This window comes from Mesorhizobium zhangyense (assembly GCF_011045115.1).
In the GTDB taxonomy this organism is placed as follows: domain Bacteria; phylum Pseudomonadota; class Alphaproteobacteria; order Rhizobiales; family Rhizobiaceae; genus Mesorhizobium_M; species Mesorhizobium_M zhangyense.
This window is the reverse complement of record NZ_JAAKZG010000003.1, coordinates 224,386-451,715: the sequence shown is the minus strand read 5'-3', so window position 1 is coordinate 451,715 and position 227,330 is coordinate 224,386. Positions and strand designations below refer to the sequence as shown.

210 protein-coding genes, 1 tRNA gene, 1 other RNA gene, 2 pseudogenes and 1 riboswitch (2 of these 215 only partly in view) are annotated in these 227,330 nt (G+C 62.2%); of the genes and pseudogenes, 107 read left to right on the top strand and 107 right to left on the bottom strand.

Annotated features, from left to right (window positions below):
* The 3 genes from carB to G6N74_RS08965 all read right to left on the bottom strand — a co-directional run.
* Positions 1-840 carry the beginning of a carbamoyl-phosphate synthase large subunit gene (gene carB / locus G6N74_RS08975; protein ID WP_165116441.1) on the bottom strand. Its footprint begins 2,640 nt before the window's first position, so only the first 840 of its 3,480 coding nucleotides appear in the window; it begins with the start codon at positions 838-840; the stop codon falls past the left edge of the window.
* Between the two features lie 427 nt (positions 841-1,267).
* A complete protein-coding gene (locus tag G6N74_RS08970; RefSeq protein ID WP_246245682.1) occupies positions 1,268-1,690 on the bottom strand; it encodes a hypothetical protein in 423 nt (140 codons plus the stop codon).
* 66 nt (positions 1,691-1,756) lie between these two features.
* Positions 1,757-2,125, bottom strand: coding sequence for an ArsR/SmtB family transcription factor (locus G6N74_RS08965; protein ID WP_165116439.1), 369 nt, complete (start codon positions 2,123-2,125; stop codon positions 1,757-1,759).
* A 140-nt stretch (positions 2,126-2,265) separates the two neighbouring features.
* Between G6N74_RS08965 and G6N74_RS08960 the strand changes: the two genes are divergently transcribed.
* Positions 2,266-3,450 (top strand): MFS transporter, encoded by a 1,185-nt coding sequence (locus G6N74_RS08960; protein WP_165116437.1) that lies wholly within the window; start codon positions 2,266-2,268, stop codon positions 3,448-3,450.
* A gap of 9 nt (positions 3,451-3,459) precedes the next feature.
* On the opposite strand, the gene G6N74_RS08955 is transcribed toward G6N74_RS08960, so the two are convergent.
* Positions 3,460-4,212, bottom strand: coding sequence for a metallophosphoesterase family protein (locus G6N74_RS08955; protein ID WP_165116435.1), 753 nt, complete (start codon positions 4,210-4,212; stop codon positions 3,460-3,462).
* Between the two features lie 57 nt (positions 4,213-4,269).
* Entirely contained in the window at positions 4,270-5,595 is a 1,326-nt protein-coding gene (locus G6N74_RS08950; RefSeq protein ID WP_376767695.1) for an Nramp family divalent metal transporter, read from the bottom strand.
* A gap of 239 nt (positions 5,596-5,834) precedes the next feature.
* Here G6N74_RS08950 and G6N74_RS08945 point away from each other — a divergent pair, with 239 nt between their 5' ends.
* Positions 5,835-6,020, top strand: a complete 186-nt coding sequence (locus tag G6N74_RS08945) for a hypothetical protein (protein ID WP_165116431.1) — start codon at positions 5,835-5,837, stop codon at positions 6,018-6,020.
* A gap of 36 nt (positions 6,021-6,056) precedes the next feature.
* Here G6N74_RS08945 and G6N74_RS08940 read toward each other — a convergent pair whose 3' ends face one another.
* Both G6N74_RS08940 and G6N74_RS08935 read right to left on the bottom strand, forming a co-directional pair.
* Positions 6,057-6,413: a DUF1428 domain-containing protein gene (locus G6N74_RS08940; protein WP_165116429.1), complete on the bottom strand. Its 357-nt coding sequence runs from the start codon at positions 6,411-6,413 to the stop codon at positions 6,057-6,059.
* An 88-nt stretch (positions 6,414-6,501) separates the two neighbouring features.
* Positions 6,502-7,329, bottom strand: a complete 828-nt coding sequence (locus G6N74_RS08935; RefSeq protein WP_165116427.1) for a class I SAM-dependent methyltransferase — start codon at positions 7,327-7,329, stop codon at positions 6,502-6,504.
* A 217-nt stretch (positions 7,330-7,546) separates the two neighbouring features.
* Between G6N74_RS08935 and ypfJ the strand changes: the two genes are divergently transcribed.
* The gene (gene ypfJ / locus G6N74_RS08930) at positions 7,547-8,458 is read left to right on the top strand and encodes a KPN_02809 family neutral zinc metallopeptidase (protein WP_165116425.1); all 912 of its coding nucleotides are present in this window, start codon (positions 7,547-7,549) and stop codon (positions 8,456-8,458) included.
* Positions 8,459-8,518: 60 nt separating this feature from the next.
* On the opposite strand, the gene G6N74_RS08925 is transcribed toward ypfJ, so the two are convergent.
* The 4 genes from G6N74_RS08925 to carA form a co-directional block, all read right to left on the bottom strand.
* Positions 8,519-8,941 (bottom strand): DUF983 domain-containing protein, encoded by a 423-nt coding sequence (locus G6N74_RS08925; RefSeq protein ID WP_165116423.1) that lies wholly within the window; start codon positions 8,939-8,941, stop codon positions 8,519-8,521.
* Between the two features lie 105 nt (positions 8,942-9,046).
* Positions 9,047-9,430 carry a helix-turn-helix domain-containing protein gene (locus tag G6N74_RS08920; RefSeq protein WP_165116422.1) on the bottom strand — a complete coding sequence of 128 codons (384 nt, stop codon included), beginning with the start codon at positions 9,428-9,430 and terminating at the stop codon, positions 9,047-9,049.
* A 16-nt stretch (positions 9,431-9,446) separates the two neighbouring features.
* Entirely contained in the window at positions 9,447-9,698 is a 252-nt protein-coding gene (locus G6N74_RS08915; protein ID WP_165116421.1) for a type II toxin-antitoxin system RelE family toxin, read from the bottom strand.
* A 54-nt stretch (positions 9,699-9,752) separates the two neighbouring features.
* Positions 9,753-10,955 carry a glutamine-hydrolyzing carbamoyl-phosphate synthase small subunit gene (gene carA, locus G6N74_RS08910; RefSeq protein WP_165116420.1) on the bottom strand — a complete coding sequence of 401 codons (1,203 nt, stop codon included), beginning with the start codon at positions 10,953-10,955 and terminating at the stop codon, positions 9,753-9,755.
* 421 nt (positions 10,956-11,376) lie between these two features.
* Between carA and G6N74_RS08905 the strand changes: the two genes are divergently transcribed.
* From G6N74_RS08905 to G6N74_RS08895, 3 genes are all read left to right on the top strand, one after another.
* Complete coding sequence (locus G6N74_RS08905; RefSeq protein ID WP_165116413.1) at positions 11,377-11,826, top strand: GatB/YqeY domain-containing protein; 450 nt, start codon at positions 11,377-11,379, stop codon at positions 11,824-11,826.
* A gap of 193 nt (positions 11,827-12,019) precedes the next feature.
* Positions 12,020-13,054: a cell division protein FtsZ gene (gene ftsZ / locus G6N74_RS08900; RefSeq protein ID WP_165116411.1), complete on the top strand. Its 1,035-nt coding sequence runs from the start codon at positions 12,020-12,022 to the stop codon at positions 13,052-13,054.
* A 136-nt stretch (positions 13,055-13,190) separates the two neighbouring features.
* Positions 13,191-13,703, top strand: a complete 513-nt coding sequence (locus G6N74_RS08895) for a GNAT family N-acetyltransferase (protein WP_165116817.1) — start codon at positions 13,191-13,193, stop codon at positions 13,701-13,703.
* Between the two features lie 173 nt (positions 13,704-13,876).
* Here the strand turns inward: G6N74_RS08895 and G6N74_RS08890 are convergent, their stop codons facing one another.
* Positions 13,877-15,541, bottom strand: coding sequence for a Na/Pi cotransporter family protein (locus G6N74_RS08890; RefSeq protein ID WP_165116409.1), 1,665 nt, complete (start codon positions 15,539-15,541; stop codon positions 13,877-13,879).
* Between the two features lie 272 nt (positions 15,542-15,813).
* Between G6N74_RS08890 and dnaG the strand changes: the two genes are divergently transcribed.
* The 4 genes from dnaG to G6N74_RS08870 all read left to right on the top strand — a co-directional run bounded on the left by dnaG (position 15,814) and on the right by G6N74_RS08870 (position 21,011).
* Positions 15,814-17,757: a DNA primase gene (gene dnaG / locus G6N74_RS08885; protein ID WP_165116407.1), complete on the top strand. Its 1,944-nt coding sequence runs from the start codon at positions 15,814-15,816 to the stop codon at positions 17,755-17,757.
* A gap of 375 nt (positions 17,758-18,132) precedes the next feature.
* A complete protein-coding gene (gene rpoD / locus G6N74_RS08880; RefSeq protein WP_091913150.1) occupies positions 18,133-20,166 on the top strand; it encodes an RNA polymerase sigma factor RpoD in 2,034 nt (677 codons plus the stop codon).
* 186 nt (positions 20,167-20,352) lie between these two features.
* Entirely contained in the window at positions 20,353-20,646 is a 294-nt protein-coding gene (locus G6N74_RS08875; protein ID WP_091913148.1) for a GYD domain-containing protein, read from the top strand.
* Between the two features lie 74 nt (positions 20,647-20,720).
* A complete protein-coding gene (locus G6N74_RS08870) occupies positions 20,721-21,011 on the top strand; it encodes an HlyU family transcriptional regulator (protein ID WP_165116405.1) in 291 nt (96 codons plus the stop codon).
* A gap of 4 nt (positions 21,012-21,015) precedes the next feature.
* Here G6N74_RS08870 and G6N74_RS08865 read toward each other — a convergent pair whose 3' ends face one another.
* A complete protein-coding gene (locus G6N74_RS08865; protein ID WP_165116403.1) occupies positions 21,016-21,660 on the bottom strand; it encodes a cytochrome c oxidase assembly factor Coa1 family protein in 645 nt (214 codons plus the stop codon).
* A gap of 96 nt (positions 21,661-21,756) precedes the next feature.
* Positions 21,757-22,371, bottom strand: a complete 615-nt coding sequence (locus tag G6N74_RS08860) for a TetR/AcrR family transcriptional regulator (protein WP_165116401.1) — start codon at positions 22,369-22,371, stop codon at positions 21,757-21,759.
* A gap of 70 nt (positions 22,372-22,441) precedes the next feature.
* On the opposite strand from G6N74_RS08860, the gene G6N74_RS08855 reads away from it, so the two are divergent.
* The 3 genes from G6N74_RS08855 to G6N74_RS08845 all read left to right on the top strand — a co-directional run bounded on the left by G6N74_RS08855 (position 22,442) and on the right by G6N74_RS08845 (position 24,048).
* A complete protein-coding gene (locus tag G6N74_RS08855; RefSeq protein WP_165116399.1) occupies positions 22,442-22,867 on the top strand; it encodes a VOC family protein in 426 nt (141 codons plus the stop codon).
* 88 nt (positions 22,868-22,955) lie between these two features.
* On the top strand, positions 22,956-23,150 hold the full coding sequence (locus tag G6N74_RS08850) for a hypothetical protein (protein ID WP_165116397.1): 195 nt from the start codon (positions 22,956-22,958) through the stop codon (positions 23,148-23,150).
* 28 nt (positions 23,151-23,178) lie between these two features.
* Positions 23,179-24,048 (top strand): SDR family oxidoreductase, encoded by an 870-nt coding sequence (locus tag G6N74_RS08845; protein ID WP_165116395.1) that lies wholly within the window; start codon positions 23,179-23,181, stop codon positions 24,046-24,048.
* Between the two features lie 7 nt (positions 24,049-24,055).
* Here G6N74_RS08845 and G6N74_RS08840 read toward each other — a convergent pair whose 3' ends face one another.
* From G6N74_RS08840 to G6N74_RS08830, 3 genes are all read right to left on the bottom strand, one after another.
* On the bottom strand, positions 24,056-25,477 hold the full coding sequence (locus tag G6N74_RS08840; RefSeq protein ID WP_165116393.1) for an APC family permease: 1,422 nt from the start codon (positions 25,475-25,477) through the stop codon (positions 24,056-24,058).
* A gap of 98 nt (positions 25,478-25,575) precedes the next feature.
* On the bottom strand, positions 25,576-26,112 hold the full coding sequence (locus G6N74_RS08835; RefSeq protein ID WP_165116391.1) for a TIGR00645 family protein: 537 nt from the start codon (positions 26,110-26,112) through the stop codon (positions 25,576-25,578).
* Between the two features lie 299 nt (positions 26,113-26,411).
* Complete coding sequence (locus G6N74_RS08830; RefSeq protein ID WP_165116389.1) at positions 26,412-28,583, bottom strand: OmpA family protein; 2,172 nt, start codon at positions 28,581-28,583, stop codon at positions 26,412-26,414.
* A gap of 195 nt (positions 28,584-28,778) precedes the next feature.
* On the opposite strand from G6N74_RS08830, the gene G6N74_RS08825 reads away from it, so the two are divergent.
* Positions 28,779-29,225 (top strand): YcgN family cysteine cluster protein, encoded by a 447-nt coding sequence (locus G6N74_RS08825; RefSeq protein WP_165116815.1) that lies wholly within the window; start codon positions 28,779-28,781, stop codon positions 29,223-29,225.
* A gap of 168 nt (positions 29,226-29,393) precedes the next feature.
* Complete coding sequence (locus G6N74_RS08820; protein ID WP_165116387.1) at positions 29,394-29,795, top strand: hypothetical protein; 402 nt, start codon at positions 29,394-29,396, stop codon at positions 29,793-29,795.
* Positions 29,796-29,938: 143 nt separating this feature from the next.
* On the opposite strand, the gene G6N74_RS08815 is transcribed toward G6N74_RS08820, so the two are convergent.
* Entirely contained in the window at positions 29,939-30,655 is a 717-nt protein-coding gene (locus tag G6N74_RS08815; protein ID WP_165116385.1) for an SIMPL domain-containing protein, read from the bottom strand.
* 134 nt (positions 30,656-30,789) lie between these two features.
* On the opposite strand from G6N74_RS08815, the gene G6N74_RS08810 reads away from it, so the two are divergent.
* Positions 30,790-30,865, top strand: a tRNA-Ile gene (locus G6N74_RS08810).
* Between the two features lie 204 nt (positions 30,866-31,069).
* Here the strand turns inward: G6N74_RS08810 and G6N74_RS08805 are convergent.
* The 6 genes from G6N74_RS08805 to G6N74_RS08780 form a co-directional block, all read right to left on the bottom strand.
* The gene (locus G6N74_RS08805) at positions 31,070-32,464 is read right to left on the bottom strand and encodes an FGGY family carbohydrate kinase (RefSeq protein WP_165116383.1); all 1,395 of its coding nucleotides are present in this window, start codon (positions 32,462-32,464) and stop codon (positions 31,070-31,072) included.
* Positions 32,464-33,690, bottom strand: coding sequence for an NAD(P)/FAD-dependent oxidoreductase (locus G6N74_RS08800; protein ID WP_165116381.1), 1,227 nt, complete (start codon positions 33,688-33,690; stop codon positions 32,464-32,466). Before G6N74_RS08800 ends, G6N74_RS08805 begins: the two co-directional genes overlap by 1 nt.
* Complete coding sequence (locus G6N74_RS08795) at positions 33,687-35,087, bottom strand: NAD(P)/FAD-dependent oxidoreductase (protein WP_165116379.1); 1,401 nt, start codon at positions 35,085-35,087, stop codon at positions 33,687-33,689. The genes G6N74_RS08800 and G6N74_RS08795 overlap by 4 nt, the downstream gene beginning before the upstream one ends.
* A gap of 149 nt (positions 35,088-35,236) precedes the next feature.
* Entirely contained in the window at positions 35,237-36,331 is a 1,095-nt protein-coding gene (locus G6N74_RS08790) for a twin-arginine translocation signal domain-containing protein (RefSeq protein ID WP_165116377.1), read from the bottom strand.
* A gap of 46 nt (positions 36,332-36,377) precedes the next feature.
* Complete coding sequence (locus G6N74_RS08785; RefSeq protein ID WP_091913117.1) at positions 36,378-37,715, bottom strand: TRAP transporter large permease; 1,338 nt, start codon at positions 37,713-37,715, stop codon at positions 36,378-36,380.
* A complete protein-coding gene (locus tag G6N74_RS08780) occupies positions 37,712-38,224 on the bottom strand; it encodes a TRAP transporter small permease subunit (protein ID WP_165116375.1) in 513 nt (170 codons plus the stop codon). The genes G6N74_RS08785 and G6N74_RS08780 overlap by 4 nt, the downstream gene beginning before the upstream one ends.
* Before the next feature lie 536 nt (positions 38,225-38,760).
* On the opposite strand from G6N74_RS08780, the gene G6N74_RS08775 reads away from it, so the two are divergent.
* Positions 38,761-39,534, top strand: coding sequence for a DeoR/GlpR family DNA-binding transcription regulator (locus tag G6N74_RS08775; protein WP_165116374.1), 774 nt, complete (start codon positions 38,761-38,763; stop codon positions 39,532-39,534).
* A gap of 117 nt (positions 39,535-39,651) precedes the next feature.
* Here G6N74_RS08775 and G6N74_RS08770 read toward each other — a convergent pair whose 3' ends face one another.
* Positions 39,652-40,557, bottom strand: a complete 906-nt coding sequence (locus G6N74_RS08770; RefSeq protein ID WP_165116373.1) for a helix-turn-helix domain-containing protein — start codon at positions 40,555-40,557, stop codon at positions 39,652-39,654.
* 181 nt (positions 40,558-40,738) lie between these two features.
* Here G6N74_RS08770 and G6N74_RS08765 point away from each other — a divergent pair, with 181 nt between their 5' ends.
* From G6N74_RS08765 to G6N74_RS08735, 7 genes are read left to right on the top strand one after another with little or no spacing between them, the layout of a single operon-like run.
* The gene (locus tag G6N74_RS08765; RefSeq protein ID WP_165116372.1) at positions 40,739-41,968 is read left to right on the top strand and encodes an amino acid ABC transporter substrate-binding protein; all 1,230 of its coding nucleotides are present in this window, start codon (positions 40,739-40,741) and stop codon (positions 41,966-41,968) included.
* A 19-nt stretch (positions 41,969-41,987) separates the two neighbouring features.
* A complete protein-coding gene (locus tag G6N74_RS08760) occupies positions 41,988-42,860 on the top strand; it encodes a branched-chain amino acid ABC transporter permease (protein WP_165116371.1) in 873 nt (290 codons plus the stop codon).
* A complete protein-coding gene (locus G6N74_RS08755; RefSeq protein ID WP_165116370.1) occupies positions 42,857-43,780 on the top strand; it encodes a branched-chain amino acid ABC transporter permease in 924 nt (307 codons plus the stop codon). Before G6N74_RS08760 ends, G6N74_RS08755 begins: the two co-directional genes overlap by 4 nt.
* Positions 43,777-44,505 (top strand): ABC transporter ATP-binding protein, encoded by a 729-nt coding sequence (locus tag G6N74_RS08750; RefSeq protein WP_165116369.1) that lies wholly within the window; start codon positions 43,777-43,779, stop codon positions 44,503-44,505. Before G6N74_RS08755 ends, G6N74_RS08750 begins: the two co-directional genes overlap by 4 nt.
* Complete coding sequence (locus G6N74_RS08745; RefSeq protein ID WP_165116368.1) at positions 44,498-45,223, top strand: ABC transporter ATP-binding protein; 726 nt, start codon at positions 44,498-44,500, stop codon at positions 45,221-45,223. Before G6N74_RS08750 ends, G6N74_RS08745 begins: the two co-directional genes overlap by 8 nt.
* 9 nt (positions 45,224-45,232) lie before the next feature.
* Positions 45,233-46,684 carry an aldehyde dehydrogenase gene (locus G6N74_RS08740; protein ID WP_165116367.1) on the top strand — a complete coding sequence of 484 codons (1,452 nt, stop codon included), beginning with the start codon at positions 45,233-45,235 and terminating at the stop codon, positions 46,682-46,684.
* 14 nt (positions 46,685-46,698) lie between these two features.
* On the top strand, positions 46,699-47,460 hold the full coding sequence (locus tag G6N74_RS08735; RefSeq protein WP_165116366.1) for an SDR family NAD(P)-dependent oxidoreductase: 762 nt from the start codon (positions 46,699-46,701) through the stop codon (positions 47,458-47,460).
* Positions 47,461-47,673: 213 nt separating this feature from the next.
* Here the strand turns inward: G6N74_RS08735 and G6N74_RS31480 are convergent.
* Positions 47,674-47,877, bottom strand: a pseudogene (locus G6N74_RS31480) (cupin domain-containing protein); the annotation flags it as partial.
* Between the two features lie 153 nt (positions 47,878-48,030).
* Entirely contained in the window at positions 48,031-49,743 is a 1,713-nt protein-coding gene (locus G6N74_RS08725; protein ID WP_165116365.1) for a thiamine pyrophosphate-requiring protein, read from the bottom strand.
* Between the two features lie 129 nt (positions 49,744-49,872).
* Here G6N74_RS08725 and G6N74_RS08720 point away from each other — a divergent pair, with 129 nt between their 5' ends.
* Entirely contained in the window at positions 49,873-50,649 is a 777-nt protein-coding gene (locus G6N74_RS08720) for an IclR family transcriptional regulator (protein ID WP_165116364.1), read from the top strand.
* A gap of 743 nt (positions 50,650-51,392) precedes the next feature.
* Here the strand turns inward: G6N74_RS08720 and G6N74_RS08715 are convergent.
* Entirely contained in the window at positions 51,393-51,824 is a 432-nt protein-coding gene (locus G6N74_RS08715; RefSeq protein ID WP_165116363.1) for a hypothetical protein, read from the bottom strand.
* A 264-nt stretch (positions 51,825-52,088) separates the two neighbouring features.
* Between G6N74_RS08715 and G6N74_RS08710 the strand changes: the two genes are divergently transcribed.
* Positions 52,089-52,427 (top strand): RcnB family protein, encoded by a 339-nt coding sequence (locus G6N74_RS08710; RefSeq protein ID WP_165116362.1) that lies wholly within the window; start codon positions 52,089-52,091, stop codon positions 52,425-52,427.
* 65 nt (positions 52,428-52,492) lie between these two features.
* Here the strand turns inward: G6N74_RS08710 and G6N74_RS31155 are convergent, their stop codons facing one another.
* The 15 genes from G6N74_RS31155 to G6N74_RS30685 form a co-directional block, all read right to left on the bottom strand.
* A complete protein-coding gene (locus tag G6N74_RS31155; protein WP_281353957.1) occupies positions 52,493-52,618 on the bottom strand; it encodes a hypothetical protein in 126 nt (41 codons plus the stop codon).
* A gap of 99 nt (positions 52,619-52,717) precedes the next feature.
* On the bottom strand, positions 52,718-53,065 hold the full coding sequence (locus tag G6N74_RS08705) for a hypothetical protein (RefSeq protein ID WP_165116361.1): 348 nt from the start codon (positions 53,063-53,065) through the stop codon (positions 52,718-52,720).
* A 6-nt stretch (positions 53,066-53,071) separates the two neighbouring features.
* Entirely contained in the window at positions 53,072-54,121 is a 1,050-nt protein-coding gene (locus tag G6N74_RS08700; protein WP_165116360.1) for a class I SAM-dependent methyltransferase, read from the bottom strand.
* 173 nt (positions 54,122-54,294) lie between these two features.
* A complete protein-coding gene (locus tag G6N74_RS08695) occupies positions 54,295-55,353 on the bottom strand; it encodes an alpha/beta fold hydrolase (protein ID WP_165116359.1) in 1,059 nt (352 codons plus the stop codon).
* Between the two features lie 133 nt (positions 55,354-55,486).
* Positions 55,487-56,266: an SDR family NAD(P)-dependent oxidoreductase gene (locus G6N74_RS08690; protein WP_205826579.1), complete on the bottom strand. Its 780-nt coding sequence runs from the start codon at positions 56,264-56,266 to the stop codon at positions 55,487-55,489.
* Positions 56,267-56,268: 2 nt separating this feature from the next.
* Positions 56,269-57,735 carry an aldehyde dehydrogenase family protein gene (locus tag G6N74_RS08685; RefSeq protein WP_165116358.1) on the bottom strand — a complete coding sequence of 489 codons (1,467 nt, stop codon included), beginning with the start codon at positions 57,733-57,735 and terminating at the stop codon, positions 56,269-56,271.
* 10 nt (positions 57,736-57,745) lie between these two features.
* Positions 57,746-59,197 (bottom strand): aldehyde dehydrogenase family protein, encoded by a 1,452-nt coding sequence (locus G6N74_RS08680; RefSeq protein ID WP_165116357.1) that lies wholly within the window; start codon positions 59,195-59,197, stop codon positions 57,746-57,748.
* Positions 59,198-59,217: 20 nt separating this feature from the next.
* Positions 59,218-60,183, bottom strand: a complete 966-nt coding sequence (locus G6N74_RS08675; RefSeq protein WP_205826578.1) for an aldo/keto reductase — start codon at positions 60,181-60,183, stop codon at positions 59,218-59,220.
* A 90-nt stretch (positions 60,184-60,273) separates the two neighbouring features.
* Positions 60,274-61,023 carry a GntR family transcriptional regulator gene (locus tag G6N74_RS08670; RefSeq protein WP_165116354.1) on the bottom strand — a complete coding sequence of 250 codons (750 nt, stop codon included), beginning with the start codon at positions 61,021-61,023 and terminating at the stop codon, positions 60,274-60,276.
* Positions 61,024-61,115: 92 nt separating this feature from the next.
* A complete protein-coding gene (locus tag G6N74_RS08665) occupies positions 61,116-61,745 on the bottom strand; it encodes a carboxymuconolactone decarboxylase family protein (RefSeq protein ID WP_205826577.1) in 630 nt (209 codons plus the stop codon).
* Positions 61,745-62,941: a CaiB/BaiF CoA transferase family protein gene (locus G6N74_RS08660; protein WP_165116352.1), complete on the bottom strand. Its 1,197-nt coding sequence runs from the start codon at positions 62,939-62,941 to the stop codon at positions 61,745-61,747. Before G6N74_RS08660 ends, G6N74_RS08665 begins: the two co-directional genes overlap by 1 nt.
* Before the next feature lie 3 nt (positions 62,942-62,944).
* Positions 62,945-63,610 carry a glutathione S-transferase family protein gene (locus tag G6N74_RS08655; RefSeq protein WP_165116350.1) on the bottom strand — a complete coding sequence of 222 codons (666 nt, stop codon included), beginning with the start codon at positions 63,608-63,610 and terminating at the stop codon, positions 62,945-62,947.
* Between the two features lie 10 nt (positions 63,611-63,620).
* Positions 63,621-64,421, bottom strand: a complete 801-nt coding sequence (locus G6N74_RS08650; protein ID WP_165116348.1) for an alpha/beta fold hydrolase — start codon at positions 64,419-64,421, stop codon at positions 63,621-63,623.
* On the bottom strand, positions 64,406-65,167 hold the full coding sequence (locus G6N74_RS08645; RefSeq protein ID WP_165116346.1) for an enoyl-CoA hydratase-related protein: 762 nt from the start codon (positions 65,165-65,167) through the stop codon (positions 64,406-64,408). The genes G6N74_RS08650 and G6N74_RS08645 overlap by 16 nt, the downstream gene beginning before the upstream one ends.
* 29 nt (positions 65,168-65,196) lie before the next feature.
* Positions 65,197-67,233 carry a 3-hydroxyacyl-CoA dehydrogenase NAD-binding domain-containing protein gene (locus G6N74_RS30685; RefSeq protein WP_312857850.1) on the bottom strand — a complete coding sequence of 679 codons (2,037 nt, stop codon included), beginning with the start codon at positions 67,231-67,233 and terminating at the stop codon, positions 65,197-65,199.
* Positions 67,234-67,330: 97 nt separating this feature from the next.
* Between G6N74_RS30685 and G6N74_RS08635 the strand changes: the two genes are divergently transcribed.
* Positions 67,331-68,137 (top strand): alpha/beta fold hydrolase, encoded by an 807-nt coding sequence (locus tag G6N74_RS08635; RefSeq protein ID WP_165116344.1) that lies wholly within the window; start codon positions 67,331-67,333, stop codon positions 68,135-68,137.
* Positions 68,138-68,154: 17 nt separating this feature from the next.
* On the opposite strand, the gene G6N74_RS08630 is transcribed toward G6N74_RS08635, so the two are convergent.
* The 5 genes from G6N74_RS08630 to G6N74_RS08610 all read right to left on the bottom strand — a co-directional run bounded on the left by G6N74_RS08630 (position 68,155) and on the right by G6N74_RS08610 (position 73,156).
* A complete protein-coding gene (locus G6N74_RS08630; protein ID WP_091913044.1) occupies positions 68,155-68,859 on the bottom strand; it encodes an ABC transporter ATP-binding protein in 705 nt (234 codons plus the stop codon).
* Positions 68,859-69,611 carry an ABC transporter ATP-binding protein gene (locus G6N74_RS08625; RefSeq protein ID WP_165116342.1) on the bottom strand — a complete coding sequence of 251 codons (753 nt, stop codon included), beginning with the start codon at positions 69,609-69,611 and terminating at the stop codon, positions 68,859-68,861. Before G6N74_RS08625 ends, G6N74_RS08630 begins: the two co-directional genes overlap by 1 nt.
* Positions 69,608-70,867 (bottom strand): branched-chain amino acid ABC transporter permease, encoded by a 1,260-nt coding sequence (locus tag G6N74_RS08620; RefSeq protein ID WP_165116340.1) that lies wholly within the window; start codon positions 70,865-70,867, stop codon positions 69,608-69,610. The genes G6N74_RS08625 and G6N74_RS08620 overlap by 4 nt, the downstream gene beginning before the upstream one ends.
* Positions 70,868-70,870: 3 nt before the next feature.
* Positions 70,871-71,812: a branched-chain amino acid ABC transporter permease gene (locus G6N74_RS08615; RefSeq protein ID WP_165116338.1), complete on the bottom strand. Its 942-nt coding sequence runs from the start codon at positions 71,810-71,812 to the stop codon at positions 70,871-70,873.
* Positions 71,813-71,917: 105 nt separating this feature from the next.
* Entirely contained in the window at positions 71,918-73,156 is a 1,239-nt protein-coding gene (locus G6N74_RS08610; RefSeq protein WP_165116336.1) for a branched-chain amino acid ABC transporter substrate-binding protein, read from the bottom strand.
* 513 nt (positions 73,157-73,669) lie between these two features.
* Here G6N74_RS08610 and modA point away from each other — a divergent pair.
* The 7 genes from modA to G6N74_RS08575 all read left to right on the top strand — a co-directional run bounded on the left by modA (position 73,670) and on the right by G6N74_RS08575 (position 82,198).
* Entirely contained in the window at positions 73,670-74,470 is an 801-nt protein-coding gene (gene modA / locus G6N74_RS08605; RefSeq protein WP_165116334.1) for a molybdate ABC transporter substrate-binding protein, read from the top strand.
* 17 nt (positions 74,471-74,487) lie between these two features.
* A complete protein-coding gene (modB, locus tag G6N74_RS08600) occupies positions 74,488-75,189 on the top strand; it encodes a molybdate ABC transporter permease subunit (RefSeq protein ID WP_165116332.1) in 702 nt (233 codons plus the stop codon).
* Positions 75,186-76,289, top strand: coding sequence for a molybdenum ABC transporter ATP-binding protein (gene modC, locus G6N74_RS08595; RefSeq protein WP_165116330.1), 1,104 nt, complete (start codon positions 75,186-75,188; stop codon positions 76,287-76,289). Before modB ends, modC begins: the two co-directional genes overlap by 4 nt.
* Before the next feature lie 103 nt (positions 76,290-76,392).
* The gene (locus G6N74_RS08590) at positions 76,393-76,734 is read left to right on the top strand and encodes a winged helix-turn-helix domain-containing protein (protein ID WP_091913021.1); all 342 of its coding nucleotides are present in this window, start codon (positions 76,393-76,395) and stop codon (positions 76,732-76,734) included.
* Between the two features lie 168 nt (positions 76,735-76,902).
* A complete protein-coding gene (locus G6N74_RS08585) occupies positions 76,903-78,294 on the top strand; it encodes a sigma-54-dependent transcriptional regulator (RefSeq protein WP_376767690.1) in 1,392 nt (463 codons plus the stop codon).
* Entirely contained in the window at positions 78,287-80,308 is a 2,022-nt protein-coding gene (locus tag G6N74_RS08580) for a sensor histidine kinase (RefSeq protein ID WP_165116328.1), read from the top strand. The genes G6N74_RS08585 and G6N74_RS08580 overlap by 8 nt, the downstream gene beginning before the upstream one ends.
* A gap of 231 nt (positions 80,309-80,539) precedes the next feature.
* Positions 80,540-82,198: an OFA family MFS transporter gene (locus G6N74_RS08575; RefSeq protein WP_165116326.1), complete on the top strand. Its 1,659-nt coding sequence runs from the start codon at positions 80,540-80,542 to the stop codon at positions 82,196-82,198.
* Between the two features lie 45 nt (positions 82,199-82,243).
* Here G6N74_RS08575 and lpdA read toward each other — a convergent pair whose 3' ends face one another.
* The 5 genes from lpdA to G6N74_RS08550 form a co-directional block, all read right to left on the bottom strand.
* Positions 82,244-83,641 carry a dihydrolipoyl dehydrogenase gene (gene lpdA / locus G6N74_RS08570; protein WP_165116324.1) on the bottom strand — a complete coding sequence of 466 codons (1,398 nt, stop codon included), beginning with the start codon at positions 83,639-83,641 and terminating at the stop codon, positions 82,244-82,246.
* Between the two features lie 4 nt (positions 83,642-83,645).
* The gene (locus G6N74_RS08565) at positions 83,646-84,977 is read right to left on the bottom strand and encodes a dihydrolipoamide acetyltransferase family protein (protein ID WP_165116322.1); all 1,332 of its coding nucleotides are present in this window, start codon (positions 84,975-84,977) and stop codon (positions 83,646-83,648) included.
* Between the two features lie 2 nt (positions 84,978-84,979).
* Positions 84,980-85,993: an alpha-ketoacid dehydrogenase subunit beta gene (locus tag G6N74_RS08560; RefSeq protein ID WP_165116320.1), complete on the bottom strand. Its 1,014-nt coding sequence runs from the start codon at positions 85,991-85,993 to the stop codon at positions 84,980-84,982.
* Between the two features lie 2 nt (positions 85,994-85,995).
* Entirely contained in the window at positions 85,996-87,228 is a 1,233-nt protein-coding gene (locus G6N74_RS08555) for a 3-methyl-2-oxobutanoate dehydrogenase (2-methylpropanoyl-transferring) subunit alpha (RefSeq protein WP_165116318.1), read from the bottom strand.
* A gap of 82 nt (positions 87,229-87,310) precedes the next feature.
* Positions 87,311-87,775, bottom strand: coding sequence for an Lrp/AsnC family transcriptional regulator (locus G6N74_RS08550; protein WP_165116316.1), 465 nt, complete (start codon positions 87,773-87,775; stop codon positions 87,311-87,313).
* A gap of 127 nt (positions 87,776-87,902) precedes the next feature.
* On the opposite strand from G6N74_RS08550, the gene G6N74_RS08545 reads away from it, so the two are divergent.
* Positions 87,903-88,967: a Glu/Leu/Phe/Val family dehydrogenase gene (locus G6N74_RS08545; RefSeq protein WP_165116314.1), complete on the top strand. Its 1,065-nt coding sequence runs from the start codon at positions 87,903-87,905 to the stop codon at positions 88,965-88,967.
* Positions 88,968-88,984: 17 nt separating this feature from the next.
* Here G6N74_RS08545 and rocF read toward each other — a convergent pair whose 3' ends face one another.
* Positions 88,985-89,908, bottom strand: a complete 924-nt coding sequence (gene rocF, locus G6N74_RS08540) for an arginase (RefSeq protein WP_165116805.1) — start codon at positions 89,906-89,908, stop codon at positions 88,985-88,987.
* A gap of 216 nt (positions 89,909-90,124) precedes the next feature.
* On the opposite strand from rocF, the gene G6N74_RS08535 reads away from it, so the two are divergent.
* A complete protein-coding gene (locus G6N74_RS08535) occupies positions 90,125-90,541 on the top strand; it encodes an Lrp/AsnC family transcriptional regulator (protein WP_165116312.1) in 417 nt (138 codons plus the stop codon).
* Between the two features lie 37 nt (positions 90,542-90,578).
* Complete coding sequence (locus G6N74_RS08530; RefSeq protein WP_165116310.1) at positions 90,579-91,031, top strand: hypothetical protein; 453 nt, start codon at positions 90,579-90,581, stop codon at positions 91,029-91,031.
* Here the strand turns inward: G6N74_RS08530 and G6N74_RS08525 are convergent.
* Complete coding sequence (locus tag G6N74_RS08525; protein ID WP_165116308.1) at positions 91,017-91,331, bottom strand: hypothetical protein; 315 nt, start codon at positions 91,329-91,331, stop codon at positions 91,017-91,019. The genes G6N74_RS08530 and G6N74_RS08525 overlap by 15 nt on opposite strands.
* A gap of 300 nt (positions 91,332-91,631) precedes the next feature.
* On the opposite strand from G6N74_RS08525, the gene G6N74_RS08520 reads away from it, so the two are divergent.
* Positions 91,632-91,841 carry a cold-shock protein gene (locus G6N74_RS08520; protein WP_091913004.1) on the top strand — a complete coding sequence of 70 codons (210 nt, stop codon included), beginning with the start codon at positions 91,632-91,634 and terminating at the stop codon, positions 91,839-91,841.
* 223 nt (positions 91,842-92,064) lie between these two features.
* Positions 92,065-92,301 carry a hypothetical protein gene (locus tag G6N74_RS08515; protein WP_091913002.1) on the top strand — a complete coding sequence of 79 codons (237 nt, stop codon included), beginning with the start codon at positions 92,065-92,067 and terminating at the stop codon, positions 92,299-92,301.
* 61 nt (positions 92,302-92,362) lie between these two features.
* Here G6N74_RS08515 and G6N74_RS08510 read toward each other — a convergent pair whose 3' ends face one another.
* From G6N74_RS08510 to G6N74_RS08475, 8 genes are all read right to left on the bottom strand, one after another.
* The gene (locus G6N74_RS08510; RefSeq protein WP_165116306.1) at positions 92,363-92,719 is read right to left on the bottom strand and encodes a cupin domain-containing protein; all 357 of its coding nucleotides are present in this window, start codon (positions 92,717-92,719) and stop codon (positions 92,363-92,365) included.
* Positions 92,720-92,823: 104 nt separating this feature from the next.
* Positions 92,824-94,206 carry an NAD(P)/FAD-dependent oxidoreductase gene (locus G6N74_RS08505; RefSeq protein ID WP_165116304.1) on the bottom strand — a complete coding sequence of 461 codons (1,383 nt, stop codon included), beginning with the start codon at positions 94,204-94,206 and terminating at the stop codon, positions 92,824-92,826.
* 133 nt (positions 94,207-94,339) lie between these two features.
* Positions 94,340-95,458: an ABC transporter ATP-binding protein gene (locus tag G6N74_RS08500; protein WP_165116302.1), complete on the bottom strand. Its 1,119-nt coding sequence runs from the start codon at positions 95,456-95,458 to the stop codon at positions 94,340-94,342.
* A gap of 1 nt (position 95,459) precedes the next feature.
* On the bottom strand, positions 95,460-96,248 hold the full coding sequence (locus G6N74_RS08495; RefSeq protein ID WP_165116803.1) for an ABC transporter permease: 789 nt from the start codon (positions 96,246-96,248) through the stop codon (positions 95,460-95,462).
* Complete coding sequence (locus G6N74_RS08490) at positions 96,245-97,153, bottom strand: ABC transporter permease (RefSeq protein ID WP_376767689.1); 909 nt, start codon at positions 97,151-97,153, stop codon at positions 96,245-96,247. Before G6N74_RS08490 ends, G6N74_RS08495 begins: the two co-directional genes overlap by 4 nt.
* A 31-nt stretch (positions 97,154-97,184) precedes the next feature.
* Positions 97,185-98,264: an extracellular solute-binding protein gene (locus tag G6N74_RS08485; protein WP_165116300.1), complete on the bottom strand. Its 1,080-nt coding sequence runs from the start codon at positions 98,262-98,264 to the stop codon at positions 97,185-97,187.
* Position 98,265: 1 nt separating this feature from the next.
* On the bottom strand, positions 98,266-98,961 hold the full coding sequence (locus G6N74_RS08480; protein ID WP_165116298.1) for a helix-turn-helix domain-containing protein: 696 nt from the start codon (positions 98,959-98,961) through the stop codon (positions 98,266-98,268).
* A 164-nt stretch (positions 98,962-99,125) separates the two neighbouring features.
* On the bottom strand, positions 99,126-99,599 hold the full coding sequence (locus G6N74_RS08475; RefSeq protein WP_165116296.1) for a 6,7-dimethyl-8-ribityllumazine synthase: 474 nt from the start codon (positions 99,597-99,599) through the stop codon (positions 99,126-99,128).
* Positions 99,600-99,676: 77 nt separating this feature from the next.
* Positions 99,677-99,824, bottom strand: a riboswitch (FMN riboswitch).
* 182 nt (positions 99,825-100,006) lie between these two features.
* Here G6N74_RS08475 and glpD point away from each other — a divergent pair.
* The 4 genes from glpD to G6N74_RS08455 all read left to right on the top strand — a co-directional run bounded on the left by glpD (position 100,007) and on the right by G6N74_RS08455 (position 106,916).
* Positions 100,007-101,530 carry a glycerol-3-phosphate dehydrogenase gene (glpD, locus tag G6N74_RS08470; RefSeq protein WP_165116294.1) on the top strand — a complete coding sequence of 508 codons (1,524 nt, stop codon included), beginning with the start codon at positions 100,007-100,009 and terminating at the stop codon, positions 101,528-101,530.
* A 273-nt stretch (positions 101,531-101,803) separates the two neighbouring features.
* Positions 101,804-103,645, top strand: a complete 1,842-nt coding sequence (gene ilvD / locus G6N74_RS08465) for a dihydroxy-acid dehydratase (protein WP_165116292.1) — start codon at positions 101,804-101,806, stop codon at positions 103,643-103,645.
* A gap of 146 nt (positions 103,646-103,791) precedes the next feature.
* Positions 103,792-105,006, top strand: coding sequence for an MFS transporter (locus G6N74_RS08460; RefSeq protein ID WP_312857849.1), 1,215 nt, complete (start codon positions 103,792-103,794; stop codon positions 105,004-105,006).
* Positions 105,007-105,143: 137 nt separating this feature from the next.
* Complete coding sequence (locus tag G6N74_RS08455; protein WP_165116290.1) at positions 105,144-106,916, top strand: SLC13 family permease; 1,773 nt, start codon at positions 105,144-105,146, stop codon at positions 106,914-106,916.
* 46 nt (positions 106,917-106,962) lie between these two features.
* Here the strand turns inward: G6N74_RS08455 and secD are convergent, their stop codons facing one another.
* From secD to G6N74_RS08405, 10 genes are all read right to left on the bottom strand, one after another.
* Positions 106,963-109,500, bottom strand: a complete 2,538-nt coding sequence (gene secD / locus G6N74_RS08450; RefSeq protein ID WP_165116288.1) for a protein translocase subunit SecD — start codon at positions 109,498-109,500, stop codon at positions 106,963-106,965.
* Positions 109,501-109,596: 96 nt separating this feature from the next.
* Positions 109,597-110,010, bottom strand: coding sequence for a hypothetical protein (locus G6N74_RS08445; protein WP_165116286.1), 414 nt, complete (start codon positions 110,008-110,010; stop codon positions 109,597-109,599).
* Between the two features lie 158 nt (positions 110,011-110,168).
* The gene (locus G6N74_RS08440; RefSeq protein ID WP_165116284.1) at positions 110,169-111,356 is read right to left on the bottom strand and encodes a serine hydrolase domain-containing protein; all 1,188 of its coding nucleotides are present in this window, start codon (positions 111,354-111,356) and stop codon (positions 110,169-110,171) included.
* Positions 111,357-111,380: 24 nt separating this feature from the next.
* Positions 111,381-112,577, bottom strand: coding sequence for a serine hydrolase domain-containing protein (locus tag G6N74_RS08435; protein ID WP_165116282.1), 1,197 nt, complete (start codon positions 112,575-112,577; stop codon positions 111,381-111,383).
* A gap of 69 nt (positions 112,578-112,646) precedes the next feature.
* Complete coding sequence (locus G6N74_RS08430; protein WP_165116280.1) at positions 112,647-114,074, bottom strand: amidase; 1,428 nt, start codon at positions 114,072-114,074, stop codon at positions 112,647-112,649.
* Between the two features lie 130 nt (positions 114,075-114,204).
* Positions 114,205-115,239, bottom strand: coding sequence for an ABC transporter substrate-binding protein (locus tag G6N74_RS08425; protein WP_165116278.1), 1,035 nt, complete (start codon positions 115,237-115,239; stop codon positions 114,205-114,207).
* Between the two features lie 40 nt (positions 115,240-115,279).
* Complete coding sequence (locus tag G6N74_RS08420) at positions 115,280-116,086, bottom strand: ABC transporter permease (protein ID WP_165116276.1); 807 nt, start codon at positions 116,084-116,086, stop codon at positions 115,280-115,282.
* Positions 116,079-116,999, bottom strand: coding sequence for an ABC transporter permease (locus G6N74_RS08415; RefSeq protein ID WP_165116274.1), 921 nt, complete (start codon positions 116,997-116,999; stop codon positions 116,079-116,081). The genes G6N74_RS08420 and G6N74_RS08415 overlap by 8 nt, the downstream gene beginning before the upstream one ends.
* Before the next feature lie 3 nt (positions 117,000-117,002).
* Positions 117,003-118,097, bottom strand: coding sequence for an ABC transporter ATP-binding protein (locus tag G6N74_RS08410; protein WP_165116272.1), 1,095 nt, complete (start codon positions 118,095-118,097; stop codon positions 117,003-117,005).
* A 142-nt stretch (positions 118,098-118,239) separates the two neighbouring features.
* Positions 118,240-119,907 carry an amidohydrolase gene (locus tag G6N74_RS08405; RefSeq protein WP_165116270.1) on the bottom strand — a complete coding sequence of 556 codons (1,668 nt, stop codon included), beginning with the start codon at positions 119,905-119,907 and terminating at the stop codon, positions 118,240-118,242.
* 167 nt (positions 119,908-120,074) lie between these two features.
* On the opposite strand from G6N74_RS08405, the gene G6N74_RS08400 reads away from it, so the two are divergent.
* From G6N74_RS08400 to G6N74_RS08365, 8 genes are all read left to right on the top strand, one after another.
* Positions 120,075-121,106 (top strand): histone deacetylase family protein, encoded by a 1,032-nt coding sequence (locus G6N74_RS08400; protein ID WP_165116268.1) that lies wholly within the window; start codon positions 120,075-120,077, stop codon positions 121,104-121,106.
* A 75-nt stretch (positions 121,107-121,181) separates the two neighbouring features.
* Positions 121,182-122,609 carry an aldehyde dehydrogenase family protein gene (locus tag G6N74_RS08395; protein ID WP_165116266.1) on the top strand — a complete coding sequence of 476 codons (1,428 nt, stop codon included), beginning with the start codon at positions 121,182-121,184 and terminating at the stop codon, positions 122,607-122,609.
* A gap of 601 nt (positions 122,610-123,210) precedes the next feature.
* On the top strand, positions 123,211-123,756 hold the full coding sequence (locus G6N74_RS08390; RefSeq protein WP_165116264.1) for an antitoxin Xre-like helix-turn-helix domain-containing protein: 546 nt from the start codon (positions 123,211-123,213) through the stop codon (positions 123,754-123,756).
* On the top strand, positions 123,753-124,430 hold the full coding sequence (locus G6N74_RS08385; protein WP_165116262.1) for an RES family NAD+ phosphorylase: 678 nt from the start codon (positions 123,753-123,755) through the stop codon (positions 124,428-124,430). Before G6N74_RS08390 ends, G6N74_RS08385 begins: the two co-directional genes overlap by 4 nt.
* Before the next feature lie 133 nt (positions 124,431-124,563).
* Positions 124,564-124,755 carry a hypothetical protein gene (locus G6N74_RS08380; protein WP_165116260.1) on the top strand — a complete coding sequence of 64 codons (192 nt, stop codon included), beginning with the start codon at positions 124,564-124,566 and terminating at the stop codon, positions 124,753-124,755.
* A 183-nt stretch (positions 124,756-124,938) separates the two neighbouring features.
* On the top strand, positions 124,939-125,262 hold the full coding sequence (locus G6N74_RS08375; RefSeq protein ID WP_165116258.1) for a BRA0787 family protein: 324 nt from the start codon (positions 124,939-124,941) through the stop codon (positions 125,260-125,262).
* A gap of 154 nt (positions 125,263-125,416) precedes the next feature.
* On the top strand, positions 125,417-125,569 hold the full coding sequence (locus G6N74_RS08370) for a hypothetical protein (RefSeq protein WP_165116256.1): 153 nt from the start codon (positions 125,417-125,419) through the stop codon (positions 125,567-125,569).
* A 122-nt stretch (positions 125,570-125,691) separates the two neighbouring features.
* Positions 125,692-126,654 (top strand): LLM class flavin-dependent oxidoreductase, encoded by a 963-nt coding sequence (locus G6N74_RS08365; protein WP_165116254.1) that lies wholly within the window; start codon positions 125,692-125,694, stop codon positions 126,652-126,654.
* A gap of 172 nt (positions 126,655-126,826) precedes the next feature.
* Here the strand turns inward: G6N74_RS08365 and G6N74_RS08360 are convergent, their stop codons facing one another.
* The 8 genes from G6N74_RS08360 to cysP form a co-directional block, all read right to left on the bottom strand.
* Complete coding sequence (locus G6N74_RS08360) at positions 126,827-127,762, bottom strand: DUF5996 family protein (RefSeq protein WP_165116252.1); 936 nt, start codon at positions 127,760-127,762, stop codon at positions 126,827-126,829.
* Positions 127,763-127,855: 93 nt separating this feature from the next.
* Positions 127,856-129,217, bottom strand: coding sequence for an FAD/NAD(P)-binding protein (locus G6N74_RS08355; protein ID WP_165116250.1), 1,362 nt, complete (start codon positions 129,215-129,217; stop codon positions 127,856-127,858).
* Positions 129,218-129,253: 36 nt separating this feature from the next.
* Positions 129,254-129,703: an RrF2 family transcriptional regulator gene (locus G6N74_RS08350; RefSeq protein WP_165116248.1), complete on the bottom strand. Its 450-nt coding sequence runs from the start codon at positions 129,701-129,703 to the stop codon at positions 129,254-129,256.
* Positions 129,704-129,854: 151 nt separating this feature from the next.
* The gene (locus tag G6N74_RS08345; protein ID WP_165116246.1) at positions 129,855-130,007 is read right to left on the bottom strand and encodes a hypothetical protein; all 153 of its coding nucleotides are present in this window, start codon (positions 130,005-130,007) and stop codon (positions 129,855-129,857) included.
* A 171-nt stretch (positions 130,008-130,178) separates the two neighbouring features.
* Complete coding sequence (locus G6N74_RS08340) at positions 130,179-131,201, bottom strand: sulfate/molybdate ABC transporter ATP-binding protein (protein WP_165116244.1); 1,023 nt, start codon at positions 131,199-131,201, stop codon at positions 130,179-130,181.
* Positions 131,198-132,085, bottom strand: a complete 888-nt coding sequence (cysW, locus tag G6N74_RS08335; RefSeq protein WP_165116242.1) for a sulfate ABC transporter permease subunit CysW — start codon at positions 132,083-132,085, stop codon at positions 131,198-131,200. The genes G6N74_RS08340 and cysW (G6N74_RS08335) overlap by 4 nt, the downstream gene beginning before the upstream one ends.
* Before the next feature lie 3 nt (positions 132,086-132,088).
* The gene (gene cysT / locus G6N74_RS08330; protein ID WP_165116240.1) at positions 132,089-132,910 is read right to left on the bottom strand and encodes a sulfate ABC transporter permease subunit CysT; all 822 of its coding nucleotides are present in this window, start codon (positions 132,908-132,910) and stop codon (positions 132,089-132,091) included.
* 90 nt (positions 132,911-133,000) lie between these two features.
* Positions 133,001-133,987, bottom strand: coding sequence for a thiosulfate ABC transporter substrate-binding protein CysP (gene cysP, locus G6N74_RS08325; protein WP_165116238.1), 987 nt, complete (start codon positions 133,985-133,987; stop codon positions 133,001-133,003).
* 381 nt (positions 133,988-134,368) lie between these two features.
* On the opposite strand from cysP, the gene G6N74_RS08320 reads away from it, so the two are divergent.
* A complete protein-coding gene (locus tag G6N74_RS08320) occupies positions 134,369-134,926 on the top strand; it encodes an RBBP9/YdeN family alpha/beta hydrolase (RefSeq protein ID WP_165116236.1) in 558 nt (185 codons plus the stop codon).
* Positions 134,927-135,152: 226 nt separating this feature from the next.
* Here the strand turns inward: G6N74_RS08320 and G6N74_RS08315 are convergent, their stop codons facing one another.
* The 6 genes from G6N74_RS08315 to G6N74_RS08290 form a co-directional block, all read right to left on the bottom strand.
* Positions 135,153-136,196 (bottom strand): sulfate/molybdate ABC transporter ATP-binding protein, encoded by a 1,044-nt coding sequence (locus G6N74_RS08315; RefSeq protein WP_165116234.1) that lies wholly within the window; start codon positions 136,194-136,196, stop codon positions 135,153-135,155.
* Between the two features lie 31 nt (positions 136,197-136,227).
* Positions 136,228-137,112 carry a sulfate ABC transporter permease subunit CysW gene (gene cysW / locus G6N74_RS08310; RefSeq protein WP_165116232.1) on the bottom strand — a complete coding sequence of 295 codons (885 nt, stop codon included), beginning with the start codon at positions 137,110-137,112 and terminating at the stop codon, positions 136,228-136,230.
* On the bottom strand, positions 137,105-137,956 hold the full coding sequence (cysT, locus tag G6N74_RS08305; RefSeq protein WP_091912939.1) for a sulfate ABC transporter permease subunit CysT: 852 nt from the start codon (positions 137,954-137,956) through the stop codon (positions 137,105-137,107). The genes cysW (G6N74_RS08310) and cysT (G6N74_RS08305) overlap by 8 nt, the downstream gene beginning before the upstream one ends.
* A gap of 119 nt (positions 137,957-138,075) precedes the next feature.
* Positions 138,076-139,107 carry a sulfate ABC transporter substrate-binding protein gene (locus G6N74_RS08300; protein WP_165116230.1) on the bottom strand — a complete coding sequence of 344 codons (1,032 nt, stop codon included), beginning with the start codon at positions 139,105-139,107 and terminating at the stop codon, positions 138,076-138,078.
* Between the two features lie 463 nt (positions 139,108-139,570).
* The gene (gene pbpC, locus G6N74_RS08295; RefSeq protein ID WP_165116228.1) at positions 139,571-141,667 is read right to left on the bottom strand and encodes a penicillin-binding protein 1C; all 2,097 of its coding nucleotides are present in this window, start codon (positions 141,665-141,667) and stop codon (positions 139,571-139,573) included.
* Between the two features lie 230 nt (positions 141,668-141,897).
* Positions 141,898-147,372 (bottom strand): alpha-2-macroglobulin family protein, encoded by a 5,475-nt coding sequence (locus G6N74_RS08290; protein ID WP_165116227.1) that lies wholly within the window; start codon positions 147,370-147,372, stop codon positions 141,898-141,900.
* Between the two features lie 494 nt (positions 147,373-147,866).
* Here G6N74_RS08290 and G6N74_RS08285 point away from each other — a divergent pair, with 494 nt between their 5' ends.
* From G6N74_RS08285 to G6N74_RS08255, 8 genes and pseudogenes are all read left to right on the top strand, one after another.
* A complete protein-coding gene (locus G6N74_RS08285) occupies positions 147,867-149,522 on the top strand; it encodes an ABC transporter substrate-binding protein (protein ID WP_165116225.1) in 1,656 nt (551 codons plus the stop codon).
* A 95-nt stretch (positions 149,523-149,617) separates the two neighbouring features.
* A complete protein-coding gene (locus tag G6N74_RS08280) occupies positions 149,618-150,652 on the top strand; it encodes an ABC transporter permease (RefSeq protein ID WP_205826575.1) in 1,035 nt (344 codons plus the stop codon).
* Between the two features lies 1 nt (position 150,653).
* Positions 150,654-151,814, top strand: a complete 1,161-nt coding sequence (locus G6N74_RS08275) for an ABC transporter permease (protein ID WP_376767688.1) — start codon at positions 150,654-150,656, stop codon at positions 151,812-151,814.
* Positions 151,815-151,999: 185 nt separating this feature from the next.
* Positions 152,000-154,090, top strand: a pseudogene (locus tag G6N74_RS08270) (dipeptide ABC transporter ATP-binding protein); the annotation flags it as partial.
* A 498-nt stretch (positions 154,091-154,588) separates the two neighbouring features.
* Positions 154,589-154,813, top strand: a complete 225-nt coding sequence (locus G6N74_RS31670) for a helix-hairpin-helix domain-containing protein (protein WP_512698582.1) — start codon at positions 154,589-154,591, stop codon at positions 154,811-154,813.
* 154 nt (positions 154,814-154,967) lie between these two features.
* Entirely contained in the window at positions 154,968-156,506 is a 1,539-nt protein-coding gene (locus tag G6N74_RS08265; protein ID WP_165116221.1) for a trimethylamine methyltransferase family protein, read from the top strand.
* Positions 156,507-156,823: 317 nt separating this feature from the next.
* Positions 156,824-159,250 (top strand): GcvT family protein, encoded by a 2,427-nt coding sequence (locus G6N74_RS08260; protein WP_165116219.1) that lies wholly within the window; start codon positions 156,824-156,826, stop codon positions 159,248-159,250.
* A 127-nt stretch (positions 159,251-159,377) separates the two neighbouring features.
* Positions 159,378-159,692: a hypothetical protein gene (locus G6N74_RS08255; RefSeq protein WP_165116217.1), complete on the top strand. Its 315-nt coding sequence runs from the start codon at positions 159,378-159,380 to the stop codon at positions 159,690-159,692.
* A 15-nt stretch (positions 159,693-159,707) separates the two neighbouring features.
* On the opposite strand, the gene G6N74_RS08250 is transcribed toward G6N74_RS08255, so the two are convergent.
* Entirely contained in the window at positions 159,708-160,010 is a 303-nt protein-coding gene (locus tag G6N74_RS08250; protein WP_165116215.1) for a type II toxin-antitoxin system RelE/ParE family toxin, read from the bottom strand.
* Complete coding sequence (locus G6N74_RS08245; RefSeq protein ID WP_165116213.1) at positions 160,007-160,288, bottom strand: type II toxin-antitoxin system ParD family antitoxin; 282 nt, start codon at positions 160,286-160,288, stop codon at positions 160,007-160,009. Before G6N74_RS08245 ends, G6N74_RS08250 begins: the two co-directional genes overlap by 4 nt.
* Before the next feature lie 180 nt (positions 160,289-160,468).
* Between G6N74_RS08245 and G6N74_RS08240 the strand changes: the two genes are divergently transcribed.
* The 6 genes from G6N74_RS08240 (at position 160,469) to G6N74_RS08215 (ending at position 165,076) form a co-directional block, all read left to right on the top strand.
* On the top strand, positions 160,469-161,833 hold the full coding sequence (locus G6N74_RS08240) for an NAD(P)-dependent oxidoreductase (RefSeq protein WP_165116211.1): 1,365 nt from the start codon (positions 160,469-160,471) through the stop codon (positions 161,831-161,833).
* Positions 161,834-161,835: 2 nt separating this feature from the next.
* Positions 161,836-163,149 carry an NAD-dependent dihydropyrimidine dehydrogenase subunit PreA gene (preA, locus tag G6N74_RS08235; RefSeq protein ID WP_165116210.1) on the top strand — a complete coding sequence of 438 codons (1,314 nt, stop codon included), beginning with the start codon at positions 161,836-161,838 and terminating at the stop codon, positions 163,147-163,149.
* Between the two features lie 6 nt (positions 163,150-163,155).
* On the top strand, positions 163,156-163,554 hold the full coding sequence (locus G6N74_RS08230; RefSeq protein ID WP_165116208.1) for a PaaI family thioesterase: 399 nt from the start codon (positions 163,156-163,158) through the stop codon (positions 163,552-163,554).
* A gap of 96 nt (positions 163,555-163,650) precedes the next feature.
* Positions 163,651-164,148 (top strand): RrF2 family transcriptional regulator, encoded by a 498-nt coding sequence (locus G6N74_RS08225; protein ID WP_165116206.1) that lies wholly within the window; start codon positions 163,651-163,653, stop codon positions 164,146-164,148.
* A gap of 34 nt (positions 164,149-164,182) precedes the next feature.
* On the top strand, positions 164,183-164,641 hold the full coding sequence (locus G6N74_RS08220; RefSeq protein ID WP_165116204.1) for a carboxymuconolactone decarboxylase family protein: 459 nt from the start codon (positions 164,183-164,185) through the stop codon (positions 164,639-164,641).
* Between the two features lie 57 nt (positions 164,642-164,698).
* Entirely contained in the window at positions 164,699-165,076 is a 378-nt protein-coding gene (locus G6N74_RS08215; protein ID WP_165116202.1) for a DoxX family protein, read from the top strand.
* An 11-nt stretch (positions 165,077-165,087) separates the two neighbouring features.
* Here G6N74_RS08215 and G6N74_RS08210 read toward each other — a convergent pair whose 3' ends face one another.
* Positions 165,088-165,396, bottom strand: a complete 309-nt coding sequence (locus G6N74_RS08210) for an EthD family reductase (RefSeq protein WP_165116200.1) — start codon at positions 165,394-165,396, stop codon at positions 165,088-165,090.
* Between the two features lie 93 nt (positions 165,397-165,489).
* Positions 165,490-166,125 (bottom strand): TetR family transcriptional regulator C-terminal domain-containing protein, encoded by a 636-nt coding sequence (locus tag G6N74_RS08205; RefSeq protein ID WP_165116793.1) that lies wholly within the window; start codon positions 166,123-166,125, stop codon positions 165,490-165,492.
* Positions 166,126-166,365: 240 nt separating this feature from the next.
* Between G6N74_RS08205 and aptA the strand changes: the two genes are divergently transcribed.
* From aptA to G6N74_RS08170, 7 genes are all read left to right on the top strand, one after another.
* Positions 166,366-167,694: an omega-aminotransferase AptA gene (gene aptA, locus G6N74_RS08200; protein WP_165116198.1), complete on the top strand. Its 1,329-nt coding sequence runs from the start codon at positions 166,366-166,368 to the stop codon at positions 167,692-167,694.
* A gap of 72 nt (positions 167,695-167,766) precedes the next feature.
* Entirely contained in the window at positions 167,767-169,017 is a 1,251-nt protein-coding gene (locus G6N74_RS08195) for a Zn-dependent hydrolase (RefSeq protein ID WP_165116196.1), read from the top strand.
* 332 nt (positions 169,018-169,349) lie between these two features.
* A complete protein-coding gene (locus G6N74_RS08190; RefSeq protein ID WP_376767687.1) occupies positions 169,350-170,138 on the top strand; it encodes an ABC transporter ATP-binding protein in 789 nt (262 codons plus the stop codon).
* Entirely contained in the window at positions 170,131-171,066 is a 936-nt protein-coding gene (locus G6N74_RS08185; protein WP_165116192.1) for an ABC transporter permease, read from the top strand. Before G6N74_RS08190 ends, G6N74_RS08185 begins: the two co-directional genes overlap by 8 nt.
* On the top strand, positions 171,063-172,184 hold the full coding sequence (locus G6N74_RS08180; RefSeq protein ID WP_165116190.1) for an ABC transporter permease: 1,122 nt from the start codon (positions 171,063-171,065) through the stop codon (positions 172,182-172,184). Before G6N74_RS08185 ends, G6N74_RS08180 begins: the two co-directional genes overlap by 4 nt.
* A gap of 23 nt (positions 172,185-172,207) precedes the next feature.
* Positions 172,208-173,179: an ABC transporter substrate-binding protein gene (locus tag G6N74_RS08175; protein WP_091912899.1), complete on the top strand. Its 972-nt coding sequence runs from the start codon at positions 172,208-172,210 to the stop codon at positions 173,177-173,179.
* Positions 173,180-173,301: 122 nt separating this feature from the next.
* Positions 173,302-174,414 (top strand): endonuclease/exonuclease/phosphatase family protein, encoded by a 1,113-nt coding sequence (locus tag G6N74_RS08170; RefSeq protein ID WP_165116188.1) that lies wholly within the window; start codon positions 173,302-173,304, stop codon positions 174,412-174,414.
* Between the two features lie 238 nt (positions 174,415-174,652).
* On the opposite strand, the gene G6N74_RS08165 is transcribed toward G6N74_RS08170, so the two are convergent.
* From G6N74_RS08165 to G6N74_RS08155, 3 genes are all read right to left on the bottom strand, one after another.
* A complete protein-coding gene (locus G6N74_RS08165) occupies positions 174,653-176,302 on the bottom strand; it encodes a thiamine pyrophosphate-binding protein (protein WP_165116186.1) in 1,650 nt (549 codons plus the stop codon).
* Complete coding sequence (locus tag G6N74_RS08160; protein ID WP_165116184.1) at positions 176,299-177,474, bottom strand: CaiB/BaiF CoA transferase family protein; 1,176 nt, start codon at positions 177,472-177,474, stop codon at positions 176,299-176,301. The genes G6N74_RS08165 and G6N74_RS08160 overlap by 4 nt, the downstream gene beginning before the upstream one ends.
* Positions 177,475-177,564: 90 nt before the next feature.
* On the bottom strand, positions 177,565-178,497 hold the full coding sequence (locus tag G6N74_RS08155; protein WP_165116182.1) for an alpha/beta fold hydrolase: 933 nt from the start codon (positions 178,495-178,497) through the stop codon (positions 177,565-177,567).
* Positions 178,498-178,754: 257 nt separating this feature from the next.
* On the opposite strand from G6N74_RS08155, the gene G6N74_RS08150 reads away from it, so the two are divergent.
* From G6N74_RS08150 to G6N74_RS08140, 3 genes are all read left to right on the top strand, one after another.
* Entirely contained in the window at positions 178,755-179,684 is a 930-nt protein-coding gene (locus tag G6N74_RS08150; protein ID WP_165116791.1) for an ABC transporter ATP-binding protein, read from the top strand.
* Positions 179,681-180,442 carry an ABC transporter permease gene (locus tag G6N74_RS08145; RefSeq protein WP_165116180.1) on the top strand — a complete coding sequence of 254 codons (762 nt, stop codon included), beginning with the start codon at positions 179,681-179,683 and terminating at the stop codon, positions 180,440-180,442. The genes G6N74_RS08150 and G6N74_RS08145 overlap by 4 nt, the downstream gene beginning before the upstream one ends.
* Before the next feature lie 85 nt (positions 180,443-180,527).
* Entirely contained in the window at positions 180,528-180,965 is a 438-nt protein-coding gene (locus G6N74_RS08140) for a hypothetical protein (RefSeq protein ID WP_165116178.1), read from the top strand.
* Positions 180,966-180,973: 8 nt separating this feature from the next.
* Here G6N74_RS08140 and G6N74_RS08135 read toward each other — a convergent pair whose 3' ends face one another.
* On the bottom strand, positions 180,974-181,504 hold the full coding sequence (locus G6N74_RS08135; RefSeq protein ID WP_165116176.1) for a hypothetical protein: 531 nt from the start codon (positions 181,502-181,504) through the stop codon (positions 180,974-180,976).
* A 49-nt stretch (positions 181,505-181,553) separates the two neighbouring features.
* Between G6N74_RS08135 and ettA the strand changes: the two genes are divergently transcribed.
* The 3 genes from ettA to G6N74_RS08120 all read left to right on the top strand — a co-directional run bounded on the left by ettA (position 181,554) and on the right by G6N74_RS08120 (position 185,292).
* Entirely contained in the window at positions 181,554-183,203 is a 1,650-nt protein-coding gene (gene ettA / locus G6N74_RS08130; protein WP_165116174.1) for an energy-dependent translational throttle protein EttA, read from the top strand.
* A gap of 71 nt (positions 183,204-183,274) precedes the next feature.
* Positions 183,275-184,039, top strand: coding sequence for a trans-aconitate 2-methyltransferase (gene tam, locus G6N74_RS08125; RefSeq protein WP_165116172.1), 765 nt, complete (start codon positions 183,275-183,277; stop codon positions 184,037-184,039).
* Positions 184,040-184,170: 131 nt separating this feature from the next.
* Positions 184,171-185,292: a beta-ketoacyl-ACP synthase III gene (locus tag G6N74_RS08120; protein ID WP_165116170.1), complete on the top strand. Its 1,122-nt coding sequence runs from the start codon at positions 184,171-184,173 to the stop codon at positions 185,290-185,292.
* Positions 185,293-185,312: 20 nt separating this feature from the next.
* Here G6N74_RS08120 and G6N74_RS08115 read toward each other — a convergent pair whose 3' ends face one another.
* Entirely contained in the window at positions 185,313-185,879 is a 567-nt protein-coding gene (locus G6N74_RS08115; protein ID WP_165116168.1) for a methyltransferase family protein, read from the bottom strand.
* 179 nt (positions 185,880-186,058) lie between these two features.
* Between G6N74_RS08115 and G6N74_RS08110 the strand changes: the two genes are divergently transcribed.
* On the top strand, positions 186,059-186,676 hold the full coding sequence (locus tag G6N74_RS08110; protein ID WP_165116166.1) for an MOSC domain-containing protein: 618 nt from the start codon (positions 186,059-186,061) through the stop codon (positions 186,674-186,676).
* 105 nt (positions 186,677-186,781) lie between these two features.
* Here G6N74_RS08110 and G6N74_RS08105 read toward each other — a convergent pair whose 3' ends face one another.
* Together G6N74_RS08105 and tsaA are read right to left on the bottom strand one after the other, a co-directional pair.
* Positions 186,782-187,096, bottom strand: coding sequence for a DUF2293 domain-containing protein (locus G6N74_RS08105; protein ID WP_165116164.1), 315 nt, complete (start codon positions 187,094-187,096; stop codon positions 186,782-186,784).
* Positions 187,093-187,602 (bottom strand): tRNA (N6-threonylcarbamoyladenosine(37)-N6)-methyltransferase TrmO, encoded by a 510-nt coding sequence (tsaA, locus tag G6N74_RS08100; RefSeq protein ID WP_165116162.1) that lies wholly within the window; start codon positions 187,600-187,602, stop codon positions 187,093-187,095. The genes G6N74_RS08105 and tsaA overlap by 4 nt, the downstream gene beginning before the upstream one ends.
* Positions 187,603-187,720: 118 nt before the next feature.
* Between tsaA and G6N74_RS08095 the strand changes: the two genes are divergently transcribed.
* A complete protein-coding gene (locus tag G6N74_RS08095) occupies positions 187,721-188,728 on the top strand; it encodes an ArsR/SmtB family transcription factor (protein ID WP_091914635.1) in 1,008 nt (335 codons plus the stop codon).
* Positions 188,728-189,654, top strand: a complete 927-nt coding sequence (gene metF, locus G6N74_RS08090) for a methylenetetrahydrofolate reductase [NAD(P)H] (protein ID WP_165116160.1) — start codon at positions 188,728-188,730, stop codon at positions 189,652-189,654. Before G6N74_RS08095 ends, metF begins: the two co-directional genes overlap by 1 nt.
* A gap of 367 nt (positions 189,655-190,021) precedes the next feature.
* Here the strand turns inward: metF and G6N74_RS08085 are convergent, their stop codons facing one another.
* The 3 genes from G6N74_RS08085 to G6N74_RS08075 all read right to left on the bottom strand — a co-directional run bounded on the left by G6N74_RS08085 (position 190,022) and on the right by G6N74_RS08075 (position 192,921).
* Complete coding sequence (locus tag G6N74_RS08085; RefSeq protein WP_165116158.1) at positions 190,022-190,942, bottom strand: DMT family transporter; 921 nt, start codon at positions 190,940-190,942, stop codon at positions 190,022-190,024.
* Between the two features lie 79 nt (positions 190,943-191,021).
* Positions 191,022-191,915, bottom strand: coding sequence for a LysR family transcriptional regulator (locus G6N74_RS08080; RefSeq protein WP_165116156.1), 894 nt, complete (start codon positions 191,913-191,915; stop codon positions 191,022-191,024).
* Between the two features lie 31 nt (positions 191,916-191,946).
* The gene (locus G6N74_RS08075; protein WP_376767694.1) at positions 191,947-192,921 is read right to left on the bottom strand and encodes a YeiH family protein; all 975 of its coding nucleotides are present in this window, start codon (positions 192,919-192,921) and stop codon (positions 191,947-191,949) included.
* 294 nt (positions 192,922-193,215) lie between these two features.
* Between G6N74_RS08075 and G6N74_RS08070 the strand changes: the two genes are divergently transcribed.
* Positions 193,216-194,436, top strand: a complete 1,221-nt coding sequence (locus tag G6N74_RS08070) for an alanine racemase (RefSeq protein WP_165116154.1) — start codon at positions 193,216-193,218, stop codon at positions 194,434-194,436.
* Positions 194,437-194,521: 85 nt separating this feature from the next.
* On the opposite strand, the gene G6N74_RS08065 is transcribed toward G6N74_RS08070, so the two are convergent.
* Both G6N74_RS08065 and G6N74_RS08060 read right to left on the bottom strand, forming a co-directional pair.
* Complete coding sequence (locus G6N74_RS08065; RefSeq protein WP_165116152.1) at positions 194,522-195,700, bottom strand: lytic murein transglycosylase; 1,179 nt, start codon at positions 195,698-195,700, stop codon at positions 194,522-194,524.
* Between the two features lie 358 nt (positions 195,701-196,058).
* Positions 196,059-196,877: a glycoside hydrolase family 25 protein gene (locus tag G6N74_RS08060; protein ID WP_165116150.1), complete on the bottom strand. Its 819-nt coding sequence runs from the start codon at positions 196,875-196,877 to the stop codon at positions 196,059-196,061.
* Between the two features lie 231 nt (positions 196,878-197,108).
* Between G6N74_RS08060 and G6N74_RS08055 the strand changes: the two genes are divergently transcribed.
* A complete protein-coding gene (locus tag G6N74_RS08055) occupies positions 197,109-198,497 on the top strand; it encodes a serine hydrolase domain-containing protein (protein ID WP_165116148.1) in 1,389 nt (462 codons plus the stop codon).
* 245 nt (positions 198,498-198,742) lie between these two features.
* Here G6N74_RS08055 and G6N74_RS08050 read toward each other — a convergent pair whose 3' ends face one another.
* From G6N74_RS08050 to G6N74_RS08040, 3 genes are all read right to left on the bottom strand, one after another.
* Positions 198,743-199,405 carry a class I SAM-dependent methyltransferase gene (locus G6N74_RS08050; protein ID WP_165116146.1) on the bottom strand — a complete coding sequence of 221 codons (663 nt, stop codon included), beginning with the start codon at positions 199,403-199,405 and terminating at the stop codon, positions 198,743-198,745.
* The gene (locus G6N74_RS08045) at positions 199,405-200,646 is read right to left on the bottom strand and encodes a BtaA family protein (RefSeq protein ID WP_246245680.1); all 1,242 of its coding nucleotides are present in this window, start codon (positions 200,644-200,646) and stop codon (positions 199,405-199,407) included. The genes G6N74_RS08050 and G6N74_RS08045 overlap by 1 nt, the downstream gene beginning before the upstream one ends.
* A 258-nt stretch (positions 200,647-200,904) precedes the next feature.
* Positions 200,905-204,681: a hydantoinase B/oxoprolinase family protein gene (locus tag G6N74_RS08040; RefSeq protein ID WP_165116142.1), complete on the bottom strand. Its 3,777-nt coding sequence runs from the start codon at positions 204,679-204,681 to the stop codon at positions 200,905-200,907.
* Positions 204,682-204,794: 113 nt separating this feature from the next.
* On the opposite strand from G6N74_RS08040, the gene G6N74_RS08035 reads away from it, so the two are divergent.
* From G6N74_RS08035 to G6N74_RS08000, 8 genes are all read left to right on the top strand, one after another.
* Positions 204,795-205,316: a winged helix DNA-binding protein gene (locus G6N74_RS08035; protein ID WP_165116140.1), complete on the top strand. Its 522-nt coding sequence runs from the start codon at positions 204,795-204,797 to the stop codon at positions 205,314-205,316.
* Positions 205,317-205,471: 155 nt separating this feature from the next.
* Positions 205,472-205,678 (top strand): hypothetical protein, encoded by a 207-nt coding sequence (locus tag G6N74_RS08030; RefSeq protein ID WP_165116138.1) that lies wholly within the window; start codon positions 205,472-205,474, stop codon positions 205,676-205,678.
* A 135-nt stretch (positions 205,679-205,813) separates the two neighbouring features.
* A complete protein-coding gene (locus tag G6N74_RS08025) occupies positions 205,814-206,533 on the top strand; it encodes a J domain-containing protein (protein WP_165116136.1) in 720 nt (239 codons plus the stop codon).
* A complete protein-coding gene (locus tag G6N74_RS08020) occupies positions 206,530-207,294 on the top strand; it encodes an N-acetylmuramoyl-L-alanine amidase (RefSeq protein WP_165116134.1) in 765 nt (254 codons plus the stop codon). The genes G6N74_RS08025 and G6N74_RS08020 overlap by 4 nt, the downstream gene beginning before the upstream one ends.
* Positions 207,295-207,483: 189 nt before the next feature.
* Complete coding sequence (locus tag G6N74_RS08015) at positions 207,484-208,206, top strand: transglycosylase SLT domain-containing protein (protein WP_165116132.1); 723 nt, start codon at positions 207,484-207,486, stop codon at positions 208,204-208,206.
* 158 nt (positions 208,207-208,364) lie between these two features.
* An RNA gene (rnpB, locus tag G6N74_RS08010) (RNase P RNA component class A) lies at positions 208,365-208,764 on the top strand.
* Between the two features lie 151 nt (positions 208,765-208,915).
* Positions 208,916-209,194: a type II toxin-antitoxin system ParD family antitoxin gene (locus G6N74_RS08005; protein ID WP_165116130.1), complete on the top strand. Its 279-nt coding sequence runs from the start codon at positions 208,916-208,918 to the stop codon at positions 209,192-209,194.
* Positions 209,194-209,487, top strand: a complete 294-nt coding sequence (locus G6N74_RS08000; RefSeq protein ID WP_165116128.1) for a type II toxin-antitoxin system RelE/ParE family toxin — start codon at positions 209,194-209,196, stop codon at positions 209,485-209,487. The genes G6N74_RS08005 and G6N74_RS08000 overlap by 1 nt, the downstream gene beginning before the upstream one ends.
* A gap of 7 nt (positions 209,488-209,494) precedes the next feature.
* On the opposite strand, the gene G6N74_RS07995 is transcribed toward G6N74_RS08000, so the two are convergent.
* The gene (locus G6N74_RS07995; protein ID WP_165116126.1) at positions 209,495-210,610 is read right to left on the bottom strand and encodes a cystathionine gamma-lyase; all 1,116 of its coding nucleotides are present in this window, start codon (positions 210,608-210,610) and stop codon (positions 209,495-209,497) included.
* Between the two features lie 403 nt (positions 210,611-211,013).
* On the opposite strand from G6N74_RS07995, the gene mraZ reads away from it, so the two are divergent.
* From mraZ to ftsA, 15 genes are all read left to right on the top strand, one after another.
* The gene (gene mraZ / locus G6N74_RS07990; protein ID WP_165116124.1) at positions 211,014-211,478 is read left to right on the top strand and encodes a division/cell wall cluster transcriptional repressor MraZ; all 465 of its coding nucleotides are present in this window, start codon (positions 211,014-211,016) and stop codon (positions 211,476-211,478) included.
* On the top strand, positions 211,475-212,485 hold the full coding sequence (gene rsmH, locus G6N74_RS07985; protein WP_165116122.1) for a 16S rRNA (cytosine(1402)-N(4))-methyltransferase RsmH: 1,011 nt from the start codon (positions 211,475-211,477) through the stop codon (positions 212,483-212,485). The genes mraZ and rsmH overlap by 4 nt, the downstream gene beginning before the upstream one ends.
* Positions 212,486-212,492: 7 nt before the next feature.
* Entirely contained in the window at positions 212,493-212,867 is a 375-nt protein-coding gene (gene ftsL, locus G6N74_RS07980) for a cell division protein FtsL (RefSeq protein WP_165116120.1), read from the top strand.
* Positions 212,864-214,582: a peptidoglycan D,D-transpeptidase FtsI family protein gene (locus G6N74_RS07975; protein ID WP_165116118.1), complete on the top strand. Its 1,719-nt coding sequence runs from the start codon at positions 212,864-212,866 to the stop codon at positions 214,580-214,582. The genes ftsL and G6N74_RS07975 overlap by 4 nt, the downstream gene beginning before the upstream one ends.
* A 53-nt stretch (positions 214,583-214,635) precedes the next feature.
* The gene (locus G6N74_RS07970) at positions 214,636-216,090 is read left to right on the top strand and encodes a UDP-N-acetylmuramoyl-L-alanyl-D-glutamate--2,6-diaminopimelate ligase (protein ID WP_165116116.1); all 1,455 of its coding nucleotides are present in this window, start codon (positions 214,636-214,638) and stop codon (positions 216,088-216,090) included.
* The gene (locus G6N74_RS07965) at positions 216,087-217,520 is read left to right on the top strand and encodes a UDP-N-acetylmuramoylalanyl-D-glutamyl-2,6-diaminopimelate--D-alanyl-D-alanine ligase (RefSeq protein ID WP_165116114.1); all 1,434 of its coding nucleotides are present in this window, start codon (positions 216,087-216,089) and stop codon (positions 217,518-217,520) included. The genes G6N74_RS07970 and G6N74_RS07965 overlap by 4 nt, the downstream gene beginning before the upstream one ends.
* A 24-nt stretch (positions 217,521-217,544) precedes the next feature.
* Positions 217,545-218,627 carry a phospho-N-acetylmuramoyl-pentapeptide-transferase gene (mraY, locus tag G6N74_RS07960; protein ID WP_165116112.1) on the top strand — a complete coding sequence of 361 codons (1,083 nt, stop codon included), beginning with the start codon at positions 217,545-217,547 and terminating at the stop codon, positions 218,625-218,627.
* An 8-nt stretch (positions 218,628-218,635) separates the two neighbouring features.
* Positions 218,636-220,036: a UDP-N-acetylmuramoyl-L-alanine--D-glutamate ligase gene (gene murD / locus G6N74_RS07955; RefSeq protein ID WP_165116110.1), complete on the top strand. Its 1,401-nt coding sequence runs from the start codon at positions 218,636-218,638 to the stop codon at positions 220,034-220,036.
* Positions 220,036-221,190: a putative lipid II flippase FtsW gene (gene ftsW, locus G6N74_RS07950; protein ID WP_165116108.1), complete on the top strand. Its 1,155-nt coding sequence runs from the start codon at positions 220,036-220,038 to the stop codon at positions 221,188-221,190. Before murD ends, ftsW begins: the two co-directional genes overlap by 1 nt.
* A gap of 1 nt (position 221,191) precedes the next feature.
* Positions 221,192-222,319: an undecaprenyldiphospho-muramoylpentapeptide beta-N-acetylglucosaminyltransferase gene (gene murG / locus G6N74_RS07945; RefSeq protein WP_165116106.1), complete on the top strand. Its 1,128-nt coding sequence runs from the start codon at positions 221,192-221,194 to the stop codon at positions 222,317-222,319.
* Complete coding sequence (gene murC / locus G6N74_RS07940) at positions 222,316-223,722, top strand: UDP-N-acetylmuramate--L-alanine ligase (protein ID WP_165116104.1); 1,407 nt, start codon at positions 222,316-222,318, stop codon at positions 223,720-223,722. The genes murG and murC overlap by 4 nt, the downstream gene beginning before the upstream one ends.
* On the top strand, positions 223,719-224,684 hold the full coding sequence (gene murB, locus G6N74_RS07935; protein ID WP_165116102.1) for a UDP-N-acetylmuramate dehydrogenase: 966 nt from the start codon (positions 223,719-223,721) through the stop codon (positions 224,682-224,684). Before murC ends, murB begins: the two co-directional genes overlap by 4 nt.
* A 259-nt stretch (positions 224,685-224,943) precedes the next feature.
* The gene (locus G6N74_RS07930) at positions 224,944-225,870 is read left to right on the top strand and encodes a D-alanine--D-alanine ligase (protein ID WP_165116100.1); all 927 of its coding nucleotides are present in this window, start codon (positions 224,944-224,946) and stop codon (positions 225,868-225,870) included.
* Positions 225,858-226,799, top strand: coding sequence for a cell division protein FtsQ/DivIB (locus G6N74_RS07925; protein WP_165116098.1), 942 nt, complete (start codon positions 225,858-225,860; stop codon positions 226,797-226,799). The genes G6N74_RS07930 and G6N74_RS07925 overlap by 13 nt, the downstream gene beginning before the upstream one ends.
* Positions 226,796-227,330 carry the 5' portion of a cell division protein FtsA gene (gene ftsA / locus G6N74_RS07920; protein WP_165116096.1) on the top strand. The gene runs 776 nt beyond the window's last position, so 535 of the gene's 1,311 nt are visible here — the first part of the coding sequence; the start codon lies at positions 226,796-226,798; its stop codon lies beyond the right edge, outside the window. Before G6N74_RS07925 ends, ftsA begins: the two co-directional genes overlap by 4 nt.

Below are 227,330 nucleotides of genomic sequence, written 5' to 3'. Positions count from 1 at the left end.
GCAGTTGTCCGCTTTGTCGCGAACCACTTCCATCTCGTATTCCTTCCAGCCGAGCACCGATTCCTCGACGAGGACTTCGGTGGTGGGGGAGGCGTCGAGGCCTGAGCCGATGATGTCGAAGAATTCGGTACGGTTGTAGGCGATGCCGCCGCCGGTGCCGCCCATGGTGAAGGAGGGGCGGATGATGGCGGGCAGGCCGACATGGTCGAGCGCCTGGGCGGCGATTGCCATGGCATGGTTGATGTAGCGCTGCTTGCGATCGCCTTCGCCGAGGTTCCAGGCGGTTTCGAGCGCGTCCAGTGCGGCGTCGAGATCGGCGGGCGCGGAGGCCTTCAGCGCAGCGCGCTCGGCCTCGTGCTTCTTGCGGTCGGCGTCCTTGACGTCTGAAGCGTTGGCCAGCATCGATTTCGGCGTCTCCAGCCCGATCTTGGCCATCGCCTCGCGGAACAAAGAGCGGTCCTCGGCCTTGTCGATGGCGTGGGCATCGGCGCCGATCATCTCGACATTGTAGCGGTCGAGCACGCCCATGCGGCGCAGCGACAGTGCGGTGTTGAGCGCCGTCTGGCCGCCCATGGTCGGCAACAGCGCGTCGGGGCGCTCCTTGGCGATGATCTTGGCGACGACTTCCGGCGTGATCGGCTCGATATAGGTTGCGTCGGCCAGTTCCGGGTCGGTCATGATGGTGGCCGGGTTGGAGTTGACCAGAATGACGCGAAAACCTTCCTCCTTCAGCGCCTTGCAGGCCTGGGTGCCGGAGTAGTCGAACTCGCATGCCTGCCCGATGACGATGGGACCTGCGCCGATGATCAGGATGGACTTGATGTCGGTGCGTTTTGGCATGGTGGCTCGGTCCGTTCGTGGTCGCTCTGCGCAAAATACCGGCGCGGGAATGCCCGGCCGGTGCGCATCAGAGTCTGTTGTCAGGCTAAGGGCGCCTTATAGGCAAATGATTGGGCGGTTGTAACCCCGAAAATGTGTGAATCCTTGCGGCGTTTCGGCAAGGCAGCCATGCGGGAGGGATTTGGGGGGATTGGATCGAGGCCGTACCCCTCTCCGTCTCGGCTTTGCCGAGCCACCTCTCCCCCGCTTTGCGGGGGCGAGGAACCCAAGCTTTGCTTGGCCGCTGCATTTCAGGATTTAGGTTCCTCGCCCCATGAAATGGGGAGAGGTGGCTCGGCGAAGCCGAGACGGAGAGGGGTCTTTTGTACCATCGGGAGATCGACAGGTGATGGTCACTTTACCAATTCAGGAAGTGCACCGCGCGGCATCATTGCTCGTAGGTATAAGAGGCGCACATTTCTTCATTGCTCGACGGGGCTTCGTCGCCGGTGAAGACAGCTACGAGAGAGCGGCCGTTATCGTCCCAGTTTGCGATGTAGGTGACTGCGCCGGACCCGCATAGGCGGTTGTCGTTTTCGAGTACCGGGTCGCCCGGGTGACTAACTTGATAGACAGATGCTGGAACTTCCTGGCCGTCAACGATGAAAGTGTCGGCCACGAGGCCTGAGAAGTTCAGCGTTTTTCCGTTCTCAAAGGTGATACTGAAGTCATCGAATTGAATGTCGCCGGTCACGCTCATCGCGGTGCCGCTCACTGCCACGTAAGAATCCTCATCGGTATAGGCGTGAGCCAAGCTGATGAAACACGAAGATGCGAGTGCGGCCACTAAGCCAGTCTGAAAAGTTTTCATGTCACGCTGTTACTGGGAAACCGCCGCCATTTCCAGCCACCCGTGATGCGGGGTGGAAATGCCAGGTCAACCCTGCTCGACCGCCAGCATCTCATCCTGCGCTTCAGCTATCTTCTGCACCATCGGCAGGTCGACCGCCGCCGTAATGATCGAATCGAGCAGGCCGGGGAAGCGGGCGTTGAGGTCGTCGCGGCGCAGCGTGATCAGCCGCATGGTGCCGACGGCCTCGGTGCGGGTGATGCCGGCCTCGCGCAGCTTGGCCAGGTGGTAGCTGATATTGGTCTTGGAGCCGAAATCGGTGAACTGCATGCACATCGTCGGCTGGCCCTCGCGCAGCGCGAGATAGCCGATGATGGCGAGGCGCGTCTGGTCGCCAAGCACGGCCAGCACGTTGGGCAGCGAAATCTGGTCGGCGGTGGGATGGGGCAAGGTCATGGCTGAAAACTAGCTGCGCAGGCGTTCGGGTTCAATGCGTCTTCCTGACATCAGGCTGACAGGAAGCATGTGCGACTACATTGACATGGCGCGCAATCAAGTTCAATAGTTCAATAATATTTGAACTAAGGATTGGTCCCATGGACAAGCGCCTTATCTGGCTGGCGGTCGGCTCGTTTACCATGAGCACGGTCGGCTTCGTGTTTTCGAGCCTGCTGCCGTTCATCGCCGCCGACACGCACACGACCATACCCAAGGCCGGCTACCTCATCACGGTCTTCTCGCTTTCCTATGCCATCGGCGCGCCGCTGCTTTCCGCCCTTGCGGGCGCTGCCGACAGGCGGCGGGTGCTGACGGCGGCGATGCTGACCTTCGTGGCCGGCAACGCGATTGCCGCCACCAGTGTATCGTTCACGACATTGCTGCTTGCACAGATCGTCATGGGCATGGCGAGCGGCCTGTTCGCCGCCACCGCACAGGCGACCGCCGTCTCGCTGGCTGGGCCCGAGCATCGCGCTTTGGCGATATCGGTGGTGGTGGGCGGTACGACCTTTGCGGTGGCGCTCGGCGCGCCGCTGGGTGCGCTGATTGCTGCAGTCTGGGGCTGGCGCGGCACATTCGGTGCGATCTCGCTGCTGGCGCTGGCTTGTGCGACCGTGCTGTGGTTCCGCCTGCCGCGCGGGCTGTCGGGAACGAAGCTGACGCTTGGCGAGCGCTTCAGCATCATCGGCCGTGCCGGCATTGCGCCGTCGCTGGTGGTGACCTTCCTGTATCTTGCCGGCGGTTTCATGATCATTTCCTATCTGGCGCCGCTGGCGATCGATGGGGCGGGGCTGTCCAAGCTGTCCTTGCCCGGCCTGCTGCTCGCCTTCGGCGTCGGTGCGGTGATCGGCAATCTGTCCAGCGGCTACCTGGCCGACCGAATCGGCGCGACGCGGATGGTCGTGGGTTCGCTCGTGGCTTCGGTGGCGATTGCGCTGGCCATCGCATTCGGCCTGCATCTCCTGCCGCATCACCTTGCCGGGCCGCTGCTGATCGGCATCATGCTGCCCTGGGGCATCATCGGCTGGGCATTCCCGCCTGCACAGGCAAGCCGCATTGTCGGCTATGCACCCGAGGTTGCGCATCTGACGCTCTCGCTCAATGCCTCGGCGATGTATTTCGGCATTGCCGCAGGCACCGCGCTCGGCGGGCGGGTGCTGGAATATGCGGCGCCGGCCGATCTCGGCTTCGTCGCTGCCTTGTTCCCTGTTGCGGCACTTGCAGTGCTTTATGCCGGCCTGCGCTCGCATCGCCGCTTCATGGCTGCGACGCCTGCCGAATAGGGAACTACATCAGGCCGGCATGAAGCCTGTGCGCAGAGCATGGGCCCATTCCGGCCGGCCTGTTTGCTCGGCCTGTCGCGCAGCACTTTCCCAATCATAGGTGATGGCGAAGAACTCGAAGTGCATCGCGCCCTCGGGGTCGATCTCGACCATGCCGTAGCGCGCGTGCGGCGAACCTTGTTGCGAAGCGTGCGCCGGTTCGGTGTCGTCGAAATATGCGGGCTCGCCGACGCTTCCGGGATTGAAGATCATCCGGCCGTCCGAAAGCCGCACAAGTTCAGGGCGGTGGCTGTGGCCACAGAGCAGCAGCCTGTAAGCAGGATCGAGCTGGCCAAGCCTCTTCTCGATCGCCACCAGCGGCGCGCGTACGAGATAGCCGTCGACGATGGCGTCGGCAAGGTAGCGCTCGTCATGATCGGGCCGGGCGTGGAAGGCGAGCACCGAAGACGCGATCTCCAACTGGAGGGGCAGGGCGGCCAGTGCATCGCGCTGTTGCGGCGTAAGCTGCTCATGGGCAAAGCGATCGGAGGGCCACATTTCGTCAGAGACCTTCTCGGCGACGCGGCGATCGTGATTGCCGCGCACGGTGGGCAGGCCGAGCTTTTCGAGGCGCTCGAAAGTCTCGCGCGGCCAGAGAGGTCCGGCGACGCAATCGCCGAGATTGACGATCAGGTCTGCACCGCCACGTTTTTCAAGGTCGGCGAGGACGGCGTCGAGTGCAACGACGTTGCCGTGAATGTCTGCGATGACTGCTATTTTCATGAGCCGACTCCAGATGCCGGCTATGTTTTAGCCGCCGCAATCGGGAATGTCAGCGGCTCAGGCGAGAACGAAATCGAACAGCAGCTTTATGTTCAGCAGCGCGATGACGATCGCGATCAGCATTGCAAAGGCGGTGAGGTAGCGCGGTGCTACTAGCGCGCCCATCTTAGCCTTGTTTGCGGTGAACATAACCAGCGGAAACACGGCAAAGGAAAGCTGCAGGCTGAGCACGACCTGGGTGAGGATCAAGAGCTTGGCCGTGCCGCTGTCGCCGTACCAGATGGTGACGCCGGCGGCGGGAATGATGGCGATGGCGCGTGTGATCAGGCGGCGCAGCCATGGCGGCAGCTTGATGTGGAGAAAACCCTCCATGACGATCTGGCCGGCGAGCGTCGCGGTGACCGTCGAATTGATGCCGCAGCAGATCAGCGCGATGCCGAAGAGGGTCGGTGCGATGGCCAGACCCAGCAGCGGTGCGAGCAGGGAGTGCGCCTGGCCGATCTCGACGATGTCGGTCTGGCCGGCCTTGTTGAAGGTCGCTGCCGCCAGGATCAGGATCGCGGCGTTGATGAGCAGCGCGAACATCAGCGCGACCGTGGAATCGATGGTGGCGTATTTCAGCGCCTGGCGCTTTTCCGGCACGGTGTCGCCATAGGCGCGAGTCTGCACGATGCCGGAGTGCAGATAGAGATTGTGCGGCATCACGGTGGCACCGAGAATGCCGAGCGCCAGATAGAGCATTTCCGGGTTGGTGACGATCTCGGTGGTCGGCGCGAAGCCGCGGATGACGCCGCCCCAGTCAGGATCGGCCAGCGCGATTTGCACCGCGAAACAAGCGGCAATGACGCCGAGCAGCGTGATGATGAGCGCCTCGACCCAGCGGAAGCCGAGTTTTTGGAGATAAAGGATCAGGAAGACGTCGAGTGCGGTGATGAGCACGCCGATCTCGAGCGGAATGCCGAAGATCAGGTTGAGGCCGATGGCCGTGCCGATGACTTCGGCGATGTCGGTGGCGACGATGGCGATCTCGGCCATGAACCACAGGACATAGGCGACCGGCTTGCCGTAGGCGTCGCGGCAGGCCTGGGCGAGATCGCGGCCAGAGCCGATGGCGAGCCGCGCGCACAGCGCCTGCAGAACGATCGCCATGATGTTGGAGACGAGTGCGACCGTGAGCAGCGCATAGCCGAATTTCGAGCCGCCGGCGAGCGAGGTCGCCCAGTTGCCGGGGTCCATGTAGCCAACGGCGACGAGATAGCCGGGGCCGACGAAGGAGATTGCCCTGCGCCAGCCGGGGCCGCTGGTGCGGATTGCGATCGAACCGTGGACATCTGAAAGGGATGCCTCGCCGCGCGGCTGACGCCAGCCGGTGAGGTTTTCCATCGTGCGGGGCTTGAAGTCCATTCCTGGCTCTATGGCTGAGAATTCTTGCAATTGCAAATCATTCTCAAAATGGCGTGAAAACCTGACGAGCGCAAGTGGTGCGCTGCGGAATATTTTTGGCGCGGTGCAGAACGTGCCTGGGCAATGCTACCGCAGGTTCTGCAATTGCCCGGAACGACGGAGAGGATCGCGCGTTGGTGCTAGCCGGAAGGTTCCGGCCTCAACGTGGAGGAAACGTCATGGGCGTGAAGGAAGCACCGACTGCAAAAGGCAAGGCCGCCGCCAAGGGCCTCAAGCAGGCCACTGCCAAGGAAGAACGCAAGGTGGAGGCGAAGACAGGCAGAGACTTAAAGAAGGGCGAAAAGCGCTTCGAGGAACGCTCACGCAGTTCTGACGGCAAGAGCGCGGGGACGAAGCAGAAGTAGTGGGCCCGGTCCTGTGACGGCGGCGCCTGCCGGTCGCTAGAGTTCTATCAGTGTCTTGAACCCGCCATAGATCATGCGCTTGCCGTCGAAGGGCATGCTGTGCGGATCGTCGATCTTGAGGCGTGGGTCGGCCATCACCTTCTTGTTGATTTCGTCGCGGGCCTCGCGCGATTCATAGGTGATCCAGGAGAAGACGACCGTTTCGCCTTCCTTTTGCAGCACGGCGCGCGGGAAGGATGTGACTTCGCCATAGGGCACATCGTCTGCCACAGTCTCGACGAAGGAAAGCGCACCGTGATCTATCCAGATCTCGCCGGCCGTCTGCGCCATTTTCTTGTAGTCCTCCATCTTCTCGGTGGGCACTGCAAGAATGAAACCATCGACATATGGCATTGGGTCAACTCCTCCTGACAACGATCACCTGCAACGGCTGAAGCGACGGCGAGGTTCCGCGTCTGCCGCTACGAGAAGACTAATCTCATCATAACTTGCGGGCCAGCATCTGGATCGGCGCGATCGTGCCGTCGGCAAGGGCAGTCATGACATTACCCAGCCGCTGCGGCGTTGCCGGTCCCATCAGCGTGTGCAGGCTAAGCATGGGTGCGCCGTTTTTGGCGGCGTTTTCACGCATTTCGCGACCGAGCGTCAGCGCCATCTGGCGCCGGTTCTTTTCCGTGACGATCATGAGGCCTGCTTTTGTCAGCAGCTTGCGATAGGTCGCAGGGGCTTCGACGAAGCTGGTTTCCAGCGTGTCGGCCCAGGGCATCGGGTAGGGTAGGTCCTGGCCGCTGATATTCATGATGTCGTAGACGCCGAACACGCCGCCCTTCTTGAGAATGCGATGCACCTCGCGGAATGCGCCGGCCTTGTCACTGACGTTCATGCCGACATGGATGAGCGTGGCGCGGTCGAAGCTGGCGTCCTCGAAAGGCAGCGAAAGCGCGCTCGCCTGCCGGAACGAGACAAGGTCCGCAAGCCCGCAGCGCCCGGTTAGCGAGGTTGCAACGCTGACAAACTCCTCGGTGAGGTCGACGCCGATGACGGTGCAGCCGTGATGCTCGGCAAAATAACGCGCCGGTCCGCCGATGCCGGCGCCGACATCGAGCAGTTTCATGCCCGGGGAGATGGCAAGGTCGTTGGCCAGATCGACGGTGGCGGCGAGCCAGCCGAGATGGAACTCGTCGGCGCCGGAAAGGTCTGCGGGGTCGAGGCGGTCAACATCCTTCCCGGCTGTCTTCAGCGCGTCGAGGATCGCGCGTTCAAGCGCGCCGTGACTGTAGTGCCTCGCAACGTCCTCCTCGGTGGTCATATTTGACCTCGCCTGAAAGCCGGCTGGGTTTATCGCATTGAAGCTACTCCTTTTTCATCTGCTTGAAAACGAAGATCGCTGTGAGTTGTGCGTATCGGGATTGCCCCTGTGTTCCAAATTTCTTGTGACTTGATGCAACCGTTGGAGTAATTGTCTGTTTAGGTCAGCTCGCAGACGCGGGCATGCATGGGCGCGGCGAAACAGGGAAGAGGTTGGCATGCTTTGGAAAGGTCGTCGGCAGAGTGAGAATGTTGAGGACGAGCGCGGCCAGGGCGGCGGCTTCGGTGGTGGCGGGCTTGGACGCGGCGGCGGCTTCCGCATTCCGATCGGCGGCGCGACAGGCGGTGGCGGGCTTTCAGGCATCATCATCCTGGTGGTGCTGTTCTTCGCGCTGAGGGCCTGCGGCATTGACCCGATGGCGATATTGGCCGGCGGCGACGGTTCGGTGCCTGGCGGTGGCGGCCAGATCAGCCAGACCGAACCGAAATCCAATGACGAGATGAAGCAGTTCGTCTCGACCGTACTTGCCGAAACCGAAGACGTCTGGAGCGGCATATTCCAGGCCGAGGGTTTGAAATACGAAGAGCCGACGATGGTGCTGTTTTCAGGTCAGACGCGTTCGGCCTGCGGCTTCGCTTCTGCGGCTTCCGGTCCGTTCTATTGCCCCGGCGACCGCAAGGTCTATATCGACCTCGCCTTCTACGACCAGCTCGACCGGCAGTTCGGCGCTTCGGGCGATTTCGCCCAGGCCTATGTGCTGGCGCATGAGGTCGGCCACCATGTCCAGAACCTGACCGGCATCCTGCCGAAATTCAACCAGATGCGCCAACAGATGGGTGAGGCGCAGGCCAACCAGATGTCGACACGCGTCGAACTGCAGGCCGACTGCTTCGCCGGAATCTGGGGCCACTTCACCGCCCAGAAGGGACTGCTTGAGCAGGGCGATCTGGAAGAGGCGCTGAATGCCGCCCAGCAGATCGGCGACGATACGCTCCAACGCAAGACGCAGGGCTATGTCGTGCCGGAAAGCTTCAACCACGGCACCTCGGCACAGCGCGTGACCTGGTTCAACCGAGGCTTCCAGAGCGGCAAGCTGGCGGATTGCGACACGTTCAACAATCCTGTCTGAACGGAGCGTTATGATTCTTACGAAGCCCGTTCCAGCCAAGCTGGGGCGGGCTTCTTGATTTCAGACCTTGCCGGCGTCGCGGTCGCGCACTGCCTTGGCGTGCCATTCGCGATCGATCGATCCTTCCTCGGCCTTGTGGAAGAACTGCGAGCAGACGAGCCAGCCTTTCAGCGGCCGCAACAGCGCGGTGCAGGCGAGAAGGGTCAGCGGCAGCGTGGTCAGCAGATGAACCAAGATCGGCGGCTCATAGGTCAGCTGCAGCCAGAGCGCGAAGAGTAGGGCGGGCACCGCAACGATCGTCATGGAAAAGAAGGCCGGGCCGTCGGCCGGGTCGGCAAAGGAATAATCAAGGCCGCAGACCTCGCATCGCGGCGCGAGTTTTACGAAGCCCTGAAACAGATGGCCTTTCTGGCAGCGTGGACAAAGCCCGAGAATGCCCGTCTTGGCCGGGTTGGTGGTGGGGGTAAAGCTGGTGCTTTCCATGGCGGACCTCATGATCTGCCTGAGATATAAGCCTGCCCTGCGTGATTACCCCTGTGACATAGGCTTCCTGCGGCAAAAGGCCAGAGCTGCCTACTTCGCGGGAGGCTACCCTTCGATCCAGGCTGCCGGCACGGCGAGGGCGACGGCTAGTCTGGCCGCGGTATCGGCTGATGCGGTCCGGCGGCGTCCCTCCAGGTCGGAAAGAAAGCCTTGAGTGAGGTCGGCCTTGTCGGCGAGATCGCTTTGGGTCAGCCCGCGCCATTTGCGCAGTGCCTTCAAACGGCTATCGCCACGCAATATCGCCATTGAAAGCTCGGCCGGAAACGGCTCCGTGCCGGCCAGTTCCGCCTTGCGGGCGTCGTAGATCGCAGCGTCGGCGGCATCTTCCGCTGCCTCGTCGGCGGCGCGCAGAAGAGCGTCATAGTCAGCCTTGGGAAGGATGACCAATTCTTCGCCGCCAGGGGTCTTGATGATCTGAGGTGCGTTCATCTTGCCGTCTCCTGCATCAGTTCCGGCGGTATGTGGTTGTTTCGCGCTTGCCGATATAGACCGCCAGGATGGTCGTCTGGTCTTCGTCGAAGAGGACGCGGTAGCGGCCAATTCTCAACCGATAGCCATCCCGGCCGCCAAGGCGCTTTACATCGCCACGGCCATTTACGGCGTAGTTGATCAGGCCGTCCGAAACCTGCCGGCGCGCCTCATCGGCAAGATTATCCAAATCTCGCGCCGCCGAGGCGGTCAGCACGATTGTCTTCATGAAGGTAATATAGCGATATTATCGCAATTCAGCAAGCGATAATATCGCCGATTCTCAGCGCTCCGCCAATGCCGGTTCGCCCTTGCGTTCACGGATGAGGTTGACGAAGCGGCGGAAGAGATAGTGCGAATCCTGCGGGCCGGGCGAGGCTTCCGGGTGATGCTGGACCGAGAACACCGGGCGGCCCTTGAGCGCGATGCCGCAGTTTGAGCCGTCGAACAGTGAAACGTGAGTCTCTTCAACGCCTTCCGGCAGCGATTTCGCGTCGACCGCGAAGCCGTGGTTCATCGACACGATCTCGACCTTGCCGGTGGTGTGGTCCTTGACCGGATGGTTGGCGCCGTGGTGACCCTGGTGCATCTTCTCGGTCTTGCCGCCGAGCGCCAGCGCCAGCATCTGGTGGCCGAGGCAGATGCCGAAGACCGGGATTTCGCTCTTGAGCAGGTCCTTGATGACCGGCACGGAATATTCGCCGGTGGCTGCGGGGTCGCCGGGACCGTTGGACAGGAAGATGCCGTCCGGCTTCATGGCGAGGATTTCGTCAGCGCCGGTCTTGGCCGGCACGACGGTGACTTTCGCACCGAGGCCGGCGAGCAGCCGCAGGATGTTGCGCTTCACGCCGTAATCGATGGCGACGACGTGCATGGTCGGGGCATCCTGCTCGGCGTAGCCTTCGTTCCAGACCCAGGGCGTCTCGCGCCAGACCGAGGACTGGCCGGAGGTGACTTCCTTGGCGAGGTCGAGGCCGACGAGGCCGGACCATGCTGCGGCACGGGCCTTCAGGTCGGGGAGGTCGAACTTGCCGTCCGGCGCATGGGCGATGATCGCATTGGGCGAACCCTTTTCGCGGATGAGCGCGGTGAGCGCGCGGGTGTCGATGCCGGACATGGCGACGATGCCGCGCTTCTTCAGCCACGCATCGAGATCACCGGCTGCGCGGTAGCTCGACGGGTTGGTGACGTCGGCCTTGAACACCGCGCCGACGGCGCCGTTGCGCGCGGCCGGGTTGAGGTCTTCGATGTCTTCGTTGTTGGTGCCGATATTGCCGATATGCGGGAAGGTGAAGGTAACGATCTGGCCGGCATAGGATGGGTCGGTGAGGATCTCCTGGTAGCCGGTCAGCGCGGTGTTGAAGCAGACTTCAGCCACCGCCGAACCCGTCGCGCCGAGGCCGCGGCCCTCGATGACCGTCCCGTCGGCCAGAACCAGCACTGCGGTCGGCACTTCGGTTGCCCAGGGGGCGGTGGTCGCGGCCATGTCAGCTACTCCGTAAAACGTTCATCTCTGTCGGCATCGTCAGCGGGCGCAGGCAGTGCCGCGCCCTTGCAAGATGGCCCGGCAGGGGCCATATGGCGCAACGAAAAGCACGGGCTGCCGCGACAATCGCAAACCCCCGTGCACAACCCGAAAACTAGTCCATGCAAGGCGCGGACAATAGGCGAAGGTGTTGACGCGGTCAATGAGCGCGCAAACGATTGCGGTTAAATATTTTCCCTAACGATATCAGGGAGTTGACCGCATGCTTTGGTTTGCAATGTTTACTCGACGGCATTAGAGGCTGCGTTCTTCCCAAGGAATCGGGATGCGGCCTCGAACTGCCGTCGGGCCGTCGAAAACCGGTTCCCACATTTCGGGAACATGGTCTATTGTTCGCTGCCGCTACGAAGGAGTTACCGCCATGCGCGAGATCATCGCCCAGGCCCTCAAGACCGCGCTGAAAGCGCAGGACAAGCGCCGCACCTCGACGCTGCGGCTGATCAATGCCGCGATCCAGGATCGCGACATTGCCCATCGCGGCATCGGCAAGGACCCGGTGAGCGATGAAGAGATCATGCTGATCCTGGCCAAGATGGTGAAGCAGCGCGAGGAGTCGGCCAAGGCCTTCGAGGAAGGCAATCGGCTTGAGCTTGCCGCCCAGGAGCGCGACGAGATCGTGATCATTCGCGACTTCATGCCCAAGCAGCTCGGCGACGAGGACGTGAAGCAGGCATGCCAGGCGGTGATCGACGAGGTCGGCGCTGACGGCCTGCGCGACATGGGCCGCTGCATGAATGCGCTGAAGGACAAATATGCCGGCAAGATGGACTTCTCCAAGGCCAGCGGCATCGTCAAGACGATGTTGCAATAGCTGGTAGTCAGGGACTGCACTCCCGTAAAAGTCGATATCAGCCCGGCTCTTCAACCTGAAGAGCCGGGCTGACCTGTGAAGAAAGGCCTGTTAGGCGGCTCGTTCCGGCTCAATGCCTTGCACCACCCCCTAGTATCTGATTCCCTGTTGTTGATCCGATTCGGGGCAGGGGCGCTGCAGAGGAAATGACAATATGAGCACCTCCAAGAAACCGGAAATCTCGGAAATGCGGCCGAAGCTGACGGTCATTGGCGTCGGCGGTGGCGGTGGCAATGCCGTCAACAACATGATTGCCGAGGGCCTGGAGGGCACGGACTTCATCGCCGCCAACACCGACGCGCAGGCGCTGACCATGTCGAAGGCGCCGCGGCTGATCCAGTTGGGGGCGCTGGTGACCGAAGGCTTGGGCGCCGGGTCGCTGCCCGAGATCGGCCAGGCGGCGGCGGAAGAATCCATCGACGAGATCATGGACCACCTTGCCGGCACGCATATGTGCTTCGTCACGGCCGGCATGGGCGGCGGCACCGGAACGGGTGCGGCCCATGTGATTGCCAAGGCTGCGCGTGACGCCGGCATCCTGACGGTGGCGGTCGTGACCAAGCCGTTCACCTTCGAGGGCAAGCGCCGCATGCAGATGGCCGAGCGCGGCATCGAGCTGCTGCGCCAGGCTGCCGATACGGTCATCGTCATTCCGAACCAGAACCTTTTCAGGATCGCCACCGAAAAGACCAGCTTCGAAGATGCCTTCGGCATCGCCGACCGGGTTCTTTATTCGGGCGTGAGCTGCATCACCAATCTCATCGTCAAGGAAGGCCTGATCAATCTCGATTTCGCCGACGTGAAAACCGTCATGAAGGACATGGGCCGCGCGATGATGGGCACCGGTGTCGGCACCGGCGAGGGTCGCGCCAGAAAGGCTGCCGAAGCTTCCATCGCAAACCCGCTGCTCGACGAGAATTCGATGAAGGGCGCAAGGGGCGTTCTGGTCTCGATTTCGGGCGGCCTGGATATGACGCTGTTCGAGGTGGACGAAGCCGCGACGCGCATTCGCGAAGAGGCAGGCGACGAGGCCGACATCATTGTCGGCGCCATCTTCGACGAAACGCTCAAGGGCCAGTTCAAGGTGTCCGTCGTGGCCACGGGGTTGGAGCCGCCGGCGGCACAAGTAGATCCCATCGTGAACATGCGTGGGCAGCCTGCGCCGGGCCAGATGCAGACCACGCACTGAGGAAGCGAACGGTGCGCCTTTACGTTTCTGCGGAAGCCTGCTGCAAATAATGCGTGCCGCGTTCCCGCTTTCTGACTGAGCGCATTCCTTGACTATAAAGCTGGTAAAACCGTCGCTCGAATATCTGCCGACCTATATGCAGGCGCTGGAGCGCGGCTGGTCGCCGGACAATGTGCGCCCGGCCGAGACCATCCGCGCGCAGCTGGACGCGATCGACCGGGATGCCGCCGCTTTTGTCGAAAGCCTTGATGATCCCGAAGCCAAGGGCGGGCCGATCACATTGCCTGACGGCAAGCACGTGCCGCGCCTGCCGGGTTATCGCCGCTGGATCTGGGACGGCGAACTGGCCGGTTCCATCGGATTTCGCTGGCAGCAAGGCACGTCGGCGCTGCCGGCGCATGTGCTTGGCCATATCGGCTATGCGGTGGTGCCGTGGAGGCGGCAGCTCGGCTATGCCACGCAGGCTTTGGCCCTGCTTCTGCCTGAAGCGCGGGCGCTGGGGCTCGATTATGTCGAGATCACGGCCAAGCCGGACAATCTGCCTTCGCAGAAGGTGATCACCGCCAATGGCGGCGTGCTGGTGGAGCGCTTCTTCGAGGATGCCGCCTATGGCGGCGAGGAAAGTTTGCGGTTCCGGATCGTGTTGTGAAAACGCCCTTCCTTCTCCCCTTGTGGGAGAAGGTGGATTGGCGCGTAGCGCCAAGACGGATGAGGGGTGCTGGAAGAAACTCTAGCGTCTGCGATCCGTCCAACACCCCTCATCCGACCTCGCTTCGCTCGGCCACCTTCTCCCACAAGGGGAGAAGGAAGAGGCAGCGCATATCACCCAGTCTTCAGCCGCGAACCGCTCAGCAAGCCCTGTTCCTCCAGAACCGGGTAGACCATCGACGCCAGCAGCGAGTTGATCTGCTTGAGGTCGCGGATGGTGTCGAGGTGGATGGAGCTTGTCTCGACGCTTTTGGCGGTGCCGTCGCGCAGGCGCACGAAATGGCTGTTGCTGGTTTCCTTCTCGAAGTCGCGCAGCCGGTCCTTTTCCTGCACGAGTTGGCGCGCGGTGGTGGCGTCGCGCGATATCAGCACGTTGAAGGCGAGCCGGGCATTGGCCAGCACCGAGGCGTGGAAGGCGGTTAGTTCGCGCCAGCCTTCGTCGGTGAACTCCAGCCCGCGGTCGAACTTCTTCTGCACATGGACGAGCATGTTGCGCACGATGATGTCGCCGACCTGCTCGAGCTTGACGCAGGCGCCGATCAATTCCTGGCAGCGTAGCGCTTCATCCTCGGTCATCGGCCGGGCTGTCGCCTTGGCGAGGTAGAGCTTTATCGCGGCGTGCTTGCGGTCGACACGGTCGTCCAATGCGGCTAACGCCCTGATTTTTTCCGGGTCGGCCTTTTCGTAGAGCTCGATGATGCGCTTCAGCATGATCTCGACGGTCTCGCAAACGCGCACGACCTCGCGTGTGGCATTGGCGAGCGCCTGGCTCGGCATGTCGAGTGCGGCCTCGTTGAGGGCGCTGAGCTCTACTGTGGCAAGCGATTCGGCCGATTCCGGCGGCGTGCCGAGCGCGACGATACGCTCCGAAGCCTTGTAGACGAGGCCAGCGAGTGGAATGCCGGCAATCAGGATGATGACGTTGAACAGGATATGCGCGTTGACGATCTGGTCTGGCGCCGTGGCTCCGAGGAAAGCGACAGTCGGCTTGAACGTCATGAACAGGATCAGCATGACCACCGAGCCCATGCCGCGCATCAAAAGGTTGCCGATTGGCACGACGCGAACAGCGGGCTCGGCCGTGCGGGTGAGCAGCGGTGCGATGAGCGAGGAGCCGAGGTTGACGCCCAGCACCAGCGCGATGCCGAGCTCGGGCGTGATGAAGCCGCGGCCGGCCAGCGTCGCCATCAAAAGCACGGCGGCGATGCTGGACTGGAACAGCCAGGTGACGAGCCCGGCGAGAAGAAATGCCGTGATCAGGTCGGTGGAGAAATAGTTGATGATGACCGGCATGAGCCGGCTTTCGCGCAGCGGCTCGGAGGCCTGGCCGATCATCTCCAGCGACAGGATCAAAAGGCCGATGCCGACCAGTATGCGGCCGATCTGACGCCAGTCGCGCCGCTCGGTCGCCATGAACATGACGGTTCCCGAGACAAGGCACAGCGGCACCAGCAGCGTCAGGTCGAATGTCAGCAGCTTGACCACCAGCGCCGAACCGATCTCGGCACCGCGCACGGCAAGCTGGCCGGCGGCACCCGAGACGATGCCGGATCCGGCGAAAGAACTGACCAGCAGGGTGACAGCCGTCGAGCTTTGAAAGGCAATCGCCAGCCCGGTGCCGGCCAGAACGGCCAGGAAGGGATTGCGCATGGTGGCGCGCAGGCGATGGCGCAGGACGTCGCCATAGGCGCGCTCGACGCCGGTTTTCACCATGCGGGTGGCAAACAGCATCAGCGCAACCGCGCCGGCAAGGTGGAGAAGGACGACCGATCCGCTCATGGGCGCGCACTTTCAACGCAAGCGGCTACCGGCGCCTTCGCGAGGCGCCTTGGAGGGTCGTCTGTGATACGAATCGTAGTCATGATCTGTCCGGCATTAGTTTAGCCGGATAATATTTTTCGTCCATGGTCATGGGCCGTTCCCTGCCGACGCAAAGTGTCGGAAATGAACCGATCGGCCTGATTTGCCCTGTGAAAAGCGGGTATTGGTCAAGTCGGCAGTCGCATCGCGCCGCGCTCATGGTTATATGAAATGGAAAGTGAGCCAGAACCATGCGCTTCCCGCCCTCATTCCTTGACGAGATACGCGATCGCGTGCCGATTTCGTCCGTGATCGGTATGCGCGTGTCGTGGGAGAGGAAGAAGACCAACGCGTCGCGCGGCGATTTCTGGGCCTGCTGTCCGTTCCATGGCGAAAAGTCGCCGAGCTTCCACTGCGAGGACAAGAAGGGCCGCTATCACTGTTTCGGCTGCGGCGTTTCGGGCGATCATTTCAAGTTCCTGACCGAACTCGACGGCATGAGCTTTCCCGAGGCCGTCGAGCGCATCGCCGACATGGCCGGTGTGCCGATGCCGGCGCGCGACGCCAATGAGGAGCGGCGCGAGCGCGAGCGGGCGTCGTTGCACGACGTCATGGAAATGGCGACGAAGTTTTTCGAGGAGCGGCTGCAAAGCGCCGATGGCGCCAAGGCGCGAGCCTATCTGCGCGACCGCGGCCTGACGCCGGCGACGCAGCAGGCTTTCCGGCTGGGCTTTGCGCCGGACAGCCGCAACGCGCTGAAGGAGCATCTGGCCAGCAAGGGCGTCGAGAAGGCGCAGATCGAGGCCTGCGGCCTTGTCCGGCACGGCGACGATATTCCCGTCTCCTATGACTGGTTCCGCGACCGCATCATGTTTCCAATCGCGGACTCGCGGGGCCGTATCATCGCCTTTGGCGGCCGGGCGCTGGCGCCTGATGCACTCGCCAAATACATGAACTCGCCCGACACCGAGCTCTTCCACAAGGGCAACGTGCTCTACAATTTCGCCCGTGCCCGCAAGGCGATGGGCAAGGACGGCACGGTGATCGCCGTCGAAGGCTATATGGACGTGATCGCGCTGGCGCAGGCCGGTTTCGAGAATGCGGTGGCACCGCTCGGCACGGCGCTGACCGAAAACCAGCTCGATCTGCTTTGGCGCATGACCGGCGAGCCGGTGCTGTGCTTCGACGGCGACCAGGCCGGCCTGCGCGCTGCCTGGCGCGCCGCCGACATGGTGCTGCCCATGGTGCAGGCGGGGCGCACCGCGCGGTTCGCGCTTCTGCCGGAAGGCAAGGATCCCGACGATCTGGTCAAGGCCGAGGGGCCGGAGGCGTTCAAGGCGGTGCTGTCGGAGGCGCGCCCGCTGGCAGAGCTTTTGTGGATGCGCGAGACCTCGGGCGGCGTCTTCGACACGCCCGAGCGCCGCGCCGATCTTGAAAAGACGCTGCGGGAGCTGACGTCGCGTATTCAGGACGAGAGCGTGCGTTACCACTATGCGCAGAACATGCGCGAGCGCGTGCTGAGTTTCTTCGGCTCGCAGCGCGGCAACAGACAGCAGCGACCGGGCGACCGCGACAAGGGGCGCTTCGGCGGCGGCCAGGGCGGCCAATGGTCGCGCGGTGGTGCCGCCGTCAACGGGCGCACCGCGATTTCGGAGAGCCTGGGCCGGTCGTCCCTGGTCAAGCGGGCAGGCGAGGTGATGTCGGTTCGCGAGGCGGTGCTGATCGTGGCGCTGGTCAACCACCCCGCACTGGTCGAGGAGCATTTCGATCATGTCGAGCGGCTCGATCTTGCCAATGCCGACCTGCGCAAAGTCCATACCGCGCTGATCGACGCGCTGGCGCATGGCGCGGGCAATAGCAGGGACGCGGTGATCGAGACGATCGGCCGCGCCGGGTGCATCGATGTGTGGGAGCGTGCGGTGACGCTTACCAAGCGCGCGAGGCAATGGCCGGCGCTGGAAGACGCCGCGATCGAGGATGCCCGCGACGCCTTTGTCCAGGTGCTGCACTTGCACCGCAGCGCGCGCACTCTACATAAGGAGCTGAAAGTAGCTGAGACGGCTCTCGCGACTGACCCCACAGACGAAAACTACCGCCACCTGGTGGAAATCCAGGCGCAATTTCGTGACGTGCAGGCGACCGAAGCGCTGATCGAAGGCTTTGGTATATCGTCGGGTCGTGCCGGCCGTGCTTGATGAATTGGTTTGATGCACTATTTTGCCGGCGTGGTTGGCAAAGCTGTGTGGAAGCCGGTGAGGCAGGAAGGTCGCAATCCTTCAATTGATTCGCTTTTTTAACGCGAATCATGCGACAGGCGCTTGACCTTCCGTCGGATTGGCGGAATCAGAACGATTCGAAACGTTAATGCGCGGGCACGTCCGCACCCAAACATGACAAAACGAAGTACTGATCTGGACGGCGCAGGCAACCCGCCCCAGTTATCAGGGTTAATCAGGACTTAAGACACGCGCTGCTACTGGCTCGTGAATCGCAGTAAAGCGTGTGTTGATTTGCCCGGGTTATCGGAGTCTCGAAGGCTTCGCAACATCCGGCTTGGAGAAAGCAAAAGAATGGCGACAAAGGAAAAGGAAGAGGTCGAGACCGAACGCGAAGGCGCCACCGATGGCCCTCTGCTCGACCTTTCCGATGATGCTGTCAAAAAGATGATCAAGGTCGCGAAGAAGCGCGGCTATGTGACCATGGATGAGCTGAACTCGGTGCTGCCCTCGGAGGAAGTGACCTCCGAGCAGATTGAGGACACCATGGCCATGCTTTCGGACATGGGCATCAATGTCGTCGAGGATGACGAGGCCGGCGAAGAGGCCGAAGGCGAAAGCAATAATGCTGCCGACGCCGAGGAGGACGCCAACGAGCTTGCCGAGCAGACCGGCACGGCCGTTGCCGCCACCACGACAAAGAAAGAACCGACCGACCGCACCGACGATCCCGTCCGCATGTATCTGCGCGAGATGGGCTCGGTGGAGCTTCTGTCGCGCGAAGGCGAAATCGCCATCGCCAAGCGCATTGAGGCCGGCCGCGAGACGATGATTGCAGGTCTGTGCGAAAGCCCGCTGACCTTCCAGGCCATCATCATCTGGCGTGACGAGCTCAACGAAGCCAAGATACTGCTGCGCGAGATCATCGATCTCGAAGCGACCTATGCCGGCCCCGAAGCCAGGCAGGCGCCGACGCTGGAGCGCCAGGAAGAGCTGGAACGCCCGAAGACACCCGAGGACCGCAACCCGCCGCGCCGTTCGCGCGACGATGACGACATCACCAATGTCGGCGGCGAAAACCGGTCGGAAGAAGAAGACGAGGACGAGGACGAGGCCAGCCTGTCGCTGGCAGCCATGGAAGCGGAGCTTCGCCCGCAGGTCATGGAGACGCTCGACGTCATCGCCGACACCTACAAGAAGCTGCGCAAGCTTCAGGATCAGCAGGTGGAAAACCGCCTTGCAGCGCAGGGCACCCTGTCGCCCAGCCAGGACCGCCGCCTGAAGGAGCTGAAGGATCAGCTCATCACGGCCGTGAAGTCGCTGTCGCTCAACAACGCCCGCATCGAGGCGCTAGTCGAGCAGCTCTACGACATCAATAAGCGGCTGGTGCAGAACGAAGGCAAGCTGCTTCGGCTCGCCGAAAGCTTTGGCGTGCGCCGCGAGGAGTTCCTGAAGGAATATCACGGCTCGGAGCTCGATCCGAACTGGACGCGCTCGATCTCCAATCTCACGTCGCGCGGGTGGAAGGAATTCACCACGCGCGAGAAGGATACGATCCGCGACCTTCGCGCCGAGATCCAGAATCTCGCCACCGAAACCGCCATCTCGATCGCGGAATTCCGCAAGATCGTGAACCAGGTGCAGAAGGGCGAACGCGAAGCCGCGATCGCCAAGAAGGAAATGGTCGAGGCCAATCTGCGTCTCGTGATTTCCATCGCCAAGAAATACACCAACCGCGGCCTGCAGTTCCTCGATCTCATCCAGGAAGGCAACATTGGCCTGATGAAGGCGGTCGACAAGTTCGAATACCGTCGCGGCTACAAGTTCTCGACCTACGCGACTTGGTGGATCAGGCAGGCGATCACGCGTTCGATCGCCGATCAGGCCCGCACCATCCGCATTCCGGTGCACATGATCGAGACGATCAACAAGATCGTGCGCACCTCGCGCCAGATGCTGCACGAGATCGGCCGCGAGCCGACGCCGGAAGAACTGGCCGAAAAGCTCGCCATGCCGCTGGAGAAGGTGCGCAAGGTTCTCAAGATCGCCAAGGAGCCGATCTCGCTCGAAACGCCGGTCGGCGACGAGGAGGATTCGCACCTCGGCGACTTCATCGAGGACAAGATGGCGATCCTGCCGATCGACGCGGCGATCCAGGCAAATCTGCGCGAGACGACGACGCGCGTCCTGGCCTCGCTCACGCCTCGTGAGGAACGCGTGTTGCGCATGCGCTTCGGCATCGGCATGAACACCGACCATACGCTGGAAGAAGTCGGCCAGCAGTTCTCGGTCACGCGCGAGCGTATCCGCCAGATCGAAGCCAAGGCGCTGCGCAAGCTCAAGCACCCGAGCCGCTCGCGCAAGCTGCGCAGCTTCCTCGACAGCTAAATCGCGCAATAATGTACGACATGAAAAGGGCGGCTCAGGCCGCCCTTTTTCGTTGGCATCCACCGTTGAGCTAGCTTGCCGTATTTTAGCATCGGCTCATAATATGGGTGGCAGAAGCGGAGGGCTGTAAACCCGGCCGCCTGACACGGCGTTGACCCGAGTCACGGCACCGGAGGGAGGTGTACCGTGACGACCTACATAATGCTTCTGAACTGGACGGAAACGGGCGTGAAGAACGTGCGCGAATCGCCACGTCGGCTCGATGCCGCAAGAAAGCAGCTCGCCGACATGGGCGGCTCCTTCAAGGCATTCTACATGACCATGGGCGAGCACGACATGGTTGCGGTCTGCGAGGCACCCGATGATGCGGTCGCGGCGCGTTTCGCGTTGCAGCTCGGCATGGGCGGCAATGTGCGCAGCTGCACGCTCAAGGCGTTTCCGGAAGCTGCCTATCGCGAGATCATCGCCTCGCTGGGATAGGAGCATCGCTTCACCGTCTCGACTGCTTTGCCCGAACGGGTTAACCTGACCGCCAGGCAAGAAACGAGGTGTGCATGTCTTTTCTGAAGCGTCTTTTCGGTGGTGGCGGTGGTGAGACCGGTCAAGCGGCGCCGGTCGCCGGCAAGGAGATCGAGCACAACGGATTTCGTATCCAGGCAACGCCTTTCAAGGAAGGCGGGCAGTTCCAGACCTGCGGCGTCGTCTCCAAGGAGATCGACGGCGTCGTCAAGGAACACCGCTTCATTCGTGCGGACCGTTTTGCGTCTCTGGACGATGCCATCGACGTCGCCTTCAAGAAGGGCAAGCAGCTGATCGAGGAGCAGGGCGACAAGATCTTCGGGTAAGGCTCTAAATCCCGATCGTTGTTTTCGGGATGGACTGGTTGTCCTTGTTGATCAGGACGATTGGGCCATCGGCGCCCTCGGTCATCACGACCAGAAGGCGAACGTCCCACTGGCCGCCGGTGCGAATGGCCTTTGAGATTACCGTGCCGGTGTTTTTGTCGCCCTGAACGGGAATGCTCAGCTGGGCCGATCCGGTTCCGCCGGCCTGGATGTCGATGCTGCCGCTTGTCCAGAACGTGCCCGTGATGTTGTTGCCGAGTGCATTCTGGACCTCGGGGTTGGCGCGCACGGCATCCATGCTGATGCGATAGGCGTCGCTGTTCTTCATCGTCATGGGAACTGCGACGATCATGGCTGCTGCGGCGAGGATGCCGAGTACCCAGATGATCAGGCCGGCGATCGCCCATTTGCGCTGGGTGCTGCGGAAATGCTCGGCGTCGCGCCAATAGCGGTTGCGCCAGGCCCAGCGGCTGCCCCGCAGCCCGAGCACGATGATCATGACGATGTTGACCCCCGGGATCAGGGCGAGCAGCGCAATGAAGGTGCTGTTGCCGATGCCCCAGATCCAGTTGAGGAAAAACGCGCCCCAGTTCCAGCGATCGAGTTCGGCAGGGATTTCGGCAGGCGTATTCAGCGCTTCGCGGGCCATTTCATTCTCCGGTCATTCTCGTCCGATTCCCGAACGCACGTGCTTGTTCTTTGTACATGCCGCAAGGCGCGAACAAAACCACCAGTTGCGTCCAGTTCACGTGTTTCGTGGCGTGAAGCCGTCGGTCATAAGGCCATCGATCATTGCGGCAAGGGCGACCGTGTGATCCTGCCTCGATGCGCCGGTCTCGATGGCGAGGGCTGCGCGATCGAAGGCTGCCGATAGCAGCGAGGTTATGGCGTCGAGCGGAAGTTTCCTCATCGCACCCTCGCGCATGGCGATCGCAAGGCCGGCGCGCAGGGTGCGGGTGCCGTTCTCGCCGTCGATGGCGTTCATGGCTGCACGGCCAAGCACGGCCGGCCCGTCGAGTAGCAGCAGTCGCGTTCGGCCGGGTGCACTCATGGCGACCAGAAAGGCCTCGCCGCCCTTTACCAGGGCTTCGCGGGCGGACAGTGTTTCGGGGGAGGCGCGCTCTATTTCTTCGGCCACAGCTTGCGCCTCCTGTTCCACCACGGCCCGGAACAGCGCCTGCTTGTCGGAGAAATGATGATAGAGCGCGCCGCGCGTGACGCCGGCGGCGGCGACGATCTCCGGCGTTCCGGTCTCGGCGTAGGATTTTTCGATGAAAAGCTTGCGCGCGGCGGCGAGCAGGTCCGCACGCGTTGCCTCGGTGCGCTCGCGGTTGGAGCGGCGGCCGGTTTCTTGTTGCATACATGCAGCCTGTATGTTATTTCAAAGTTACATGCAGACTGTATGTATTTTCAGAGGAGATTGGAAGCCCATGAAAACCACCAGCTATTATCCAGTCATCATGACGGACGATGTCGCCGGCACCGCCGCTTTCTATACGACACATCTGCGTTTTGCGCCGCTGTTCGAGAGCGACTGGTATGTCCATCTCCAGTCATCCGAGGACAAGCGCGTCAATCTCGGCATCGTCGAGGCCGATCACGAGACTATCCCCGAGCCAGCGCGGGGCCGGAGCGCTGCCGGCCTGCTGATCAATTTCGAGGTGAAGGACCCGGACGCGATCTATGAGCGCATCCAGGCGGCCGGCCTGCCGATCCTGCGGACGCTGCGGGATGAGCCTTTCGGCCAGCGCCACTTCATCATCGCCGATCCGAACGGCGTGTTGATCGATGTGATCAAGCCGATCCCGCCGAGCGAGGAATTCGCTGCGCAGTATCTGGAGGGTGCTGTTGGTTGAGATCGGGTCGATCGGTAAAATCCGCGAAAACGACGAATTCTTGATCCCTTCTGCCGTTTCGAAAAAAGAATGGTAGAGAGGTGATGTCATGCGCTGGGTTCGAAATGCTTTGTCTTGTGCCCTTACGGCGATAGTCCTGTCGGGCTGCGCGATGGGCGGCGGGGTCTTCGGCACGACGATCGCCGACGGCACTGCGACGACACGGGTCAAGACCGGGTCGGTGGGCGTGGGAACGTCCGGCGTTACGGCGGGGTCGACCGATACCGTCGTGACGACCAACTAGGCATGCAGGCATAAGGGGAGGGATAAAAATGTCGCTGAAGAACAAGACGATTTTCATTTCGGGTGGATCGCGCGGGATCGGGCTGGCGATTGCGCTGAGGGCTGCGCGCGACGGCGCTAATGTCACCATCGCGGCCAAGACCGCAGAGCCGCATCCAAAGCTGCCCGGCACGATCTACACCTCGGCCGAAGAGATTGAGAAGGCGGGCGGCAAGGCGCTGCCGGTGATCTGCGATATCCGCGAGGAGGCGCAGGTGGCGGAAGCCGTTGCAAAGACCGTCGAAAAATTCGGCGGCATCGACATCTGCATCAACAATGCCAGCGCGATCCAGCTAACCGGCACGCTCGAAACGGACATGAAGCGCTACGACCTGATGCACCAGATCAATACGCGCGGCACGTTTCTGGTTTCGAAAATGTGCATTCCGTACCTGAAGTTAGCACAAAACCCTCACATTCTGAATCTGGCGCCGCCGCTCGACATGGAAGCAAAATGGTTCAAGAACCATGTCGCCTACACGATGGCGAAGTTCGGCATGTCGATGTGCACGCTGGGCATGAGCGCGGAGTTCGCCAAAGACGGCATTGCCGTCAATTCGCTGTGGCCGCTGACGGCGATCGACACCGCGGCCATCCGCAATCTGCTCGGCGGCGAGGCGGTCGCATCGATGAGCCGATCGCCCGAGATCATGGCCGATGCAGCACATGCCATCCTGACCCGGCCGTCGCGCGAGACGACCGGCAATTTTTTCATCGACGAGCTTCTGCTGCGCGAGGCAGGCGTGAGCGACTTTTCCAAATACGCGCCCGGAGCGAAAGGTCCGCTGGCCGGCGATTTCTTCGTGCCGGACGCGGTGTTTGCGCAGACCGACACGAAGGTGGTGGGGCTGGGCGGGTAGCTTCCGCCTAGTTAACCGGACCGCTACCGCCGAGATCTTCCATCGTCGGCTCTGCCGGCCTTACGCCGGTGGCGCGGTTGACGGCGACGGTCACGAACCACAGCAACACGCCGACGCCGATCAAAACGCCCGCGATCGTATACTGGATGGGGTCGCGGCCGGTCCATGGGCCGGCGAAGAAGGCGCAGGCGAGTGCGCCGACCACAGGCAGGAAGGTCGGCGTGCGGAAATGCTCGTGCTTGACGGGATCCTTGCGCAGCACCAGCACGGCGATGTTCACTACCGTGAAGACGCAGAGCAGCAGCAGCGCGGTCGTGCCGCCGAGAGCCGGCACTTCACCGACGAAGGTGATCAGCGCGAAGGCGAGCAGCGTGGTGAAGCCGATTGCGATATAGGGCGTGCGGCGCGAGTGGTGGACTTTGCCGAGCGCTGCGGGCAGCACATGCTCGCGGCTCATGCCGTAGACCAGCCGGCTCGCCATCAGCATGTTGATGAGCGCGCTGTTGGCGACAGCAAACATTGTGATGAAGCCGAAGATTTCGAGCGGGAAGTTCGGCGCGCCGGCCTGCACCACCTTGAGCAGTGGCGTCTCGCCTTCGCCAAGCTGTTCCGGCGGCACAAGGGTGATCGCCGAGATCGACACCAGCACATAGATCACGCCGGTGATGAGCAGGCCGAGCAGCAGGATTTTTGGAAAAATGCGAGTCGGATCCTGGGTTTCCTCCGCCATGTTCACGGAGTCCTCGAAGCCGACCATGGCGAAGAAGGCCAGCGTGGTCGCCCCGATCACCGCCCAGAAGGCGGTGCGATCCGGTGCCGTGCTGAACTGGGTGATGCGCGAAACATCGCCTTCGCCAGCGCCGATCGCCCACAGGCCGATGAAGATGATGATGAGCAGGCCAGTCAACTCGACGCAGGTAAGCACGACATTGGCCTTCACGCTTTCGCCGACGCCACGGAAATTGACCACGGCGACAATCGCCATGAAGGCGAGGCCGATCAGCGTGATACCCATGCCGCTTTCCAGGCCGAGATTGAAGGCATGCGACATGTTTGCGGCGAAGGCCCGCGAGGCGGTCGAGGCCGAGGTGATGCCCGAGCACATGACGGCGAAGGCGACGATGAAGGTGATGAAGTGGATGCCGAAGGCCTTGTGCGCGTAGAGCGCGGCACCGGCTGCTTTCGGATATTTCGTCACCAGCTCCAGATAGCTGAAGGCCGTGACCACGGCGATGACGAAGGCCACCAGGAAGGGCAGCCAGACAACGCCGCCGACCTGCTTGGCGACCTGACCGGTCAGCGCATAGATGCCGGTGCCGAGAATATCGCCGACGATGAAGAGAAGAAGGAGCCAGGGGCCCATCACGCGGTGGAGACTGGGCTCGACCGGAGGCGAGCCGTGAGTTGTACTGGTGGAAATGTCAGTCATCGCAATGGCCTCCAGGAAAGCCACCCCCATGCGTAGGAGTATTAACGGCTGGCCGGACTGTCAAATTAGCGATGTTGCGGATAGGGCTGCTTGGAGGATTACAGGCTCGGCCCTTCCGCCTCGTCGCCCTTCTTGCCGAGCTTGGTCAGGCCGGTGAGGCGGTCGATATAGGCGAGGATCAGTGCCGAAACGACGAAGGCGAGGTGCATGATGGTCAGCCACATCAGCTGTTCTGCCGTGTAGGTCGAATGGTTGAGGAAGATCTGCAGCAGATGGATCGAGGAGATCGCGACGATGGTCGAGGCGACCTTGATCTTCAGCGAGCCGACATCGATCGTGCCGAGCCAATGCACTTCGCCGTCATGATTGTCGAAGCGGCTGACGAAGTTCTCGTAGCCCGAGATGATGACCATGACGACTAGGCTCGCCACGAGGGCGGCGTCGATCAGGCCGAGGATTTTCAGGATCGTGTCGGTGTCGTCCAGCACCATGACCATGGAGACGAACTCGAACAGCTTCTTGCCGAAGGAGAAGGCATAGATCGCCAGTGCTATGGCCAATCCGAGATAGAAAATGACCAGCAGCCAGCGCGAGGCGAGAATGATGGATTCGATGGCGTGTTCGAGGCGTTTCATCAGGTGGTTCCGGTCGATGGGAGGCTGTTTTTCAACGAGGCAGGTTTGGTTTGCAAGGGGAAATTTTGCGCCGCAGCATCAAGCCTTGAGACGCAATGAAAAGCCCGGCCGGGGAGGGGGACCGGCCGGGCTTTCGCCACAGTCCACCGGCTAAGGGGGATGGGGCAGGGAACCATTCACCATAAAGAACTGGTGAGGGCGGCTTCGCGAGTCAATGGAAGCGCGTAAAACTCGCGAAACCGTGATTATTACCCATTATCGTCCAAGATTTTGTCCAAAACGGGTCATCCTTTCCGAAGCTAGTTGGCGCTTGCCACCGGGGCCACCAGCGGCGTGATGCGGCGGATGGCGACGCGGCGGTTCTGGCGCTCGGGCGCTTCGGTGTTCACCTTCAGATATTGCTCGCCATAGCCTTGAGTCGTCAGGTTCTCCGGCGGTATGCCGAAGACGTTGGTGAGAGCTTCGGCGACCGCCTCGGCACGCTTGTCCGACAGTGCCAGATTGGCGAGGTCGGAGCCGACCGCGTCGGTGTGGCCCTCGATCAGGAAGGTTTCGGCCGGATTGTCCTTCAGGATGCGCTCCATTGCCTTGGCCACGCCGTCGAGACGCGGGACTTCGCTTTCGGCGATGGAGTCCGCGCCGAACTCGAAGGTGATCGTATCGAGATCGATGCGGCGGGTCTTGTCGCGGATACGGGCCGAACGCTTCACCTCATCGATAGAGTAGAGGCGCTCGACGCGTTCCACCGGCGGCTGGTCGAGGAAGGTGTAGTAGGCATCAGGATCCTCGACCTGGTCGGAGGTCATGATGTACTCGTCCTCGGGTATATCCAGCTGCATAGGCGGCAGGTCGTCGCCCGGATCGCGCCAGTCGCGAACACGATCGTAATTCTGCTCGTCGACATAGGTCAGCACATATTCCTGACCGTCCGGCATGACGCGGGAGCGGCGAATGACATCGCCATAGGAGTTGCGGATGGTTACGACCTGCGTGCCGTCGTCCCGTTCAATCGTCTCGCGGGTACGTCCGCGGGGAAGATCCTCGTAGTAGACGTCGCGAGCACCCTGGCGCATGCGCGGCCGCTCGTTGCTTTCCACCATGGTCTGGTTGTTGAACTGCAGGATGATGCGGTCGCCGAACTGCTTGACGATCTGCGATCCTTCCGGGCGCTCGCGCTTGGCAATGTCGAACTTGCGCTCCTTGACGCGCACGCCCTTTTCTTCCCGCACCGGCTGGATGTCTTCACGCTGGAAGTCCTGCTGGGCTGCCTGGTCGTCTGCGGGCGGGGGGCCAGCGTCAACCGGCGCCGGCCGTGGCCGAGCCTGACCCTGTGTCTGCTCGCCTTGCTGCTGCTCGCCCTGCTGCGGCTGGTCCGACGAACCCTGCGGGCGCTTGCGCGGACGCTGGCCGTCTGTTCCGGTCGCGGCCTGCGGGTTCTGCTTCTGGCTGTCGAGCACGGGGGCTGCGCTGCCGTCGTTCACGACGGGACGCTTGCCCGGTGCGGGCTTTGCGCCCTCCGCCTGGGTTTCGCCCGAAGGGGCGGGCTCGCCGGGCGCGACGGGTTGCTGTGCTTCGACGGGCGCGGTCTCGCCAGAGCCTTTCTTGTCGGGCCGCTTCACCTGCACCGGCTTGCCGTCGGGCTGGGCCGGCTGCGGTTCAGCCGAGGGAGCGGCTGCCTCGCCTGAAGGCTGTGCTGCTTCACCGGAGGCAGGCGCTTCCGTCTTCGCCCTTTTCTTCGGTGCCTCAGTCTCCGGCTCGGAGGCCTTTTTGACCGGCGCATTATCGGACTGTGCCGGTTTGGGTTGCGGCCTTGCCGTTGGCTCCTCGGCCTGTGCAGGAGCTTCTTCGCTGGCTTTCTTCAGCTTTTTCGGTCTGGCCGGCTGCTCTGCCTGCGGCTCGGAGGCTGCCGGCTGCTCGGCCTGAACCGGCGCTTCCTCGGAAGCTTTCCTCTGCTTTTTCGGCCTGGTCGGCTGTTCAGCCTGCGGCTCCTCGGCTTGCATAGGTGCCTCTTGCGAAGCCCTCTTCAATTTCTTCGGCCGCTGTGGCTGTTCCTCCTGCATGGGGGCAGGCTCGGCCGATTGCTCCTGGACTTCGCGCTGCTTACGCTGAACCTTGCGCACCGGCTCGTCACCGGAAGCGGCCCCGCCCTCAGCCTGCGGTTCCGGCTCTGCCTGGCGCTTCTGGGCGCGTTCGGGCTTTTGCCGTTGCGGCTTTTCGGGTGCGGCCTGTTCATCCGGTGCCTGCTGTTCCTGAGCCTGCTTGCGCTTCTTGGGTACGACCTGCGGTTCTTCGCCCGACTGCTGGCCTTCTCCCTGCGCGAGAATGACCGGAGCTTGCACGATCGCAGGCGACTGAGGGCGAGGATCAAGCTGGGTACCGGCATCCATCTGGAACGCAAACGCGCTCAACGGTGCGGACGCCATCAATATGCCAAGGGCAGTCCCCGCCAAAATCCGTGACTGGCGTTTCATCTTCGAATTCTCCTGTACTGTGTCCCGTCCCGACCCCAACATCAATCACGGGAATTTGTTCCGCTCTGGCCTGCAACTGGGCTGGGCAGTGGCAATTGCCTGTCAGCTTTCGGGCGAGAACGCGGCTTTCTCGTGATTTGCGCCGGATTTGCCGGCCTGCTTGACCTTCCGGGCGAGGCGGGCCACATGCACTTTATGGAAAAGGCTTTCTGGAAAACCACGGCGCTGGAGGACATGACCTCCACCCAGTGGGAATCGCTTTGCGACGGCTGCGGCAAATGCTGCCTGTCGAAGCTCGAGGACGAGGATACTGGCGAAATCTACTGGACAAATGTCGGTTGCCGGCTGTTCGACGCCAAGACGTGCCGCTGCTCGGACTATGCAAACCGACTCGCCCGGGTCTCCGACTGCGTCGGCTTGACGCCGCAGAATGTGCGAACCATTTCCTGGCTGCCGCAAACCTGCGCCTACCGGCTGGTTGCCGAGGGCCATGATCTCTATTGGTGGCATCCGCTGCTTTCCGGCTCCGCCGAGACGGTTCACGAAGCGGGCATTTCCATGCGCGGGCGCGTGCCGGTTCTTGAAAGCGACCTTTCGGAGCCTGAAGACTACTTCGACTACATGCTCGAGGAAGAGCCGTGAGCGGCCACGTCGGTAGTTCGTAAGCACGGATTATTTCAAGCCATATCAATGATTTATCGCATGAACCGGAAATGAATGGCCGGTTCGACATCGGTTCAGGCTCGACGGCGCATTGTCGCCATATCGCTTCAGCAAGAGGCGAACAGTTCAGCCTACGAGGAGAAAACGATGTTGAACATTTTCAAGACAGCCGCCCTTTCGGCCTTCATCGGGCTGGGCGCGATTTCTGCAATGCCGGCTGCGGCGCATGCCGATGGCCTCTATCTCAATTTCGGCGGCGGCGATGACGGCCGGGTCGGCGTCTATGTCCGCGACGGTGAATACCGCCGTCATCATCGTGACCGCTGGGACCGCCGTGAAGAACGCCGCGATCGCTGGGATCGCCGTGACCGTTGGGATCGCCCGTCCTGCTCGCCGGATCGCGCCGTAAACAAGGCGGAGCGCATGGGCCTGCACCGCGCCCGCGTCGTCGATGTCAGCCGCCGCACGATCACAGTCGGTGGCCGCAAGTGGGGTGAGCGCATGGCTATCACCTTCGGCCGCTCGCCGAGTTGCCCGGTTCTGCGCTGATCGCAGTGCATGAATGAAAAAGCACCGGAGGGGTGGTCCTCCGGTGCTTTTTCTTTTGTCGAAGCGCGGCCCATTCAAGCGGCCGCGTTCTGAAAAGAAGGCGCCTGGTTTTTCTGCAGGCGCCTTCTTTTGCGCGAGAGCCGTTACTTGATCTCGAAAGTGACGCTGACCTGCACGCGGTATGAGTTCTCGCCGGCCTGCACCGGCACCGCTTCGGCGCGATCAAATGACATCGCCTTGCCCATCGGCATCGGCGGCGGCGCAAAATTCTGGTCGGCGATCTCAATCACGCGGCCAAGCTGCACGCCGGCTGCCTCGCTCAGCACCTTGGCCTTGGCGATGGCATCCTTGACCGCCAGCTTGCGCGCCTCGGTGAGGGCGGCCGACGAATCATTGTTGGAGAAGGTGATGCCGCCGCCCTGGTTGACGCCGAGCGAAACCGACTTGTCGAGAATGTCGCCGGCCTTGTCGAGGTCGCGGATGCGAACCGACAGTGTGTTGGTGACCTGATAGGCGACGAGTTCGGCGTCCTGGCTGCCATCCGGCTTGTTGGTGTAGTTGTAGCGCGGCGAAATCTGGATGCCGGAAGTCTGGAGATCGCGCTCCTCGATACCGGCGGCCTTCATTGCCGAAATCACGGCGGCCATGGCGTCGTTGTTGGCGCTGAGCGCCTCGCGCGCCGTCTTTGCTTCGCGCATGACGCTCAACGAAAGCAGCGCCAGATCCGGCGCGACAGCCTTTTCGCCTTCGCCGGTCACGATGATGCGCGGGGGTGCCGGCGGCATGGACTGTGCGGATGCGGCAGCGGCAGGAACGGCAAGGGCAGCGGCAAGCGCCAAGGGTAGATAGGCTTTCGTCATTCAAAAATCTCCAATGTCGGTCGTCCCTAGACGAGTCGGATTATGCCGCAATTATGAGTTGATTGCGGCATCCTTGTTGAGTTTGCCGAGAAAGCCTTGTGCCAGCGTGAAAAAGACACTATCCAGCCCGCGTGGGGCCTGTAGCTCAATGGTTAGAGCCGGCGGCTCATAACCGCTTGGTTGGGGGTTCGAGTCCCTCCGGGCCCACCAGAATATATATAACAATTTGATTTTATTTGGTTTTTCGTATCGAGTCCAAAATTAGGACTCGAACTCCCTCCGTCGTGCACAATCGGCAAAACCCTGCCAATGGTGGATCAGACGAAGAGAAGGGTAAAAATCAGACCCTTATGAGTGGTGCGCAAAATTTCGAAAGAAAGGTTTCGCTTTTGAGCGCGGCCAGTCCCCAACAACTCATTCTCGCCAGCCGCGTGCGCGTTCGACCGCCCTTGTGAAACGGCGGCGGTCTGCGTCGGAAACGCTATTGTCGGGCTGAAAAGTCCTGGCGATGGCGCGGCCGGCGGCGCAGTCGACGCCGGCCAGTTCGGCAAGGCCCAGTGCGGTGAGTTCAAACATTGCAGGCACGACGATGGTGCGCCGGCTGGCCGAGGCCAGAAACTGGGCGAAATAGGCGCTTTGCGAAATGCCGCCGTCAATGGAGATGGTTTTGCCGACGCCAGCCGACCGGGCGGCTTCGTCGATAAGGCCGACCGTCAGCATTGCGATGCCTTCGAGCACCGCTCGCGCGAGATCACGCCTGCTCGTTGCGTGATCCATCCCGATGAGAAGTGGCGCTGCCTCGCGGTCCCAATAGGGAGCGGCGAGCCCGGAGAGCGCGGGCACGAAGACGATACCCCGGCTGAGCGCGGAAGGCCCGTCAAAGGCGTCGAGCTCGCCGACATCTGCGAAAAAGCCGGCTGACCGCGCCCATTCAAGTGCAGCTCCCGCGTCGTAAACCCCGCCCTCGATCGCAAAAACTGCCGGCTTTCCTTGCTCTTTCCAGGCGATCGTGGGCAGGAGGCCTTCGATCGCCGGTCGCTCATTGCCGCTCACGGCCAGCAGGAAGGCGCCTGTGCCGAAGGTGATCTTGCAGTCGCCGGGCATACGGCAACCGTGGCCGTAGAGAGCGGCCTGCTGGTCGACGATGGAAACCTTGACCGGCGCGCCGCCGAGCATGCCGAACCCACCATCGACCGCAGCGATTTCCGGCAGGCATTCGAGCGGCACGCCGTGAAGCTCGCACATCTCCGTGCTCCAGCTTCCCTTTGCGAGATCGAGCAGGCCGGTGCGCGATGCGGTCGCGAGATCGGTTCTGAACGAGCCGCACAGGCGGTCGAGGAAGAAGGCGTCGGTCGTTCCGAGACGCAGGCGGCCCTGGCTGTGTGCCTCCGATACGGCGGGCACATTCTTCAGCAGCCATGCCATCTTGCTCGCGGAGAAATAAGGATCGAGCGGCAACCCGCAAACCGCTTTCGAGCGTGCCTCGGCTGCCGCTCCAAGGGCCTCGAGTTCCCTGGCCGTGCGCGCATCCTGCCAGACGATGACCGGATGCAGCGCCTTGCCGGTCTTGGCGTCCCAGGCAAGGCAGCTTTCGCCCTGGTTTGCAATGGCGATGGCCTCCACCGGGCCGCCAGCATCGAGCACGGAGCGGATATTTTGCAAAAGCTCTTCGGGATCGTGCTCCACCCGGCCCGGTGCGGGGTGATGCTGCGCATGGCGGATGCTTGCAGCGACCCGTGCCTTTCCGCCGTCCTCGACCACCAGACAGCGGGTTGAGGTCGTTCCTTGATCGACGGCGGCGACGCGCATCAGCTTTCCTCCGTGAAACGGAAATGGACGCTTCCCGCCTTGAATGCCGCGGGCGGGATCGGCACGAGAATGCGCCGTTCCGGCAACCAGAGCGCTTTACGGCTCCACACTTCCCGTCCGTTGAGTTCGAGCGAAAGACAACCGCGGACACGGCGTTCGAAACGCAGCTGGAAATCCTGGAAAGCGGGGGTGGCAAGTCCATTCCGGCGCAGAAGGCCCGGAACCACCAGTTTTATGGGGCTGTCGAAGCCTACCGTCACGGGTGCTTCTCCAGCGGTGCCGCGCGCGAGATCTTCTGCGACAGCTGCGCCGACCCTGCGCCCCTCGCGGAAAGACCAGCCGGCCGTCTCCACGGCGCGCAGCACATTGCCGCCGGCAAAGTAGGCCGGGTTCTGCATCCGTCCGTCCTGATCGATGGCTGGTCCTGCGCTCCCTGGAGCGACACCCTGCAGAGAGCGCAGCAAGAGCGCCGATTCAGGCGTAAAGCATCCGGTCAGCAGGACCCCGTCGCAGGCAAGGGTTTGCACTGTGCCGTTTTCGAGCCTGATCTTTGCTGCCTCGACACGGTTCTGGCCCACGATATCGATCAGCTCTGCGCCGCAATGAAACGGGATACCCGCAAGACGCGGAAGCCAGGTGAAGGGTGCCCGCGCCAGCGCGTAAGGATTGGGCTCGACCATCGCTACCGGCCTTGCCCCATGCGCAAGGCAGGTGAGGAGCGCCGAGTAGGAGACGAGCTCCGAGCCGACGATCAGCGGGCGGCGGAAAGGCATGAGGCCATGGAAAGCCGCATAGGATTGCAGCGTTCCTGTCGTGATAACCCCGACCGGGCGGTCGCCGGAGATGAAACGGGCCGAACGCGGCGTTTCCCGCGCGCCGGTGGCGATCACCACGCGCTTGGCGCTCATCATGTCAACGCCGCGCGGGGAGGTGACCGTCAACGCGCCTTGCTCTCCAAGGGAGACGACCGAATGTCCCGTCAACACTTCGACACCCGCCGCAGCGGCCGCTCTTTCAAGCCGGCGGCCATAGGCGGCGCCGAAATAGAGGCGTCCGAATTCCCGCATGCCGAAGGGCGAATGGCTGCAATGCCGTGTTGCCCCGCCGAGATGCGGTTCCCGGTCGACAATGGTGACATGCTTCACGCCACGCCGGCGCAATTCGACGGCTGCGGCAACGCCCGCCGGCCCGCCGCCGACAACGATCACATCCGCGACGGTGCTCATTGTTTGCCCTGCTCCCCAGCGGCCAGGGAGGTCGCGAGCTGCCCTTTAGTCATGGCCGCAAGACGCGCATTGCAGTAGAAGCCCTGGCAATGGCCCATTCCGGCACGTGTACGCCGCCGCAGGCCGCCGAAATCGCCGGGTGGAACCGGGCTCGCCATCGCTGCTTCGATCTCGCGCCTGGTGACCAGTTCGCAATGACAGACGATTTCGCCATGGTCTGGGCGCTGCCAGTCGCGCTCCAGGGTTTCCGTAAGGTTGGGTACGGATACTTTCGGGATCAATGGCGGCGCATCGAACTTTTCACCGAAGGCTGCATGGAGTTTCATCGCGTGCTGGGCAAGTCCGAGCGCTGCGCTAAGACCCGTGGAGCGGATGCCGCCCAGCGTGATGGCGCGTTTTTCTGGCCTGGCAAAAATGCGATATGCCTTCTCTTCCGTCGCTGGCCGCAGGCCGGCATAGACGGCCGTCACAGGAATATCGGCAAGTGCGGGTACGATTTCCGCGCCTCGCTGCAGCAGGGTCCGTAAGGTTCCGGTTTCTACGGTCGCGCGAACCCGGTCCTCCTGTTCCTCCGCCGTAGGGCCGATCAGCACGTTGCCGAATGCCGTGGGGCAGACAACGATGCCCTTGGTGGTTGCGGTGGGAACGGGCAGAACGATGCGTGGGACATGGCGGCAGGCAGCCTTGTCGAGCACGACGAACTGACCTTTCCGGGGTTTGATCCGGAATTCGGCCGTAAAGCCAAGGCGCTGATCCACCACGTCCCCGTAAAGTCCGGCGGCGTTGACGACGGCCGAGGCACGGACCGCGCCATTCGTTGTCTGGAGCGTCCAGCCGCCACCGAACGTGCCGTTGAGAAGTTCCGCTCCTCGCAGAAAACGCGCACCCAGGGCCACGGCCTGGGTAAGATAGGCGAGCGGGGCGGACCATGGGTCGATGATGTGCTCTCCCTCCACCTCCAGCGCGGCGACGAGCCGGCCGGCCAGTCCCGGCATGGTCTCGCGCGCCGAGGATGCGGAAAGCAGCCGGAGTTCGGCCACGCCGTTCGCCCGGCCTTGCTTCTCGATTTCTTCAAGCTTTTCCGCGTCTTCGCCGCTCCAGGCGCAGATGAGTGCACCGGTTTTCATCAGTGCGAGGTTCAGGCTTTCGTGTATCTCAAGATATTCCTCGCGACCCGCCCGGATGAGTTCGAGTTCGAGGCTGTCCGGCGGCGCATCGAAACCGGTGTGAAGAATGGCGCTGTTGGCCTTGGACGCGCCGGACAGTATGTCCGCACCTTTTTCGATCAGCACCACTTTCGCTCCGGCGAGCGCGAAGCGCCGTGCAACAGCACAACCGACGACGCCTGCGCCAATGATGGCGACGTCGTACAATTCCGGGTGTGGGGTTTGGAGCATCGGCGGCTCCCTTTCATGCGTCATGTCTGGAGGCCGGAACGGCGCGTAGCAGGGGAGATCGCCCAAATTGGAGGGCGATGCGCTGGCACCCGCGACCACCTGCTCCGCCCCTTTGAGGGCGGAGCGTTCTGGGTTCTACGATGCGACGATCAGCGGTACGGGTACCCGGCCTTCTGCATTGTCTCGCTGTACTTCTTGAAAGCCGCGACGACCTTGCCGGCGCGCGGGCTGGATGAGGCGGTTTCGTCCCAGAAGCTTTCCGCGTCCTTGGCCACCTGGTTCCATTCGTCGACAGGCAGCGAGGTCAGTTCCATCTTTTCGCCCTCGACGCGCAGTTTCGCCTCGCCGCCCCAGTACCAGACGTCGCGGTAATAGTGCGACTGGTCGATGGTGATGCGGAAGAGTTCCTGCAGATGCGGCGGCACCTTTTCCCAGCTTGCCGTATTGGCGAAATAGCTGCCGAACCACGCGCCGGTGAGGGAGTTGGTGAGCGCGTATTTGCAGACATCGGCCCAGCCCACCTCGTAGGCTTCGGTAAAGCCGCACCATGCGACACCGTCGAGCTCGCCTGTTTGCAGCGACACCTCGACATTGTCCCACGGAATGGTGACCGGCACGAGGCCGTAACGGGAGAGGAACTTGCCGGCGGTCGGCACCCCGAACACGCGCAGGCCCTGCATGTCGGCCAGGCTGCGGATCGGCTTGTCCACGGTAAAGATCTGCAGCGGATCCCAGGCGCCGGCGGAAAGCCAGGTGACGTTGGGAACTTCCGCATAGGCTTCTTCCCAGATCTCCTTCAGGCCGTAGTAGCGGAACAGGGCCGGCACATCGAGACTGTAGCGCGTGGCGAAGGGGAAGTAGCCGCCGAACACGGCGATATCGACCGGCGAGGCCATTGTGGCCTCGTCCGATTGCACGGCGTCGATCGTCCCGCTCTGAAGGGCGCGGAAGAGGTCGGAGGTAGGAACGAGCTGATCGGCGTAATAGAGTTCGATTTCCATCTCGCCGTTGGCCGCCTTGTTGAAGGCATCGATTTGCGGCTTGATAACATGCGCGCCGAGCGGCGCTCCCGAATAGGTTTGCAGCCGCCACTTGATCGGACCGCTCTGGGCGTTGACATAAGGCGCGGCAAGCGTCGAGCCCGCCACCGCAGCGCCTACGCCCAGCCCTGCGTTGGTCAGGAAATGACGGCGCGTGGAAAGTATCTTCTGGGAAGCACTTTGTTTTTTCGTTTCTTCGGTCACTTTGTTCTCCTCTGGTTTTTAAGGACACTCCTGGCCGATCTGGCGATCAGCCTTTCACTCTCATTTGTTCCGGAAGCCATAGCGCGAGACCGGGGAAGATCATCACCAGTGCGATGGTGAGCATCATGATCAGGGCGAAGGGCCAGATGGACTTGTAGATGTCGATCAGGGTGATTTCCTTCGGCGCCAGCGAGCGCATCAGGAACAGATTGTACCCGAAGGGCGGGGTGATGTAGGCGATCTGGCAGGTGATCGTGTAAAGCACGCCGAACCAGATCAGCTGGTTGTCGAAGCCGAGGTCGAGCAGCTTTACCAGCGGGATATAGAGGGGTGCCACGATGACCAGCATGGCTGTGTCGTCGAGGAACATCCCCATGATGATGAAGCTGACCTGCATCATGATGATGATGGTCCAGGGATTGAGGTCCCACTGGTGAATGAAGACGCTTTCGATCGCCTTCACCGCGCCCAGACCGTCGAACACCGCGCCGAAGGCGAGGGCGGCGAGGATGAGCCACAGGAACATGCAGGAGACGGCGAGGGTCTTCATAGACGTCTCGCGCACCAGCCGCCAGGTGAACCGGCCTTTGAGAATGGCCGCCAGCGTGGCCGCCGACGCGCCGACCGCGGAGCTTTCGACCAGGCTGGTGTAGCCGAACACGAACAGCCCGGTCATGAAGAAGAAGATGGCAAAGGGCACGATGCCCGCCCGCGCCAGCTTGAGCTTCTCGCCAAGCGGCATGTTCAGCTCTTCGTCGGCGACTGTCGGTGCAAGCTTCGGGTTGAGCCTGGCGCGAATGACAACATAAAGAACGAAAAGACCGGCCATGAGCAGGCCCGGGATAAGCCCGGCGAACCATAGCTTCGACACCGGCTGACGGGCGATCATGCCGTAAAGCACCATCACGACCGATGGCGGGATCAGGATGCCGAGGGACGACCCACCCTGTATGACGCCGGAAATCAGCACCTTGTCGTAGCCGCGCCGCAACATCTCCGGCAGCGCGATCGTGGCGCCGATTGCCATGCCGGCGACCGAGAGCCCGTTCATCGCCGAGATGATCACCATCAGGAAGATCGTGCCGATGGCCAAGCCGCCGCGCAAGCGCCCGAACCAGACGTGCAGCATCTTGTAGAGGTCTTCGGCGATGCCGGACTCCGACAGGATGTAGCCCATGTAGATGAACATGGGCAGCGTCAGCATCGCGTACCAGTTGAACAGCTTGAACACCTGGTTGAACGGCAGGTCGGCAGCACCTGGACCATAAAGCAGCAACGCCGCGCCAGCCGCCACGAAACCGATGGCGGCAAAGACACGCTGCCCGGATACGAGCAGGATCACCATCGAAGCGAACATGAGAAGTGCGATCATCTCGTAGCTCATCGCAGATGATCTCCGCGCAGGGTGGCTATATGCTTGAAGACGAGCGATACCGCCTGCATCAGCATCAGGACCAGACAGGCCACCATCAGCGACTTGATGGGAATTACCGAAGGATTCCAGATCGAGAAGCGCCGTTCATTGGTGGTTAGCGCGTATTGCAGGCTGGAGATGGAGCCCGCGAGCAACACGCCGAGATAGAAGATCATGCAGCCGATGGTGGCGAGATCGACCTTGGCCTTGCCGCGTTCGGAGAGCCCCGAATACCAGAGGTCCATGCGGACGTGATCGTTGTTCTTGAGCGTGAGCGGGCCGCCCATGAAATAATAGGCAGCCAGGGTGAACTGCGTGAGTTCTACCGCCCAGTGAACGGGCATCTTGAGGAGATTGCGGGTGATCGCATCGAAGATCAGCGTGCCGCCCATGAAAAAGATGAGCGACGCGGCGAGGTAGCCGACATAATCGGATATCCGATCCGTCCAGCGGACATAACCGGCAATCAGCGGATGCAATGGCGTTCTCCCATCGGCTGTTTCATATTCTTTGGTTTCATGTCCACTCCGTTCCCCACTTTGCGAACGCTGCCCCGTCGGCTTTGCCAATGGCCCTATCGGCGGAAGCCAGCCATCGATCTGGGCGCAAAAAATCGTTCGGAGCCGGCCATGCCGAGTCCGTTCAATTCACCGATGGATTGCCGACAAACGTGCAGCCGCACTTGGGTGCGATGCAGTATCCCGCCGGCTAAGCGCCGCTACGGCAATACGAAGCGTTTCTGAAAAGCAGTCATTGTTGTTCCCCTTGTATCGCCCTCAACGACAGATGCGCGCGAGTTTGCCTCTTTCTCGCATCTGCGAGCACTCTAGCCGGTTTTTGAGGGAAGTGAAGACCAAACTTTCAAAAATATGACCGAACGATCGATATTTTCTTCCAAATTTGACCGAACAGTCACGTTGTGTCGGAAATATTGACCGAACGGTCTCTTCGCTATATCGGCGTTTGTATGGCAGATTGCGCTTCGCCTCGATTCGCGCTGACAGAGGGCACCAAAATGCAGCCATCCGAACGCCAGGATCAAATCGTTGCGATGCTTGGCCGTGCAAGTGAAATGACGGTGGACGAACTGGCGGAGGCGCTGGCGGTTTCGCGGGAGACGATCCGCCGCGACCTTACCCGTCTCGACGCACGGGGTAAGGTCCGAAAATTTCACGGCGGCGCGCGCGTGATGACCATATCCACATCTGCCATGGAAATGGAGGGGCCATACGCGCTGCGGCTGGCGCAGAATGCCGAAGCCAAGAGAAAGATCGCTCAGGCAGCAGCCCGTCTCTTCCAGGCGGATGACTCGCTCTTTATCGACACGGGCAGCACCACGGTTGCGATGGCCGAGGCGCTGGTGGGGCTCGAGGCGCTCGTCATCATCACAAATTCACCGCGGATCGCGGCGACGGTGGCAAGCAATCCCAGCCATAAGGTCTTTCTGATCGGCGGCGCCTATGGTTCGGATGCCGGCGAAAGTCTCGGCCCTCTCGCCCTTGAGCAGATCGGCAAGTTCCGTGTCCGCCATGCAGTCATCACGATCGGCGCGATCGACGCAAACTGCGTCATGGATTTCGACCTTCAGGAGGCCGAAGTGGCAAAAGCCATGATCGAGCGGGCCGACCGTGTGACGGTGCTTGCCGACCACAGCAAGTTCGATCGCCGCGCAGTCTTCGAGGTCGTGCCGCTTGCCCGCATAGACACTCTCGTGACTGATGTGCCTCCAGGCGAGACGATACAGGCTGCTCTTTCCGCTGCCGGTATCGATGTGATCGTTTCAGGGTGAGAGCAATCCAGGCGCTTTGGTAGCGTGGCCAGAATTTGCACGAGCTTCCGCGCGTCGCCGCATGCATTCTCCGATAGCTGAATGAATTCAATTCGTTCTTGATCGTTTTCCCGGCAATCATGGCCATGCTGCGAAGGATTGGTCAGCTCGTGGTATTTTCTGGAATGGCTGGAAGCGCCGCCGCCCCGGCGCGATGCCGGTGAGACGCTTGAAGAAGCGGTTGAAATAGGCGGGATCACGAAAGCCGAGCGCCTCGGCCACTTCCGAGACCTGCAGCGTCGAACTGTCGAGCAGGATTTCCGCCTCGGTGATCAGCCGCGCATGGATCAGCGCCAGCGGCGAGCGTCCCGTCGCGCGGCGGATGGCAGAATTCAGCCGGTCGGCGGTGACGCCGAGCAGACGTGCATAATCGGCCACGGTCCAGTGGTCGCGGACATGGATTTCCACGAGATGCAGAAAACCGTGAACGGTGGCGCGGGGGGAGGGCTGCGGCTTTGCAGCGCTTGGGCTCGACAGGCGCCACAGCGCGATGAGCAGAAGCGCGATATGCTGGCGCACTGCGTCATGCGCGCCCGGTGCATCTTCCCGAAGCTCGATTTCGATGGCCTCGATCATGCCGCCAAGTTTGCGCGCGGTCTCAAGCGCGACCCGTGTGCCGAGCGCGGGGTCGAGCATCGCTTCGCGGATCTGGGCCCCGACTGGGCCGGCCGGAATGGCGCGGCCGAGCGAGAGTTCCGAAACGGTGAGCGAAGCACCCTCGGACCCCGCGTCGAGCTTCAGCGTCGCCAAGTTGCCCACCGGCAACCAGACGATGCACGGCCCCACCAGCGGCGCGTGGGTTCTTTCCAGCACTATGCGGCCGCTGCCGGAGAGCAGCACGAAGGCCCGATGGCGACGGCCGTGCAGGATCCATTCGGACGCGGTCAGGGCAGCCTTGAACATGCGTGCTTCGGTGTCCGGCATGATCGGGATCGATGCCGAAACTGGCTGAATCCGACCCGTATCCTGCGGTTGGTCTTTCATCCAATACTCCTCGCCGTGTAAAGTGCAATTTTCTCTTGAAAAAGTCTATTTCTATCGTTTCGACCCGGTCGTAACCTCATCGAATTCGGTCGGAGAAGCGTGTTCGGAGGAGAACGGAACACGCTTGGCACCGGCCGGAGTAGGCGCCCGTCGCGGGCGCTATTTGGGAGGAGGAAAGTTCATGACGCTTTTCAAGCGCAGGCATGTCCTGCAAACGCTCGGGCTTGGTCTCGCGACGCTGGCTGCCTGCGGTCTCACGGTCGCATCGGCCGAGGATCGAAAGTCCGTCCGCATCGGCTACGCCGTTTCCAAGACCGGCCCCAATGCCGGCGGCGCCGGCATCACCACCATTCCGAACTACGTGCTTTGGGTAAAGGACGTGAACGACGCCGGCGGCCTCGAACTGCCCGATGGCAGCAAGCTGCCGATCGAGGTCGTCGAGTATGACGATCGCTCGTCGGCCGAAGAGGTCGTGCGCGCCGTCGAGCGCCTTGCGACGCAGGACAAGGTCGATTTCATGCTCGTGCCCTGGGGCACCGGCTTCAACCTCGCCGTCGCACCGTTGTTCGACCGTTTCGGTTATCCTCAGCTTGCCGTCTCCGCCGTGACCGACAAGGCACCGGAATTCGTCAAGCGCTGGAAGAAGAGTTTCTGGCTGCTCGGCGGTGGGCATGACTATGCCAGGGCACTGGCCGCCGTGTTGGTTGAAGCCAACAAGGCCGGCACGATCAACAACAAAGTGGCGATGATCTCGATCGCCGACGGCTTCGGCATCGATCTTGTCACCGCCGCGCGTCCGGCTTTCAAGGAAGCGGGGCTGGAAGTCGCCTATGACAAGACCTATCCGATCGGCACCTCGGATTTCACCCCGCTCATCAACGAAGCCAAGGCGAGCGGCGCAGACACCTTCGTTGCCTTCTCCTATCCGCCCGACACCTTCGCGCTGACACAGCAGTCGCAGGTTACGGCCTTCAATCCGAAGGTCCTCTATCTCGGCGTCGGCACCGGTTTTCCCGTCTACTTCAAGAACAATGGCGAAAACGCCACCGGCATCATGAGCCTGGGCGGTATCGATCCGAACAATCAGGAAAACGCCGCCTATCGCAAGCGGCACGAGGAAGTGACGGGGCAGGGCCCTGACTATTGGGGCAGCGTCATCACCTATGCCAGCCTGCAGATGCTGCAGGAGGCGATCAAGCGCAAGGGTCTCGACCGCGAAGCCGTATCCGAGGAGCTTTCGACCGGCACGTTCAACACCGTGCTCGGCGAGACAAAGCTGGAGGACAACCAGTTGCGCCAGCTGTGGTGGACCGGCCAATGGCAGAACGGACAGTTCGTGGGCGTGGCGCCTGCGAATCGGCCAGGCGCCAGCAAGGTCGTGTTGCCCCGGCAGCCGTGGAAAGCGCAGTAACAATTAGGGAAGGCGGCGAATGATCGTCACGGCCATTCTGGCCGGGCTCGTGCTCGGCGGCACATATGCGCTCATCGCCATGGGACTGACGCTGCAATATGGCATCGCGCGCATCATGAACCTCGCCTATGGCGACATGATCATCACCGCCGCCTTCCTCGCCTTCGCGCTTTATAGCGGCGCGGGCATCAACCCGCTCATTGGCCTGGCGATCGCGGCGCCTGCCGGGTTCATCCTCGGCTATGCCGTCTATGCCTTGATGATGCATCCGCTGGTGGCGCGGGCGAAGGACAGGGTCAGCCTGGAAACCGATTCCATCCTTGCCACCTTCGGCCTCCTGTTCGTCATACAGGGCGTGCTCTTCGTCATCTTCGGCGGTAACTACACCAGCTATTCCTATCTCAACGTGCCGGTGACCATTCTCGGCACCAACATCGCCGCCAACCGGCTGCTCGCCTTCGTGCTGGCCGTGGTCATCGGAGGCCTGCTCTATCTCGCCTTGACCCGCACGCGCTGGGGCACGGCGCTGCGCGCCGTTGCCGTGTCGCCGTCTTCCGCCGCTCTTGTCGGGATAGATGTCGACCGTCAGGCGCGCTTTGCCTTTGCGCTTGGCGGCGCGCTTGCGGCCTGCGGCGGCGTGGTAATTTCGATGTACCAGACCTTCACCGCTGCATCCGGCGTCGTCTTCACCATGAAGGCGCTCATCGTCGTCATCATGGGCGGTGTCGGCAATGTGCTCGGCGCGCTCAGCGCCGGGCTGATCCTCGGGCTGGTCGAGACCTTCGTCGCCACCTATCTCGACCCCGGCCTGACGCTGGCAGCCACCTATCTCATCTTCCTCGTCATCCTGCTGTGGCGTCCCTCCGGCCTGTTCGGCAGGAGCGCGCGATGAATGCAAAAGCAATTGCCGCCTGGGGGATTGCCGCCGCCGTGCTTGTCGCGCTGGCCTTCGCTCCGTCCTATCTCGGCCCCTATGGCATCGGCCTGATGATCGGCATCGCCGGCTATGTCACGCTGGCGACTGCATGGGCGCTGTTTTCGGGTCCGACGCGCTATGTTTCGCTGGCAACCGTCGCCTTCTTCGGCATCGGCGCCTATACGGTCGCGGTGCTGAGCGAAAGCTTGCCCTATCCGCTGGTTCTGCTAGCGGCAGCCGCGATCGGCCTGGTCGTCGCACTGGTGGTCGGACTGTCGACGCTTCGGTTGGCGGGTGTCTATTTCGTGATCTTCACCTTCGGCCTGGCCGAACTGATCCGCCAGCTCGTCACCTGGTACGAGGTCAATGTCACCGGCACGCTCGGCCGCTACATCTTTCTCGATCTCGGGCCGGAAGATATCTACTGGCAGCTTCTGGCGCTCGCAGCCGTCACCCTTCTGCTCGCCTGGTGGATCGGCCGCAGCCGCATCGGTCTGGCGCTGAAGGTCATCGGCGACGATGAGGTGGTTGCGGCGCATTGCGGCATCGACATCGCCCGGGTGAAGCTGGCGCTGTTTGCGCTCAGCGCTGTCATCATAACACTCGTCGGTGCCATCCAGGCGCCGCGCTGGACCTATGTTGAGCCGGCCATCGTCTTCAACCCGACCATCTCGTTCCTGACGCTGATCATGGCGCTGCTCGGTGGTGCGAACCGGCTGTGGGGCCCGCTGCTGGGTGCGGTGCCGCTGTTCCTACTGTTCGAATGGCTGTCGGCCAATTTCCCTAATCACTATTCGATCATTCTCGGTCTTTTGTTCATCGCCATTGTATTCGTGTTGCCCAAAGGCGTTCTGGCGTTCACAGAAAAGCTCTGGAAGCGGGGGCGTGCGCGATGACGACGCTTCTAGAGATTTCCGGCCTTACCAAGCAGTTCGGCGGCCTGACGGCGGTTGATGGCGTCACCTTCTCGATGGACAAGGGCGAGGTCGTCGGCCTTCTCGGCCCCAACGGTTCGGGCAAGACCACGGTGCTAAACATGGTCTCCGGCCTGCTGCCGCCAACGCGCGGCACGGTCATGCTGAATGGCGAGACGCTGACCGGTCTTTCGCCCAATCGCATCGCCTTGAAAGGCGTTGCGCGAACCTTCCAGCTCGTCCGCATCCTGCCGTCGCTGAGTGTTCTGGAAAACGTCGTCGCCGCTTTGGCTTTTGGGCGTCGCCGGCTATGGGGCACGGTGGCCCGGGACGAGGCGCTGGCTCGTCTCGAACAGGTCGGGCTTGCCGATCGCGCCGACGAAACCGCCGAGCGCCTGACCTATATCGACCAGAAGCGCATGGAACTGGCGCGTGCGCTCGCCGCCGATCCGGCTGTGCTGCTGCTTGACGAGTGGCTGGCGGGCTTGAACCCGACCGAGCTTCGCATCGGCATCGATCTGGTCGCATCGCTGGGCGAGCGCGGCGTCACCGTGCTTCTGGTCGAGCACGTCATGGACGCCGTGCGCGCGCTGTGCGGACGCTGCGTCGTCATGAATGCGGGAAAAACCATCGCCGACGGCCGTACCGCCGATGTGCTGGCCGACGCGGAAGTGGTGCGCGCCTATCTTGGAGCCGAACATGCTTGAGATCGGCGATCTTTCCCTACGCTACGGCCAGCATCTGGCGCTGGACCAGGTGAACCTGCGCGCAGCCAAGGGCGAGACGGTCGTCATTCTCGGGGCCAATGGCGCCGGAAAATCCTCGCTGCTGAAGTCGATTGCCGGCATGGTCAAGCCGGTCGCCGGTTCCTCGATCGCGCTGGAAGGTCGGGTGCTGACAGGGCGTCCGGCGCATGAGATCGTGGAAATGGGCGTCGCGCTGGTGCCGGAGGGCAGGGGCATCTTCGGCGATCTGACGGTCGAGGAAAACCTGCTGCTCGGCGCTTATGCCAAGCGTGCCCGCAACGGTGAATCCTCGCGCCGCGCCTTCGTCTACGAGCTTTTCCCGAAGCTCGCCCAGCGCCGCGCGCAATATGCCAACACCATGTCCGGTGGCGAGCAGCAGATGGTGGCGATAGGCCGCGCGCTGATGTCGGCCCCGGATTTCCTGATGCTGGACGAACCGAGCCTCGGCCTCGCGCCTGTCGTCGTGACGGAACTCTTTGCAACGTTGCGGCGCGTCAGGGAAACCGGTGTCGGGCTGATCATCGTGGAGCAGAACGTCAAGGTCAGCCTGTCGATCGCCGATCGCGGCTACCTGATGGAGGCAGGCCGCATCGTTGGCGAGGACACTGCCGAGGCGCTGCTGCGCGATCCCGCCGTGCAGCGTGCCTTTCTCGGAATGAACACCGAAACGAGTAAGTGAGGACAAGAAATGGAAGTGCTGGGACTGTCGATCGGAAACGAAGACCAGGACGCCTCTGACGGCCGCACCTTCGAGCGCGCCAATCCGATTTCGGGCGAAGTCGCCACGCGGGTTGCCGCTGCGACCGTCGAGGATGCGCGCCGCGCCGCCAACCGCGCGGCCAAGGCCTTTCCCGCATGGTCGGCAACGGGGCCGGGAGCGCGGCGCAAGATTCTGCTGGCGGCAGCCGACAAGCTTCAGGCCAAGGCGCCGGAGTTCGTCGCCGCGATGGCCGCCGAGACTGGTGCTACCGCCGGCTGGGCGATGTTCAATGTCGGGCTCGCCGCCGACATGCTGCGCGAGGCCGCATCGCTGACCACGCAGATTGCCGGCGAGATCATCCCGTCGAACCGTCCGGGCAGCCTTGCCATGGGCATCCGCCAGGCCGCAGGCGTCGTGCTTTCGATCGCACCGTGGAACGCACCGGTCATCCTTGGCGTGCGCTCGCTGGCCGCCCCCCTTGCCTGCGGCAACACGGTGGTTATGAAGACCTCGGAAATCTGCCCGCGCACCCATCGCCTGATCGTCGATGCGCTGCATGAGGCCGGTCTGCCGGAAGGTGTGTTGAACGCCATCTCCAATGCGCCCGATGATGCCTCTGAAATTGTCGAGGCGCTGATTGCGCATCCAGCCGTACGCCGCGTCAATTTTACCGGCTCGACGCGCGTCGGCCGCCTCATCGCCGAGACAGCGGGACGCTATCTCAAGCCGGTTCTGCTCGAACTTGGCGGCAAGGCGCCTTTCGTCGTGCTGGACGATGCCGACATCGATGAAGCGGTCGCAGCTGCAGCCTTCGGCGCCTATATGAACCAGGGCCAGATCTGCATGTCGACCGAGCGCATCGTCGTCGACGAGAAAGTCGCCGACCGGTTCGTGACGGCACTTGCCGCCAAGGCGCGTTCGCTCGAGGCCGGCGATCCGCGCAAGGGCAACACGCCGCTTGGCTCGGTCGTCGATGCCGGGGCGGCAAACCGGATCGACCAATTGATACGCGACGCCGTTTCCAAAGGCGCGGTTCTGTCGGCCGGCGGCGGCATCGATCGCACGATCGTGCAGGCAACGCTGCTCGACCGGGTAACGCCCTCGATGCGCATCTATGGCGAGGAAAGCTTCGGCCCGGTCGTCACCGTCGTGCGTGTCGGCAGCGTCGATGAGGCGGTGCGTGTCGCCAACGACACTGAATATGGCCTGTCAGCGGCGGTCTTCGGACGCGACATCAACCGTGCCATGGCGGTCGCGCGACGCATTGAATCCGGTATCTGCCATATCAACGGCCCGACCGTTCACGACGAGGCGCAGATGCCCTTCGGCGGCGTCAAGGATTCCGGCTATGGCCGCTTCGGCGGCAAGGCGGGCATCGCCGAATTCACCGAGCTGCGCTGGATCACGATCCAGGACGGCCCACTGCATTATCCGATTTGAATCCGGGGGGAGGAATGGGCGCGCTGCTTGGAGGCAAGAACTGCATCATTACCGGAGGTGCAGGCAGCCTGGGGCTAGCGGCAGCGCGCCTGTTTCTTAGGGAGGGCGCCAACGTCGTGCTCGTCGACCGGGAACAGGCCGCGCTGGAAAAGGCAGCCACCGGTCTCCCTGCAGCGCGCGTCGAGACGGTTCTCGCCGACGTATCCAATGCGGCAGGCACCCGCCGCTATGTCGGAAACGCAGTGAAGCGCTTCGGCCCGATCGACGTGCTGTTCTCAAATGCAGGCAACTTCGGCGTCGTCGCCCCGATCGAAACCTATCCCGAGGATGTTTTCGATGCCGTCCAGGCGGTGCATGTTCGGGGCGCGTTCCTGGCGGCAAAATATGCCGTGCCGAAAATGCGCGATGGTGGCAGCATCATCATCACCTCGAGCGTTGCCGGCATGCGCGGCGATCCCGGCGTCTATGCCTATATCACCGCCAAGCACGCCCAGATCGGCCTGATGCGATGCCTCGCCAAGGAACTTGCGCCGCGCCGCATCCGGGTCAACACCATCCATCCCGGGCCGATTGACAACGGTTTTCAGCATGCGGTGGAAGGCGGGCTTGGTCAGGCCCTAGGCGTGGATGGTGCGGCCTTCTTCAACGGGATGATCCCGCTCGGCCGTCATGGCACGGCCGATGAGATTGCCCGCTCGGTGCTCTATCTGGCGTCCGACCAAAGCAGCTTCACCACCGGCACGACGCTGATGGTCGACGGCGGCATGAATATTTAGCCGGCTCCACCGGAACAGCTTGTCGATGTAGTCGCGGCCCAAACCAACCTTCTCGTAGTGGTCGCGGCAGAGCGCGATGTAATTGTGCACGTCGAAATAGCCATCCGGTTCGCCGTCCTCCTTGAGCCAGATCAGCGGCCCCTTGACTTGGAAGAACACCTTCATCGGGTCTTTGTGCTCATAAGCGACCAGCGTGTGACCCTCGCCCGGGGTCTCATAGACGAAATCGCCGGCGGTCGCTGTCCAGTCGTGCTCGAGATAGCCCCATTTGCCGGAGATCGTGTAGGCGAAAACCTCGTGCGGGTGATAATGCCGGTTCACCAACCCCGCGCCCTTGGCCATGAGTATGTCGCACCATTTGTTCTGTGACGGCGAGATCCACAGCGGCCGGGAGGACACGGTCGGTGAAGGGTACATAGTAGCGCTCGTCGTCCGTCGCTGCGTTTTCGGTGTAGACCTCCGGCAGCGCGTCCGGCTGGAACACCTTGGTGATTGGCTTCAGGTCTTTCCAGAATTCGGAGCGGGCGAGTTCGGGCATGTGGGTTCCTCCTCAGGTTCATGCAAAAGCGTTCACGGCCTCACATGGACGTCCAGCAAGGCGAGCGTCCTATGCGTTTCGATGTGACGGATCGCATCCGACAGCGCTTCCTCCAGCACAGCGCCGTCGGTCACCGTTCGCGCCCAGGCGCGGCTTGCGGCGGCGACCTTGGTGAAATCCGGTATGGGCGAAAGCCCGGTCAACGGCATGCGGTTGGTGCGCGCGGCATGGCCGTCGGGATAGATGCCGAGCACCGACTGGCGCACCGCTCCCCATTCGGCGTTGTTGACGATGATCACCAGCAGCGGCAGTTCCAGCGCCTCGGCGATCTGGTGGCAGGCGACCGGGTTGGAAAAGATGTAGGAGCCATCACCCATCGTCGCGATGACAAGGCGCTCGCGGTCGGCAAGCTGCATGCCGAGCCCAGCGGGAAACGACCAGCCGAGCCCGCCCGAATGCGGCTCCTGATACCAGGCGCGGCGATGCTTGAGCGTCATTGGCCCCATCGGGCAGCCGAGTTCGGAAAGCACTGTCGCCTCTCGTCCTTCGATTGCGCGCGATAGGCAGAGGCTGACCCAATCCTTGCTCATCGGCGCGCCGTTGCCGCGCTCGGCCGTCGCTATTGCAGCGGCACGTGTGTGGGCATTTGCGCCTGCAATCAGATCGCGGCGGGCGGCGATTGCCTCGGCGCGCAACGGCTCCATCGCCACGCGCAGGGCCTGGATGCCTTCGCTAACGTCACAGGCAAGGCTGATGTCGGAGCGAAAGCTACGGACGGGAAAGCGGCTGTAGAGCGGGTCCTGGCCGAGATGGATGATACGGCAATCGTCCCTTGGTCGATGGATGTCAGGCGACCATGGCGCCAGCGCATCGATAACCAGGATCGCGTCGGCCTGTTCGAGAAGCGGCTTGGGGTCGGGACCGGCAGTCATTGGGTGGTCGGTCGGTATGGCAAGCTGCACCGCCCAGTATTGGCAAACGGGAATAGCCCATTCTTGCGCCAGCGCGCTTAGCGCCTCGAAGCCGGCGTCATCGCCAGCGCCGCGCTGCGCGAAGATGACCGGGTGTCGCGCCGCAGCCAGAATGGCTGCCGCTGCCTCAATGTCGGCGGGGCGGGCGCCTGCTCGCGCCGGCGCCATCGTTGCCGGTTTGTCCAGCCCTTCCGTCGGGCAGGTCTCGCACAGCACCTCGCGCGGCAGGCTGACATAGACCGGCCCGCGCGGCTCCGAACTGGCGATGGCATAGGCGCGGTCGACAATCTCGGGCACCTGTTCGGGAAAGCGCAGCTCATAGTCCCATTTGCAGGCCTCGCGGACCAGTGCCGCCTGGTCCCGCATTTCTTGGCCCCAGCCGATCGGCACGGTCCGGGATCCAAGATGACCCTTCTCAGTGGTCGGCGTGCGGCCGGAAAACAGCAGCATTGGAATATGCTCGGTGGCGGCGTTGATCGCGCCGATGGCGCAATTCGCCAGACCGACATTTGTATGCGCCATCACAGCCTGCGGCCGGCCCGTCGCCAAATAATAGCCATGCGCCATTCCCATCGCCGCAGATTCATGCGGCATGACCAGCGCCTGCGGTAGCGGAATGCCGCGTGCCTCCGCCTCGGCCAGACCCTCGATAATCGGCGGAAAATCCGTGCCCGAATTGGCGAAGATGTAGTCCACGCCGACCGCTTTCAGCCGCGCCAGCAAGGCTCCGCCGGCTGTCATCGTTCCGGTCTTGACTGTTTCGCGCTTGTTCATCGGCTTTGCTGGACGGTTTGCATCGACAGCCTCGATATATATTGCTATATTTGAAATATCTATTCCGAATAAAGTTTGGCAATGTCCGGGCAGACGGTCAAGCTTTTCCACCTATGCGAGGCTCAAGCTATGGTCACCCAGATCAACGGCTCCGTGGTCAAGGCCTTCGACATCCTGAAACTCTTCGACGAAGACCGGAATGAGGTCACCACGACGGATGTGGCGACCGAGCTCGATCTGAACTTCGTCACCGCGCATCGCTTCCTGCGGACGCTGGAACATGTCGGCGCACTGGTTGCCGTGGCGAAGGGCCGTTACCGGCTGAGCTACGTGTTCGTCGATCTTGGCGATCGGGTCACCGGCGGCGACCTGCTTGGGCAGACCTTGCAGCCGCTTCTCAATGCCATCACCGCCGACCTCCAGGAAGCCGCGATGGCGACGGTCTTCCAGTCGGACATGGTCGTATGTATCGCCCGCGCGGTCTCTCGCCGGCAATTGTCGGTGGATATTCGCGTAGGCAGCAGGCTCGAAGCCTATTGCACTGCCCATGGCAAGACCTGGCTCGCATTCATGTCCGAGCGCCAGCGTGCGCATTATCTTGATACGGTGGAACGTCTCCGTTTCACGCGCAATACCGTTGTCGAGCGTGCCACGCTGGAGCGCCAGATCGCGGAAGTCCGCGAACTTGGCCATGCCTTTAATGACAGTGAGCGCGAAGATGGTATCCGCGCCGTCGCAGTGCCTATTCTGGCGCGGGGTGGCCGCATGATCGCAGGGCTGTCGGTTTTCGGCCCGGCGTCGCGCATGACCGACGAAATCACGCAGTTGGCGCTTGCGCGGCTTCAGCATGCGGCGAGGGATGCCGGCGGCCTGCTTTACGGCCAGATTGCAGCCCCGTCGGCTTAAGCCGACCTCACGCCCGCCAGATCGGCGGTCGATCATCGCGCGCCCGATCAGTGACCGAACTTCACGGAACTCCTGTTCTCTCGTATGGAACAATGCCGCCTGCAGCCGGGTTGTCCTTCGACATGAATGGAGAAAACCATGGCAGGACCGAAACGGCCAAACGACGACGAAGAATTGCCGAACCCGATGCCGGCACAGCCCCCGATAGAGGAGCCGGAGCCAGACAGGTTGCCCGACGAGGAGCCGCTACCGAATCCCGACGAGGTGAGGGTGCCACCGAGACAAGCAGCAACACCGCCGCGGCCAGTGCCTGACCCGATGCCCCCTACGCCACCGGGACCAATGCCCGATCCGGGGCCAGATCCACAGCCAATACCGACAAGATGAGAGCGCCGATCACAGGTTGTTTTCTAGACTTGCCGGCACTCGGTGATAGACTTCGCGCAGAACATACGTGGAGTATCGCAAATGCAATGGCTTTCGATCTGCACAACGCTCGCAATTGGCTTCTTTGTTTCTGGCTGCCAATCGAGTTCTTCCGAGCAAACCGTCAGGCAATTTTGTGCGATTAAGGCGGTGGAATCTGGCGGATGCCGATCCGCACGCTCGATTGCTCCGCTCGAGCCTCTGGTGAGATAGCTAGAGCATCATCAATCCCCGGCTCGTGCGCAGCCAGTAGTTCGGCGGCATGATCTGGGGCATCTCCTTCGCGTTGCGCGTAGGTGATCTGAGACGTAGAACGATCATTCAGGGTCGAGTTCGAAGATAACGAAGCCTTTCCCGCGCTCCACTTCCTTGAAGCCGAGAATGCGGAACCACTTCGCGACTTCCGGCCGGTGCGACCAGCTGTAGGAATGGATTGGAAGGTTCCCGCAGAGAGCCTGGATGCGCCTGATGTGTTTCTTGCAGAAGCGGACTGAAGACCGGGAAAAGAAGCTCTCATGGGCTGCAAAAGCCGTTTGAGCTGCGTGATTGATCTCCCGCCATGCGATTATTGCGACTGGTTTCCCGTCCTCGATCAAGGTATGGCCGCGGCCCTCTCTCAGGGCCATCATGAATTCGTCCTTCACCTCGTCGATATTCAGGCCGGCCGTCGCATACTGGTCAGCCATTCGATTGGCCAGGTCTCGAAAGATCGCGGTAAGGTCGGCGGTAGTGGCTGTTCGATAATCCATGCTTCACTCCGTGAGGGCGGCAAGGTAACCGCCGAAACGCCGTCATGCAAATTCACGACGCTGCAACCGCCGCGGGGCCCGGCGATATCTGCGGCGGCACTCACTGCGGAGAGGAAAGCGTGCGCCACCGCTGAATTGTAGTGAGCACGTATTAAAATCATATGACAAGTATTTGAAAACATTACGGATTGTTAATGCTGGTGTTCATATCCGGTTCACCCTTCGACACGTAGAAGTCAGGCGTGAATGAGAAGGACCCTCCCAATGAAACGAATTGTTCTCGCAGCAGTGGCACTTTCCATGCTTGCAGTTCCGATGGCTCAAGCACAGCAGTACCATCGGCCTCCGCAGGGCATGCAGCAGCAAAGCGGACCGTCGCATTTCAACAAGAAGCATGAGGCGCGCAGGCCGTTCGCGAAGGACCATCGGTGGTCGAAAGGCAGCCGAATGAGCGACTGGAAGCGAAAGCAGCATGTTCGCGATTATCACCGCTACGGACTGAAGCGTCCTGGCAGGGGTCAGCAGTGGGTGAAGGTCGACAACGACTATCTGCTGATCTCAATGGCGACCGGTATCATCGCAGGCATCGCCGCCGGCCGCTAACACCGGACGGCAGGTCAATCGAGCAAAGGGCGGTTCTGAGGAGCCGCCTTTTTCATGGAGTGGCTTTATCGGCGAATTACCGGCGATGGAGTGGCCGTCCTGGCCAGCAACTCGTGAAGCCGGATTGCGATCACCAGAAACGGAAGTGCTGCCAGCCAGCTCAACTCGGCGATTAGAGAGGTTTTGTCCACGGACTTCCTCCTGAAGGTTTCAGCTCACTTGGTCAGGGCGCAGCATCTCACGATATTAGTACCTGCTTCTGGACGCGGAAACTCCCAGATGGGTGGACTCTATCTTTGCCGAATTGTGCTCGTGACGATCGGGTCCGGTTTGCCGGCAAATCGCTCTTGGCTGGTAGACAGCCCCACCAGAACGCCCAGCGCGATCGCGATGGGAGCGAACAAAATTGCGACGTGAACCAGACATAGTATCGTCGCGCGCCAGTCAGAGGCTGTTTTCTGCTCGTCATCCATGAACGAGATATGAAGGCCAAGAGTCAATCGAAGGTTAAAGTGCGGTCCTGTGCCGCGACCTTGGCACTCAACCTTTGTTACAGCCTGCAATGCAAGGCCGCGAAATTCGATTGCTTCTATCCGGTCAAATAGCGGCGCTCGCGTGTCGAGCACGGGCGCCGCCATTTGCCGTCAGGTCGCTTCCAGTACCATGTTGAGCGGGGTCTGGGCCGCCCGCCGGACATGCGTGAAGCCACCGGAACGGATCACCTCGGCCAGCCGTTTTTCGCCCGCTTGCGCGCCAAGCGCGAGCCCCGTCTCCTGTGCCAGCGAGGTGGGAACACAGATCATCGTGGATGCCGAGTAATAGAGCCTTCCAACCGGATTGATGTTGTCTTCCAGTGTATCGCCGGCCATGGGCTCGACCACCATCCACGTGCCGCCCTGTTTCAACGCCTTTCTGATGTGCGCTGCCGCGGTCTTGGGATCGCCCATGTCGTGCAGGCAGTCGAAGCAGGTGATCAGATCGAAGTCACGCCCTGCGAAGTCCTGCGCCCGGCCAACCTCGAAGTGCAGGTTCGTCATGCCGTGCGCTCGGGCGTGCGCGGTCGCGGCGGCAATAGACGCCGGATGGAAGTCGTAGCCGGTAAACCGGGAATTTGGGAACGCCTGCGCCATCAGGACCGTCGACAGTCCGTGGCCACACCCTACGTCGGCCACCGTGGCACCGGCCTTCAACTTGTCGATCACTCCATCGAGCGCCGGCAGCCATTCCTGCACCAGGGCATTCACGTAGCCGGGCCGGAACAGCCGCGCCACGGCGCAGAACATGCAGCCGGCCTGATCACCCCAGGCAATACCGCGGCCGGTCTTGAAGGCCGCCTGCACCTTCCGCTGGTTCTCGACCATCGCAGCAGCGGTATCGAAGGCGCCGATAAGATTGACCGGGCTGTCGGGCTCTGCAAACACGAACGACTGCTCGGGCGTCAGCGAGAACCGTCCGTTCTCGTAATGCACATAGCCCGAGGCCGCCTGCGCTGCCAGCCACTCGCGCACGTAGCGGGCCGCACATCCCGCGGCATCTGCAAGCTCGTCAGCATTGGCCGGACCGATCTCCTTGAGGGTCTTGTACAGGTCGAGCGCGTCTCCGATTCTCACCAGCGGCACGCTGACCGCGCCGCCAAGGTCGCCAAGGACGCGGCCCACGAGTTCATTGAGGGTGGTTTCGTTGAGTTGTGTCATGGTTCCTCCTTCGGACGGCATGTTGCCATTCCGTCGACACAAGGATGAGACCAGTCGTGCCGATGGACATGAGGCGACCGTCCCGCCCAGGCAAGGAAATCAGGCCTTATCAGGGGCAGATGTCCCGATCAGCGCTGGCAGGGGCGGTAAACCGCCCGTCGCGACGTGTGTGGCTACTTGGAAAGCGTCATGACGATCGCTTGCGAGCGGCTGTGCACGCCAAGTTTGCTGAAGATCACCGACAACTGGTTGCGCACGGTCTTCACGCTCTTGCCGAGACGTTCTGCGATCGCACGGTTGTCGAGCCCCTCTGCAACAAGGTCCAGAAGTGCCGCTTCGGCGGGAGTGAGACCAGCCTCGCGGATTGCGCGCGGCTGCCTGGGCTGATCCTGGCCGAGGAAGGCCGCGAGTTCGGTTTGGAACACAGCCCAGGCCGGCTCGTCCGGCAAGAGCACATGGTTCTTGCTCTCAAGCGGCACGAAACGTGCGCCCGGGATCGCGGCAGCCAGCTTGCAACCTTCGTCGAACGGCACGCGCATGTCGCCGCGGCTATGCGCGATCAATGTCGGGACGCGTATCTTCTTCGCAAGGTCGAGCACGTCGATCCCCTGCATCTGCGAAAGCAGTTGCGCGGCGACATCGGCCGTTGCCGTTACACGCTCGAGATCGCCCCACCAGCGATGCTGTTCGGGCGTCCCGTCAGGTATGAAGAGGTTGGTGAAGAACTGGCAGAACGCTGGACTGTCGCGCCCCCAGCCGATGCGAATGAAGTTGACAAGCGTCTCGGCCTCCAGCCGCTCGGCTTCCGTCTGCGCGCGAACCCGCCCGCCCTGACCGTAGGCGTTCAGCAGCACCAGATGCGACACGCGCTCGGGATGCCTGAGTGCATATGCGATGCCGAGGGCGCCGCCCTGCGAAAGACCGAGGAGGACAAAACGTGGCTCTTCGATCGACGCCGCGACGCAGTCCAGGTCCGCATGCCAGGCCGCAAGCGTCAGATCGGCGACATGCCTGTCCGACAGGCCGCAGCCGCGTGGATCGTAACGCACAAACCGGTTGCGGGCCGAAAGCGCCTGAAGCCATGGCCGCCACACCGGGCTTTCAAGGTCGTAATCGACATGGCTCAGCCAGTGCGCCGCCCGCAGGATCACCGGTCCCTCTCCGCACGATGCGACGGCAATCCGAGTGCCGTCGACGGAGGTGCAGAACCGTATGCTCTGGCTGAGTTTCATCCTCCAAGGATACCGTAGCGGAAAGTCGCGCAACAGGCCCGATCTCATAGCCTGATCGATCAGCCGTCTACGCCGAAAGGGTGGCGGGGCTTTTTGCGCAAGGGTCAGCGCCGGCGGGTGGTTGCCGTGGCAGTTAAACGCAGCGGCCGCCATCGACGTTAATGACCGCACCCGTGACGAGCCTGGCGAGGTCCGATGCCAGGTAGAGTGCCGCACCAGCCACATCGTTCGGCCGGATGATCTCGCCCATCGGGATCTGGTTGGCGAAGCTGCCGACGACCTCATGCACCTGCTGCCCATGGGTGAAACCCGAAAGCATCGGCGTTTCGGTGGCGCCGGGATTGATGCCGTTCACACGGATGCCGTCCTTGGCCAGTTCGAGCGCAAGCGACTGGGTGGTCGCGATGGCTGCGGCCTTCGAGGCGCTGTAGGCCGCGAGGCCAGCCTTCGGCCGCACGCCGACGACCGAGCAGATGTTGACGATCGCCGCGTTTCCGCCCGTCTTGAGCAAGGGCAGGAAATGTTTCGTGGTGAGGAAAAGCGAACGCACATTGACGTTCATGATGCGATCCCAGCCGTCGACCGTCATCGTGTCGATCGGGGTCGCTGACTGCGGAACGCCGGCGCAATTGACCAGCAGGTCGAGCTTCTTTTCCACGCGCGCAATGCGCTCGGCCAGCACCGCCACGCTTGCTTCATCAGAGACGTCGCAGCGCCAGCCCGGACCCACTCCGCAATCGGCGGGCGCTTCGCGCTCGGGCAGGGAGAGATCAGCAATGATGACCTTCGCGCCGCTTGCCGCAAACAGCGACCCGATGGCCTGGCCGATGCCGGAGACTCCGCCGGTGACCAGGGCAGTCTTGCCGGCGAGAAGGGATGGAGTCAGGTTGGTCGGAAAATCAGGCAGAGCCATCGTCACACCTTGTGAAAATTCATCGCATGGATCTCGGTGAATTCGGCCAGGCCGAGTTCCGAGTTCTCGGTACCGATGCCGCTCTGCTTGATGCCGCCGAACGGCATATGCCGACGACCGAGGCGTGATTGAGCGTTCTTGTTGATGAAGGTCATGCCGGCCTCAAGCCGCCGCCCAAAAGCGACGCCGCGCTCGAAATTCGATGTCCACACCGAAGAACCGAGGCCGTAGTCGGTGCCATTGGCCAGTTCCACCACGGCGTCCTCGTCCGTGTAGCGCATAACCGGCAGGACAGGTCCGAACTGCTCGCAGGTAACGATGTCGAAATCGGGGCCGGGGTCCTTGACCAGCACCGGACGCAAATAGTTGCCTTCGTCCCAGGTCTCACGAGAGACGGGCGTGCCAAGCTCGATCAGTTCGCCGCCCGCGTCCCGCGTCTTTTGGATGAGGCCCTTGAGGTAGCTCAGTTGAGCCCCATTGTTGATCGGGCCGAAGGTCGTCTCGGGATGCAACGGGTGACCGATGCGCACCTTGTCGAGATGAGCGGCGAGCTTGTCGAAGAACGCGTCATAGATCGAAGCCGGCACATAAAGCCGCTTGATCGCGAAGCAGAACTGGCCCGACCGGTGGAATGCGCCGGCGGCGAGCGTCGGGATCTGTCCGTCCAGGTCGAAATCGTCGAGCACGATTGCCGCGTCGTTGCCGCCCAGTTCGAACTGCACGTTCTTCAGCGTCTCGGCCGCGGTCTTCATGATGGCCTTGGCAGCCACGCCGCCACCGGTGAAGGACACCAGGCGAACCTTTGGATGGGCGGCCAGTGCCGCACCCGTTTCCGCGCCACCATGCACCACGTTGATGACACCCTCGGGGAAGAGCGGTGCGAGCTTTTCCATCAGCAGCGCGATGCCCGCTGGCGCGGTCGGCGGCGTCTTGATGACCAGCGTGTCACCGGCAACCAATGCGGGCGCGAATTTGCGGATCAGCAGCACGATCGGCGCATTCCACGGCACGATCGCAGCCACCACGCCGATGGGCTTGTGCTCGATGCGCACGATCGAGGCTTCGTCCTCGATGATCCTGGGCTCGAGCGCGATCCTGGCGGCCTCGACATTGTCGCGGGATGCGAAAGCGGCGCCACGGAACTCCATCGCGATCTCTGCCGGCAGCATGCCGGTTTCGCGCACCACGACGCCAACGAGACCGTCGAGGCCTTTGTCGGCCTCGGACTCGATCAGGTCGGCGGCGCGCAGCACGGCTTCCGCGCGCTCTGCGACAGGAATGTTGGACCAAGGCTTGAGGGCGGCATGTGCGGCGTTCACCGCACGGTCGACCGCGCCTACGTCGGCAACGGCAACGGTTGCCACGATGTCGGCGGTGCGGCCCGGATCGCGGACATCGAAGCGCTCGGCACTGCCTTCCCATTTGCCGGCAATGAAGTTGTCTATGGTGAGGGGGGTCGTAGAGGTCATCTCAGAGTCCTCACTTGTGGTAGTTGAGGGCGTGGTATTCGACATATTCGCGAAGCCCGATGGGCGAGCTTTCGCGTCCGATGCCACTCTGCTTCACGCCGCCGAAGGGGATGTTCTTCTGGCCGAGCCGCGATGTCCCGACATTGTTGATGAAGGTCATGCCGGCTTCGATGCGGCGTGCGATTTTCAGCGCTTCATCGAAATTGCTGGTCCACAGGCTGGAGCCGAGACCCAGTTCGCCTGCGTTCACGCTTTCGATGACCTCGTCGAGGGAATCGTATTTCACCACTGGCAGGATCGGACCGAACTGCTCGATCTGAACCAGTTCCGCATCCATGGCGATGTCGGAGACGATCACTGGTCGCATGTAATAGCCGTTGTCCCAGCCATCTGGCTCGGCAACGGTGCCGAGTTCCCGAACCGTTGCGCCGCTGGCGCGCGTGCGTTCGAGCAGGCCCTTGAGGAATTCGAACTGGCCGCGATTGTTGATCGGGCCGAAGGTCACGCCCTTGTCGAGCGGATGGCCAATACGGAACTTGTCAGCTTCGGCCTCAAGGCGCGCGACGACATCGGCATAGGCCTCCGAAGGAACGTAGACGCGCTTCACTGCGAAGCAGAACTGTCCCGAACGACGGAATGCCCCGCCGAGGATCTTTGGAATGGCGTCGTCGAAATTTGCGTCCGGCAGCAGGATGGACGGATCGTTGCCTCCCAGCTCGAACTGCACGCCCTTGAGGCCATCGGCAGCCGCTTTCATGATCTGCCGTGCGACCGTTCCACCTCCGGTGAAGGAAACCTTGCGCACCAGCGGATGGACCGATAACGCGTGCCCGACATCGCCGCCGCCATGCACGACGTTGATCACGCCGGCAGGGAAGAGCGCGGCCATTTTCTTGAGCAGCAGGGTCAGGCCGATGGGAGCCGTCGGCGCGGGCTTGACCACGACCGTGTTGCCGCAGACCAGTGCCGGCGCAACCTTGCGCATGGTCAGGATGATCGGTGCATTCCAGGGAACGATGTCGGCGATCACGCCGATGGGACGCTTCTCGACGCTGACCCAGCTTTCGGCGTCCGACACTTCCATCGGCTTGAGAAATTCTTCACCCGCCTCGGCATTGTCGCGCACGATATTCGCCGCCATGCCGATCTCGGCCTTGTTGGTGCCGACCAGCATGCCGGACTCGCGCGCCATGATCTCGACGACCGCGTTAGCCTCTACCTCAAGCAGGTCGGCGGCGGCGCGCAGAAGTGCGGCGCGTTCCTCATAGCTCGTCTTCTTCCAGCTCTGGAAGGCCTCGTGCGCGGCGCGAACGGCTGCGTCGACGGTCGCCGCATCCCCCTGCGCGATCAGGCCGACGATATCGGTGAGCCGTCCCGGGTCGCGCAGTTCGGCATAGGAGGACGAGGTCACATCCTTGTTGCCGATCAGGTGGTCGAGGGTGATTGGGGAGGAAGTCTGCATGGTCGTCTCGTCCTTCGCCATCAGTCGATGGTGCGTTCGATTTCGTAGGTCGGGAGCGGGGAGAGGTCGGAAATCCTCTGCCGCAGTTCCGGGGTCATGGCAAAATTCACCGCCTCGACATAGTTGCCGACCTGCTCGACGCTTTCGGCGCCGATAATGGGAACGGTGACGGCCGGGTGCGAGGCAGCCCAGGCGACCGCCAGCATGGCGGGATCGACCCCCACCTCATCCGCGATCGCGCAGAATTCGGCGGCGATCTCGAAATTGCGCTGGTCCTCGTAGCGCTTGAGATAGCGGGCTTCGGCAAGCCGGCCGCTGCGCTGGCCGGATGTATTGGCGTTCGCGCGGGTCAGAAGGCCGGAGGCGAGGGGCGAGAACACCATGACGGAGAGGCCCATGACCTGGGCGAGCGGAAACAGCTCGAACTCGGCCTGGCGCTTCACCAGATTGTACATCGGCTGCACGACGTCGAACCGCGCCAGCGCCTCGCGCCGGGAGATGCCGATGGCGTCGGCTATGCGCCAGGCGGCCCAATTGGAAACGCCGGCATAAATGATCTTGCCCTGGCGCTGCAGGTCGTCGAAGGCGCGCAGGGTCTCTTCGGGCGGTGTGTAAGGGTCATAGTGATGAGCGAAATAGACGTCGATGCGGTCGGTCTTCAGGCGGCGCAGGCTGTTTTCGACCTCCTGCATGATGTGACGCCGCGACAGGCCGGACCCGTTGGTGTCCTGCGACATTGGCCGGCAGACCTTGGTGGTGATGACCACGCGGTCGCGATCGGAGCCTAGCAGGTCGCCGAGAATGGCTTCTGCCTTGCCGCCTCCGGCATAGGAATTAGCGCAATCGAAGAAGTTGATGCCGAGTTCCCGGCAGTGGTCGTACATCGCCCTGGCTGTGGATGCGTCGCTGTAGGAGCCGAACGACATCGTGCCGAAGCAGATGTTCGAGACGCGCGTACCGGTGCGGCCCAACTGAACGTATTGCAAGCTCTTCTCCTCCCGCCGGCCATACGCAGGCGACGACGGCATCGCATGCGAAACCCTATAAGTCAATAATATATGTTTTTATACTTTACATCACCGAAGCTTGAAATCGATGCGCACCCGGTCGCCTCGATAGGTGCCGTCGGCGACGAGCACCAGCTCCCCGTTGCTGTCCACTGCACAGCGCTCCACCCGTGCCACCGGGTTGCTGATGGGGATGTCGAGCTTCTCGGAGATATAGAGATCCGCACTGTCGATGGTGAGCGTCTGGGTTGCGTCGGTGATGACCAGCCCGGGCACATCGGCAACGAGCCTTAGGGCTGTCTTGATGCTGTAGTCGTCTTCGGGAATCTGGGATGCAATGCGCTCGGCGACATAGACATCGGCGAGCAGGAAGGCCTCGCCGTCGCGCGTGTGGCGACGCTGGAGATGCCGGTAGGCAGGCGCCGGCTTGCCGATCTTGAAACTGCGCGCCGGCAGCGAAACGTCGCGCTCGTCGGACAGCACTTCGATCCGGGCGTTTTCGCGCGCAAGCAGCATGCCGCTCCAGTCGGTCTGGACCTGGCACCACATGTCGTTGACGGGGCGCTGCTTCACGAACGTGCCCTTGGCACGATATCGCTCGATCATCCCGTCAGCTTCGAGGATATTGAGCGCATGGCGGATCGTCATGGCGGCAACGCCGCACTCCTTTGCCAGCATCTCGACGGTTGGAATTTGCCCGCCAACCGCCCACTCACCCGTTTCGATACGCCGCTTGAACAGGGAAGCGAGCTGGATATACCGCGAAATCGCACTCTTTTTCAGCGCTTCAGCTGTGTTCCCCTGGGTCGAAACGGACAAAGATGCTCTCCTTCGCTGGGCGATCTGGCCCGAGTGAAAATGCTATATGCTAGCATATGTCTGTTTTTGTCCGCGTTTCCAAGTGCTCAGCCTCATGCATCCACGAGTTGTGGGATCGGGCTTAGGCCGTCGGGCGGGGTGCCTCCGCCAAGCAGGTCAGGCCGTATCGACGCGGGAAGAGGGATGCGGTGCACGTTGAGCGTCAGCGCCACCATGCAATAGTAGCCCACCAATGCGGTAAGCTCGACCGTGCCGGCCTCGTCCCAACGCGCCAGAACCGCCTCATAGACTCGGTCGGAGACGGTGCCTGTCGTGAGCATGTCCGCGGCGAAGCGATAGACTTCGCGGTCTTCTTCCTTGATCAGGCGCGGAGCCTTGCCGTCGCGTATGGCGTCGATGATGTCGGCTTCCAGTCCGGCCGCCTCTGCCGCACGGCGATGGATCGTCCATTCGAGTTCGCTGTTCCAGACGCGTGCAGTGACCAGCACCGCCAATTCGGAGAGGCGAGGCGGGAGGCGCGTGCAATAGCGTAGTGTTTCGCCCAGCTTGCTCCACCGTTCGGCAAGCTCCGGATTGTGGAGTGCCGCGCGCAAGGGCCCCACGAGTTCGCCGCGGCGTCCGGTTACGATGCCGTCGAAGACGCGGCGCTGCTCCGGTGTCATGCCGTCGGTGTCGGGAAGGGAAATCCGTGCGCCCGATGTGTTCTGGGTATGCTGGGACATCAGGTCGTTGCTCCGTCGGTCAGGCCCAAAGAGGCAAGGATTTCGTCGGTATGCTGCCCCAGAAGCGGGGGCGGCAGATCGAAGGAAAGGGGTGCTTCGGTGAAGCGCATCGGGCTCACCACCTGCTTGACGGAGCCCGCCAGCGGGTGGGGCAATTCCCTCAGCATTTCGCGGTGCTGCACCTGGGGCTCGTCGAAAACCATCGGGATGGTGTTGATGGGGCCACAAGGAACCTTCGCCGCGCCAAGCTCGGCCAGCCAGTGTTGCAGGGGTTTCTGCGCGAAGCGCTCGCAGATCATCGGATGCAAGGTCGACAGGTTGGTCACGCGGGCGGCGTTAGTCGAGAAGCGTTCGTCGTCGGCCCATTCAGGTGCGCCAAGGACGGTGGCGAAGCGGCGGAACTGTTCGTCATTGCCGACCGCAAGCACGATGTGGCCGTCGGCCACCGCAAAGACGTCCTGCGGCTGGATGTTGGGGTGACGGTTTCCGCCGCGCTTTGGCGTCTTGCCCGAAACCAGGAAGTTCATCGCCTGGTTGGCCAGCATCGCCACCGAGACGTCCAGCATGGAAACGTCGATATAGTCACCTTTGCCGGTCTGGTCGCGATTGGCGAGTGCCGCCAGGACGGCGATCGTCGTGTACATGCCGGTCATGATGTCGATGATCGGGATGCCGACCTTCTGTGGGCCGCCGCCCGGCAGGTCGTCGCGCTCGCCGGTCACGCTCATCAACCCGCCCATGGCCTGGATCATGAAGTCGTAGGCTACGTCCTCACGCTTGGGTCCGGTCGTGCCGAAACCGGTGATGGAGGCATAGATGACGCGCGGGTTCTCTGCCTTGAGATGCTCGTGGCCCAGACCGTAGCGGTCGAGCGTGCCCGACTTGAAATTCTCCAGGACGATGTCGGAGGTCTTGGCGATTTCGCGGATGACCGCCTGACCCCGTTCGGTCGAGATATCCACTTCGACCGAGCGCTTGCCGCGATTGACGGACAGGTAATAGCCCGACTCCTTCGTCGGCTTTCCATCGCTGCCGGTCAGATAGGGCGGGCCCCATTTGCGGGTGTCGTCGCCCTCGCCGGTGCGTTCCACCTTGATGACGTCAGCACCCAGGTCGGCCAGGATCTGACCAGACCAGGGCCCTGCCATGATGCGGCTCAAATCGAGCACGCGGATGTGTGAAAGTGGTCCGGCCAAAGGTCAGTCCTCTCCGAAAGTAAGATTCATGATTGGGCCTTCGTCCGGCCCCTGGTCGTTGACGATGACGGTGGCGGCGACCGACGGGCGGTCGGCTTGCAACTCGCTCCACGCGGTGAGTTTGGGATGAGCGCGTCGCCACTCACTCTGCGAAAAGCGGAAGTCGAGCTGGCCGAGCGCGCAGAGGATGGCGATCTGGCCGATGCCGAATGGCGCGGAGGCGAGCTCGCCGGCTTCATCTTCGAGCCCGGCAAGCGCTGCCCGCACCTTGGCGCGATAGGATGCGATCACTTCTGCATCGCCGCCGTCGGCTCCCAGGCATTCGATACGCCAGAGCAGCAGGTTTTCGGTCAGACCGTCGCCCAGTGCCTGCCAGCGCAGTTGCCTGAGCCTCGGTTTGCCCGCGCGCGGGATCAGGCTTTCGCCATCGGCGGAAAGATTCGAGAGCCAATCACAGATGACCGCGGAATCGAAGATCGGCGGTAGGCCCGGCACCAGAAGCGTTGGAATCTTCCCGAGCGGATTTTCTTTCAGGATGACGGGATTTGGCTCGCCGCGCGGCACCGCGACAGCGCGCACCAGCTCGATCCTGTCCGCCAGCCCGAGTTCGTGGATGACGATCATGACCTTGCGGACGAAAGGTGATTTCGGCGACCAGAGAAGCTTCATGCGGGCGTCCTCATCGCAGCGCCGCTGCGAGCGCGGCGTTGAACTCCGCCGGCTTCTCGAAATTGGGCACGTGGCCGGCATCCGGTAGGGCTTCGAACGCAGCGTCTGCAATCTGCCCGGCTATTGCTTTCATCGTTGCCGGCATGGCGCCATCCTCGGCACCGGCAATCAGCCGAACGGGAATGTCGAGCTGCGGCAACACCGCAGACTGGTCGTACTCCCGCAGGGCGGAGGCGCAGGCCACAAAACCTTCGAGCTGGGTGGCGGCGATCATGTCCTGGAGCCGTTCAGCCTGCTGCGAGTCGTAACGCTTCGGCCGCAGCCAGCGCTTCATTGTCTGCTCGGCAAGTGCCGCCATGCCGTGCTCGCGCGCAAAGGCGATCCGCTCTTCCCAGAAAGCGAGTCCGGTGGCCGCGCTGCGGGCCTGGCCGTCGACGAGAACGAGGCGTTCGAAAAGCTCGGGGCGCGTACCGAAGGCGGCAAGCCCGGTCGGAACGCCCATGGAGAGTCCGACATAGGTGCAGCGCTCGATGCCGACGAAGTCGATCAGCGCCAGCAGATCCTCGGCCAGCGTCGGGATATCGAGAGCCGCCACCGGCACGCCGGATTGGCCATGCCCGCGCTGGTCGTAACGCAGGATGTTCCATGCGCTCGCAAGCGCCGCCACTTGTTCGTCCCAGATCGACAGGTCGGTCATCAGCGAGTTGCCGAACACGAGCCAGGGCGCCGCCGGATCGGCCTTGTCGATCCGGTAGTTCAGCGCCACGCCGTCGCGGACGAAGGTGCCTTCCATGATCAGCGGCCCACCCATACTGGCGGACGCTTCTCGACCACGGCGCGCGTGGCTTCGCGCGCGTCTTCGGTCGCCATCAATGTGGTGGAATAGCTCTGTTCGAGCTGATAGCCGTCCTCGGTCTGCATGAATTCGACCTTGTTGAGGGCTTCTTTCGCCATGCGCAGGCCGATCGGCGCCTTGGCGGCGATGACCTCGGCGAGTGAGCGAGCGGACTTGGCGAGGTCTTCGAAGGGCACGACCTTCTGGATGAAACCGCACTGAAGCGCTTCGGCGGCGCTGATCGGCTGACCGGTGAAATACATCTGACGCAGCAGGCCTTGCGGCAGGTGGCGCATCATGTGTGCAGCACCGCCGCAGCGACCGACATTGATCTCGGGCATGCCGAACCGTGCGTTTTCCGATGCGATGCGGATATCGCAGACCGAGGCCAGCACCGTTCCTGCACCGAGCGCCGGGCCGTTGATGGCGCCGATGACGGGGACGGCGGCATGGCGCACGGCGGCGAAGCAACGGCGCACGATCCTTGCCCGGGCGGGGTCCTGGTCCAGTGTAGCCGCGAGGAATTCGTTGAGGTCCAGCCCGGCGCAAAACGCCTTGCTGCCCGTGGCGGTGAAGATGATGCAGTTGATGTCGGCCCAGTCCTTCGCCGCCTCGAAGGTGTCGGCAATCTCGGCATAGTCGGCGATCGAAATCGCGTTGACCGGCGGACAATCGATGGAGATCGTCGCGATCATGTCGGCCTTTTCGATGATGATTGCCATGGCTGCGTTCCTCGTTTCGGCGTGCGTTGTTATTGCTTGAGAGCGGAGATCAGGGCGTCGACGTCTCCGGCGCGGAATAGCGGGCCTTCGGCGGCAGCGACCTGCGCCAGAACGCTCTTGAGATCGTCATCGGGAAGATTCGCGGACCACCAGACCGGTCCGCCGGTCCAGCGCGGGAAGCCGTAGCCGTGCACCATGGCAACATCGATGTCGGATGGCTTGCGGGCCACGCCTTCCGCGAACAGGAGGGCTACTTCGTTGACCATGGCGCCCAGACAGCGTGCGCAAATCTCTTCATCGCCGATGGTTCGTGGTGTGATGCCTGCCGCCTGCCGCGATGCTGCGATGAAGGCTCCCACAGCGGGATCGGCCTGAGCCTTCCCCGAGGAATAGTCGTAATAGCCGGCCCCTGTCTTGCGTCCGAGCCGTCCTGCCTCGCAGAGGCGGTCGGGAATGTCGACATAGCGTGCCGAGGGATCACGCGTTGCGGCCTGCGCCTTGCGCATACGCCATGCAATATCGAGTGCTGAAAGGTCGGCAACCGCAAACGGTCCCATGGCCATGCCAAAACCGGTCATCGCGCGGTCGACGGCTTCGGGCGTCGCGCCGTCCTGAATCAGGAACTCCGCGTGACGGCGGTAGGCGGCGTAGATGCGGTTGCCGATGAAGCCGTAGGCGTTCTTGGCCACCACCGGCTGCTTGCCGAGCCGCTTTGCCACCGAAAGGGCTGTCGCCAATGTCTCATCACTGGTTGCCGAGGCGCGCACGATCTCCAGAAGCTTCATCACATGGGCGGGCGAGAAAAAGTGCAGTCCGAGCAACCGCTTGAGCTGCGGGAAACCTTCGGCCATCGCGTCGATATCGAGATAGGAGGTGTTGGTCGCAACGATGGTTTCGCGGCTGACGATGGAGCCGAGGCGCGCGAGCAGATCGCGTTTGACGGCCATGTCTTCGAATACCGCCTCGATGACCAGATCGGCGTCCTTGGCCGCATCGAGAGCGGCGATTGCTGTCAAGGCGTGCGCCTGCGCCTGCCTGGCGGCTTCGGAGATGCGGCCGCGCTTGAAATCCTGTTCGCGCAAGCCGGCGATGCGCGCTTCTCCGGCTGTCAGCGACGGTTCATCCCTTTCGATCAGGATCACATGGTAGCCGGAAGACAAAAACGCATGCGCGATGCCGGCACCCATCGTGCCTGCGCCGATCACCGCGATACGCGAAATTTTCGAGCCGCTCGCCGCGGCAGTGTCCAGCCGCGCCGCGTCGCGCTCGGCAAAGAAGAGATGGCGATAGGCGAAGGCCTCGGGCGAGATGCGGATCGCCTGGAAGACGGCGCGTTCCTCGGCCAGCGCTTCGCGGAAAGGCTTTTCGGAAGCGCTGAGGATTAATTGTGCCGCCTGCTGCGCGGCGGGTCGGCCTTTTGCGCGGGCAATGGCCTTGTCATACGCCGCTTTCGCTTCTGCGGGATCGAAAGCTGGAACCGGCATGTCGGCAATGCGGCGCTTGCCGGCTAGTCGGCGAAGCGCTGATATCGTGTCTTCCAGCAGATCGTCCGTGCTTACCACATCGATCATGCTGAGCGACTGCGCTTCCGGGGCGGAAATCCGCCGTGCGGAAAGGATGAGATCGATGGCTACCGGCACGCCCGTCAGGCGCGGCAGCCTTTGTGTACCGCCGGCGCCGGGAACGAGCCCGAGGCTGACTTCGGGAAGCCCCACCACCGCTTTCTCGTCGGCCACGCGCAGGTCGCACCCGAGCGCAAGTTCATAACCGCCGCCGAGGGCCGCGCCGCGAATGGCTGCGGCGACAGGTATGGGCAGTGCTTCAATGGCGTCGATCACCGCCGGAAGTTGCGGATCGGCGAGCGGCTGGCCGAATTCGCGAATGTCCGACCCGCCGATAAAGGTCTTGCCGGCGCCGATGAGAATCACGCCTTTAATTTCGGGTTGGGTGGCAATCTCGGCCAGTGCGGCCACGAGGCCGGAGCGCACGGCATGCGAACCGGCATTGACCGGCGGGTTGTCTATGGTGACAACCGCTATATCCGCATGTCTGGCCCAACCGATCACGATAATTCTCTTGTTATGCTAAAAAGCTAGTTTTATATATTTTACTGATGTTCCGCCTGTCAATCGCTGGGCGGAATGGCTTTGCAGAGGAACAGCCATGACCGACGACGCCGACACCGACGACCTGCGAATCCTGCCGACCCGCGATGGGCAGGTCGGCTACAGGATCGGCGGTGAGGGGCCGCTGGTGCTGCTGATCGCATCCACTGGCCGCTGCTGCGCGGAACTGTGGCCATTGGCCAAAGCCCTGCAAGGGCATGGTTTCCGCGTCGCGCGCGTCGAACCGCGCGGCATTCTGCCGTCCCGCGGACCCATGCGGGACGTGAGCTTCCATGATTTCGCGACGGATTTCGTGACTGTGCTTTCCGCCGAACTCGGAGAGGGCGAACGCGCTATCGTGGCCGGCCATGCCTATGGCACCTGGGTTGCTCGCACGGTTGCTGCGGACCATCCGGATATCGTCGCCGGCGTCGTTCTGCTTGCGTCGGGCGCGAAGCAATGGCCGCAGCATCTGAGTGCGGCGATCACCGCCATCAATGCGGCGGAGACCTCGGATGCCGAGCGTCTCGCTGCCCTGCGTCTGGGCTTCTTCGCCGAAGGTAACGATGCCGGCGAATGGCTTAGCGGCTGGCATCCTGAAGTGGTGGCGAGCCAGCGTGCTGCGCGCGCGCTTACGCCGCAATCGGACTGGTGGGAAACCGGAACTGCGCCCATCCTGGATTTGATGGGCGGCGCTGACCCGTTCCGGCCGACTGGGAGCGAGGACGAACTCGTTCGCGAGTTCGCAGGCCGGGTGACGGCTGAAGCCATTCCCAATGCCAGCCATGCTATGCCGGCGGAAAAGCCACGCGAGGCCGCCGCGACAATCGCGCGCTGGTGGGGCGGTCTCAAGGCTGGGGGCTGACATCGCCGCCACGCCGTTCAGCTGACTTCCAGCCATGTCCGGCGCACCGCGTCGTCGGCCTGGAAGTCGGCAACGCTGCCGGAAAACACGATCTCGCCGCGCCCCATCACAAAGACACGGTCGGTCAGGCGCATGACCATTGCCAGTTTCTGCTCAAGCAGCAGCAGGGCCAGTCCGCGCCGCTTCATTTCGAGAATGACTTCGGCGAGCGCTTCCACCACTTTCGGAGCAAGACCTTCCGTCGGCTCGTCGATGAGCATCACGTCGGGATTGGTCAGCAAGGTGCGGAACAAGGTGAGCATCTGCTGCTCGCCGCCGGAAAGGAAGCCAGCCTTGATATGGCGCCGCTCGCGCAGGCGCGGAAAAACGTCGAGCAGTTCGTCCACGGTCCAGGCGGCGCGGCCAGCCTTTGCCGGCTGAATGCCGATCTTGAAATTTTCCTCGACGCTGAGGTTCTTGAACACCTGCCGGTCTTCCGGGACATAGCCGATGCCGGCGCGCGAAATCTCGTGCGCCGGCAGGCCTGCGAGTTCCTTGCCCTTCAGGGTTACCTGTCCTCTCATCGGCGGCAGCAAGCCCATCACAGCCTTGCAGGTGGAAGAGCGTCCCGAGCCGTTGCGACCGAGGATCGTGGCGATCGAACCGCCGGGAACGGAGAGCGTCACCCCGTTCAGAACCTTGATGTTGCCGTAGGCGGCGTGCAGATCCGTAACATTCAGCATCAGTGCTCTCCGTCACCGAGATAGGCTTCACGCACGCGAGCGTCGGAGCGGATTTCGGAAGGCGTGCCCGTGACCAGGATGCGGCCGTTGACCAGAACAGAAACCCGGTCGGCCAGGTTGAAGACGACATCCATGTCATGCTCGACCATCACCAGCGTGCGGCCTTCGGTAATCCTGCGGATGAAGGTGATGATGTGCGCGGTCTCCTCGCGGGACATGCCGGCGGTCGGCTCGTCGAGCAGGATCACCTCGGCACCGGTGCCGACGGTCATGCAGATTTCTACGGCCCGCTGCTCGGAATATGCCAGGTCGCCGGCGTTGGTTTCCGACTGCGGCGACAGATTGGCGCCGGCGATCAGCGCGTCCGTCTCGCGATCGATCTCGTCCCATACAGCTCCGCGGCGCAGGAAGCTCCAGCGCTTGCCGAAGCGGCCCATGACCGCGAGCCGTATGTTCTCGCGTACGGTCAGCTTGTCGAACACATGCGTGATCTGGAAGGAGCGGCCAAGGCCCGCACGGTTGAGCTTGTGCGGAACCAGCCCGGCAACAGAGGCGCCATTCAGCTGGATGCTGCCGGAGGTTGGTGCGAAAGCTCCCGAGATCAGGTTGAACAGGGTCGATTTGCCCGCGCCGTTCGGACCGATCAGCGCATGCCGCTCGCCCTTGGCGATGTCGAGGTCGATCGCCTCAAGCACGCGGACCATGGCGAAGCTTTTCTGGACGGACGAAAGGCTGAGAGTGGTCGCGCTCATTTTCCTGCCTCGGCTTTTGTAGTGACGAGATCGAGAAGCCGCGGGCGTCTAAGATGCGGTTGGGCAACAACGATCGCGATGCCTGCGCCGAGAGACAGGAGGCCTATGAGCCAGGGCAGCGGCGAAAGCGGATTGAAATCGTAACCAAGCAGCCTGACCGGCGGCCATACGCCCTTCGCAGACGCGATGCTGGCGCGATACTGCTCCGAGCAGATCGTTCCCGTGATCTCGATCAGGAATATCAGGCCGAGGAAGGTGAGGGCGAAAGCAACGATTCCTATCAGGTCGCCTGTGCCGAAAGCTGCCTTCTCGCCAGCCTTCACCGCGCGCGCGCGCTGTGCGATCGCGCCGCCGATTCCCTGTGGCGCGTACATGACGGTCACCACGAAGGCGATGCCGAGATAGAGCATCCAAAAATGGGAAAGGTTTGCGCCGAAATAGGCGAAGCTGGTTGTGAGTGCAGCACCAATGACCGGACCGAGAAATACGCCAGCACCGCCGATCACGGTGTTGAGCACCACGAATGCCGATCCGGAACCCTGGAACAGTACCATCGAGGCGGATTCGTCGGAGATTGCCAGAAGGCCGCCGGCAAGCCCGGAAACGGCTGCGGAAATCGCAAAGACGAGCGTTTTCACGCGATGGGTATCGTAGCCTAGAAACCGCACGCGCAACTCGCGCTCGCGGATGCCGCGCACCACCAGCCCGAAGGGGCTGCGCTGCAGGCCGAACAGGAAGGCCATGACCAGAAGCATCCAGATAAGCGTCAGCCAGTAGACGGAGGTCGTGGACTGGAAGCTGAATGGTCCCCAGTCGGTGCGGATCGAACGAATGCCGGCCTCGCCGCCGAACAATCCTTCCCACTTCAGCGCGATGGCCGAGACGAGTTCGGCGAGCGCCACCGTGATCATCGCGAAATAGACGCCCGAGCGGATCGTGGCGAACCAGCCCGCGACCAGTCCGAAGGCGAAGCCGGCGCCGGCGCCAACCAGTGGCAGCAGCGGCGTGGGAAACCAGCCGCCACGGTCGATGGCGTTCATCATGTAGATCGTCGCAAAAGTGCCGATGCCGTAATAGGCGGCATGGCCGAAGGACGGCAGGCCGGCCTGGCCCCATAGCAGGTTGAAGCCGAGCGCGAAAATCGCAGCGATCATGATCTTGATCACCAGGTTCATGGTGCCGAGATCGCCGAAGATAGGCAGCGCCAGCAGGGCTGCAGCGGCAATGGCGGCGCCGATGTAAAGAACGGTTTTCATCGATCAGGCCCTTTCGTCGCCGGCGATACCCTGGGGACGGAACATCAGCACAAGAAGCATGAGCAGGAACGGCAGCACGCCCGCGGCGCTGGACAGCGGCACATCGAGCGTCGATCGCGCGACCTCGTCGGAGACGAGACCCACTGCGGACAGAATTTGCCCGAAAGTGACGTCGACATAGACGATGGCGCTGACGAGTACTCCGATGAGCAGGGAGGCGATCAGCGCGCCGCCGAGCGAGCCCAACCCACCGACAACGACGACGACAAAGACGATCACGCCCAGCTCCGTCGCCATGTTTGGATTTGTCGTGTAGTAGGCACCGCCCATGGCGCCGGCGAGGCCTGCTAGTCCGGCGCCAACAGCGAACATGGCCGAGAAGATGACGGATACGTTGTAGCCCAGCGCCTGCACCATCGTCGGATTGAGCACGGCTGCACGCACCACCAGCCCGATCCGGGTGAAGCGGAGCAGGCAGAAAATGGCGGCGAACATGACGATGGCCGTCAGGCCGATCAGGACGCGGAAGAACGGATAAGACACCTCGCCGATGTGGAAGGCGGTGAAACGCAATGACTCGGGTACGGAATAGGCCACTGCATAAGGTCCGTAGAACAGCTTGACGACTTCCTCGAAAGCGAAGAACAGGCCGAACGTGAGCAACAGTTCCTGGACATGGCCGAAGCGCCTGACATGACGAAGCAGGTAACGTTCACAAACGAAGCCGATCAGCGCCACGCCGAGCGTGCCGAAGACTACGCCGCCCCAGAAGCCGAACATATGGATGGCCGTGAACGCCAGATAGGCGCCGAGCATGTAGAAAGAGGCATGGGCGAAGTTCAGAATGCCCATCATGCCGAAGATGAGCGTCAGGCCCGAGCTGATCATGAAGAGCAGGAGCCCGTAGATCAGCCCGTTCAGCAGGGCTACAAGGAGCGTTTCCATGGATATGGTCCGGGGTGAAATAAGAGGGGCTCAGGCCCCGTACGGGTGCCTATAGCGCAAAGCGGACGGGAACGAGAGCTCCCATCCGCAGGTTCTTGCGATGGATCAGGGCCGCTTCATCTTGCACTCGGCGCTGACGGGAACCGAGGTTTCCTCGGCGCTCAGCACCTTGACCGGCTTGAAGCCCATATCCGTCCCGTCGATCTTGTCCTTGGCATCCTTGGACACCATGGAGATGACCAGTGGTAGCTGGACCTGATGGTCGTCTGCGCGCATCGAGAGCGTGCCGAGCGGCCAGTCGACCTTTACGGTCTCGAGCGACTTGACCAGATCGTTGACAGCGACCTTGTCAGCCTTGGGCAGTGCTGCGACGGCTGCGCCCAGCATGTTCAGCGTCAGAACGCTGTTGTTCATGAAGGCAACGGGGTCACGGCCGGCTGCGGCATTGAAGGCTGCGCGGTATTTTTCACCAGCCTCTCCGCCTGCTTCGGCGTTGAATATCTGGGCGTCGTAATTGTGAAGGGCGGCTTCACCAGCGGCTGCAAGATTGCCCGGCTCGTCGAGGAACATGCCGGCAAAACGCGCCTTCAGGCCCGACGACGATGCCGCCTGGAGAATAAGCTGGAGATCGCTGCCGCTGCTGGCGGTGAAGATGGTGTTGGGAGCCTCGGAGCGGGCCTTCTCGATGAAGGGCGAGAAGTCCTTGATCTTGAAGACGTCGTGTCGCGTGGTGCCGGCCACCTTGTAGCCGTAGGTCTCGGCATTGTGGGTGGTGGCTGCTTCCATCTCGCGGCCCATCGTATAGTCGGGCTGGAGCGAGTAGACCTTTTCGCCCAGCGAGCCATCCTCCTTCATGACTTTCGCCAGCGCGTTCTGGCGGATGAAGGGCGTGGTCGTGAAATGGAAGGAGTAGAAGCTGCAATCGGCTCCGATGAAGTTGGAGCCTTCGGCGCCAACGATCAGAAGCATTGCCGGGTCTTCGGCGTTGCGCTGGTTCCAGCGCTGGATGTCGGCAAGGTTCTGCGCCGCAAGCGGCGAGGTGCCGGCGCCGACGAAAACGCGCGCGCCGTCTGCAATAGCCTGCTTGAACCGGTCCGCCGCACCTTGCGTGGTTCCGGAATCGTCGTAAACGGTGATGTCGATCTTGTTTCCGGTCTCGCCGGCAGCTTCATTGAAGGGCTGCTGCACGAAATTGATCGTGGGATCGTACATGGCGCCGATAAAGGCCAGCGGCCCGGTCTTCGGCGTCAGAAAGGCTATTTTCACGGGCTCTGCGGCAACTGTACCGATGCCTAGGGCAAGGGTTGATACCGCCGCGGAGATCGCGAGGCGCAAGGATTTCATGGGGTTCCTCCACTGGGTCAAACAAGCCAGGCCGGCTGCGCCGCTGTTTCAGCCGGCAACTACCATCAGCGTGTCCTCAACTTTGCCGACCGGTCTTAGCTCGGCGGCAAGCTATGCAGAGGAAGGCTATATGTCAATAGACTATCTTTTAGATGTAACGGGGCCGTTTTGTCGAAACGACCGGATTTGACCTGGTACCCGGATCGCGATTTGGGGTTGCTCATTTTCTTCCGGCGCACGGCGCTCTATGAGCGCCCCCGCGCTACGAACCAACGGCGATTGTCGAGGTGTTTCTCTATGTGCATCGGGCAACTGATCTGCCGGGGTCGTTATTCCCTTCTGGAACAACGATCTCGCCGGCGAAATAATCTCTCTTACAGCCGGTAATAGCTCGTGAGGGCGGTTTACTTTCGCTATCGATTCATTGTTATATCCGCGTGGATATATCGATTGGGTGACCGTTCGGCCATCCGCGATATGATAGAATTCAAATCCGAACCGGGAGTAGAGATCATGTTCACACGCAGACGTTTTGGACTGGCGCTTGCCGTCAGCGGCCTTGCCGCCATGTTCTTCGCGGCGGCGCCCGCTGCGCAGGCTGCAGACAACGTTACGGTTTTCGCCGCGGCGAGCCTCAAGAACGCGCTCGACAACATCAACACCGCCTGGCAGGCTGATGCCGGCAAGCAGGCGACCATTTCTTATGCATCGAGCTCGGCGCTGGCCAAGCAGATCGAGGAAGGCGCGCCGGCTGATGTGTTCATCTCAGCCGACCTCGACTGGATGAAATATCTCTCCGACAAGAAACTGACCAAGCCCGACACCGAGCTGAAACTGCTCGGCAACCGCATCGTGCTGGTCGCGCCTAAAGATTCCACTGCCGAGGCAACCATCGCTCCGAACTTCGATCTCGCCGCACTCCTCGGCGATAGCAAGCTCGCCATGGGCGATGTGAAGGCCGTTCCTGCCGGCAAATACGGCAAGGCCGCACTTGAAAAGCTTGACGTCTGGGCCTCGGTCGAAGGCAAGGTCGCGCAGGCGGAAAATGTGCGCGCAGCGCTCAAGCTGGTCTCGACCGGCGAGGCCGCACTCGGCATCGTCTACGCAACGGATGCCGTTGCCGAGCCTGACGTGAAGGTCGTCGGAACATTCCCGGAAGACTCGCACGCGCCGATCGTCTATCCCGTTGGGCTGATAGCGGAATCGAAGAATGCGGACGCCGAGGGCTTCGTGAAATATCTCCAGTCGGCCAAGGCCAAGGAGCTGTTCGAAGCGCAGGGTTTTACCTTCCTCGCACCGGTCGCATCGAACTAAAGGGCTCTTCGTAAAGCATGGAATGGCTGGACCTCAGTCCCGAAGAATGGAATGCGGTCCGGCTGTCCATCAAGGTCGCCACCTGGGCCATGGTGGCGAGCCTGCCACCCGGGCTCCTGATCGCGCTGCTTCTGGCGCGCGGTAAATTCTGGGGCAAGTCGATCGTCAACGGCATCGTCCATCTGCCGTTGATCCTGCCGCCGGTGGTCACGGGCTATTTGCTGCTTTTGACCTTCGGGCGCCGCGGCCCGGCTGGCGCCTTTCTGGCCGAGCATTTCGGCATCGTCTTTTCCTTCCGCTGGACAGGTGCGGCACTTGCCTGCGCCATCATGGGCTTTCCGCTGATGGTGCGTGCCATTCGTCTTTCGATCGAGGCGGTCGATCGCAGGCTCGAGGCGGCGGCGGGTACGCTGGGCGCAAATCCAATCTGGGTTTTCCTGACGATCACGCTGCCGTTGACGCTGCCGGGGGTTATCGCCGGCATGATCCTCTCCTTCGCCAAGGCAATGGGCGAGTTCGGCGCGACGATTACCTTTGTCTCCAACATTCCCGGCGAGACGCAAACGCTGCCTTCCGCAATCTACACCTTCACACAGGTTCCTGGCGGCGATGCCGGCGCGCTGCGCCTGACGCTGGTTTCCATCGTTATCTCCATGGCCGCGCTGATCGCTTCCGAAGCGTTGTCGCGCCGGCTTGGCCGCAGGATGGACCTCGAATGACGGTCGCGGTCGACATCAAGAATCGCCTTGGCGATTTCTCGCTGGAAGCGCGCTTCGAAAGTGCCGGGCGATTGACGGCGCTGTTCGGACCGTCGGGCTCCGGCAAGACCTCTCTCGTGAACCTGATCGGCGGGCTTTTGCGTCCCGACCAGGGGCGCATTGCGGCCGAGGGGAGGGTTTTCGTCGATACGCAGGCGGGCGTGTTCGTGCCCAAGCACAAGCGGCGCATCGGCTATGTCTTTCAGGAGCCGCGGCTTTTTCCGCATCTCAATGTACGCAGCAATTTGTCCTATGGCCGCTGGTTCACGCCAAAGGGCGAGCGGCATGATGATATGGGCCGCGTGGTGGAATTGCTCGGCATCGGGCATCTGCTCGACCGGCGACCGAGCCATCTTTCGGGCGGCGAGAAGCAGCGCGTTGCAATCGGACGGGCGCTGCTGGCAAGCCCCAGGCTGCTTTTGATGGACGAGCCGCTGGCCGCCCTCGACGACGCGCGCAAGGCCGAGATCATGCCCTATATCGAGCGGCTGCGCGACGAGACGAAAACGCCGATCGTCTATGTTACCCACTCGATTGCCGAGGTGGCACGGCTGGCAAGCGATGTCGTCGTCATGGCAGGCGGCAAGGTGGCAGCGCACGGTCCTACTGCGGAAATCATGCAGCGTCTCGACCTGCTGTCGGAGGAAGAGATCGGCGAGGGCGGCTCTGTGGTCGATATGACCGTGTCTGCCCATGATGAAAGCTTCGGCATGTCGGTGCTGCATTCGGCTGCGGGCGAGGTTCGCGTTTCGGGGCTCGGGACGCCCGTCGGCGCGTCGGTTCGGGTTCGGATAAGGGCGCGAGACGTGATCATCGCGACCGAGCGGCCTCGCGGTCTCAGCGCGTTGAACATCCTGTCGGGCAAGATCGCCAGTATAAGCTCGGGCAACGGCACGCTGGCGGATGTGCTGATCGATTGCAGCGGCCAGATCATTCTGGCGCGCATCACCCGGCAGTCGTGTCACGCTCTGGCGCTTGAGCCTGGCAAGCCGGTCTTTGCCGTGGTGAAAACGGTCAGTTTCGATCGGGCGAATACGATGTCCGGTGTCAAGCCCGGGTGAAATTCTGGGAATCGGCTATGTTCGCAATGACATAGCGATACGGGCAGGCTAGAACATTGCAAGTGACGGCGCGCGACGCGCGTGAGCATCAGGAACGAAGACCATGCCATCGCTCAGCCTGCGGATAAACCTTGATCCCGACGGCCGTATCGGACCCGGCAAGATCGAACTGCTGGAACAGATCGCCGCCTTCGGATCGATCTCGGCAGCCGCGCGCGGCATGAAGATGTCCTACAAGCACGCCTGGGATCTGGTCGAGGAGATGAACAAGCTGTTCGGCAAGCCGGTCGTCTCGGCGCAGACCGGCGGAAAACGCGGCGGCGGTGCGCAACTGACACCTGTCGGGCTTGCAGTGGTGAGCCGCTTCCGCGCCATCGAGCGCGCCGCAACCGCTGCCGCCCAGCAGCATATGGTCGCCCTGCAAGCTGAAATCGAGGCCGGCTGACCGCGCTCGGGCGCGCGCCGGTTCCAATCCGCGATTCTCGTCGAGCATATTGATTTCGCACCCCTAGGGCCAATGTTGCCCACAGGCGCGGGCAGAGGTTTGTTTTCCTCTCTTCGTCAGCTATTCATTCCGTCAGGCGTTCCAGCGGATGCCTGCGGGAGGTGAACGGTGAGCGTAGAGGCAACGCGAAAACTGTCGGATGTGAAGCGCGACCCGGAGTTCGGGCCGTGGCTGGCGCAGGCGTCGATCCTGATCGTCGATGACGAGCCGGGCATGCGCAACTTTCTGGCCCGCACCATCGGCCCCCGCTGCAAGCGCCTGGAAGAGGCGGCCAACACTGACGAGGCGTCGAAAAAGCTCGACGCGCATCATTTCGATGTCGTCATCCTCGACAACATCATGCCGGGCAAGAACGGCGTCGACTGGCTGGCCGAGCAACGCGCTATCGGCTTCTTCGCCGATGCGATCCTGATGACGGCCTTCGCCGATCTCGAAACCGCTATCCAGGCGCTGCGGGCAGGCGCGGTGGATTTCGTGCTGAAGCCGTTCCGCTCGAACCAGATACTCAATGCGGTGGCGCGCTGCCTCGACCGGGTGCGGCTGCAGCGCGAAAACAACGTGCTGCGCTATGAGCTGCGCTCGGCTTCCGACCACATGCTGCTGCGCGACAAGCTGATCGGCGAGTCGCCGGCAATCGCGCGGGTGCGCGACACCATCGCCCGCGTCGCGCCGCTGCCGACCTCCGTGCTGCTCACCGGCCAGTCCGGCACCGGCAAGGAGGTTGCGGCGCGCTCGCTGCATTCGCTCTCCGACCGGGCCGACAAGCCTTTCGTGCCGGTGAATTGCGCAGCCATTGCCCCGGATATGATCGAGAGCGAACTGTTCGGGCACCTGAAGGGCGCCTTCACCAGCGCGGAGACGGCGCGCGAAGGCCTGTTCATGCATGCGCAGGGCGGGACGCTGTTCCTCGATGAGATAGGCGAGATGCCGCTGGCCACGCAAAGCAAGCTGTTGCGCGTGATCGAGGATCGCCGCGTGCGCCCCGTGGGCGCCGAGCGCGAGGTGCCCGTCGATCTGCGCTTCATCTTCGCGACCAATGCCGACCTTGAAAAAGAGGTCGAGAAAGGCCGCTTCCGCCCCGACCTGTTCTACCGCATCAATGTGATGCAGCTGCATCTGCCGCCGCTGCGCGACCGGGGCGACGATGTGCAGGATCTGGCGACGCTGTTCATGCGCAAGCTTTCGCAACAACTCGGTATGCCGCCGGTGCCGATCGATGCGTCGGTGCGAACGGCACTCGGGCGCTACGATTGGCCGGGAAACGTGCGCGAGTTGCGCAACCTGATCGAGCGCTCGCTGATCCTTGGCAGCTTTCCGCAGGATTTCCGCGGCCAGCGAAGCGCCCATGCGGGAATATCGAACGAGACGCTGGAAGAGGTCGAGCGGCGTCATATCCTCGGCGTGCTGGAGGAAACCGGCGGCAACCGCGACGAGGCGGCGCGCAAGCTGGGCATCTCGCGCAAGACCATCGACCGCAAATGCGCGCTGTGGAATGCCTGAGGCGGAAGGAGCCTTCGCAAGGTTGCGGCCGGGGCGTTCGGTCCGCTTCCGGCTTTTGGCGATCGCACTTCTGCCGACGCTGGTCATCTTGCCGCTGCTGCTTGGCGTCACCATCATTCGTTGGAACGCGAAGTTCGATGCGCTGCTGATCTCCAAGGTCAATGGCGACCTGACCATCGCCCATCAATATCTGTCGCGCATCCTGGAAAATACCGGCGAACAAATTCATGCGCTGGGTGCCTCTGCGCGGTTTCGCGATATCGCCGGGGAGAACGACCGGACGGCGCTGTCGCAGTTTCTCGAAGAGCAGCGAACCGCGCTGGGGCTGGATTTTCTGTTCCTTGTCGAAGGCGCGAGCGACGTTTCCGCTTCCGCGCCGCCGCTCGCTGCTTCGTTGAAAATGGATTGGCCGGTCGTGAAGGCGGCGCTGGCGGGTGCGGACTCCACTGCGATCGATATCTTCCAGAACGAGGATCTCGCGGCAATCTCGCCGGCGCTTGCCCAGCGGGCCAATCTGGAATTGGTGTCGACGCCCAACGCCGTCCCCACCGAGCGCAACACCGAGACGCGGGGCATGGTCGTGCATTCGGCAAGCCCGGTTGCGTTGCGCGACGGTCGTGCGGCAGCCCTTGTCGGCGGCACGCTGCTCAACCAGAACCTCGTCTTCATCGATACGATCAACGACCTCGTCTATCGCGAGGCGAGCCTTCCCGAAGGCAGTCAGGGCACGGCCACGCTGTTTCTCGACGACGTCCGCATCAGCACCAATGTCCGCCTGTTCGAAAACAAGCGGGCACTCGGCACGCGCGTGTCGGCCGCCGTGCGTTCGGCTGTGCTGGGGCGCGGGCAAACCTGGCTCGACAGCGCCTTTGTCGTCAATGACTGGTACATTTCCGCTTATGAGCCGATCACCGACAGCTTCGGCAAGCGCGTCGGCATGCTCTATGTTGGCTTCCTCGAAAAGCCGTTCACCGCCGCCAAATACCAGACACTTGCCACGATCGTGCTGGCCTTTCTGGCGATAACGGCGGCCAGCGTGCCGATTTTCCTGCGCTGGGCCAGCGGTATCTTCAAGCCGCTGGAGCGGATGACCGACACGATTGCGGAGGTGGAAGGCGGCGACCTCGGCGCGCGAACGGGCATAACCGGCGTAAACGACGAGATCGGGCATGTCGCGCTGCATCTCGACGATCTGCTCGACCGGGTACAGCAGCGCGAGCGCGAGCTTCGCGAATGGAACGAGGAATTGAACAATCGCGTCGAGGAGCGCACGCGCGAGCTTCGCGTCGCCAACCAGCAGCTTGAAGCGACGACCAAGCAGCTGATCATGTCGGAAAAGCTGGCGGCGATCGGCGAGATCACCGCCGGCGTCGCCCATGAGATCAACAACCCCATCGCCGTCATCCAGGGCAATCTGGAAGTGGTCCGCAATATCGTCGGCGACAAGGCAGAAGCGGCGCGAACCGAATTCCGGCTGATCGACGAGCAGGTGCACCGCATCAGCCAGATCGTGACCAAGCTGCTGCAATTCGCCAAGCCCGAGGAATATGCCGGCTATGTCGAGCGACATGCGCCGGCGACGGTCATTTCCGACTGCCTGCCGCTGGTCCAGCACCTGCTCGCCAAGGCGAATATCGCCGTGGTGAGGGATGACGCCGCCACGCGTCTCGTCCTGATGAACCGCACCGAGCTGCAGCAGGTGATCGTCAATCTCGTCGTCAACGCGATCCACGCCATGCCTGACGGCGGAAAGCTGACCATCCGCAGTTTCGACCAGGATTTCGATCGCAGGGCCGGGCTGACAATCGAAGTGGCGGATACGGGCGTCGGCATGTCGCCTGAACTGGTGCAGAAGGTGTTCGACCCGTTCTTCACCACCAAGCGCCAGCAGGGAACCGGGCTCGGCCTGCCGATCAGCCAGACGCTGGTCACGCGACAGGGCGGCAAGATTTCGGTCGTCAGCACGTCGGGAAAAGGGACGACGTTCAGCATCTGGCTTCCCCAGGCCGAGTGACGGACATTTTGTCCTGACAACATGGACAAGCTGTCCATAGAAGTTCCCGATCAATCGATAAGTATTTGGAATCAAACGCCCGGCCAACTGGCACGGGTGTTGCCTAACTATTGTCGCAACCGAAGGGGAGGTCGGCCGTGCACATGCCCGTAAAAACGCTCGGCACCCAAAACAAAGCAGAAACGCAATGAACGACCGCCAAAGGGGATTTGGCGGTACGGAGGAGATTTCATGTCCACATCGACAGACACATTTACCGGCAGCCCGGGAGGGATCGGCATCCTCGATCGCGAGAGGATCGTCGCAAAACCCGGCTTCAACCGGTGGCTAGTGCCGCCGGCGGCCCTCGCCATCCATCTTTGCATCGGCATGGCATACGGCTTCAGCGTGTTCTGGCTGCCGCTTTCGCGCGCCATCGGCATCGATCAGCCTGTGGCCTGCGCCGACCTGACGCTGGTTTCTTCGCTGTTCACGACAAGCTGTGACTGGCGCGTCGCCGATCTCGGCTGGATCTACACGCTGTTCTTCGTGCTTCTCGGCTGCTCGGCGGCAATCTGGGGCGGCTGGCTGGAGCGGGCCGGCCCCCGCAAGGCGGGCGTCGTTTCGGCGCTCTGCTGGTGCGGCGGCATGGTGATCGCGGCCTTCGGCGTCATGACCCACCAGCTTTGGGTGATGTGGCTCGGCGCCGGCGTCATTGGCGGTATCGGCCTCGGCCTGGGTTACATCTCGCCGGTGTCGACGCTGATCAAATGGTTCCCCGACCGGCGCGGCATGGCGACGGGCATGGCCATCATGGGCTTCGGCGGCGGCGCCATGATCGGCGCGCCGCTGGCCGACATGCTGATGAACACCTTCAAGACCTCCACCTCCGTTGGTGTCTGGCAGACCTTCCTTGTCATGGCCGCGATCTACTTCGTGTTCATGATGTGCGGTGCTTTCGGCTATCGCATCCCGCCGGCGGGCTGGCGGCCGGAAGGCTGGACGCCGCCGGCTGCAGCGCAGACGGGCATGATCACCACGCGGCACGTTCATCTGCGCGATGCGCACAAGACCAAGCAGTTCTGGCTGATCTGGGCGGTGCTGTGCCTCAACGTCTCGGCGGGTATCGGCGTGCTCGGCATGGCCTCGCCGATGCTGCAAGAAATCTTCGGTGGCCGGCTGCTCGGCCAGCCGGAGCTGGGCTTCACGCAGCTTGATCCCTCGCAGAAGACGGCGATTGCGGCAATTGCGGCAGGCTTTGCGGGTCTGCTTTCGCTGTTCAACATCGGCGGGCGGTTCTTCTGGGCGTCGCTCTCCGACAAGATCGGCCGCAAGAACACCTATTATGCGTTCTTCCTGATCGGCATCGTGCTTTATGCGCTTGCGCCAACCGCCGCGCATATGGGCAGCCAGGTCGCCTTCGTGCTGATGTTCGGCATCATCCTGTCCATGTATGGCGGCGGTTTCGCCACCATTCCCGCCTATCTCGCCGACATATTCGGAACTCAGTTCGTCGGCGCGATCCATGGCCGCCTGCTGACGGCCTGGGCGACGGCGGGCATCATCGGCCCGGTCGTGGTCAACTATATCCGCGAGTTCCAGATCAACGCCGGCATCCCGCGCGAGCAGGTCTACAATTTCACCATGTACATCCTGGCGGGCATGCTGGTTCTCGGCCTGATCGCTAACATGCTGGTGAAGCCGCTTTCCGACAAATGGTTCATGTCGGAAGCGGAGGTGGCCAAGTTGCAGGCGAAATCTGCCGCCGCGCAGGCGGGGCCGACCGGCTCCTTCGGTATCGGCAAGGGCGGCCTCGACGCCAAGGCGGCATTGGCCTGGCTGGCGGTCGGCATTCCGATCCTGTGGGGCGTGTGGGTCACGCTGCAAAAGACGGCGGTGCTGTTCGGGTAGTTTGAGAAAGGCTCTGCGGTTCTATCGCCGCAGAGCCATCCCGTTTCAAATATGCAGTGCGTGGCCGAGCGCCTTGAGCGCTGCTTCCTGAAAGCCTTCGCCCTGCGTCGGGTGGGCGTGGATGGTGCCGGCGATGTCTTCCAGCCGCGCGCCCATTTCGATAGCCAGCCCGAAGGCAGTCGATAGCTCGGATACACCGTGCCCGACTGCCTGGATGCCGAGCACCAGATGATTGTCGGCGCGGGCTACGACGCGGACGAAGCCCTCCTCGCCGAGCATGGTCATGGCGCGGCCGTTGGCGGCGAAGGGGAACTGGCCGATCTTGATCTCGCGGCCTTGCGCGCGCGCTTCCTCCGGCGAGAGGCCGGCGGTGACGATTTCGGGGTCGGTGAAGCAGACGGCGGGAATGCAGCGCTTGTCCCATGAGCGCTTGTTGCCGGCGACGATCTCGGCCACCATTTCACCCTGCGCCATGGCCCGATGCGCCAGCATCGGCTCGCCGGTGACGTCGCCGATGGCATAGACGCCTCGCATGGAGGTGCGGCACTGGTCGTCGATGCGCAGGAATTTGCCGGCGCGGTCGAGGTCGATTTCTTCCAGCCCCCAGCCTTCCATGACCGGCTTGCGCCCGACCGTGACGAGGATTTTGTCGGCGGATAGTTTCTGCTCCTCGCTGCCTGAAGTCTCGATGACGAGCGCATCGCCTTTTGACGAAAGGCCCTTGGCCTTTGCGCCCGTCAGCACGGTGACGCCGAGTTCGCCGAGGCGTTTTGAAACTGGGCGCGTCAGCTCGGAATCATATTGCGGCAGGATGCGGGCTTCGGCCTCGACCACCGTGACCTTCGAGCCGAGCTTGGCGAAGGCAATGCCGAGCTCCAGCCCGATATACCCGCCGCCGACCACGACCAGTCTTTCCGGCAGCTTGGTCAGAGCGAGCGCGTCGGTGGAGGAAATGACCGGGCCGCCGAAGGGCAGGAACGGCAGTTCGACCGGGGCCGAACCCGTCGCGATCACCACCGTCTCGGCGCGGATGATCTGCGTGCCGGTTTCGGTCTCGACCTCGACCGTCTTGCCGTCGCGGAATTTCGCGCGGCCATGCACGATCTTGACCTTGGCCTTCTTCAACAGGCCCGTGACGCCGCTATTCAGCCGGCCGACGATGCCGTTCTTCCAGGCGATGGTCTTGGCGAGATCGAGTTTTGGCGCTTCGACCGAAATGCCGAGCGGGCTTTTGGCGCCCGCCATATGCGAGACCTTCTCGAATTCCTCGGCGGCGTGGATCAGCGCCTTGGAGGGGATGCAGCCGACATTGAGGCAGGTGCCGCCGGGTTTTTCCGCTTCCACGATGACCGTATCGACGCCGAGCTGGCCGGCGCGGATGGCGCAGACATAGCCGCCCGGACCCGCGCCGATGACCAGAAGCTTGCAGGAAATGTCTTTCATCGGCTCAGCTTTCGATAAAGATCATGGCAGGCGTCTCCAGCAGCGTCTTGATGCGCTGGATGAAGACGGCGGCGTCCCAGCCATCGACGACGCGATGGTCGAAGCTGGATGAAAGGTTCATCATCTTGCGCGGCAGGAACTGCGTGCCGTCCCACATCGGGCGGACCATGATCTTGTTGACACCGACGATGGCCACTTCCGGGTGGTTGATGACCGGCGTGGTGGCAACGCCGCCCATGGCGCCGAGCGAGGTGATGGTGATGGTGGAGCCGGAAAGCTCCTCGCGGGTTGCCGTGCCGGTTTTGGCGGCGTCGGCAAGGCGGTTCACCTCAGCGCCGCAATCCCAGATGTCCCGCGCCTCGGCATGGCGCACCACCGGCACCATCAGGCCGCCGGGCGTCTGCGCGGCGATGCCGATATGGACGCCGCCATATTGATGCACGATGCCGGCCTCGTCGTCGAAGATGGCGTTGACGTTGGGCTGGTCGGCAATCGCCTTGACCATCGCCCGCATCAGGAAGGGCAGCAGGGACAGCTTGGGCTGGTCGGGGCGCTTGGCCTTGTTGAGAGCGGCGCGCAAATCTTCCAGTGCGGTAACGTCGATCTCCTCGACATAGGTGATATGCGGGATGCGCGATTTGGAGACCGACATCTTCTCCGCGATTTTTCTGCGCAGGCCGACGATCTTGATGTCCTCGACGGCGGTGTTCTGCGTAAGTCCCTTTGTTCCCACAGGGGCGGCTTGCAGCCCGCGCGCGATGAAGGCGTCGATATCCTCGTGGCTGATGCGCCCGGCGGGGCCGGTGCCGGATATCTGGCGCAGATCGAGTCCGGCTTCCCTGGCGCGCAGCCGTACGGCGGGTGAGGCGATAGTTCTTTCGCCTTCGGCGCGTGGGGCGCCGGAGGTCATTGGTCGAGCGGGGGAGGGAGCCGCAGCTTTGGCGGGTGGGGCGGAAGCAGCCGGCTTTGCAGGCGCGCTCGCGGCCTTTTCCACCGGCTTTTCAGCTTTTGATGCATCCACCGAAACGGGCTCGGGTTGCTTTTCCTCAGGCTTGGCGGCGGTGTCCGCAGCATCTTCGGCCTTGTCTGCACCGCCTTCGACCTTCAGCCGGATCAGCGGTGATCCAACCGCGACGACATCGCCGATTTCGGCACCCAGCCAGATGATCTCGCCATCGACGGGCGAGGGGATTTCGACAGTTGCCTTGTCGGTCATGACGGCGGCGAGCAGCGTGTCCTCGCGCACGAGGTCGCCGATCTTGACGTGCCATTCGACAAGCTCGGCCTCTGCCACGCCTTCGCCGACATCGGGAAGCTTGATGACATGTTCACCCATGATCACGCCTCCATGGTTTCGCGAAGGGCCAGCCCGAGACGGGCGGGGCCGGGGAAATAGTCCCATTCCTGCGCATGCGGGTAGGGCGTATCCCAGCCGGTGACGCGGGCGACAGGCGCTTCGAGATGGTAGAAACAATGCTGCTGGACGAGGGCTGCCAGCTCCGCGCCGAAACCGGAGGTCAGTGTCGCCTCATGCACGACGACGCAGCGGCCGGTCTTCTTCACCGAAGCGACAATCGTGTCGAGATCGAGTGGCAAGAGTGTGCGCAGGTCGATGATCTCGGCATCGATGCCGGTTTCCTCGGCTGCGGCTTCGGCGACATAAACCATGGTGCCGTAGGCGAGGATCGTCACCGCAGAGCCTTCGCGTAGGATGGAAGCCTTGCCGAGCGGCACGGTGAAATGGCCTTCCGGCACTTCGCCGAGCGGGTGTTTTGACCATGGCGTCACCGGGCGCTCGTGATGGCCGTCGAAGGGGCCGTTGTAGAGGCGCTTCGGTTCCAGGAAGATGACCGGGTCCGGGTCTTCGATGGAAGCGATGAGCAGCCCCTTGGCGTCGTGCGGGTTCGACGGCACCACGACTTTCAGGCCGGAGACGTGGGTGAAAAGGGCCTCGGGGCTCTGGCTGTGGGTCTGGCCGCCGAAAATGCCGCCGCCGGTGGGCATGCGGATGACGATAGGACAGGTGAACTCGCCGTTGGAGCGATAGCGCAGGCGCGCCGCCTCGGAGACGATCTGGTCATAGGCCGGATAGACATAGTCGGCGAACTGCACTTCGACACAGGGTTTCAGGCCGTAGGCGGCCATGCCGATGGCCGCGCCGACGATGCCGAGTTCGCTGATCGGCGCGTCGAAGCAGCGGGTGCGGCCGTATTTCTGCTGGAGGCCCTGCGTGCAGCGGAAGACGCCGCCGAAATAGCCGACATCCTCGCCGAAGACGACGACATCGTCGTCCTTGTCCATCGACACATCCATGGCGCCGCGGATCGCCTCGATCATGGTCATTCTGGGCATGATCAGACCCCCGCCTGCTGGCGCTGGCGCCTGAGATGCGGCGGCATCTCGGCATAGACGCCCTCGAACATGTCGCGCGTTGAAGGCTTGCCGCCAGCATGGAGCGTGCCGTGGCTTTCGGCTTCCTTCTGCGCGGTGATGACAGTGTCGAGAATTTCGGCCTCGGCCTGCTTGTGGCGCTCGTCCGACCATACTCCGCGCAGGATGAGATGGTTCTTCAGCCTTATCACCGGGTCGCCGAGCGGCCATGCGTCGGACTCGGTCTTGGGCCGGTAGGCGGAAGGATCGTCGGACGTTGAATGCGCGCCGACGCGGTAGGTGACATATTCGACCAGCGTCGGGCCGAGGTTGCGGCGGGCGCGTTCGGTCGCCCATTTGGCGACTGCATGGACGGCGAGATAGTCGTTGCCGTCGACGCGAAGTGCTGGAATGCCGAAGCCGAGGCCGCGGGCGGCGAATGTGCCGGAACCGCCGCGGGCAATGCCCTGAAAGGTCGAGATCGCCCACTGGTTGTTGACGATGTTGAGCACGACCGGCGCCTTGTAGGTCGAGGCAAAGACGAGGGCGGCGTGGAAGTCGCTTTCGGCGGTGGCGCCGTCGCCGACCCATGCGGCAGCGATCTTGGTGTCATTCTTGATGGCCGAGGCCATCGCCCAGCCGACTGCCTGAATGTACTGCGTCGTCAGATTGCCGGAGATCGAGAAGAAACCATGCTCCTTCGACGCATACATGACCGGCAGCTGCCGGCCCTTCAGTGGGTCGCGCTCGTTGGAGTAGATCTGGTTCATCATGTCGACCATGGGATAGCCACCGGCAATCAGCAGGCCGGCCTGGCGATAGGTCGGGAAATTCATGTCGCCCTGGTTGAGCGCCTTGCGGAAGGCACAGCTCACCGCCTCCTCGCCCATATGCTGCATGTAGAAGGAGGTCTTGCCTTGCCGCTGCGCCATCTGCATGCGGGTATCGAAGGCGCGCAGCGTCATCATGTGGCGCAGGCCTTCGGCAAGTTCCTCGTCGGTCAGCGTGCCGGCCCATGGCCCGACGGCTTCACCCTCGCGGTTGAGCACGCGGATGATCGAATAGGCAAGGTCGCGGATCGATTTCGGATCGGCATCCACCTCCGGGCGCGGCACCGAGCCGGCCTTGGGTATCGGCACATTGGAGAAGTCCGGCGTGCCGCCGGGGCGTACTTCCGGCTCGGGCACATGCAGGCTAAGCGGGCTGCCTTCGGTCATGCTTTCCTCCCGGCTTCGATCCGAAGCCAATTACATTCGGTAGCCATGGTCAAGTTCGCGAACATGCCGTGGCTCGGTTGCGTCATAGCGGCAGCGCCGTCGTCGACTTGATCTCGGAAAGCGAAACGATGGAGTTCACTTCCTGGATGCCGGGCAGGCTGCTGAGTTTTTCGAAGAAGAAAGTCTGATAGGCGTCATTGTCGGCGGCGACGACGCGGATCAGGAAATCGAACGTGCCCATCAGCACGTGGCATTCCAGTACCTCGTCATAGGAGCGGATGGCGTTGGCGAAATCCTCGAGGTTCTGCCGGCCGTGCATGGTCAGCTTCACCAGCGCGAAGATCTGAGCATTCAGCCCGACCTTGCGGCGGTCGATGATGGCAACCTGCCGGGTGATATAGCCCTCGTCCTTCAGCCGCTGGATACGCCGCCAGCACGGCGACTGCGACATGCCGACCATGTCGGCGATCTCGGCCGTGGAACGCGAGGCGTCCTCCTGCATCAGCAGCAGGATGCGACGGTCGAGCGGGTCGAGGTCATTCGGCATAGATCACCGTATGTCGAGGCTTGTTGAGCATTATTAATGTCACGATTTTTGATAATAGCAATATATTAGGCAGAAAATTTCCTAACTGCGCAGCTACTATTCTCCTAATGGGAATTGGGAGATTCAAATGACCGAGACTTTCACCACAGGCAACGCGCCGGCCGAAAAGGTCAGCTTCTTCGACGATCCGGCAACCGGATTGCGCGCCATCATCGTCATTCATTCGACCGCACTCGGGCCCGCCGCTGGCGGCTGCCGGTTCTGGTCCTATGCACAGAAGGATGATGCGGTAGCGGACGCGCTTCGACTGGCCGAAGGGATGACTTACAAGAACGCGCTGGCCGGTCTGCCGTTCGGCGGCGGCAAGGCTGTCATCATGCGTCCAGAAGGCGAATTCGATCGGGAAGCTCTCTTCAAGGCATTCGGCAGGGCGGTGGATAGCCTTAGCGGAAACTACATCACGGCCGAGGATGTCGGCACGCATGTCTCGGACATGCAGGCGGTGCGCAGCGTCACCCGCCATGTCGCCGGCCTGCCGTCGGATGGCAGCCATGCCGGCGGCGATCCTTCGCCGTGGACGGCGCTCGGCGTGTTTCTTTCGCTGCGCCATGCGGTCGAGCGCCGGTTGGGTGGAAAGCTCGCCGGCAGGACGGTGGCCGTTCAGGGCGTCGGCAATGTGGGGATGGAGCTTTGCCGCCTGCTGCATCAGGACGGCGCGCAACTCGTCGTGGCCGATGGCTCGGCGGAGCGTGCAGCCAAGGCTGCGCATCTTTATGGGGCGGTGGTCGTTGCGCCGGACGAACTGCTTTCAGCAGATGTCGATGTCGTCGCGCCTTGCGCACTTGGCGCTGTGCTCAACGAGCGTTCCATCGAAAGCCTGAAGGCCAAGGTGGTCTGCGGCGCAGCCAACAACCAGCTTGCAGTGCCGGAAGATGGCAGGCGGCTGGCTGCGCGTGGCATTCTCTATGCGCCGGACTATCTGGTGAATGCCGGTGGCATCATCAATGTGGTGGCCGAGAAGATGGGCGAGGCAAGTGCTGCGGTCGATGAGCGCGTGCGCCGCATTCCCGAGCGGCTGGCTGCCGTTCTCGATGCCGCAGAGGCGAGTGGCGAAGGCCCGAACTTCGTAGCCGACGCCATGGCGCGAGCGATCGTTGCCGAGGCGCGGCCGCAGGCAAGGCGGGTCGCGTAAGCGCGGACGCCGCCGGTTTAACGCTCGAAGACCTGCCGGCCGAACAAGCTGGCGATCAGCTCGACCACGAGCAGCGCGCTCTTGCCGCGGTCGTCGAGGAAGGGGTTGAGTTCGACAAGGTCGAGCGAGGTCGTCACGCCACGATCGGCCAGCATCTCCATGACCAGATGGGCCTCGCGATAGGTGACGCCGCCGCGCACGGCGGTGCCGACGCCGGGCGCGAGGTCCGGATCGAGGAAATCGACGTCGAAGCTGACATGCAACATGGCGTTTTCGGCTTCGACCCGGTCGAGAATGTCGCGCATGATGCTGCCGGTGCCGCGCTCGTCGATGACGCGCATGTCGAAGACATTGACGCCGGCTTCGCGCAGCGCCCTTCGTTCGTCGTGATCGATCGATCGCGCACCGTAGATCGAAACATCCTGCGGCCTGACCAGCGGCCGGTCATTCGGAAGAATGCCGTCCATGCCGGGACGGCCGCAGAAAAAGGCAACCGGCATGCCGTGCATGTTGCCGGACGGAGAGGTCAGCGGCGTGTTGAAATCGGAGTGGGCATCGAGCCACAAAACATGAAGCGGCCGGCCTGCTTCCGCAGCGAAGCGGGCGGCACCTGACACCGAGCCCATCGACAGGCTGTGGTCGCCGCCGAGGAAAATCGGCAACTGCCCCGCCGCGAGCGCGCCATAGGCGGCCTTGTCGAGCGTGCGCGTCCAGCCGGTTATGATTTCGGCGTTGAGCGCGGCGCCGGGGATCGTCAGGCCGGTGGCCGGTTCCGGCGTGAGATCGCCATGATCCGTCACGGCGTGGCCGAGGCTCGCCAGTTCCTTGGGCAGGTCGGCGACGCGCAGCGCATCCGGGCCCATCTTGCAGCCAAGCTTTCCCGCGCCTTCCTGGACGGGCGCGCCGAACAGGGCGATATTCCGGGGCAATCTGTCGAGCATCTGCAATGCGCCGGATTGCACGATGGAAAGGTCTTTTGGCTGATGAAGCATGATCGAAATCCCAAGCCGGGGAAGCTTTTGTTATTCTGGCTCAACGACCCGGTTTGGTGAAATTACGGTCAGGCGATATCAAAGAATATGCTAGACATGTGTATATTTGCATAGGCATTTGAGCAAAACGCCAAATGCTTTGTTCAAACCATCATCGAGACGAATATGGACGACCTTGATCGACGCCTGATTTCCGCCTTGCGCATAGATGGGCGTGCGCCGCTTTCAAAACTGGCGACCATGCTCGGCGTTTCGCGCGGCACGGTACAGAACAGGCTCGACCGGTTGGTCGAGACCAAGGAGATCGCCGGCTTCACCGTTCGGGTTCGCTCGGATCTTTCCGGCGACCGGGTTTCGGCGGTGATGATGATCGAGGTGGAAGGCAAGAATACGCGCCGCGTGGTGCAGTCCCTCAAGGCGATGCCCGGCATCAAGACACTCTACAGCACCAATGGCGCGTTCGATCTTGTTGCCGAGATCGAGGTTGCGACGCTGCTCGATTTCGACAGGGTTCTCTATGACGTGCGCATGATCGATGGCATTTCGCGGACGGAAACGAGCCTGCTGCTGGCGCCGGCGTAGTCAAAGCATGAACCGAATTTGCTCAGGCATGGTTGTGATGGGAAACGTCGAAGAAGACCGGCTCGCCTCGGTGCTTTCCGGCTTTTTTGCCTTGAGCGACAAGGATGTCTTCAGTTCAACTCAACCGGATGGTGCGGACGGTTTTTACAATTCGATCGGCAAGAGAAACCTGGCTTTGGTTCATTCCATTTCACAGCCCGACCTTTGGAAGCTTTCCGTTGATCTCGATTTCATCGAGCCGATTCCGGTGCGGGCGTTCCAGATGCTTGCCGATGGCCTTGATCTGACGATCGCCGTCTCACGGGAAGACCTGTTTCCGGACGAAGCCGGCACTGCTGCCGGCTATGGCGAGGTTATCTTTTCGAAGGCCGCGTCACCCGTTTCCGGCTTGGTCTTGTTTCGGGACGATCAGGAGGCTGGAGCTTCAAGCCAGCCCTGGAAGGTTTGGAACGCACCGCTGCGTCCACTGCCGGATTCAATCGTCGTTTGAAGCGTTCAGGTCTTCCGGTCGCAGGCCGTCGTCCGTGTCGCGGTCGTAGAGCGTGGCGCGGACGAAGATGGTGTTGGCAGCGCCCGGTTCGATCGAGAAGACGCCGAACTGTGGATCGTCCGGGCCATTGGCCGGGATGTGCAGGGTGATGCCGCCTTGCGGCCGCTCGGGAGCCGAGATCAGGAATGTCACGCCGTTGGGAAGTGCGACTTCGATTTGATCGGCGTCGATTATCGTTGCCTTGCCGTTTTGGCGCGCGCGAAAGGCGATGCCGCTCTGCCTGATGCCTGCTTCCGTCATGCTGCGTCTTTCAATTTCCGGCGATAGGGATCGAGGTGCGAAGACGATGCTACCAGGAATTTTGCCTGACAAGTAAAATTGACAACGAGGTATTTCTACTGAAAAACCTCAATAAAAATAAATAATTTGACTATTCGGTTGAAGAAGTTTAGAAGGTCTTTATCGATATTTGTTAGATCGAATTTTGGTTTTGCGCACGCTTAGCGCGCTCCTGACGAACTTCCCTTCAAAATCGAGATGTGAAAATCATCGCGCAGTCGTGCGGTGAATGACTAATATTTTCCGTAGAAAGGGTTCGTTATGAGCACCGGAACAGTAAAGTGGTTTAATTCGACTAAAGGCTTCGGTTTCATCCAGCCTGACGATGGCGGCCAGGACGTTTTCGTCCATATCTCCGCCGTCGAGCGCGCTGGTATGCGTGACATCGTCGAAGGCCAGAAGATCAGCTACGAGATGGTGCGGGACAACAAGTCCGGCAAGATGTCGGCTGACCAGCTTCAGGCTGCATAAACACCATTCGTCCAGCCGGTGACCACGGATGTACTGGCACCGTTGGCAGGACGAATGACAAGGAAGGGTCAGGCAATTGCCTGGCCTTTTTTGTTTCAGCGCCAGCCGCGATCACAGCCGCGCGGTGGGTGACACGTTTCAGTGCTGTGTAATTTTTGTTTTCGCATTCTTCGAAGGCCGATCCCGCTTCGAAGCGATGCTTGGTTGCTCCAGGAGGCAAACCATGGCCGACAATTCCCAGAAGACCCGCGAGCAGGCTGAGCTTGCCTTCAGCAAGGCGCAAACCCAATCGCTTGCCCGCAATCGCATTGTCGACGAGCATGATGCGATCGGCAACGAACGCGAAGCCAAGACCGCCAGGCTGCGTGAACTGCGTTTGCAGAAGGAGGCTGAAGATCTGGCCCGCGCTGCCGCCAACCCGGTCGCGCCGAAGCGCAAGGCCGGCGGCTCCAAGGCCTGATAGCAGGCGACTGCCTCCGGCAATTACCGGGCTGTGCAAGCCTTGGGCTAACCGGTGGCTATTACGCTTCCTGATGAATGATGTAGAGCTTCCGCGTCTTTTCGTGGATCGTCCATTCGCCGTGCCAGCCCTTCGGCAGAACCAGCATTTCACCGGCGTTAACTTCCTGGCTGCGGCCATCCGGGCCATGCAGCGAGACACGGCCGGAAACGATGTGGCAGGTTTCCGAATTGGTATCGCGCGCTGCTGTGAAGCGTCCCGGCGTGCATTCCCACACACCCACTTCCAGTTTTCCGTCCGGCGAAGACCACAGCGTCTTTGCGGCCTCGACCTGATCGCCCTCGAGCGAGGTCGGCTTGGGCGCGGGTTCGCCGAGATCGATGGAGGCGAGGTGGGCGAAGGTCTGGAAGTCGGTCATTATGTTATCCAAAGTTATGCGAGATCAGGCTCTGCTGGCGTTTCGGTGAGGTCACGCGCCGAACTGACGGCGCATGATTGCGATTCGACGGGGTCCGAGTTTCCTCAGTGACCGGTGATGCGATCGGCGATGGCTGCCAGCTTCGAAGTGTGATCGAGGCCGGCTTCCTCGCGTTCGTCGGCCATGCGGTAGAGCTGATACATCGAATGCACGCCCAGCCAGCGCATCGGTTCGGGCTCCCACTTGCTGACCTGGCGATTGACCCAGGGCAGGCGGGTCAGTTCGGTGTCGCGGCGTAGGATGAGGTCGCGCAGCGTGCGGCCCGAGAGGTTCGAGCTCGATACGCCAAGCCCGACATAGCCGCCGGCCCAGCCGATGCCGGTTTCCGGGTCGAGGCCGGCAGTCGTGCACCAGTCGCGCGGCACGCCGAGCACACCGCACCAGGCGTGGTCGATGCGCAGGTTCTTGGTCTGCGGCAGAAGGCGGACGAGGATGGCGTGGAGTTTTTCGATCGTCAGCTGCTGGGTCTGGCCGCGCACGTCGGTCTGCGAGCCGTAGCGATAGGGCACGCCGCGGCCGCCCATGGTGATGCGTCCCTCGCGGGTGCGCTGGGCGTAGCAATAGGCGTGCGCTGCGTCACCCAGTAGTTCATGGCCCTTCCAGCCGATCTCGTCCCATAGGGCGTCCGACACCGGCTCGGTGATGATCTGCGCGCTGTTGAGCGGCAGCCAGAGCCTTTCATTGCCGGGAATGCCGGCAGTAAAACCTTCCGTGGCGCGGATAATGATGGGCGCGCGCACCGTGCCGCGATTGGTGGTGACCTTGCCCTTTTCGATACCGGTCACGGTCGTCTGCTCATAGATCGGCACACCGAGGCGCTCGACGGCGTCGGAGAGGCCACGAACCAGCTTTGCCGGCTGCACGCGCGCCATGCCGCGCAGCACATAGGCGCCCTGCACATTGTGGATGGCGATGCGGGCGCGGGCATCAGCGGCGCTCAGGAATTCGATGCGGTCGGCCGGCATTTCCCAGGCCTTGGCCTCTTCATATTCGGCGCGGGCGCGGTCGAGCTGCGGCTTGTTGGTGGCGACGGTGATGTTGTCCGTGCGCAGGATATCGGCGTCGATGCCTTCGGCCTCAGTGACCGCAATCACTTCCTCGACCGTGCCGTACATGGCGCGCTGCATGTCGATGACGGCGCCGCGCGTCGAGGTCTTCAGGTATTTTTCGCGCGACCAGCCGAAGCCGCCGGACAGCCAGCCGCCATTGCGGCCGGAGGCGCCGAAGCCGGCGAATTCCTTTTCCACGATGGCGATGCGGATCGAGGGGTCGGCCTTTTTCAGATAGTAGGCCGTCCACAGGCCGGTGTAGCCCGCGCCGACGATGCAGACGTCGGCTTCGAGATCGCCGGGAAGCGGTGCGCGAAAGGCCGGCAGGCCGATATCGGCATACCAGAAAGAGACGTTGCCGTTGACTTTGGCGTCCATGTCTAAAAATCCTGCTAGAGCATCGGACCGAAAAGTGGGTACCGGTTTTCGGAATATTCCGATGCTCATTCTAAGTGTTAGATCGTCCTTTGTGCGTCCGAATGGACGCACGGCGATCTAGCGGAATGAGGGGTCAGGTCAGCGTCATGTCGGCGCGGTCGTCGTCGGCGAGCAGCTTGGAATCCTCGACCGACCAGCGCAGGTCGACCTCGTCGCCGATGGTGAAGGGCTTCGCCTCCAGCGAAGAGCGCACGACCGCAATCGAGCCGTCGCGCAGCACGACCTGGTATTTCGAGCCGGAGCCGAGATAGATCGCCTCGCTGACCTGTCCGGCAAGGCTGTTCTGCCCGTTGGTGATGGGCGCCTTTGCGGCTGCGAGCGACAGTTTTTCAGGGCGTAGCAGGATCACCGGCGTCTCGCCGCCGGCGAGTTTTTCCTTTGCCACGATCTTCTGGCCGGCAATGGTCAGGCCGGTCTCATCGCCTGATGTTTCGGCCTTGCCGCGCAAGGTCGTGGATTCGCCGATGAACTTGCCGACGAACAGCGTTGCCGGTTCGTCATAGAGTTGGCGGCCGGTGCCGATCTGCTCGATGCGGCCCTGGTTGAACACAGCGATGCGGTCGGACAGCACCAGGGCTTCTTCCTGGTCATGCGTGACATAGACGAAGGTGGTGCCGAGTTCGCGGTGGATGCGCTTGATCTCAAGCTGCAGCCATTCGCGCAGCTTCTTGTCGAGCGCGCCGAGCGGCTCGTCCATCAGGAGCAGAGGCGGGTCGAAGACGATGGCGCGGGCAAGCGCCACGCGCTGCTGCTGGCCGCCGGAAAGCTCGCTCGGGTAGCGATGGGCGAAGTCGGCCATCTTGACCATGTCGAGCGCTGCCTTGACGCGGCGCTCGCGCTCGCCCTTTTCGACGCCGCGCAGCGTCAGCGGGTAGGCGACGTTCTTGCCGACCGTCATGTGCGGGAACAGCGCGTAGTGCTGGAACACGACGCCGATATTGCGCTTGTGGGCCGGCACGCCGACGATGCTTTCGCCGCCGACCGAAAGGTCTCCAGCGGTGAGGTCGGTGAAGCCGGCGACCACATTCAGCGTCGTCGTCTTGCCCGAACCGGAGGGCCCGAGCAGCGTCATGAACTCGCCCGGCTCGATATGCAGGCTGACATTGTCGAGCGCGGTGAACTTGCCGTAGCGCTTCGTGGCATCCCGGATATCGATCGCTGCGCCGCGTTCTCTGGTCTTGGACGTGGACATGTCAGCTCCTTTTGGATTTCGAGCCGATGATCAGCCCTGCGGCGATCACGAGTGAAGTGGCGAAGAAGATGATGGTTCCGACGGCAGCGACAGTCGGGTCGGCGTCGCGGGTGATGCTGGTGAAGATCTGCACTGGCAGTGTCTTCAGATAGGGGCTGGTGATGAACAACGCGACGATGATCTCGTCGAAGGATGTCACGAAGGCAAACAGCAGGCCGGACAACATTCCGGGCGCGATCAGCGGCAGCGTGATGGTGCGGAATGCGGTGAAGCGGTTAGCGCCGAGGCTCGCTGCAGCCGTTTCCAGCCGCACGTCGAACACTTCGAGGCTGGCCGAGACCGCGATGATGACGAAAGGGATCGCCAGCATCGTATGGGCCAGAACGAAGCCAAATGTGGTGCCGACGAGCTGGTAGTTGAGATAGACGGCATAGATGCCGATCGCCAGCACGACGCCCGGCACGACCATCGGCGTGATGAGGATGGCGCGCAATATGCCGGCGCCGGAATGCTTCATGCGGCTGAGGCCCAACGCGGCCAGCGTGCCGATGAAGGTGGCGACGACCGCGACGATGCTTGCGACCTTCAGCGAGTTGAGAAGGCTGTTCGACCATTCAGGATTGGTGAAGAAGTTGGCGTACCACTGCCAGGAGAAGCCGGACGGCGGGAAGGCCAGCGACTTCTTGTCGTTGAACGACATCGGGATGACGACGAGCGTCGGCATGATGAGCCAGACGGCGACCAGCAGGCAGAACAGGCCGAGGATGATGCGGAATGGTTTCATCGTCAGCTCCTCGATGCCTGCTTATGGCGTTGGCGCATCAAGGGCGCGGCGACCGCCAGAAGCACGAAGGTCGAGACCAGCAGCACGACGCCCATGGTGCCGCCGCGGCCCCAGTTGAGCAGGCTCAGCACCTGGCTTTGCACCAGCGTCGACAGCATGGTGCTGCGCGGGCCGCCGAGCAGGGCAGGCGTGATGTAGAAGCCGAGCGACAGGATGAAGACGATGATCGCGCCGGCGAACACGCCCGGCAGCGACAGCGGCAGATAGACCTGCAGGAAGGCAAGGGCAGGGCGTGCGCCGAGGCTGCGCGCCGCCTGCACCAGCCGCAGGTCGATGCCGCGCATGACCGAATAGAGCGGCAGGATCATGAACGGCAGAAGCACCTGCGCCATGCCGATGACGACGCCGGTCTGGGTGCGGATAAGCCTGATCGAGCTGAAGCCGATTGCTTTCAGCGTTGAATTGATGACGCCGGAATCCTGCAGCAGGATCACCCAGGCGAGCGTGCGCACCACGCCGCTGACCCAGAAAGGCACCAGCACGCACATGATGAGGACGAGGCGCATGCGCGGGCCGACCGTCGTCATCAGGTAAGCGTAGGGGTAGGCCGCGATCACGCAGACGATAGTGACCCAGGCAGATATGGAGAAGGTGCGGGCAAGAACGGTGAGATTGACGGGCGTGGAGAAGAACCAGACGTAGTTCTGCAGGCTCCATTCGGGCTCGGAAAAGCTGCGGAGCACGATCGTCAGCAAGGGATAAGCCATTGCCGCGATGAGCAGCAGGATGGCCGGAACCGTCAGCAGCGACGGATAGTCCGCCAGCCGCCAGCGGCGCGGCTCGGATGCTGCGCGGCCGGCTGGCCGGGGATCTGAACCCCCGGCCGTTGTCGTGTCGATTGTCTGGTTCACGCTTTACTGTTCCAGGCTTGCATGGGCTGGTTTAGTTGCCGGCCATGAGTGCGGTCCACTTTTCCGAAGCTGCGTCGAAGTTGGCGACCCAGAACTTGATGTTCTGCTGATAGCCCTGCTTGACGCGATCCGGCGTGTTGGTGAGGAACGCGGCCACGGAAGCATCGACCTTCGGCTGCGCCTCGTTGTGGATCGGCGAGTAGGAGGTCTGCTCGGTGAGGATCTCCTGCGCCTGCTTGCCGAGATAGGCGTTGATCAACGCGTAGGCGGCATCCGTGTCCTTGACGCCGACCGGAATGGTGAGCTGGTCCATCACGACCATCCAATCCTGCCAGACCGGCGTGTAGGCTGCGCCGTTCTTGACTGCGGTCATGGCGCGGCCGGTCCACATCATGACCATGTCTGCCTCACCGGACTCGGCGAGCTGCTGCGATTCAGCACCGGTCTTCCAGAAGATCGTGTCCGGGCCGAGCGCCTTGATCTTGGCGATGCCTTTGTCGATGTCGGCCGGGGTCATGTTTTCGACGGAGCCGCCATCGGCGATGATGCCCTGCTCGATCAGCGCGCCGATCGGGTCGCCGCTGCCGTCGATGGCGCGGATGCCGGGGAATTTCTCGGTGTCGAAGAAGTCCTTCCAGCTTTTCGGCGGGTTATCCTTGTAGGCATCGTTCTTGTACATCAGGACCATGCCGTAGTTCATCGCCGGAACGCTGCATTCGCCGACCTGGCCGGCCGGGATGTGCGAGACGTCGATCTTGGTCAGGTCGAGCTTCTGGAACAGCTTGCCGCAATGCACGTAGGGCGGCAGGTCGGCGGTGTCGACGACGTCCCAGGTGACGTTGCCGGATTCGACCTGCGCCTGCAGCTTGGCGATCTCGGTCGGACCGTCATTGAGCAGCGTGACGCCGGACTTGTCGACGAATTCCTTCAGCGCCGCTACCTGGCCGTCCTGATAAATGCCGCCGTAGGAAACGAAGGTGAGCGTCTTGCCCTTGAGCGAGCCGTCCACGATGGTGCCCGCGGCTGGCGCTTCCTGTGCATGAGCGACGGCGGCAATGACGGCAAGCGTCGTCGCTCCGGCGATGCCGGCAAATGTCGATCTATATCCCATTTTATTCAGTCTCCGATGACCCGCTATTTGGTTTTGGCGTCCCGGGTGCGAGCTTTTTCCGGGGCACATATTCATCGAGCTCGACTGCGCCGCTTGTCGGGGGCGCGATGATCCACAGAACCTCGGCCGGCACATTGCCGACATTGACCGTCTTGTGCGGGGTCGAGGTCGCGTATTCGATGCTGTCGCCTTCTTCGAGGATGAAGGTTTCGTCGCCGAGCGTCAGTTGCAGCTTGCCGCGCAGGACGAGGAACATCTCATGCGCGTTGCCGTGGGTGTAGGGCAGGTCGCCGGTCGAGCCGCCGACGGCGAACTCGCCCGAATAGACTTCCACATCGTGGATTGGACGGCGCGAAAGCAGCGTCTTGCGATAACCTTCGCTGACCGGCAGCGCCGGGCGCTCGGCGCGCGTCAGCACCTTGTGCGTCGATACCTCGGAGTCTTCGAAAAGATCTGCAACGCTGATGCCCAATGCGTTGGCGATCGACATCAGCGTCGACGTGTTGGCGCCGGAGAGACCGCGTTCGAGCTGGCTGAGAAAGCTTGCCGTGGTGCTGGTCAGGTCGCCGAGTTGGCGCAAGGTCAGGCGGCGTGCGGTGCGGAATGCCTTGACGCGATCCCCGAGCATTGTCGAGCGGCGAGCCTCCGTCCTGGACGTGGCACCATCTGCCGGGCTTTGATCATCGATCAGCTTCATCCGTCTCCCCATGGTTCACTTTACAAGCTATTAAGTGAATCTCTGGATGGCAAGCGGGATTCGTATGCCGGCGAAAAATCCTTGTTAAACAGGCCAGAAAAGCGAACCGGCGCAAGCGGCTCCTTCGCTCGCGCCGGTTCATTTTTTCCTGATATTCTGAATATTTAGGCGGCGATCGTCGCGCGCGCATTGAGGATGTGGAAACAGGCGTTGGCGGCCTCATTTCCTTTCACCTTGAAGTGGTCGAAGAAGAATTTGCGATGTTCTTCGCTGTCGTGGAAGTGGTGGGGCGTGAGCACCGCCGACAGGACAGGGACGTTGGTAGCAAGCTGGACGTTCATCATTCCGTCGAGCACCGCGCCTGCCACGAAGTCGTGCCGGTAGATGCCGCCATCGACCACGAAAGCAGTGCCGAGAATGGCATCGAACCGGCCGGTTTCGGCAAGCAGCTTGGCGTGAAGCGGGATCTCCAGCGCGCCGGGTACGTCGAAGACCTCAACGACCGTCTTGCCATTTGAAAGCGCCTGCGTAGCGCTGACGAAAGACTCGACGCATTGATCGACGATTTCCGAATGCCAGCGCGCACGGATGACGGCGACGCGGCGGGTTTCGAATTCACGAGGGGGTATCTGATTCATGGGTCCTTACTCCGTTCAATGACCAGAATCAGGACGCACGAGACAGGACTTCGTCCGCAGTTAAGCGGCATGATCCCGTTCGTTCTCTTCCATCCGGACTATGACCGTCGGCTCCGGAATTAAACCGGATCTGCTGACCTTTCCGGAAAATCCGGAAAGCGCTCGCGGGCTCAAGTTTTCACTCTTACCGCCGGTGGGGAGTTGCACCCCGCCCTGAGAACTTAACGCAATCTGTATGGCGCGAAATCCCTGTGGTCGTCAATCCGCCGGATGGCGGGGTCAGGCATTTTCAGCCATGTGTTTTTTCTTGCGGAGTGTTTTCGTTTTGCGCTCGTTTCGATTGCGAAAAAGTTCAAAATTGGGTAGTGGGGAACTGAAGAGAATGCGGCGACCAGCCGGAGAAAATCGTGACCGAACCCTCGACCTACGACATCTTCATCATCGGCGGCGGCATCAACGGGTGCGGAATCGCCCGCGACGCGGTCGGTCGCGGCTATTCGGTGTGCCTTGCCGAGATGAACGACCTTGCCAGCGGCACGTCGTCGGGTTCGACCAAGCTTATCCACGGCGGCCTGCGCTATCTCGAACATTATGAGTTCCGGCTGGTGCGGGAATCGCTGATGGAGCGCGAGGTGCTGTGGAAGATGGCGCCGCACATCATCTGGCCGATGCGTTTCGTGCTGCCTTATGCCAAGGGCCTGCGCCCGGCATGGCTGATCCGGCTCGGCCTGTTCCTCTATGACCATATTGGCGGACGCAAGCTGCTGCCGGCGACCAAGACGCTGGATATGCGTAACGATCCGGCAGGCAAACCGCTGAAGCCATTGTTTTCCAAGGCATTCGAATATTCCGACGGCTGGGTCAACGATGCGCGACTCGTCGTGCTCAATGCACGCGACGCTGCCGATCGCGGCGCCGATATCCGCACCCGGACAAAGGTCGTCAGTGCGCGGCGCGAGGGCGAGCACTGGGTCATCAACCTTGAGAACCAGCGGACGGGCGAAACGCAGGAGGTGAGGGCGGGGCTGATCGTCAATGCCGGCGGCCCCTGGGTCGATGCCGTGCTCGCGGGTGCGGTAGGGCGTAACGATGTCCACAATGTGCGGCTGGTGCAGGGCAGCCATATCGTCGTCCGCAAGAAGTTCGACGATCCGCGCGCCTATTTCTTCCAGAACAAGGACGGGCGCATCATCTTCGCCATTCCCTATGAGGATGATTTCACCCTCATCGGCACTACCGACCAGGATTTCGACGGCGACCCGCACGATGTGAAGATCAGCGAAGCCGAAACCGATTATCTCTGCAGTGCTGCAAGCGAGTATTTCGCCGCTCCCGTCAGGCGCGAGGATATCGTCTGGACCTATTCGGCGGTGCGGCCGCTTTACGACGATGGAGCCTCGAAAGCGCAGGAGGCGACGCGCGACTACGTGCTGAAATCCGACACCAGCGATGGTCCGCCGCTGGTCAACGTGTTCGGCGGCAAGATCACCACCTATCGTCGGCTTGCCCAGTCGATGCTGGAAAAGATCGAGGCGCATCTCGGCAAGCGCGGTGCGCCCTGGACGGCGGGCGCGCCGCTGCCGGGTGGCGATTTCTTTGCCACGGGTTTTGACGCGCAGGTCAGGAAACTGATGGCGGCCTATCCCTTCCTCGATGCGGGCCACGCCCGTCGGCTGACACGGCTTTACGGCACGCTGGCGTCGAAGCTTCTCGGTTCTGCGATTTCGCCCGGCGATCTCGGCCGGAATTTCGGCGCCGATCTCTATGAGGCGGAAGTGCGCTACCTCATGGCGCATGAGTGGGCGGTGACGGCCGAGGACGTGCTGTGGCGGCGCACCAAGCGCGGCCTGCACATGAACGAGGCGCAGCGCCAGGCACTCGACGATTTCATGCGTGACGCCAACGCCTCGAAGAACGCGGCTGCCGAATAGCCGCGCCGACTTTCCTCCGACTGAACCAGGTCCGCCAAAATCTCGTGCCAGCCTAGTGACGTGGCCGTAGCTTTGCGCTATTACAACCGTACCCGCGGGTACGGTTGTTGTGCGAGAAGCTGGAATTTGCCACATCTCGCTATCGAAACATTGCCTGCGGGTGAGGCAGCGGCTGTTCACAAAATGAATCGGCTGTATCCTGCAAGTGTTTGTTTTATCGCGCGATCCCGGCTGAAAAATCAGGGATCACTGGCTTAGCTTAGGAAAAATCCGATGCCCGCTTATCGTTCCCGCACAACCACCCATGGCCGTAACATGGCAGGCGCTCGCGGCCTGTGGCGCGCCACAGGCATGAAGGACTCGGATTTCGGCAAGCCGATTATCGCGGTGGTGAACTCGTTTACGCAGTTCGTGCCGGGGCATGTGCATCTAAAGGACCTCGGCCAGCTCGTGGCGCGCGAGATCGAGAAGGCGGGCGGCGTTGCCAAGGAATTCAACACCATTGCCGTCGATGACGGTATCGCCATGGGCCATGACGGCATGCTCTATTCGCTGCCGTCGCGCGAGCTGATCGCTGACTCGGTCGAATACATGGTCAATGCGCACTGCGCCGACGCCATGGTCTGCATCTCCAATTGCGACAAGATCACGCCCGGCATGCTGATGGCCTCGCTGCGCCTCAACATCCCGACCGTGTTCGTTTCCGGCGGGCCGATGGAAGCCGGCAAGGTCATGCTTTCCGATGGCAAGATCCACGCGCTCGATCTGGTCGATGCGATGGTCGCTGCCGCCGACGACAAGATGTCCGACGAAGACGTCCAGACCATCGAGCGTTCGGCTTGCCCGACCTGCGGTTCGTGCTCCGGCATGTTCACCGCAAACTCGATGAACTGCCTGACCGAAGCGCTCGGTCTGTCGCTGCCCGGCAACGGCTCGACGCTGGCAACCCACTCGGATCGTGAAAAGCTGTTCCTTGAGGCGGGCCGCAGGATCGTCGCTCTGGCAAAGCGCTATTACGAGGGCGACGATGAGACCGCGCTGCCGCGCACCATTGCCTCAAAGGGTGCCTTCGAGAACGCCATGGCGCTCGACATTGCCATGGGTGGTTCGACCAACACGGTTCTGCACATTCTCGCCGCAGCACATGAAGGCGAAGTCGATTTCACGATGGACGACATCGATCGTCTGTCGCGCAAGGTTCCGTGTCTTTCCAAGGTCGCTCCGGCAAAGTCCGACGTTCACATGGAAGATGTGCACCGGGCAGGCGGCATCATGGCTATCCTCGGCGAACTGAACCGCGCCGGTCTGCTCAATGCCGATCTGCCGACTGTGCATGAAAAGACGCTGGGCGATGCCTTGTCGAAATGGGACATCGCCGTCACCGACAATCCGGCAGCGCTCGAGCTCTTCAGTGCGGCTCCCGGCGGCGTGCCGACGCAGGTCGCGTTCAGCCAGAGCGCGCGCTGGAAGGAACTGGACATCGACCGCGAAAACGGCGTCATCCGCGATGCGCAGCATCCGTTCTCTAGGGATGGCGGGCTTGCGGTTCTAAAGGGAAACATCGCGCTCAACGGCTGCATCGTGAAGACGGCGGGCGTCGATGAATCGATCCTGAAGTTCTCCGGCCCGGCGCGCGTTTTCGAAAGTCAGGATTCGTCCGTCAAGGCGATCCTGGCCAATGAGGTCAAGGCCGGCGACGTCGTCGTCATTCGCTATGAAGGCCCGAAGGGCGGACCGGGCATGCAGGAAATGCTCTATCCGACCAGCTATCTGAAGTCGAAGGGCCTCGGCAAGGCCTGCGCTTTGATCACCGATGGCCGCTTCTCCGGCGGCACGTCGGGCCTCTCCATCGGCCACGTCTCGCCGGAAGCCGCCAATGGCGGCCTTATCGGCATCGTGCGCGAAGGCGACATGATCGACATCGACATCCCGAACCGCACCATCTCGCTGCGCGTCGACGAGGCCGAAATCGCCGCCCGCCGCGCCGAGCAGGACGCCAAAGGCTGGAAGCCGACCGAGCAGCGCAAGCGCAAGGTGACTACCGCACTCAAAGCCTATGCGGCCTTCGCAACCTCTGCCGATCGTGGCGCAGTGCGCGACCTCGGCGAAAGCTGAACGAAGAATATGGCCGGCGATCTGCCCCATGGGAAGATCACCGTCTGACCTAAGACGCAACCCACAACCGGGTTTATGAGACGCTTGCAGGCGCTGCGCCTGCAAGCGCCGGCTGTACTCGGCTGGCCAAATGCAGGATCACTATCGTGACTGATACTTCAGCGACCGCAGGCCGCATCCAAGCAGACAACACCGTTTACGCCATCCTTCTGGCCGTGAGCTTCTGCCACATGCTCAACGATGTGATGCAGTCGCTTCTCGCCGCCCTGTACCCGATGCTGAAGGAAAGCTATGGCCTCGATTTCTGGCAGATCGGCCTCCTGACTTTCACGTTCCAGGTCACCGCCTCGCTGCTCCAGCCACTCGTCGGCATGTATACGGACAAGCGGCCGATGCCTTATTCGCTGCCGATGGGCATGACCTCGACCATGATCGGCCTCATCGTGCTGGCCTATGCCGGCAATTACGGCGTGCTGCTGGTTGGCGCGGCGCTGGTGGGCATCGGTTCGTCGGTCTTTCACCCCGAGTCTTCGCGCGTCGCACGCATGGCTTCCGGTGGACGCTACGGGCTTGCGCAGTCGCTGTTCCAGGTCGGCGGCAATTTCGGCACCGCGCTTGGGCCGTTGCTGGCTGCCTTCATCGTCGTGCCGAGGGGACAGCATAGTGTAGCCTGGTTCGCCATCGCTGCTCTCATCGGTATCATCGTGCTGCGGCAGGTCAGCGGCTGGTACGGCCGCTACCGTATCGCCAATGCCAAGCGCCCTGTGCATTCCCAGGCCATTTCGCTGCCGCGCCGCAAGGTCGTCATTGCGCTGATCGTGCTGGCGACGCTGGTCTGCACCAAGAACATCTACATGGCCAGCCTGTCGAGCTACTACACCTTCTACGTCATTCATAAGTTCGGCGTGTCGGTGCAGGAAGCGCAGATATTGCTCTTCATCTTCCTCGGTGCGGTGGCTGCGGGCACGCTGGCGGGCGGGCCGATCGGCGACCGCTTTGGGCGCAAATTCGTCATCTGGTTCTCGATCCTTGGCGTGCTGCCGTTCACGCTGGCATTGCCCTATGCGGACCTTTTCTGGACGCGCATCCTGACCGTGATCATCGGCCTTGTGCTGGCGTCGGCCTTCTCGGCCATCGTCGTCTTCGCGCAGGAACTGGTGCCGGGCCGCGTCGGCATGATCGCCGGCGTCTTCTTCGGCTTCGCCTTCGGCATGGGTGGATTGGCGGCTGCCGTGCTCGGTGTCGTCGCCGACATCAAGGGCATCGACTACGTCTATATGATCTGCTCGTTCCTGCCGCTGCTCGGCCTTCTGACGGTCTTGCTGCCGTCGACGAAGGAAATGCGCGCCACAGCCGCGTAGCGCAAATATTCCAGACTTGCCGATGGCGATGAGAATATTCTTTTCATCGCCATCGTTCCGGGGCACGTTTGAGCGAAACAATTTCGCGTGCCGTGCGTTTCCTGTCACCGCGTCTCGCGGACGGGGACGATACCAGCATGACCTTCGAACAGATCCTGGCATTCGTCGTCATCGCCCTGATGATGGCCGCTTTCGTGTGTGGGCGGTTCCGCTACGATCTGGTCGCGGCGGGATCGCTGCTTGCGGCGTTGGCTGTCGGCGTGGTGCCTTATGATGCCGCATTCAGCGGTTTCAGCGACGATATCGTCATCATCGTCGGCAGTGCGCTTCTGGTCAGCGCCGGCGTGGCGCGATCCGGCATCATGGAATATGCGATCAAGCGCTACCTGCCCGACGTGTCGTCGGTGCGGGCGCAGATGTTCCTACTGGTCGCGACTGTCACCGTGCTTTCGGCCTTCGTGAAGAACATCGGCGCGCTGGCGATCATGATCCCCATCGCCATCCAGTTCGCCCGCCGCTCCAATGTATCGCCCTCGGTGTTCCTGATGCCGATGGCTTTCGGTTCGCTGCTGGGCGGGCTGATGACGCAGATCGGCACATCGCCCAACATCGTCGTGTCGCGCGTTCGGGAGGAACTCACCGGCACGTCCTTCAGCATGTTCGACTTCACGCCGGTGGGAGCGGTGCTGGCGCTCGCCGGCATCATCTTTCTCGTGCTGTTCTACAAGCTGTTGCCTGAACGCATTCGTTCCAGTTCCTCGCTGCATGAAGCGATCGACATCAAGAACTATGTCTCGGAAGCCGTCGTGGTCAGCGGCTCGTCCGTTCTCGGCAAGCCGGTTTCCGACCTGATGAAGCTGGCCGAGGGCGATGTCGATGTCACCTCTATCATCCGCTCGCGCGGCGTGCGCATCACGCCGCTTCCCGACGCGCTGCTGAGGGAAGGCGACATCGTGCTGATGGAGGGTGATCCCGAGGCGCTCGACCGGCTGGTGGCGCAGGCCAGGCTCAGCGTGACCGGGGGCCGCGACGACGGCGATGCCGGCAGCGGTGAGATCGACGCGGTGGAAGCCGTCATCGGCGAAAACTCCATGCTGATCGGCTGGTCGGCGCAGCGCCTCGGCCTCTACGATCGGTTCAACGTCAATCTGCTGGCGGTCAGCCGCAAGGGCGAGCGGCTGACCCAGCGCCTCGGCGCCATCACACTGCGGCTTGGAGACGTCATCCTGCTGCGCGGCAATCGCCAGGCGTTCCCGGAAATCCTGCGCGAGTTCGGCCTTCTGCCGTTGGCCGAGCGGCCGATCCTGCTTGGCAGCGTCAGGCGCGGCGTGGTTCCGGTCCTGATCCTGCTCGCCGCTATGGGCGCGACGGCTGTTGGGCTGCTGCCGGTGGCGATCGCGTTCTTTGCGGCTGCCGTTGCGATGGTGCTGTTCAAGGTCATTCCTGTCCGCGAAGTCTATTCGGCGATCGACGGACCGATACTGGTGATGCTGGCGGCGCTCATCCCGGTAAGCGACTCGTTGAGGCGCACAGGCGCCACGGACGTCATCGCGGGCTGGCTGGCGCAGCTTGGAGCCACGCTGCCGCCCTATGGCGCGCTTGCGCTCATTCTCGTTACGGCAATGGCGATAACGCCATTCCTCAACAATGCCGCGACAGTGCTCGTCATGGCGCCGATCGCGGCGGGGTTTGCAGCAAGCCTCAGCTATCGGCCGGAAGCGTTCCTGATGGCGGTTGCCATCGGGGCCGGCTGCGATTTCCTGACGCCGATCGGCCACCAGTGCAACACGCTGGTCATGGGGCCGGGCGGCTACAGGTTCAGCGATTACCCACGATTGGGATTGCCGCTGTCCTTCATCGTCATTCTTGCGGCGGTGCCGGCGCTGATGCTGGTCTGGCCGCTGAAATGAAAACGGCGCCCGAAGGCGCCGTTCGTTTTTGTCGTCAGGGAGTTTTTCAGCCCTTGGCGGCAACAGCCTTCGATGCTGTAAGCTCCCGATCCGGATGCGTCCGCTTCCACCAGTCGCCGAGGAACAGCAGGATCGGGGCTGCGATGAAGATCGACGAGGTTGTCGCCACGATAACGCCGAACACCATCGGAATGGCGAAGTTCTCGACCGCACTGCCGCCCCAGATCGCCATTGGCAGCATCGAGAGCAGGATCGCGACCGAGGTGTAGATACAGCGCGCGAACACCTGGTTGATGCTCATGTCGATGATTTCGCGCAGCGGCATCTTCTTGTAGAGGCGCAGGTTTTCACGCATGCGGTCATAGACCACGACCTTGTCGTTCACCGAATAGCCGATGATCGTCAGGAGCGCGGCGATGGCGGTCAGGTTGAAATCGAGCCCCAGCAGCGCGAAGAAGCCGATGGTCTTGGTCGTGTCGAGGATAAGTGTCGCAATCGCGCCGATGGCGAAGTTCCATTCGAACCGCCACCAGATATAGGCGAGCATGGCGATCGCGGCCAGAACCACGGCGAGCACGCCGGAGCGCGCCAACTCGCCGCTGACCTTGGGTCCGACGACTTCCGTACGTTCGAACTTCACGCCCGGATCGAGCTTTTGCACCGCGGCCTTAACCTCGTTGACGGCGGCCGTCTGGGCCGTCTCGCCGCCTTCCTGACGCTGGACGCGGATCAGCACGTTGTTCTCGCCGCCGATGTTCTGGAGTGCGATTTCGCCGAGGTTGAGGTCGCTGAGCGTGCTTCTGAGCTGGGCGAGATCGGCCGGCTGCGAGGTCGTGATTTCGACCTGGATGCCGCCCTTGAAATCGATGCCGTAATTCAGGCCCGGCTTGAAGAACAGTCCGATGGAAGCCAGCGACAGCAGCACCGAAACCAGGATGCCAAAATAGCGGGCGTTCATGAAGTTGATCGAGGTCTTGTCCGGGAAGAAGCGGATAAGCGGTTCGATGGTGATCGTCTTCATTTTGCGGCGGCGTACCACCGACGCCATGATGACGCGCACGATGGCCACGGCGGTGAACATCGAGATACAGGTGCCGAGCATCATGGTGATGGCAAAGCCGCGCACCGGGCCCGAGCCGAACATGAACAGCAGGCTGGTGGCGATCAGCGACGTGACGTTGGCGTCGACGATGGTCGAGTAGGCCCGCTTGAAGCCGTGGTCGAGAGCCGCGAAGGCGCTCATGCCTTTCTTGGTTTCTTCCCTTATTCGCTCGTTGATGAGAATGTTGGCATCCACGCCGAAGCCGATGCCGAGGATGATGCCGGCGATGCCGGGCAAGGTCAGCGTCGCGCCGATCATGGCGAGGGCGCCGATGGTCAGGACGAGGTGCAGGAGCAGGGCGAAATTGGCGATCATGCCCCACGCTCCGTAGAGCGCGACGATGAAGATCACGACCAGCAGGAAGCCGGCGATGCCGGTGTAGACGCCCATGCGGATGATGTCGCCGCCGAGATCGGGACCGACTGTGCGTTCCTCGATGACGGTGAGCGGTGCGGGCAGGGCACCGGCGCGCAGCAGGGCGGAGAGCACCGTCGTGTCTTCCACGGTGAAGCTGCCGCTGATCTGGCCCGAACCGCCGGTGATCGGCTCACGGATGACCGGTGCGCTGAGCACCTTGCCGTCGAGCACGATGGCGAAGGGGCGGTTGACGTTGGCGGTGGTTATTTCGGCGAACTGGCGCGCGCCGACGCTGTCGAAGCGGAAGGAGACGATCGGCTCCTGCGTGCGCTGGTCGAAGCCGGCGCGGGCATCCGTCAGGCGCTCGCCGCTGAGGGCGACGCGGTCTTCGATCGGATATTGCTGGCTGGTCTTGGCGTCCGGCAGCATGGTCACGCCGGGAGGCAGGGGCTGGCCCTGCTCGACATTGTTGGCGACCATGTGGAATTCCATCTTGGCCGTGCTGCCCAGCAGTTCGCGCAGGCGTGTCGGGTCCTGAAGGCCCGGAAGCTGCACGAGCATGCGGTCGGAGCCGACGCGCTGGATGGTAGGCTCGGCAACGCCGACCTGGTCGACGCGCTGGCGCACGATTTCCAGGCTCTGCTGGAGTGCGGCGTCAAGGCGATCGCGCAGACCGGCTTCCGTGAGCTTCATCGTGATCTGGTTCTGCGCAGAAGCTACGTCGATGTCGGCCGTGCCACCGCCGAAACCGGTCGCGCTGACCGGCACCGCAAGCTTCTGCAGTACTTCCAGCGCCTTGGCACGCTGCGTGTCGTCGGTGATGGTGAGAACGACTGCGTCGCCGGCAACGCGGGCCGACTGCGTGGCGATGCGCTCATTGCGCAGCGCGCCGCGGGCATCATCGAGCAGGGAGCGTAGCCGATCGGTCTTCAGCGCGTTGGCGTCCACTTCGAGAACGAGGTGGGAGCCGCCCTGAAGATCAAGGCCGAGGGTGATCTGCTGCTTGGGCAGCCAGTTCGGCAGCTTGGCGAGTTGCGCCGGCGTAAACATGTTTGGAAGGGCGGCGATGACGCCGATGAGGACGATAAAGGTATACGCCCCTATCACCCATTTTGATGTTCTCATTGTTCTGGTCCTGTCTGCGCGCAATGCCGGCGTTGGATTGACCGGGCAAAACGCGATCGCGTTCGGAAATTCGTTTCGGAGCGGAAGGCGTATGCCTTACGCGGCCTGCGGTGGCGCTCGCGCGCGAAGGACTGTCGTGGCAGTCCCGCGAAAACTCTCCGGGATGCGATCCAGGAGGCCAGTATGCAGGCTGGCAGTGACCTGCCATTGCATGGCAGGCAATATGGCCGGGCCGGTGTCGGTGCCGGCGAGGAAGGATTTCAGCGCGAGGCCGCGCCAGTCGGCGATGGCGACCATGCGCTGCGGATTGGCTGCGCCGGAGCGGTCACCGCTCGGCGTGCCGGCACCCTGGCCGGATGCTGCCATGCCGTCGGCAAGCAACCGTGCCGCACGCACCGGCGAATTTGCACCGAGAAAACCGTGTGCTGCCGCGAGCGCTACGACAAGCCACAGCAAGGCGGCGGAAGAAAATCCGCGCCTTGGCGTTCTGCCGGGCTTGCTAGAGGTCATCGTGCAACGTCATTCTTCGGTGTCTGCGCCGGCAAATTGTATCATCCGACGGCGCCTGCTCCTACACCATTGCGGCAAAACTACCAACCCCGCCCGTTTTAACCGCACAGATAACGCGTTCCGGCTGAATTTCCTTGAAGGCCGGTGAATGAGCCGTCTCAAAGCATGACTGAGACCGCCTGGAACAACGCCAGCGCCTGCTTGTCCAGCGCGTCATCGACCGGGAATGGCTGCGACGACATCTTGACCAGAACGGTCTCGGTCGCCGGGTCGACATAGAGCCACTGTCCATGAATGCCGATGCCGCAGAAGGCGCCGTTGTCGTAGCCGGTCTGGTACCATTTGTTGCGGTAGCCGCCATTGGGAAGCAGGAACGCGAAATCGCCCTTGCGCCAGGCTTCGCGGTCGCCGCCGGTGGTCGTGTCCTCGACCCAGCTTTCGGGCAGGATGCGCCGGCCTTCGAATGAGCCGCCGCAGCGCATCATTTCGCCGACTCGGGCAAGGTCGCGTGCCGAAACGGAGACGCCGCCTGCCGCGCGGGCGGTGCCTTCGGCATCGACCGTGATCTGCCCGCTGAGCTTAGCGCCGAGCGGCGCCCACAGGCGATCGCTCATCAGATCGGTATAGCGCCGGCCCGAAGCGCGCTCGACGATGATGCCGAGGAAATCGGAACAGGGCGAGCGGTAGCGGAAGACTTCGCCATGCTCCTTGCCGGCGAGTTTGGGGAGGCTGAACAGGAAAGCCGGCAGTGTCTCCTGAGCGCCCGGCCGTGCGGGGTTCCACAGCATGGCACGGCGATAGCGGGCAAAGGCGCTTTCCGGGTCGAGGTAGAGTTCCTCGAAATCGAGCGCCACCGTCATGTCGAGCACGTGCTGGACGGTCGCATCGCCGAAGGCCGAACCCTTGGCTTCGGGGATGTAAGTCGTGACCGGAGCCGAAGGATCGAGCAGGCCGTCGTCCTGCACCACTCCGGCGAGGATGGCGGTCAGCGATTTGCTGATCGAGAAGACGATGTGTCGGCCTGCCGGCTTCATATGCGGAGCGTTGTATTCGCCGACGAATTTGCCGCCCTTCATGACCAGGAAGGCGTCGGTATGCGAGCGCTTGAGGAAAGCGGCGATGGTTTCTGGCTCGCTGTCGAGCGTGACTTTCTTGGCCAGCAAATCCTCTAGGTCGCCGATGGGGGCTTCCGGAGTAGCTTCCCCGACTTCGATCTCAGCGCTCGGCACCAGTTCGCCGGCATTCTGGAACGACCAGCGATTGTACGGCTCGGTGCGCCAGTTCTCCAGTGTCACATCGGGGCGGCGAAAGCCGTATTTGGTTTCGAATGCTGTCGGGGCAGTCATGATAGTCCTGTTCTTTTGTCTTGCTCAGGCGAGCGCGGCGGCGATGGCGTGGATGGCCTTCAGCGTTGCAACTGAATAGGCGCTGTTGCCGAAATCCGGGTAGGTCGACAGTTTGACGACGACCATGTCGTAATCCCAGTTGATGTAGATGAGCTGTCCGAAGACGCCCCGGCACATCAGCGTGCGCGATTTCGGATCCTCCAGCCAGAACTGGTTCTTGTAGGAGCCGTCGGGAAGGCTTTCGTTGAACTGCGGGCCATGCCGGGCGTTTCTGGTCGCCTCGATCCAGGCGGGCGGGACGATGCCGCCGCCATTCTCGAGGATCGTTTGACCGAAGCGGCCAAAATCCCTCAGCGTCGCATTGAAGCCGCCATCGGCCAGCGCGTAGCCGGCGCGATCGACGGTGAAGCAGGCGCTCTCTTCAGCGCCGATCTTCTGCCACAGCTCTTCCGACACCAGCTGCGCCAGGCGCTTGCCGGTGACACGCTCCATGGTGAAGGCAAGCACGTCAGTCTCGATCGAGCGGTAGACGAACTTTTCGCCGTGCGGACGCTCGGTCTCCTTGAGCCCGAGAATCTGCTCCCAGATATGCGTCGGCCATTTGAAGGCAGGATCGCTGCCCGGCGGGATCGGCTTCCAGCCTGCCGCGACGTCGGTCTGGCCCATGTCCGAGTAGCGGTCGGTGTATTCCTCGCTGTAGCGAACACCGGTCGTCATATCGAGCACATGCTGCAGCGTCGCGCCACGCCAGCCGGTGTTCTCGAGCTCCGGTAGATAATGGGTCACCGGTGCCGCCGGGTCGATCAGGCCACGCCCGACGAGAATGCCGAAAACCATCGCCGTGACCGACTTTGCCATCGACTGCGACAGATGCAGCGTGCGCGGCGTCATGCCGTTGAAATAACGCTCATAGGCGATCGCGCCGCCCTTGAGCACCAGAAACCCGTCCGTATAGGTCTCGTCGAGATGGCCGGCGAGGGTGGTTGGCGCACCTGTGCTGTCCACTGTCGGCACATCGTCAAGCTCGACCTCATTGCGCGCAAGCTCGCGCACCGGCCCATCGCCGCGCCAGACTTCGACCGTCGGCAGGATCTCGCGGATGTGCTGGAACGCCCAGCGGTTCCATGGCGGGCGGTCCCAGTCGAGCCTTGGCGGCACCATCTGCGGCGGCGAACCCTGCATGATGGCAGGGGCGGGGTCGCTGTTGCGATAGGAGGTCATTCAATGCTCCACGGAAATGCAACCCCGCAGCATTCTTGCGGGGCCTTTCCAGCTTGGGTGTTCCGATGGTTACAGCTTCGGCCGTTTGGCCTTTTCGCCGTACCAGCCACCGACCGCTTTTTCATAGGCCATGCCGGCGCGGAACACGTCCTCGTCGCAATAGGTGCGGCCGACGATCTGGATGCCGGTCGGCACGCCGTTCTTGGCATGGCCCGACGGCAAGGACAGAACCGGGCAGCGGCTCATCGTGTTGAACGGCGTGGTCATCACCCAGCCGAGCGAGGGATTGACCAGTTTGCCGTTGATCCTGACCTCGTCCTTCGACTGATCGTGGTCGGCCGGAACCGAGGGCAGCGCCGTGGTCGGGCAGATCAGCACATTGTATTTTTCGAGCAGCGGCCCGAGCGTCATATACATGCGGCCGGCCACTTCGAGGCTGTTGACGAAATCGGTCGCCTTGGAACCCGCGCCGTCCTCGGCAAATTTGCGGGCATAGGTGGTCATCTCGTCGGCATGCTCGGGCAGGAGCTTCGACAGGAACGCGCCGAACAGATGGTTCAGATAGGCCATCCCGGCTTCCAGCACCTCCGGCCCCCAGCCTAGATCGACTTCCTCGACCTCTGCGCCGAGCGAGCGGAACACGTCGAGCGCCTTCTTGGTGTTCTTTACGACTTCAGGATCGACCTCGAAGCCGCCGAGATTCATCGAATAACCGATCTTCCAGCCTTTTATCGGCTTGAATTTGGTCGGCAGCGTCAGCTTCGGTCGTAGCGACGCAATGTCGAGCGGGCTCGGGCCGGTCATGACGTTCTGCAGCAGGATCGCGTCTTCCACCGTGCGCGCCAGCGGGCCGGTGTGGCAGTAGAAGTCGAGGTTGAAGGGCGGATCGTCCGGGTTGCGGCCATAGGGCGGCTTGTAGCCGACGACACCGCAGGTCGAGGCCGGGATACGGATCGAGCCGCCGATGTCGGAGCCGGTGGCGATCGACGACGTGCCCGAGGCGAGCGAAGCGCCGGCACCGCCCGACGAGCCGCCCGGCGTGAATTTGGTGTTCCACGGATTGCGGGTGATGCCCCACAGCCGCGACCACGTATAGGCCGCGCAGGAGAATTCGGGCGTTGCCGTGCGCGCATGGACGATGCCGCCGGCCTTGATGACGCGCTCGTTCATGGTCGAGGAGGAGTCGGCGACGAAATCCTTCATGATCAGCGAGCCGCCGGTGGTCGGCTTGCCCTTGATGTAGCTCTCGTCCTTGATGCCGATGGGCAGGCCTTCCAGTGCCCCGGTCTTCTTGCCCTTGGCGTATTTGGCTTCCGCCTTTTTGGCCAGATCCATCGCTTCATCGAAATGCGTGTTGGTGAAGGCGTTGACTTTGTCCTTGGTCGCCTCGGCGCGCTTGATCACCGCTTCCATCAGCTCGACGGGCGAAAGCTTTTTGGCCTTGAAGCGCTTCAGGGCTTCGCTTGCCGGCATGTAGCAAAGGTCGAGATCGCTCATGATAGACACACCTCCTTCGTGTCCACGCCCCATTGCTCGCCGGACGATGTCCGGACGCGGGCTGGTATCGAAATCTCTTTGATTGTTCAAAACAGGCCCCGGCGGCTTGCCGCCAGGGCCTTGATCGCACCTACTTCAGAAGATCGGTCCAGATCTTGGTGTACATCGTCTGCACGTCCGGCGGGCAGGCGATATTGAACTCGCCCTTCTCGGCGAATTCGGCCGGGATGTTCACCTCGGGTGCGGTCTTCATGTCTTCCGGCATGAAAGCTTCGGAGCCCTTGATGCCGTTGGCATAGCGCGCAAAGGCCGAGATCATGGCTGCATTCTCGGGGTCCATGATGAAGTTCACGAACAGCTTGGCATTTTCGGTGTTCTTGGCGTCCTTGAGAATGGCGACGTTGTCCATCCAGATCGGATAGCCTTCCTTCGGGTAGCCGTAGACGATCTTGTCGTTCTGCAGGCGTGCGCGGAAGGAAGCGCCGTTCCAGTTGACGCCGGCCGAAATATCGCCCTTGCCGTAGCGGTCGACGTTTCCGTAGTCCATCGACAGCCATTTCGGCTTGGCCGCGACCAGCGTGTCGCGAACCTTCTTCAGCACTTCCTTGTCGCCGGTGCACTGCTTGCCGCCGACATAGTGGATGGCGAGTGCCATCACGTCGCTCATCTCGGGCACGACATTGACCTTGCCGACCAGTTCGGCGGGCGGGTCCATGAAGATCGCCGACGTGTTCGGGTCACCCGAATAGACCGAGGTGTTGACCGTGACGCCAGTCGTGCCCCACTGCCACGGCACCGAGTAATGACGGCCCGGATCGAACGGCACGTCGACCCATTTCGGGTCCATGTTCTTGAAATTCTCCATCTGGTCGGGACGGCTTTCGAGCAGCAGGCCCTCGTCGATCCAGACGTTCATCACCGAAGCTGAAGGCACGACGATGTCGAAGCCATGGCCGCCCTGGCGGATCTTGGCCAGCGCGGTGTCGTTGGAATCATAGTCGGTGACGGTAACCTTGACCTTGAATTGCTCTTCGAACTTCTTGATCAGCTCGGGGCTGGTGTAGTTGCCCCAATTGTAGATGTTGAGTTCGCCTTCGGCGCGCGCCATGCCCGCCGAGGCCATCAACGACAGCCCTATGGCCGTCGCAGTCAATTTCCAGTTCATGCGTCTTACTCCCATTGTTGGGACCGGCCGTTCTGCGGCTTCAGGTCCGCTTCCTGCTGATGATGAAGAAGATTGTGACGATAGCTACCGACAGCAGCAGGAAGACTGTCGAGATCGCATTGATTTCCGGCGTCACGATGCGCCGGAGCTGGCCGAGCATGTAGGTCGGCAGCGTGTCCTGTCCGCCGGACTTGACGAATTCCGTGATGACGACATCATCGAGCGATACGACGAAAGCCAGCATCAGCCCGGCGAGAATGCCCGGCCACAGTAGCGGCAATGTGACATAGCGGAAGGTTTTCCATCCCGTGGCGTAGAGATCGGCTGCCGCGGTTTCCAGCGACAGGTCCATGTTCTCCAGGCGGGCGCGGATCGGAAGATAGGCGAAGGGAATGCAGAAGGCGGTGTGTGCTGCGATCAGGTAGCCGAGACCGGAATAGCCGGTCCAGATCTTGATGCGCGAGAAGAACACCAGCAAGGCCACGGCAGTGACGATTTCCGGCACCATCAGCGGCTGATTGATGAAGGCATATTTGAAGGTCAAGCCCTTGTAGGGCTTGGTTCTGGTGGTGGCGAGCGCTGCCATGGTGGCGGCGACGGTCGCGATCAGGGCAGCCGCGATGGCGATCTGGAACGAGCGGATCGAGGCGTCGATGACCTGGGTGTTGTTCCACGCCGAATAGAACCAGCGCAGCGAAAAGCCTTTCCAGATGGCGACCGAGTCATTGTCGTTGAAGGCGTAGGCCACCAGCGTGACGATCGGCAGATAGAGCAGGAAGAAGCAGATCATCGCCACAGTGGTGAAGCCGGTCTGCTGGCGGATATCGAACGTTGCTCGTTTAGCCATGTCCGGCCCCCGTCTTGCTGGCGTTGCGGACATAGAACATCAGCGTGACCATGACGATCGCCATGAGCGTGATGGACAGCGATGCGCCCAGCGGCCAGTTACGGCCCTGGCCGAACTGAAGTTCGATGAGGTTGCCGATCATCAGATTGGTGCCTCCGCCCATGACGCGCGGCGTGACATAGGCGCCGAGCGAGGGGATGAAGACGAGGATCGAGCCGGCGATGATGCCCGGCTTGACCAGCGGCACGATGATGCGGCGCAGCACCTGCATGCGGCTCGCATAGAGATCGTAGCCGGCCTCGACGAGCCGGAAGTCGATCTTTTCCATGCTGGCGTAAAGCGGCAGCACCATCAGCGGCAGATAGACATAGGTCATGCCGACCAGCACGGCGAAGTCGGTATACATGAATTGGATTGGTGCGGTGGTGAGGCCTAGAAACCGCAGCAGCGAGTTGATCAGGCCTTCGTTTCGCAGCACTTCCATCATCGCGAAGGTGCGGATCAGAAGGTTCGTCCAGAAGGGAATGGTGATGAGGAACAGCCAGATTTCGCGTCGTCCCTCGGGGCGGGTGGCGATGAAATAGGCGGTCGGAAAGCCGAAGATCAGGGTCAATATCGTCGTCAGCAGCGACAGCGATATCGAACGCGTGAAGATCGACAGGTTCGCCTTTGCGAATGAAAGCGTGTCGTCAAAAATGTCGCGCTCGAACAGCACATTCATCCAGGCATCGGTCGAAAATTGCCATTTCACGTCGCCGTAATTGCCCGGCGCGAGAAAGGAATAGACGAGCACGATGAACAGCGGCCCGATCGCGGCAAAGAAGATGATCAGCAACGCGGGAGCAGACAACAGCCAGCGCGTTCGGATGTCGTCGCTTTCGGCCTTTTCGGCAGTCTCTTGTGCGGTTGCCATGGTTCAGTCTTTCAAAACCTGGGCCGCGTCGTCCGAGATCGACACACCGATGCGCTCGCCTTCTTCGAAACCGCAGGATGCGCTGCGGCTGTTTTGCTGGCGCACGGTAAAGAGGTCGCCATCGTCGAGCCGGACAAGGATATGCGTGTCGGTGCCGAAATAGACGATGTTTTCCACCGTTCCCGAAAGCTCGCCCGGGCCTTTGACCGCCTTGGCATGCTCGGGCCGCACGACGATCGTGGCTTCTCCCTTGGGCGTAAAGCCTTCGGCGACAGTCGCGGGGATCGTCTTGCCCGATTTCAGAGTGGCCTTTGCCTTGCCGTTGGCGACGTTGTCGATCTTCGCGGTAAGGAAATTGGTCTCGCCGATGAAGTCGGCGACGAAACGCTCCGCCGGTTTGTCGTAGATGTCCCAGGGCGTGCCGACCTGCAGGATCTTGCCCGCCGACATCACGGCGATGCGGTCGGACATGGTCAGCGCTTCTTCCTGGTCGTGCGTGACGAAGATGAAGGTAATGCCGGTTTCGTTCTGAAGGCGCTTAAGCTCGATCTGCATTTCCTTGCGCAGCTTGTAGTCCAGCGCCGAAAGCGGCTCGTCGAGCAGGAGCACCTTGGGTTGCGGGGCCAGCGCGCGGGCCAGGGCAACGCGCTGTTGCTGGCCGCCGGAAATCTGGCTGGTGCGCCGCTTGGCCAGTGCCTCCATCTTGACCAGCTTGAGCATCTGGCTGACGCGGGCCTCGATCTCGGCTTTCGGCTTGCCCAGCATCTGGAGGCCGAAGCCGATATTCTCGGCGACCGTCATATGTGGAAACAGGGCGTAGTTCTGGAAGACGGTGTTGACCGGTCGCTTGAAGGGCGGCAGCGGCGCGATGTCGTTGCCATAAAGCAGGATTTGCCCGTCGGTCGGGAAATCGAAACCGGCAATCAGCCGGAGCAGCGTGGTCTTGCCGCATCCGGATGGGCCGAGGAGGGTGAAAAACTCATTTTCGCGGATCGGTACCGAAACGTTGTCCAGCGCGGCTACCCGCGCCTCACCCGTTCCGAAAATTTTACTGACCCCAATAACTTCAATCGCATTCCTATCCGGTTTGTCCGGCACGATTACGCCTCACTGTTGGCCCCGCTCTTGTCGGCGGAGTACGTCCCCAATTTATTGTGACCACACGGCCGGGACATTGGCAACCCGGCAATTGAATCACGGTTCAATTATCGCATTCAGTCTAGCAATCGCCGTGCCAGGCTTACGCCTGATACGTGACCTTGCCGCCGCAGATCGTAGTCACCGGGCGGATGGTATGGAGATTATGCGGGTCGACAGCTTCTAGATCGCCCGAGAGGATCACCAGATCGGCTACATAGCCGGGTTTCAGTGTACCCTTGCGGTTCTCCATGAATTCCGCATAGGCGCCCTCGACCGTATAGCCGGCGATGGCCTCATGCAGGCTGAAGCTCTGGTCCGGATCGCCGTCTGCCCAAGGTTTGCGCACGACCGCCGCCTGAATGCCCGCTATCGGATCAATCGGCGACACCGGCCAGTCGGACGCAAAGACGACGCGCGCGCCGGCGTTCTTCAGTGTCCGCCATGCGTAGGAGAGCGGCCAGCGTTCCTTGCCGATACGCGAGACGGTCGGCTCCAGCGGCAGGCCCATCGCACCGGGTGGGTGGGGAGGCTGCATGGACGCCAGCACGCCGAGATCGGCGAAACGTGGAATGTCCGCCTCCGTGGTCACCTCGATATGCTCGATGCGGTGGCGGCTGTCGCGTTTGCCGTTGGCTTTCTGGGCGGTCTCATAACCATCTAGTACGGAGCGCACCGCGCCGTCGCCGATGGCATGCACCGCGATCTGCAGGCCGCGGCGGTCGGCCTCGGTGGCAACCGCGTTGAACTGTTCCTGCGTAAACAGCGGCTCGCCCACCCAGTCCGTGCGGTCGGCATAAGGCTCGACCATGACGGCGGTCCAGCTGTCCAGGACGCCGTCCATGAACACCTTGACCATGCCCGAAGATATCCATTCGGACTTGTAGCGCTCGGCCATCAGCGAGGCTTTTTCGAGCGCATCGACGGTCATGAAGTTCTTGTAGTGGAACGGTATCTGCACGCGGCAGAGCAGGCCGCCCTCGGCTTCGATCTCCGAAAGGAGTTCGAGTTGGTGCAGATTGCCGTCCATGTTCTGGATCGAGGTGATGCCGTGCCTGGCGCACCATTCGAGGCCGCGCTTCATGATCTCGCGGTCGGATGCCTGTTCTGCCGCCGTAGGCTTCGGATCCGGCTCGCCGCCAGTCGCGAGGCCGAGCCGCACGCGACCCTCTCCTGCAAGCGCAAGCAACGGGCCGAAAGCCTCGCCCTCGCGCAATTCGCCTTCGGCAAGCCCGTCTTCGCCCATGACGATCTCGTTGCCCGGCCCGAGCTTTTTGCCGTGCAGCAGGCCGGCCATCTCAAGCGCCTTGGTGTTGGCCCACATCGTATGATGGTCGGGAGCCGCCATAACGAAGGGCCTGTCGGGCAGGATGCGATCGAGATGGTGGCGGGTGACCCGTTCAGCGGCTGAGAGAATGGTGTAGTCCGCTCCCTGGGCCTGCAGGATGGTCTGGTTGGGCCGCTCTGCGGCATAAGACCGCACCGCCTGCGAAAGCGCATCAAACCCGTGGACGCCCATCAGCTGAAGGTGATCGAGTTCGGCAGCGCCGGCGAACAGATGCATGTGCGCTTCGACGAAGCCGGGCAGTACGGAATTGCCCTGCGCGTCGATGATACGGGTGTCCGGGCCTTTCAGTTGCAGAATCGTATCGCGATCTGCGATCGCAATGATTTCGCCGCCTTCGATGGCAATCGCTGCGGCGCGGGGGGTATCTGGATCCATCGTGAGAATACTTGCATTCACAACGATAAGATCGGCCTTTTGCGGCATTCTGTTCACCCAGTTTTGCTCAGGCTAGCAGAGTATTGGCATCTGGCAAGCCGTCTCGGTGTTGTCTTGCAGCAATTCGCTATTGCCTCTTGGCGGCATGAAAACTCTCTGTCACAAAGCAGTCGGTAAATATTCCGGGGAGCAGCAAGAGTGAGCCGAACGATAAAATGAAGACGATTTTTTCTCCACTCCACGCCGGGCATGGCGGCCAGATGGAACTGGTTTCGGGCCAGATCGTGCCCGGTTTCGAAAAGCCTTCGCGGGCGGAATTCATCAAGGCGCGGGTCGAATCCGAGAAGCTCGGGCCCATCCTTGCGCCGAAAGAACATTCGCTGGACGCAGCCAAGCGCGTGCACGCCAGCGACTACATCGATTTCCTGCCGACGGTTTGGCCGGAATGGCAGAATGCCGGCTTTCCTGGTTCTGCCATGGCCTTCACCTGGCCGACGCGCGGCCTGCGCGGCGATGTTCCGCCGAAGCGGATCGACGCACTCCTCGGCTACTATTCCTTCGACGCCGGCGCGACCTTCGTCAAAGGCACATGGGATGCGATCAAGTCTTCCTATGATGTCGGCCTGACAGCGGCCGAACTGGTCAAGGCTGGTGAACGTGCCGCTTTCGCGCTGTGCCGTCCGCCGGGGCACCATGCTGGTGCTGCCTTCATGGGTGGCTACTGCTTCATCAACAACGCCGCAGTGGTCGCCCAGTGGTACCGCGACCAGGGTGCGGCGCGCGTTGCCATCCTCGATGTCGACTATCATCACGGCAACGGCACGCAGGAAATCTTCTACGAGCGCGACGACGTGCTGATGATCAACCTGCATGGCGACCCGATGACCGAGTATCCGTTCTTCCTCGGCCATGCCGACGAGCGCGGCGCGGGCAAGGGCGAGGGCTTCAACCACAACTATCCGATGCAGCCCGGTACGGCGTGGGACAAATGGAGTGCAGCACTTGAAGACGCCTGCGCCAAGGTCGCGGCTTACGCGCCGGATGTCGTCGTGGTGTCGCTCGGCGTCGATACGTTCGAGAAGGACCCGATCAGCCAGTTCAAACTGAAGAGCTCGGACTATCCCAGGATGGGCGAGCGCATCGCCAAGCTCGGCCTGCCGACGCTGTTCGTCATGGAAGGCGGCTATGCTGTCGAGGAAATCGGCATCAATGCCGTTGGCGTGCTAACCGGCTTCGACAATGCCTGACATCCTTTGAGAGGCGGGCGGTCGCCCGCCTCTCATCATTCGCGAAACCCCATTCCCAAGTTCGGAGCAGAGAGCATGAGCAATCACCTGAATTTCTACATCGACGGCAAGTGGGTTTCGCCGGTGGTCCCGGCCACGCTGGACGTGATCGACCCCTCGACCGAAGAGGCCTATACGGCGATCTCCCTTGGTGCGAAGGCCGATGTGGACAAGGCGGTTGCCGCCGCGCGGGCAGCCTTCGTCAGCTTTTCGCAAACGACGCAGAAAGAGCGTCTGGCGCTGCTGAACAAAATTCTCGAAGTCTACAACAGGCGCTATGAGGACGTGGCGCAGGCGATCTCGCAGGAGATGGGCGCGCCGATCACCTGGGCGCGCGAGGCGCAGGCGGCTGCCGGCCAGGCCCATATGGAATCGACCATCAAGGCGCTGGAAGACTACGAATTCGGCCATCTGCGTGGCTCGACCATGGTGGTGAAGGAGCCGATCGGCGTCTGCGCGCTGATCACGCCGTGGAACTGGCCGCTCAACCAGATCGTCTGCAAGGTCGCGCCGGCAATCGCGGCGGGCTGCACCGTGGTGCTCAAGCCATCCGAGATCGCGCCGATCAGCGGCATCGTATTCGCCGAGATCATGGACGAGGCCGGCGTGCCGAAGGGCGTGTTCAACCTCGTGAACGGCACCGGGCCGGATGTCGGACAGGTGATGGCCGAGCATCCCGACGTCGACATGGTTTCCTTCACCGGCTCGACACGCGCCGGCATCATCGTTGCGAAGGCTGCGGCCGACACGGTCAAGCGCGTGGCGCAGGAGCTCGGCGGCAAGAGCGCCAACATCATCCTGCCGGACGCCGATTTCGCCCATGCCGTGCGCGAAGGCGTCAATGGTTGCTTCGGCAATAGCGGTCAGTCCTGCGATGCGCCGACGCGCATGCTGGTGCCGGTCGATCGCCATGACGAGGCGCTGGCGGTGGCCAAGGAAGCCGCGGAAGCGCACCGGGTCGGCAATCCGACCTCCGAGGATACGCAACTCGGACCGGTCGTCAGCCAGCTTCAGTACGACAAGATCCAGCGGCTGATCGAAACCGGCATTTCCGAGGGTGCCACGCTGGTCACCGGCGGGCCCGGCCGGCCGGAAGGGCTCAATCGCGGTTATTACATTCGCCCGACGGTCTTCGGCCATGTCACGCCCGACATGACGATCGCGCGCGAGGAAATTTTTGGGCCGGTTCTCTCCGTCATCTCCTATGAGGACGAGGATGAGGCCGTGCGCATCGCCAACGACACGGTCTATGGCCTTGCCGCCTATATCCAGTCGGAAAACCTCGAACGCGCCCGCCGCGTCGCGGGAAAAATGCGCGCCGGCTCGGTCTATCTCAACTATCCGGCCTGGGACACGCACGCCCCCTTCGGCGGCTACAAGCAGTCCGGCAACGGCCGCGAATATGCCGACTGGGCCATCCACGATTTCCTGGAGATCAAGGGGATTGTGGGGTACGGGAGCTGAGGTTTATCCGCGCGGCGGTGAAGAGTTTCCATCGTCATCCCGGCCAAGGGAGCGAAGCGACTGCGAGCCGAATCTATTGAGCAGCACGGCCGGTGACGGAAGCGTGGTGAGCCGCGCCAATGCGAAGCGATCACGCCAGGGTGAGAACCGGGCCGTGCTCTATGTTTTTCAGACCATGGGTTCCGGGTCTTTCCTCCGCTTCGCTCCGGTCGCCCGGAATGACGAAGGCGGTGCGTTTATCGCAAGTCGTCAGCGCTGAGTATGTCGCTGAGGCCGCGTAGGCTGCTGTGAGGATCATCCAAAAAAGAAAACACCCGCCGAGGGAGGAGGTTCGGCGGGTGTTCTATGGTTCGGTCGACGATCGGGAGGAGGTGAAGGTCGACCGTATTCGGCATTGCCTGGGAGGAGGTAGGCGCCGCCGAAATCACTCGTATAAAATCGGTTTATTTCCCCCTTTTCGCAACCCACAATAGTGCATGGCAGCATTGCAAATTGTGCAATGCAACATCTAATGCTGCAACGCGTCATGACATAAATCCGTTATCCTGCAGGGAAGGCCGGCTGATATTGTCTTTTGTCCAGATATGGACTATATCCATTCATGGACAAGGAGGCGATCGTGAGCCAGGCTCTTCGCAAACATGCACAAATCCTCGCACCGGAGCCGCAGCGGCTCGATAGCGCGCGCTTTGCGCCGGCCAACAGGCGTCGGCTCAGCGCGCCGGCCTTGCGCACCTTCGTCTCGATCGCCGATCTGTGGGGCCTCAACGAGGAGGAGCGCCGGCTGATCCTCGGCTATCCATCGCGCTCGACCTATCAGAACTGGACGAAGCTTGCCCGCGAGCATCGCGAGTTCACGCTGGATGTGGATACGCTGACGCGCATATCGGCCGTGCTCGGCATTCATCAGGCGCTCGGCATTCTCTATGGCGGCGACAGGGAAGGGGTGGCGTGGCTGCGCGGGCCGCATGACGGAACCATCTTCAATGGGCGGCCGCCGCTGGCGCTGGTCACCAGCGGCTCGCAGGATGCGCTTCTGACGGTTCGCCGTTTTCTCGATGGCGCGCGCGGCGGCATCTATATGGAACCGAACGCGGTCGATGCGGCCTTCCAGCCCTATGAAGAAACGGATGTCGTTTTCCGGTGACGGAGACGCTTTCGCCCGCGCCGCGGCCGGCGCATCGCCTCATCCCCTCGCAATTCCCGCCCATCGGCCTGTTCGACACCGTGGCAACGGCGGCCGACCTGACGGCGGTCATGGACCTCGTCGGCTGGACGAATGATCGGCTGGTGGCCGATCGTATAGACCGCCTGTCGCAAAGCGAGTGGGTCTATGGCCGGCCCAACGCCAGCATCGTCATGGCGGCTTTCCTGCATGTCCCGCCCACCGGCGCGAGGTTCAATGGAGCCGAGTTGGGCGCATGGTATGCGGCGGCCGACCTGACCACAGCCGCCACTGAGGTCGGCCACCATCTGCGCCGCGAGGCGGTCGCGCGGGGACTAACGGAACTGAAGCGGAAATACCGCGCCTACACGGCCCGGCTGGAAGGCGAATATGTCGACATAAGAGGGCTGCAAGCATCGTTGCCAGCGCTTTATGCGCCCGACAGCTATGCCGAATCCCAGCCTTATGGAGAGGGCGTAAGGGCATCGAGGAATGACGGCATTCTCTATGACTCGGTCAGATTGCGTGGCGGTATCTGCGTTGCTGCCTACAGGCCGTCAAAGATCGAAGACGTCGTGCAGGCCGACCATTTCGAGATCACGGTTTGGGCCGACAGGCGCACCATCGACGTGAGGAAACTGAAGTCCGGCAAATAGCGGCTGGATGAATGGGCTCTCATCCAGCCGCAGAATTTTTGCGCCATTTCGGCCAAACTTGAAATTTTTTAACTCTACAATATTTGTAGAATTAGCGAGGCTTGCCTTCTGGATGAATATCAGGAGGCCTTCGATGGCACATACAGACACTGTGATGTTTCGCGCTTTGGCCGATCTTTTGCGGGCAGGCAGGACCGATGCTTTATGCCGTCCTGTGGAAAAACGGAAAAGCCAAGTGGTTTCAAAGGAGGAGGCGGAGAAGAACCGGCTTCCCGAGCGCGAGGAGGGTTTTTATTGGGCCTGGCAGTATCCCGGGCTTTGGTAAAACCGAAAACTGGTGCTAGGATTGCTTCAGGCCCGAGCCATTTTGCGAGCCAGGGCCGGTTCAGCGCAACACCCCCTCAGCGGGTTTCATGCCCGCCTGTAACCCGTGTCCACTCGCGTTCCCCCAAAGAGGATGAGTTCAGAAGAAGACTGTCGCAACGACCGAAAAAGTGAGGAAACAGATATGCCAACTTTGCTGCCCCCGCTTCATGAAGGCCATGCCCCATTCGTTCTTCATCAGGCTTTCCACGACGCGCTGGATGCTTACGAGGACTGGGCGCTCGATGCGCCCGAACCCTTTGTCGAATTCGACCGCAACAATGTCGCCATAAGTGCCGTGTTCGGCCGGATGCGGACCTGCACCGATATCCTGCCGATCCGCACGCTCGATGCCGTTCGCGACGTGGTTGGCGCCAAAGCTGCGCAGGAACTAGCCAGCGACCAGATCACCTATGCGCATGCCGCACTGTTGCTTCGGGCACTCTGCGTGGACAGACTCAGAAACTGACGGGCGATTCCGCCCGTTTCGCATTTCCCTGATTTTGTAGAATTTCGTTCGCGAAACTAATGTTTGATAGAAACGTGTTCCTCGTTTCGGCGTAAATTTCGCACTCGACAATGTCTACAAAACTCATAGACTATCTGTAATTACGGAGGTCGTGATGTCTTTAATACAGCAGTCTGGAACCAAGCGGCTTTCGCTTCGTGACTCCGTGACGTCCCGCCCGGCCGGCATTCGTGTCGGTCTTGAAACGTTGATTTTTGCGCTCGCGTTCGGCTTCACCGTTGCCGTCGTGCTTGGGCTGATTCCCTGACGGGAACGAGACAAAAGAGGCCGTCTGCGCGGGGGCGTGGACGTAAAAAACAAGCCTTACAAAACTGAAAATCAGGTTTTGCGCTGAACAGCGCTGCCGGGAACATGATGGAGGAGAATGCCATGCATGTCGAATTCACCAGCCGTACCGAAAGATGGACCGAGGCTGAAGCTGCCCGTTCATCCGATCTGCTCGCCCGCCAGAGCCAGGCGCATCGCCTTGCCCGCGCGGTCGAAGGCGCCGGGCTTGACCGACTGCTCATCGCAGACAGTCAGGGTCTTGCCGACAACGGCCAGCTTGCCTCTTTCGTTCTGCACAACACTTTCAACCTCGGCGTTGTCGTGTCTCACAGCGCGGGTGTTCTGGCGCCGCAGGTAGCAGCCCAGCAATTCGCCACGCTCGACCAGTTGAGCGGCGGGCGGCTGTCCATCCGCATCGTTGCCGGCGACGCCGGGCTCGATCATGAGGCGAGCCTTGCCCGCACCGACGAGTACCTCGTGCTGCTCAAGCGCTTGTGGGCAAACGACAAGCCTTTCGACCATGAAGGGCCGCATTACAGCCTGAAGCAGGCCTTCGCCGGCTCCAAGCCGTTCGGCCGCGCGCAGATACCGTTTATCCTTGGCGGGTTGTCCGGCACGGCCATCAAGATCGCGGCCAAGCATGCCGATTTGTTCGAGCTGCCGGCCGGCACTGTTGCCGAGGCGCGGCAGACCATCTCGCGCGTGCGCGCCGCTGCCGGCTGTCATGGGCGGTCGGACAAGATACGCTTCTCCGTGCCCGTTCGGCCGGTGATTGCCGGCACGCGCGCCGAAGCCTGGGCCAAGGCCGACAGGCTCGGCCATGACGGCGAAGCGATCCGGCTTGTCGGAACCGCGGAGCAGGTGGCGCTGGCCCTGCTTTCCTATTGCGATCTCGGCGTTCGCGAGTTCGTCCTGCACGGCCTCGACCAACCGCACGACCTTGCGACCTTCGGCAGGGACGTGGCCGCGATCGTCAAGCGTTCGGTGGCGCGCCAGGAGTCCGAAGCGCCTCAGCCGGAATTCGGCGAGGCGATCTACCTCCCATTCCGTAGCCGCGCTTCGTAAGAGACCGTTTGGAAATTCTACTCTGGCGGCCATCTGATGGCGTTTTCTGCGCTTCCGGTGCTCACGGACCCAATGTCCGCTGCGCTCCGGTTCTCGAAATCGCCACCATATGACTCGCCGGAGCGAATTTCGAAAAGGTCTCTAAGCGAGTTCGAGAGCATGGCTCTGGCCCTTACAAGGGTCGGGGCCTGCGTGGCTCGCCGATGGAACATTCGAGAGCAGCTACGTCCCATCCAGCCGACTGCGCCGCGGCGCGGTATGTGCTTTCCAGGAAAGCCAGAAGGGCGGCCTCGGGATCGGCCGTTTGGCGGACCGCATCGTAGGGCAGCAGGAATTCACCTAGCGTTTTGTCGAAATAGGCGGCTTCGGGGGCCACCTGTGCATCGCCAAATCCTGCCGGTGCCGGATAGGCATAGGAATAGAACGCCGGAAAATCGACGCTCCCGCCGCCCGGCCAGAAGCCGGCGGATGAAACTTCGTGACTGTAGGCTTCGCGGGTAACGTCGTCGGGCAATGAAGGTATGCCGCCGGGATGCAGCGGCGCACGCCGTCCCGAAAAGCGCGTCACGGCGAGGTCGAAACTTCCCCAGAAGAGATGAACCGGGCTGACCTTGCCGAGATAGGCAGTGCGAAATGTCTGGAACACGCCGGATATCGATACCAAGGCTCGGAAAAAGCGGTTTACCGCATCCGCATCATAGGGGCGCTCGACCCGGTCCTCAGCGAAGGGAACGCCGTCGGGGATTTCGTTGGGCGAGCCGTCCAGTTCCGGTGTCCCGCCTATTGCGCGAATAAGCTCCAGGAATTGTGAATGGAACGCTGCGACGGACATCGGCCCGAGCGCGAAACTCGTCTTGCGCCCGTCGGTGCATGCTCCGACCAGCTGGTGGTCGATGAGATCGAAGCTCACCTCGATGCCTCCGGATCGGTCAGGCACCAGCCCGGTGGTGAGGCCGCGGGCATTCGGATAAAGGGTGGCGTGCCATGAATGGTTGACCCACGGCGTTCGGGCGAGCCGGTACTTGCCGACGATCTGGGTGTAGAGGTGAAGCGCGGAGCATGTGTCGCGCCACGGAAGGTAGGGTATTTCAGGCCAGCCTTCACGCATGAGCCGGTTTCCTCCGCCGTTTCAAACAGAAACTGGACGGGATTTTCCGGCGTGTCCATCCCGGCTCGATCACGTTCGAGAGGGTACGGAAATTCAGGCAACCTTCTCCGTCAGGCGTCTGGCCAGTGCCGAACACTGGGTGCGTATGTCGGGGATCGCCTCGATCTCGAAGAAGGTTCCGCGCGTCAGCGGGCCGATGGCGAACAGGCGGGTGGAAGCAGCGCCTTCCGCGTTGACGATGGCGCAGCCCGGCGTGACGTCGAGGCCGATGCGCAGCGGGTCGGGCCGGGCAAGGCCGCGCTCGATCAGCGAACGCACGATCGGGTTCGATCCCGTCGACAGGTCTGTGGTGATGCCGGTGCAATCGTAAATGCGCGCCACTTTCAGCGTCACGGCTTCCTGCTTGTGGCGCGGGCGAATGGTGGCGGTGAAACCGTCGCCGTCCTTGCGCGCACTCTCCAGTTTGCCGGGGAGCAGTTCCAACTCGCCTGCCGCCAGCGCGCGCGAAACCCGCTCATGCAGGACAGGCGGCATGCGGTGGCGGTGGATGTCCCACCAGGCGCGGGTGTGTTCGATGAAGCGCCGCTTCGCACCCGATGGCCAGCTTTGCCAGATGCGCTGGTTGAACGGCCTGATACCGTCGACGACATCGCGCCAGTTGCCGCCGGCGTCTTCGGTTTCGCGCACGAGCCGGCGGAACCAGCGTATGAAATAGGACAGGTCCGTGCCGAGCGGAACGTCTGCGGCGTCGAGGCGGATCGGTTTGCCGCGGCGGTGAATGGCCGGCAGCAGGCCGCGCCGCGACAGCGCGACGATCTTGCCGCTGTGTCCACGGTTTTCCAGCGACAGCCAGAGATCGATCATGCTCAAGCCCGTTCCCAGAACCAGAACGGACGCGTCGGCGGGCAGTGGCGTGTCTTCGGTCGATCCGGGCCGGATGGCGCCGCGATGATCTGGCGGCGCCTGCTCCTCATGTCCGACGGCAAGGACAGCGATGTGGCCGACAAGGCTTGTTCCATTGGCAAGCTTGACCTCGACGCCGGAAGGCGTCGTCGCCACCGACTGGCAGGCCTCGTTCAGCGTGTGCAGCCTTCCGGTGCCTTTTTCCTGCTCGTTGAGGCGATCGAGAATCTCGCGAAGATATTCGCCGTAGAGGCTGCGCGGCACGTAGATCTGCGGATTGTCCGGTTCGGCAAGCCCGCGCTCGACCAGCCAGCGGAAGAAGTGCTCCGGATCGTCGGCATAGGCGCTCATGCCGAACGCACTGACGTTCAGCACATGGTCGGGCAGGTTGGTGGAATAGGCGACGCCCTGGCCGAAGGCCTCCCGCTTCTCGATCAGCGTGACGCGGATGTCGGCATCGGGGTCGCGCAACAGATGCGCAGCGAGCACGACGCCGCTGGCGCCGCCGCCGATTATGAGGATCGATTGCCTGCCGGTTGCGCGCTCAGCCATGAGATGGCCTCCGCCCCGTCAGAATATCAGGGCATGTCAGATGTGGTACTTGATGTCCTGCAGCACGTCGTCGTTGTCGGCGTCGCGCATGGCAGCCAGGCTGCGATTGTCCAGCACGTCGGCAACCGCCTGACGTACCTCGAGCATCATGTGCCGGACTTGGCATGTCGCCTCGTCGCAATCTTCGCAGCGCTGATACTGGGTGCGGCTGGCGCAGGGGATCGGTGCCAGTGGGCCGTCGAGAACACGCACGACATGGCCGATCTTGATCTCGGCAGCCGGGCGGGCGAGGCGATAGCCGCCGTCCTTGCCCTTGCGGCTCTGGACGAAGCCGGCATTGCGCAATTCGCCGAGGATGGCGTCGAGGAATTTCTTCGGGATGTTGTTGGCAACCGCGATGTCGTTGACGAACGCCAGCTGGCCGACAGGCATGCCTGAAAGATGAACGAGAGCCTTGAGGCCGTATTTGCCTTTTTTAGTGAGCATGCCCGCAACATTTCATCAGAAGTTCGCCTAAGCCTGTGGCGATCGTTTGTGTGCAAATCATGGCGGATAGCCCCCGCATCGCTGCACCACCCAGACTTAAAATCGAGCGACATGATAAACAAGCTCAGACTCGTTGATTTTTGGTGACTTTTCAGGCTGCTGTGGCCGATTTGATGCAATTTTCGCCGTGTTTAGCCCCGCCGGCCCGCATTGCGGCCAAAAGGATGGCAAGTTGCCGGGCTGCGAGCTCGATCCCGACCAGCGAAGCCGAATCGACCGAATGCAGGGAGAAATGTTTCGTCACGGCGGCCACTCCTCGAAGATAATTCTACAAGAGTAGTAGACATTCAGCTGTTTGGCTTGGAACGACATTGCGCTCCAAACTTATCATCAGCATGAATTTGCCAAGAACCAAGGCAAGTCAGGAATATTGACCGCTGATCGCGCAAACCGCCGAAAGATGCGATCCTGTGCCTTAACCCGCAGCGAAAATGCGCCCGCGCCGGACCGTGACGAAGCCTTCATCGCCCGCCTTAGCCTGGATTTCGGGCGCAACGTCGAGTTCCAGCGTCTCGCCCTGGTCGGTCGCGGCCAGCAGACGCCTGCCGTCGGGCCGGTCGATAACGCGCAGGATTTTTGCCGGCACGCCGTCGCCGTGCTCGGTCCAGTCGAGGTCGCTGGGGCGCACGAAAATCTCTGCCTTGCCGTCGGCCACGCCGGGCGCGGGCAGGGCGGCATTTCCGACCACTGCGCGTCCACCCGACACATTTGCCGGCAGGCGGTTGGTGTCACCGAGAAAACCCATGACGAAGGGCGAATTGGGTTCGCGGCAGACTTCCTCCGGCGTGCCCTGCTGGACGATCTTGCCGTCCTTGAGGATGACGACGCGGTCGGCGAGGTCGAGCGCCTCTTCCTGATCGTGGGTGACGAACAGGGTGGTGATGGCGAGTTCCTCGTGGATTTCGCGCAGCCAGCGGCGCAGGTCGCGGCGCACATTGGCGTCGAGCGCGCCGAAGGGCTCGTCGAGCAGCAGCACTTTCGGGTCGACGGCGAGTGCGCGGGCGAGCGCGACGCGCTGGCGCTGGCCGCCGGAAATCTGGCCGGGAAAGCGCTCGCCGAGGCCGTCGAGCTTCACCAGCCGCAGGAGATCGGCGACGCGGGCGGCAATCTCGGCCTTGGAACGCTTGACCTTGGAAACCTTCATGCCGAAGGCGATGTTTTCGGCCACCGTCATATGCGGGAACAGCGCGTAGTGCTGGAAGACGAAACCGACGCCACGGTCGCGCACCGGAATGTCGGTTGCATCCTCGTCGCCGAAATAGATCTTGCCGCCATCGGCATATTCAAGGCCGGCGACCATGCGCAGGATGGTCGTCTTGCCCGAGCCCGACGGCCCGAGCAGTGCTACCAGCTCGCCACTTTCGATTTCCAGCGAAACGCCGTGGACGGCGCGGAAGGTGTCGAAGGTTTTTACGACGGTGTCGAGGCGGATTTTCACGTCGTTGTCTCCGGAACGGTTTGGTTTGCGGCCAGTGTCGGGCGGCCGCCACGACCGGCTCCCCGGCGCTCCAGCAACACCTTGGCGACCAGCGTTACCACGGCCAGCACGGCGAGGATGGAGGCGGCGGCGAAAGCGCCGGCGGTCTGGTAGTCGTGGTAGAGCAGTTCGATATGCAGCGGCAGCGTGTTGGTCTGGCCGCGTATATTGCCGGAAACGACCGATACCGCGCCGAACTCGCCCATGACGCGGGCGTTGCACAGCACCACGCCGTAAAGAAGCGCCCAGCGGATATTGGGCAGCGTCACCGAGAAGAAAGTGCGCCAGCCGGATGCGCCGAGCGAGGTCGCGGCTTCTTCCAGATCGCGCCCTTGCGCCTGCATCAGCGGGATCAGCTCGCGGGCGACGAAGGGGGCGGTGACGAACATAGAGGCCAGCACGATGCCGGGGAGCGCAAACAGGATCTTGATGTCGGCCGATTGCAGGGCGGGGCCGAACAGGCCCTGCAAGCCGTAGACGAAGAGATAGGCAACGCCGGCGACGATGGGCGAGATCGAGAAAGGTATCTCGATGACCACCAGCAGGAAGCGGCGGCCCCAAAAGTCGAATTTGGTGATCGCCCAGGCGGCGGCAACGCCGAAGGCGGTGTTGATCGGCACGGCGATCAATGCCGTTGTCACGGTCAGTAGAATGGCGTGGAGCGTGTCGGGATCGGCAATGGCTGTGGCATAGACCGCCCAGCCTTGCGAAAACGCCTGCACGCCGATGACGACCAGCGGCGCGACGATGAAGATAGCGGTCACCACCAGCACGGCGGCGATCAAGGCACGGCGGAAGCCCGGCTGGTCGCCGACGCGCGGCGGTTTTCTGTTTTTGCTCGCCATGCCTCAGCCCCTCGCCGTGTAGCGCAGGGCGCGGGCCTGCAAAATGTTGGTGACGGCGAGCATCAGGAAGGCTGTGATCAGCAGCACCGAGGCTATCGCGGCTGCGGCCTGATAATCGTACTCCTCGAGCCGGATGAAGGCCAGAAGTGCTGTGATCTCGGTCGAGAACGGCTGGTTGCCGGCGATGAAGATGATGGCGCCGAATTCGCCGAGGCTGCGGGCGAAGGCAAGCGATACGCCGGCAAGGATCGCGGGCGTCAGCAATGGCAGGATGACGCGCGCAAAGATCGAAGCGTCGGAGCCGCCGAGCGACTGGGCGGCTTCCTCAAGTGCGGGATCAAGGTCTTCAAGCACCGGCTGGATGGTGCGCACGATGAAGGGCAGGCTGGTGAAGGCCATGGCGATCATGATGCCGAGCGGCGTGTAGGCGACCGTGATGCCGGCTTCGCCGAGGATCGAGCCGAACCAGCCGTTGGGCGCGAAAAGTGCCGTCAGCGCTATGCCGGCGACCGCGGTCGGCAGGGCGAAGGGCAGGTCGACCAGTGCGTCGATGAAGCGGCGGCCGGGAAAGCGATAGCGCACCAGAACCCAGGCCAGCGCGAAACCGAAGACAAGATTGAAGGCGGTGGCGGCAAGGGCGGAAAGCGCGGTGACGCGGTAACTCGCCAGCGCGCGTCCCGAAGAGACGATGCGCCAATAATCTTCGAAGCCGAGGCTCGCCGCCTTGTAGACCAGCGCACTGAGCGGCAGCACGACGATGATCGAGACGTAGACCAGAGTTATTCCGAGCGCCAGGGGCAAACCCGGCAGGACGCGACGAGCCACGGACAAAGCCTTCCGGAAAATCGAAACTCAAAAAAGCGGAAAGCCGGCATGACCGGCTTCCCGCCCTTGAACAGCAATCGAGCTAAAGGGTCAACGCTCGCCGTAGATCTGGTCGAGAAGCGCGCCGGAAGCGAAATGCTCGGCCTGCACCTTGTCCCAGCCGCCGAAGACGTCCTCGACCGTGACGAGGCGGACTTCAGGGAATTTGTCCTTGAACGCGCCGGCAACTTTTTCGTCGCGGACGCGGTTGCCATTTTCGGCGAGGATGGTCTGGCCTTCAGGCGTGTAGAGGAAGTCGAGATAGTTCTTGGCGAGGTCGCGCGAGCCGCGCTTTTCTACGACCTTGTCGACGATCGCCACCGGGAACTCGGCAAGCAGGCTGACCGAGGGCACGACGGCTTCATACTTGTCCTCGCCGAATTCCTTGCGGATGCCGGTCGTCTCGGATTCGAAGGTGATCAGCACGTCGCCAATGCCGCGCTCGACGAAAGTCGTGGTGGCGGCGCGGCCGCCGGTGTCGAAGACCGGGACGTTGTCGAAGATTTTGGTGATGAATTCCTTCACCTTGGTCTCGTCGCCCTTGAAGGCTTCCTTGGCGTAGGCGGTAGCAGCGAGATAGGTGTAGCGGGCGTTGCCCGAGGTCTTGGGGTTCGGGAAGATCACCTTCACATCATCACGGGCGAGATCGTTCCAGTCCTTGATGTTCTTGGGGTTGCCGGCGCGCACGAGGAAGGAAGGCAGCGAATAGAAGGGCGAAGACTGGTTGGGGAAATCGCTCTTCCAGTCGTCCGAGACGAAGCCGTTCTTGGCGAGGAAATCGATGTCGGTCACCTGGTTGAAGGTCACCACGTCGGCCTCCAGCCCCTCGACGATGGCGCGCGCCTGCTTGGAGGTGCCGGCATGCGACTGGTCGATGGTCACGCCGGGGTGGGCGGCGACATAGGCCTTGTTGACGGCGACGAACAATTCGCGCGCAACGTCATAGGAGGCGTTCAGCAGCTTGTCGGCGGCGAATGCCGATGCAGGGGCGGCGAGCAGACCGGCAAGGGCCGCGCCAACGAGCAGGAAACGTCTCATTCGAATAACTCCATGATCCCAAAGTTGTTTTGTCTTTGAGACTGAACCTATCCGAAGCCTGTGCTACGCGGCGAGGAAGCGGCTGCCTCATGATCGCGCGTCGTGAGAACGGGATTCTAATGATGGGGTCACATTAGAATTTCATTTCAGCGATGCCGTCTGTTCTTCTTCGGTAGGCAATATTCTCGTCTTTTCGAGAAAAATCTTCTCAGCGAGAATCGAATTCCGGCGGCGGCCACGGTGGACCGGAATAGTGTTTTCGATGTCGGCGGAAATTCGCAAAACGCGATCCTCTGTCCACCGTGCCTCGCCTTTAAAATAAGGGCATGAATCGGCGGCGAGACGCCGCAAATCCGGCTGGGGCTTCCAGAGGAGTGCAGCATGACCACATTGATACTTCCCGGCCTGAACGGCTCCGGCGAGGACCATTGGCAGCGCCACTGGCTGGCGGACCATGGCGATGCGATCCTCGTCGCCCAGGAACATTGGGACAAACCGGTGCTGGAAGACTGGCTGCATACGCTGGAAAGCGAACTCGTCGCGCATCCCGGCGCCGTTCTCGTTGCGCATAGCCTCGGCTGCATCCTTGCGGCGAAACTCGCCGGCCGGCCGGCTGCCGAGCATGTCGCCGGTGCGGTTCTGGTCGCGCCTTGCGATATCGACGTGACCAATGCGAAACATCCGGGACTGATCGACTTCGGCGCCATGCCGCGCCGGCGGCTGCCGTTTCCGACGATTTTCGTCGCCAGCCGCAACGACACGTACATGGATTTCGATATCGCGCAGGAATATGCCGGCATCTGGGGTAGCGGGCTGGTCGATATTGGCGATGCCGGGCACATCAACGTCGCCAGCGGCTTCGGCCGCTGGGAGGATGGCTACGCGCTGGCTTCGTGCTTCAAGTTTGCGCGGGTCGAGGTGGCATCGCGGGCGGCTTGAGGCCTGACTTCGGTCGTTTGTGCTCTACGGCGCCCCCCCTCTGGCCTGCCGGCCATCTCCCCCACGGGTGGGGAGATTAGCAGCGTCTCCCGCTCTGCCTATCCTGCAACGTTGACGATTGGCGAAATCAAAAATGAAGGCTGATCTCCCCACCTGTGGGGGAGATGGCCGGCAGGCCAGAGGGGGGCGACGTCGAGCGAAAGCTTCGCCGAGTAGGATGTGTCTCTCAACCCTCAGCCAGAAAAACCTTCCAGCGGCGCGGCCTGAAGGCGACGCGGCTTTTCTGCGCAGCAGGGTGCTCGATCGGCAGTTCGATCTCGACGCGCTGCCTCTCGCCGCCGATCTCCAGTTCGACGCGTCGCGTGCCGGCGACGCGCCGGCTGGCCACCACCGTGCCGGCGATGCAGCCATTGCATTCCTCCAGCAGCTCGACGTCGTGCGGACGAAAATAGAGTTCAGCCTTGCCGTTCGGCGCGTCCGGCACGGAAAGCCCGATGGGGCGGTCGGCGACCCACAATTGGCCGTCCTCGACCTTAACCGGCAGGGAACTGGATTCGCCGATGAAGCCGTAGACGAAGGGCGAGTTCGGCGTGTCGTAGACCTCGTCGGCGGTGCCGACCTGTTCGATGCGGCCCTGGCTCATGACGACGACGCGGTCGGCAAGCTCCAGCGCTTCCTCCTGATCGTGCGTGACGAAGACGGTCGTGTGCCCCGTAGCATCGTGGATCTCGCGCAGCCAGCGGCGCAGTTCGCGGCGCACCTGCGCGTCGAGCGCGCCGAAGGGTTCGTCGAGCAGCAGAACCTTGGGTTCGATCGCCATGGCGCGGGCAAGCGCCACGCGCTGGCGCTGGCCGCCGGAAAGCTGCGCCGGGTAGCGCTTTTCGAGGCCCGAGAGCTGGACGAGATCGAGGAGTTCGGAGGCGCGGCGGCGGATTTCGGCTGCGGCAGGGCGGGTTGCGCCCGGACGAACTTTCAGGCCGAAGCCGACATTGTCGGCCACCGTCATGTGCCGGAACAGCGCATAATGCTGGAAGACGAAGCCGACATTGCGCTCCTGGATGGTGCGATGCGATGCGTCCTCCTCGCCGAAATAGATCGCGCCCTTGGTCGGTTTCTCCAGCCCGGCGATCAGGCGCAGCAGCGTCGTCTTGCCCGAACCGGAAGGGCCCAGCAGCGCAATCAGCTCTCCGGACTTGATGTCGAGCGAGACATCGTGAAGTGCCGGAAACCGGTCGAACTCCTTGCGCACATTGGCGACGCGAACTTCCATAAAACTACCCTTGTTCCCCGAATTCTTCTTGTCAGTGTCCGCGGCTGCCGGCGATGGCGTGGCCGAAGCGGATTTCCAGAATGGTCTTCAAAACGAGCGTGACCAGCGCCAGGCCCGCCAGCAGCGAGGCGACGGCGAAAGCGCCGACAGCGTTGTACTCATTGTAGAGGATTTCGACATGCAGCGGCATGGTGTTGGTCAGGCCGCGAATGTGACCCGACACGACCGAAACCGCGCCGAACTCGCCCATGGCGCGGGCGTTGCACAGCAGAACGCCGTAGAGCAGGCCCCATTTGATGTTGGGCAGCGTCACATACCAGAAGGCCTGCCAGCCATTGGCGCCGAGCGAAAGGGCTGCTTCCTCATCGCCGGTGCCCTGTTCCTGCATCAGCGGTATCAATTCGCGCGCGACGAAGGGGAAGGTCACGAACACCGTTGCAAGCACGATGCCGGGCACGGCGAACAGGATTTCGATGCCGTAGCTTTTCAGCCATGGCCCGAGCACGCTGCTGGCGCCGAACAGAAGCACATAGACCAGACCGGAAATGACCGGCGACACCGAGAAGGGCAGATCGATCAGGGTAATCAGGAATGCCTTGCCCTTGAACTCGAACTTGGCGATCGCCCAGGCGGCCGCCACGCCGAAGACGAGGTTCAGCGGTACGGAGATCGCCGCCACCAGCAAGGTCAGGCGGATCGCCGCGACCGTGTCGCGGTCAACCAGAGCTTCGGTGTAAGGCTCGATGCCGCGCTTGAACGCTTCGGCGAAGACGAGCACCAGCGGCGACAGCAGGAAGATCGCCAGAAAGCCGAAGGCCAGCGCCATCAGCACCCAGCGCGTCGCGCGGCTTTCGTTTATGGCCGAGGCGCGGTTCTCGCGGGCGCGGCTGGACGAGGTTTCGATGATCTCAGCCATAGCGTTTGCGGCTCCACGACTGGAGGAGGTTAATGACCAGAAGCATGACGAAGGAGATGACGAGCATGATCGTGGCGATGGCCGTCGCTGCGGCGTAGTTGTATTCCTCAAGTTTGATGACGATCAGCAGCGGCGCGATTTCCGAGACGTAAGGCATGTTGCCGGCGATGAAGATGACCGAGCCGTATTCGCCGACGCCGCGGGCGAAGGCCAGGGCGAAGCCGGTGACGATGGCCGGTGCAAGGCCGGGAAACAGGATGCGCGTGATGGTCTGGAAGCGGCTGGCGCCAAGCGTGGCGGCGGCTTCCTCGACCTCCTTGTCGATCTCTTCGATGATCGGCTGCACCGTGCGCACGACGAAGGGCAGGCCGATGAAGATCAGGGCGATAACGATGCCGAGCGGCGTATAGGCGACCTTGATGCCGAGCGGCGCCAGAAGGCTGCCGATCCAGCCCTTGGACGCATAGAGCGTGGTCAGCGCGATGCCTGCTACCGCCGTCGGCAGGGCGAAAGGCAGGTCGACCATGGCGTCGATGACGCGGCGGCCGGGAAAGCGGTAGCGCACCAGAACCCAAGCGACGATGGTGCCGAAGACGACATTGACGGCAGCCGCGATCAGCGCCGTGCCGAAGCTGATCTCCAGTGCCTTGACCGTGCGGCGGTCGGTGGCGATTGCCCAGAAATCGGTCCAGCCAAGTGACGCCGAACGCCAGACGAGACCCGTCAGCGGGATGAGGATGATGAGCGTGAGGTAGGCAAGCGAGAAGCCGAGCGTCAATCCGAAACCCGGAATGACGCTCGGCGCCTTGAATCGCCACCCCGCCTGGGCGGGTTCTGTGGTCATGTCGTCCCTTATCGCTGCGCAGCTAGTAATAACATGCTCTGCCGGGGCGAATGGCGTGGCTTTTTAAAAAAAAGTCGCGTCAAACGCCCCGGCAGGGCTTGGTCAGTAGACAGTCCGAATTACTGGGCCGGCTTGTAAAGCTGGTCGAAAATGCCGCCGTCGCCGAAATGCTCGGGCTGCGCCTTTTTCCAGCCGCCGAAGATCGGGTCATCGATGGTCACGAGCTTCAGTTCGGGCAGCTTCTGCAACTCGTCGGCCGGAACAAGATCAGGCTTGGACGGGCGGTAATGATGCTTGGCGGCGATGCGCTGGCCTTCCTCGGAATAGAGATATTCGAGATAGGCCTGCGCGACCTTGCGGGTGCCCTTGGCATCGACATTGCCGTCGACCACTGCGACCGGCGGTTCGGCCAGGATGGAAGAGGGCGGGAAGACGATGTCGAACTTGTCGGCGCCGAATTCGTCGAGCGCCAGATAGGCTTCGTTTTCCCATGCGAGCAGCACGTCGCCCTGGTCACGCTCGGCAAATGTCACCGTCGAGCCGCGCGCACCGGTGTCCAGAACCGGAACGTGCTTGCTGAAGAGGGTGGCGATGTATTCCTTGATCTTGGCCTGATCGCCGCCAAACTCCTTGTCGGCCCATGCCCAGGCGGCCAGATAGTTCCACCGCGCGCCGCCGGACGTCTTCGGGTTCGGCGTGATGACCTGCACGTCATCCTTCACCAGGTCGCCCCAGTCGTTGATCGCCTTGGGGTTGCCCTTGCGGACGAGGAAGATGATGGTCGACGTGTAGGGCGAGGAGTTGTTCGGCAGCTTGCCGCGCCAGTCCGGCGCGATCTTCTTGGTCTTTTCGGCAATCGCGTTGATGTCGCTTTCGAGCGCCAGCGTCACGACATCGGCGTCGAGCCCGTCGATCACCGCGCGGGCCTGCTTGCCCGAGCCGCCATGCGAATTCTGGATGGTCACCGTCTCGCCGGTCTCGGCTTTCCAATGCTTGGCGAAGGCTTCGTTGTAGTCCTTGTAGAGTTCGCGGGTTGGGTCGTAGGACACGTTGAGGATCGTCGTATCGGCCGCAGCCAAGCCGAGAGACCCGAGTTGCAGTGCTCCGGCAAGGAGGCCGGCAATAAGGAAACGAGGTCGATAATGAGTCATGTCTGCCTCCGTTGTTCGCGAAGGGTACTCTATCGATTTGATAGAAATTAGACGCACCCAAACATGCTAATTTAGGGGAGCGTGAGCAATTTTCCTCGCTTTGGAGGGGGTGAGGGAGGAAAATATTTTTCTAATGGGGTGCGAGCCCCGTTAACTGAACAGGGTGTGTTGGGCGAAGCCGGGTGTGGCGGGAGGCTGTGGTTAGAGACACAGCCACGGGATGTTCTGGGCCTTTGGATAGGCCGAGTTCCTTCGCGCCCCCTCTGGCCTGCCGGCCATCTCCCCCGCAAGGAGGGAGATCAGCCTTCATTGCGACTTTCGCTAATCACGAACGTTGCAGGATAGGCGATGCGGCGGAGCTGCTAATCTCCCCACCTGAGGGGGAGATGGCCGGCAGGCCAGAGGGGGGTGCTAAGGAACTGGACTTTCACGAGTTCATCTCTGCAACGAACCCGTCGAACCATCACTCCACGAACACCTTCACGCTCGCCGCTCTACCGGCGGCGTCGATGACGGTCAGCGTCGAATAGCCGGTGCCGTCGGGCAGCCATGTCGCGGTGCGGCGGCGGTCGAGTTCGGCAAGCGGCTTGCCGTTGGCGAGCCAGCGGAACGGCGCGCGGCCGCCTTGCAATTTCAGCACCAGCGGCGAGGCGGCGCTTGAGATTGTTCCGAGATCGACCCTCGCCCCATCAGGGGGAAAGACAATCTGCGGCGGGGGTTCGGTCGGAGCGGCTATCGCGATCAGCCCATCCGAACCGGAGGTGAAACGCGTCTGCGTCACCGGCAGGTCGGCGCGCGCCGTGCGCAACGCTCCAGCCGGCGCGCGTGCAAGCGACACCGCGGCAAGACCGGACCGGGCAAAGCCCTCGAACAGGATGGGGGCTGCCGAGACATAGCCCGATAGGCCGGGCACCGAGCCGGAATCTGCGCGCCCGACCCACACGCCCAGCACATAGCGGCCATCGAAACCGACCGACCATGCGTCGCGGTAGCCGTAGGACGTGCCGGTCTTGTAGGCGATGCCGCGATGGCTCGCCCCTTCCGGCGGCTTCACGCCGGACAGAATATCGGCGATCTGCCACGTTGCCCGCTCGTCGAGGATCGTGCCGCCGCCTTGCACGGGCTCGACCGCCTCGGTGCCGTCGCGCAGGATGCGCGCCTTTCCGCTGTTGGCGAGGCCGGTATAGAGCTGGACGAGATCGCGCAGCGACAGCCCGACGCCGCCAAGGCCGATGGCGAGGCCCGGTGGCTCGTCCTTCGGCAAGGCAGGGGTCACGCCGGCCTGCCGGAACCGTGCCGTCAGCCGCGCCGGGCCGACAGCATCGAGCAGGCGCACGGCCGGAACGTTGAGCGACAGTTGCAGCGCCTGGCGCACGCTGACATCGCCTTGGTAGCTCATGTCGAAATTGCGCGGGCGGTAGCCGGCGAAATCTGCCGGGCGGTCCTCGATCAGCGTTTCCTGCGCGACGAGGCCCTGTTCCATCGCCAGCCCGTAGATGAAGGGTTTTAAGGTCGAGCCGGGCGAGCGCGATACCTTCGTCATGTCGATCCAGCCCGAGCGGCTGGCGTCGAAATAGTTCGCCGAACCAACCTCGCCAAGGATTTCGCCGGTGCGGGCATCGGCCAGGACCATGGCCACCGAAATGCGCGGGCCGAGCTTGGCTGCGGCACTTTTCGCGACGGCTTCCAGCCCTTCCTGAACGCGCTTGCGCAGCGTGACCTGATGCCGGCTTTGCGATGGCGCCTTGCGCAGCGCTGCATCGGCAACATGGGCGGCCAACGCGGGCAGGGCGAAGCGCACCTCGGAAACGGCGTCGTTTGCGGCGCGCGCGGCCTCGCGCTCACCCAGAATATCCGCCGTCACCATGCGTTCCAGCACCCGGTCACGCGCGGCCTGCGCGGTCTTCAGGTTGCGATCGGGGCGGCGGCGCTCCGGCAGTTGCGGCAGGGCGACGAGCAGGGCTGCTTCCGAGACGGTTAGCCGGCGCGGCTCCTTGCCGAAATAGGCGAGCGAGGCGGCACGCACGCCTTCGAGATTGCCACCATAAGGTGCCAGCGTCAGGTAGCGCTCGAGGATGTCGCGCTTGGAAAGCCGCCGCTCGATCTGGACGGCGCGCAGGATCTGCCGGAATTTCGAACCAAAACTGCGGTTTTCGCGGGGCTCGATCAGCCGGGCAAGCTGCATCGACAGTGTCGAGCCGCCCGAAACGATGCGGCGGTTTCCCGCGAACTGCTTTGCCGCGCGCAATAGGGCGAGCACGTCGACGCCGTCGTGGTCGAAGAAGCGTTTGTCCTCGTAGGCGATCAGCATTTTTACGAATTGCGGATCGACCTGGTCGAGAGAGGTTCCGAGACGCCAGTAGCCGTCGGGCGTTGCGTAGGCGCGGAGAAGCGCGCCGTCGCGGTCTAGCACTTCCGAGGAGACGGTGAGTTGGGCGGGCAGGGGCGGGGGGTAGGCGCGGTCGAGGGTGTAGAGAGCGCCAATCGTTACTGCGACGGCCGCTGCACCGGCTGTGGCGTAAGCCGCCAATTTTCGCAGCACTCTGACTGGGACGCGCATAGCCGCCCCTCATCCGCCTGCCGGCACCTTCTCCCCGTATAGTGACGGGGAGAAGAAGGCTGGCCGCAACGTTGACGCTTCAGCCTTCTCCTCGTGCACAGGGAGAAGAAGGCCGGCCGCAACGCTGACGCCCCCCTCTCCCCGTTTACGGGGAGAGGGTAAGGGTGAGGGGCGGCTCGACGCTGAATTGTAAGTCGCTGTCGATGACATGTAGCCAAGCGCTTTCATGACTACGGCGTCCTCACCTCCATCATCCCGCTCGCCGTGCGGGCCGAATATTGCGGCCGGTACATGTCCTCCACGCTTGCCGCCGGATGCGCATAGATGCCGGGCGTCACGGCGCGCACGACATAGGCCAGCGTGATCTGGCCGTTGTCGCCGGACGTGCGGTCGAAGGCGGCGACGAAACGGTCGTCGCGGAATTCGAGATGCGCGGCTTCGGTGCGGGCAAGCCAGGGGAAGTTGCCGAGGTCGGCGCTGGAGACCAGTCCCGGATTGTCGATCTCGAAGCCGGCAGGCAGCAGGTCGCTGACCAGCACGCGCGAGGGCCAGTCGTTGACCTCGTCGATCTTCAGCACCACCACGAAGCGCTCGTTCTGCGAGACGCTGGTGACATTGGCCTCGGAGCCGTCGAGGCCGTAGTAGGTGCGCGCGATCTGAAAACCGTCCCCGCCGGATGGCAGCGGCTGGGCGGGTGCGGCAACCGCGGTCACCACGGCCTGCAAGGCATCCTTGCCGGTGTTGGCGATGACCAGCGGGTTGTCGGCAAGGTCGTTGCCGGACACCTGCTGCGAATAGGCGCCGCCATGCTGCTCGCCATTGACGGTGAGCTGGATGGTATCGCTGTTGGCCCGCATGGCGCGCGCCGCCAGCAGCATCCAGGCCTGGTCCTGCGTGCTGGTGTAGTTCGCAGCCTTGCGCTCGGCGGTGACGAGCTTGATCAGTTCCGGCACGATCTTCGATGCAGGGCGGCTTTCGGCGGCAAGCGCCAGCATGGCGGCGCCGTCGCGCAGGCGCGAGCCGTAATCCGAGCGCGAATAGTCATGCTCGGTGTTGGTCTTGGCCAGTGTCAGGGCTGCCTGGAAGGTGTTTTCCGAGCGCTGCTGATCACCATAGAGCGCGAGGCTGGCGGCAAGCTGGGCCACCGCCATCGGGCTCGAAAAGGCTTCGAGCTGCGTGTCGGAGTAATAGCGCAAATCGCCGATCGACGCCTTCTTGTTGCGGGCGAGCACATAGAGCGCATAGGCGATCTCGCTGCCGCGATCCTGCAGGTCGATGTCGTAAGAGATTGCGTTCTGCAGGTTCTGGAGTGCGGAAAGCATCGCCTCGCTCGGCACCTCGTAGTTCTTTTCGCGCGCCCGGGTCAGGAAGTCGGTGACATAGGCGTCGAGCCAGAGGTCACCCGAACCCGGTCCCCACAGGCCGAAGCTGCCCGACGACGCCTGATAGTTCAGCACGCGGTAGATAGCCTGCTGGATGCGGTCGTGCAGGGTGGTGTCTTCGGCCATACCGGAGCTGGCCGCCAGTTCGCTGACATAGAGCAGCGGCAGCGCGCGGCTGGTCGTCTGCTCGGCGCAACCATAGGGGTAGCGGTCGAGCGTCATCAGCAGCGACGGCACGTCGAAGGCCGATGCCCGCGATACGCCGACGCTGACGGAGGCGCCGTCGAGCAGGCTTGCCGCCAGCAGTTCCTTGTCGATGCGCAGGCTGGCGTTGGGCTTGAGGTCGACTACGGTGCGCGTCGTCACCGGCAGTTCGGCCGGCCGCACCGGGATGGTCAGGTTCTGCTCGATGCTCAGACCCTCGGCATTGGCGAGCCGAATGGTCAGCCCGGCATCGCCGCTCGATTGCGCGGTGAGCGGGACCGTCAGCGTCTGGCGCTTGCCGGCGGTCAGCGTGACTGTCTCGGGAACCGTGCCGGTTGAAAGATCGCCGTTGGTGTCGATAGCCAGCGAATAGTCGCCGTCCGGGGCATCGGTGTTGGCGATGTCGAGCCGCATCAGCGCATCGTCGCCCGGGGCCATGAAGCGTGGCAGGCCGGCGGTGATCACCACGGGATCACGCACGATGACGTCGCTTGTCGCGTGGCCGACCGCCTCCTTGGTCCACGCCACCGCCATGATGCGCACGGTGCCGTTGAACTGCGGAATGTCGAAATCGACCGTCGCCTTGCCCTCAGTGTCGAGTTTCACCGGACCAGAGAAGAAGGCGACCAGTCTTTCGGTCGGCGGGCTGCCTTCGGAGGCCATGTTGGCGCCGTCGCCACCGGTGCGCAGCTTGCCCGTGGTGCCGAGCGAGCCGTCGATCAGGCGGCCGTAGAGGTCGCGCAGTTCGAGGCCGAGCTGGCGCTGGCCGAAGAACCAGTTTTCCGGGTCCGGTGCCTTGTATTGCGTCAGGTTGAGGATGCCGACATCGACCGCTGCGACCATGACATAGGCGTCGCTGGCGGGTGCGGCACCCGCCACCGCAACCGGTATCGACAGGGTCTGGCGCGGTGCAGTCTTTTCAGGCGGCGAGAGCGTGACGCCAAGCTGTTTCGCGCCCGGATCGACCTTCAGCCATTTCACGCCGATGGCGCGCGCCGGCATGCGCGATTCCTGCGCTTCGCCGGGGCGGTAGAGCGTGGCGGTGACATAGGCGCCGGCGCCCCAGTCGTCGCCGACAGGCACGTCGATGGTTGCGCCGCCTTCCGGCACGCTTGCGGTGATCGTTTTCAGCAGCTTGTCGGCGCCTACCGTCACCAGCAGCTCGCCGGCAAAGCGCGGCGAGACCTGCAGCTTGGCGACTTCGCCGGCTGCGTAGTGGTCCTTGTCGAGGGCGATTTCGAGCCCGTCGGGCGTCTCGGTGGAGGTCGCAGCGACATACCAGCCGGCATCGAATTCGAAGCTGGTGGCAGGGCCTACCGGATCAGCCGTCTCGACTTCGAGGCGGTAGCGGCCCCAGTCGACGGGGGCGCTGATCGACGCTTCCTTATCAGTGGTAAGATCGATCTGGCCGTTGGCGACGGCCTTGGTGAAGGTCACCGGCTCGTAGTTCCAGGCATTGCCGCTGCGATACCATTGGTAATTGCGCTCGACCTTCACAAGCGACCATTGTGCGCCTTGCAGCGCCTCGCGCTTTCCCTGTGGGTCGACGGCGATGAAGCTGAACTTGGCGGTTCCGCCTTGCGGCACCTCGCCGCCCGAAAAATCCGGACGGATGCCGATCATCCGGCCTTGCGGGCGGATGCCTATGTCCAGCGCGCGCTCGACGGCGCGGCCGCCGCTTTCGCGCATGCGCACGGTTACGGCGGCGTTCAGCAGGCGGGTGGTCGAGGGCAGTTGCTCTATCGCCACGGGGAAGGTCGACTTGCCGTCGTCGCCGACGACGGGCAGGTCGGCCAGCGGAATGCGCGTCGCTTCGCCTTCCTGCTCATCGGCAAGGCCGAAGGAGTAGCCGGGGAAGCTTTCCCATTCCTGCGTGGTCGAAAGCGTCACTTCGCCTTCGAGTGCCAGACCGGCAGCCGGGGCGCCATAGAGGAAGCGGCCATCGACGGTGACATTGGCTGCTTCGCCGGCGGCGATCTCGGGCTTGTCGCTGGTCAGGTCGAATTCGATGCGGTCGGGCACGAAATCCTCGACCAGGAACATCTGGCTGGCGACGGCTGCCTGCTTGGGGTCGGTGTAGATCGAGACCGTCCAGGTGCCGCGCATGGCGTTGTTTGCCAGCGTCAGGTCGACGGCGTGGCCGCCGGCATTGGCGCCGTCGGAAATGATGCGGCGATCCTCGACGCCGTCGGGCCGCGTGAAGATGAAGGTCAGCGGCAGGTTCTCAACCGCTTTGGCCGCGTCGTCGCGGGCAAGCGCTGCGACATGCACTTCCTCGCCGACGCGGTAGATGCCGCGCTCTGTCCAGGCATAGACGTCGAGCGCGCCGGGCGCGGTTCGTCCCGTCACGCCGCGGTCGGAGAGATCGAAGCCGGCGCGCGTCATGTCGAGGAAAACAAAATCGCTGTCGCCCTGGCCTGCCATCAACACCGCCGGCACCATGCTGCCGGAGCCGCGCGTCAAGCCGGGGGTGAAGGTGGCGCGGCCCTCAGTGTCTGTCTTTGCCGTGCCGAGGACTTCATTGTTGCGGGCAAGCAGCGTCAGCTCGATGTCGGCGATCGGCTTGGCCGAGCCGAGCGAGCGGGCGAAGACGTTCAGGCCGTCCTGGCCGGTATAGGTGGAGAGGCCGATGTCGGAAACGACGAACCACTGCGTGGCGCGGGAAGAATAGTCCTCGCTGCGGTCGTTGACCGGCTGCGCCGTCAGCACATAGACGCCGGGCTTGCGCTGCGGCAGCGCCTCGTCAACCGGGAAGCTGGTCGTCACTTCCTTGTTGAGCTCGTTGGCGATCTCTATCTGGCCTTCCCAGATCGGCTCGCCCATCTGGTCGGAGATGTTGGAAATGTCGTAGCTGTCGAGCTGGCGCAGGAACTGGTAGCCGGTGAGCAACTGGGCAAGCGAGCGGTCGCCGATGCGGAAGAGCTTCACGTCGGCTGCCGCCAGATTGACGGTGACGAGCGGAATGCCGCGCCGGGCTGTCGCCGGCAGCACGAAGCTGTCGCCGGTGAAGCGCGCGGAGGCGGTGCGATCCTGCACATAGATGGAGAGTACGACCGGTGCGGCGATGACTTCGCCGACCGCCGCAGGCAAGCCAGCGCGGAAGGTAACGTTGTAGTGGCGGCCATGCTCGAGGCCCTCGACGCAGATCTGCTTGTCCTTGGCCTCGATGGCCTTGGGCGCTGCGCCGTCGACGGTGACGAAAGGCGCGTAGTCGACGCCGTTCTTGACCAGTTCCTCCGAGAATTGCGCGCAGATGCGCGGGGCTGCGCTGTCATTGTCGACGGAATGGTCGATGACGCGGAATCCCTTGCGGGCCTTCAGGTCTTCATATTCGGCGCGGATGGTTGCCGAATTGACCAGCGCAAGGCTCGCCTCATAGGACTGAAGGGCAGGGCGAAACATCTCGCGCTTGTCGAGTGCGACCGCCATCACGGCCAACACATCGGCGCGTGTCTGCGTGGTGCGCAGAAGCTGGTAGGCGTTCCAGGCGGCTGAGGTTCCGTCACGCTGGAGTTTTGTGGTCTCTTCACCGTTGGCGGGCGCGACGCCGACGATGGCGCGGGCGAGGCCGAGCCAAAGCGTGCCGTCATTGGGTGAGGTCGCGACGGCGGTGGTGAATTTCTGCATTGCCGTGCGCGGGTCGCCATTCTGCAGTGCCTGGCCGGCTGTTTCGGTAAGTGCGGCCAAGCCTTCCTGACCGACCGTCACCGAGCCGTCGGTCAGCTTGGCGCGGAGCTGGCGGGCCTCGTCGATCATGCCGGCAGAGAAGAAAGAGAGTTCCGGCGGTGCGCCGATATCGGGGTCGCTGTTCAGCGTCACGACTTTGCCGGCAACCGCGCCCGGGAAAGGCTTCAGCGTGGCGAAATCGGATTTGAGGAAACACCATTTGGCCTTGGTGTTGTAGGTGAAGGCGCGGCAGGAAGAATCGCCGAGGCAGGTCGACTTGCACTGGTCGAGCGTGACGTTCTGCTCTGACCTGAGGTCGAAGCCGAAATAGTCGCCATTCTCGCTGGTGGCGATCGTTCGCGCATCGATGGCTAGTGCCGCACCGGCACCAGCAAACAGCAGGGATAAAAGAAAGACGAAAACCGACAAACCACGTGCCGCGCGCATAGACATTGTCTCCTCCACACCGCTGTCGTTTCGAGACCCATGAATCCGGCTTGGCCGGCGCTTGTCAACATGGATGCCCCGGCAGTTTTAATCTCCACCCATGTCTTTTGGATGTAGCCTGATCGGGAATTCGGTCAGGTGCTGAATATGGGACCGAGGCATCGACCAAAAGATATGCCTATACATGTTTCCACAATTTTTAGTGGCAGCCACACGTCAGGGCTGTGTGTGATGCCCCGCGAGCCCTTGCCTGGCCTCAAGGAATGACCTGTCTGGCGCTGGGCGGCTCGCTCCAAATGTATCAGTTTTATTGTCCGCAGAAGATTCCGCCGAATCCGCCCGCGCAATAGCAATTTTGCGCCAAGTTTGTCGTATTCGCGCGAACTGCCAGCCATTCAAAGTTGCACATTTACTCCCGAGTTCTGTCGTCCGTTCCTTTTGACATCGAAGGCCGGATGCGGAATGCTAATCGGCGGAAAGCCAACAATGGGAGTTCTAAGATGACATTCTACAAGAACAACGGGGATAGCGTTCCAGACCATATCGTTGAAATGGCCAAGAGCGTGAAGGCCGGTGGCATGGACCGCCGCGAGTTCCTCGCACTGGCGAGCGTGTTCGGCGCTTCCACCGCAATGGCGTATGGCATGATCGGTCTTGCCGCGCCCACCCCTGCAATGGCGCAGGAAGAACCCAAGAAGGGCGGCGTTCTCAAGGTGGCGATGTCCATCAAGGACCCGAAGGATCCACGCACCGCCGACTGGTCCGAAATCGCCAATGCCGAGCGCCAGACGCTCGAACCCTTGGTGAAATACACCCGCGAGTTCACCTTCGAGCCTTACCTTCTCGAAAGCTGGGAAGTGAATGACGACGCTACGGAATATGTCCTGAAGGTCCGTCAGGGCGCGACCTGGAACAATGGCGACGTCTTCAACGCCGACGATGTGATCTTCAATTTCACCCGCTGGTGCGACAAGACGGTCGAAGGCAATTCCATGCCGGGCCGCATGGGCAGCCTGGTCGACGACGCTACGAAAAAGCTGCGCGAAGGCGCGATCACCAAGGTCGACGACAACACCGTCAAGCTGACGCTCAGCAAGTCCGATATCGCGCTCATCCCGAACCTGACCGACTATCCGGGTCTGGTGGTGCATCGCAGCTTCGACGAGAAGGGCGCGAATTTCGTCGCAACGCCCATCGGCACCGGCCCGTTCGAGCTCGTCTCCTACGATGTCGGCAGCAAGGTCGTCTACAAGCGCCGCGAGGACGGTAAGTGGTGGAACGGCGAAGTCTATCTCGACGGCGTCGAATTCATCGACTACGGCACCGATCCGGCGGCCATGGTCAGCGCTTTCGAGGCTGGCGAAGTCCAGTCAAATCACGAGACGACGGCCGACTATGTCACCATCCTCGACGGTCTGGACCTGGTGAAGTCCGAAGTGGTGACCGCCTCGACCATCGTCGCGCGCACCAACGTCGCAAACAAGCCTTACGACGACCAGAAGGTGCGCAACGCGCTCCAGCTCGCCGTCGACAACGCAGTGGTGCTCCAGCTCGGCTATGGCAATGCCGGCGTGCCTGCTGAAAACCATCACGTCTGCCAGATCCATCCGGAATATGCGGAGCTGCCGAAGGTGGCGCGCGATCCGGCCAAGGCAAAGGCGCTGATGGCGGAAGCCGGACAGGCCGATTTCGAGCACGACCTGATCACGGTGGACGAGGACTGGCACAAGAACACGGGCGATGCGATCGCAGCCCAGCTTCGCGAGGCCGGCATCAAGGTCAAGCGTACGGTTCTGCCGGGCTCGACCTTCTGGAACGACTGGACGAAGTATCCTTATTCCATGACCAACTGGAATATGCGTCCGCTCGGCATCCAGGTCATCGCCATCGGCTACCGCAGCGGCGAGGCATGGAACGAATCCGCCTATGCGAACCCGGATTTTGACGCCAAGGTCAACGAGGCCCTGTCGATCGCCGATGCCGAAAAGCGCAAGACTGTGATGGCCGATATCGAAAAGATCCTCCAGGATTCCGGCATCATCATCCAGCCTTACTGGCGCAAGCTCTACAATCACTCGGCGCAGACCGTGAAGAACCACGGCATGCATCCGACCTTCGAACACGACTTCGGCAAGGTTTGGCTCGCCGAGGCATGAAACTGCTTCAACCGTCGGAGAGGGGCATCCGTGTCCCTCTCCCGATTCCAACGGGTTGACCGCATCTGACCCCAACCCAACGGCAGGGGCTGACCATGTTTGCTTTCATTATACGCCGTCTCGGGACCATGGTTCTGACCATGCTGTGCCTGACGATGGTCGTCTTCTTCATGGTGAATCTGGAACCGAACCTGAAGAAGCTGGCAATCAGCCAGCTCGACATGCGCAGTCCGGCCGACCAGATCGAAAGCTGGCTGGTCAAGAACGGCTACCGGCAGAACTTCTTCGTGCGCTACGGCCAGTGGATCGGCGTGGTGAAGAAGCAGCCCAACATCGACGCCACCGGCAAGGCCATACCGCGGTTCTCCTTCTGCAACGAACCGACAGAACCTTACTATGGCGGGGTGCTGGAAGGCGATTTCGGCTGCTCGACCAAGTTCAAGACCAAGGTCGCCAACAAGCTTTTCCCGGCATTGGGCGCCACCGGCATATTGATGTTCTGGGTTATGGTGACGATGGTGCCGATCGCGCTGCTCATCGGCATATTGGCCGGCATGCGCGAGGGCACGCGAACAGATAGAACCCTGTCGGTCGCCTCGATTGCGACGACAGCGACGCCCGAATATGTTTCCGGGATCATCTTCACCGTCATTTTCGCTTCGTGGCTCGGCTGGCTGAACGGTTCCGCCGCGACCGCGACGGCGCAAGGCATCACCTTCTACAATTTCACCCTGCCGGTGATGACCATGGCCATCTATGGCATCGGCTATATTGCCCGCATGACCCGGGCCTCGATGGTCGAGGTGATGACGCAGCAATATATCCGCACCGCGCGGCTGAAGGGGCTGAGCTTCTCCAGCGTCGTCATCAAGCACGCGTTGCGCAACGCGCTGATCGCGCCGTTCACCGTCATCATGCTGCAGTTCCCGTGGCTGCTCACCGGCGTGGTCATCGTCGAAGTGATGTTCCGCTATCAGGGCTTCGGCTACACGCTGGTGGAAGCTGCCGGCAACAACGACATCGATCTCCTGCTCGGCTGCTCGCTGGTCTCGGTCTTCGTCGTTCTGTTCACCCAGCTCATCTCGGACCTGGGTTACGCCTACCTCAATCCACGCATCAGGGTGCAGTAAGATGGGTACGATGGAATTCCTGTCCGCAACCCAGATCGTGCTTGCGGTGCTTGCGCGCTTCTGGCCCGTCTGGGTGGCGATGGCGATCGTGCTGGGCGCCAGCTTCTGGTTCAAGAAGAAGCTCGGCCTCTATGGCCAGCTTTTCGACAGCGGCGTCGGCATCGCCGGCGTGGTCATCTGCTTCTTCTGGCTGTTCACGGCGATCTTCGCCAACAGGGTCGCGCCGTTCGATCCGCTCGGGCAGATACCGGTCATGAAGGATGCGCTGCCTGGCGCCATCGACGCCAATTCGGGCCTTGCCTATCTGTTCGGCGGCGACAAGCTCGCCCGCGACGTCTTCAGCCGCATGATCTATGGCAGCCGAATCGTGCTGGCGATCGCGCCATTGGCGACCGGCTTCGCCCTGATGGTCGGCATCACGCTCGGCCTGCCGGCGGGCTATTACGGGGGAAAGATCGACTCGTTCCTGTCCTTCCTCGCCAATCTGGTGCTGGCCTTCCCTGTTATCCTGCTGTTCTACCTGCTGGTGACGCCGGGCATCATGGACACGCCCATCCCGTTTGCGATGGCGGGGTTGTTCTTCCTGTTCCCGATCATCTTCTTCTGCACGCTGTTCTATACGCGCTTCAAGAACCGGCCGGAGCGTCTCTATCTGCTCCTCGGCCTCACCCTCCTGTTTGGCGGCTGGGTTTATATCGGGCTTGTCTTCAACGCCGACCCGTTCGGCATCGTCAAGATGGACCCGAACGAGCTCAACATCTTCGTGGCGGTGGTGTTCGCATCCAGTCCGGGCGTGTTCCGCATCGTCCGCGGCCTGGTGATGGATATCAAGACGCGCGACTATGTGGCGGCGGCGCAAACGCGCGGCGAAAGTCCCTGGTACATCATGCTTTGGGAAATCCTGCCCAATGCGCGTGGACCGCTGATCGTCGATGCGTGCCTGCGCATCGGCTACACCACCATCCTGCTCGGCACGCTCGGCTATTTCGGCCTTGGCCTTGCACCCGAAAGCCCGGATTGGGGCACGGCTATCAAGGATGCCAGCCGGCTGCTGCGCTCCTTCATCCACCCGGCACTCCCGCCGACAATCGCGCTGATGACCTTCGTGCTCGGCCTCAATCTTCTGGCCGACGCGCTGCGCGAACAATCGATGAAAGACTGACATGCATTGCTTTCGTCATCCCGGGCAACCGGAGCGTAGCGAAGGGAAGACCCGGGACCCATTCCGGAATGTCGAAGTAACGGAATGGGTCCCGGATACGCCTTGGGCTTCGCCCTGCGGCATTCCGGGATGACGCATAGTGCATGTCGCCCGCCAACAAAGACTGATCAAGGATTGGAACGACCATGAATGAGGCAGTTCGAAATCCCGCCAAGCCGATCCTCGAAATCGAGAACCTCTCCATCTCCTTCTTCACCCGGCGAGGGGAAATTCCAGCGGTGATGGATTTTTCCTGCACCGTCATGCCGGGTGAGGCGATGGGAATCGTCGGCGAGTCCGGCTGCGGCAAGTCGACCGTGTCGCTCGGCATCATGCGTGACCTCTCCAATGTCGGAAAGATCGTCGGCGGCCGCATCAAGTTCCAGGGCAAGGACATGGGCGACATGTCCGACGAGGAACTGCGCGCCATTCGCGGCAACAAGATCGCCATGATCTACCAGGAGCCGATGGCCAGCCTCAATCCGGCGATGAAGGTCGGCCAGCAATTGATGGAAGTGCCGCTCATCCACGACAAGGTGTCGAAGGAGGAGGCCTACAGCCGCTCGCTAGCCATGCTGAAGTCGGTGCGGCTGCCGGACCCCGAGCGGATGATGAAATCCTATCCGCACCAGCTTTCGGGCGGCCAGCAGCAGCGCATCGTCATTGCCATGGCGCTTTTGTCGAAGCCGGCGCTGTTGTTGCTCGACGAGCCGACGACCGCGCTCGACGTGACGGTCGAGGCCGGCATCGTCGAACTGGTGAAGGGGCTCGGCAAGGAATTCGGCACGTCGATGATCTTCGTGTCGCACAATCTCGGCCTGATCCTGGAAACCTGCGACCGCATCACCGTCATGTATTCGGGCGAGGCGGTGGAGACCGGCAAGGTCGAAGACGTCTTCGACCGCATGCGCCATCCCTATACGCAGGGGCTGTTCCGCTCCATCCCGCTGCCGGGCGCCGACAAGAATTCGCGGCCGCTGATCGCCATTCCCGGCCAGTTGCCGCTGCCGCACGAAAGGCCCACGGGCTGCAATTTCGGACCGCGCTGCCAGCATTTCGTTGAAGGTGTCTGCAACGCCGCCGAAATCCCGATGATCCCGGTCGAGGGGCACGACAACCACCACAGCCGCTGCGTCCGTTTTGACGAGATCGACTGGACGGCGCTGCCCGAGGGAGCCAAGACGAGCAAGCCGCCGATCACCCCCGGCGCGCCGGTGCTGAAGATCGACAACCTCAAGAAATACTACAAGGTTTCGGCCAACGAAGTGTTCGGCGGCAGTGAGGGCCGCGTCGTCAAGGCCAATGAAAGCATCAGCTTCGAAGCGCGCGAATCCGAGACGGTGGCCATTGTCGGTGAATCCGGCTGCGGGAAGTCGACGCTCGCCAAGGTGCTGCTCGGGCTGGAGACGGCGAGCTCCGGAACGATTTCGCTGGGCAATCGCGATATCCAGTCCGTCGCTATCGAAAACCGTGATGTCGAGACCGTCTCCTCGATCCAGATGGTGTTCCAGAATCCGTTCGACACGCTCAATCCAAGCCATTCGGTCGGTTCGCAGATCATCCGGACGCTGGAGAAATTCAAGATCGGCAACAATGCCGGTGAGCGCCGCAAGAAGATGCTGGAACTGCTCGATCTGGTGAAGCTGCCGCGGGCTTTCGCCGAACGCATGCCGCGCCAGCTGTCGGGCGGCCAGAAACAGCGCATCGGTGTCGCCCGCGCCTTCGCCGGCCGTGCCCGCGTGGTGGTGGCGGATGAGCCGGTTTCGGCGCTGGACGTGTCGGTGCAGGCGGCGGTGACCGAGCTGCTGATGGATATCCAGCGCGAGTCGAAGACGACCATGCTGTTCATCAGCCACGATCTTTCGGTGGTGCGCTATATCGCCGATCGCGTCGTGGTCATGTATCTCGGCCACATCGTAGAGCAGGGCACGACCGACCAGATATTCTCGCCGCCCTATCACCCCTATACGGAGGCGCTGCTTTCCGCGATCCCGATCGCGGATACCAGCGTCATCAAGAAGCATATCGTGCTGGAGGGCGATATCCCCTCGGCGATGAACCCGCCGTCCGGCTGCCCGTTCCAGACGCGCTGCCGCTACAAGAGCCTTGTGCCCGATAATCTGTGCGAAACACGAGTGCCCCCGCTCAAGGATCTTGGCGACGGACACAAGAGCCTGTGCTGGTTGCCGGATGACGTGCTGGCCGGCATGGAGCCGGTGATCAGTTTCGCCAAGGACCAGAAAAAGCCGGATCCGGCAGTGGCTCCTCCGGCTTCGGATGCGCCGCGCCTGGCGACGCATGCTGCACCAACGGTGGGCCTTGCCAATCTGGAAGCGCCGAAAACGCCTGCCGAAGCGGTGAAGTTAAAGGCGCAGCCCAAAGTGGCGTCCTCAAAAGCGGTGTCCGCGCGGCCCGGTGAATCGGCTCCCGAAAAGTCCCTGACCGAAACAGGTGAGGGACGTCAGGCTGTCAGCGGCGAGGTCAAGCCTGCAACGGCTGCTACCGCGAAGGAGGCTGCGAGCGCCGAGGGCAAGATCGGGCAGAAGCCTCGCGCGGTGAAGACCGCGTCGTCTCCAGCCGCCGCACGTGCCGCCATCGGTGCAAAACCTGCCAAGACACCGGCGCGCGCCAAGCCCGTCGCGCCCACGCTGACGAAGACGGCCAAGCCTTCCGCGCCAGCTGAAAAAGGCAGGCCGCAAGGCATCGCTCGCCCGGCCGCGCCCGACGACCTCAAGATGATTTCGGGTGTCGGACCGAAGATCGAGGGCATCCTGCATGAACTCGGCGTTTATACATTTGCGCAGGTTGCCGCCTGGAAAAAGGCGGAACGCGAATGGGTCGACGACCATCTGAGCTTCCACGGGCGCATCGAGCGCGAGGATTGGGTCAGGCAGGCCAAGGCACTCGCGCAGGGCGGTGAGGCCGAATACATCAAGGTGTTCGGCAAGAAGCCGAGATAGCCGCAAACCTCACGTGGTGGTGTTTAAAAATAGCGGCACTGGGTGCCGCTATTTTCTTAGGAGAAAGTCCAAAGTGACGCTCGGGTTAAAAACCCGTCCGCCGGTGACGCTTTTCTGACAGAGCGGACGGATTTGCGGCCTATCAATGCTTGTCATGAGCACGGAAAGACGCCGACGCAGCAGCGAACGATCTCAGGGCAGGGGAACCGCGGCCATACCGCAACTGCCGCTTCGCCGCGTGCAAAACCCCTATCCGCCGATGGCACTTCTGTCTGCCGACCAGATCGAAGCCATCCACGAAGCCTCCATGCACATCCTCGAAAATTTCGGCATTGAGGTGATGAGCCCGCGAGCGCTGTCGCTGTTTGAAAAGGCCGGCGCCAAGGTTGATCACGCGACTCAGACCGTCTGGCTTGACCGTGGGATGGTGGCGGATGCGCTGAAGACGACGCAATCCAGCTACACGCTGACGCCGCGCAATCTAGCGCGTAAAATCAATCTCGGCGGCAACGACATAAACTTCACGCTCGTCGCCGGCCCGCCCAATGTCCACGACATGGAGCGCGGACGCCGCGCCGGCAACTATGCCGACTATTGCGATCTCGTGCGGCTGGCGCAGCATTTCAACTGCATCCATATGATCGGTAACCAGGTCTGTGCGCCGGTCGAGATGCCGGCCAATTCCCGCCACCTCGACACCTATTTCGCCAACGTTACGCTGACCGACAAGAGCTTTCACGTCTCGGCAATCGGCCGCGGCAGGGCGCTGGACGGCATTGCCATGATGGCGATTTCGCGCGGGCTGACGCTCGACCAGATGCGCGACGATCCCGGTGTCACCACCATCATCTCGGTCAACTCGCCGCGCCGTTTCGACGACATGATGGCGGAAGGACTGATGACGATGGCCGAGTTCGGCCAGTCTGTGGCCGTCACGCCCTTCACGTTGATGGGGGCGATGAGCCCGGTGACGCTTGCCGGTGCGCTTGCCCAGCAAAACGCCGAAGCGCTGTTTGGCGTGGTGCTGACGCAGCTCGTGCGGCCCGGCGCGCCGGTCATGTATGGCGCGTTTACGTCGAATGTCGATATGCGCTCGGGCGCGCCCGCTTTTGGCACGCCGGAAAACACCAAGGCCAACATCGCCTCCGGCCAGCTCGCGCGGCGCTATTCTCTGCCCTATCGCACGACGCCCGGTTCGGCCTCCAACGCGGCGGACGCGCAAGGCACCTACGAGACGATGATGGCGCTGTGGGGGGCGGTGCTCGGCCACGGCAATCTCGTCTATCACGCGGCAGGCTGGCAGGAGGGCGGGCTGACGGCGAGTTTCGAGAAGCTGATCATCGATGTCGAGATGATCCAGCATATGATGGAATTCCTGACGCCCATCGAGGTGAACGAAGGCGAACTTGCGCTCGACGCGCTCGGTCGCGTCCCGACCGGCGGCCATTTCTTCGGCGAGCCGCACACGCTGGAGCGCTATTCCACCGCCTTCTACCAGCCGATGCTGTCCAACTGGCAGAATTATGAAGCCTGGCAGGAAGCTGGCGGGCTGGACGCCACGGCGCGGGCGACCCGGCTGTGGAAGAAGGCGCTGGAGGAATATGTCGAGCCGGAGATGGATGTCTCCGTGCGCGAGGCGCTGGAGGCTTATGTGGCGAAGCGGAAAGAAGAAATCGGGGTGGAGGAACCGTGAGGGATCGTTCTGAGCCGCTGCCGAGGCGTGCAGGTTCCGGCATGGATCCCCGGGTCTGCGCGCTCGTTTCACTTCGCACTTCGCCCGAGGATGACGAAGTGAGAAGCGTTTCCACCAATCGTCAACGCTGGCGATTGGCCGCAGAGACAAACGCGTTCGTCATCCTCGGGCAAGCGACGCGAAGCGGAGTGCAGACCCGGGGATTCATGCCGTGACGTTCATGATGTCAAAATCGGTCCCGAACTGAGGCTTCGATTCAACCACTTCCCATCCAGAATCCCAAAACCAACCTAACTCACTGAAAACAGAGCAAAATCATGAAATCGCATGCGCAGGTCGTGGTCATAGGTGGAGGCGTCGTTGGGTGCTCCGTGCTGTTTCATCTGGCGCGGCACGGCTGGACCGATGTCGTGCTTCTGGAGCGCGACGAGCTGACCTCCGGCTCGACATGGCATGCGGCCGGCGGCATGCACACGATCAATGGCGACCCGAACGTCGCCAAACTGCAGAAATACACGATCAGCCTCTACAAGGAGATCGAGGAGCTTTCCGGCCAGGCGACCGGCGTGCATGTCACCGGCGGCGTGCTTCTGGCCGCGACCGAGGCGCGCATGGACTGGCTGCGCGGCGTCGTCGCCAAGGGACGCTATCTCGGCCTCGATCTCGAGGAGATATCGGCGAAGGAGGCGGCGGAGCTTATGCCGCTGCTCGATCCGAAACAATTCGTCGGTGCGGTTCGCAATTCGGAGGACGGGCACCTCGATCCTTCCGGCGTCACCCATGCTTACGCCAAGGCGGCGCGCAAGCTTGGCGCCGAGGTCGAGCGCTTCACCAAGGTCGAGGACATCGTGCGTCGTGTGGACGGCCTGTGGCGCGTCATCACCAACAAGGGCGAGATCATCACCGAACATGTCGTCAATGCCGGCGGGTTGTGGGCGCGCGAAGTCGGCCGCATGGTCGGGCTGGAACTGCCGGTGCTCGCCATGGAGCACATGTACCTCATCACCGAGGACATGCCCGATGTGAAGGCGTGGAACGACAAGACCGGCACCGAGATCATCCACGCCGTCGATTTCGACGGCGAGCTCTACCTGCGCCAGGAGCGCGGCGGCATGCTCATGGGCACCTATGAGAAAGCCAACAAGCCGTGGTCCGAATTTTCCACGCCGTGGAACTTTGGCCACGAATTGCTGGAGCCGGACATCGATCGCATTGCGCCGTCGCTGGAGGTTGGGTTCCGCCATTTCCCGGCTTTCCAGAACACCGGCATCAAGCAGATCATCAACGGCCCCTTCACCTTCGCGCCGGACGGCAACCCGCTGGTCGGGCCGGTGCGTGGACTGCCAGGCTTCTGGTCGGCCTGCGGTGTCATGGCCGGGTTCAGCCAAGGCGGTGGCGTCGGGCTGGCGCTTGCGAACTGGATGATCCATGGCGATCCGGGCGCCGATATCTGGGCGATGGATATTTCGCGCTACGGCGACTGGGCCTCTATGCGCTACACCAATGCCAAGGTGCGCGAAAACTATTCGCGGCGGTTCTCCATCCGCTTTCCCAATGAGGAACTGCCGGCCGGCCGTGGGCTGAAGACGACGCCGATCTACGACCTGCTTTCGGCCAAGGGCGCGCAATGGGGCGTGGCCTATGGGCTGGAAGTGCCGCTGTGGTATGCGCCGGAAGGCGTCAAGGACGAGTTCTCATGGCGGCGCTCCAGCGATTTCGAGCATGTCGCGAATGAGGTGAAGACTGTTCGCGAGGGCGTCGGCCTGTCGGAGATTTCGAGCTTCGCCAAATATCGCCTGAAGGGGCAGGGCGCTGAAGCCTGGCTCGACCGGCTGCTCGCCTGCAAACTGCCGAAGCCCGGCCGCATGACGCTTGCCCCGATGCTGAAGGAAGACGGCAAGCTGATCGGCGACTTTTCGCTGGCCAATCTCGGCAATGGCGAATGGTTCGTCGCCGGCTCCGGCATCGCCGAGCAGTATCATATGCGTTGGTTCGAAAAGCATCTTCCGGCGGACGGCTCTATAAGCCTCGAGGCGGCCGGCCAGAAACTCACCGGACTTTCCATCGCCGGTCCGAAGGCGCGCGAGCTTTTGAGCAAGGTGACGCGCGCCGATGTTTCGGCGGATGCTTTCAAGTTCATGGATATCAGAACGCTCGATATCGGCATGGCGCCATGCCTGGTCGGGCGCGTCAGCTACACCGGCGATCTTGGCTACGAGATCTGGATCGAACCGGAATACCAGCGCCACGTTTTTCAGGTGCTGATGGATGCCGGTGAGGAGTTTTCGCTCGGCCTGTTCGGGTCTAGGGCGCTGAATGCGCTGCGGCTGGAAAAGAACTATGGCTCCTGGGCGCGCGAATACCGGCCGATCTATGGGCCGCTGGAAGCCGGCCTCGACCGTTTCGTAGCCTACGGCAAGGATGCGGATTTCATCGGCAAGGCGGCAGCAATTGCCGAGCGCAAGGAAGGCGGCAAGCTGCGCCTGCGCACCTTCGTGATGGACGCAACGGATGCCGACGTTATCGGCGACGAACCGATCTGGTTCAAGGATGAGGTGAGGGGCTGGGTAACTTCCGGCGGCTATGCGCATGGTGCGAAAGTTTCCATCGCCATGGGCTATGTGCCGAAGGAGATTGCCGAGGAGACGGACGGTTTTGAGATCGAACTGCTCGGCAAGCGGCATTCGGCGCGGATGCAGGCCGCACCGCTGTTCGATGCCAATCAGGGCCGGATGCGGGGGTAGTTTGCCGAGATGGATGGATGGCGGCGCAATTCACATTTGCGCGCGCTGGACAGATTCATCATGGAATCGGAGCAATAACGCCCTACATTTAGGCTGTGTGGTTCCAGACTTGATGAAGGCGACGGTCATGCGTTCGTATCCTGCGATAAAATCGGCGCTCGGCGTTCTCACGATAGCGATGGCGCTTGGCGCGGGCATTCCTGGTGCATCTGCCCAGACTGCTTCCGAACAGGCAGCCGCGCAGGCGAGGGCGGCCCAGATCAACATTCAGAATCAGGCTATCCAGCAGGGCATCCAGCAGCGCGAGATCTTCCAACTGCAGCAGCAGTTCAACCGCGAGCAGGATCGCCGGATCGTGCCGCAGCAGCAACCGCAGGTGCCCGTCATGAAGCCGGGGTGCCCGCCTATCGGGTCGGGGTCTTATTCCGGCTCATGCCGCTGAGTTGGCAACCGGCGTTTAGACGAACTCCGATTCCCAGTCTTGCCCACCATAAAACAAGCGCAAGATCGTCACTTGCTCGCTGGTAACAGTGAACGCAATCGTCATCCGCCGCTCGAAGCCGGTAATGCGTATACCGGGTCTTATATCGTCGCGTTTGCGGCCACGTTCCCCGGCAAGATCAAAGGCAAGGCACCACGATTCGATTCGTTCGATGTAGTCGAGTGCCACGATAGGACTGGTGGCAACGGCAACCCATTCGTAGATTTGAAAAAGATCGTGGCGCGCTTCGGGTGCGAAGATGACGTTTCGGCGCTTCACGCCCTGCCTTTCATCTTCGCTGCATGATGGGCGCGGATTTCATCGAAAACCGTTTTCGCTTCGATACCGCGCTGAGGATCTGTTTGCATGGCATCGTAAGCCTGTGCCACGTCTTCCCGCAGCCAGCGTTCTACAGCAGCGTCCCGTTCTTGCAGCGCTCTCAATCCGGCGCGTACGACCTCGCTTACCGAGGCATAGTCACCAGCCGCCACCTTGGCGTCTACAAAGGCGGCGTGCTCTGCCGGGAGGCTGATCGTGCGTTTTTCAATGCTGGACATGTGCTGTTCCTCTCAGCGCAGTGTAGCGTGAAGTATGAAAATATCATACCGGATAAAACATGACTAACTTGATCATATTTTTATCCTGCCAATTCAATTGCTTATCCAGAAAATTGACCAATTGATAAAAAAATAAAACGTGCTAGCCTCTCCTCAAAACCACAATAATGGGGAACTGGAATGGCCGAAGGTCAATTCAAGGAAGGCATAGCCGGAGGGCGTCTCGCGCCGGCGCAGTATGCCGAGAATTTTTCGGATCTGCATCCGCCGCTCGATCATCATGAGGCGCTGGTCGAATCCGATCGCTGCTATTTTTGCTACGATGCGCCGTGCATGCAGGCGTGCCCGACGTCGATCGATATCCCGATGTTCATTCGCCAGATATCGACCGGAAACCCGGTCGGTTCGGCCAAGACGATCTTCGACCAGAACATCCTTGGCGGCATGTGCGCCCGCGTCTGTCCGACCGAAACGTTGTGCGAAGAGGTCTGCGTGCGTGAGGTTGCAGAGGGCAAGCCGGTGCAGATCGGCCGGCTCCAGCGCTATGCCACCGACATCGCGATGGAACAGAACAAGCAGTTCTACGAGCGCGCGCTGCCGACCAACAAGAAGATCGCCGTGGTTGGTGCAGGCCCGTCCGGGCTTGCCGCCGCGCATCGCCTCGCTCGCCACGGCCATGAAGTGACCGTTCTTGAAGCCAAGCCGAAAGCCGGCGGTCTCAACGAATATGGTATTGCCGCCTATAAGAGCACCGACGATTTCGCGCAGGCCGAGGTCGATTACGTGACCGCCATCGGTGGCATCGCCATCGAGAATGGCAAGGCGCTCGGCCGCGACTATTCGCTGTCCGAACTCACCAAGAGCTACGACGCGGTGTTCCTTGGCCTCGGCCTCGGCGGCATCAACGCGTTGCGCGCCGAAGGCGAGGATGCGGCGGGCGTCGAGAACGCCGTCGAATTCATCGCAGATCTTCGCCAGTCCAGCGATCTCGGCAAGCTGCCGGTCGGACGGCGCGTCGTCGTCATCGGCGGCGGCATGACGGCCATCGATGCTGCCGTGCAGTCGAAGCTGCTCGGCGCGGAAGAGGTGACGATCTGCTACAGGCGCGGCCAGGAGCATATGAACGCTTCCGAGTTCGAGCAGGATCTCGCCACCGCCAACGGTGTTATCATCCGCCACTGGCTCCAGCCTAAACAGGTCATTGCCGAAAACGGCAAGGTCTCGGCCATCGAGCTCGAATACACCGCGCTGAAAGGTGATAAGCTTTCGGGCACCGGCGAGACGGTCCGGCTGGTTGCCGACCAGGTGTTCAAGGCGATCGGCCAGGCGTTCGAGCCGGCAGCGCTCAATGGCAGCGGCGCGTCGATCACCATGGAAGGCGGCAGGATCGTCGTCGATGCCGAGGGCCGTACTTCGCTTGCCAAGGTATGGGCCGGCGGCGACTGCATTCTGGGCGGCGACGATTTGACGGTTTCGGCGGTCGCGCAAGGGCGTGACGCGGCAGAGAGCATCCACCGGGCACTCACCTCTAACGGGAGGGCATGAGCATGGCAGATATCCGCAACAATTTCGTTGGCATCAAGTCGCCGAACCCGTTCTGGCTGGCGTCCGCGCCCCCGACCGACAAGGCCTACAACGTCATCCGCGCCTTTCAGGCCGGCTGGGGCGGCGTGGTCTGGAAGACGCTGGGCGAAGAAGGTCCGCCGGTCGTCAATGTCAACGGCCCGCGCTACGGCGCGATCTGGGGTGCCGACCGTCGGTTGCTGGGCCTCAACAACATCGAGCTGATTACCGATCGGCAGCTTCAGATCAATCTGCAGGAGATGAAGCAGGTCAAGCGCGACTGGCCCGACCGGGCGCTGATCGCCTCCATCATGGTGCCTTGCGAGGAGAATGCCTGGAAGGCGATCCTGCCGGTGGTCGAAGAGACGGGGGCTGACGGCATCGAGCTCAATTTCGGCTGCCCGCACGGCATGTCGGAGCGCGGCATGGGTGCCGCCGTCGGCCAGGTGCCGGAATATATCGAAATGGTCGTGCGCTGGTGCAAGCAGTACACGCGCATGCCGGTTATCACCAAGCTGACGCCCAACATCGCCGACATCCGCAAGCCGGCGCGCGCCGCGCATGCCGGCGGCACGGATGCCGTGTCGCTGATCAACACGATCAACTCGATCACAGCAGTCAATCTCGACACGTTCTCGCCCGAGCCTTCCATCGGCGGCAAGGGCAGCCATGGCGGCTATTGCGGCCCGGCGGTCAAGCCGATCGCACTTAACATGGTGGCCGAGATCGCGCGCGATCCCGAAACGCGTGGCCTGCCGATCTCTGGCATTGGTGGCATCACCACTTGGCGCGATGCGGCCGAGTTCATGGCGCTGGGTGCGGGTAATGTGCAGGTGTGCACGGCGGCGATGACTTATGGCTTCAAGATCGTCCAGGAGATGATCGAGGGGCTGAAGAACTGGATGGACGAGAAGGGCCATGCCTCGCTCGACGACGTCATCGGCCGCGCTACGCCCAATGTCACCGACTGGCAGTATCTCAACCTCAACTATGTCGCCAAGGCGCATATCGACCAGGATGCCTGCATCAAGTGCGGCCGGTGCCACATCGCCTGCGAGGACACCTCGCATCAGGCGATCACCAACATGGTCGATGGCGTGCGCCACTTCGAGGTGATCGAGGCTGAATGCGTCGGCTGCAATCTCTGCGTCAATGTCTGCCCGGTGGAGAACTGCATCACCATGGAGCCGCTGGCCGCAGGCGTAATGGACCAGCGGACGGGCCAGCCGGTCTCGCCGGTCTATGCAAACTGGACGCAGCATCCCAACAATCCGATGGCCAAGGTGGCGGCCGAGTAAAGCCGCATGCTGGAAACCGGACGGAAAGTACTTGCCGCACAACCCTTCAGCGCCTTGCTGGGAACCGAGCTTCTGGTTTTCGAGCAAGGCGCGGCGGAGCTCGCGCTGGATTTGAAGCCGGAGCACCTGCAGCAGAATGGCTTCGCCCATGGCGGCATACTGAGCTATCTGGCCGACAACGCGCTTACCTTCGCCGGCGGCTCCGTCCTTGGCATCAAGGTGCTGACGCTGGAGTTCAAGATAAACTACCTGCGCCCGGCCAAGGGCGCTCGGTTGATAGCCCGCGCCAGGGTGATCGGCAGCGGCGCGAACCAGGCGGTCTGCGCCTGCGATATCCTCGCCGTTGATGGTGGAACTGAAAAACTCTGCGCTGCTGCGCAGGGGACTATCTGGAAGATGGCGTAGCAAACCGCGCGGCATGTTTCGTGCTGCGGTTTTTTGTTTTCTTATTGTAGATAAAAAATATCCATGATATAAATTGTCCATAATCGGAGATGAACGATGAAGCTGGGTGATGGGGTCGAAGCGGCAATCCACTGCGCGAATATGCTGGCAGGCCTCGAAGAGGGGCGCACGCTGCCGGCGAGCGCATTGGCCGAGTATCACGGCGTGTCGCCGAGCTATCTGCTCAAGCATCTGAAGGAACTGGTGGCGGCGAGGGTTTTCGAATCCGTGTCCGGACCGCATGGCGGCTATCGTCTTGCGCGCACGCCCGACCGCATCAGCCTTCTCGATATCGTGCTGGCGGTCGAGGGCAGGGAGCCTGCATTCCGCTGCGCTGAAATCCGGCAGCGTGGCCCGGGCAAGCTGGAGCCGGCTGCCTACACCAAACCCTGCGGCATCAATGCCGCCATGTTGCGGGCCGAGCGGGCTTATCGCGCGGTTCTGGCCGAAACCAAACTTTCGGACATCATCGCCGGCTATCAGGCCGATGCCGATCCGCGCGCCATCACATTCGCCTGCGGGTATCTCGCCCGCAACCAGCGGCCACAGGCCTGAACCTCATCAATCACCCTAAGGAAAGGAAAAGACAATGAAACCACGTCTCGAATTCTTCAAAGCCGATCCGGAACTGCTGAAAGCCGTGCAAACCCTCAACGCAAAGGTTGATCAGTGCGGCCTCGAAAAGAGCCTGCTGCATCTGATCAAGCTTCGGGCATCGCAGATCAATGGCTGCTCATATTGCGTCGACATGCACACGCGCGAAGCACGCGCTGACGGCGAGAGCGAGCAGCGTGTCTATCTCGTCTCCGCCTGGCGGGAATCGCCGCTCTATTCCGACCGCGAACGCGCCGCCTTCGAATGGACGGAAACGCTGACGTGGCTCGCCGACAAGCCGGTGACGGACAGCCTCTATACGGAGATGCTGGAGCATTTCAGCGAGCAGGAACTCGTGAAGCTCTCTGTCGCTGTCGGCATGATCAATGTCTGGAACCGTCTGTGCGTACCCTTCCACGCCATTCATCCGGTAGAGAGAGCCAAGGCGGCCTGACCTTTCAATCAATTGCCAGAAGGGCGGCCGTCGGGCCGCCCTCGCAAGGAGATAATCATGTTCGAAGACACGCTTCCCGCACTCGCCTTTGCCGGCCGCCTTCTGCTCGGCGGTGCCTTTGTTTTCGCCGGCATCCGCAACATCGCAAACAGGCCTTTGCTGACGAGCATCATGACCGCGCGCGGTGTGCCGCAGGCTGGCTTGCTGCTATGGGCTGGCATCATCGTGCAGATTGTCGGCGGCGCTTTGCTGATCGCCGGTCTTTGGACGGCGCTGGCGGCGGCGGGGCTGATCGGGTTCCTGATCGTCGCCACCCTGATGTTCCACAATTTCTGGGACCATCAAGGTGCCGAGCGCGCCGCCCGCATCAATGGCGTCGTTGCCAATATCGCGCTGACAGGCGGTTTCATCCTTGCCATGGCGGCTTCGGCATAGGCCGTCGCCGGCTAAACGTCCTTGGTGTCGAAGAAAAACAGATCCGCGCCGCCATCGGCAAATTTGGGGATATCGCCGGCGGCCGCCTGTCCCTCGGGCGAACCAAGCGCGGTCTTTAAGGCTGCAAGCGAATCGAACTGAAGCGTAGCCACGAGATGATAGCCGGCAGGGCCACCGGGCGTCTCGACCGTGCCGGTGCTGACGTCATATTTGCGCAAGCCGGGTATCTTCTTGGCGAGCGGCACATGGGTGGCGAAATAATAGCGGTCGAAAGCGGCCGCATCCTTCGGTGTCTTGTACATTGCTATGAGCTTAGCCATCGACGTCTCCTCCGCTGAAAGCGAAGGCACGATGAACTATCGCCGGAATGTTGAGAACCCGGACCAAAGTCCCCTATTCGTGCATCCGATGGATCAGTCGCGCTTGGGCAGAAGGCCCTGAATAAACAGGTTTTCGAGGAAGCGCGCGGCGTCTTCGAAGCGGCCTTCGCCGCCGCGGTCGGAGCCTAGAACGGCGCGAACCTGCACATCGAAATCGGCATAATGCTGGGTCGTCGCCCAGATAGAGAAAATCAGGTGATAGGGGTCGGTCTTGGCGATCTTGCCGCTGCGCATCCAGCCGCGGATCACGGCGGCCTTCTCGTCCACCAGCGTTTTCAGCTCGCCTTCCAGAAGCGGCATGATGCGCGGCGCCCCCTGGATGATCTCGTTGGCGAAGAGCCGGCTTTCGCGCGGAAAGTCGCGCGCCATTTCCAGCTTGCGGCGGATATAGCTTCTGAGTTCCGTCATCGGGTCGCCGATGTCGTCCAGTTCGCGCAGCGGCGCCAGCCAGGTTTCCAGCAGGCGCTCCATCAGCGTTTCGTGGATGTCCTCCTTGCGGCGGAAATAGTAGAGCAGGTTCGGCTTCGACATGCCCGCAGCTTCCGCGATCTGGTCGATGGTCGAACCGCGAAAGCCGTTGACGGAAAACACCTCAAGTGCTGCTTCCAGAATGAGCTCGCGCTTCTCCTGCTGGATGCGGGTGCGACGCGGAGCGGTTGAGCCTTCCATGGTCATTGCGGCCTCTTCGCGAAGCCGGGAGAGTACCGGCTGTGGCCCAATCCGCTGGACCAGTTTCTCTCGTTGTGTGGAACGCGATTTTGCCCGCGCATCTGGGCTACTATTCCCTTGACCGCCCATCTGGCGGTGCTAACGTTTGTCCAATCGGTCAAAATTTGCGTAGCACAGAAGCGAAGCAAAGACCAAGCGTTGGCCGTATCGAAACAGGGGACACAAGGGAAAAGCTTGGTCATGTCGAATAGAAAAAATATCGCGCCGAACGATCTCAGCGCATTCTGGATGCCGTTCACCTCGAACCGGCAGTTCAAGCAGGCGCCGCGCATGATGGTCGCGGCCAAGGACATGCATTACACCGCAAGCGACGGCCGCAAGATCCTCGACGGCACCGCCGGCCTGTGGTGCGTGAATGCCGGCCACTGCCGTCCGAAAATCACCGAGGCGATCCAGAACCAGGCCGCTGTGCTCGACTATGCGCCGGCTTTCCAGATGGGCCATCCCATCGTGTTCGAGCTGGCGAACCGCCTGGTCGACATCGCGCCCAAGGGCATGGACCATGTGTTCTTCACCAATTCCGGTTCGGAATCGGTCGATACCGCGCTGAAGATCGCGCTCGCCTATCAGCGCGTGAAGGGCCAGGGCTCGCGCACCCGCCTCATCGGCCGCGAGCGCGGCTATCACGGCGTCAATTTCGGCGGCATTTCCGTCGGCGGCATCGTCACCAACCGCAAGATGTTCGGCACGCTTTTGACCGGCGTCGACCACATGCCGCACACCCATCTGCCGGAAAAGAACGCCTTCAGCCGCGGCGAGCCGGAACATGGCGCCGATATCGCCAGCGAACTGGAGCGGATCGTCGCGCTGCATGACGCTTCGACCATCGCTGCTGTCATCGTCGAGCCGGTTGCAGGTTCCACCGGCGTTCTCATTCCGCCGAAGGGCTATCTGCAGAAGCTGCGCGACATCTGCACCAAGCACGGCATCCTGTTGATCTTCGACGAGGTCATCACCGGTTTCGGTCGCCTCGGCACGCCGTTCGCGGCGGATTATTTCGGCGTCACGCCGGACATCATCACGACCGCCAAGGGCGTCTCCAACGGCGTCATCCCAATGGGCGCGGTGTTCGTCACGAAGGAAATCCACGACGCCTTCATGACCGGCCCGGAACACATGATCGAGTTTTTCCACGGCTACACCTATTCGGGAAATCCGATCGCCTCGGCAGCCGCTCTCGGCACGCTCGACACCTACAAGGAAGAGGGGCTGCTGACACGCGGTGCCGAACTTGCTCCCTACTGGGAAGACGCGCTGCACTCGCTCAAGGGCGAGCCGAACGTCATCGACATCCGCAACATCGGCCTGATCGGCGCGATCGAGCTTCAGCCGATTGCCGGCGAGCCGACCAAGCGCGCCTTTTCGGCCTTCGTGAAAGCCTTCGAGCGCGGCGCGCTGATCCGCACCACCGGCGACATCATCGCGCTGTCGCCGCCGCTGATCATCACCAAGGGCCAGATCGACGAACTGATCGATCATGTGCGTGAAGTGTTGAATCTGATCGACTAACACAGTAACGCCGGGATGCCGAAAGGCTTCCCGGCGTTTCATATTGCAAGAGTTTTTTAGAGTAGGACGAGCATGGCCGCCCCCGGCGAAAATTTGCGAATCAATTCAGATCGTTTGTGGGATTCGCTGATGGAGATGGCGAAGATCGGGCCCGGCATCGCCGGCGGCAACAATCGCCAGACGCTGACCGACTTCGATGGCGAGGGGCGTAACCTCTTCAAGAAGTGGTGCGACGAGGCCGGGCTCGAAATGGGCGTCGACCAGATGGGCACGATGTTTGCCCGCCGCGAAGGGACCGACCCGGACGCGCTGCCGGTCTATGTCGGCTCCCATCTCGATACGCAGCCGACCGGCGGCAAGTTTGACGGCGTGCTGGGCGTGCTCGGCGGGCTCGAGGTCATCCGCTCGCTCAACGATCTCGGTATCAAGACCAAACACCCGATCGTCGTCACCAACTGGACGAACGAGGAGGGCACCCGCTTTGCCCCGGCAATGCTCGCTTCCGGCGTCTTTGCCGGCGTCCACAAGCAGGACTGGGCCTACGACCGCAAGGACGCCGAGGGCAAGTTTTTCGGCGATGAGCTGGAGCGCATCGGCTGGAAAGGCGAGGAGAAGGTCGGCGCACGCAAGATGAAGGCGTTCTTCGAGCTTCACATCGAGCAGGGACCGATCCTGGAGGACGAGCTGATCGATATCGGCGTCGTCACTCATGGCCAGGGCCTGAAATGGCTGCAGGTGACGCTGACCGGCAGGGAGGCGCATACCGGCTCGACGCCGATGCCCAAGCGCCGCAATGCCGGGCTGGGCATGGCACGCGTGACGGAACTGGTGCACGAGATCGCCATGGACTACCAGCCAGACGCCGTCGGCGCGATCGGCCACATGGAAGTCTATCCGAACTCGCGCAACATCATCGCCGGCCGCACCGTCTTCACCATCGACATCCGCTCGCCTAACAAGGAAGTGCTGGACGAGATGGACGAGCGCATCCGCGACGGCATTTCGACCATCTGCGAGGCGCTCGATATTTCCTTCGAGATCGAGCAGGTCGGCCATTTCGACCCGGTGACTTTTGACGAAGGCTGCGTCAAGGCGATCCGCGATGCGGCCGTTCGCCTTGGCTACTCGCACCGCGACATCGTTTCTGGCGCCGGCCACGATGCCTGCTGGATCAATCGTGTCGCGCCGACGGCCATGGTCTTCTGCCCCTGCGTCGACGGGCTCAGCCACAACGAGGCCGAGGAAATCTTCCCGGAATGGGCCGCCGGCGGCTGCGACGTGCTGTTCCACGCGGTTGTCGAAACGGCGGTGATCGTGGAGTAACTACCTGCATTTTTTGACTGGCCCGACGCGCTCGACAGAAGCGCGCGGTCCAAAAAGGGGAACTGGGAGTATGATCGGAAAAATCGAGAATGGCGCGCCATGACCGGCTGCATCTTTGTGCAGGGCGGGATTTTGGCATGGGGGCCGCAACGCTACCGGGCGTTGGCGGACGGCAGTTGCCGTGTCTTGTCGACAGCAGGCCGGCCTGATTCAAACTGAATCAAGGTCGGCGATTATGTTGTTGTTTTCGCGAATCTTCCCCCTATCCGCCAGTGTCCCCATCGTCGGAAAACTGCTCTAATAGAGCGATGGAATTTTTGGAAAGAGCCAGCTTGCAGCCAGCACAACAAACTGTCGTCGAAGCCAGGAAACTCGGTCTCACCTTCCAGACCGGAGACGGCCCCGTGCAGGCGCTGTCCGATGTCGACCTGACCATCAAGAAGGGCGAATTCGTTTCCTTCATCGGCCCGTCCGGTTGCGGCAAGACGACGTTCCTGCGCGTTATCGCCGATCTGGAAAAGCCGACCTCCGGCACCATTTCCATCAATGGCATGACACCGGAGCAGGCACGGCAGGCGCGCGCCTATGGCTATGTCTTCCAGGCTGCCGCGCTCTATCCATGGCGCACCATCGAGCGCAACATCGCGCTGCCGCTGGAGATCATGGGCATTTCCGGGGTCGACCAGAAAGCGCGCATCAAGCGCACCATGGAACTGGTCAACCTGTCGGGCTTCGAAAAGAAATTTCCCTGGCAGCTGTCCGGCGGCATGCAGCAGCGCGCCTCGATCGCGCGTGCGCTGGCCTTCGATGCCGACCTTCTGCTGATGGACGAGCCCTTCGGCGCGCTTGACGAGATCGTGCGCGACCACCTCAACGAGCAGCTTCTCGAACTTTGGAAGCGCACCAACAAGACGATCTGCTTCGTCACCCATTCGATTCCGGAAGCGGTCTATCTCTCGACGCGCATCGTCGTCATGTCGCCGCGCCCCGGCCGTGTCACCGACGTCATCGAATCGACGCTGCCGCACGAGCGCCCGCTGGACATTCGCGAGTCACCGGAATTCCTGGCCATTGCCGCGCGGGTGCGGGACGGTCTGAGGGCGGGGCATAGTTATGACTGAGGCCGCTACAAACCTGGCGCATCCTCAGGCCGCCTCAGCAGGTCTCTTCTCCCGCATCGCTGCCGGCAGTGTGTTTCCGGTCGTCTCCATCCTCGCCGGGCTGGTCATCGTCTGGTATGTCTTCGCCGTCATCCTAAACGGGCCGTTCCAGCGCGATCTCGATCGGCGCGCTGGCGAGACGCCGGGCTTTGTCGAGTTCGTCGGCAAGACGTGGTCGCAGCCCAAGCCGACGCTGCCGGCGCCGCATCAGGTGGCGGCGAATTTCTTTGAAAACACCTTCCTGCGAAAAGTCACCAGCAACCGCAGCCTCGTCTACCATGCCTGGGTGACGCTTTCGTCGACGCTGCTGGGCTTTGCCTTTGGCACGGCGCTCGGCATTCTGATTGCTGTCGGCATCGTGCATTTCACCTCGCTCGACCGCAGCCTGATGCCGTGGATCATCGCCTCGCAGACCATTCCCATCCTGGCGATTGCGCCGATGGTGGTGGTCGTTTTTGCCGCGATTGGTATCACTGGCGTCATCCCCAAGGCGCTGATCTCGACCTATCTGTCGTTCTTCCCCGTCGCGGTCGGCATGGTGAAGGGCCTGCGCTCGCCCGAACTGATGCATCTCGACCTGATGCACACCTATAATGCCAGCGCCTCGCAGACGTTCTGGAAGCTGCGCGTGCCGGCCTCCGTGCCGTTTCTGTTTGCCTCGATGAAGGTTGCGGTGGCGGCAAGCCTCGTCGGCGCGATCGTTGCCGAACTGCCGACGGGTGCTGTTGCCGGCATCGGCGCAAAGCTGCTCTCCGGCTCCTATTACAGCCAGACCATCGACATATGGGCGGCCCTCGTCGCGGGCTCGGTCGTGGCGATCCTGCTGGTTACTGTCGTCGGCATCGTCGGCAACATCGTCGAGCGCTCCATGGGCGGGAGGCCGGCATGAGCGGGCTGAAGCTTTCATGGCAGGCGGGGCTGGCGCTGCTTTTCTGCGTGGCTGCGGCCATCATGCTGCCGCTGGCGGGTGCGGCTGCTCCCTATAGCGGCGGCACGACCGCGCTGATCTTTGTCCTTGTCGCCGGTGCCGCGTTGGCGTCTGCACTTCCCGTGCCGAACTTGATTTCCGCCGCCATTCTGTTCGTCGGCGCGCATGGCGCGGCCTGGCTGCTCATTGCCGGAATCACCGGCAATGAGGGGACGGCGCGAACCTCGTTCTTCCTGCTGATAATAGCGGGGTGGCTGCTGGCCTGGCGCTGCGTGACCGTGCTGTCGGTGCTACGCCCGGTGGATCGCTTGGCGAATACGCTGCTGCGCCTACTGATCCCCGTCATCTTCGGCGCGTGGATCCTGATCCTGTGGGAAGCGATCACGCGCGGCGCCGGCATTCCCTTCGTGCTCCTGCCGCCGCCCAGCGCTATCGGCGTGCGGCTTGCGAATTCCCTGCCAATCCTGTGGGCGGATGTGAACCAGACGATCTTCAAGTCGGTGGTCGCAGGCTACATCCTCGGCTGCGGCGCGGGCTTTGCCACGGCCATCCTTGCCGACCGCGTGCCGTTCCTGCGGCGCGGGCTGCTGCCCATCGGCAACATGGTCTCTGCTCTGCCGATCATCGGCGTGGCGCCCATTCTGGTGATGTGGTTCGGCTTCGACTGGCCTTCCAAGGCTGCCGTCGTCGTCGTCATGACCTTCTTCCCGATGCTGGTGAACACGGTCGCCGGCCTTGCCGCCTCCGGGCACATGGAGCGCGACCTGATGCGCACTTACGCCTCCAGCTACTGGCAGACACTGTTCAAGCTCAGGCTGCCGGCCGCTGCCCCGTTCATCTTCAACGCGCTGAAGATCAATTCCACGCTGGCGATGATCGGCGCCATCGTCGCGGAGTTCTTCGGCACCCCCGTCGTCGGTATGGGCTTCCGCATTTCGACGGAGGTCGGCCGCATGAATATCGATATGGTCTGGGCTGAAATCGCGGTTGCAGCACTTGCGGGTTCGGTCTTCTATGGCGCGATAGCCCTTGTCGAAAGGGCCGTTACGTTTTGGCATCCGTCTGTCCGTGGTGGGTAGGCGCACTTCAGAGGGTGAAAAAAATGAAAAAACTGATGGTTTCCATGCTGGCCGGCGCGATGTCGCTGGCGGCTGTCCAGGCTTGGGCGGCCGACAAGGTGACGTTGCAGCTCAAATGGGTGACGCAGTCGCAGTTTGCCGGCTACTACGTCGCCAAGGACAAGGGCTTTTATGAAGAGGAAGGCCTCGACGTCGACATCAAGCCGGGCGGTCCCGATATCGCGCCCGAGCAGGTGATCGCCGGCGGCGGCGCGGACGTGATCGTCGACTGGATGGGCGGTGCGCTGGCTGCCCGCGAAAAGGGCGTTCCGCTGGTCAACATCGCCCAGCCTTTCAAGAAGGCCGGCATGGAACTGGTCTGCCCGAAAGACGGCCCGATCAAGACCGAAGCCGACTTCAAGGGCCACACGCTCGGCGTCTGGTTCTTCGGCAACGAATATCCGTTCTACGCCTGGATGAACAAGCTCGGCCTGCCGACCGAAGGCGGCAAGGACGGCGTGACCGTTCTCAAGCAGAGCTTCGACGTGCAGCCGCTGATCCAGAAGCAGGCCGACTGCATCTCGGTCATGACATATAACGAATACTGGCAGCTGATCGATGCCGGCTTCAAGCCTGAGGACCTCACTGTCTTCAACTACACCGAGATGGGTAACGACCTTCTGGAAGACGGCCTCTATGCGCTTGGCGACAAGCTCAAGGACCCGGCCTTCGAGGAAAAGATGGTCAAGTTCGTGCGTGCCTCGATGAAGGGCTGGAAATACGCCACAGAGAACCCGGATGAGGCTGCCGGCATCGTCGTGGAAAACGGCGGCCAGGACGAGAACCACCAGAAGCGCATGATGGGCGAAGTCGCCAAGCTGATCGACAATGCCGACGGCAAGCTGATCCCGGCCGCTTACGAGCGCACGGCAGCCGCCCTGCTGGCACAGAAGATCATCACCAAGGAGCCTGAAGGCGCCTTCACGACGGTGATCACCGACAAGGCGATCAAGTAAAATCCGCTTTCCAAAGCGCAAGACAGTAAAGGGGCGGGCGACCGCCCCTTTTTGGTGTCATGACACCGCAACCGGGCCGTGAGACGATTGGTGCTCCTGCATTCTTGTTCGAGGACCAAGCCATGCGGATCGCAAGCTACAATGTCGAAAACCTGTTCGATCGCGCCAAGGCGATGAACCTCGACAGTTGGGAGGAGGGCCGTCCGGTTCTGGAGGCCTTCGCCGCGCTCAATGCGCTTCTGGGCGAAATCACCTACACGCCGGCGATGAAGACAAAGATGGTCGAGCTGATGATCAAGCTCGGCCTTGAAAAATCAGACACCGGCCCCTTCGTCATCCTGCGCCGCAACCGTGGCGGACTGCTGAAGAGGCCGACGGCCGGTGGCATCGAGATTCTGGCAGACGGCCGCGCCGACTGGGTCGGCTCGCTCGAACTGCGCGACGAGCCGGTGAACGAACATTCCATGCGCAACACCGCCCGCGTCATGATCGATGTCGAGGCCGATATCCTCGCGGTCGTGGAGGCCGAGAGCCGCCCGGTGCTTGCCGCCTTCAACGACACGATCCTGCCGGCGATCGGTGGCACCGCGTTCCGGCAGGTGATGGTCATCGACGGCAATGACGAGCGCGGCATCGATGTCGGGCTGGTGACCAAGCCGGATCATGTCATCGGCCTTATGCGCAGCCACGTCGATGATCTCGCGCCGAACGGCGAGCGGATCTTTTCGCGCGACTGCCCCGAATTCCACGTAACGCTGCCGTCCGGCAAGACGCTCATCGTCATGGTCAACCATTTCAAGAGCAAGGGGTTCGGCTCGCCTGCTACTTCCAACGCCAAGCGGCGTTCGCAGGCGGAGCGCGTCAAGGCGATCTATGAGGGGCTGGTGGCGGCAGGCAACGAGCTGGTCGTCGTGCTGGGCGACCTCAACGATACGCCGGGCAGCGCCCCGCTGAAGCCGCTGATCGATGGCACGAACCTGAGGGATGTCTTTACGCATCCGGGTTTTGACAATGGCGGCTTTCCCGGCACGTTCGGCCTGTGCAACGCCGGTAACAAGATCGACTATATCCTGCTGTCGCCGAAACTGTTCGAGAAGGTGGAAGTGGGAGGGGTGTTTCGGACGGGCATGTGGCCGGGCTCGCGGCCACGGCGATGGGATTGCTACGCTGAGCTAACCAAGCCGCATGATGCGGGATCGGATCATGCGGCGGTGTGGGTGGATATTGATGTTTGAAGTTTAGAGGGGATTTACTCGGTTGTTTTCGGCGCTGCGGAAAATCCCCCTCTCCGTCGCGCTTCGCGCGCCACCTCTCCCCCGCTTCGCAGGGGCGAAGAACCCAAGTCCTGAAACGCTCCGAACTTCCGCGACCCTCGGCTGGTGCCGGTTCCTCGCCCCCATGAAATGGGGGAGAGGTGGCTCGGCGAAGCCGAGACGGAGAGGGGGCTCTTGCTGAGGGGCTCTTCGCTAAACCCTACCGCTTCTCGCGAATATCCGTCATCGTCCGCGTCGGCGTGATCGCTTCCGGGTCGAGCTTGATTTCGATGATCGATGGCCTCCCGCTCGCCCGAGCGCGCTCGAAGGCCGGAGCAAAATCGGCGGTCTGTTCAACCGTCTCACCATGGCCGCCATAGGCGCGCGCAAGTGCTGCGAAATCCGGGTTCTTCAGGTCGGTTGCCTCGACACGGCCGGGATACTCGCGCTCCTGATGCATGCGGATGGTGCCGTAGATGCCGTTGTTGACGACGATGACGATGATCGGCAGATCATACTGCACAGCCGTTGCGAACTCTTGGCCGTTCATCAGGAAGCAGCCGTCGCCGGCAAAGCAGACCACCTCGCGGTCGGGAAACAGCCCCTTGGCCGCGACCGCCGCCGGTGTGCCATAGCCCATCGAGCCGGAAGTCGGCGCGCCCTGCGTGGCGAAGCGGCGGAAGCGATGGAAGCGGTGCACCCAGGTGGCGTAGTTGCCGGCGCCGTTGGTCAGGATCGCGTCTTCCGGCAGCACCTTTTCCAGATAGGTCATGATCGGCCCCATCTGCACGGCACCGGGGCCGGTTTCAGGCGGCGTCGACCATGCGAGATAATCTGAGTGTGCCGCAGCGGTCGCCTCTGCCCAGCCCGGAGATGACGGCCCTTTTCTCTTGGCGAAAGCCTGCGTGAACGCGGTCGGCGAGGCATTGATGGCGAGCGTCGGGCGATAGACGCGGCCAAGCTCGCTGGTGTCCGGGTGGACATGCACAAGGGTCTGGTCCGGGTAGGGGCTTTTCATCAGCGTGTAGTCGGACGACGGCATTTCGCCGAAGCGTCCGCCAACCAGCAGGATCAGGTCGGCTTCCTTGACGCGGGCGGCGAGCTTCGGGTTGATGCCGATGCCGACATCGCCGGCATAGTTCGGGTGCAGATGGTCGAACAGCATCTGGCGGCGGAAGGAAACGCCGACAGGCAGCGACCAGTTTTCGGAAATCTCCTGGAAACCGGCGACGGCCCCTTCGTTCCAGCCCGAGCCGCCAAGAATGGCGAAGGGGCGCTTGGCGCCGGTGAGCAGTCGTTCCAGTTCGGCCAGTTCCGCCTCTCCGGGCCGGGTTTCGACCGGCGTGAAGGGCAGGGCGGCAGGCGCTTCAACCTCGCTCGTCAGCATGTCTTCCGGCAGCGCGATCACGACTGGGCCGGGGCGGCCGGATGTCGCGATGGAGAAGGCGCGCGTGAGGATTTCGGGGATGCGCGACGCATCATCGATCTCGGTCGCCCATTTGGCGATCGGGCCGAAGAAGGCGCGGTAGTCGACTTCCTGAAACGCCTCGCGCTCGCGGGCGTGGCTTGCGACCTGGCCAATGAACATGATGAGCGGGATGGAATCCTGCATGGCGATGTGAATGCCGGCCGAGGCGTTGGTCGCGCCGGGGCCGCGGGTGACGAAGCAGATGCCGGGTTTGCCGGTCAGCCTGCCGTGGCAATCGGCCATCATCGCAGCGCCGCCTTCCTGGCGGCAGACGACGCTCTTGATGGAGGAATCGTAGAGCGCGTCGAGCACTGCGAGATAGGATTCGCCGGGCACGCAATACATGCGGTCGACGCCATTGGCTTCGAGGGCTTCGACGATCAGTTTTCCGCCAGTCTTCATCCGCCTGCCTTCTCCAGTTCCGCCAGAATTTCCGCCGTGTGCTCGCCAAGCCGCGGCGAGGGCCGCTCATAGACCAGCGGTGTCGCGCTCATCACCATCGGCGCGCGCACCGATGGCAGCTTGTTGCCGTGGCCGTCATCGAGATCGAGCCGCATGCCGCGCGCGATTGCCTGTGGGTCGGCGAATGCCTCGCCGATGGTGTTGATCGGGCTTGCCGGCACGCCTGCTTTTTCCAGTTCCGCCAGCAGCGCCTCGCGCTCGAACTTTGCCAGGGCGGCAACCATGGCTTCGCGTAGCGGGACGCGGTTCGCCACGCGCGCGGCATTGGTCGCATAAAGCGGGTCGGTGCCCATAGCATCCAGCCCGACAACGGCGCAGAATTTGCGGAACTGTCCGTCATTGCCGACGGCGAGGATGAAATGCCCGTCCTTCACCGGCAGCACTTCATAAGGCGCGATGTTGGGATGGGCATTGCCCATCTGCTTCGGCGGGACGCCCGAGACGAGATAGTTCAGGTTCTGGTTGGCAAGCACCGACATCTGCGCGTCGAACAGCGCCATGTCGATCTGCTGGCCCTGGCCGGTGGCTTCCGCGTGACGCAAGGCCGCCTGAATGGCGACGACCGAATAGAGGCCGGTGAAAATGTCGGTGACGGCCACACCCACCTTCTGCGGCTCGCCGCCGGCCGGCCCGGTGATCGACATCAGGCCCGACATGCCCTGCACGATGAAATCGTAGCCGGCGCGGGGCGCATAAGGGCCGTCCTGGCCGAAGCCGGTGATCGAGCAATAGACGAGGCGCGGGTTGATCGCCTTCAGGCTCTCATAGTCGAGGCCGTATTTCTTGAGCCCGCCGAGCTTGAAATTCTCGATCAGCACGTCGGCAGTGGCGACGAGCTTTTTGACCGTCTCGGCACCTTCCGGCGTCGAGAAATCCACGGCGATCGAGCGCTTGCCGCGATTGCAGGAATGGTAGTAGGCGGCCGAAAGGTTCTCGCCGTCATGGCCCTCGACGAAAGGTGGCCCCCATTTGCGGGTGTCGTCGCCGCCGTCCGGGCTCTCGACCTTGATGACATCAGCGCCGAGATCGGCCAGCAACTGGCCCGCCCATGGGCCGGCAAGAATGCGGGCAAGTTCGATGACGCGGATGCCGTGAAGGGGAGGTTGAGCCATGAAGGACCTGAAAATTGCAGACGTTGGTCCGCTGTAACAATCTTGCGCCAGCCTGTCACGACTCGTGCGCTGTGCCAGCGTGTGGCGGCCTTATTTCCGCACCACCTGTTCGGCCCAGGCGGCGAACTCTTCCATGACGAGATCGCGATTCACCTCGTTCAGGCTTTCGTGGCGGGTTTGCCCGTAAACCTTTGAAACCAGATTCGAAAAGCCCATTCGTTCCATACGGCCGGCAAGGTCGGTTATGGCCTTGCCGCCATCGGTTGCCGGGTCCTTCTCGCCGCCGACAATATTGAACGGCAGGTCCTTCGGCACGTTTGCAAAACTGGCGTCGTCGGCGCCATTGAAGACAAAGCCGAACAGGTCCTGCCATAGCGATACGCTGGCATCCCAGCCGCAGAGCGGGTCGGCGACATATTTGTCGACCTCCACCGGGTCGCGCGACAGCCAGTCGAACCCGGTGCGGTGGTTGGGTATTTTCTTCGCCCAGGCCTGAAAGGTCAGCCTCGGCAATATGCGCGACGGCACGTCGGAGCCGCGGCGGAAGCGCTCGTAGGCGAGGACCGCCTGCGCCACACGGCCGAGCAGCCCGGCAGAAAAACTGGCGTTCCAGATGGCTGCGCCGCGCAGCCCTTCGGGATGGCGCATGGCATAGTTGAGGGTGATCATGCCGCCCATCGAATGGCCGAAAATGATCACCGGCAGCCATGGCTGCTCCTTGCGGATCAACTCGTGGATAGAGGCGATGTCGGCGATGACCTTATCGCCGCCGCCGGTGATCCCGAACATGCCCTGCGGCGCATCCGGCGCCTTGGTGTAGCCGTGGCCGCGATGGTCGTGCGCGTAGGTGTGAAAGCCGCGCGCGGCCATGAAGTCGGCAAAGCGCGCGTAACGGGCGGCATGTTCGGCCAGGCCGTGATTGATCTGGATCACGCCGCGCGGCGCACCCTTGGCGCGCTTCATATAAAGGTTGAGCTTTGCGCCGGTTGGCGACTCATGAAGCCTTTGGCTGTCGAATGGCATGATTTCTCCCTCGACTGCGGACTGTTGGCCACGGCGATGGGCGCGTCAAGGGAGCGTGCGCTGCCATCCACCGACCTTGGATTTCATGACGAAACTTTGGATGTTTTTTCTTCACTGATGATGTCAGGAGGGGCTCCGATTGCCCTTGTGCATCGAAATGCGAACCATATATTCCATTCGCTTCCCAACTCGGGCCCCGGGCTTCTCCGCCGCATTCTCCACAGCAACCGCAAATGCGGCCATCGACAGGCACCTTCATGCAGCCGATCATTTCCGTTTCCCATCTGTCCAAGACATACGCCACGGGTTTCAAGGCGCTGAAGGACATCAATCTCGATATTCGCAAGGGAGAAATCTTCGCGCTGCTCGGTCCCAACGGGGCGGGCAAGACGACGCTGATCAGCATCATCTGCGGCATCGTCAATCCGAGCGAAGGGTCGGTGGTGGCCGACGGCCACGATATCATCAAGGATTACCGCGCCGCACGCTCGCGGATCGGGCTGGTGCCGCAGGAACTGACGACCGACGCCTTCGAGACGGTGTGGGCAACGGTCAGCTTCAGCCGGGGCCTGTTCGGCAAGCCGAAGAACCCGGTCCATATCGAGAAGGTGCTGCGCGAGCTTTCGCTGTGGGACAAGAAGGACAGCAAGATCATCACCCTTTCCGGCGGCATGAAGCGCCGGGTGATGATCGCCAAGGCGCTGTCGCACGAGCCGCAAATCCTGTTCCTCGACGAGCCGACCGCCGGCGTCGATGTCGAACTCAGGCGTGACATGTGGGAGGTCGTGCGCTCGCTGCGCGACACCGGCGTCACCATCATCCTCACCACGCATTACATCGAAGAGGCGGAGCAGATGGCCGACCGCATCGGCGTTATCAACCAGGGCGAAATCATCCTGGTCGAGGAAAAGGCCGAACTGATGCGCAAGCTCGGCAAGAAGCAGCTGACGCTTCAGTTGCAGGGCGTGCTGGAAACCATTCCCGGCGCGCTTGAAAAGCACGGGCTGGAACTGTCGCAGGACGGCGACGAGCTGACCTATACCTACGACACCCAGCAGGAGCGCACCGGCATAACCACGCTGCTGCGCGACCTCAACGAAGCGGGCATCCGCTTCCGGGATTTGCAAACCAAGCAGAATTCGCTGGAAGAAATCTTTGTCAGCCTGGTGCGGGAGCAGCGGTCATGAATTTTTATGCCATCCGCGCGATCTATCTGTTCGAAATGGCCCGCACATGGCGCACGCTGCTGCAAAGCATCGTCTCGCCGGTCATCTCGACGTCGCTCTATTTCGTCGTCTTCGGCTCGGCCATCGGCTCGCATATGAAGGAAATCGGCGGCGTCAGCTATGGCTCCTTCATCGTGCCGGGGCTGATCATGCTTTCGCTTTTGACGCAAAGTATCTCCAATGCCTCCTTCGGCATCTATTTTCCAAAGTTCGTCGGCACGATCTACGAGCTGCTGTCCGCGCCGGTGTCTTCGCTGGAGATTGTCGTCAGCTATGTCGGTGCTGCCGCGACGAAATCCATCATCCTCGGGCTGATCATCCTTGCGACCGCGGCGCTCTTCGTACCACTGCACATCGAGCATCCGCTGTGGATGATGCTGTTCCTCGTGCTGACGGCGGTGACATTCAGCCTGTTCGGCTTCCTCATCGGCATCTGGGCCGACGGTTTCGAGAAGCTGCAACTGGTGCCGCTGCTGATCGTGACGCCGCTGACCTTCCTCGGCGGCAGTTTCTATTCCATCGATATGCTGCCGCCCTTCTGGCAGAAGGTGACGCTGTTCAACCCGGTGCTTTATCTGGTCAGCGGCTTCCGCTGGAGCTTTTATGGCGTGGCCGACGTGAATATCGGCATCAGCCTCGCCATGACGCTGGCGTTCCTCGCGGCGTGTCTGGTTGCGGTGTGGTGGATATTCAAGACGGGGTGGCGGATCAAGGTTTAGATAGCAAAGGTGCTGGAGCGGTACTTTGTTCTGTGGCAGCCTATGGGATCAAACAAGCACGCCCATCTCAGCAGTTTCTAGAAATATGGATGAATTCGACCAAAACTCGAAACCGATTTCGACGATTCTACTGAATCAGCGGTATCGCAATCACATTATCGAATATTTGGAGTGGGTTTCGTCTTACCAACTGCAGCGCGACTATCAGAAGAAAGTCCCCTTGGTTCATGTGCCACATGAAGCGTTCAATCAGTGGGAAGATTTTGCGTCCGATGAGATCCTTCAGCATTACATGGAGCCAGTCTTCTCCAGGGAGGAGCAGTCGGCGCTTGATGAATATCGTAGGGTCTTGGCTGCTATAGCTGATGAGACACCCCAAATCCTCCCTGCGCTGGAAGAACTCATAGGAACGGAAGTTTGGGAACGAATGAGGCTTGCAGCCGAGCGAGCTTATAAAGTGCTCATGAGGCGAGGGTTATTCGACTGGAATGTCGAGCAATTTCCAGCTGTTGACGAGACGTGACCTTGAATTTAGGTGGCCTCAGCCGGGTTCAACGCGTGCTTAAAAAGACGCGGCACTCGAAACAAAGCGATCAGGACGTTTACGCCATATAACCACGCGAAAACACCGGCGCCGAATTGCATCGCCCCTTCTTCTTCGGCCACTCCATACAAGGCTACAAACATGATCGAAGCAAAGCCGGTGAAAACGACAGCGTGAAGACTTCGCAGTTCGTAGCGCAGGACGGTGGCGCCGCTGCGGCAATCGATCCAGATGCGGCCTTTATCGTAGAGAGCCAACGCTTTGAGCCGGTCGCCGCCACTCCAAAGCGGATGATTGAACTCGATAGAATCTGAGTTTCTGAGGCTGACGGTCTTGTGCTGGTCCTCCAGCATTTTGGATATGCGTTCGAGGACCATCTCCTCGGACAGCGACGAACCGGGCTTGACCGACCCTTGCAGATGCCAAAGCCTGCTCAACATTCTATGTACCCCGTCAATAAATTCGGAACGCGGCTCTGCCGCCCCCACCCCAAAAGCATTTGCCGTTTCGCCCGGCATCGCCTACATAGCGCGCAACTTCCGCAAACAGATCAGGGATTAGCCAAGCGTGGCACGCCAGTTCATCTATCACATGGCCGGGCTCAACAAGGCCTACGGCACCAAGAAAGTCCTCGAAAACCTCCATCTCTCCTTCTATCCGGACGCGAAGATCGGCATTCTCGGCCCGAACGGCGCCGGCAAGTCGACCGTGCTCAAGATCATGGCCGGTCTCGACAAGGAGTGGAGCGGCGAAGCCTGGCTCGCCGACGGTGCGACCGTCGGCTATCTGGCGCAGGAGCCGCAGCTCGACGCGACCAAGACGGTCTTCGAAAACATCATGGAAGGCGTCGTCAAGAAGACGGCCATCATCGAGCGCTACAACGAGCTGATGATGAACTATTCCGACGAGACCGCCGACGAATCGGCGCGTCTCCAGGATGATATGGACCGGCTGAACCTCTGGGACCTGGAACAGCAGGTCGAGATGGCGATGGAAGCGCTGGCCTGCCCGCCCAAGGACTCGGAAGTGACCAAGCTTTCGGGCGGCGAACGCCGCCGCGTGGCGCTGTGCAAGCTGCTGCTCAGCGAGCCGGACCTTCTGCTGCTCGACGAACCGACCAACCATCTCGACGCCGAGACCACGGCCTGGCTGGAAAAGCACCTGCGCGCCTACAAGGGTGCGGTGCTGCTCATCACCCACGATCGCTATTTCCTCGACAACGTCACCGGCTGGATTCTCGAGCTCGACCGTGGCCGCGGCATTCCCTATGAGGGCAACTACACCGCCTATCTCGAAGCCAAGGCCAAGCGCCTCAAGCAGGAAGGCCGTGAGGACGATGCGCGCCAGCGCGCCATCAACCGCGAGCGCGAGTGGATTTCTTCCAGCCCCAAGGCGCGCCAGACCAAGTCCAAGGCGCGTATCCAGGCCTTCGAAAATCTTCTGGAGGCTGCCGACAAGCGCCGTCCCAGCGACACGCAGATCGTCATTCCGCATGGCGAGCGCCTCGGCAATGTCGTCATCGAGGTTGCCGACCTGAATAAGGGTTTTGGCGAAGAGCTGCTGATCGAGAACCTGACCTTCAAGCTGCCGCCCGGCGGCATCGTCGGTGTCATCGGCCCGAACGGCGCCGGCAAGACCACGCTGTTCAAGATGATCACCGGCCAGGAGACGCCCGATTCCGGCTCTGTCCGCGTCGGCGAGACGGTGAAGCTCGGCTATGTCGACCAGAGCCGCGACGCGCTCGATGCCAACAAAACGGTCTGGGAAGAGATTTCCGGCGGTGCCGAAGTGGTCAAGCTCGGCAAGTTCGAGGCCAACACGCGCGCCTATTGTTCGTCGTTCAATTTCCGTGGCGGCGACCAGCAGCAGAAGGTCGGCAATCTCTCCGGCGGCCAGCGCAACCGCGTGCACCTCGCCAAGATGCTGAAGACCGGCGGCAACGTTCTCCTCCTCGACGAACCGACCAACGATCTCGACACCGAAACTCTGGCGGCACTGGAAGACGCACTGGAAAATTACGCCGGCTGCGCCGTCATCATCTCCCACGATCGTATGTTCCTCGACCGCATGGCGACGCATATGCTGGCCTTCGAGGGTGACAGCCATGTCGAGTGGTTCGAAGGCAACTTCGAGGACTACGAGAAGGACAAGATCCGCCGCCTCGGCCCCGATGCCGTCAACCCGCACCGCATGACCTACAAGCGGCTGACGCGATAACCGAATTCCACCAGCGCCTCGCCTTACCAGCGGGGCGCTTTTGCATTCGACCTCCTGAACGAGCACGAGCGATGGCAGACTGGTCCGCATCCCAATATCTCAAATTCGAGGATGAGCGCACCCGTCCGTCGCGCGATCTGCTGGCGCAGGTGCTGCTCGAAAACCCGCGCCATGTCGTGGATATCGGCTGCGGGCCAGGCAATTCGACCGAACTGCTGGCGGCGCGCTGGCCGGAAGCAAAAGTCAGCGGCGTCGACTCCTCGCCGGCGATGATCGAGGAGGCGAGGCGGCGCCTGCCGGCGCTGGAGTTTACGCTTGCCGATGCGGACAGCTGGACGCCGGACGGGCCGGTGGACGTGATTTTCGCCAATGCCGTGTTCCAGTGGCTGCCCAACCATCAGGCCGTTCTGGCCAGGCTGCTCGGACTGCTTGCGCCGGGTGGCGTGCTTGCCGTGCAGATGCCGGACAATCTCGGCGAACAGTCGCATGCGCAGATGCGCGAGACGGCCGCTGCCGTGCCCTTTGCCGCAAAGATCGCCAAGTCGCGCGCGCCGCTGCCGCCGGTTGCGTCTTACTACGACCTTTTGACGCCGCAGTCGGCCCGCCTCGACATCTGGCACACCATCTACAACCATCCGCTGGCGAGTGCCGAGGCGATCGTCGAATGGGTGAAATCGACCGGGCTGAAGCCTTTCATCGATCCGCTTGAAGACGGGGAGAGGGCGCTGTTCCTGAAGGAATACACGGCGCGCATCGCGTCTGCCTATCCGCCGGCGTTGGACGGCAAGGTGCTTCTTCGCTTTCCGCGGCTTTTCATCGTGGCGCAACGGGTGTAAAGCGCCTGCCTTTGCCACGCAGGTTAAGCTGACGTAAACTGCCGTCCTGCGACACTATCCCCGGGAGACCGCGTTTCTGCAAAGCGTGCGCGAGCAGATCGTGAGAAGTGAGCGCACCGGACAGGCATAGCATGCATCGCGTCATCATCAGCGGCATCGGCATCAAAATCCCCGAAGCCTCGATCTCCAATGAAGAACTTGTCGCAAGCTTCAACACCTGGGTCGATGCGGAAAATCCGCGCCGCGCCGCGCAGGGGCTGGAACCGCTGCAGAAGTCCGATTCCGATTTCATCGTCTATGCTTCGGGCGTGAAGAACCGCCATGTCATCGAGCGCGAGGGCATCCTCGATCCGGCCCGCATGGCGCCGCGCATACCGGCCCGGCCGGACGATGCGCTGTCGCTGGAGGCCGAATTCGGCATCGCTTCGGCCGAGCGCGCGCTGGAGCATGCCGGGCTCCAGCCTGCCGACATCGACATGATCATCTGCTCGGCCTCGCATCACCAGCGGCCCTATCCGGCTATCGCCGTCGAGATGCAGCACGCCATGGGCACGCAGGGCGCAGGCTTCGACATGGGGCTCGGCTGCTCTTCGGCTGCGGCCGGGCTGCATGTCGCGGTCAATCTGGTGCGGTCTGGCGCGCAGAAGCGCGTGCTGGTGACGACGCCGGAGATCATCACCGGGCATCTCAATTTCCGCGACCGGCAGACGCATTTCATCTTCGGCGACGCCTCGGCCTCGATGATCGTCGAGGCGATCGGCGAGGGCGAGACGCGGCCCGGCCGCTTCGAAGTGCTCGATACCCGCACCTGGACGCAGCTTTCGAGCAACATCCGCACCAATCTCGGTTATCTCACCCGCACCGCGCAGGACGACCCCTACATGATCAACATGGAGGGCAACATGATCAAGCAGGTGGGCAACAAGGTGTTCAAGGAAGTCACCGTCGCCGGCCACCGCTTCATCGTCAATTTCCTGGCCGAGCATGGGCAGACGCCGGACGATATCCGCCGCTTCTGGCTGCATCAGGCCAATGCGCGCATGAATGCGATGATCCTGAAGCTCTCCTTCGGCCATGAGGTCGGGCATGACCGCGCGCCGATGGTGCTGGAGCGTCTCGGCAACACTGCCGGCGCCGGCGCCGTCATCGCGCTTCAGGAAAACCATGCGGATATGAAGGCGGGCGAATACGGCCTGCTTTGTGCATTCGGTGCAGGGTACTCGATCGGCGGGGCGCTGCTCAGGATGATGTGAGGCAGGGGTGTCGCCTGCGATCAGCGCGGCATGAAGGGCACCAGCATCGGAACGCGGCGGGCGTAGTCGTCATAGGCGGCCCCCAGTTCCTCGCGCAGGAATCTTTCCTCAAGCCGGGCTTTGAGCCATATGCCGACAGTCAAGGCGATCGTACCGGCTACCACCCAAAGCGTACCGCGGGCAGCCATGGTGGCGTAGATCGAGAGCAGCAGGCCGGAATAGATGGGGTGCCTGACCAGGGCATATGGGCCCGACTCCACGACATGATGACCGGTCTTGCGCGTGACTTCACCGGACCAGAGCCGACCCAGATGCAGCCGCGCCCACCAGCAAAACCCGATGCCTGCAGCCACCAGCGCGACACAGGCCCAGCTTTCCGCTGCGGTCGGAGCCCACAAGCGTGGAACTGCGGCGTGGCCGCGTGAGGGAATGAAGACGAGGATCGTGCCGAGGAGAAGTGGCATCCTGTAGCGAATTTCGGCTCGAACACCCACCCGTTTCTCGGTTCGGTCGGCCCAGGCGGCCGCCGCAATCCATGAGGCGACCCACGCCAGCCATAGAAGCGCGATTGCAGTTATCGGATACATGTCGATACTCAAGCCGTGCCTGTCGAACTGCCATGAAAGGGCGACAGCGCGGCGGGAATATGGCGGGCTTCTTCACGCGATCGTTCATCAGCCGTCTTCATGGCCCGATCATCGCTTTGAACTGGACCCGGCGCGGCAAGTCCGGCAAATTCCGCCGACTTCAAGCAAGGACCAAAAGCATGTTGGATTTCCTGCCCAACACCGAAAATCTGCCAGAAATCCTTCCCGCAAGGAAACTGTCGGCCCGCGTCGCAGGCATCTATGTCGCGCCGGGGGAAGATTTCGAGACACAGGCAACCGACAGCCTGCAACTCGAGTTCCAGGGTATTCCGAGGGATTTCCACGGCGGCTACACGCGCCGCTCCGGCGGGCGCGAGCCGTGGTATCCGCGCGGCACCGAAATGCGCAACGAGCGTCAGGTCTCGATCGTGGCACCTGACGAACTGGCGCTTGTCGCCGAGCGTATGGGCATTGCCGAAATCAGGCCGGAATGGATAGGCGCCAATCTGCTGCTCGATGGCGTGCCACATCTTTCCATGCTGCCTTCAGGCACGATGCTGTTCTTCAGGGGCGGCGTGACGCTGAAGATCGATGCGCAGAACGGCCCGTGCCGCATCGCCGGAAGGCGGGTGGCCGAGCGCGCCGGCATGGCCGACCACGATGCCGGTTCGCTGCTGTTTCCGAAGGTGGCCAAGCGGCTGCGCGGTCTCGTTGCCTGGGTCGAAAAGCCGGGCCGGATCGAGGCGGGCGAGGAAGTGTCGGTGCGCGTGCCGGAGCAGTGGATTTACGGGGCTTAGATAAAACAGCCCCTCACCCTTACCCATTCCGGGGCGAGCCACTGGTCTCGCCCGTCCTTCGGACCCCCGTGAAGAACGGGGAGAGGGGGTCGTCAACGTCGCTCTTTAAGCATCCTCATCATCCGGGTCGAGAAGACGTGTCGCGCGCCAGCCTGTGAGCACCTTGTTGGTCTGGTCGACCACGAAGAAGCGCGCCGAATCCCGGTCGTAGCCTTCATCGAGCAGATTCTCGTAGTCGGTATGCTGGTGGCGGACATGGGCGACGGTTGCCAGCCAGACGGCAATTGCCGGCGGCAGCGTTTTCATATGCACGGCCCCGGCATCGGCGCGAATCTGCTCGGTGTCGGCGTAAGGCGCCATCGGCAGGAGGGCTGTCAGCGCCTTGGCGATGGCGCGGCGGCGGCCGGTCGAACCCTTCATTTCGCATCCTTGCTGCTGGCAAAGACCGCATCGGCAATGAGGTCGACAGTTGGAATATCGGGCTTCAGGTCGATTACCGGCGTGCCGTCGAGCACGTCGATGGCGTCGAGTGTCAGCGTGCCGGTCTCTATGTCGAGCGAAAGCAGCCTGGCGATATGCAGCCCGACCGGGTTGGGGCGGGCAGGGGAGCGCAAGGCGAAAACGCCTTTGGCGTCAGTGGCATGGCGTGGTTTCTGCACAATCAGATTCCGCGGCGCGTGATGCAGCCAGGTCAGGACGATGGCGTGACTGGCGTTGGCGAGCCCTTGCAGGCCTTGCCTGTAGGACGCGTCAATCTCGATTGTTGCGCCTTCGCCTGTCTCGCGCGCGGCGCCCATGTTCTTCGGGCAGGTTTCGCGTGTCGTCCAGGGCGAGCGGATGCGGCCGATGAAGACGACGCTGCCGTCTGCCGGCATGGCTGCAGGATCGTCGGTCAGGACCTGCTCGCCGTCACGCTTTTCGAACATGTTCATTCGGCCCAAGAGAGAAACGTCATTTTCTTGCCTGCCAGCGACATTAGTGATTGCAAAACTCGCTGTCGTCACATAAAGATATGTTTATGTCTTTTTTTGAGAGATGTCACCCATGCGGGTAACTTTAGATTCCCTGGTAGATACATTGAAGGCCGCTGCCGAATCCAGCCGGCTGCGCATTCTTGCGCTGCTTTCGCGCGGCGACCTCACCGTGTCGGACCTCACCGAAATCCTCAACCAGTCGCAGCCGCGCGTTTCGCGTCATTTGAAGCTGTTGCTCGAAGCCGGGCTGATCGGCCGTTATCAGGAAGGGTCGTGGGCCTTCTTCCGCGTTTCGGATTCGGATGTCGCGCGCGATTTCGTGCATGGTCTGGTGGCGCGCGTCCATGACGGCGACCCGCAGATCGAGCGCGATCTTGAGCGGCTGGTGTCGGTGAAGCGCAAGCGGCAAGAGCGTGCGACCGAATATTTCAGCGAAAACGCCGCGAGCTGGGATGAAATCCGTTCGCTGCACGTGCCCGACCGTGCCGTCGAGACCGCACTGCTGAAGCTCGTTGGCAAGCGCCCCTTCCAGTCGATGCTTGATCTCGGCACCGGCACGGGCAGGCTGCTGGAGATATTTGCGCCGCTCTATCGCCGTGGCATCGGCATCGACATGTCGCGCGAGATGCTGACGGTGGCGCGAGCCAATCTCGACAAGGCCGGCGTTTCCAACGCGCAGGTGCGGCAGGGCGATATTTTTGCGCCGCCGGTCGAGCGCGATTCCTTCGACCTCGTCACCATGCATCAGGTTCTGCATTATCTCGACGATCCCGCATCGGCCATTCGCGAGGCGGCACGGCTGCTGCGTCCGGCCGGTCGGCTGGTGATCGTCGATTTCGCGCCGCATACGCTGGAATTCCTGCGCGAGGAGCATGCGCATATGCGTCTCGGCTTCTCCGACCGGCAGATCGAGGAATGGTTCGCGGAAGCAGGCCTTGATCTCGAAGAAACGCAGGACTTCGAGCCGCGCGGCGGCTCGGAGGCCAAGCTCACCGTCAAACTCTGGCTCGGCCGCGACCGTCGCCTGCTGATTGCCGACCCCATACCCAACGCAGCCATCTCGAGGGAAACTGTCTGATGAGCAATTACGGTTTTTCCCGACGGTCCGACATCGGCGACAAGATCCGTGTGTCGTTCGAATTCTTTCCGCCCAAGACCGACGAGATGGAAGTGCGGCTTTGGGATACGGTGAAGCGGCTTGAGCCGCTGCAGCCGAATTTTGTCTCGGTTACCTATGGCGCGGGCGGTTCGACGCGCGAGCGCACCGGCCGCACCATCAAGCGCATTCAGGGCGAGACCAACATTCAGGCTGCCGCGCATCTGACCTGCGTCGGCGCGTCCAAGGACGAGGTGAATGCGGTCATCGCTGAATTCGTCTCCTACGGCATCAAGCGTTTCGTGGCGCTGCGCGGCGATCCGGCGTCGGGCGTTGGCGGCACCTATCGTCCTCACTCCGAGGGTTACCAGAACGGTGCCGATCTGGTCGCAGGGCTGAAATCCTTCGGTGATTTCGACATTTCGGTTGCTGCCTATCCGGAAAAGCACCCGGAAAGCCCGGATTTCGCCACCGATATCGAAATGCTGAAGCGCAAGGTCGACAATGGCGCGACGCGAGCCATCACCCAGTTCTTCTTCGACAATGATCTCTATGAGCGTTACGTCGAGCGCGTGCGGCGGGCTGGCATCTATATCCCGATCGTTCCGGGCATCCAGCCGGTCCACAGCTTCAAGCAGGTGGCGAATTTCGCCTCGCGCGCCGGCGCGCATGTGCCGGCCTGGCTGGCCGAGCGCTTCGAAGGCCTCGACCGCGATCCGCAGACCCATGCGCTGGTTGCCGCCGCTGTGGCTGCCGAGCAAGTGCTCGACCTTGTCGAGCGCGGCGTCGGCGACTTCCATTTCTACACGATGAACCGCTCGGACCTCGTGGTCGCGATCTGCCACATGATCGGCATCCGCGCGCCGGCAGAGACCGTCGTTGATGTGGCCGGTTCGGCCGCTGCTTGAGCGCTATCTATAACGGAAAAGGCCGGGCGTTTGGCCCGGCCTTTTCATTTATCTACCAGTCAGTGCTGGTCTTCAAGCTCGGCGGCTTTAAGGAAGAACCCCTACGATCAGGGCGCCGATTACAGCGAACGCAGCACAAATCATCAATGCATTGATTGGCCGAGTAAGTCCCATGTGTAGCCTCCAATATTGAGCTATGGGCCGGAGTCTAGGGGACTTTGGGTAACAGGCAAGCAGAAAACGTGCTGCATTGCGACAGGATTGTGAAAAAGCCGACCCTTTTGGAGGGCTTAGTTTTTGAAATCATTAGCCGAAAGTCGTAGTTACGCCTGTGAATAAATTATGGCGACAAGTCGGCAATTTTGCGTCATCGGCGGCGAAACAGCCTGCCGTCGATGGTCACGAGGCCGAGCGCGATCAGCGCCATGCCGACGGCTTCGACAAGGTCCATGTGCTCGCCCAGGAAGGCGATGCCGAGCAGCGTGGCGCTCACCGGCACGATCAGCGTGACGAGCGAAGCATTGGTCGCGCCGGACGAAGCGACCAGGTTGAAATAGAGGATATAGGCGAAGGCGGTCGAAAGAAGCGCCAGCGCCAGAACCGCGCTCCACACCGGCAGGCTGGCGCCGAACAGGCCGGTTGAGCCGTAGAGCGCAAGCACGATGGGGATCATGATGATGGTCGAGGCGGTCAGCTGGCCGGTCGCTACTACCGGCGGCGGCAGCCCTTTGAAGCGGCGGGCGAAGATCAGCGCGAAGGCATAGGAAACCGACGCGCCCACCAGCGCGAATTTCGCCCACACCGGCCCGCCAAGACCAGCGATGACGCCGGGTCCGATCATGACCGCGGTGCCGGCAATGCCCAGCAGCACGCCGGCGATCTTGTTCCAGGACAGTTTTTCGTCTGCCGTCATCGCGTTTGCCAGCATCACTGTCCAGAACGGTGTCGTGGCGTTGAGCACGGATGCGAGGCCGGCGCCGAGTTCCGTCTGGCCGAGGAAGATCAGCGAAAACGGGATGACGTTGTTCAGCAGCGCCAGCACGAAGAAGCTGCCGGCATAGGGTAGGGCCAGCCGGAAGGACGGCCCGCGCGCGGCGAGATAGACATGCAGCGCAAGTGCTGCGATCGCCACGCGAAATAGCACCAGCACCAGTGGTTCGATCTCGCCGACGGCGATGCGTGCAAAGAAGAACGAGCCGCCCCAGATGGCGCCGAGCAGCAGTAGCTGGCCCCAATCCTTGGCGCTCATGGTTTTCTGCACTGCGGCTGCTGTAGATGTAACGGCCATGGAATCTCCCAACCGTTGGCCCGGATCGGCCTGTGGTTCGCAAGCCTTACGAGGCTCCCCCGACTCACGCCACCCGATTTCAGCCAGCTTTACCGTTTTCCGCGGCAAGCGCCAGAAACTCGCGGGCGGCACGCGTCGCATGGCGTTCCTTGTGGCGGATGGCGAGAAAGCGCCGCTTCGGCAGCGTGACCGGCATCTGGACGAGCGTGCCCGCCGCCACTGCCGCGCTGGTGACGAGGCTGGACATGACGGTCGCGCCTGCGCCGGCCTCGACCGCCGTGCGCACCGCCTCGTTGGAGGATAGCTCGAGCGCGACGTCGAGCTCGGCAGGCCGGATGCCGAGCGCTATCAACGCTTCCTCGAACATGGCACGGGTGCCGGAACCCGGCTCGCGCAGCACCCAGCGCGAACTGCGTAAGTCGCTTGGCGCAATCGACTTTCGGCCGGCCCAGGCGTGGGACGTGCCGACCACCAGCACGAGTTCGTCGTCGGCTGCCGGTGTTATTTCCAGCGCCGGATCGTCGATCTCGCCCTCGACGAAGCCGAGATCGGCGAGCCCCTCATGCACAGCGGCTGCGACCTGCTCGGTGTTGCCGATGGTGAGCCGCATGGCGATGCCGGGAAAATGCGCCTGGTAGCGATGCATCAGCGGCGGCAGCCAGTAGTTGGAAACGGTCTGGCTGGCGGCGATATGCAGCGCGCCGCGCTTCAGCCCGGCAAGGTCGGCAAGTACCGCCTCGGCTGACGCCGCGCGTGCCAGCACGGCGCGCGCCTCGACCAGAAACAGCCGCCCGGCCTCGGTCAGTTCGATGCGGCGGCCGACGCGATCGAAAAGCTTTGTCGCGTGCCGTTCCTCGAGGGCAGCGACGGCGGCACTGGTGGCCGATTGCGTCAGGTTGAGGTCGCGGGCGGCGCGCGTCACATGCTCGCGTTCGGCGACCGCGATGAAGATGCGGAGCTGTTCGAGGGTCATAGGTGGCGACCCGCCGTCACTGGCGCGGTAGCTACCCCACCAGCTTGATCATCACCAAACTGAACGCCGCAATGAACAAAAACGCAGCCAGCCCGAGAACCAACGGCCGAAAACCCTTCGCCTTCAACTTGGCGATGTCGGTTTCCAGGCCCATGGCCGCCAGCGCCATGCTGAGCATGAAGGTCGTTGCCATCACGATCAGCCCCTTCGCCTCTGTAGGGAGCGTCACCGCGCTGTTGAATGCGACCATCGCGATGAAGCCGAGCACGAACCAGGGCACCGGCGCCTTCGCCGTCATCTGGTCTTGGCCTTTGCGCCTTGCGCGCCGTGTTGCCATCAGCCCAAGCGAGAGGACCACGGGTGCCAGCAGCATGACACGGCTGAGCTTTGCCACCGTGCCGAACTCGCCCGCCGCCTGTCCGTCCTGAAAGGCTGCCGCCACCACCTGCGCGATTTCGTGGATCGAGGCTCCGGCCCAAAGGCCATAGGCATGGGCATCCAGCCCGAGCAGGCCGGGCAAGAGCGGGTAGGTGAACATGGCGATCGAGCCGAACACGGTGACGCAGGCCACCGCATAGGCGACATCCTCGTCCGGCGCGCGGGTCACGGTGTTGGTGGCGATCACCGCAGAAGCGCCGCAGATCGAGGTTCCGGCTGCGATCAGTTCGGCCAGTTTGCGCTCCACGCCGAGCATCCGGCCAAGCCGCACGGTGAAGATGAAGGTGGACACCAGCGTCAGCGCGATGATGGCGATGCCGGTAGCGCCGACCTCGGCAATCTGCGCTGCGGTCAATTGAAGGCCAAGCAGGATGATGGCGAGGCGCAGCACCCGGCGCAACGAGAAGACGACGCCGGCTTTCGCCATTGCCGGCGTGCCGAAGAGATTGTGGAAGGCGATGCCGATGACGATGGCGAGGATCATCGGGCTGAAGACAGAGACGCCAGGAATTTCGCGCAGCAAAAACCCCGTCGCCGCGATGATCGCGGTCAAGGCAAGCCCCGGCACCACCGCCATGACTTGCGCCCAGATGGTCCGCTTTTGCCGAACCGGTGCAATGTCGACGGGCGAGGAGGAAATCGCCACGGAAGTGGTTGCGGCGAATGGGGAATGGGCATTCATGGCAAAAAGTCCGATCTGCTATTGCCATGGTCTCGCTCATTCCGATCAATCGATCCAACGCATTATATCGTAGAAACTAATCGATAAAAGCGAATGATGGAAATTAGCCCTCGCGGTCTAATGGATTCCCTTTGTCTTCCGCTTGCTCTAAGTTCGCGCTCACTGCCTCGAGGAGGATGCATGCAGCGATTCGACAATGCGAAAGCAGCAGCCCTTGCCCTTCGTCCAGACGATCCGGTCTATTGTTTCAGGCCGGAGGTTCTGAAGAAGGACACCAGGCAGTTCATGGAGATGTTTCCCGGCAAGACTGCTTATGCCGTGAAAACCAACGGCGAAAATCTGGTCCTGAAAACGCTGGTCGATGCCGGCGTCACCGCCTTCGATGTCGCGTCGCCCGGCGAGTTTGCAGCCGTGCGCGCCGTCTCGGCCGATGCCGAGATGCTCTATATGCATCCGGTCAAGGCGCAGTCCGACATCAGGCTGGCGCTGGAAAAATACGGCATTCGCGTCATTTCCATCGACCATGAGGACGAAATCACCAAGGTCACACGGGTGGTGCGGGCGCTCGACATTGATCCGGGCGCGATCACCGTTTTCGTGCGCATCCAGACCAAAGGGTCGGCGGCCTACGAATTGTCGAAGAAATTCGGCGCCGGGCCGGCCTACGCGGTCGAACTGGCCGAGCGGCTGAACAAGACCGGCTACAAGGTCGGCATCTGCTTCCATGTCGGCAGCCAGATCGAAGACCCGGACACCTATGAGCGCGCGCTGGCGTCGGCCGACTGGATACGCAACCGGCTGAGTTTCGACATTGCCGGGCTGGATGTCGGCGGTGGTTTCCCGGCCGAATACGGTCACGACCCCAACCGCAAGAAACAGGAGATGCCTTCGCTCGGGCAGATCATGTCGCGGCTGCGCGGCGATATAAAGGAATACCAGTTCGACGGCGTACCGCTGGTGGCCGAGCCCGGCCGCGTCATCGTCGCGCGCGCCTTTTCGCTCATCGTGCGCGTGCTGCTGCGCAAGGGCAGGCGGCTCTACATCAATGACGGCATCTGGGCGTCGCTGTCGGATTCGTGGACCGGAAAGATCACGCTGCCGGCGCGTTTCATACCCGATCCGGCGATCCGCTCGCGCAATGGCGACGAAGGCAAGATCGTGCCGTTCAAGGTCTGCGGCGCGACCTGCGATTCCGTCGATATCCTGTCGCGGCCGTTCTGGCTGCCGGAAACCATCGACACCGGCGACTGGATCGAGATCGGCCATATCGGTGCCTATTCGCTGTCGCTGCGCACCCGCTTCAACGGCTTTTATCCCGACACCTTCGTCGAGGTGACGACGCCCTTCGACGAGGGCGACGCGCCGCAGGGCTTTGCGAGTTTGGAGACAATGGCGGATTGAGGAGGGGAGTGGATAGGTACTAGCTCGGCGAACCGATCCCAGACCACATATTCCCCTACTGCCCTATTCCCTTACTCCCCTAAACCTACAAATTCGCCAGCAGCGCCGGCGTCGGCCAGCCGTCTACAGGCAGGCCGAGCCTGATCTGTTCCTGGCGGATCGCTTCGCGGGTGTTGGTGCCGAGGATACCGTCGATGCCGCCGACATCGTAGCCCTTGTCATGCAGCTTCTGCTGCAGGCTCTTCATGGCGTCGCCGGTCAGGCCGGCTTCCGGCGTGCGGCGCTCGAAGGGCGGCTCGCCGGCCAGCCGTGTCGCCAGATGCGCGGCGGTCAGCGTGTAGGTGATCGACTGGTTCCATTCGAGATAGACGTCGTAGTTATCGAAGCTCAGGAAGGCCGGACCCTTGTGGCCCATCGGCAGGACGACGCCGGCCTTGAGGCCATTGTCCTTCAGCGGGTTGCCGTTGCGGTCGGTAATGCCCCAGGCGATGAGCCGCGACATCGGCAGCTTGTTGGTGCGCCCCGTCTGCTCCCACGGCATGGTGTCGGGAACGCGCACTTCGATCAACCATGGCTCGCCGCGCTTCCAGCCGCGCGACAGGATCTTGTTGCCGGTGGTCATGATGACGTCGGGCGCGCTGTTGCGCAGGTCGACGATGCCGTCGCCGTCGCCGTCGACGCCGCGCAGCAGATAGTCGGAGGGCAGGATCTGCGTCTGGCCGATCTCGCCGGCCCATGCGCCGGTAACATCCGCAGGCAGGATGCCGCGGTCGATCAGCGTCAGCAGCGGTATGATCTGCGGGCGGAAGAGCTGGGGCCGGCGGCAATCATGCGACAGCGTCACAAGTGCGCTCAGCGTGTGGAAATCGCCCTGAACGGCGCCAAAATCGGTCTCAAGCGCCCAGAAGGCTGCGATCACCGGTCCCGGCACACCGAATTCCTTTTCGGCGCGGGCAAACACATCGGCATATTTCTTGAGATTGGCCGCGCCCTGCTTGAGGCGGTAGTCGGAAATCATGCGGCCGGAAAATTCGGCGAAGGTCTGGCTGAACACGCCCTGGGCACGGTCGCGCTGCAGCACTTTCGGGTCGATATCGGAGTTGTCGAGGGCAGTCAGGCCTTTTTCGCCGACGCCGGCGGCCTGCGCTTCGGCATGCAACGCTTTCTTCCAGGCAGCAAAATCACCGCCGCATTCCTGTGCCATCACAGGTGTTGCCACAAACGACACGAAAAGCGCCGCCAGCGCCGTAAAGCGTGCTACCATAAATACAACTCCAAGCCTTGATGCCCTCGATATCACCTTTGCCTAATGGACATGGCAAAAAACGGGCAACGGCGCGAATTAGCCGCATATCCGGCCGGATGGAAGCCGGATTTTCTCACGCTTAAGTGAGAATGGTCGGTTTGCGGGCTATCGCGTATGAATTCGACCCCCACTCCGTCTCGGCTTCGCCGAGCCACCTCTCCCCCGGTCGACGGGGGAGAGGAAACGCACGGCCGTGAGGCTGGCACCTTTCCTCTCCCCTTTTGAGGGGGAGAGGTGGCTCGGCGAAGCCGAGACGGAGTGGGGGTGAGCCGTGCCGGATGCGATTATCTGGTCATTCACGGAAATGCAGGCAGGCTTACCGGGTATTTTCCTTCAGCCACTTCTTCCACTGGGCTTCGCTGCCGTTGAAGACGTTGATGTCGGCATTGCCCTTGATGCCGGGCACGACGCCGGTGCCGGTGTATTGCCAGAAGGTAAAGGGGTGGCTGCCGTAGCGCTCGGCCGGATGCCCGGCGACCGAGCGCAGCCAGTAGGGGTAGCCCAGAAAGCCGGCGAGCTGGTTGTCGTCGAAGAAATCGATCGAGGTGTAGATGATCGGCTTCTTGCCGTAGTGCTTTTCGATGATGTCGAGAAATGTCTTCATTTCACTGCGCACGGTAGCGGGTGGCGGGCGCAGCTTGCAGGTCGGCGACTGCGGGTTCCACTCCATGTCGAGCACCGGCGGCAGGGCCGAGCGATCACGCGGCACGTTGCGGATGAACCACGCCGCCTGCTCTGCAGCAGGCCGGCAGAAATAGTAGAAATGGTAGGCGCTGCGGGGCATGCCGGCTGCCCTGGTGTTGCGCCAATGCTCTTCGAAATAGTCGTCGACGCGATCACCGCCCTCGGTCGCCTTGATGAAGGCGAAGGAAATGCCGCTGCTGCGCGCCTTCTGCCAGTCGATGGACGTCTGGTATTTCGACACGTCGGTGCCGTGCACGGCGTGCTGCCACGGGTTGCGGCCGGTCCAGTCATGCGGATCGTTGTCGCCGAAGCGCGGATAGCGCACCATCACTTCAGCCTGCGTGCCGCCGGCACTGCTGCCGACCGTGCGCGAACTGACCGGCGCCAGATCGTCGACCGTCGTGCAGCCGGCGAGTGCTGCAAGCAGGATGATAGCCGCAAGATGGCGCATCGCGTCTCCTTGGGCCGATCAAAAACCGGCCATGCATTTCAGTTGAGCGTGCGCCCCGTGACCCACGCGAATCATATTGCCTGATCCTGCCGCCCCACGCGACGGGATGTTAAGCACCGGTCATGGGCCATCATGGTTGATTTTCGGTTGACGGCGCTTGGTGCCTCATAAAATTTGCGTGACGAATGGCGATAAATCCATGACCTTGTGGCCGTTGCGAGGAGGCGACGGATGCGGATTTTCCTGAGAATCGTGAAGTGGCTGCTGAGCCTTATCGTGTTGGCGGTCGCGGCGCTGGCGGGCTGGCTCTATTTCGCGCCGCCGGAGCTCATCCGCGTCGGCTCGGGCTATGCCGCAAAAATGGTCTGCTCCAACGTTTTCGTCGCCGGCCGCGACGCCAATGAGGTGCTGAAGGTCGATGTGCAGGCGCCCGGCCACCCGCTTCTGCGGCTGATGTCGGTCAGCGTGGACACGGAGGCGGGAACCGTCTCGGCCGGGCTGTTCGGCATATTCGGCAAGTCGCTTTCGGTCGCGCGCGACAATGGCGGCTGCGCTGCCGCGCCTGACGGCGATATCGCTGCAGCCAAGGCTTTCGCGCTTGAGCCGCCGGCGGAAGTTACGCAGACCGATGCGCTGTGGCCGCAGGGCGAGCGCGTCGAGCCGTCGCAGAACCCCGCCGTTACCGCGATTCTCGACGATGCCGGCGCGACTGGCCCCGGCATGCGCGCGGTGGTGGTGGTCAAGAACGGCCGCGTCGTCGGCGAACGCTATGGCGAGGGCTTTTCGGCTTCGACGCCGCTGCTCGGCTGGTCGATGACCAAGACGGTGACCGCCGCGATCATCGGCACGGTGGTCAAGGACGGCAAGATGACGACCGACGCCACCGGCCTGTTCGAACCGTGGAAGGCCGACGGGCGGGCAAAAATCAGCCTTGCCGACATGATGGCGATGTCGTCCGGCCTTGAGTTCAACGAGGATTATGGCGACGTCACCGATGTCACGAAGATGCTCTACCTCGAACCCGACATGTCGGCCTTCGCCTCGGCCAAGCCGCTGGTCGGCGAGGTCGGCAAGGTGTGGAGCTATTCGTCAGGCACGACGGTGATGCTGTCGAAACTCTGGCAGAATGCGGTCGGCGACAAGGCGCAGGCGCTGGCCTGGCCGCGCAAGGCACTGTTCGACCCGCTCGGCATGAACACCGCCGTGCTGGAAACCGACGCACGCGGCACCTTCGTCGGCTCGTCCTATCTCTATGCCACCGCGCATGACTGGGCCCGTTTCGGCCAGTTTCTCGCGGACGACGGTGTCTGGAACGGCGCGCAGATCCTGCCCACCGGCTTCGTCTCATGGATGCGCGAGGAAGCGCCGGCCTCGGAAGGCGAATATGGCCGCGGCCAGCTCTGGCTGCAGGGGCCGGAGGGTTCGGGGTCGGTTCAGGACGATCCAGATGTCGGCATCGAATTGCCGGCCGACACTTTCTGGATGCAGGGTCATGACGGCCAGTCGGTGGCGATCATCCCGTCGCAGAAGCTCATCGTGGTGCGGCTGGGACTGACGCCGGCCAAGCTCGGCTACAAGCCGCAGGCGATGGTTGCAGCGCTGGCGAAGGCGCTGGAGTAGGGGGCGGATTGAGATTCTGAAAGATCCAGTTCCTTCGCGCCCCCCTCTGTCCTGCCGGACATCTCCCCACAGGTGGGGAGATCAGCAGTTTCACTCGCATCGCATGTTCTGCGATGTTGAAGGTTAGCGAAGTTGTGAAGTTGAAGATTGGCGGAAGTCGTCATGAAGGCTAATCTCCCCACCTGTGGGGGAGATGGCCGGCAGGCCAGAGGGGGGTGTTGGACGGAGTGCGCCGGTGCCGGATGTTATTCCGCCAGCTTGGCAACGCCAAGCCAGCTATACCCGCGATAAAGCGTTTCAAATGAAAGGCTTGCGGCCCGTTTCTCGCATTCCGATTCCAGTACCTGCAGCAGCGATGCGCGCGGTTCGACATGGAATTTGGCTAGCCACGCATGCAGCGCTGCGCGGAACCACTGCGGCAGTTGCTCCTGCTGGCCGAAATCGACGATGTGCAGCGAACCGCCGGGTTTCAGGCCCGCAAGTGCCGCACCCACGGCCTTTTCCCAGCCAGGGATCATCGACAGCGAATAGGAAATGAAGATGCGGTCGAAACCTGTTTCGCCGAACAGCACCTTGGTGTCGAAGGCGGTGGCGTCACCTTGCGCAAGCGCCACGCGACCTTCAATGCTTTCGCGGGCGACCGATATCTTCGCCGTCTCCAGCATTTCATTCGAAATATCGAGGCCGAAGAATTTTGCATCGCGGTAGCGTCGAGCAGCCAGAACGATGTTGCGACCGGTGCCGCAGCCGAGTTCCAGCACCGTGCCGCCCGCCGGCACATCCAGCCCGTCGATAAGCCGGTCGCGGCCCAGCAAATAGTATTTGCGCGTCAGGTCGTAGATATGGCGCTGATGGCGGTAGACGCCGTTCATCAGGCTCGAATGGCTGGCGGTGTCGGTCGCGCTCATCAGTTCTTCACATAGAGATGGAAGCCGCCATAAATGGCCGAGCGGTCGCGAGCCGAGAAATCCTGCGAGCGGGCTTCGTCGTAGCGCCACTGGTCGAGCAAAGCGGTCGAGACCCGGCCCGGCAGCAGGCTCGGCTCGGCGGCGGTGCGGAAGATGACGCGCGCGCCGGGTGCGGCGGTGCGGGTGATCTCGGTCCACAGCGCGTTGAGCTGGTCGTCGCTCATCCAGTCCTGCGCGTCGAGAAGCACGAAGCGATCGACGGAACCAGCCGATTTTTCTGCCAGAAGCTCGGTGAAATTGGCGTGGTGGATCGACACGCGATCGAGATTGCTGCGGATCGTCTCGTAGTTTTCCGCTTCGAGATATGCGGGCAGGGCAGCCTCGCCCGGCTCGGGATAGCGGCGGGCAAAGGCCTGCCAGGCGAAATAATTGTCCTTCAGCGGGAAATGGCAGGCGAGCTTTTCCAGCCGCTCATGCAGCACGCTGGCCATGGTGCCGTCGCCGGAGGTGATCAGCGAATCATATTGTGCCGGCGGGATGCCGAGGCCGAACAGCGAGGACTTTCGCGCGGTCGCCCAGCGCAGCATGCGCTTCTGAAAGACCGGAGCGATCTTCTCGTCGAAGAAGCGGCGCTGTTCTTCCATCGTGCTTGCCGACATGATGCGGCTGACATCGACGCCGTAGAGGCGGCCGACGCGATGGCCGGCGGCGATGAACAGGCCGAGCAGACCCTTCTGATAAAAATTGCCATCGAAGGCGGCGATGCGGCGTTTGCCGCGCCAGTTGCGCTTTTCCCAATAGGTCCGGCTGGTGCGGTCGAGATTGGGTGCGACGAACTGGTCGTAGGCAACCGAATTGTGGCTATTGCCGGCGCTGCCGAAGAAGCGGAACAGGTCGGCATGCGAAGGCAGGTGGCGCACCGCCGCATGTTTCATGCGGTTCAGCGAGATATGGGCGGTGTTGAGATCGACGGCATCGATCCTTGCCGGCGAGCGGGTGAGGTAGGCCAGCACATTGCAGCCGCCCGAAGCGATGGTGACGATGCTGTGGCCTTGCCCCAGTTCCATCGCCTCCATGTCGACATCCGGGTCTTCCCAGATTTGCGGATAGACGAGACCGGAAAAGAGCAGGGTGAACAGGCGCTCGGAAAGCCCTTCCTTCGACAAAGCGCGGTTCTGGTAGACCGCTTTTCCAAGGCGCTTGTTGCGGGCGAAACCGATTTCCGAAGAGACGTCGGTCATGGCAAGGCGATTCCCCGTTTGCGTTGCTGCAAGCGGGTAGCGCAGCGTCATGACAGGCCGGTGACAGTTTGACGGCGAAGGAGGGGAAGGCGCCAGCGCTCACCTCCCCCTTGAGGGGAGGTCGGCGAGCGTAGCGAGGCGGGTGGGGTCGGTTCATGCCGAACTCGGCGCAAAAGAACGTCGAGCACTGCCGCGGCGACCCCACCCGCCGCTACGCGGCGACCTCCCCTCAAGGGGGAGGTGGACGTCGCGCCCGCCTCACACCGTCCCAAACCCTCCCGGCGTCGGCGTGGTCACGATGACGGCTTCGCCGGGCTCGAGCACCGTCTGGTCGCAGGCCTTCAGCATCTCGACCGTTCCATCATTGCGGCGCACCTTGGTGGAGCCGACCTGGCCGTCGCCGCCGCCATTCACGCCGCGCGGTGGTGCGGCGCGATGGCTCGACAGGATCGCGCATTCCATCTTTTCGAGGAAGCGGATGGTGCGTTTGGTGCCGTCGCCTGCGTTCCACTTGCCCTTGCCGCCGGTGCCTTCGCGAATATGAAAATCCTCGAGCAGAACCGGGAAGCGCAGTTCGAGGATTTCGGGGTCGGTCAGCCGCGAATTGGTCATATGGGTGTGGACGCCTGACGTGCCGGCAAACCCGCGGCCATTGTTCATCTGGCCGGCCGGCGAGCCGGAGCAGATCGTCTCGTAATATTGGTACTTCTTGTTGCCATAGGTCAGGTTGTTCATCGTGCCCTGCGCGTTGGCCAGCGCGCCCATGGCGCCGAAAATCGCGTTGGTGACGTGTTGCGAGGTCTCGACATTGCCGGCCACGACGGCGGCCGGATAACTCGGGCGCAGCATGCAGCCATCGGGAATGATGATGTTGATGGGCCGCAGGCAGCCGGCATTCATCGGGATCATGTCCTCGACCATGACGCGGAAGGCATAAAGCACGGCAGCCCGCGCCACGGGTTCCGGCGCATTGAAATTGTTCTTCATCACCGGTGAGGTGCCGGTGAAGTCGACGGTCGCCTCGCGCTTGTCGCGGTCCACGGTGATTTTCACCTTGATGACCTGGCCGGTGTCGGTCGGATATTCATATTCCGAACTGTCCGGCAGGCGCTCCAGCACGCGGCGCACGCTTTCAGCGGCGTTGTCCTGGACATGGCCCATATAGGCTTCGACCACGTCGAGCCCGAAATGCGCGACCATCTTGCGCAACTCGGCCACGCCCTTCTCGTTGGCGGCAATCTGCGCCTTCAGGTCGGCGATATTCTGGTGCGGATTGCGGGCCGGATAGGGGTGGTCGGTCAGCAGATGCTCCAGTTCGGCCTCGCGGAATCTGCCGCGTTCGACGAGCCGGAAATTGTCGATCAGAATGCCTTCTTCGTCGACCGTTGTTGCCAGCGGCGTCATCGAGCCGGGCGCCGTGCCGCCAACATCGGCGTGATGGCCGCGCGAGGCGGAATAGAAAAGAATTTCCTTGCCGGCGTCGTCAAACACCGGCGTCACCACCGTGATATCCGGCAGATGCGTGCCGCCATTATAAGGAGCGTTCAGCGCGAACACGTCGCCGGGGTGGATGTCACCCTCGTTGAGGCGGATGATCGTCTCGACCGAGCGGTCCATCGAGCCGAGATGCACCGGCATATGCGGCGCGTTGGCGACCAGCGCGCCGGTGCGGTCGAAGACGGCGCAGGAGAAATCCAGCCGCTCCTTGATGTTGACCGAATAGGCGGTGTTCTGCAGCGTGACGCCCATCTGCTCGGCGATCGACATGAAGAGGTTGTTGAACACCTCCAGCATCACCGGATCCGCCTCCGTGCCGAGGGCCGCTTGCCGGCGCTTTTTGCTCGTGCGGCGTATCACGACGTGGTTCTGGTTGGTGATTTCCGCCCGCCAGCCCGGTTCGACGACGATGGTCTGATGGCTTTCGATGATCAGCGCCGGGCCGGCAACCAGGTTCGAAGGGCGCAAGTCTTCGCGGCGGTAGATGCCCGCCTCGTGCCATTGGCCTTCGGTGTAGAGGCGGCGGCTCTCCGAGGATTTGGCCTCTACCTTGGTAAGCCCTGCAGGCGCATAGGCTTCCGCCATGCCTTGTCGGGCGGTGTCGGTGCCCTCGACGCCGACGGCCTCAACGATCATCGGCTTATTTTCGTAGACGAAGCCGAACTGCGCCTTGTGCGCAGCCTCAAAGTCGCTGACAGCTTGCGCCACCGAACCAGCTTCGAAATTGACCGGCAGGGCGGTATCGGTGCCGTCGTAACGGACATGCAGCACGGGCCGCCACGCGACGTTTTTCTCAGTGATGCCCTGATTGGCGAGTTCGGCAAGCGTGTCCTTACGCAGGGCCGCGATCATCTCATTGATCGAGCCGAGTGACTCTTCGGTGAGCGGCTTCAACAGCGCCTGCTGGCGCGAGGCGAAGACCGAGGACAGGCCGATGCCATAGGCCGAAAGCAGGCCGGAGAAGGGGTGGATCAGCACCGCCTCCATGCCCAGCGCATCGGCCACCAGGCAGGCATGCTGGCCGCCGGCGCCGCCGAAGCAGTTGAGCAGATATTCGGTCACGTCATAGCCGCGCTGGACGGAAATCTTCTTGATGGCGTTGGCCATGTTCTCGACGGCGATGGTGACGAAGCCTTCGGCAACCGCTTCCGGGCTGCGGCCGTCGCCGATCTCGGCGGCAAGCGCCCCGAATTTCTGGCGGACCACGTCGGTATCCAGCGGCTGGTCCTGATCGCGCCCGAAGATCGCCGGGAAGAAATCGGGCTGCAGCTTGCCGAGCATGACATTGGCGTCGGTGACGGCGAGCGGCCCGCCACGGCGATAACAGGCAGGCCCGGGATTGGCGCCAGCCGAATCCGGACCGGCACGGAAGCGGCCTGCCTCGAAATGCAGGATCGATCCGCCGCCGGCAGCAACTGTGTGAATGCGCATCATCGGCGCGCGCACGCGCACGCCGGCAACCTCGGTGTCGAAAGCGCGCTCATACTCGCCGTCGTAATGTGCGACATCGGTCGAGGTGCCGCCCATGTCGAAGCCGATGACTTTTTCGAAGCCGGCGATTTTTGCCGTCTCGACCATGCCGACCACGCCGCCGGCTGGACCGGACAAAAGCGCGTCCTTGCCCTGGAACATGTTTGCGGCGGTGAGCCCGCCGGAGGACATCATGAACATCAGGCGGGGCGTTTCCCTCCCCCTCGAGGGGAGGGTGGCGACGAAGTCGCCGGGTGGGGTCGTCGCGGCAGTGCTCGACGTTACTTTGAGCCGAGCGCTGCCTTGACCAACCCCCTCTGTCGCCTTTGGCGACATCTCCCCCTCAAGGGGGGAGATTGGCGCGGTGCTGATCCCCAACTCCCCCGCCACCCGGCTGACATAACGTGACAGGATCGGCGACAGATAAGCGTCCACCACTGTCGTATCACCCCGCCCAACCAGCTTCACCAGTGGCGAAACCTCGTGGCTGACGGAGACCTGGCTGAAGCCGATCTTGCGGCAGACCTTTGCCACGACTTGCTCGTGCTCGAGGAATTTCCAGGCATGCATGAAAACGATGGCGACGGCGTCGATGCCGTCGGCCTTCGCCTGCTCGATCAAGGGTTTGACCTCCGCAATGTCGAGCAGCCGCTCCACTGTGCCGTCGGCGCGGACACGCTCCTCGACTTCGATGACGCGCTCATAGAGTTGTTCGGGGAGAATAATCTCCTTGGCGAAGATGTCGGGGCGGGCCTGATAGGCAATGCGCAGCGCATCGCGAAAACCCTTGGTGATGAGCAGCAGGACGCGGTCGCCCTTGCGTTCCAGCAGCGCATTGGTGGCGACCGTCGTGCCCATCTTGATGTCGCCGATGCGATCCGACGGAACCGGCTCGCCGGACTTGACGTCAAGAAGATCGCGAATGCCCTGGATGGCGGCGTCGCTATAGGCTTCGGGATTTTCGGAGAGGAGCTTGCGCGGATGCAGCCCGCCTTCCGGGTCGCGGCCGATGACATCGGTGAATGTGCCGCCGCGATCGATCCAGAAATCCCACGTCTTGGCGTTCATTCGAGCATCTCCCGGCAAGCGATCTTGGATATCAGGGCCATGACTGCTATACAGCAGAACGAAGCCATTTCGTCAATGTTTTGTCGATAAAATGTAAATGAGGTTATGCGCTGATGACTGAAACGAAACCTCTCGTCGGTCCGATCGTGGCGGCTGCGCATCTGGCTGATGGCGGTATGCCGGCGCTTTCGGAGATGGAATTTGCGCTGACGGTGCTAGGCAACGGCTTCCAGCGCTGGATGGTGCGCTGCATGGGGGCGGCCGGACTGCAGGGCCTCGCGCCGCTCGATGTGCTCATTTTGCATGCCACCAACCACCGGGGCCGCGAAAAGACGCTGGCCGACATCTGCATGATGTACAACATCGAAGATACTCATGTGGTGGCCTATGCGCTGAAGAAGCTGGAAGGGTTCGGGCTGATCGAGACCGGGCGGCGCGGCAAGGAAAAGACCGTCAAGGTGACGGAAGAGGGCGCTGCCGCATGTCAGCGCTATCGCGAAGTGCGCGAGGCGCTGCTGGTTTCGAGCATTAAAGGGCTGAAATTCGATGACGCTGAAGTCAGCGGCATTGCAGCGCTCATGCGCGCATTATCCGGGCAATACGATCAGGCGGCGCGGGGTGCGGCGAGTCTGTAGGCACGGAAAGTCTATTTGCCGAAGTGCTAAAGTGTTCCGGCAATTGACGAAATGTTTCTTCGTGTCAGCGTAAGTGACGCAACCCAAACAATAGTTTGCACATTTTGAACACGACCGTCTGATAAATCAGGCGTTGTTTGTGAAGGAGAGATATTATGAAGAAGCTTATTCTTGCGTCAGTTTCCGCCGTCGCGCTTTTCGGTATTGCCGCGTGCAGCGACAGCTCCGACAGCACGACGACGCAGAGCACCACACCGCCCGCCACGACCGAACCGGCAACGCCGCCGGCAGCGGCTCCCGCACCTGATGCGGGCACGGGTACGAGCGGTACGACCACTCCGCCTGCCGCGCCTGCGCAGTAACCAACTGAGTACGCGTAAATCAGAGTAGGGCGGCTCAGGCTGCTGTGAAAGGCCGGGGAAACCCGGCCTTTCCTTTTGTCGCAACCTTCGGATTCTGCCTCGCCAAGAAAGCCGTTTCACCTTAAGAAGCGGCTTATGTCGATTTGGGCCAGCATAGGCGACTTCATCAACCGCGTTTCCGCTTCCGCAGCATCCGGCATCGCCGATGTGGTCGAGGCGGTGCGTACGGTGTTCGAGGGCGATGCCGAACTGCGCCGCCGCGTATCTTTTTCGGTGGCGATGATCGCGCTATCGGCCAAGATGGCGAAAGCCGACGGCGTGGTGACGCAGGACGAAATCCGCGCCTTTCGCGAGATTTTCGAGATTCCGCCGAAGGAAGCGCACAATGTCGCGCGGCTTTACGATCTCGCCAAGCAGGATGTCGCAGGTTTTGAGGTCTATGCCCAGCGCATGGCCGGGCTTTGTGGCTCGGGCCATCAGAACTGCGCAATGCTGGAAGATATCCTCGATGGATTGTTCCACATAGCCAAGTCGGACGGTCTGCTGCATGAGCGCGAGAGCCTGTTTCTGAAGCGCGTTTCGGAGATTTTCCGAATCGAGGAGGCGCATTATCAAACCATCCTGTCGCGGCATCTCGATCTCGGTGATGCCGACCCTTACGTCGTCCTCGGCATCGAGCGCGGAAAGCCTTTCAAGGATGTGCGCAAGCATTATCTCACGCTGGTCGCCAACAACCATCCGGACAAGCTGATCGGCCGTGGTTTGCCCGAGGAGTTTATCAAGATCGCCACGACGCGCGTCGCTGCGATAAACGCCGCCTACGATATGATCGAGCGTGGAGCGCGCGCCGCATGAGCGGATTTCCGCCCGATCATCCCGGCGCCGAGATCCGCGTATCACCGAATTTCACGCCGCGCCGTGGCACCAACCGGCCGGACATGATCATTCTCCACTACACCGGGATGGCGACGGGCGAGGCGGCCGAGGCCTGGCTGTGCGATCCAGCCAGCGAGGTGTCGTCGCATTATCTGGTGCACGAGGATGGTCGCATCGTTCAGATGGTGCGCGAAAGCGATCGCGCCTGGCACGCCGGCAAGAGTTCCTGGCGCGGCGAGACCGATATCAACTCCTGGTCGGTCGGAATCGAGATCGTCAATCCTGGCCACACGCTCGGCTACAAAGCGTTTCCGAAGAGGCAGATTGAGGCGGTTATCGGGCTTTGTGGTGGAATTTCCGGGCGCCACGGCATCGTGCCGGAAAGAATTTTAGCGCATTCTGATGTGGCACCGGGTCGCAAGGTGGACCCCGGCGAAAAATTTCCGTGGCGAATTCTGGCACAGTCAGGCGTTGGTCATTTCGTAGAGCCCGCCCGCACGCGCAAGGGCTTGAGCCTGAAGTCCGGGGATGAGGGTGTTGCTGTCGAGCAGCTGCAATCGATGCTCGCGCTATTTGGCTATGGGATTGAAATCACTGGAATTTTCGACCTTTCGACGGAAATAGTGGTCGCTGCGTTCCAGCGCCACTTTCGCGTCAGCAGGGTAGATGGCGTTGCCGACCCGGCCACCGTTGAAACACTGCGCCGCCTGCTGTCCAAACTGCCGGCCCGTTCCACCTGAAGTATACCGGCGATAGAGCTGGCGTTACAAAGTGTAACCTAAAGTTACTTTGCCGGCCTTCATTGCCGCCAAATCGACCGGCAAACCCATCGCCGTGCAGATGGTGAAGATGTCCCCAAGATAGCTTGCCGTTGAGTAAGGGTTTGCTGCGTGATTTCTTCGCGCGGCCAATAAACAGATTAGGTAATCATGAAGAAACTGACCGTTCTCACGGCAGCTTTTGCTGCCGGCTTGATAGGCTTTGCCGCGAATGCGGAGGCCGCTTCCACAAGAAAAGATGAAAATGTCGTCGTCGTGCCTTCGGTCAAGGGAAAGGCGAACGTCAAGGTCGCGGACGCGAAAGTCTCGAAGCCCGACGTGAAGAAGACTACGAGCGTTAAGAAGACGACTGGCGTGAAGAAGGCCAAGGCTCACAAGAGTGGTTCGAAGGTCAGGCAGGTGGTCATGAAGAGCCGCAAGAGCGGCAAGAAGACCGAGATCGACATGACGCAGACCGCTTCGATCGGCAAGAAGGGCGCGAGCACCCAGAAATACGCCGGCACGCAGTATAGCAGCATCGTTGCCCGTTACGCCGCAACCTATGGCGTGCCGGTGTCGCTCGCCCACGCCGTCATCCGCGTCGAAAGCAATTACAACCCGAATGCGCGCGGCAGCGCCGGCGAAATCGGGCTGATGCAGATCAAGCCCTCGACGGCCCGCATGATGGGCTACAGCGGCGGCACTGCCGGATTGTTCAATCCCGAGACCAACATCAAGTTCGGCATGAAGTATCTGGCCATGGCCCATTCGCTGGGCGGCGGCACCACCTGCGGCACGGTTCTGAAGTACAATGCCGGCCATGCCGCCACCCGCATGAACCCCGTTTCGTCGGCCTATTGCAGCAAGGTGAAGCAGCAGCTGGCCATGAACTGAGAGGCCGCCTGCTAACTCTACCCTGACGGTCATCTGACGCGGCAGGGCGAGTTATCAAACGACCTCTGAGCACCATTGCGGTGGAATGCATGAAGCCTGCTTGAAAAAGCAGGCTTTTTCATTTGCCTTTTCGGGCGCGAACCCCTTTATACGCATTGCCAGCCGGCCGGGCGGCCGCACCAGCGAGAGCCGAAAGGCTGCGGGTGAGGAAAGTCCGGGCTCCATGGAAACACGGTGCCGGATAACGACCGGCGGGGGCGACCCCAGGGAAAGTGCCACAGAAAGCAAACCGCCGCGCTTTGCGCGGTAAGGGTGAAAGGGTGGGGTAAGAGCCCACCGCGCGACTGGCAACAGGAGCGGCAAGGTAAACCCCACCGGGAGCAAAACCGAATAGGGATGGTATGAGGGGGAAACCTCTCAGGGCTGTTTCCGGCCCCGCCATCCGGGTAGGTTGCATGAGGCGCATGGCAACATGCGTCCAAGACGAATGGTCGCCACGTTTTTGCGCCGCAAGGCACAAGGGCCATACAAAACCCGGCTTATAGGCCGGCTGGCATTTTAACTTAAACTCTTCCGTTTCAGCGGCTTGCGAGATTTTTTAGGTGCGTCGATTCATCGAGTTCGCGCGATGAATCGGTTTGTCTTGCTGATGGTACTTCTTGAAAATGGTACGATTTAATCGTACCATTTTGGTCAAAGGAGATGCGCCATGGGACATGTCGACAAGCGTAGCATCACGCTCTCGCCGGAACTCGCGGCGAGTGTCGATGACGCCGTTGCGGCGGGCGAATACGCGTCAGCCAGCGAAGTCATCCGCGATGCACTGCGCCAGTGGAAGGAGCGTCGTGACCTGTTCGGTTATTCGATCGAAGAGTTGCGGGCGTTAATCCAGGAGGGGATTGATAGCGGGCCGGGAATTGACGGACCTTCCTTCATGAATGATCTCATCTCAAAGCATGAGAGGACTGCAGGCGGCGATAAGTCCTGATGAGTTATCGTCTTGCGCCAGAAGCCCAGGCAGATATTGAAGCGATCGCCAACTATATCGGCGAGCTGAATCCTCAGGCTGCAGTCAAGCTGCTCAGGCGTTTCGTAGATCAATGGGAACTTCTTGCAACGCAGCCTTATTCAGGTGCCGGTCGAGAAGACGTCCTGCCGGGTATCCGGCACTTGGTCATGGGTACGTACATCGCATTTTATCGTGTTGACGACGGCCATGTGTTGATCCTCCGCATTCTCCACGGCAAACGCGATATCACCGCCGACGATCTTGAAGCCTAGCCGATTTTCAGCCGCTCACTTTATCCAGCGAAGCCTTGATCGCCATCCAAAGCTCCTCCACCGGCTCGCAGCCTATCGCAATGCGCACAAAGCCCGGTGGCACCGCGTCGCCGCGCTTGTTGCGGCGTTCGGCCGAGGTATGGACGCTGCCGAAGGAGGTGGCCGCCTGCATCAGAGTGCAGCCATTGATGAAATCCTCGGCCTGATCCTCCGAAGCAAGCACGATGCTGACCAGAAAGCCGAAGCGTTCCATCTGGGCGCGGGCGAGATTGTGCGAAGCATCGCCTTCCAGCCCCGGAAAGCGCACGAGTTTTACTGCCGGATGCGCCTTCAGGCGTCGCGCAATCAGCTCGGCGGACGAGCACATGCGGTCGAACCGCACTTCCAGCGTTTCGAGGCCGCGATGCACCAGCCACGCATCGAACGGGCTCGGAATGCTGCCGGAGGTCTGGCGCCAGTCCTTGATGGCGGTGATGATATCGGCGTCGCGGCTGGCGACATGGCCGAACAGGGCGTCGGAATGGCCGTTCGGCGCCTTGGTGTCGGCTGCCACGACGATATCCGCGCCGAGGTCGAGCGGGCGCTGGCCGTAGGGCGTCATGGTGGTGTTGTCGGCGACGAGGATCGCGCCGGCCGCGTGAACGGCTTCTGCAACCGCGGTGATATCGCAGATGTCGAGTGTCGGGTTTGATGGCGTCTCGACGAAGACCAGCCGATAGCCTGCAAATCCGCCATCGAGGAAGGTCGCGGTGGACCGGACATCCAGTTCGACGCCGAGCTTGCCGAGGAACCTGTCGGCAAGAATGCGGGTTGTGTGATAGCCGTCGGCAGGCAGGAGAATGCGGTCGCCGGATTTGAGCAACGCAAAGAATACTGCTGCGATCGCTGCCATGCCGGAGGGGAAGGCGACGCTGGGCGCGTCTTCCAGATGGGTAAGTAGTTCCTCGACTGCATCCCAGGTCGGATTGGAAAAGCGGCCATATTGATGAAAGCCGGTCGAATCACCGGGCGCATGAAACGTTGCCGACATCGTCAGCGGCAGGGGGACCGGCTCGCCGCGTTCGAGCTTTCTGCCGCGCAGATGGGCAAGTGTTGCGGCGCGCGATTGGCTGTTTTCGGACATGTTTTTGCTGCGCTTTCCAGAGTTTTGCGGTTCGTCGCAACGCTATGTCGATCGCTTGGCGCGGGCAAGGTGAGTGGTGCTGGGCCAGACACTTCTAAACGGTTCGTTAGGCTTAATGGACGATAAAGGTGGCAATGCCGTCAAAGCCGCCGAAAGCGGCGGCGTGGCAGTCGTTGTGTAGCCCGCTCCCGTTGACGCCCATATTGGCCCATGCTATCCCATTCGGACAATCAAGACTTCGTTCCAGTCCCGAGTGAAGCGTTCCCCAAGCGAGCAGTCGCGGCGGTCGCGCGGGGCGATCTTTTAGCATTCGAAAGCAGGGATCCGGGTGCGAAGGCACCGCGTTGCGACAACGCGGGGGACAAGATGGCAAGCGACGCGACGGGGGCGGCTGTATCAATTGATGGACCGGTTTCTGTCCAATGCGGTGAACAGGATCGATGCCAAGGGCCGGGTCTCGGTTCCGGCGCACTTCCGTTCGGTCGTGCAGAAGCGCGGTTACTCGGAACTCTATGCCCTGCGTGCACTGGATATTCCGGCGCTGGATGTCGGCGGGCTCGATCTTCTGGATCGCTACGAGCAGCGCATCGCGCAGGAAGACCCATTCCTTCAAACTGCGGACGACATGTCCTTCTTCTGTCATGGCGACGGGATGTTCCTGAAACTGGATCAGGACGGCCGCATAACGGTCTCGGATTTCATGCGCGAGCACACCGGCATCTCCTCGGAGGTGGTGTTCGTGGGTCGTGGCAATTTCTTCCAGATGTGGGAACCGGAACGCCTGCGCGCCTATGGCGCGGAAGTGCGGGCGCGGCTCTTGAAGCTTCGGCAGGGGGCGGGCGCAAAGCCGGTGGAGGAGACGGAATGATGACGAGCGATGGTGATGACGATCATGCCGTTGGCGGATCGGCTCCCCACATTCCGGTTCTGCTCGATGAGGTGATCGCAGCACTGGCTCTGAAGGCCGGCGACAGGGTCGTCGATGGCACTTTCGGCGCCGGTGGTTATACGAAGGCAATTCTGGCGCAGGGTGCGAATGTCGTCGCGGTGGATCGCGATCCTGATGCGATTGCCGCCGGGCGGGAGCTGGAAGCGCAATCGGGCGGCCGCCTGCAACTGGTGCACGGGCCGTTCTCGCAGCTTGACGATTATGCGCAGGGCGTTGATGGCGTCGTGCTCGATATCGGCGTTTCCTCGATGCAGCTCGACCAGGCCGAGCGCGGCTTTTCCTTCCGCTTCGACGGGCCGCTCGACATGCGCATGGCGCAGGCCGGTCTCAGTGCTGCCGATGTCGTCAACCGCTTCAAGTCGGGCGATCTTGCCCGCATCTTTGGCTTTCTCGGCGAGGAGCGTCATGCGGGACGCATCGCGCGCATGATCGAGAAGCGTCGTGCCGTACGCTTTTTTGAGCGCACGCGCGATCTGGCCGAGTCGATCGCCGATCATGTCGGGCGCAATCCGAAGGACAAGATCCATCCGGCGACGCGCGTCTTCCAGGCGCTGCGCATTTACGTCAATGACGAGCTTGGCGAACTGGCGCGCGCGCTGTTTGCCGCCGAGCGGGCGCTGAAGCCCGGCGGTCGGCTGGTCGTCGTGACTTTCCATTCGCTTGAGGATCGCATCGTCAAGCGCTTCATCGTCAATCGTTCCGGCAGCGCTGCCGGCTCGCGTTACATGCCTGAAACGCAGGTCAAGGTCGCTACCTTCGAAAAATCGGGTGGTGCGGTTGGACCTTCCGAAGCCGAGATTGAAGCAAATCCCCGCGCACGTTCCGCCAAGCTGCGTGCCGCGATCCGCACGGAAGCGCCGGCGCGTTCCGACGATCTTTCGATCTTCGGCCTGCCCAAACTCCCAGAAATCCGGCTTGAGAGGTAAGAGTATCATGTTCCGCACAAGCGACATCGTTCTCATCGCGGTCATGGTTTCGGCAGCCGCCTTCACCTACAAGACCAAGCATGATGCGGAAACCCAGCTCGACGCCGCGCGCAAGATCGAGCAGCAGATACGCTTCGAGGAAGACTCCATCGATCTGCTGAAGGCCGACTGGAGCCTGCTGACCCAGCCCGCCCGCCTGCAGAAGCTGTCGGAATTGTACCAGTCCCAGCTTCAGCTTCAGCCGGTGGAAGGTCGTCAGATCGTCAGCCTGGACGATCTGCCGGCGCGTCCCGTCGACATACCGGATTTCTCGACGCAGCGGCTCGGCGGCATGGCCGACAGCGGAACCGACAAGACCGTGACGGGGGCGGTGACTCAATGAAGAAGTTCTGGCGCAAGCGTATCTCGAAGGCTGAATCCTCAACGGCGTCGATCGTCGTCGACGGCGCGCGCAAGGCGACAGGCGGACGGTCGAAAAACCGCGTGGTCATGACCATGGCGGTGTTCCTGGGCATATACGCAACCATCGCCGGACGGCTCGTCTATCTCGGCTTCCAGGACCCGGAAGCTTCGGGTGGTCCCGTCTCGCGGGTCACCGCGTCGCGGCCCGATATCGTCGACCGCAACGGCGAAATTCTCGCCACCGACATCAAGACGGCTTCGCTGTTTGCCGAACCCCGCCGCATCGTCGATGCCGACGAGGTGATCGAGAAGCTCCAGACCGTGTTGCCCGACATCGAGGTCGAGCAGACCTACAACAAGCTGAAGAGCGGCACCGGCTTTGTCTGGCTGAAGCGCCAGCTTTCGCCCAAGCAGCAGAACGACATCATGCAGCTCGGCTTGCCGGGCATCGGTTTCCGCACGGAAAAGCGGCGCTTCTATCCGGGCGGCCCGACCGCCTCGCACATTCTTGGCCTGACCAATATCGATAATCAGGGCATCGCCGGAATGGAGAAGTATATCGACGATCAGGGCCTTGCCGACTTGCAGGCCTCGGGTCTGGCAGTCCCGAAGGACCTGAAGCCGGTGCGGCTTTCGATCGATCTTCGTGTGCAGCATATCGTGCGCGACGAGGTCTCCCGCGCGATGGAAAAATTTCACGCCATTGCGGCTGGTGCGGTCGTTCTCAACGCCAAGACCGGCGAAGTTCTGGCCATGGCGTCCGTGCCCGACTTCGACCCGAACAATCCCTACAACGCGCTCGACAAGGATCACCTGAACCGCATGTCGGCAGGCACTTACGAGATGGGCTCGACCATCAAGAGCTTCACTACCGCGATGGCGCTGGATTCGGGCAAGGTGACGCTCAACAGCACCTTCGACGCGCGCCGGCCGATCACCATCGGCCGCCAGACGATCCGCGATTTTCATGGCAAGGGCCGCATTCTGACCGTGCCGGAAGTGTTCATCTATTCGTCGAACATCGGCTCGGCCCGCGAGGCTGACGTGGTCGGCATCGAGGGACACCGTGAGTTCCTGAAGCGCATCGGCCTTCTCGACCGCATGAAAACCGAACTTCCGGAAGTGGCGCGCCCGTCCGAGCCGAAAGTCTGGAAGAAGGTGCATTCGATCACCATCGCCTTCGGCCACGGCATGTCGACGACCCCGTTGCAGACGGCTGTCGGCGCCGCTGCACTAATGAATGGCGGCCTGCTGTTCGAGCCGACATTCCTGCCACGCACGCAGGCGCAGGCCGACGCCGTGGCCACGCGGGTGATAAAGGAGAAGACCGGCGAGGATATGCGCTATCTCTACCGTTTGAACGCGACCGCGCCCGGCGGCTCCGGCAAGCGCGCTGCAGTCCCCGGCTATCGCGTCGGCGGCAAGACCGGCACCGCCGAAAAGGTCGTGAACGGCCGTTACTCTTCGACTGTCCGGTTCAACGCTTTCGTCGCGGCCTTCCCGATGGAAGACCCGCAATACATCGTGCTCAGCATTATCGATGAACCGAAGCCCGAAAAGCCCGGCGCGGGCGCGACGGCGGGGTTCAATGCGGCACCTATCGTGTCGAATATCATCAGGCGTTCTGCTTCCTTTCTTGGCGTACAGCCAGATTTCGGCCATGAAACTGAAGCTAAGCTGGTTTCGTACCAATGATTCTCGAGGCGCGCCGGCAAAGCGCGCCATTTGTTTATGACGAACGGACTTCGATGAAGCTGAAAGAACTTGCCGGTATCCTGCCTGTTGAAGGGACATTTCCAGGCGATCTGGAGACGGGCGGCGTTTCTTCGGACTCCCGCACGATACAGACTGGCGACATCTTCGTGGCCGTGGCCGGCACCAAGGCCGACGGCGCGGTTTATGCCGCTGACGCCGAAAAGCGTGGTGCGGCAGTGATCGTCGCCGCCAAGGGCGCGCGGTTGGGTTCTCCCTCTATCCCGGTGCTTTCGGTGGACGACCCGAGGCGTGCGCTGGCGCTGCTTGCGGCGCGCCTGTTCAGCGGCCAGCCCGAAACCATGGTCGCCGTCACCGGCACCAGCGGCAAGACTTCCGTGGCGGCATTCACCCGGCAGATTTGGGAGCGGGCGGGCTTCGCAGCCGCCAGCATCGGCACCACCGGCGTCGTCGCTCCTGGCCGCAACGAATATGGCTCGCTGACGACGCCCGATCCGGTCGAACTGCATCGCCTACTGTCGGAATTGGCCAAGGCCGGCGTGACCCATGCCTCGATGGAAGCTTCCAGCCATGGCCTGGACCAGCGCCGGCTTGATGGCGTCAAGCTTGCCGCCGGCGGCTTCACCAATCTCGGCCGCGACCATATGGATTACCATCCGACGGTCGAGGAATATCATCAGGCAAAGCTTCGCCTGTTCGACACGTTGCTGCCGAAAGGCGCGCCGGCGGTGATCTTTGCCGACGATCCGTGGTCGCAGCCGACCATCGATGCCGCCGGGGCGGCAGGGCTCGAAGTGCTGACCGTCGGCCGCCATGGCGACTTCCTGCGCCTGAAGCGCGTCGAGCATGAGCGCTATCGCCAGCGTGCGGAGATCGAAGCCGGCGGCATTATTCACGAAATCGACCTGCCGCTGGCCGGCGATTTTCAGATTTACAATGCGCTGGTCGCTGCCGGTCTTGCCATTGCTACGGGCACGGATGCTGCAAAAGCGCTTGGTGCACTCGAAAAGCTCAAGGGCGCTCCCGGCAGGCTGGATCTCGTCGGCACCACCACTGAGGGCGCGCCGATCTATGTCGACTATGCGCACAAGCCTGATGCGCTGGAGAATGTGCTGGCATCGGTGCGGCCTTTCACGACTGGCCGTGTCGTCGTGGTGTTCGGTTGCGGCGGCGACCGCGACCGCGGCAAGCGTCCGATCATGGGCGAGATCGCGACACGTCTCGCCGATGTCACCATCGTCACCGACGACAATCCACGCTCGGAAGTGCCCGAGACGATCCGCGCCGCCATTCTGGCCGCCGCTCCCGATGCCGTCGAAATCGCAGACCGCCGCGCCGCTATCCGTGAAGCGATTTCCATGCTTCACGCCGGCGATACGCTGATTGTCGCCGGAAAAGGCCATGAAGAGGGCCAGACCATCGGCGCCGAAACCTTCCCGTTCTCGGATCATGAAGAAGTGCGGCAGGCTCTCCGGGAGCTCGCGGCATGAGCTTGCTCTGGACCTCTGATGCGCTGGTTGCTGCAATGGACGGTCGCCCGCTCGGGCATATGCCTGACGGCATAACCGGCATTTCCATCGACAGCCGCAGCCTGAAGCCGGGAGAGGCGTTCTTTGCCATCAAGGGCGAGGCCATGGACGGCCATGATTTCGCAACCGCTGCGGTCAAGGCAGGTGCCGGCCTGCTGGTCGTAGCCGAAGGCAAGCTGCCGGCGCTCGGCCGGCTGACCGCGCCGATGATCGTCGTGCCGGACGTGCTGGTTGCGCTCGAAAAGGCCGGCATCGCAGCACGCGCCCGCGCGCAGGCCAAAATCATCGCGGTGACCGGCTCGGTCGGCAAGACCAGCACCAAGGAAGCGCTGCGTCACGGGCTTTCGGCTGTGGGCAAGGTGCATGCCTCGGCCGCGTCCTTCAACAACCATTGGGGCGTGCCGCTGACGCTCGCCCGCATGCCGGAAGATTGCGACTACGCCATCTTCGAGATCGGCATGAACCACGAAAATGAAATCCGCCCGCTGGTGAAGATGGTGAGGCCGCATATCGCGATCATCACCGCCATCGCGGCGGCGCATCTCGGTCATTTCAAGAGCCTCGACGATATCGCCAAGGCCAAGGCGGAGATTTTCGAAGGCATCGAGCCGCATGGCACGGCACTCATCAACCGTGACGATGCCCGCTTCAAGCTGCTGGAAAAGCTGGCGCATACGGCGGGCGTCGAAAATGTCGTCGGTTTCGGCGAGCATGTGCGGGCGCAGGTAAAACTCACCAATTTCGTGCTTCATGCCGACCATTCGATCATGACGGCGAAGGTGATGGGCCAGGAGGTCGCAGCCAAGATCGGCGCGCCCGGCCGCCACATCGTCCAGAACGTTCTGGCGGTTCTCGGTGCCGCGCAACTTGCCGGCGCAGACGTGACCAAGGTGGCTTTGGCGCTCGAAGATCTGGTGCCGGAGCGCGGTCGCGGCCAACGCCATGTGCTGCGTCACCGCGAGGGACCATTCACGCTGATCGATGAGAGCTACAACGCCAATCCGGCATCCATGAAAGCCGCGATGGCTCTGCTGGAGGCGACGCCGGTTTCGGGAGAGGGACGGCGCGTCGCGGTTCTGGGCGATATGCTGGAGCTTGGCGAGCATTCGGCGAAGCTGCACGCGGCGTTGGCCGAGCTTGTCACCGAAGGCAAGACCAATCGCGTCTTTCTCGCCGGGCCGGAGATCAAGGCGCTGGCGGAAGTTCTGCCGAGCGATTTTCACACGGAGTACCGGGCAAGCGCGCAGGACCTCAAGCCGGTTCTGATCAAGGCGATCCGTCCGGGCGACGTCATCATGATCAAATCATCGAAGGGCATCGGGTTTTCGAAACTGGTCGATGCGCTTCTCGAAAAGTTCCCGGCGCAGGCCGGAAGCACTGCAAACAGCTGATCGCGGTCCGGGGAAAGGCCTTAGATGCTTACTTTACTGGTTGATTTTGCGGACCATTTTTCGGCCTTCAACGTCTTTCGCTATATCACGTTCCGTACCGGCGGCGCGCTGATCACCTCGGCGCTGATCGTCTTCATCTTCGGGCCGATGATCATCAATTCTCTGAGGGTCAGGCAGGGCAAGGGCCAGCCGATCCGCGCCGACGGGCCGCAGACCCATTTCAAGAAGGCCGGCACGCCGACCATGGGCGGCCTGATGATCATCTCGGGCATCGTCGGTTCGTCGCTGCTATGGGCCAACATCACCAGCGCCTATGTCTGGATCGTGCTTCTGGTGACGCTGGGCTTCGGCGCGATCGGCTTCTACGACGACTATCTGAAGGTGACGAAGCAATCGCATCTAGGCTTTTCCGGCAAGGCGCGGCTGGCAATCGAATTCGTCATCGCGGCAATCGCCGGCTGGGCGATCATGCATGCGGGGCAGGAGCCATTCTCGTCCTCGCTGACATTCCCCTTCATCAAGGATTTGCTGATCAATCTCGGCTGGTTCTTCATTCCTTTCGCCTGCATCGTGATTGTGGGGGCGGGTAACGCGGTCAATCTCACTGACGGGCTGGACGGGCTGGCCATCGTGCCGATCATGATTGCGGCGGCTTCCTTCGGCGTCATCGCCTATCTCTCCGGTAACGCGGTATTCGCCGAATACCTGCAGATCCATTTCGTGCCCGGTACCGGCGAACTCGCGGTGATCCTCGGCGCAGTCATTGGCGCGGGTCTCGGCTTCCTCTGGTTCAACGCACCGCCGGCCGCAATTTTCATGGGCGACACCGGCTCACTGGCAATGGGCGGGCTCATCGGCACGATTGCGGTGGCGACCAAGCACGAGATCGTGCTGGCCATCATCGGCGGCCTGTTCGTCATGGAGGCGCTGTCGGTGATCATCCAGGTCGGCTTCTTCAAGATGACCGGAAAGCGCGTGTTCCTGATGGCGCCGATCCACCATCATTTCGAGAAGCTTGGCTGGACGGAAAGCCAGGTCGTGATCCGTTTCTGGATCATCGCGGTCATTCTTGCGCTGGTCGGCTTGTCGACCCTAAAGTTGCGGTAGAGGGTTTCATGATTCCAGCGCGCTCGTTCGGCGGCAAGCGTGTAGCGCTCTTCGGGCTTGGCGGCTCGGGGATCGCGACGGCGCGCGCGCTTATCGAAGGTGGAGCGGATGTGCTCGCCTGGGACGACAACCCCGAAAGTGTCGCCAACGCTGCCGCCAGCGGAATCAACACCGGCGACCTGCGTCAGGCCGGATGGGCCGGCTTTTCCTCCTTCGTCCTGTCGCCCGGCGTTCCGCTGACGCATCCAAAACCGCACTGGACGGTGGAACTGGCGCGTGGCGCTAGCGTCGAGGTCATCGGCGACATCGAACTGTTCGCTCGCGAGCGCATGGCGCGCGCGCCCGATTCGCCCTTCATCGCGATCACCGGCACCAATGGGAAATCGACGACCACGGCACTGACCGCCCATATCATCCAGGCGTCCGGCCGCGATACGCAGATGGGCGGCAATATCGGCCGCGCCGTCATGACGCTCGACCCGCCGAAGAGCGACCGCAACTACGTGGTCGAGTGTTCGTCCTATCAGATCGATCTGGCACCTTCGATCAACCCGACTGCGGGCATCCTGCTCAATCTGACGCCCGATCATCTCGATCGTCACGGCACGATGCAGCATTATGCTTCGATCAAGGAGCGGCTGGTCGCCGGTAGCGAGACCGCCATAATCGGCGTCGATGACATATATTGCGCCCAGATCGCCGACCGCCTGGAAAAGGCCGGCAAGGACGTCGTGCGCATCTCCAAGCGCTTGCCGCTGACCGACGGCTATTTCGCCGATGGCACCAATCTGATGGAAGCCAAACACGGCCGGTTCAGCCGCATTGGCTTCCTTGAAGGCATCGGCTCGCTGCGCGGGCAGCACAATGCGCAGAACGCGCTTGCGGCAGTCGTCGCCTGCATGAAGATCGGCCTCGATCTCGGCGAGATACAATCCGGCCTCGAAAGCTTTCCGGGCCTTGCCCATCGCATGGAGCAGGTGGCCCGCCGCGACCATGTTCTGTTCATCAACGATTCCAAGGCGACTAATGCCGATGCGGCAGCGCCTGCGCTGTCGAGCTTTTCACGCATCTACTGGATTGCCGGCGGCCTGCAGAAGGAAGGCGGCATCGAGCCGCTGCGCAGCTTCTTTCCGCGCATCGCCAAGGCCTATCTGATCGGCGAGGCGGCGCCCGCCTTTTCCGCGACGCTGGGCGAGGCGGTGCCTTATGAGATTGCCGGGACGCTTGCTTCGGCGGTGGAGCATGCCGCACGCGACGCAGCACTCGACGATGCCGGTGAGGCGGTCGTCCTGTTGTCGCCGGCCTGTGCGAGCTTCGACCAGTTCAAGAATTTCGAAATACGCGGCGCAGCCTTCAAGGAGGCCGTCGGCGCGCTCGAGAGAATAAAGCCCATTGGAGGGACACGCTGATGGCAAGCCGTCTGGACAAAAGCCCGGTCGCAATCTGGTGGCGAACGATCGATCGCTGGTTTCTCGCTGCCTTCCTGTCCTTGATGGGCCTCGGCATCATCCTGTCATTTGCGGCTAGCCCGGCGGTGGCCGAGCGCATCGGGCTCGGCAGTTTCCACTTCGCCACAAGGCAGATTTTCTTCACGCTGCCGGCACTGGCGGTGATGCTCGCGGTGTCCTTCCTTGAAGCGCGCGAGGTGAGGCGCATGGCGCTGATCATGCTGTGCATCTCGCTGGTGCTGATGGTGGCGGTTCTCTACATCGGCGTCGAGGTCAAGGGTGCGCGGCGCTGGGTGTCCTTTGCCGGCGTTTCGATCCAGCCTTCGGAGTTTTTGAAGCCGGCCTTCGTCATCGTCTGCGCCTGGCTTTTCGCCGAGCACGCGCGCCAGCCCGACATTCCGGGTAACCTCTTCGCCATGATCCTGCTCGGCGTCGTCGTGACCCTTTTGGTGGCGCAGCCGGACCTTGGCCAGACGATGCTGGCGCTCGGCACATGGGGCGTGATGTTCTTCATGGCCGGCATGCCATGGCTGTGGATCGTCGTGCTCGGCGCACTCGGTGCCGGCGGGGCGGTCGCAGCCTATACGATCTTCCCGCACGTCGCCGGCCGTATCGACCGTTTCGTCACCGGCGAGGGCGACACGTTCCAGGTCGACATGGGCCGCGAGGCGGTCATCAATGGCGGCTGGTTCGGCGTCGGACCGGGCGAGGGCACCGTCAAGCGGATCATCCCGGATAGCCATGCCGACTTCGTCTTTGCCGTTGCCGGTGAGGAATTCGGCATCGTGCTGTGCTTTGCCATCATGTTCCTGTTCGCCTTCATCGTGCTGCGCGGGCTGAACACGGCGCTGAAGGAGCAGGACGATTTCACCCGCTACGCGGTGGCCGGCCTGGTCGTCGTGTTCGGCTTTCAGTCGGTCATCAATATGGGCGTCAACCTGCAGCTTATGCCTGCCAAGGGCATGACCTTGCCCTTCATCTCCTATGGCGGTTCCTCGCTGATCGCGATCGCCATCTCCATGGGCATGGTGCTGGCCCTGACGCGAAAACGGCCGGAAAAGCGCAAGCAGGTCGGCTTCTCCGGGCTTTCCCAGCACGCCATGCCGGCGGAATGACATGGCGAGGGGGACAATACTTCTTGCCGCCGGCGGTACCGGCGGCCATCTCTTTCCGGCTGAGGCCTTGTCGCATGAACTGAAGGCGCGGGGCTGGGATGTGCATCTTGCCACCGACGACCGCGCGGGACGCTATGCCGGCAATTTTCCGGCCAAGGCTGTTCATCCCATTGCGTCGGCAACGATCGGTTCGCGCAACCCGTTCAAGGTGCTGGCGTCTTTCTGGACGATCTGGCGTGGCTTCAGGCAATCATCGGCACTGATCCGAAGGCTGAAACCGGAAGTGGTCATCGGCTTCGGCGGCTATCCGACCTTGCCTCCGGTCTATGCCGCGACGCGCCGTCGCGTGAGGACGATAATCCACGAGCAGAACGCGGTGATGGGGCGCGCCAATCGCGCGCTGGCGGCAAATGCGACGGCAATAGCCGGCGGCTTCCTGGATGAGGCTGCCAGCAGTTTCGGCGACAAGACCGTCATTACCGGCAATCCCGTCCGCCCGGCCGTGCTGGAAGCTGCGCGCACCGCTTATGCGACTCCGCTTGAGGGCGAGCCTTTCCGCCTGCTGGTTTTCGGCGGCAGCCAGGGCGCGCTGTTCTTTTCCGATGCGGTCCCGCCGGCGATAGCTGCTCTTCCTGAGGCTTTGCGCAAGCGGCTGGTCATCACGCAACAGGCCCGTGCCGAGGATGTCGCTCGCGTTACCGCTGCTTATGCCGAGCTCGGCATCGAAGCGAATGTGCTGCCGTTCTTCACCGACATGGCGGCGCGAATGGCGTCGTCGCATCTGGTGATTGCCCGTTCCGGCGCTTCGACGGTTTCCGAGATCGCTGTCATCGGCCGCCCGTCCTTGCTGGTGCCGTTTCCCTATGCGCTCGACCACGATCAGGCTGCGAATGCCGCGACGCTCTCTGCCTTGGGCGGGGCGGAGGTGCACCAGCAGGCGACGCTGACGACCGAAGTCCTCTCCGGCCTGATCGCCGGGCTGATGACGGAGCCTGACCGCCTGGTGGCGATGGCCACGGCTGCGAAGTCAGCCGGCAAACCGGACGCGGTGCGGTTGCTTGCCGACCTCACAGAGGCTATTGCGGCGAGGAAACGGATTGAAGACATAAAAGAAGGGATGCGGCCATGAAGATGCGGCAGACGATCGGCCTTGTGCATTTCATCGGCATTGGCGGCATCGGCATGAGCGGTATTGCCGAGGTGCTGCACAATCTCGGCTACAAGGTGCAGGGCTCCGACCAGTCCGACAGCGCTAACGTCCAGCGCCTGCGCGACAAGGGCATCGAGTGCTTCGTCGGTCACAAGGCCGAAAACCTCGGCGATGCCGAGGTCGTCGTCGTTTCGACGGCAATCAAGAAAACCAATCCCGAACTGGTCGCGGCGCGCGAAAAGCTGCTGCCGATCGTTCGCCGTGCCGAGATGCTGGCCGAGCTGATGCGCTTCCGGCAATCGGTCGCCATCGGCGGCACGCACGGCAAGACGACGACGACCTCGATGGTCGCCACGCTGCTCGACGCGGGCGGGCTCGATCCGACGGTCATCAATGGCGGCATCATCAACGCCTATGGCACGAACGCCCGCATGGGCGAGGGCGAGTGGATGGTGGTGGAGGCCGACGAAAGCGACGGCACCTTCCTGAAGCTGCCGGCCGACATTGCCGTGGTCACCAATATTGATCCCGAGCATCTCGATCACTACGGCTCCTTCGACAAGGTGCGCGAGGCGTTCCGGCAGTTCGTGGAGAACGTTCCGTTCTACGGCTTCGGCGTGATGTGCACTGACCATCCGGAAGTGCAGGCGCTGGTGTCGCGCATCGAGGACCGCCGTGTCATCACCTATGGCGAGAACACGCAGGCCGATGTGCGCTTCACGCGCCACCGCATGGATGGCGCGGCTTCCTTGTTCGACGTGGTCATCCGCGACCGCAAGACCGCCGAACAAACAATCATCTCCGACCTGCGCCTGCCGATGCCAGGCCGGCACAATGTTTCCAATGCCACCGCAGCCATCGCCGTTGCCCACGAACTCGGCCTGACGCCTGAAGACATCAAGAAGGGCCTGTCGTCCTTCGGCGGCGTCAAGCGCCGCTTCACGCCGACGGGAAGCTGGAACGGCGTGCAGATATTCGACGATTACGGCCACCATCCGGTCGAGATCAAGGCCGTGCTGCGGGCGGCGCGGGATGCGACGAGCGGCCGGGTCATCGCCATTGCCCAGCCGCATCGCTTCACGCGCCTGCACGACCTGTTCGACGATTTCTCCGCCTGCTTCAACGATGCGGATACGGTGATGGTCGCCCCGGTCTATGCTGCGGGCGAAGACCCGATCGAGGGTGCCAATTCGGAAACGCTGGTTTCGCGCATTCGCGCCGGCGGCCATCGCGACGCACGTCACATCGAAGGTCCCACTGCCATCGCGCCGATCGTGCGTGAACTTGCAAAGCCGGGTGATTTCGTCATCTTTCTGGGTGCGGGCAACATCACGCAATGGGCTTATGCGTTGCCGAAGGAACTCGGCGGGGATACGGCATGACGAAAGGCGCAGCGCTTCTTGCCAGGCTTGGCGACCGGCTTGCCGGTTTGCGGGGCCGCATCACGCCTGACGCTGAAATGGACAAGATCACCTGGTTCCGCGCCGGTGGACCTGCGGACGCCCTGTTCCAGCCCGCCGACGAAGACGATCTCGCGGCTTTCCTGAAGGCGGTGCCTGAAGATATCCCGCTGACGATCGTCGGCATCGGCTCGAACCTTCTTGTGCGAGAAGGCGGCATAACGGGTTTTGTCGTGCGGCTTTCGGCAAAGGGGTTCGGCGAGGCCGAGGTCATTTCTGAAACACGCATAAAAGCGGGCGCGTCCACGCCTGACAAGCGCGTGGCGGCCGTGGCGCTGGAGGCCGGCATTGGCGGCTTCCATTTCTACCATGGCATCCCCGGGGCGATCGGTGGGGCGTTGCGCATGAATGCCGGCGCCAACGGCGTCGAGACACGTGAGCGTGTCGTCGAGGTTCGCGCGCTCGACCGGCAAGGCAATCTTCACACGCTGTCGAACGAGGAGATGGGCTACGCCTACCGGCACTCCTCGGCAGCCGCGGGCCTGATTTTCACCTCGGCGCTTTTCGAGGGCTACAAGGAGGATCGCGAAACTATCCGCGCTGCGATGGATGCCGTCCAGCATCATCGCGAGACCGTCCAGCCGATCCGCGAGAAGACCGGTGGATCGACCTTCAAGAATCCGGAAGGCACATCGGCCTGGAAGGAGATCGACAAGGCCGGCTGCCGTGGCTTGATGATCGGCGGTGCGCAGATGTCGCCGATGCATTGCAACTTCATGATCAACACCGGCCATGCCACCGGTTACGATCTCGAATATCTCGGCGAGACGGTTCGGGCGCGCGTGCTTGAGAACTCCGGCATTCGCCTGCACTGGGAGATCAAGCGCATCGGCAATTTCAAGCCCGATCACGAGGTGCAGGAATTCCTGGGGCAGCTACTTTAGCAAGGCGTGATTTGCCTGCTCCAAAAACGTGCAGCGTGATCACAATCGACCTAAATTTACATAAATTGAATCAACTCGAATCCTTGGGGCTTGCCACAGAGTCAACTCTCTGATTCTTTGGACAAAAGCGTTTCCTGATTTGAGTCGTTCCCGCGCGTTCGACGCGTTTCCGTCTGGGGGGTAACCTGCCGGAGTGGGCGGATTCAATTCGGAAAAGGCTTAAGCCGAAGTCGGGTTCGGTGAGGGGATTGCAGAAACTATGACGCCTAAACACGTGGCCGTATTGTTGGGAGGGTTCTCGTCCGAACGGCCCGTTTCCTTGTCTTCCGGAAATTCATGCGCGGATGAGCTTGAGGCTGTCGGCTACCGCGTCACGCGGGTCGATGTCGGGCGTGACGTATGTTCTGTCCTTGCTGAACTGAAGCCGGATGTCGTCTTCAATGCGCTGCATGGCCCGTTCGGCGAAGACGGTACGATCCAGGGCATTCTCGAATATCTCGCCATTCCCTACACGCATTCCGGCGTGCTTGCTTCAGCTCTTGCCATGAACAAGGAGCAGGCCAAGCGGGTGGCGAAGGCTGTCGGCATTCCGGTCGCGGAATCGAAGATCGTGGATCGTTTTTCGATCGGCAACAAACACCCGATGAGTACGCCTTATGTGGTCAAGCCGGTCAGCGAAGGATCGAGCTTCGGCGTCGTGATCGTCAAGGAGGATCAGTCGCATCCGCCGCAGATCATTGGTTCGCCCGAATGGAAATTTGGCGGCACGGTCATGGTCGAGCGCTACGTGCATGGTCGCGAGCTGACCTGTGCTGTCATGGGCGATGTGGCTCTGGGGGTCTGCGAGATCGTCCCGACCGGCCATTCCTTCTATGATTATGATTCAAAATACGTTGCGGGTGGGTCAAAACACGAGGTTCCCGCTAAAATTTCACTAAATATTTACCAAAAAATACAGACACTGGCGCTTAAGGCTCACCAAGCAATCGGGTGCCGGGGCGTCTCCCGGTCGGACTTCCGCTACGACGATCGCCATTCCGAAAATGGCGAGCTTATCTGGCTCGAAGTGAATACCCAGCCGGGTATGACGCCGACGTCGCTGGTGCCCGAGATTGCTGCCCAGGCCGGGCATTCGTTCGGTGAGTTGTTGAGTTGGATGGTGGAGGACGCTTCGTGTTCGCGTTGAGGTCGGGGCAGGTGAGAAGGATGGGTTCGGCAAAGCCGGGCCTGTTTGGCATGTCCTTCTCTATCGACGGCTTCGTGCTTCCGCGCTTGCTGCGCCGGCCGGTGCGCCTGTTCGCGCGGCTGGGTCAGGGCGATTTCACGCCGCCGCCGTTTTCCGCGACGATTGCCTCGGCGATCTTTCTTTCAGCGAGCGGCCTCTATGGCGCCTATGTTGGCGGGCATATGCCGGCTCTCGTGCAGGGCATCACCGCGCGCAGCGGCTTTGCCGTCGATCAGATCAAGGTGGTCGGCCATCGCGAGACTTCGGAGATCGATGTCCTCGACAAGCTGGAGCTTGACGGCTGGACGTCGCTGATCGGCTTCGATGCCGATGAAGCGCGTGAGCGCATTGCCAAGCTGCCCTGGGTCGAGGTTGCTTCGGTCCGCAAGATCTATCCCAACACGCTTGAAGTGAAGATCGAGGAGCGCAAGGCCTTCGCCATCTGGCAGCATGGCAGCCAGCTTTCGATCGTCGAGGAAAACGGCAATGTGATTGCGCCGTTCTCGGGTGGTCGCCATGTCGCGCTGCCGCTGGTCGTCGGTTATGGTGCGGCCGAGTGCGCTTCCGGCTTTATCGCCAAGATCAAGCAGTTTCCGGAGCTGGCCTCGCGGGTAAAGGGTTATGTCCGGGTTTCCGAGCGTCGCTGGGATCTGCGGCTTGAAAACGGCATCACCGTCAAGCTGCCGGAATATGGCGAAGACACCGCGCTCGCCGATCTCGTCAAGATGGACCACGACACCGGCCTGCTGTCCCGCGACATAGCCGGCGTCGACATGCGCCTCTCCGACCGGCTGGTCGTGCAGCTCACGCCCGAGGCGGTCGAGCGCCGCGAAGCTGCGCTCAAAGAGCTTCTGAAATCACCCAAGAGCAAGCTGGAGAAAAGAATATGAGCTTGCTCGGCGGTCCAAAAGACGGCTCTGCCCACCGCTCCGGTATCGTCACCGTGCTCGATGTCGGCTCCAGCAAGGTCTGCTGTGTGGTCGCCAAGCTCAAGCCTGCGCCCGAAAGCCAGTTGCTGCGCGGCCGCACCCACCAGGCCAAGGTCATCGGCATCGGCCATCAGAAATCGCAGGGCGTGAAGTCTGGCGTGGTCGTCGATCTGGATCGCGCTGAGCATGCCGTGCGGCTGGCGGTCGATGCTGCCGAGCGCATGGCTGGACTTACCGTCGACTCGCTCATCGTCAATCTCACCGCAGGCCGGCTGAAGAGCGAAACCTTTTCGGCAACGATCAATCTCGGCGGACACGAAGCTTCGGCCGGCGACATCAAGCGCGTTCTGGCAGCCGGCGCAAAGCAGGCGCTGAAGGCCGAGCGCGAGGTCGTTCATTCGCTACCGGTGGCATTTTCGCTCGATGCCGAACGCGGCGTGCGCGATCCGCGCGGCATGGTCGGCGACACGCTCGGCGTCGATATGCATGTGT

What these genes read in the sequence shown, in the direction of transcription:
- G6N74_RS08970 (WP_246245682.1), bottom strand. Translation starts at nt 1,690, where the DNA reads ATGAAAACTTTTCAGACTGGCTTAGTGGCCGCACTCGCATCTTCGTGT.
- G6N74_RS08965 (WP_165116439.1), bottom strand. Translation starts at nt 2,125, where the DNA reads ATGACCTTGCCCCATCCCACCGCCGACCAGATTTCGCTGCCCAACGTG.
- G6N74_RS08960 (WP_165116437.1), top strand. Translation starts at nt 2,266, where the DNA reads ATGGACAAGCGCCTTATCTGGCTGGCGGTCGGCTCGTTTACCATGAGC.
- G6N74_RS08955 (WP_165116435.1), bottom strand. Translation starts at nt 4,212, where the DNA reads ATGAAAATAGCAGTCATCGCAGACATTCACGGCAACGTCGTTGCACTC.
- G6N74_RS08950 (WP_376767695.1), bottom strand. Translation starts at nt 5,595, where the DNA reads ATGGAAAACCTCACCGGCTGGCGTCAGCCGCGCGGCGAGGCATCCCTT.
- G6N74_RS08945 (WP_165116431.1), top strand. Translation starts at nt 5,835, where the DNA reads ATGGGCGTGAAGGAAGCACCGACTGCAAAAGGCAAGGCCGCCGCCAAG.
- G6N74_RS08940 (WP_165116429.1), bottom strand. Translation starts at nt 6,413, where the DNA reads ATGCCATATGTCGATGGTTTCATTCTTGCAGTGCCCACCGAGAAGATG.
- G6N74_RS08935 (WP_165116427.1), bottom strand. Translation starts at nt 7,329, where the DNA reads ATGACCACCGAGGAGGACGTTGCGAGGCACTACAGTCACGGCGCGCTT.
- ypfJ (WP_165116425.1), top strand. Translation starts at nt 7,547, where the DNA reads ATGCTTTGGAAAGGTCGTCGGCAGAGTGAGAATGTTGAGGACGAGCGC.
- G6N74_RS08925 (WP_165116423.1), bottom strand. Translation starts at nt 8,941, where the DNA reads ATGGAAAGCACCAGCTTTACCCCCACCACCAACCCGGCCAAGACGGGC.
- G6N74_RS08920 (WP_165116422.1), bottom strand. Translation starts at nt 9,430, where the DNA reads ATGAACGCACCTCAGATCATCAAGACCCCTGGCGGCGAAGAATTGGTC.
- G6N74_RS08915 (WP_165116421.1), bottom strand. Translation starts at nt 9,698, where the DNA reads ATGAAGACAATCGTGCTGACCGCCTCGGCGGCGCGAGATTTGGATAAT.
- carA (WP_165116420.1), bottom strand. Translation starts at nt 10,955, where the DNA reads ATGGCCGCGACCACCGCCCCCTGGGCAACCGAAGTGCCGACCGCAGTG.
- G6N74_RS08905 (WP_165116413.1), top strand. Translation starts at nt 11,377, where the DNA reads ATGCGCGAGATCATCGCCCAGGCCCTCAAGACCGCGCTGAAAGCGCAG.
- ftsZ (WP_165116411.1), top strand. Translation starts at nt 12,020, where the DNA reads ATGAGCACCTCCAAGAAACCGGAAATCTCGGAAATGCGGCCGAAGCTG.
- G6N74_RS08895 (WP_165116817.1), top strand. Translation starts at nt 13,191, where the DNA reads ATGCAGGCGCTGGAGCGCGGCTGGTCGCCGGACAATGTGCGCCCGGCC.
- G6N74_RS08890 (WP_165116409.1), bottom strand. Translation starts at nt 15,541, where the DNA reads ATGAGCGGATCGGTCGTCCTTCTCCACCTTGCCGGCGCGGTTGCGCTG.
- dnaG (WP_165116407.1), top strand. Translation starts at nt 15,814, where the DNA reads ATGCGCTTCCCGCCCTCATTCCTTGACGAGATACGCGATCGCGTGCCG.
- rpoD (WP_091913150.1), top strand. Translation starts at nt 18,133, where the DNA reads ATGGCGACAAAGGAAAAGGAAGAGGTCGAGACCGAACGCGAAGGCGCC.
- G6N74_RS08870 (WP_165116405.1), top strand. Translation starts at nt 20,721, where the DNA reads ATGTCTTTTCTGAAGCGTCTTTTCGGTGGTGGCGGTGGTGAGACCGGT.
- G6N74_RS08865 (WP_165116403.1), bottom strand. Translation starts at nt 21,660, where the DNA reads ATGGCCCGCGAAGCGCTGAATACGCCTGCCGAAATCCCTGCCGAACTC.
- G6N74_RS08860 (WP_165116401.1), bottom strand. Translation starts at nt 22,371, where the DNA reads ATGCAACAAGAAACCGGCCGCCGCTCCAACCGCGAGCGCACCGAGGCA.
- G6N74_RS08855 (WP_165116399.1), top strand. Translation starts at nt 22,442, where the DNA reads ATGAAAACCACCAGCTATTATCCAGTCATCATGACGGACGATGTCGCC.
- G6N74_RS08850 (WP_165116397.1), top strand. Translation starts at nt 22,956, where the DNA reads ATGCGCTGGGTTCGAAATGCTTTGTCTTGTGCCCTTACGGCGATAGTC.
- G6N74_RS08845 (WP_165116395.1), top strand. Translation starts at nt 23,179, where the DNA reads ATGTCGCTGAAGAACAAGACGATTTTCATTTCGGGTGGATCGCGCGGG.
- G6N74_RS08840 (WP_165116393.1), bottom strand. Translation starts at nt 25,477, where the DNA reads ATGACTGACATTTCCACCAGTACAACTCACGGCTCGCCTCCGGTCGAG.
- G6N74_RS08835 (WP_165116391.1), bottom strand. Translation starts at nt 26,112, where the DNA reads ATGAAACGCCTCGAACACGCCATCGAATCCATCATTCTCGCCTCGCGC.
- G6N74_RS08830 (WP_165116389.1), bottom strand. Translation starts at nt 28,583, where the DNA reads ATGAAACGCCAGTCACGGATTTTGGCGGGGACTGCCCTTGGCATATTG.
- G6N74_RS08825 (WP_165116815.1), top strand. Translation starts at nt 28,779, where the DNA reads ATGGAAAAGGCTTTCTGGAAAACCACGGCGCTGGAGGACATGACCTCC.
- G6N74_RS08820 (WP_165116387.1), top strand. Translation starts at nt 29,394, where the DNA reads ATGTTGAACATTTTCAAGACAGCCGCCCTTTCGGCCTTCATCGGGCTG.
- G6N74_RS08815 (WP_165116385.1), bottom strand. Translation starts at nt 30,655, where the DNA reads ATGACGAAAGCCTATCTACCCTTGGCGCTTGCCGCTGCCCTTGCCGTT.
- G6N74_RS08805 (WP_165116383.1), bottom strand. Translation starts at nt 32,464, where the DNA reads ATGCGCGTCGCCGCCGTCGATCAAGGAACGACCTCAACCCGCTGTCTG.
- G6N74_RS08800 (WP_165116381.1), bottom strand. Translation starts at nt 33,690, where the DNA reads ATGAGCACCGTCGCGGATGTGATCGTTGTCGGCGGCGGGCCGGCGGGC.
- G6N74_RS08795 (WP_165116379.1), bottom strand. Translation starts at nt 35,087, where the DNA reads ATGCTCCAAACCCCACACCCGGAATTGTACGACGTCGCCATCATTGGC.
- G6N74_RS08785 (WP_091913117.1), bottom strand. Translation starts at nt 37,715, where the DNA reads ATGAGCTACGAGATGATCGCACTTCTCATGTTCGCTTCGATGGTGATC.
- G6N74_RS08775 (WP_165116374.1), top strand. Translation starts at nt 38,761, where the DNA reads ATGCAGCCATCCGAACGCCAGGATCAAATCGTTGCGATGCTTGGCCGT.
- G6N74_RS08770 (WP_165116373.1), bottom strand. Translation starts at nt 40,557, where the DNA reads ATGAAAGACCAACCGCAGGATACGGGTCGGATTCAGCCAGTTTCGGCA.
- G6N74_RS08765 (WP_165116372.1), top strand. Translation starts at nt 40,739, where the DNA reads ATGACGCTTTTCAAGCGCAGGCATGTCCTGCAAACGCTCGGGCTTGGT.
- G6N74_RS08760 (WP_165116371.1), top strand. Translation starts at nt 41,988, where the DNA reads ATGATCGTCACGGCCATTCTGGCCGGGCTCGTGCTCGGCGGCACATAT.
- G6N74_RS08755 (WP_165116370.1), top strand. Translation starts at nt 42,857, where the DNA reads ATGAATGCAAAAGCAATTGCCGCCTGGGGGATTGCCGCCGCCGTGCTT.
- G6N74_RS08750 (WP_165116369.1), top strand. Translation starts at nt 43,777, where the DNA reads ATGACGACGCTTCTAGAGATTTCCGGCCTTACCAAGCAGTTCGGCGGC.
- G6N74_RS08745 (WP_165116368.1), top strand. Translation starts at nt 44,498, where the DNA reads ATGCTTGAGATCGGCGATCTTTCCCTACGCTACGGCCAGCATCTGGCG.
- G6N74_RS08740 (WP_165116367.1), top strand. Translation starts at nt 45,233, where the DNA reads ATGGAAGTGCTGGGACTGTCGATCGGAAACGAAGACCAGGACGCCTCT.
- G6N74_RS08735 (WP_165116366.1), top strand. Translation starts at nt 46,699, where the DNA reads ATGGGCGCGCTGCTTGGAGGCAAGAACTGCATCATTACCGGAGGTGCA.
- G6N74_RS08725 (WP_165116365.1), bottom strand. Translation starts at nt 49,743, where the DNA reads ATGAACAAGCGCGAAACAGTCAAGACCGGAACGATGACAGCCGGCGGA.
- G6N74_RS08720 (WP_165116364.1), top strand. Translation starts at nt 49,873, where the DNA reads ATGGTCACCCAGATCAACGGCTCCGTGGTCAAGGCCTTCGACATCCTG.
- G6N74_RS08715 (WP_165116363.1), bottom strand. Translation starts at nt 51,824, where the DNA reads ATGGATTATCGAACAGCCACTACCGCCGACCTTACCGCGATCTTTCGA.
- G6N74_RS08710 (WP_165116362.1), top strand. Translation starts at nt 52,089, where the DNA reads ATGAAACGAATTGTTCTCGCAGCAGTGGCACTTTCCATGCTTGCAGTT.
- G6N74_RS08705 (WP_165116361.1), bottom strand. Translation starts at nt 53,065, where the DNA reads ATGGCGGCGCCCGTGCTCGACACGCGAGCGCCGCTATTTGACCGGATA.
- G6N74_RS08700 (WP_165116360.1), bottom strand. Translation starts at nt 54,121, where the DNA reads ATGACACAACTCAACGAAACCACCCTCAATGAACTCGTGGGCCGCGTC.
- G6N74_RS08695 (WP_165116359.1), bottom strand. Translation starts at nt 55,353, where the DNA reads ATGAAACTCAGCCAGAGCATACGGTTCTGCACCTCCGTCGACGGCACT.
- G6N74_RS08690 (WP_205826579.1), bottom strand. Translation starts at nt 56,266, where the DNA reads ATGGCTCTGCCTGATTTTCCGACCAACCTGACTCCATCCCTTCTCGCC.
- G6N74_RS08685 (WP_165116358.1), bottom strand. Translation starts at nt 57,735, where the DNA reads ATGACCTCTACGACCCCCCTCACCATAGACAACTTCATTGCCGGCAAA.
- G6N74_RS08680 (WP_165116357.1), bottom strand. Translation starts at nt 59,197, where the DNA reads ATGCAGACTTCCTCCCCAATCACCCTCGACCACCTGATCGGCAACAAG.
- G6N74_RS08665 (WP_205826577.1), bottom strand. Translation starts at nt 61,745, where the DNA reads ATGTCCCAGCATACCCAGAACACATCGGGCGCACGGATTTCCCTTCCC.
- G6N74_RS08655 (WP_165116350.1), bottom strand. Translation starts at nt 63,610, where the DNA reads ATGAAGCTTCTCTGGTCGCCGAAATCACCTTTCGTCCGCAAGGTCATG.
- G6N74_RS08650 (WP_165116348.1), bottom strand. Translation starts at nt 64,421, where the DNA reads ATGGGTGGGCCGCTGATCATGGAAGGCACCTTCGTCCGCGACGGCGTG.
- G6N74_RS08645 (WP_165116346.1), bottom strand. Translation starts at nt 65,167, where the DNA reads ATGGCAATCATCATCGAAAAGGCCGACATGATCGCGACGATCTCCATC.
- G6N74_RS08635 (WP_165116344.1), top strand. Translation starts at nt 67,331, where the DNA reads ATGACCGACGACGCCGACACCGACGACCTGCGAATCCTGCCGACCCGC.
- G6N74_RS08630 (WP_091913044.1), bottom strand. Translation starts at nt 68,859, where the DNA reads ATGCTGAATGTTACGGATCTGCACGCCGCCTACGGCAACATCAAGGTT.
- G6N74_RS08625 (WP_165116342.1), bottom strand. Translation starts at nt 69,611, where the DNA reads ATGAGCGCGACCACTCTCAGCCTTTCGTCCGTCCAGAAAAGCTTCGCC.
- G6N74_RS08620 (WP_165116340.1), bottom strand. Translation starts at nt 70,867, where the DNA reads ATGAAAACCGTTCTTTACATCGGCGCCGCCATTGCCGCTGCAGCCCTG.
- G6N74_RS08615 (WP_165116338.1), bottom strand. Translation starts at nt 71,812, where the DNA reads ATGGAAACGCTCCTTGTAGCCCTGCTGAACGGGCTGATCTACGGGCTC.
- G6N74_RS08610 (WP_165116336.1), bottom strand. Translation starts at nt 73,156, where the DNA reads ATGAAATCCTTGCGCCTCGCGATCTCCGCGGCGGTATCAACCCTTGCC.
- modA (WP_165116334.1), top strand. Translation starts at nt 73,670, where the DNA reads ATGTTCACACGCAGACGTTTTGGACTGGCGCTTGCCGTCAGCGGCCTT.
- modB (WP_165116332.1), top strand. Translation starts at nt 74,488, where the DNA reads ATGGAATGGCTGGACCTCAGTCCCGAAGAATGGAATGCGGTCCGGCTG.
- modC (WP_165116330.1), top strand. Translation starts at nt 75,186, where the DNA reads ATGACGGTCGCGGTCGACATCAAGAATCGCCTTGGCGATTTCTCGCTG.
- G6N74_RS08590 (WP_091913021.1), top strand. Translation starts at nt 76,393, where the DNA reads ATGCCATCGCTCAGCCTGCGGATAAACCTTGATCCCGACGGCCGTATC.
- G6N74_RS08580 (WP_165116328.1), top strand. Translation starts at nt 78,287, where the DNA reads ATGCCTGAGGCGGAAGGAGCCTTCGCAAGGTTGCGGCCGGGGCGTTCG.
- G6N74_RS08575 (WP_165116326.1), top strand. Translation starts at nt 80,540, where the DNA reads ATGTCCACATCGACAGACACATTTACCGGCAGCCCGGGAGGGATCGGC.
- lpdA (WP_165116324.1), bottom strand. Translation starts at nt 83,641, where the DNA reads ATGAAAGACATTTCCTGCAAGCTTCTGGTCATCGGCGCGGGTCCGGGC.
- G6N74_RS08565 (WP_165116322.1), bottom strand. Translation starts at nt 84,977, where the DNA reads ATGGGTGAACATGTCATCAAGCTTCCCGATGTCGGCGAAGGCGTGGCA.
- G6N74_RS08560 (WP_165116320.1), bottom strand. Translation starts at nt 85,993, where the DNA reads ATGCCCAGAATGACCATGATCGAGGCGATCCGCGGCGCCATGGATGTG.
- G6N74_RS08555 (WP_165116318.1), bottom strand. Translation starts at nt 87,228, where the DNA reads ATGACCGAAGGCAGCCCGCTTAGCCTGCATGTGCCCGAGCCGGAAGTA.
- G6N74_RS08550 (WP_165116316.1), bottom strand. Translation starts at nt 87,775, where the DNA reads ATGCCGAATGACCTCGACCCGCTCGACCGTCGCATCCTGCTGCTGATG.
- G6N74_RS08545 (WP_165116314.1), top strand. Translation starts at nt 87,903, where the DNA reads ATGACCGAGACTTTCACCACAGGCAACGCGCCGGCCGAAAAGGTCAGC.
- rocF (WP_165116805.1), bottom strand. Translation starts at nt 89,908, where the DNA reads ATGCTCGACAGATTGCCCCGGAATATCGCCCTGTTCGGCGCGCCCGTC.
- G6N74_RS08535 (WP_165116312.1), top strand. Translation starts at nt 90,125, where the DNA reads ATGGACGACCTTGATCGACGCCTGATTTCCGCCTTGCGCATAGATGGG.
- G6N74_RS08530 (WP_165116310.1), top strand. Translation starts at nt 90,579, where the DNA reads ATGGGAAACGTCGAAGAAGACCGGCTCGCCTCGGTGCTTTCCGGCTTT.
- G6N74_RS08525 (WP_165116308.1), bottom strand. Translation starts at nt 91,331, where the DNA reads ATGACGGAAGCAGGCATCAGGCAGAGCGGCATCGCCTTTCGCGCGCGC.
- G6N74_RS08520 (WP_091913004.1), top strand. Translation starts at nt 91,632, where the DNA reads ATGAGCACCGGAACAGTAAAGTGGTTTAATTCGACTAAAGGCTTCGGT.
- G6N74_RS08515 (WP_091913002.1), top strand. Translation starts at nt 92,065, where the DNA reads ATGGCCGACAATTCCCAGAAGACCCGCGAGCAGGCTGAGCTTGCCTTC.
- G6N74_RS08510 (WP_165116306.1), bottom strand. Translation starts at nt 92,719, where the DNA reads ATGACCGACTTCCAGACCTTCGCCCACCTCGCCTCCATCGATCTCGGC.
- G6N74_RS08505 (WP_165116304.1), bottom strand. Translation starts at nt 94,206, where the DNA reads ATGGACGCCAAAGTCAACGGCAACGTCTCTTTCTGGTATGCCGATATC.
- G6N74_RS08500 (WP_165116302.1), bottom strand. Translation starts at nt 95,458, where the DNA reads ATGTCCACGTCCAAGACCAGAGAACGCGGCGCAGCGATCGATATCCGG.
- G6N74_RS08485 (WP_165116300.1), bottom strand. Translation starts at nt 98,264, where the DNA reads ATGGGATATAGATCGACATTTGCCGGCATCGCCGGAGCGACGACGCTT.
- G6N74_RS08480 (WP_165116298.1), bottom strand. Translation starts at nt 98,961, where the DNA reads ATGAAGCTGATCGATGATCAAAGCCCGGCAGATGGTGCCACGTCCAGG.
- G6N74_RS08475 (WP_165116296.1), bottom strand. Translation starts at nt 99,599, where the DNA reads ATGAATCAGATACCCCCTCGTGAATTCGAAACCCGCCGCGTCGCCGTC.
- ilvD (WP_165116292.1), top strand. Translation starts at nt 101,804, where the DNA reads ATGCCCGCTTATCGTTCCCGCACAACCACCCATGGCCGTAACATGGCA.
- G6N74_RS08455 (WP_165116290.1), top strand. Translation starts at nt 105,144, where the DNA reads ATGACCTTCGAACAGATCCTGGCATTCGTCGTCATCGCCCTGATGATG.
- secD (WP_165116288.1), bottom strand. Translation starts at nt 109,500, where the DNA reads ATGAGAACATCAAAATGGGTGATAGGGGCGTATACCTTTATCGTCCTC.
- G6N74_RS08445 (WP_165116286.1), bottom strand. Translation starts at nt 110,010, where the DNA reads ATGACCTCTAGCAAGCCCGGCAGAACGCCAAGGCGCGGATTTTCTTCC.
- G6N74_RS08440 (WP_165116284.1), bottom strand. Translation starts at nt 111,356, where the DNA reads ATGACTGCCCCGACAGCATTCGAAACCAAATACGGCTTTCGCCGCCCC.
- G6N74_RS08435 (WP_165116282.1), bottom strand. Translation starts at nt 112,577, where the DNA reads ATGACCTCCTATCGCAACAGCGACCCCGCCCCTGCCATCATGCAGGGT.
- G6N74_RS08430 (WP_165116280.1), bottom strand. Translation starts at nt 114,074, where the DNA reads ATGAGCGATCTCGACCTTTGCTACATGCCGGCAAGCGAAGCCCTGAAG.
- G6N74_RS08425 (WP_165116278.1), bottom strand. Translation starts at nt 115,239, where the DNA reads ATGAACTGGAAATTGACTGCGACGGCCATAGGGCTGTCGTTGATGGCC.
- G6N74_RS08420 (WP_165116276.1), bottom strand. Translation starts at nt 116,086, where the DNA reads ATGGCTAAACGAGCAACGTTCGATATCCGCCAGCAGACCGGCTTCACC.
- G6N74_RS08415 (WP_165116274.1), bottom strand. Translation starts at nt 116,999, where the DNA reads ATGGCAACCGCACAAGAGACTGCCGAAAAGGCCGAAAGCGACGACATC.
- G6N74_RS08405 (WP_165116270.1), bottom strand. Translation starts at nt 119,907, where the DNA reads ATGCCGCAAAAGGCCGATCTTATCGTTGTGAATGCAAGTATTCTCACG.
- G6N74_RS08400 (WP_165116268.1), top strand. Translation starts at nt 120,075, where the DNA reads ATGAAGACGATTTTTTCTCCACTCCACGCCGGGCATGGCGGCCAGATG.
- G6N74_RS08395 (WP_165116266.1), top strand. Translation starts at nt 121,182, where the DNA reads ATGAGCAATCACCTGAATTTCTACATCGACGGCAAGTGGGTTTCGCCG.
- G6N74_RS08390 (WP_165116264.1), top strand. Translation starts at nt 123,211, where the DNA reads ATGGACAAGGAGGCGATCGTGAGCCAGGCTCTTCGCAAACATGCACAA.
- G6N74_RS08380 (WP_165116260.1), top strand. Translation starts at nt 124,564, where the DNA reads ATGGCACATACAGACACTGTGATGTTTCGCGCTTTGGCCGATCTTTTG.
- G6N74_RS08375 (WP_165116258.1), top strand. Translation starts at nt 124,939, where the DNA reads ATGCCAACTTTGCTGCCCCCGCTTCATGAAGGCCATGCCCCATTCGTT.
- G6N74_RS08370 (WP_165116256.1), top strand. Translation starts at nt 125,417, where the DNA reads ATGTCTTTAATACAGCAGTCTGGAACCAAGCGGCTTTCGCTTCGTGAC.
- G6N74_RS08365 (WP_165116254.1), top strand. Translation starts at nt 125,692, where the DNA reads ATGCATGTCGAATTCACCAGCCGTACCGAAAGATGGACCGAGGCTGAA.
- G6N74_RS08360 (WP_165116252.1), bottom strand. Translation starts at nt 127,762, where the DNA reads ATGCGTGAAGGCTGGCCTGAAATACCCTACCTTCCGTGGCGCGACACA.
- G6N74_RS08355 (WP_165116250.1), bottom strand. Translation starts at nt 129,217, where the DNA reads ATGGCTGAGCGCGCAACCGGCAGGCAATCGATCCTCATAATCGGCGGC.
- G6N74_RS08350 (WP_165116248.1), bottom strand. Translation starts at nt 129,703, where the DNA reads ATGCTCACTAAAAAAGGCAAATACGGCCTCAAGGCTCTCGTTCATCTT.
- cysW (WP_165116242.1), bottom strand. Translation starts at nt 132,085, where the DNA reads ATGGCGAGCAAAAACAGAAAACCGCCGCGCGTCGGCGACCAGCCGGGC.
- cysP (WP_165116238.1), bottom strand. Translation starts at nt 133,987, where the DNA reads ATGAGACGTTTCCTGCTCGTTGGCGCGGCCCTTGCCGGTCTGCTCGCC.
- G6N74_RS08320 (WP_165116236.1), top strand. Translation starts at nt 134,369, where the DNA reads ATGACCACATTGATACTTCCCGGCCTGAACGGCTCCGGCGAGGACCAT.
- G6N74_RS08315 (WP_165116234.1), bottom strand. Translation starts at nt 136,196, where the DNA reads ATGGAAGTTCGCGTCGCCAATGTGCGCAAGGAGTTCGACCGGTTTCCG.
- cysW (WP_165116232.1), bottom strand. Translation starts at nt 137,112, where the DNA reads ATGGCTGAGATCATCGAAACCTCGTCCAGCCGCGCCCGCGAGAACCGC.
- cysT (WP_091912939.1), bottom strand. Translation starts at nt 137,956, where the DNA reads ATGACCACAGAACCCGCCCAGGCGGGGTGGCGATTCAAGGCGCCGAGC.
- G6N74_RS08300 (WP_165116230.1), bottom strand. Translation starts at nt 139,107, where the DNA reads ATGACTCATTATCGACCTCGTTTCCTTATTGCCGGCCTCCTTGCCGGA.
- pbpC (WP_165116228.1), bottom strand. Translation starts at nt 141,667, where the DNA reads ATGCGCGTCCCAGTCAGAGTGCTGCGAAAATTGGCGGCTTACGCCACA.
- G6N74_RS08290 (WP_165116227.1), bottom strand. Translation starts at nt 147,372, where the DNA reads ATGTCTATGCGCGCGGCACGTGGTTTGTCGGTTTTCGTCTTTCTTTTA.
- G6N74_RS08285 (WP_165116225.1), top strand. Translation starts at nt 147,867, where the DNA reads ATGACATTCTACAAGAACAACGGGGATAGCGTTCCAGACCATATCGTT.
- G6N74_RS08280 (WP_205826575.1), top strand. Translation starts at nt 149,618, where the DNA reads ATGTTTGCTTTCATTATACGCCGTCTCGGGACCATGGTTCTGACCATG.
- G6N74_RS08275 (WP_376767688.1), top strand. Translation starts at nt 150,654, where the DNA reads ATGGGTACGATGGAATTCCTGTCCGCAACCCAGATCGTGCTTGCGGTG.
- G6N74_RS31670 (WP_512698582.1), top strand. Translation starts at nt 154,589, where the DNA reads ATGATTTCGGGTGTCGGACCGAAGATCGAGGGCATCCTGCATGAACTC.
- G6N74_RS08265 (WP_165116221.1), top strand. Translation starts at nt 154,968, where the DNA reads ATGAGCACGGAAAGACGCCGACGCAGCAGCGAACGATCTCAGGGCAGG.
- G6N74_RS08260 (WP_165116219.1), top strand. Translation starts at nt 156,824, where the DNA reads ATGAAATCGCATGCGCAGGTCGTGGTCATAGGTGGAGGCGTCGTTGGG.
- G6N74_RS08255 (WP_165116217.1), top strand. Translation starts at nt 159,378, where the DNA reads ATGCGTTCGTATCCTGCGATAAAATCGGCGCTCGGCGTTCTCACGATA.
- G6N74_RS08245 (WP_165116213.1), bottom strand. Translation starts at nt 160,288, where the DNA reads ATGTCCAGCATTGAAAAACGCACGATCAGCCTCCCGGCAGAGCACGCC.
- G6N74_RS08240 (WP_165116211.1), top strand. Translation starts at nt 160,469, where the DNA reads ATGGCCGAAGGTCAATTCAAGGAAGGCATAGCCGGAGGGCGTCTCGCG.
- preA (WP_165116210.1), top strand. Translation starts at nt 161,836, where the DNA reads ATGGCAGATATCCGCAACAATTTCGTTGGCATCAAGTCGCCGAACCCG.
- G6N74_RS08230 (WP_165116208.1), top strand. Translation starts at nt 163,156, where the DNA reads ATGCTGGAAACCGGACGGAAAGTACTTGCCGCACAACCCTTCAGCGCC.
- G6N74_RS08225 (WP_165116206.1), top strand. Translation starts at nt 163,651, where the DNA reads ATGAAGCTGGGTGATGGGGTCGAAGCGGCAATCCACTGCGCGAATATG.
- G6N74_RS08220 (WP_165116204.1), top strand. Translation starts at nt 164,183, where the DNA reads ATGAAACCACGTCTCGAATTCTTCAAAGCCGATCCGGAACTGCTGAAA.
- G6N74_RS08215 (WP_165116202.1), top strand. Translation starts at nt 164,699, where the DNA reads ATGTTCGAAGACACGCTTCCCGCACTCGCCTTTGCCGGCCGCCTTCTG.
- G6N74_RS08210 (WP_165116200.1), bottom strand. Translation starts at nt 165,396, where the DNA reads ATGGCTAAGCTCATAGCAATGTACAAGACACCGAAGGATGCGGCCGCT.
- G6N74_RS08205 (WP_165116793.1), bottom strand. Translation starts at nt 166,125, where the DNA reads ATGGAAGGCTCAACCGCTCCGCGTCGCACCCGCATCCAGCAGGAGAAG.
- aptA (WP_165116198.1), top strand. Translation starts at nt 166,366, where the DNA reads ATGTCGAATAGAAAAAATATCGCGCCGAACGATCTCAGCGCATTCTGG.
- G6N74_RS08195 (WP_165116196.1), top strand. Translation starts at nt 167,767, where the DNA reads ATGGCCGCCCCCGGCGAAAATTTGCGAATCAATTCAGATCGTTTGTGG.
- G6N74_RS08185 (WP_165116192.1), top strand. Translation starts at nt 170,131, where the DNA reads ATGACTGAGGCCGCTACAAACCTGGCGCATCCTCAGGCCGCCTCAGCA.
- G6N74_RS08180 (WP_165116190.1), top strand. Translation starts at nt 171,063, where the DNA reads ATGAGCGGGCTGAAGCTTTCATGGCAGGCGGGGCTGGCGCTGCTTTTC.
- G6N74_RS08175 (WP_091912899.1), top strand. Translation starts at nt 172,208, where the DNA reads ATGAAAAAACTGATGGTTTCCATGCTGGCCGGCGCGATGTCGCTGGCG.
- G6N74_RS08170 (WP_165116188.1), top strand. Translation starts at nt 173,302, where the DNA reads ATGCGGATCGCAAGCTACAATGTCGAAAACCTGTTCGATCGCGCCAAG.
- G6N74_RS08165 (WP_165116186.1), bottom strand. Translation starts at nt 176,302, where the DNA reads ATGAAGACTGGCGGAAAACTGATCGTCGAAGCCCTCGAAGCCAATGGC.
- G6N74_RS08160 (WP_165116184.1), bottom strand. Translation starts at nt 177,474, where the DNA reads ATGGCTCAACCTCCCCTTCACGGCATCCGCGTCATCGAACTTGCCCGC.
- G6N74_RS08155 (WP_165116182.1), bottom strand. Translation starts at nt 178,497, where the DNA reads ATGCCATTCGACAGCCAAAGGCTTCATGAGTCGCCAACCGGCGCAAAG.
- G6N74_RS08150 (WP_165116791.1), top strand. Translation starts at nt 178,755, where the DNA reads ATGCAGCCGATCATTTCCGTTTCCCATCTGTCCAAGACATACGCCACG.
- G6N74_RS08145 (WP_165116180.1), top strand. Translation starts at nt 179,681, where the DNA reads ATGAATTTTTATGCCATCCGCGCGATCTATCTGTTCGAAATGGCCCGC.
- G6N74_RS08140 (WP_165116178.1), top strand. Translation starts at nt 180,528, where the DNA reads ATGGATGAATTCGACCAAAACTCGAAACCGATTTCGACGATTCTACTG.
- G6N74_RS08135 (WP_165116176.1), bottom strand. Translation starts at nt 181,504, where the DNA reads ATGCCGGGCGAAACGGCAAATGCTTTTGGGGTGGGGGCGGCAGAGCCG.
- tam (WP_165116172.1), top strand. Translation starts at nt 183,275, where the DNA reads ATGGCAGACTGGTCCGCATCCCAATATCTCAAATTCGAGGATGAGCGC.
- G6N74_RS08120 (WP_165116170.1), top strand. Translation starts at nt 184,171, where the DNA reads ATGCATCGCGTCATCATCAGCGGCATCGGCATCAAAATCCCCGAAGCC.
- G6N74_RS08115 (WP_165116168.1), bottom strand. Translation starts at nt 185,879, where the DNA reads ATGTATCCGATAACTGCAATCGCGCTTCTATGGCTGGCGTGGGTCGCC.
- G6N74_RS08110 (WP_165116166.1), top strand. Translation starts at nt 186,059, where the DNA reads ATGTTGGATTTCCTGCCCAACACCGAAAATCTGCCAGAAATCCTTCCC.
- G6N74_RS08105 (WP_165116164.1), bottom strand. Translation starts at nt 187,096, where the DNA reads ATGAAGGGTTCGACCGGCCGCCGCCGCGCCATCGCCAAGGCGCTGACA.
- tsaA (WP_165116162.1), bottom strand. Translation starts at nt 187,602, where the DNA reads ATGTTCGAAAAGCGTGACGGCGAGCAGGTCCTGACCGACGATCCTGCA.
- G6N74_RS08095 (WP_091914635.1), top strand. Translation starts at nt 187,721, where the DNA reads ATGCGGGTAACTTTAGATTCCCTGGTAGATACATTGAAGGCCGCTGCC.
- metF (WP_165116160.1), top strand. Translation starts at nt 188,728, where the DNA reads ATGAGCAATTACGGTTTTTCCCGACGGTCCGACATCGGCGACAAGATC.
- G6N74_RS08085 (WP_165116158.1), bottom strand. Translation starts at nt 190,942, where the DNA reads ATGGCCGTTACATCTACAGCAGCCGCAGTGCAGAAAACCATGAGCGCC.
- G6N74_RS08080 (WP_165116156.1), bottom strand. Translation starts at nt 191,915, where the DNA reads ATGACCCTCGAACAGCTCCGCATCTTCATCGCGGTCGCCGAACGCGAG.
- G6N74_RS08070 (WP_165116154.1), top strand. Translation starts at nt 193,216, where the DNA reads ATGCAGCGATTCGACAATGCGAAAGCAGCAGCCCTTGCCCTTCGTCCA.
- G6N74_RS08065 (WP_165116152.1), bottom strand. Translation starts at nt 195,700, where the DNA reads ATGGTAGCACGCTTTACGGCGCTGGCGGCGCTTTTCGTGTCGTTTGTG.
- G6N74_RS08060 (WP_165116150.1), bottom strand. Translation starts at nt 196,877, where the DNA reads ATGCGCCATCTTGCGGCTATCATCCTGCTTGCAGCACTCGCCGGCTGC.
- G6N74_RS08055 (WP_165116148.1), top strand. Translation starts at nt 197,109, where the DNA reads ATGCGGATTTTCCTGAGAATCGTGAAGTGGCTGCTGAGCCTTATCGTG.
- G6N74_RS08050 (WP_165116146.1), bottom strand. Translation starts at nt 199,405, where the DNA reads ATGAGCGCGACCGACACCGCCAGCCATTCGAGCCTGATGAACGGCGTC.
- G6N74_RS08045 (WP_246245680.1), bottom strand. Translation starts at nt 200,646, where the DNA reads ATGACCGACGTCTCTTCGGAAATCGGTTTCGCCCGCAACAAGCGCCTT.
- G6N74_RS08040 (WP_165116142.1), bottom strand. Translation starts at nt 204,681, where the DNA reads ATGAACGCCAAGACGTGGGATTTCTGGATCGATCGCGGCGGCACATTC.
- G6N74_RS08035 (WP_165116140.1), top strand. Translation starts at nt 204,795, where the DNA reads ATGACTGAAACGAAACCTCTCGTCGGTCCGATCGTGGCGGCTGCGCAT.
- G6N74_RS08030 (WP_165116138.1), top strand. Translation starts at nt 205,472, where the DNA reads ATGAAGAAGCTTATTCTTGCGTCAGTTTCCGCCGTCGCGCTTTTCGGT.
- G6N74_RS08025 (WP_165116136.1), top strand. Translation starts at nt 205,814, where the DNA reads ATGTCGATTTGGGCCAGCATAGGCGACTTCATCAACCGCGTTTCCGCT.
- G6N74_RS08020 (WP_165116134.1), top strand. Translation starts at nt 206,530, where the DNA reads ATGAGCGGATTTCCGCCCGATCATCCCGGCGCCGAGATCCGCGTATCA.
- G6N74_RS08015 (WP_165116132.1), top strand. Translation starts at nt 207,484, where the DNA reads ATGAAGAAACTGACCGTTCTCACGGCAGCTTTTGCTGCCGGCTTGATA.
- G6N74_RS08005 (WP_165116130.1), top strand. Translation starts at nt 208,916, where the DNA reads ATGGGACATGTCGACAAGCGTAGCATCACGCTCTCGCCGGAACTCGCG.
- G6N74_RS08000 (WP_165116128.1), top strand. Translation starts at nt 209,194, where the DNA reads ATGAGTTATCGTCTTGCGCCAGAAGCCCAGGCAGATATTGAAGCGATC.
- G6N74_RS07995 (WP_165116126.1), bottom strand. Translation starts at nt 210,610, where the DNA reads ATGTCCGAAAACAGCCAATCGCGCGCCGCAACACTTGCCCATCTGCGC.
- mraZ (WP_165116124.1), top strand. Translation starts at nt 211,014, where the DNA reads ATGGACCGGTTTCTGTCCAATGCGGTGAACAGGATCGATGCCAAGGGC.
- rsmH (WP_165116122.1), top strand. Translation starts at nt 211,475, where the DNA reads ATGATGACGAGCGATGGTGATGACGATCATGCCGTTGGCGGATCGGCT.
- ftsL (WP_165116120.1), top strand. Translation starts at nt 212,493, where the DNA reads ATGTTCCGCACAAGCGACATCGTTCTCATCGCGGTCATGGTTTCGGCA.
- G6N74_RS07975 (WP_165116118.1), top strand. Translation starts at nt 212,864, where the DNA reads ATGAAGAAGTTCTGGCGCAAGCGTATCTCGAAGGCTGAATCCTCAACG.
- G6N74_RS07970 (WP_165116116.1), top strand. Translation starts at nt 214,636, where the DNA reads ATGAAGCTGAAAGAACTTGCCGGTATCCTGCCTGTTGAAGGGACATTT.
- G6N74_RS07965 (WP_165116114.1), top strand. Translation starts at nt 216,087, where the DNA reads ATGAGCTTGCTCTGGACCTCTGATGCGCTGGTTGCTGCAATGGACGGT.
- mraY (WP_165116112.1), top strand. Translation starts at nt 217,545, where the DNA reads ATGCTTACTTTACTGGTTGATTTTGCGGACCATTTTTCGGCCTTCAAC.
- murD (WP_165116110.1), top strand. Translation starts at nt 218,636, where the DNA reads ATGATTCCAGCGCGCTCGTTCGGCGGCAAGCGTGTAGCGCTCTTCGGG.
- ftsW (WP_165116108.1), top strand. Translation starts at nt 220,036, where the DNA reads ATGGCAAGCCGTCTGGACAAAAGCCCGGTCGCAATCTGGTGGCGAACG.
- murG (WP_165116106.1), top strand. Translation starts at nt 221,192, where the DNA reads ATGGCGAGGGGGACAATACTTCTTGCCGCCGGCGGTACCGGCGGCCAT.
- murC (WP_165116104.1), top strand. Translation starts at nt 222,316, where the DNA reads ATGAAGATGCGGCAGACGATCGGCCTTGTGCATTTCATCGGCATTGGC.
- murB (WP_165116102.1), top strand. Translation starts at nt 223,719, where the DNA reads ATGACGAAAGGCGCAGCGCTTCTTGCCAGGCTTGGCGACCGGCTTGCC.
- G6N74_RS07930 (WP_165116100.1), top strand. Translation starts at nt 224,944, where the DNA reads ATGACGCCTAAACACGTGGCCGTATTGTTGGGAGGGTTCTCGTCCGAA.